Genomic DNA, 229,041 nt, shown 5'->3' with positions numbered 1-229,041 from the left:
CGTCCGCTTCGTTTTAAAATGTTGCTAAAAGAACACAATCCGGCTTGGCGGGACTACAAAGGTTTATGAGAGTTTAAAAAATAGCATTCGAATCTGACACTTATACTGCATCGGCCTGAAGCGCCGCGACTCAGAGCGCATCGAGAATCGACTAAACGTCTTTGATCGTAAGTTACATCAGCTGCGTTGGTCCCGCTGTTGCTGCCTTATCCTTGCTGATTCATGCGCAGCACCGGTGTGTGGGTCAAAAAATGCGGGATGAAATGGCTCTTTTTCATCTCTTTATAGAAAAGGCCTTGCATTCATTTTTTTTACGCAATACTCAGGCGGCACCGGAGAGGTGGCCGAGTGGTCGAAGGCGCTCCCCTGCTAAGGGAGTATACGTCAAAAGCGTATCGTGGGTTCGAATCCCATCCTCTCCGCCATCAAACTTAAAATCCCGACATCTTCACACATCAATTCGCTGCACTGCGGAACGTTTTTGTTGTTCGCCGCGTTATCACCTTGGAAACAGCAAGAGGTGATTTCAGATGGCTCAGTCCAAATTGAATGTTGTAGAAGACACAGTCGAGAATCAGATCGCAGAGCTTCGCTCGCAGATTTCGTCGCTGTCCAAGTCGGTTTCGGCGCGCGCAGGGACATTTTCTAACGAAGCGTCTGAATTTGCAGATGAAGCGCGTGGTCGCGTTCAGCGCGTTGCGCAAAATGCAGCACAGACTGTGCGCGCTCAGGGCCACAACGTGGTTGAAGCGGTGAAGGAAAACCCCGGCACGGCCACATCTGTGCTGACGGTCGTCGGGGCTCTCGGCTTCGCACTCGGTTATTTCATTGCAAACGCTGAAAAAGATCATAAGAGCAGCAGCCTTTATCGCTGGCGCTAAGCTCTAGTTTAACTGTGATGGGGCAAGGAGATCTGATTTCCTTGCCCATTTTTATTTTGAACGGGACGTGAATCATGCATCTGACTGATGAAGTCGAAACAGCTCTGGCGGCGTTCGCACAGGAAAACAGAATCGATCGCGATGAAGCCATTCAGCGCGTGCTGCGAGACTGGCTTTTGCGCGAGGGTTTTCTGTTTTCTGGCGAGCAGGGAATACCGCCGCACAAGCTGAATGCGAGCAACGACGACTGATCTACCGTCAGTAGGATGAAGGCTTTGCGGTTGCTCCACCCTTATATCGGCCGCAAAGCGATTTGAGCGCGCTTGAGAACTCCGTTACGTCAGCCCCGACGGCCACGAATGATGCTCCAAGCTCCATGTAGCGCTTATTGTAGACCTCGTTGAAGGTCAGAATGCCGGCGGCCTTGCCGGATGCCACGATCTTGGAAATCGATGCTTCGATAACGTCCTGCACCTCTGGCTCATCGATTCTCCCTAAGTAGCCCATGTCCGCTGCGAGGTCTGCCGGGCCGATGAAGACGCCATCGATCCCATCGACTTTCAGAATATTGTCCAGATCAGCAATCGCTGCACGCGTTTCGGCCTGCACCAGCAGGCAAAGCCCGTCCGATGCTGTCTGCGCGTAATTATCAATCGTATTGAAACCTGACGCTCTTGCCACGACGGCCCCCATGCCGCGAATCCCGCGTGGTGGATAGTGCATGGCAGAAACAAGTGCTTCAGCTTCAGTCGCCGAATCAACCATCGGCACCAGCAATGTCCGCGCGCCAGCATCCAGCATCTGCTTGATGATCCAACTTTCGCCAACGGGAATGCGCACCACCGGTTCGGCGGGAGATGTGGCAAGCGCACGCAACTGGTCAATGATGCTGCGCAGATCGTTCGGCCCGTGCTCGCCATCGATCACGAGCCAGTCGAAACCGGCGGTCCCGGCGATTTCGGCTGTGATGGCCTCCCCCATATCAAGCCACAGGCCGATTTGCGGCTTGCCCTGCTGAATTGCGGTCTTGAAGCGATTTTCTTGGGCCAGCATCGGCAGTTCTCCTAGGCGAGCAGCAGTTTCAGGTCGGCAGAATGGTCGGCAAGCACAGCGCGATCAGGCTCCCGGCCCAGATCGAGCAGTTTCTTACCGCTCACATAGGCCTTGGCATCATTGATGGCATCCACGGCGATGAAACGGCCCTGGCGGAAATACCAGATGGAGTGGCTGCCCTCGCGCTGACCAGGTCGCAACACGGTCTCGTCAGAACCCGCGTTGAAACCGGCGATCTGCAACTTCACATCATACTGGTCCGACCAGAACCATGGCTTGGGCTGGTAAGGCTTTTCATCACCAGAAAGAACAAGAGCTGCAGCTTCAGCCTGATCGACGGCATTCTGGACCGATTCGATCCGCACCTTCTCACCGTTCAATGGCAGAAGCGCGCAATCGCCCATGGCATGAATATCCGGGTCCGAGGTGCGGGTGAATTCATCGACGAGAATGCCGTTGCCAATATCGAGACCCGAATCGCGCGCCAGCCGGTCATTGGGCAGAACGCCGATGCCGACGATGACGAAATCCACATCCAGCGTGGAGCCGTCAGACAATTCGGCGGCGCTGACGTGCCCATCGGCGCCGATCAGCCGCACAAGGCCGGTCTTTTCGCGTATCGATACGCCGCGTGCCTCGTGAATATCGCGCATAATGGCGGCGGTCTGGCTGGATGCCACCCGCTGCAGGATGCGATCAGCCATTTCGATGAGCGTAACCTCGAGCCCCAGCTGCCGCGCAACCGCAGCAGCTTCCAGTCCGATATAACCACCGCCGATGACCAGCAGGCGGCGTCCCGGCTTCATGTCCTGCATCAGGCGGTCGGCGTCGCGCTTGTCTCGCACGGTCAACACACCGTCGAGGTCTCCACCCACACCGGCAGGCAGGGTTCGCGGCGAGGAGCCGGTGGCCAGTGCCAGCTTGTCATATTCAAGCGTGCTGCCATCCTGCATGCGTACGATCTTTGATGCGCGGTCCACCTCTTCCACCCAGGTGGACAGGCGAATATCGACATTGTTTTCCGCAAACCATTCGGCGCCGCGAAACAGCAAGCGGTCGAAGGTCATGTCCCCCATCAGATATTTTTTGGAAAGCGGCGGCCGCTGGTATGGCAGAACATCTTCCGACCCGATGATCGTGATCGGCCTGTCATCCTTCAAGGCCCGCAGTTTGGCGGCAAGGGAAAATGCGGCTTGGCCCGCACCGACAATGACGAGTGTGCGCGACATCTGCTGCTCCATCAGTCCATGATATGCTGAAGGCGTAACGACAAGTACGCAGCGCGTCAACCCGCTAAAGGTCGGCAAACTGGGCTGATCACCGGCGTCTTGAACAGTCTGGCGCAACCTAATGAGACTATAGACGTTTCAATCGATGATACCGGTTCGAAAAAAACATGCCGCTGTGGCATAACGTGGCAGAAACGTTTCGTTTCTAACGTTTTCCTTCAGCTTTTGGCAATGAAACGAGCTTATTGTTAACATCAGGACAAGAGACAATCGGGAGGTTGTCATGGCGCTAAACGTAAACATCAGAGCAAACGACGCCGTTCCACACGACCAGATGTATGAGAAGTTTCTGGTTGATCGTCCCGGGAAGATAACCTTCATAGGTCATCACCTCAGCGCGCGCAACACGATGCGCTGCCTTATCCGCAATATCTCGCTTTATGGTGCCGATATTGAGGTCAGCCCTCATCTGGAGTTGCCGACCAACTTCTATTTGGAAGTTCTTGGAATCCGCGATGAAATCGGTTGCACGCTGATCCGCCGGGAAGAGGAAAAGGCAACGGTTGGCTTCAACATGCTGATCGATACCGAATTTCTGCATCACGTTCGTCGCCTCAGTTTTGAAATGAACATGTGAAGCAGGACCGTTTTCCGTCCAGCGGGGAAAACCCATCAAAACTCAAGCAAATTCAATTGGCCTGCCTTGCGCGGGCCAATATTGATTCTATGCTGGTGCCGTCTCATTAACGGATAACGGAACCCTCTGAAATGTCCGCATTTTCCCGCTTCACATCGCTGTCTGCTACGCTTCCTGCATCGGTTCCATTCGTCGGGCCGGAGGCGATCGAGCGTAACCGCAAGCTTCTCGTCAAAGCGCGGATTGGAGCAAACGAAAGCGGGTTTGGCCCTGCGCCTTCCGTTCTCGAAGCCATGAAGCAGGCCGCATCCGAAACGTGGATGTATGCAGACCCGGAAAACTTCGACTTGCGCGAGGCGCTGGCCATTTATCACGGCATTTCGCGCGACAACATCGCCGTGGGCAACGGCGTGGATGGCTTGCTGGGCGAAATCGTGCGGCTGGTGGTGGAACCGGGCACGTCCGTCGTCACGTCCTTTGGCGGCTACCCCACCTTCAACTATCACGTCAATGGATATGGCGGGCGTCTGGTCACGACGCCTTATCTCGATGATCACGAGAATCTGGATGGCCTGCTGGATCTCGTCAAGAAAGAGAACGCGCCGCTCGTCTACTTCGCCAATCCCGACAACCCCATGGGAAGTTGGTGGGAAGCGAGCGAAGTGCTGACATTCGCCAAGGCACTGCCGGAAAGCTGTCTGCTGATTCTGGATGAAGCCTATTGCGAGACAGCACCGGAGAGCGCCATTCCCAGCGTGCGCGCCATGATCGGCATGCCCAATGTGCTGCGCATGCGCACCTTCTCCAAGGCTTACGGCCTGGCAGGCGCGCGTGTCGGTTACGCCATCGGCACGCTTGGCAATGCGCAGGCCTTTGACAAGATCCGCAACCATTTCGGCATGCCTCGCGTCTCGGTCGCCGCCGCAATGGCTGCGCTGAAGGATCAGGTCTATCTGCGTGATGTGGTCAAGCGCATTGCGAATGCCCGCGAGCGCATCAGTACCATTGCGCGCGACAATGGTCTGTCACCCCTGCCCTCTGCGACCAATTTCGTCACCATCGATTGCCGCCGGGACGGCGCCTATGCCAAGGCTATCGTGGATGGATTGATGGACCACGGCGTGTTCATCCGCATGCCGGGTGTGGAGCCGCTTAACCGCTGCATCCGCGTCAGCGCCGGACCTGACAATATGATGGCACTGTTTGCAGACGCCCTGCCAAAGGTCTTGAAAACACTGGGCTGAGTTGAGCAACAAAAAACCGTGCCGGCCTTGTTTCTGCCGGTCACGGTTTATGATGTCGCGGTGTGGATCTGACCGCATGCCCATTCGGGCTTATGATTGTTTACCTGCCAGGACTGGAGGGAACTGGCGGGAAACATGGCGGTGCTGACCGCTCTGTCTTTTTGAATTTCAACGTTTCATGTCAGTGCAAGGCACTTGCTGGCATCAGTGCGATGTCATCCAGGTCCGAGCCGCGCTGAGTGCGGTCGCGAGATCTGCCTTGCTCATGTTGCGGGCAAGATCGGCACGCAGCGAGGCTGCTCTTTCCGAACCCTTGATCGCGGCAATGTTGAGCCATTTGTGGGCAGCAATGAGGTCCACCGGGCAACCCCGGCCTGTCGCGTAGATCAGGCCCAGATTGCAAAACACATCAGCGCGGCTTTGCCCACCGGCGACGGCCATTTCGATATCGCGAACTTCAAAGCGTGCCATTTTTCTATACCCTGTTTGCCCGTTAGCATTTTCGACGACAACCCCTCTGTGGGAGCTTCACCGGTTGAGGCCTTACCGTCTTATGCGGCTTGTTCTGGCCTTTTCCGTCGGCAGGTTAGCCCTGCTCTTTCGATGTCCCCACTATGCCAAATGGGCTTCAACGGGCGCTTAAAATCCATGATTAATAGGAGCCAAACAAAGTCCAAACGATTGGTAAAGTTGGGTTTTTGTTAAATATCACAAGCCCCGGAAATTAAGGATTATCGGTCCATTTTTACGAAAAGTTTACGGATGAAATTCAACCCTTCCGTAACCACGTTGGAAGCTGCACTTTTTCCTGTCGGTATTTTCTCCAGCAAAGTCGCGCAAAAAATCAGCCGATTCATCGCTCGCTCGTATTTCCTTTTACGTTCACGTAAACTATAAATCTGCGTGTTGGAGTTGCGCGTGCCGAATGTCGCCCGTCGAATTCGCATGCAACTGGATTGGGAGGTCCATATGAAGAAAATGATGATCGTGGCTTTTGCCTCATTGCTGATGGGTGGCAGCGCCATCGCAGCAGAATCGATTGAGGGCAACTGGAAGACGGCGAGCGGAGAGACCGCAGTCATCGCCCCCTGTGGTTCCGCTTTCTGCGTAACCTTGAAGACTGGCAAGCATGCCGGGAAACAGATTGGCAAGATGAGCGGCACCGGCAACAGCTACTCCGGTGAGATTACCGATCCGGCCAATGACAAGACCTATGCTGGCACTGGAACCGTTTCCGGCAAATCGCTGAGCATGAAGGGCTGCGTCCTCAAGGTGCTGTGCAAATCACAGACATGGTCGCGCCTCTGATTTGCCTGCTGAGAACTAAAAAAGGCGCCACAGCGGCGCCTTTTTGATTCGTGCTTCAGCTTGAGCCTCAGACCATCAACGCCACTGGGTTCCGTCACCGGCCTGGCAGCCATAGGGTGGCAGCACATTGGCAAATGTTTCGTGCAGCTTGTCGCAGCCCCATTTGTTGATCGGGCCTGGCATGCGGCTGTTCAGCTCGATACCCACTTCGTCGTAGGGGCTTTCGGTGTTGGTCACGTAGCCGTACCAGCGATAGCCGAATATAGCCACGGCGGCGATCAGCACGATTGTAAGGAGTTTGATAATTTTCACTTGTTGTCCTTGAGCATTGTCTGCGTCTTTCTCGCGCAGCACCAAGGCGGCACGGCGCGGAGTGACACTCCTAAAGCCTTTCGAGCGCCGATGGAAACCCGTTTCCTCAATATCCTCATATGGTTGAAAGCACCCGTCGTATCTGTCACTCTCGGCTCGGGGGATATTTTTATGATTTGGAGGAGATTTTCATGCGTTTTTTTCTACCGTGCATCGTTCTGGCAGGCTGCATCATGAGTGTGCCCGCTCTCGCTTTGGAGCCGCCTGCGGCACCCCCGGCCACCCGGCCTTTGAATGAGTTCGTCACGGGCGTCGAGAAGGACGGAGCCATCACATTCCGTTTGTTTGCACCAGCGGCAAAGGCCGTCTCGGTTGTTCTCGGTGCCAATGCTCCGGTGGAGATGAAGCGTGCCGAAAATGGCGTCTGGAGTGCGAAAACCGATGTGCTGAAGCCCAATCTCTATGAATATTATTTCAACATTGATGGCTTTCGCAGCATCGATACCGGCACCAATTATCCAAAGCCGCAGCGGCAGGTGAATACCAGCCTGATTCTCGTTCCCGGCAGCATTCTCGATGTGCGGGACGTTCCACACGGCGAGTTGCGGTTGGTGACCATCCCGTCAAAGGCACTGAAATCACAACGCGCGACCTATGTTTACACGCCGCCGGGCTATAGCGACGCATCCGAGCCGTTGCCGGTCATGTATCTCTATCACGGCTTTGGCGACACTGTTGCCTCGTGGGTCACTCAAGGGCGCGCGCCGCAGATCCTCGACAATCTCCTTGCGGAAAAAAAAATCGCGCCGATGATTGTCGTCATTCCCGATACGGAAGCCGACATTCCGGAAGCCATCGCCGAAAATTTCCCCGGTGCAGACCGTCGCAAAGACTTTTACCCCATCAACTCAGATGCGGTTGACCGGGAACTGGTGGAAGATCTCATTCCCTATATGAAAAAGCATTACAAGGTGCGTGATGATGCCGATGGCCGCGCCATTGTGGGTCTCTCGCAGGGCGGCTATCAGGCCCTGGTTTCCGGCCTTTCCCACCTTGGTACCTTTGGCTGGATTGCGAACTTCAGCGGCGTTTCCACCACCACCGTTCCCAACAAGGCGGTGGATGCTGTTTTGAATGAGCCGGAAAAAATCAACAAGGCTCTGCGAAACTTCACTGTAACTGTCGGCACCAAGGACGCCGTGACAGGCAAGGATATTGCCGGGCTGAAAACGATTCTGGACGAGAAGAAAATCGCCCATGAATACGTCGAATATAAAGACCTCGGCCATGAAATGGACGTCTGGCGCCCATCCTTTGCGGCGTTTCTGGAGAAAGTGTTCAAGAAGTAGGTCCTGACGTCCTCCGCCGCTTCATTCCAGATGAGGCGGCGGAAGGATGAACGGCAACGTGTGCGATGGACCATACCCCCCGCACTCCCCCTGTTAAACACCCTGAACCTTACATGAACCCTACCCTCAGGGTTGGTTCAGTCCCAGCATGGCAATCTCTCGTTCAACAGGAGGGAAGACTATGACGAGAAGGGGAATGGACATGACGATTTTGGTTCGGCGTTTTACGATCATCGTGTTGTTGATGGCGATTTTTGCCATGTCTTTCGCGGCTCTGGTGGTCAATCCCAACAGGAGCTTCCAGCGGGTGAATGTGGGCGCATCGATCGCCTGCCAGCACAGCCTTTCCAACCATTGCTCGGTGACCCTCTAGCGAAGGCGCGTGCTGACTGGATTTTTCCCGCGTATTTTTGAAACGCACATATTTCTGTCGCTTGCCTGTCGAAATTGGCTCTCTATAATGGGCCATGACAATAGCAAAGCACACAATCTCGCACCTCGCTTTCATCACGCCCGAGCCCTTCGCGCCCCGGACTTTCACTGATCCGGCCGCGGCGGTAGATGCCTTGACCGCGCTTTACGAGCGCAACACCGAATTCCTCATCAAGTCCTTCACTGATCTGGCGCAGGGCGCCCCGATTACGGGCCGTTACCGCGCTTGTTATCCGCAGGTCAGCATCGAAACATCCAGCTTCGGCCATGTCGATTCGCGGTTGTCTTACGGTCACGTCACATCACCCGGCGTCTACACGACGACGATCACACGCCCCAAGCTGTTTCGCCATTATCTGAAAGAGCAGTTGGGCCTTTTGATCAAGAACCACAGCGTTCACGTCACCATTGCTGAATCGTCCACCCCCATCCCGCTGCATTTTGCCTTTGGCGAAGGCGCATTCGTTGAAGCGTCGGCGGCGTCCTCGCTGGCCGATGTTCCGTTGCGTGATCTGTTCGATACGCCTGACCTCAACAATACCGACGATCTTATTGCCAACGGCGAATATGATCAGGTTCCGGGCGAACCCGCGCCGCTTGCTCCGTTTACAGCGCAGCGCATCGATTATTCGCTGGCGCGGCTCAGCCACTACACGGCCACCAGCGCCAACCACTTCCAGAATTTCGTTCTGTTTACCAACTATCAGTTCTACATTGATGAGTTCGCCTCTTGGGCGCGCAAGATCATGGCCGATGGTGGAGAAGGCTATACGGAATTCGTGGAGCCCGGCAACATCGTCACGCTAGCCGGTTCGGACCGCCCGACAACAGATATGACGCTGGGGCGCCTGCCGCAGATGCCAGCCTATCACCTGAAGAAAAAGGGCCATGCGGGCATCACGCTGGTCAATATCGGCGTCGGCCCTTCCAATGCCAAGACGATCACGGACCACATTGCCGTGCTGCGTCCGCATGCGTGGCTGATGGTCGGCCACTGCGCAGGCCTTCGCAACAGCCAGCGTCTGGGCGATTACGTTCTGGCGCACGCCTATATGCGTGAAGACCACGTTCTGGATGACGACCTGCCCGTCTGGGTGCCGATCCCGGCTCTGGCCGAGGTGCAGATGGCGCTGGAGGGCGCGGTTGCCGAAGTCACCGGTTATGAAGGCTTCGAGCTGAAGCGTATCATGCGCACCGGCACCGTTGCCACCATCGATAACCGCAACTGGGAACTGCGCGATCAGGCTGGCCCCGTCAAACGCCTGTCGCAGGCACGCGCCATTGCACTTGATATGGAATCGGCCACCATCGCGGCCAATGGCTTCCGCTTCCGTGTGCCTTATGGCACGCTGCTCTGCGTATCCGACAAGCCTTTGCATGGGGAACTGAAGCTGCCCGGCATGGCAACGGAGTTCTACAAGACGCAAGTCTCGCAGCATCTGCAAATCGGCATTCGCGCCGTGCAGAAGCTGGCGGCTATGCCGACGGAAACCCTGCATTCGCGCAAATTGAGAAGCTTCTACGAAACGGCGTTTCAATAGGCCTCAGTTTTGGCGCAGCCTTTTCACGGGCACAAAAAGCGCCAGAGTTGTTCCAACCAGCGATGAGACAATGACCAGCAGGTGAACATTGACTGCCGCCTGGGCAAGCGAAGACAGCAAGCCCTCGCCCGCTTCCGCGCCAAAGCCAACGGCGCCTGCCGTTATTCCGGCAGGATAGGTGCCAACACCACCCGGCGCGTGAAGCGGCAGCACCGATGAAAGTTCGCCGCCCAGCGCACCGCCGAAGCCTGCAGTCAGCGAGATGTTTCCCATCAGCATCAGCACCCAGGCAAGCACCGCGATTTTGACGAACCAGTTGACGAGCGTCATGCCCCAGGCCCGCATGAAGGCGCTGATATCGGCTGGAAGACCAGCCTCTATCTCGCCAATGATTCTTGAAATTTTGGGCGACGAGACGCGCCCGATCATGCGAAAGAGCGGCGCGCGGGCGCTGAATCCCAGAAGCGGCAGTAACAGAAAACCAACCCAAGCAAGCCACAGCAAGCCGTTGCTTTTTTCCACTGCCAAGCCGACACCGGCCGCCGCCAGCAAAGCGTGAAGATCAAACAGGCGCATCACGAAAAGCGCTGATGTGCCGCGCACGAGATGAACGCCGAATTCCTTCTTCATCAGCAAGGGAAAACTGGTCTCTCCAGATCGGAAGGGCAGCATGATGTTGAGGAGATTGTGGATCTGCACCACGCGAAACAGCGGGGCAAAACGTCCCACGGTTTCATGCCGGAAGTAATCATAGATGCGCCAGGTCCGCAGCACATAGGTGCCGACCAGAAGCAAAAGCGCCAGCGCCATGGCGCCAAAGCCTGCATGTTGCCAGAGCATGAGCACACTTGCCCACCCCCACGTCCAGTGGATGAAAGCCGCATAGGCGGCAACCACAAGAATGGTGCCGAGCGTCATCGCGTTGCGGGTAAGCCACGCCGTTCGTTTCATTGTGCCCGGATTCCCTATCAAACTACGGCCCTATCTGGACAACTAACACGCAGCATCATATCCGCTATATTACTTATTGAGCTACAACTTAAAGGAGAGGCCTCGGTGCCGACACCAACTGCCATGAGCCATGAGGTTTCAATGGACAATACACCGGACCTATCGCTTGTCGTTCCGATTTTCAACGAGGAAGACAGTGTTGGCCCATTGATCGAACGTGTCGCAGAGGCGATGCTGTCGTACCAGGCCGGTTGGGAACTCATTCTGGTAGATGATGGCAGCACGGATGCGACCATCGCCAATGCCAGGGCTTACCTTTCGCGCCCCGGCCTTAATCTGAAGATCGTTGCGCTACAGCGCAATTTTGGGCAGACTGCGGCCATGCAGGCTGGCATCGATGCGGCCAAAGGCCGCCTGATCGCAACGCTCGACGGCGACCTTCAGAACGACCCCAAGGATATTCCGATGATGGTCTCGGAGCTGGAGCGCCGCGAACTCGACCTTCTGGTCGGATGGCGCAAGAACCGGCAGGACGGGCTCTTCCTGCGCAAGGTTCCCTCCTGGATCGCCAATCGGCTGATCGGCAAGATCACCGGCGTGCGCCTTCATGACTATGGATGCAGCCTCAAGATCTACCGTTCATCGGTCATCAAGCAGGTGAAGCTGATGGGCGAAATGCACCGCTTCATCCCGGCCTGGGTGGCGGGCGTGGTGCCCAGCACCCGCATCGGCGAAATGGCTGTTACCCACCATGCCAGACAGTTTGGCGCATCGAAATACGGCATTTCCAGAACGTTCCGCGTCATTCTCGATCTGCTGTCGGTGATGTTCTTCATGCGTTACAAGGCGCGTCCGGGCCACTTCTTCGGCTCGCTGGGTCTTGGCCTGGGCGCGTTTGCGGCGCTCATTCTGCTCTATCTCTTCGTCGATAAATTCATTTTCGGCAATGATATCGGCACGCGGCCGATGCTGATGGTTGGCGTCGTCCTGCTTCTGTCATCGGTGCAGATGATTACCACAGGCATTCTCTCAGAGATGATTGCGCGCCTCTATTACCGCGATGAACAGACGCCCAATTACATTATCGGCAAGACCTACACCTCAGAAGAGACCTGACACCATGCGCAAGGCGCTATCCCGCAATCCAGACGTGGTTTTGATGCTGATTGCGGGATACTTCCTGTTCGCAATCCTATCCAGGGTCATACGCTCGCCCGGACTTGAAGTGGATGAAGCGCAACAAGCCATCCTTTCCCAGTTCCTGCTGCTGGGTTACGGCTCTCAGCCCCCGGTCTACAGCTGGCTGCAATATGGCGTGAATGCCATCCTCAGTCCGTCAATTGCATCGCTGAGCGTGCTCAAGAACGGTCTTCTGTTTCTCTGTTGTATCTATTTTTGGCTCACCGCACGCCTGCTCATCCGCGAAAAGGCGCTGGTGAATGTGGCGACGCTCGGCGTGCTCACTTTGCCCACCGTCTTCGTGATGTCGCAACGCGATCTTACCCACACGGTGCTGGCGCTTTTTGCGGTGTCGCTGTTTGTCTATGTCCTGTTCAGCACGCTGAAGAAGCCCTCCGCGCTGCGCTATATCCTGACCGGCCTCGTCATCGGCCTGGGCGCAGTGGCGAAATACAATTTCGTCGTCATTCCCTTGGCCGCAATCATCGCGATTGCGCTTGAAAAAGATCTGCGAGACCGGCTGCTGGACTGGCGGCTGTTGCTGACTGCCGCTGCCGCTCTCATCATCGTCACGCCCCACTTCCTGTGGGTTCTGGACCATCTCGATCTCGCCACAGGTCAAACCACCAGCGAAATGCGTGAGGGTGCAGAACATGCGACCTTCCACGGGTTGAGCGGCATGCTGGAACTGATTCTGGCCTTTGTAAAAGGCCTCGCCTTGACCACGGCCATATTCGCGGCGCTGTTTTTCAAGGACATCAGGGCAATCCTGCGCGCGTCGGACCAATCCACCCGCATCATCGGGCGGATCATGCTGTTTTCATTCCTGTGCCTGCTGCTGATCGTATTGTCTATGGGCGCAACCCATGTTCGCCAGAAATGGGTCACCGTCTATCTGCTGCTGTGGCCACTCTATCTCTGTCTCAAGGTGCAGGCCGCCGGTGTTCTGGCCGACCGCAGGCTGCCCTCCATGCTGGCAGTCACATCCGTGCTGACAGTCGGCTTCGTTCTGGTTCTCCTCGGCCGTGGGGTGGTTGCGCCCTATTTTGACCGGTACTCCCTGGTCCACACACCCTACCACAGCTTTGCGAAGCTGCTGAGAAACGATGGCCACCCGGAGCCGCAATATATCATGGCCGTCGGTGGCATCGTCGGCGGCAATCTGAAAATGCAGTTTCCCAATTCCACTGTCTTCATTGGCGACCGAGACGTAGAGCCCCTCCCCACCTCCTGGCCAGCGGGTTCTGTGGTTCTTTTGGCAGGCGACAGCAAAGAGGCCGCGATGCAGAAAGACCCGGCAGATGTGCTGGCAGCACTCGCCGAGCGAACATCATTGCCGATCCCGACAGACGTTACCCGCATCGACGTGCCCTATGCGGCGGCGTCCGAAAAGCGGCATACATTCTACTACGCCTGGGAAACCATTCCCCAACAGTGATGGATTCAGGCAGACCTGATCTGCGGCTCAACACGAACCGGGAACTTCACCGAGTTGGCGATGAAACAGTGTTCGTGGGCGTCTTCATGCAGCTCACGCGCGGTATCCAGATCGCCTCTGGAAACTGTGACGACTGGCCTCAGGACCACTTCGCTGAAATGACCCGCGCCGCCTCGCGCCAGCTTCATAGTGCCTTCCGGCTCGTCAACATACTCGCTGACAATCACACCCGATACCGCACAGAAATGCAGATACCAGAGCTTGTGACAGGCCGAAACAGAGGCCAGCAGAAGCTCCTCCGGGTTCCACAGCGTGTTGTCTCCCAGAAAAACCGGGTCGGCGGATGCCGCAATATCATGCTTGCCTTCGGCTGAAATCACATGTGAGCGATCATATTCGCGGTAACCCGACGTGCCGGTGCCACGGTTGCCTGTCCATGTAATCCGAACCTTATAGTGATGCTCGTTCTCTGCCATGTCCCTCAAGCTCCCCGCGTGTCGCGCAAGTGATCCAGTCCCTTGCGAAGGATTGATATGATCTGATCGACCTCGGACCGGCTGATGGTCAGCGCCGGAGAGGCCAGCATGCGGTCGCCCGTGGCGCGCATGACAAGCCCGTTTTCCAGACAATGGTTACGCACCTTCGCGCCCATGTCGTCCGGCTTGTCGAAACGCTTCCGCGTTGCCTTGTCCGCTGTCAGCTGCAACCCGCCGATAAGACCGACATTGACGGCTTCGCCCACCATCTCGTGGTCAAGCAGGCTTTGCCAGCCCTGCCGGAAATACGGACCGATATCGTCACGCACGCGCTCCACCAGTCCCTCCTCCTCGATGATGCGCAAGTTTTCGAGTGCGGCAGCAGCACAGACAGGATGCCCTGAATAGGTAAAGCCATGGTTGAAATCACCCACCTTGTTCAGCATGACTTCAGCCACACGGTCCGATACCAGCACGCCGCCGATGGGCAGGTATCCCGATGACAGACCCTTGGCGACGGGCGCTAGATCCGGCTCGTAGCCGAAATGCTGATAGCCGAACCAAGACCCCAGCCTGCCGAAGCCGCAAATGACTTCGTCAGAGACCAGCAGAATATTACGCGCCTTGCAGATGCGGGCAATTTCCGGCCAGTAGGTCTCGGGCGGGATGATGACCCCGCCTGCGCCTTGAATGGGCTCAGCAACAAAGGCGGCGACGTTCTCCTCGCCCAGCTCATCAATTCTGGCCTCCAGTTCCCGCGCCACCTTCAACCCGAATTCCGCGGGTGAAAGATCGCCGCCTTCGGCATACCAATAGGGCTGGCCGATATGGGAGACACCCTCGATGGGCAGGTTGCCCTGCTCGTGCATCCACGTCATGCCACCCAGCGATGCGCCCGCGACCGTTGATCCGTGATAGCCATTACGGCGAGCGATGACATGCGTCTTCGTCGGATGTCCCAGCGCCTTCCAGTACACCCGCGCCATGCGAAACCACGTATCGGTGGCTTCAGAGCCGGAATTGGTGAAGAAGACATGATTCATATGCGGCCCGGCATGGGCGACGATCTTTTGCGCTAGAAGCGTTGCTGGCGGCGTCGTGGTGCCGAAGAAGGCGTTGTAGTAGGGCAGTTCGTTCATCTGCCGGAAAACGGCATCGGCAATCTCACGACGGCCATAGCCAATATTGACGCACCACAGACCGGCAAAGGCATCCAGATACTTCTTGCCGGTGCTGTCATAGATAAACACGCCTTCCGCCCGCTCTATGATGCGGGTGCCGGAAGCGTTCAGCTTTCCCATGTCTGAAAAGGGATGCAGGTGGTGGGCGGCGTCGATGGCGGCTAGGTTGGAAATCGTCCTGGCAGTATCATTCATCGCAATGCGCGCTCCTGTTGTCCCCTCAGAGGATTAACACGGCGCGCATGCTTTGCAAGGGCATCCGCTCACGACACTGAAGTCGAGAGTATCTGCGATATTGATTTTAAATCATACACTTGCGTAATCTTTTGCCACAATGACCTTCAGTTCACCGGCGTGAATTTTCAGCATCACATCCCGCTTCATCGGCAGCAGTTCACCATCGATAACACACCGCACATCCTTGCGGCGCTTGGGGAAATGCAGTTCCGCTTCGGTCACCGTCATGGCCGTCACGGCGGCGTTTTCCTTTAGCTTGCCGCGCATGATATCGATGGCAAGGCGCGCCACGCCCGATGGCGTCAGGGCGTCTGCAATATAAAGCCCCAGCTTGCCGCGCGTGATGTCATCAGCCACCAGCAAGGCACTTTGGCCGAATTCATTGTTGGATGCGGAGATGGCGCAAACGCGCTGATGCTTCGTTTCCCCCGCAACGGTGTATTCCATATCAAAGATAGGTGGATTGAAGACAACGCCGATGGCTGCGCGCACATTGGCGCGGATCTTTCCCAGGCGCGATGCATATTCCATTCTGTCGCGGTATCTCACCATGCGCGCATGCAGGCCTGCGGAAAACTGGTGCACGAAAGGCCGTCCGTTGGCACTGGCAATGTCAACATTGAAGACATGGCCCTGCGCCAGCGTATCCACTGCCTGCCAGATATCGAGCGGCAATTTCAGCGAGCGGGCAAAAAGGTTCATGGTACCAGCAGGAACGACACCAAGAGCGATGCCATGTTTCCAGGCGATACCGGCGGCGGCCGAAATCGTGCCATCGCCACCACCAGCAATCAGGCCATCCAGCCCCTTGTCGTCGGCTGTACGTTCCATCTCCGCGACAATGTCCTTGCCGGAAACGGTACGGCATTCGATTTCGTGCCCAGCATTCTGGAACACCGTTCGCGCATGGTCGCAATAGGCATCCATATCAGTGGTTTTGAAGGTCCCGCCATCGCGGTTAAAGATCGCCACCAGCTTCATATGCTTATCCAGCCCCCGTTACGCGCAGCCTTAATGGAACTACGCCCATTCAGTTCCGTACACTTTTCGCGTGATGAGACTATTTTGCCGAATCAAACACTACCGCAGTGCACAACTTTATGGTATGCGAGCAGATAAGGTCATTTTGGTGGCCACCAAACTCCAGTCAGGGCAGGCCGAGACCCCGGCCTTGCCCTTTTTTTTGCCTATCTCCGTCACAGAAGCCATGACCCAGACACGCTCTTCGCAGATCCGCTCAGACGTGGCAGTAGAACCTGTTGCGCCGCCATCGCCCACGGCACTCACACCCCTTTCCATCGCCCTCATCGAACTGGCGCTTGCCGCTGGTGGGTTCGGCATCGGCACGGGTGAATTTGCCATTATGGGCCTGTTGCCGGATGTGGCGACGACCTACGGCGTCACTGTTCCGCAGGCGGGCTATGTGATCGCGGCCTATGCGATCGGTGTCGTCATCGGCGCGCCGATCATCGCCGTGCTTGCGGCACGCATGACACGACGTGCGCTGCTCTTGTCCTTGATGAGCCTGTTTGCCATTGGCAATATTCTGAGCGCCCTTGCGCCGGACTTCCTGACCTTCACGATATTGCGTTTCATTTCTGGCTTGCCGCACGGCGCCTATTTTGGCGTGGCGGCGCTGGTTGTCGCATCCATGGCCCCCATCCACAAGCGCACCCGGGCCGTGGGCCGCGTCATGCTGGGGCTGACAATCGCAACTCTGCTCGGCACGCCACTGGCCACCTTCTTCGGGCAGCTGTTCTCATGGCGGGCAGCTTTCCTCATGGTCGGCGGCATTGCGGTGGTGACGGTTGCGCTGCTCTGGCTTTTCCAGCCGCGTGACAAGGTGCAGGAAGGTGCCAGCATCTGGCGTGAACTGGGCGCTTTCAAGCGCGGTCAGGTGTGGCTGTCGCTGGCCGTGGCTTCGGTCGGTTTCGGCGGCATGTTTGCCGTCTTCAGCTACATTGCCAAAACCACAACCGATGTCGCCATGATGCCGGTCGCTTCCGTGCCGGTGGTTCTCGCGCTGTTCGGTATCGGTATGAATGTCGGCAATGTCGTCGGATCACGTCTGGCCGATCTTTCGCTGAACGGCACGATTGGCGGCATGCTGGCGGTGAATGTGGTGCTGATGGCACTGTTCGGGCTGACTGCCCACAATCCCTATATGCTGTGCCTCTGCGTCTTTCTCATCGGCTGCGGCTTTGCGGCCTGCCCCGCCGTACAGACCCGCCTCATGGATGTTGCAGCAGATGCGCAAACGCTGGCCGCAGCGTCCAATCATTCCGCCTTCAACATTGCCAACGCGCTCGGCGCATGGCTCGGCGGCCTCGCCATCGCCATGGGCTATGGCTACGCCTCCACAGGCTATATCGGCGCCGTTCTGTCCTTCGCAGGCCTCATCGTTTTCCTCGTCGCGGTCGCACTGGAACGACGCGAGAAGGCGGCTCTCACGGCCTGATTTCGGAGCGCCCGGACAAGGCCTGTAACGCTAGTTTGGGCCGCCGATTTACCTTGCCAAAATTTCATATTTGGCCTGCTTGACTCGACCTGTTTTCGGGCGCATTTGCTTGGATATGCGCAGGTCAAACCACGGTCTGGCGCAGATTTCCACGGAGCATCATTAGATGTCTAGCGACAGTAGTAGTCGATTGCCTTTGCCGAACACGGCGATGCGTGCACTGATCTGACACCTGTCGGCTCACCACGTTCCGCCGTGATCGGCGGATCGACTGGAAGGTGAGCAATCATGAACTTTCAAAACCTCTCCCAGAGAGCCAGCAAGGCTGCACGCATTCTGCGGGCTGGCAGCATTGGCCCAACCACAATTGCAGAACGTGTCGATCATCTCAACACGCTCGACTTGGACGGTGCCGTCGACACTCTGCTGAAGATGCCGCAGGCAAAGGCCGTTGCCGTTCTGGATCGTCCCGAACTGCACAGAGCTTCTGATATTCTCGCGTTTATTCCGCTGGATCGGGCCGTTCCACTCGTCAATCTGATGTCGGATGACCGCGTGGCCGATGTGATGGCCGATATGGACGACGAGCCACGCGCAAAGCTTTTTGCGCGGCTGGACCGCGCAACCGCCACTGCCATACAGCACCTGATGACCTATCCGCCCCGCACGGCTGGCTCCATGATGACGACGGAGTTCGTCAGCGTGCCCGACCGCTGGACGGTGGAAAAAACCCTTGCGCATATCCGCATCGTCGAGCGGTCCCGCGAAACGGTCTATGCCATCTATGTGCTGGCCGAAAATGGCACGCTTGCCAATGTCGTCACCCTGCGCCGCCTCGTGACGGGCGAACCCTCGGCCTCCATCCTCTCCGTCGCCTCCAGGGAAGGCATCACCTATGCCGACCCGCTGATGTCGCAGGAGGATGTCGCCCGTCTCATCCGCAAGCACGATCTGCTGGCCATTCCAGTGGTGGACGAGCACGACCATATTCTCGGCATCGTCACCGTGGATGACGTGATCGACACCATGATCGCAGATACCACCGAAGATGCGCATAAATTCGGCGGCATGGAAGCTCTCGGCAAGCCCTATATGACGATGGGCTTCCTCGACATGATCCGCAAACGCGCTGGCTGGCTTTCCGCCCTGTTCCTCGGAGAAATGCTGACGGCCAGCGCCATGCAGCATTTCGAGGGAGAGCTGGAGAAAGCCGTGGTGTTGACGCTGTTCATCCCGCTCATCATGTCCTCAGGCGGCAATTCCGGCTCGCAGGCCACATCGCTCATCATCCGGGCGCTGGCGTTGGGCGAACTGAAACTGTCCGACTGGTGGCGGGTGCTGCTGCGCGAATTGCCAACCGGCCTGACGCTCGGCGCCATCCTCGGCGCCATCGGTTTCCTGCGGCTGACGGTATGGCAACAGGCTGGCTTTTATGATTACGGCGAACACTGGCTGCTGGTCGGCTTCACCGTCTTCAGCGCAATCGTCGGCATCGTCACCTTCGGCTCGATCACCGGCTCCATGCTGCCCTTCCTGCTACAACGCATGCGCCTCGACCCCGCCAGCGCATCAGCACCATTTGTGGCAACGCTGGTGGATGTCACCGGTCTGGTGATCTACTTCTCGGTGGCACTGCTGATCTTGAGCGGGACGTTGCTGTAGGATCATGCTAAAAGCCCGCTCTGCAAAGCGGGCTTTCACGCTTTCCCTATTCAAATAAGGCGTTCCATACGTGCAAGCCAACAATGAAAATGCGGGCATTCCTGGCGAATGGTGTCGAGACCGATGCTGCATGCGATAAGAGGGCCATGTACAGGTTTTTGATAGGACTTCATGACACGCAATATCCGCTTGGAAGGGGCGGTCTCAACGCCGTCATTGATGTCCTCCGGCGATGCGTTTTGTCGAGCCTTGATAAGCGGCTCAAGAACGTCATCATCATCAGTCCATTCCCTGAAAGCATCTAATTGAGAAAATAGCAGGGCCTCGAATTCGTGCGCCACAATGTTTGCACTAAAGTTGGCTTTCCCGATATCGTTATTTACAAATGACTCGATAAAGACTGCTTTATCTGCGCCTCTACCATGATGAGGGTAGTTCGGGTTTTCTCTACCCGGAAAATCCTTAGGCAAAGCATAAAGATCAAAGAGCGTCGTTACATGAGCATCGCCCTGCTTACATAGCCGCTCGATTTGAGGCCTGATCTTCGCGTAGCTTGAAACCCCACCTTTATGGCCAGGGCTTGTAGAAACGATAATCGGCGTCAAATACAACCCTATATTCGAATAGTGGGGAACGAGCAGTTCATTGACGAAAGCCTCCTCCGTCTGCCCCTCGACCAGAATATAGACCCGGCTCATCGTCCAGGTCTCCCACCCAGAATGTTTTTCTTCCACAATTCTCCAAGCGTATAATCTTGAAGCCATTCTGAAAGCTCTTCACCATCAGGCCGCCGAAAGGTTGAAGTACCTTGACGTTTGTCCACTACAATTAGATCTTCCGGATCGAATTCATTGACAAGTTCGACAGACTGCGTCGAAACGATGAGCTGCCTTTCCTCGGAGGCCGATTTCATAAGCCCCCCGAGAACGCTGATTGCAAATGGATGCAACCCGAGTTCCGGCTCATCAATCAAAATGGCGGATGGCATGAACTCCTGCGGCTGTAGCAAGACAGTCGCCAAGCAAATAAATCGTAAAGTACCGTCAGATAGGGCGCTGGCGGTAAAGGGTTCGTCCTGCCCTATCTCCGTCCATTCCAGCTGAATTTTCTCTTTATTATCCACGGTAGGGCGCAGATAAAAATCACCGAAAAAGGGAGCAACGAGGCGAATGGTTTTCACGATGCGCTGATAGTTTTCCTCATGATGAGATTTAAGGCGCAGCAGAAACGCCGCAAGATTTCTTGCATCGTCGCGCAGGAATTCATTGTCATTAATATTATGAATGAGTTTCAAGGAAGCCGAGTTGCTGGTATCGTGAAAATGATACAACCGCCAACTTCGCATCGCGGGTACAACGTAGTTATAAATCCCTGTTTTTCTTTTCTGTTCCTCGACATAAGATTCGAAATGGCCTGACGCAGGACGCCACTCGCCATGTTTTCTCCACCACAGCGCTTCGTGAGAGAATATCATCCGATTATCTTGGGTTGGCTTCAGCTGAAATCGATATCCATTCTCCCCGAAATACAGCTGCGCATGCAAATCATCGGTTTTTTTCCGACCAAAGTGCAAAAGGGAATCCGGTCCGCCTGCAAGCCCTACTGATATTTGTAATTGCTGGTCAAGAATGCGATTGATGAGGCGAAAAAAGCCAATGAAGTTTGACTTTCCTGCACCATTTGCGCCGATCAAAACGTTCAGACGTCCCATCTCCAAGTCGCAATGGCTGATGGATTTGTACCCGCTCAGTACTAGCCGGGATATCTGGTCTGAATCGTTGACGGCCTTAATCATCTAGCGCCTCTGCGTTTGCAAAAAGTCTATGACAGATGTGGCTTTCACTGACAATCTCACAATTTTGGAGGATCAATAGGACGATCCCCAACGCTGTGAATAAGCCGCCGATCACCGCGCCCTGAGCGCACCCGCAACCGTGTGAATATGGGCCGCGCCAATGCCGCAGCAGCCGCCGATCATCGTAGCGCCGGCTTCGGCCCAGGTGCAGGCGAAGCGGGAATAGGCGTCGTCGGTCAGGTCGGCGCGGGTTTCGTGCAGGCCTTCATTGGCGGCGGCGTCGCCCTGTTCGCCCTCGAAGGCATTGGCGTAGACGCCGATTTCGATGGAGACGCCCTTGTCCTTGAAGACGGATGCGGCTGTCTCGACGGCAGCTTTCATGACTTCCGGCTTGCTGCAATTGAACAGCAGCGCCGCAGCGCCTGAGCCTGCGGCCCATTCGGCAGCTGCCCGCACGGTTTCGCCAGAGCGCAGCTGTGGCTCGTTGCCATCAACCTGCGCGGCATCGTCGTTCAGGGTGAAGGAAACCCAGAAGGGCTTGGCCGTCTCAGCCACGGCCTTGCGCACCGCATCACCCTCGGCAATCAGGCTGAGCGTTTCGCCCAGCCACACATCGACATGGGGAGCGAGGTTTTCGACGAGCACCTTGAGGTAATCCTGCACCCGGGATGCGTCGAAATTCTGCGGTTCGTAGGAGCCGAAGATCGGCGGCAAGCCACCGGCGACGGTTACCTTGCGGCCTGACGCATCTGCCGCTTCGCGGGCCAGCTTGCCTGAGAGCGCGATCAGCGATGCGCCTTCTTGTCGGAAGCGCTCTTCACCAATGTGAAACGGCACTAACGCGTAGGAATTGGTGGTGACCACATCGGCACCGGCCTCGATGAATTCCGCATGGACCTGACGTACGATGTCAGGCGTGTCGATCAGCGCCAGAGCCGACCATTCCGGCTGTTTCAGCTGCGCACCCAGCCGCTGCAATTCGCGGCTCATGCCGCCGTCGAGAATACGGATATCGCCCATGTGAAAACTCCTTGGATTATTATCGCCGCTGCGGCACCTGCGCTTCGACAAAGCCGAAGCAACGCACGATGATGGCGGTGAGGATGAGGTAGAAAACGGTGACGACCAGCAGCGGCTCATAGACCAGCAGCGTATCCTGCCGGACCTTGTAAGCCACGGCGTAGAGATCCATGACGGTAACAGTGAAGGCAAGCGGCGTGGCTTTCAACTGCATGACCACTTCGCCCGCAATCGTCGGCAACGCAATACGGATGGCGCGGGGCAGCCAGATGCGGCGGATGAGCGTGAACCTGCCCATGCCGAACGCCCCGCCCGCCTCCAGTTCACCCTTTGGCACGGCCAGCAACGCGCCGCGCAACACCTCAGCCTCATAGGCCGCATAGTTCAGCGTGAAGCTGACGGCGGCGAAGAAGAAGCCTTCGCGCAGCACCGGCCACATGAAGCTTTGGCGCAAGCCGGGTATCATGGGCAGCAGCGAACCGACGCCATAATAGAGCAGCCAGAGCTGGATGAGCAGCGGCGTGCCGCGAAAGAAGGTGCAATAGCCGCGTGCCAGCATCCGCGTCACCCTGCCGCCACTGACCTGCGCAAACGCCAACCCAATGGCGAGGATGAAGCCGATGCTAACGGAAATGACCAGCAGCGCCACGGTCTGGTAAGCGCCGGAAAGCAGCAGCGGCCAGTATTTCTCGATCCAGGAGAATTCCATCATGTCTCCTCAGGCCAACGCCGGTTGGCCGCGCCGCACTCGGCGCTCGATCAAAGAAAAGACGAGGTTGGAAACCAGCGTGATCGCCAGATACATGAGCGCAGCCGCGGCGAAGAAGAGGAAATATTGCTTGGTGCTGGCACCCGCCAGCCGCGTGGCCAGCGCCAGTTCCTGATAACCGACAACGGCCACCAGCGCGCTGTCTTTCGTCACGGCCAGCCACAGATTGGACAGTCCCGGCAGGGCATTCGGCACAAGCGCTGGCACCACCACACGGCGAAAGCGCAGAAAGGGCGACATGCCGAAGGCACGCGCCGCCTCGATCTGCCCCGCCGGAATGGCAAGGATCGCACCGCGCAAAACCTCGGTCATATAGGCACCCTGCACAAAGCCAAGAACGGCGATGGCAGCGGCGAAACCGTTGATCTCCAGCGGCGGCATTCCGGCCCATTGTAGCAGCCGGTTCAGGCCATCTGTCCCGGCATAATAGAGCCCGACAATAAGGATAAGCTCGGGCACGGCCCGGATCATCGTCGTATAGAAACTGAGCACCATGCCCAACGGCCTGTTGCCGGAAAGCTTGCCCAGCGCACCGGCCATGCCAATGAGGATGCCGATGAGATAGGCACCAGCGGAAATGGCAAGCGTGGAAACGGCACCCTTCAACAGCGTGCCACCCCATCCCGGAGGATAGGGCGACAGAAGTTGAACCATGGTTTCAATGCTTGCCATCAACTCGACCGTTCAGCTTACTTCGCGCCGTAGATGTCGAAGGTGAAGTACTTCTTGGTGATCTCGTCATATTTGCCGCTGGCGCGAACGGCCGCAAGAGCGGCATTCAGCTTCTGCTTCAGTTCTGTATCGTCCTTGCGGAGACCGCCGGAAACGCCCAGACCCAGGATTTCCTTGTCGTCAGCCACATTGCCGGCATCCGCGCAGCAATCCTTGCCCGCATCGCTGTTCACGAAGGCATCGAGAACGAGGGAATCGCCGAAGACGTAATCGATACGACCGGCTGCCAGATCCTGGAAGGCTTCGTCCAGCGTCTGATAGGTCTTCTCGTCAGCCACATCCTTGAAATACTTGGCATAATAGGCAGACTGGATGGTCGAGACCTGAATGCCGATGGTCTTGCCCTTCACGTCTTCAGCGGTCGCGCCCGGCTTGCCGTCCTTGGCACCGATGAGCTTGCTTGGCGTGTTGTAATATTTGTCTGTGAAGGTGATGACCTTCTGGCGCTCTTGCGTGTTGGACATGGAAGACCAGATCACGTCAAACTTCTTGGCTTCCAGCGCTGGAATAAGGCCATCCCAGGAGAGCTCAACGATGGAGCATTTCTCCTTCATTTCCGCGCAAACGGCGTCCATGAGGTCGATTTCCCAGCCCTGCCACTTACCGGAAGCATCCTTGGCGAAGAATGGCGGATAGGATTCGTTCATGATGCCGAAGCGCACATCGGCGCTGGCCGTGAAGGCAGAAAGCGCAAATGCCGATCCGGCGAGCAGCGTGGCGAACAATTTCATTTTAAATTTCTCCTGTTGGAATATCGAAAACATCAATTGGCGATGGCGCCGGTAAAATCTCTGGTGCGCGTGCTGGTCGGGTTGCCAAAGACCTGCTCGGGCGCGCCCTCTTCTTCCACGCGGCCCTGATGGAGGAACATGACGTGGCTGGAGACATCGCGGGCAAAGCGCATCTCATGCGTGACCAGAAGCATGGTGCGGCCCTCTTCGGCCAGATCGCGGATCACCTTAAGCACCTCACCCACCAGTTCCGGGTCCAGCGCCGAAGTCGGCTCGTCAAACAGCATCACGGCTGGCTCCACGCAGAGCGCGCGCGCAATGGCCGCCCGCTGCTGCTGCCCGCCGGAGAGGAAAGCGGGATAAACATCCTTCTTGTCGTAAAGCCCGACCTTGTTGAGCAGCGCTTCGGCTTTCTCAATCGCATCCTGCCGCTTCACGCCCATCACATGCACAGGCGCTTCGATGATGTTTTCCAGCACCGTGCGATGAGCCCAGAGATTGAAATTCTGAAACACCATGCCAAGCCCGGTGCGCAAGCGTTCCACTTGCCGCCAGCTTTTCGGCACCGCCTTGCCATCACGGCCAATGCGCACCGCCACCTCTTCGCCATTGACAGTGACGCGGCCACGGTCGGGCATTTCGAGAAAGTTGATGCAGCGCAGAAAGGTGCTCTTGCCGGAACCGGACGAACCAATGATCGAGATGACGTCGCCCTTGCGGGCTTTGAGCGAAATGCCTTTCAGAACCTCATTGGTACCGAAGCTCTTGTGGATATCTTCCACATCAAGCGCGTAACCGCCTTCAATACTCATCAATGGGTCCCGACTGTCCTGATTTCGGATGATACTTACAGAAGCAAAAGAAATTTGCCGCGCAATAAACGGCTCTATTGCACATCCGTCATGAAAAATCATTCCGAGGAAAAGATTTCAAGGAAAATCGGCGCCTGCCGGTTTTACACCGGCAGGCGTATTGAAACCGAGATTACGCGGTGGCGCTGATAACGCCCGTGCCAAGTAGCACAAGAAGCAAGACGCCCAGGCCCACGCGATACCAGACGAATGGCATGTAGCTCTTGGTCGACACCAGTTTCAGGAAGAAAACGATGACGGCATAACCGACGAAGAAGGAGATGACGGTCGCAAGCGCCGTCGGCCCCCAGCCTACCGGGTTGTCCTGCCCGATGCTCTTGAACAGCTGGTAAAAACCGGAGCCGAAGACGGCGGGAATGGCCAGCAGAAAGGAATAGCGGGCAGCCGCCTCACGCGTGTAACCCAGAAACAGACCAGCGGTAATGGTGCCGCCGGAACGGGACACACCGGGAATGAGTGCCATCGCCTGTGCAAAACCAAACAGAACGGCATCACGCCAGATCAGCTTCTTGATCGGATACTTCTTCTGGCCGATCTTGTCGGCATAGCCGAGGATGAAGCCGAAGACGATGAGCATGACGGCTGTGATGTAAAGGTTGCGCAGCGAGTGCTCGATGGCATCCTTGAACACCAGTCCCAGCAGCACGATGGGCACCGAACCGACGATAATCATCCAGCCCATACGCGCATCTGCGGGGTCGAAACTGCCGCCGATCCGCAGGTTCTGGCGCAGCCAGGCATTGGCAATGCGCATGATATCAGACCAGAAATAGACCAGAACGGCCAGCTCGGTACCAATCTGGATGATGGCCGTAAAGGCTGCACCCGGATCGATGCCGGAGGGAAGAAATTCGCCCGCAATGCGCAGATGGGCGCTCGAGGAGATGGGCAGGAACTCCGTGAGTCCCTGAATGAAACCGAGAATCGCCGCCTCGATCCAACCAATTGTCATGCTTGTGCGTCCCTGACTAAGTATCCCTGGACGCGACGTTATGAAGCAATCCGGGCAGTTCCATGTTGCAATGCAAAATATTTCTTTAGCGCAATAAAAAGGCCAGTGCCCAATCTGTAAGACGCCCGAACGGCGCACGCAACAGGCTTGGCAGGCTCCATTTGCCTTGAACGAAAATACCCTTGGCGTGGCTCATGCGCCGAAAGCCTTCGATGCCATGATAAGCGCCGATGCCGCTCGCCCCAACGCCGCCGAAAGGCAGGTCATCCTGCGCCACATGCAGCATGGTGTTGTTGATGCCGGCATTGCCGGAGGTGGTGCGCGCCAGCACGGCGCGGCAGGCTTCGCCGTTGGCGTCGCCAAACATGTAAAGCGCCAGCGGCCTTGGTCTGGCATTGGTGGTGGCAATCACCTCATTGATGTCGCGATAGGTGAGCACCGGCAGGATCGGCCCGAAAATTTCGTCGCGCATCACCATCATGTCGTCACTGACATCAAACACCAGATGCGGCGCCAGCACACGCGGCCGGTTGGTAGACGAAGACGCCGGAATGCTACTGACTTCGACAACCCGCCCACCCTTCTGCCGCGCATCATCCAGCAATGCATTCAGCCGTGCAAAATGCCGGTCGTTGATAACGGACGCATAATCGCGGCTCATCGCCCCCTGTGGATAGGATTTTGCCACGGCGCGCTGAAAGGCGTCGGTGAAGGCAGAGACATCATCCTCATGGACGAAGAGATAATCTGGCGCGACGCAGGTTTGGCCAGCATTGGTCAGCTTTCCGAACACGATGGACCCTGCGTGAGCGTCCGTCACATGGCCCTTTTCGATGATGGCGGGGCTTTTTCCACCCAGTTCCAGCGTTACCGGCACAAGGTTTTCACTGGCGGCCTTCATCACGCTGCGGCCAACCTGGGTGCTGCCGGTAAACAGCAGATGGTCAAAGGGGAGCCCACTGAAATCCGCGCCCGTCTGCGCATCCCCCAGTATGACCGCGACCTTTTCTTCCGGGAAGATGCTCGCCAGCATCTCCTTTATCAAAAGGCTGGTGCGGGGCGTCAGTTCGGACGGTTTCAGCATGGCCCGGTTTCCGGCAGCCAGCGCCGTCGCAAGCGGCACTATGGCCAGCAGAAACGGATAATTCCACGGGGACAAGATGCCGATAACGCCGAGCGGTTGATACTCGACATAGGCGCGGCCAAGCTGGAATGTCGGCGGCACATGGCGGCGTTCAGGCTTCATGAAGCGTTTGAGATTGCGGGAGAGGTAATCAATGGCCTGCACCGCGCCAAAGACCTCCACCAGCGCCGTTTCGCGTGGCGAGCGCCCGTTAAAATCCGCATCGATGGCGTGTTCGATCTCGCGCCTTCGAGCAATAATCGCAGCCCTCAAGGCTTTCAGATCACCCCTTCGTGCCTCGAGGCCCGGCGGTGCATCGCGCAAAAAGGCGGCTCTTTGCTTTGCGATGACATCACCGGCGCTCATTATCAGTCCTCATCAGGGTCTTCCGGGCAAGGCCATGAGGTTGGTGTCGTCAAACCCTGCGGCAGTTTGGTCTTGGCGTCGCCACAGGCAATGTCGATCTGTTTCTGATCAAGGCCCGTCGCCGTGGAAAGGTCCAGTCCCTCGATGCGCGCCAGAAGAAGGAAAGCATTGGCAAAATCGATTGGGCCTGTGAAGGTCGCACCCTCAAAGCGCGAGCGTGAGAGATTGGACATGGTGAACTTCGTGCCCGTCAGCTCCGCGCCCTCAAAATCCGCACGGCCCAGTTCCGCCTTGCTGAAATCGGCACCGACAAGCTTTGCGTTCTGAAAATTGGCGCGCTGCATTTCCGCGCCGTAGAATTTGGCATTCTCCGCATTCGCATCGCTGAAATCACCGCGATAGGCTTCCACCTTGGTGAAGTTCCCATCCTGCAATTGCGACGACGCCAGAGATGTACGGATGAGCTTGGCCTTTTCAAGATTGGCCTTCTTGAACGAGGAACCGCGAAGATCGGTAAAGGTGAAGTCGGTTGCGCGCAAATCCGCGCCGTCCAGAACACTGCCACCCAGCATCAGAAGCCGTTTGTTGCATTTGCTCCAGTCGATTTGGGCTGAGGCCTCGGCACGGCAGCTCGCAGCCTCGCTTTGGCGCGTCGGCATCGCAACAACGGCCAAAAATGCGAACGCCGCGCCGCAAATCAGCTTACCAGTGCGTTCAGTAAGACGTCTCTCGATAGTCATAACCTGCTCCCACATCCGGATCGCCGGATATCTCACGCAGCGCAAGCGCTGCATTCCTCTGTAGTAAGGCACCAGACGGACTTCTGCAATTCTGTCCTCAATGGCATTCGAGAGACCGCTGCGCCTGCGAAACGCTCCAATCCCTCCAGCATTGCGCAGTATGCCCTAACAATATTGCCAGAAAGTGAGTGGCAGGCGCGCTAATGCCTTACATATTCGCGTAGACAGGCCCCTCTCCGCCCTGCGGTGGTACCCAGTTGATGTTCTGGTTAGGGTCCTTGATATCGCAGGTTTTGCAATGAACGCAGTTTTGCGCGTTGATGACGTAAGTCGGCTCGCCATCCCTCTCCACCCATTCGTAAACACCGGCGGGACAGTAGCGCGTGGAAGGACCGGCATAGACGTCATGCTCGGAGCGCTTCTGCAAATCCATGTCCGTCACCTGAAGGTGCACCGGCTGGTCTTCTTCATGGTTGGTTGATGAGATGAAGACGGAGGACAGGCGGTCGAAGGTCAGCACGCCATCGGGCTTTGGATAGGCGATCGGCTTGTGCTTGGCCGCAGGCTCAAGGCTTTCCGCATCGCTCTTGCCATGTTTCAGCGTGCCGAAAATGGAAAAGCCGAACAGCTGGTTGGTCCACATATCCAACCCGCCGAGACCAACGCCAATGGCCGTGCCGAACTTCGACCACAGCGGCTTGACGTTGCGAACGCGCTTCAGATCCTTGCCGATATCGGTCGAGCGCCATTCGTTCTCGATCTCGATAACCTCATCATTGGCGCGACCGGCGGCCAGTGCATCGGCAATCTTATCGGCTGCCAGCATGCCGGAAAGCACTGCATTGTGGCTGCCCTTAATGCGCGGCACATTGACGAGGCCCGCCGAACAACCAATCAGCGCGCCGCCGGGGAAGGTCAGCTTCGGCACGGACTGATATCCGCCCTCGGTGATGGCGCGTGCGCCATAGGAAAGCCGCTTGCCGCCCTCGAACGTGTCGCGGATGGCGGGGTGCGTCTTGTAACGCTGGAATTCTTCGAACGGATAGAGATAGGGGTTCTTGTAGTTCAGGTGCACCACGAAACCGACGGCAACAAGATTGTCTTCGAGATGATAAAGGAAGGAACCGCCGCCGGTCTTCATGCCCAGCGGCCAGCCGAAGGAATGCTGAACCAGACCTGGCCGATGCTTTTCCGGTGCAACCTGCCAGAGTTCCTTGATGCCGATGCCGTATTTCTGGACATCGCTGTCCTTTGAAAGTTCAAAGCGGTTGATGAGCTGCTTGGCCAGCGATCCGCGCACGCCCTCGCCGATCAGCACATATTTGCCATGCAGCTCCATGCCGCGTGTGAAGGCCGGGCCGGGCTCGCCGTTGCGCTCCACGCCCATATCGCCGGTCGCGACGCCTCTCACGGCACCCGCCTCATTGTAAAGGACTTCGGTTGCTGCAAAGCCGGGATAGATTTCAATGCCCAGAGCTTCGGCCTTTTCAGCCAGCCAGCGACAGACCAGACCGAGCGAGACAATGTAGTTGCCGTGATTGCTCATCAAAGGCGGCATCAGCGCGTTCGGTAGGCGGATGGAACCGGCAGGACCGAGCAGCAGGAACTGGTCGTCCTTCACCTCGGTCTTGAATGGATGCCCATGCTCCTCCCGCCAACCGGGCAGAAGCCGGTCGATACCGGTGGGGTCAACAACGGCACCAGAGAGGATATGCGCGCCCACTTCAGCGCCTTTTTCCAGCACGACAACGGAGAGGTCAGGATTGATCTGCTTCAGCCGTATCGCGGCAGAGAGACCGGCAGGGCCTGCACCAACGATAACCACATCGAATTCCATCGATTCGCGTTCCGGCAGTTCCATCGTCTCAGTCATTGTGTCCTCATCCGTTAACCGGTCCCGTCCGGTCTTGCTTTTTATAATGCTCGCCTCGGCGCAAGGTTCAATCACATCACCCGCAGCCCGTTTCTCAAGGCTTTTGTCTCCAACTCTCTTGGCAAAGCAAAGAGCCATTGTCGAGGTTGAACTGCACAAATGCCGCATCAGCATTATTACATTCTCAGCGGTCAACATCATATCTTACTTTTACGTGCACGTCATATATTTTTTAAACATGCCGCGAGGTGGTCACGGCTAGTGCGCGTTTCCCACTCACAATCCGCCTTCCCCTCTTTTAAAACCAACGCCTACCCACGTATAACCATCCAAAGCATTGATTAGGGAGAACAACCATGGATCTCGGCATTTCCGAAAAACGCGCACTCGTGCTCGCATCGTCGCGTGGCCTTGGCCTGGGTATTGCAACGGCACTGGCGAAAGAAGGCGCACATGTGCTGCTGGTTGGCCGCAGCGAAGACAAGCTGGCGGCCAATGCGGATGCCATCAATGCACTGGGCAAAGGCAAGGCGGATTGGGTTCGCGGCGATCTTTCGCAGGGCGATTTCGTCGCCTCCATGGTTCAGGCCGTTAATGACAAGCTTGGCGGCATCGATATTCTCGTCAACAACACTGGCGGCCCAACTCCGGGCACGGCGCAGGATATGACCATCGAGAAGCTGGAAACCTTCTTCCAGTCCATGGTGCTGCGCGTCATTACTCTAACAGGTGCGTTTCTGCCGCAGATGAAGGAGCAGGGCTGGGGTCGCATTCTCACCGTCGCATCTTCAGGCGTGTTCGAGCCCATTCCTAACCTTGCGCTTTCCAACACGTTGCGCGGCGCGCTGGTCGGCTGGAACAAGACGCTGGCAACAGAAGTCGCTGGTTCCGGCGTCACGGCAAACCTGCTGCTCCCCGGTCGCATTCACACGGATCGCATCGATGAGCTGGATGGCGCAAATGCGATCAGACTCGGAAAAAGCGTTGAAGAGGTGCGCGAGGCATCGCTGAAAACCATTCCCGCCGGGCGCCTCGGCAAGGTCGAGGAATTTGCCGCAGCTGGCGCATTCCTCTGCTCTGAGCCAGCAAGTTACATCACCGGCACGATGCTGCGCGTGGATGGCGGCGCGTCGAAATCCATCTGATTGAACCACAGCCACACATCAAAGGCGCCGCCATAAGACGGCGCCTTTTCTTTTGTGTTTGTGTCCAGCCAAATGCTTCTTGACCAACAGAACCCACAAGCCAGTAAATCTAGAGCTTAATCTGCGCTGAGTGGCGTGATTTTTACTTTGCCCATATGCGACGTATTGTGGCGCGACTTGGCTTCACAAGACCCACACAAGCTTTACCGAATAGTTCCAACGTATAGAGGGTGCCATCCCGTGATGTGGCGCCGGCATTCACGAGGGATCCATGCACACAATCGTTTTGGCGAGATATAACGAAGCTCTCGAATGGATTGTCGATATCCCCCAGGAATTTCGGGTCATCATTTACAACAAGGGAGAGGAAATCACCTCGCCCACGGTGCTCGCACGTGCAACCGAAATCGTGGTGCGCCCGAATGTCGGCCGTGAGTCCGAAACGTACCTTCACCACATGAGAACCCGCGCAACGGATGATCATTATTTTACCGTGTTCTCGCAGGGCGACCCGCATACCCATAGTCCCGATTTTATTGACCTGCTGAAAAACTGGCGCCAGTGGGACAATGTCCAGACCCTCACCTGGCAATGGCTTGCAGAACGAAACATTCCGCCCGCAGTCCATCTGGACCGCTATCGCGAGAATTTTCCGCTGCATCTTCGCGCTCGGCCTGAAGCTTTTTCCCTTTATGATTGGGTTGCGCTCGAATTTACAGATGTCGGCGCGTGGAACATGGGCCTTGTTTACAAGACGCTTGAATGCATCTCGCCCAATACGTCCAATATCGCTGCCCACAGCCTTCGGAAATGGAAGCTCGACGCGCTTGCAGATGACGCCGACCGTCACACTGCCGGTGTGTTTTCCTACGGCGCAATTTTCGCGGTACGCAACGCATATGTGGCAAAGCTTTCGGACGAGTCCAAGGATGCGATGTATGACTTCTCGGTCGGCGGCGCTGCGGCTAACGGTTATATTCTGGAGCGCATGTGGCTGCACATTTTCGGAACCGCTTTCTATCGCCGCGCACCCTTCATGGATCAGCATGCGACAGCACTGAATCTGCCAGGCAGCAACGAGGAATCCCGCGCGGAAATGGCGGATCTTGTGTTGAATCTCGTTGATCACGGCATGTCGATGACCGACGTCGGCAACCTTGTGCAGGGAGCCATGCGTGCGCGACTGGAGGAAATCAAATCCGGTAATGACCAGCCCGCTGGCTGACTTGCCGGGCAACAATCGGCCCAAATGAAAGCCAACTCTGGATCAGGTTCCCTCAATTTTCAGGGCCCCGACCCAGAGGATGGCAATTCTTCTCTCGCGCAGATAGACTAGGCGCAAATATTCACAGAGAAGGTCCGCCGATGAAAATCGTTCGTGTTTCACTGATTGTCATCGGCGCGCTGCTTGCGCTCATCGGACTGGTGTGGATTGGGCAGGGCAGCGGATATTTCCCCTACCCCGCCTCCAGCTTCATGATTGATCAACGCCCCTGGATGTTGCGCGGTGCGGTGGTCGCCGTCGTCGGGCTGGTCGTGATCTTCGCCGCCCGACGTTTCGCGCGCTGAGCTATTTCACGAGTTTCGGCAGCTGCGCAATCAATGCATCTCGCGTGGCGAAGCTGATCGGCTCTTCGCTTGTCCAATCGCGGATGTTCAACGTGGCAAACACCACGCGGCGGTCGCCCTTATCTGCCCAGCCAACGAACCAGCCCAGCCAGTCGTTGCGATCGAACTTGCCCGCCTCGGTGCGCATGCGGCCGGAACCGGTTTTGCCGTGGATTGTCCAGCCGTTGGCTGCCTCAAAGGTCGGAATAATGGCCATTGTCTTTTCGTGAGCGGCCTTGGACACCGGCAGTTTTCCATTCACAAAGCGCCGCAGAAAATCGACCTGTTCCTCAGGTGAAATCTTCAGCGAAGACATCAGCCAGGATTGCGTCAGCCCATCGCTTCGGCCCATCACGCCCGTCACATCGGCGTTGCCATAATCGAAACGCTTCACGTAGTCGGCAAACTTCTGCTTGCCGAGCTTGCGGGTAATCTCCTGCGAATACCAGACGATCGAATCCTTTTCCCATATGGTCGGATCGACCGATTTCTGCTCACGCTTGGAGCTTTTCCATTCGGGCTTGTAATCCCATCGCGGCGTTGTGGCGTCGGTCAAGATCCCCGCATCATAGCCCATGACGGCCAGCGGCAGCTTGAAACTGGATTGCGGGGCAAAGGCCTTGTTGCAAGTCCCGTCCCGGTGCAGCATCTCGCCGCTTGCGGCATCGACAATCACGGTACATTGCACGGGCTGCGCTGCCATGACCGATGTTGCGTGAAGACCGGAAAGCGTGATGGCGGCACCAAATGCCAATGTCGTCAATGCGTTTGAGATCACAGTGATCCTCCCTGAGCGTCGATAAAATGCGAAGTCCCCCGCCGCGATAGGCAGAAAACGAATGGCATTATTGCGGCGGGCGGGGAGAAAACAACGTTCACGCGCTTGCCAATCACATTTGCCTGTGCGATCACGCGCCCTCTTCAAAACAGGCGGACGCTTCGGCATCCCGTTCACAACCGCATGCCTCCGGGCCCGCGGCGAAACCATCTTTGATCTTAGGAAACACGCGCCATGGCAAGAACACTCGGGCTCGATTTCGGCACGACCAATACGGTCATGGCCATGTCGGACAGCGGCAACACCAGCCACTCGATGCGCTTTACCAGCAGTGCCGGCACGACCGACAGCATGCGCACGGCGCTTTCCTTCATGAAGTCTGGCACATTTGGCGCTTCAGCCCTTCAGGTGGAAGCCGGCCATGCCGCCATCCGTCAGTTCATCGACAATCCCGGCGATTGCCGCTTTCTGCAATCCATCAAGACGTTTGCCGCCTCATCGCTGTTTCAGGGAACGCTTGTTTACGCCAAGCGCCAGAGCTTTGAAGACCTGATGGAAGTGTTCCTGCGCAAGCTCAAGACCTATGCAGGAGACGAATGGCGCGATGATATCCAGACCGTTGTTGCAGGCCGCCCCGTGCGCTTTGCAGGCTCCAACCCGGATGAAGAGCTTGCGATTGCGCGCTACAATGATGCGCTGACCCGTGCCGGTTTCCCTGAAATTCACTATGTCTATGAGCCAGTGGCTGCCGCCTATTATTTTGCGCAGAGCCTGAAGAAGGATGCCAATGTTCTGGTTGCCGACTTCGGCGGCGGCACCACCGACTATTCGCTCATCCGTTTCGAGACCCATGCCGGCAAGCTGTCTGCCACCCCCATTGGCCATTCCGGCGTTGGCGTGGCGGGAGACCATTTCGACTTCCGCATGATCGACAATCTCGTCTCGCCTGAGATCGGCAAGGGCAGCAAGTTCAAAAGCTTCGACAAGGTGCTGGATGTTCCCAACGGTTACTATGTGAATTTCGGGCGCTGGAACCAGCTCTCCATCTTCAAGACCTCGAAGGAATTCACGGATCTGAAATCGCTCGTGCGGTCTGCTCTGGAGCCGGAAAAGCTGGAAATGTTCATCGATCTGGTTGAGCATGATGAGGGATATCCTCTCTATCAGGCCATTTCCGCAACAAAGATGGCTTTGTCTTCGCAGGAGGAAGCCGAGTTCAACTTCTCGCCGCTCGGCAAGGCTGGACGCAAGATGGTCAAGCGGTCCGATTTCGACCAGTGGATCGTTGATGACCTCGCCAAGATCGAGGGCGCACTGGATGAAGTGCTGGAAAAGACCAACACGTCACCAGATGCCATCGACAAGGTGTTCCTAACCGGCGGCACATCATTCGTGCCAGCCGTGCGGCAGTTGTTTACCCGCCGTTTCGATGCGGACAGGATTGAAACTGGCGGAGAACTGCTCTCCATCGCCCACGGCCTCGCAATGATTGGCGAAAGTGGTGATATTGAACGCTGGACAGCGTGATATCAGGGGTTACGCGGGCTGGGCACATAGGGTAATTCTAGACCATGATCTCGGCCCAAGACCTTTCCCCGGCAGAACTGGCCGCGCTTCTGCATTTTCATGCGGATGCGGGCGTTGACTGGCTGTTGGAAGACACAGCGCTGGATCGCTTCGCGGAATTTGCAGCGACCCGCCAAAACCGCGCACCTGCCAGAGAGGCCGAGCCGCGCCAGAGCGAGGCCGCATCAAGCGCCCCCTCGCGAAACGGCCCGCAACGGGCCACGCAATCTGCGTCCGCCCGCAGCAGCGCCGCAGTTCAAGCACCGTCCGCACAGACAAACGTCGCGATGCCGGATGAACAGGCAATCGCTGCGGCGCGTTTTGCTGCCGAGACAGCGCGTTCTCTTTCAGAGCTGAAATCGGCGCTGGAAAGCTTTAATGGCTGCAACCTCAAAAACAGCGCCCGCAACACGATTTTTGCCGAAGGCGACCCGTCCTCCGGCATCATGGTCATTGGCCCAATGCCGGATGCCGATGATGACCGCGAGGGCCACCCCTTCATGGGCAAGACCGGCACGCTGCTGGATCGTATGCTGGCCGCCATCGGTCTGAATCGCGCCAACCTGCTGTTGACCAATGTCGTGCCGTGGCGCCCGCCCGGCAACCGCCCGCCATCCGGCCCCGAAATGGAAATATGCCGCCCGTTCATCGAGCGGCAGGTTGCTCTCGCTGAGCCGAAAGTGCTGTTGCTTCTCGGCAACTTCACCGCCCGTTTTTTCTTTGGCGGCACGGGCACCATTCATTCGCTGCGCGGACAGTGGCGGGATGTCGCATGTGGACCCGGCGTCGTGCCGGCAATCGCCACGTTGCACCCGCAGGAGCTTTTGAACGCTCCGGCCAGCAAGTCATTGGCATGGCAGGATTTATTGGCATTTCAGGCGCATTTGCGCCAAATGTGAATGCTTCCTTTTTGATCAATGTGAATCATTTGTGAAGAAAGCCATGCAAATTACGCATGACAGCGGCCCATTTGCGTTTCTTGCCGAATCTCTGCTGCGCTGCAATAAGTCATCTCGTCTTGGGAGGAAACGGTTTAAGGAACCAAGGCAATGACCACTCGCTTCCGTCCGGTTCACTCCGGCTTTGAAACTCTTCGGCTTGCAGGCCTCGGCCCGCGCTCCAGCGAAGGCTACCACCGCTTTGGTGGAACCAACGAGCAGCTGACAGCACGCGCATCAGCCCAGCAGGTTCGCACAACACGTCCATCGGCTGTATTCGCAGACTTCCGCGAACGCTGAGGATACCTCTTCAGGCTTTGCCTGTTGGCGGTTATAGCTATGACGCTTTGCAGCGCCTTTCCCATGGAGAGGCGCTTTTGCGTTTCTGCTTTCGTGAAACGAACCGCCAAAGCCAGGCTGAAGAGCCCCTATGGGGCGCTGGCAGCGCAATGTTCCAGCGCATCGGCAAAAGCATTGTTCACATAGACGAACTTGATGGCCTGCCAGTTGCAGTATTCGTCCAGAAAGTCCCGCGAGAACCACATTCCGCTTCGAATGCTGTCATCGTGCCAGCCGATGGTGCCCTGCTCTGCTGCCTTGTTGAGCAGGCGTTGTAGATGGGTGCGCGACATCATGAATTCAGCGGATAAGGCCCGCGCATCGACATAGCCTATGTCGATGCGGTCATTCTGACGGCCAGCGTCTTCGATGCGGCTGATGAACTCATCCATCACAAGCGCGCCAGCCTCTGTCCACAAGAACAGGCCAACGCGCTCAGGCGGATCTACCCATGCCTTGTCGGCAATGCAATTCAACGCGGCAATGGGCTGCGCATGAAAGGCAAGCTCAGGACGCGCCATCATCTGCGCGGCTCGTGTACCGCCATCCATACCATCCAGCGCCGCCAGATTTGCCGTGTACCACCGCACCATGGATTGCTCGCTGATGGCGGTTGCCCGATAGCGTCGAGGGCGCACAGTCAGCGGCGAAACGCGTTCGCTATAGCGATAGATTTCGAGCTGATCGAGATAGTTCTGAACGGTATTGCGGCTGGCGATACCGTTATCGGTCACAAGCTCGCGCAATTGCGCCACCGTAAAACCATGGGGTTTGTTGCGAAGGTTGAGCGCCATCCCCCCCTGCGTCATCAACCATTTCTGGTGGGCTGAGAGCAGCCGTGCGATGCGCGGATTATCGTTATAGGCAGCACGCAGATGGCGCGCCAGCGTACGGATGGCACCCAGCAACTGAGGATGCGCAACCAGTTCGGCATGGGAATATCTCATGACGCCACCCCCGCAGACATCTGCAAGGATGATATGGTCAGCAAACGAAGGCTTGCAAAAACAGCGTGGCCAGCGCCGCTTGCTCGAAACGAGCCACTGCGAAACGCTGATATTGCACCTATTCCCCTTGCCGATTGCTTGCCGATGCTGTCCGTAGACAACAGGCACGCGCAATCAAGCCCCGCGCATTTTACCCGAAACACGATATGCCACCCGAATTACCTTTACCACCGCTGCGCTCCATAACACATCTACGTGAACTGTGGGTAAAACTTTGATAAAAATGTAGTATTTCAGCTGTCAACGACAGTCTGCTGAAATTGCAGGCAGGTGCTGCCTCAACCCTGTGGAGTCGATGCCTTTCTGGCTGCTTTGCGCGCCAGTCCCAATTGATGCTCGCGCAGTATGATGAATATTCCAGCAGACACGACAATCGCCGTCCCCACCAGCATCGTTACCGTCGGGATATCTCCGAACAATATGTATGAGACACCGATCCCAAACAGAATTGAGCTGTATTCAAACGGCGCGATGGTCGAGACTTCCGCGTGGCGATAGCTCTCCGTCAACAATATCTGGGCAATGCCACCGGCGATACCCGAGGTGATCAGAAGCATGGTCTGCCAAATATCCAGCCATTCCCAGGCAAAAGGCAGGCTGAGCGCGGATAGCAGAGTGCCCGTCAGCGAGAAATAGAGAACGATGGTTGCCGTTTTTTCCGTCACCACCAGCTGGCGGACCTGAACCATGGCAAGGCCTGCGAGAACGGCACCGAGCAAGACTGAAAGCGCACCGATGCCCTCGCCTGCAGCAAAGCCACCTTCCTGCAACAGCGTCAGCTTGGGCCACAGGATGATGATGACACCCGTCATACCCACAAGAACCGCAGACCATCGATAAATGCGCACGGCTTCGCCCAATATCAACGCCGCAAAGACGACTGCCATCAGTGGCGAGGCATAACCAATCGCGATGAACTCCGGCAGCGGCAAAAGCGTAAGCCCGTAAAAGCCGCAGATCATCGAGAGGATGCCCAGCATTCCCCGCTTGAAGTGACCCGCAATATTGTCGGTGTGGAATGCACTGTGCAGGCTGCGAAGCCACGCCAGATAGATGACGATCGGCACGATGGCAAAGAGAGAGCGGAAAAAGCTGATCTGCCCGGCAGGCACATCCGGCCCCACGGCTTTGATGCAGGTCTGCATGACCAGAAAAAATGCAACGGAGATCAGCTTGAAGCTTATTCCCTTGATGGGATTGTATGCGGCGGCACTCATGGGGATCGGCATTCCATGGTTCAGCAGGCGAACCGGTTACATCTCACAGACCACGGATCCAGCCTGCATGTCCAACCGTGAATAACAGAGAATCACTGCCTGTGCAGGCAAACTTGTTACGTGCGGCTCAGACACCGCATTTTTCCCTCAATGGCATGCGCAAATGCAACGAGGAGCAGTGGTGCAAAGGCAAGCCACGGATCATCGCCTTTTGCTGAAGATAATAGAATTGCTAACCAAGCGGATATTTTATGATAATATAATCTAGTCCCGGCGATAATTTCAGTAATCGTTCAACATTTAATGGGATGGTGTGCCAATGCGAGACATGTTCATTGATCATCAATGATCAATTTGTCTTGCGCTACACTATCAAGACATCACGTCTTGCGAATCTCACATGTATGTGACCCATTTTCAGTTCTACTTTCAGGTGACATGCAGCATGAAACCTGAAGCGCGCCAGGCAAGGTTCATTCAGGAATAGTCATGCGAACAGACACAGGCCAAATCGTTCATCTGGCGGATTATCGCCCTACCGATTTCGTTCTCGAACGAGTTGACCTCACTTTCGAACTCGACCCGACCAATACCAAGGTCGAAGCGCGGCTGATTTTCCACCGGCGCGAAAGTGCCGAAAAGACAGCACCGCTGGTGCTTGACGGTGATGAGCTGACGCTTTCAGGCCTCCTGCTGGATCAGATCGATATTCCCGCGACGCAGTTTGATGCGACGCCGGACAGTCTGACGATCCGCGACCTGCCAGAAGCAGAACCATTCGAAATCTGCGTGACGAACTACATCAACCCGGAAACCAATACGCAGTTGATGGGCCTTTACCGCACGAATGGTGTGTACTGCACCCAGTGCGAAGCCGAGGGCTTCCGCCGCATTACCTATTTCCCCGATCGCCCGGATGTACTGGCGCCCTACACCATCACCATTATCGCCGCCAAGGAAGGCAACACCTTCCTGCTGTCGAACGGCAATTTCCTGGGTGGTGGCAATTATGATGAAGGCCGTCACTTTGCGGCATGGTTCGATCCGCATCCCAAACCCAGCTATTTGTTTGCGCTCGTTGCTGGCGATCTCGGCCTCATCGAAGATACATTCACCACCATGTCCGGTCGTGAAGTCGCGCTGAAGATCTATGTCGAGCACGGCAAGGAGCCGCGTGCGGCTTACGCCATGGATGCGCTGAAACGCTCCATGACGTGGGACGAAGAGCATTTCGGTCGTGAATACGATCTGGATATCTTCATGATCGTCGCCGTGTCTGATTTCAACATGGGCGCGATGGAGAACAAGGGTCTCAACGTCTTCAACGATAAATATGTTCTGGCAGACCCTGAAACCGCGACGGATACCGATTACGCCAATATCGAACGCATCATCGCGCATGAGTATTTCCACAACTGGACAGGCAACCGCATCACCTGCCGTGACTGGTTTCAGCTCTGCCTCAAGGAAGGCCTGACGGTTTATCGCGACCAGGAGTTCTCCTCCGACATGCGCTCGCGCGCCGTCAAGCGCATCGCCGATGTGCGTCACCTCAAGTCGGAACAGTTTCCAGAAGATGGCGGCCCGCTGGCACACCCGCCGCGCCCCGATAAATATCGGGAGATCAACAATTTCTACACGACGACCGTCTATGAGAAGGGTGCCGAGATTACCGGCATGATCGCCACCATTCTGGGTGCCGATGATTTCCGCAAGGGCATGGATCTTTACTTCGGACGCCACGATGGTGACGCCTCTACCGTTGAGGATTTCATCAAGTGTTTCGCCGATGCAAGCGGTCGCGATCTTGGTCAATTCTTCCGCTGGTATGTTCAGGCTGGCACGCCGCTCGTCAGCGCTTCCACAGCCTATGACGCCGCCTCCTCAACCTTCACGCTCTCGCTTGAACAGACGGTGCCCGCAACGCCGGGCCAGACCAACAAGCAGACCCTGCATATTCCCCTCTCCACCGCGCTGATCCTCGACAACGGCCAGATTGCCGAACCGTCGAAGGTCGAAGGCGGAGAGTACCGCGATGGCGTGCTGCATCTGACCGAACGCAGCCAGACATTCACATTCTCAGGCATTTCGTCCCGGCCCGTGCTGTCCATCAACCGTGGCTTCTCCGCACCCATTAATCTGCATCTGGAACAATCCGCAGAAGACATGGTGCAGATCGCCCGTCACGATACGGATATGTTCTCGCGTTGGCAGGCACTGGCAACGCTGGCCATGCCTGATCTCATCAAGGCAAGCCACGCGATGCGCGATGGTGAAGCCGTGGCGTTCGACGCGGCCTTCATTGCGACACTGATTGAAATTGCAGCCGATGAGACATTGGAGCCAGCGTTTCGTGCGCAGGCGCTGACACTTCCGAGCGAGGCGGACATCGCCCGCGAAATCGGCAGCAACAATGACCCGGAAGCCATCCACAAAGCCCGCAATGCGGCCATGACCGCCATCGCAGAAGCTGGCGTGGAAACATTCACTGCAATCTTCACCGGCCTGGAAGATAAGGGCGCTTACTCGCCCGACGCCACAAGTGCCGGCCGCCGATCGCTTCGCAACATCGCCATGAGCTATCTTTCCTTCGTTGAAGGCAGCCCTGCCCGCGCCTCCGCAGCATTCTCCGCTGCCACGAACATGACCGATCTTGCCTATGCCCTCAGCGTTTTGACGCAACGTTTCCCCGATGCGTCTGAAACAGCCGCGGCACTGGCGACATTCGAAACCCGCTTTGCCGACAACGCATTGGTTCTGGACAAGTGGCTGTCCATTCAGGCGGCCATTCCGGGCTGCGGTGCGCTTGATCGCATCAAGCAACTCACCGGCTCGAAGTACTTCACCAGCACCAATCCGAACCGCGTTCGCTCGCTGATCGGCACTTTTGCCTTCGGAAATCCAACTGGCTTCAACCGTGCAGACGGCGAAGCCTACCGGTTCCTTGCAGAACAGATCGTCACCATAGACAAGCGCAATCCCCAGCTTGCCGCCCGCATCCTCACGTCCATGCGGTCTTGGCGCTCTCTGGAGCCTGTTCGGGCTGATCACGCACGTGATGCACTGACGATCATCGAGCGGTCTACGGCACTGTCCGCAGATGTTCGTGACATCGTTGAACGTGTGTTAAAGGCTTGACTTTGCTGAGTTAGGCGCCTTCGCAAAGAGTCGCCTAACCTGCCCCAAAAAAATACAGAGTCCGTTCAAGGGGTTAAATTTCTTTTAACCTTAAGCTCTGGACAAGCCGAATCAGCTTTGATTCACTGGTGTCAGATTCGAGCAATATGCTTCGAATATCACGAGGAATATCAAGGCGGATTAATGACGAATGTGCGGCGGGCGATTGCGGGCGATGAGCGCCCGTATGCCAAATTTGCTGACATAGCTGCATGGGGCGAAAGGCTTTCCGGTTATTTAACTGCTTTTGCCACGGTGCCAAGAAGCAGTATCCAGCTACCACAATTAGAATTGCTGCTGAAGCGGCTCATACCTGTCCTGATACTGGCTTTTCTCGTTGTCGTCGCGACATCGCGCATGCTGGGCATCGTTGCAGAATCCGGGAGGATGGAAGAGGCTGCGCGGCAGACGACAGCACTTTCGGCGCTTGCCGCCAGGGCCTCGCTCCACAATGCCGAACCCCTCTTTGCCACGCAGGATCGCGCCGATGCTGAGGCTCGCCTCAGAACGGCTTTTCCTACGGGCAGTCTCGATGATGACACGCTGCTGCTGGTCGCTGGCAATAATGGTCGCATTTTCGGTGGCATCGGCAAGAGCGCGCCGCTTTACGTGGGCACATCGCTGACGAGCCTTCTGCCGGAAATTGCCATCGTCCGCCGCTTTCCAGGCGCTCCCGGCACCATCGAAACCTATATTGAGGACACGCCTCACTACGCAACCATGCTGCCGCTGGGCGTCGATGGTGGCATGATCATCGCAGCACGGTCCTTGCAGCCGATCCGGTCTTTCTGGCGCAGCGAAGTGGCCATGAATGTCACGCTGTTCACCGGCATCTCCGCAATACTGCTCGTCATTCTCTACGCCTATTACATGCAGGTGAAGCGGGCGCGGACCGCGGATGAAATCTTCGTGGAGTCCAACCTTCGCGTCGAGACCGCACTATCTCGCGGACGCTGCGGCCTGTGGGATTTCGACCTGTCGAACCGCCGCATGTTCTGGTCCACATCGCTTTACGAAATCCTTGGATTGCCGCCCAAAACAGAACCTCTGTCGTTCAGCGATGCTGCCCGCATGATGCACTCGGAAGACGGTAATCTCTATGAGCTTGCGCGCTCTGTGGGCTGCGGCGAACTTCGCCAGATCGATCAGATTTTCCGCATGCGCCACGCCCACGGTCATTATGTCTGGCTGCGTGCTCGCGCTCAGGTCATCCACACTTCCGCAGGCCCGCGTGTCATCGGCATTGCCATGGACATTACCGAGCAGCACCGTCTGGCGCAGCGTTATGCCGAGGCCGACCAGCGCCTGGCAGACGCCATCGAAAGCACATCGGAAGCCTTTGTCCTCTGGGACAAGAACGACCGGCTTGTCATGTGCAACGCCCACTTCCAGCAGGCATATGGTCTGCCGGATAGCGTTCTCGTCGCTGGCACCGAGCGGTCCGTGGTCAACGCCGCTGCCTGCCGCCCGGTGGTGGAGCGCCGTGTGGCTGACCCGGATCAATCAGGCCTGTCGCGCACCACGGAAGTTCAGCTGGCAGATGCGCGCTGGTTGCAGATCAACGAACGCCGCACCCGCGATGGCGGTCTGGTGTCCGTTGGCACCAACATCACCCTTCTCAAACGCCACGAAGAGCGCCTGCGCGATTCCGAGAAACGTTTGATGGCAACGATTGGCGACCTCTCTGCCTCCCGCCACAAGCTGGAACGCCAGAAGACCGAGCTTTCGTCCGCAAACGCTCTTTATCAGGCGGAAAAGGAACGGGCCGAAGCGGCCAACACGGCCAAATCCGAGTTCCTCGCCAATATGAGCCATGAGTTGCGCACGCCGCTCAACGCCATTCTCGGCTTCTCGGAAATCCTGCTGGCAGAAATGTTCGGCCCGGTCGGGTCCCCAAAATACAGCGAATATGCCCGTGATATTCATGATAGCGGCAAGCATCTGCTCAACGTCATCAATGATATCCTCGACATGTCGAAGATCGAAGCCGGTCATATGCGGATCAACCGCGAGAAGGTCGATCTGGTACCGCTGGTAGACGAAACGCTCCGCCTCACGGCCATTCAGGCCGCCCAGAAGAACATCTCCATCCGGCAACGGGTCTGTAAGGACCTGCATATTTCGGGGGATCGTCGCGCCATGAAGCAGATCATGCTCAACCTGCTATCCAATGCGGTGAAATTCACAGGCAATGGTGGGCGCGTGGAAGTTCGCACACATGTCCATCAAAGCGGTCTCATGCTGACCATTGCCGATACCGGCATCGGTATTCCCTCGGCAGCCATCAACAAGATCGGCCAGCCTTTTGAGCAGGTCCAAAGCCAGTATGCCAAGAGCCAGGGCGGCTCGGGTCTCGGCCTTGCCATTTCCCGCTCTCTGGTGCGACTGCATGGTGGATCTATGAAGATCCGCTCCTGCGTCGGCAAGGGCACCGTCGTCACTCTGTTCATCCCGAACGGCGAAGCCGTATAGGCAGTCCGCTTCACCTGCATCTTCCGTTATCCGGGAAGATGCAGGTGAAGCGCTTGATTACTGGGCGCTTCGCAAGGTGATGCGGGTCAATTCTGATGGAACACCCAACCGCAACGCAAAGCCTGGCCACAGCGCCGTGCCATTGTTGACGTAAAGCTGCATCTCGCCCACTCGGTAAAAACCGGATACGAATCCTTTGTTGGCGCGCGCCACGAGGTGATCGAGGCCGAGTACCATTCCGCCATGGGTGTGGCCGGAAAGCTGGACAGAGACGCCAGCCTGCGCATTGCGTTCGGCTTCCATCGGCTGGTGATCGAGCAGAATGACGGGCGAAGACACAGGTGCGCCATTCAGTGCCGCCGCTATATCTGGCGCAGGGAAACCAGATCGCGTCGAGGTCAGATCCGTTACACCAGCGATAACAATTCGATCACCGTTCCGCTCAATAACGGCATGGCCGTTTGCGAGCGTCTTCATGTTCAGGCCTTCAAAGTAGCGCATCCATTCTTCGTAACCGAAGAAATATTCATGGTTGCCGGGAATGGTAATGACGCCATCACGCGCCTTCAACTTGGCAAGCGGCGCGATATCGGCCTTACGGCTTTGTATGTTGCCATCGATCAGATCACCCGTGATGACAATCAAATCAGCGTTCAAGGCATTGGTTCCGGCAACTACCTCCTCAGCCCATTCTCCCGTAAACAGGCGGCTGATGTGAAGGTCGGTCAGCTGGATCATCTGATAGCCATCAAAGGCAGACGGCAGGCCCTTGACGGAAATCTCGATCTCTTTCAGTGGCGGCACGCGGATGGCTTGCGAGACACCGAAAGATGCCAGACCCAGAGCTGTAAGGCCCATAGCGTATCTGAGACCGGCCGGCACAGCCGGGAAGTGCCCCTTGAAGGGCCAAATCACCAGCGAAACGAGATCCACCACGATCTGGAACACCGCCAGCAACAGGATCGTACCCATCAAAACGTTGAAAGCGATGACCAACGACCTAGGGAACTCGGGCGAGAAAACCGAGCCGGACGAAAGCCGACTGAACATATGATATTGGGACGCGACCAGCAGGAGCACCGCAATCGCGATTTTCAGTGACCAGATCCATGGCAGCGGCAAAATAAAGCGTGTCGCGACCAGCAGCCACGGAAGACCGAACATCAGATGAAACATGCGAAAGCTCTCGTTAAAAACCCTTTTACGGCATCAGACACCGATCGGATCAATGGAATGACGCAGTCAACGTCTGCACCAACAGGTCTGTTCCGGTATGGTTGCTATGCCAAAAGCGTACCTTGACGATATAATTAGTCGGTTTTGCTGATGTCGTAACAGACGAACGCAATCTTGTTTCCATCGGGGTCGCGAACATAGGCCGCGTAGAACCCTTCGCCGTAATCGGGACGCAAGCCCGGCGCGCCCTCGTCAGTTCCACCATTTGCCATGGCAAGGGCGTAGAGATTGTCGATCATGGCAGAACCCTTGATCAGAAACGCCGTCATAGCGCCATTGCCGACGCTGGCTGTACCGCCATCAAATGGATAGCCCGTCGCAAAACGCGGTGCATTCACATCGGTCTTGTCACCCCAGAATGAGACCTGCTCGTCTTTGAAGCACTGCTTCAGCCCCATCTCGGCAAACACCGGTTCGTAGAACCGCACGGCACGGTCGAGATCCGTAGTGCCAACCATCGTGTATCCAATCATCTAAGTGCCTCCAGCTTGGCGTTTCAGCCCTTACCCGTCACGACCATTGTAAAGACCCTGCGAACGGTTTTCGACAACCGTTTCACTTCGCCCTCCAGCGTTCCAATATCGGGGCAATCTCCCGCCCGGCAAACAAGGTCGATCAGCCCGGCAGGTGCCTGTTTTGGCTCGAAATCGCTGTCGATACACAGGCGAATGATCTGGGAAAGCTCAGTGAACAAGTGCAGCGCGGCCATGCAGTCGTCATAGGATTGCGCGTCCATGGTGCCAGCCGCAACCCGCTTCCAGACATCAGCCGTGCTTTCACCGGCGATGTGTTGGGGCAGATTTTTGGCAGAGGCGACCAACGTCAGATACTGCGCAACGAATTCCAGATCGACTAGACCGCCGGGAATAAGCTTGAAATCCCAGCTATTGGCGGGTGGCTTTTCCTCGGCGATCAGCTTGCGCATGTCCTGCACGTCGGTTGCGATCTTTGCCACATCCCGCGTCTGGGAGAGGATGGAAGCAATGGTATTCTGCGCCTGTGCCGACAAGGCCGCATCACCGCAGATCAACCGGGCGCGTGAGAGCGCCAGATGCTCCCATGTCCATGCTTCCTCGCGTTGGTATTTCTCGAAGGTTGCGATGCGTGTGGCAACCGGCCCCTTGTTGCCGGAAGGGCGCAACCGCATATCGACCTCGTAAAGCACGCCTTCTGCCGTGGGGGCCGATAGCGCCGAGATCACGCGTTGCGTCACGCGGGTGTAATAGCGGACGGCATCCAGCGGCTTTGGCCCGTCGGTTTCAGCAACCCCATCGTCGAAATCATAAAGCAGGATCAAGTCCACATCGGAACCTGCCGTCAGCTCGAACGAGCCTAGCTTGCCCATGCCGACCACAGCAACCCGACCGCCGGGATAGGCGCCGTGTGCCGTTTCCATCTCGGCCATCACAGCCTTTACCGCAGCCTCGATGACAAGATCGGCAAGGTGCGTGAAGGCGCGTCCCGCCGCGTCACCCTTGATAGCGCCGGTCAGCAACCGCACGCCGATCAGGAAGCGTTGTTCGGCGGCAAAAATGCGCAGCCGGTCGAGAATGTCCTCATAATGGCGCGCAGGTGCCAGAAAGCCCTGCATGCGCTGGCCGAGATAGTCCCGGGTCGGTATTTCGGTCATCAGTGCGGGGTCCAGCATGCCGTCAAACACATGCGGGCGCGCCGCAATGATTTCAGCCAGACGCGGCGCAGATGACATGATCGTCACCAACAGCGCCAGAAGCGCTGGATTGTTGCCGAGAAGGGAAAAAAGCTGAATGCCCGCAGGCAGGCCAGAGAGAAAATTATCAAACCGCAACAAGGCCTCATCGGCCCGCTTGCTCTCGCCAAAGGCCTTGAGCAATTCAGGGGTCAGCTCCGTCAGCCGCTCGCGTGCCTCGACAGATTGCGTTGCCCGGTAGCGCCCATTGTGCCAGGTGCGGATCACCCGCGACATATCCTCCGGGCGCTCGAAGCCAAGCCTTGCCAGGGTTTTCAGCGTATCGGGGTCATCCCTCTGGCCGGTGAAAACCAGATTTCCGCTTTCGCCTGAGAGCTTCGCCTCCTGTTCGAATAGGGCTGAATATTTCCGCTCCACCACGCGCAGAACGCCCTCCAGCTTTTCGGAAAATGCCTTTGTGTCGGCAAAGCCCAGCATGAAGGCGATGCGCTTCAGTTCCGCTTCACTATCGGGCAGAATATGCGTCTGCTCATCGCGCACCATCTGAATGCGGTGCTCGACTTCACGCAGAAACCAGTAGGCATCGGTCAGGCTGTCGCGGGTCTTGGCGTCGATCCACTTCGCCTCCGTCAGCGCCGAAAGAGCTGCCTCTGTCGAGCGAACCCGCAGCGGCGCCATGCGCCCGCCCGCAATCAGTTGCTGCGTCTGCGCGAAGAACTCGATCTCGCGAATGCCGCCGCGACCAAGCTTGACATTGTGCCCCTTCACCGCAATCGCGCCATGGCCCTTATGGGCGTGGATCTGCCGCTTGATGGAGTGGATATCGGCAATCGCCGCATAATCCAGATATTTGCGAAACACGAAAGGCGTCATTTCCCGCAGGAAATTCACGCCTGCCTTGATGTCGCCTGCCACAGGTCGGGCCTTGATATAGGCCGCTCGCTCCCAATTCTGGCCCCTGCCCTCATAATAGGTCAATGCGGCCTCAACCGGTATGGCAAGCGGTGTGGAGCCGGGGTCAGGGCGCAGCCGCAGGTCGGTTCGAAACACGTAACCATCCGCCGTGCGCTCCTGCATGATACGGATCAGCCGCCGCATCATCCGCCCAAATGTCTCCAGCGCATCCAGAGGGTCCGGCACAATGCCCGCCGTTGGCTCGAAAAACACCACGGCGTCGATATCCGAGGAATAGTTCAGCTCCTGCGCGCCCAGCTTGCCCATGCCAAGCACGATGAGGCCAGAGCCTTCGCTCGGCGCATCCGTGTTGGAAAGCGTCAGCTTGCCGCTCGTGTGGTTGCTCAGCAGAAGGTGGTCGATGGCTGCGGCAATGCTCGCATCGGCTAGATCGCTCAGCCAGCGGGTAGTGTCTCGGGCCACGAAGATGCGCGCAAGATCTGCCAGTGCCGCAATAAAGGAGAGCCGCCGCTTGGCAATGCGCAGCCGCGTCATCACCTCGGCTTCGGTCGGTATGCGCCCCTCAGCATCCGGCCGCCAGCTGTTGCGTGCATCGTCAACCAGTCGGGAAAGCGTGTGCTCAAGCGGCGCAGATATCGCAAGGCTCAACACGCCCTCATCAGCCACCACCAGATCGCGCAAATAGGGAGAAAGCGTCAACGCATAAGCGACGAAGTCCTTGAGCGGCCTGTCGCTTGCCATGAGGTCTGCGACATCGGGCTCGTTCTTGGCAACGTCCTTCAAGGTCGAGAGAACGGATTTCAGCTCTGTCTGGGTATAGGGGCGGATAACCCCCGGCTGCACGTCTTCCAGCCGTCTTTCAACGGTTGCCGCTTGCTGCACTGTCTCTCTCCCTTCAACTGTGAATGCCCAATCCGCAGAATCGGCTTCATCGTTTTGGAGTTGAGCTTACGGCTTGGAAACGGGAAAAACCATCGAAACAGTCAGGCCGGGTGCTTGCGCGTCATCGGGGTCGGTGTCGGAAAGCCGAAGCGATCCGCCATGCAGTTCCATCACCGCTTCAACGAGAGAAAGACCCAGCCCCGTGCCGGGCTTGGAACGGCTTTCATCCAGTCGCACAAACCGCTTGATCACCTCGTCACGCTTTAGCGCTGGCACGCCCGGACCATTATCGGCAACGGACAGTACAATTCCATCCTCCTCTCGCGCTAGTCGCACCAGAAGGCCCTTCTTGCCCTCGTGACCACAAGCATATTTGATGGCGTTGTCGATGAGGTTTGTCAGCGCCTGACCGATCAGCTCGCGGTTGCCCTGCACGATCAGCCCCGGCGCAATATCCGCCGTCAGCGTCAGCCCTTCCTCGTCGGCAACAGGCTCGTAGAGCTCGGCACTGTCTTCGGCAATCGCGGACACATCCACATCGCTCATCTCGGCGGCAATGGAGCCTGCCTCTACGCGCGAGATCATCAGCAGGGCATTGAAGGTGCGGATCAACTGATCCGATTCGGCGATGATGCCTTCCAGCGCTGCACGGCGCTTATTGTCGTCCCGGTCCTCCAGCGCCTCGGTGGCCTTGTTGCGCAGGCGTGTCAGCGGGGTCTTCAAGTCGTGGGCGATGTTGTCGGAAACCTGTCGCAGACCCTCGTTCAGCTTTTCGATGCGCCCCAGCATGGCGTTGAGTGAACCGGACAGGCGGTCGAATTCGTCACCGGATCGGCCCTGCGGCAAGCGCTGTGAAAGGTCCCCCGCCATGATTTTCTTGGTCGCGGCAGACATGCGGTCGATGCGCTTCAGGGCGTTGCGGCCAATGGCAAACCAGATGAGAACGGCACCGCCACCCATAATGGCTAGCGCCACCATCAGCGCGTTGCGCACCAGCAACCGAAACTTCCTCGGCTCGCCCAGATCGCGCCCGACCAGAATGCGCAGTCCATTATCAAGCTTGAAGATATGGGCCGTCGCCAGATGCTTCACGCTGTCGCCGCTTTCGGAATAGCGCTCATAGCCGAAGGGCAGTTCGGTCCAGCCGTCATTGTCCAGAACACCCGGCTGCACGGAAGCCACGTTGCCCGCCAGAATTTCACCATTCGGTCCGGCAATCACGTAAAGGCTTGCTCCCGGCTGGCGGGCGCGGCGTTCCATCATGCGCAAAAGCGGGTTGATGCCGCCGCGATTATAGATGCGCTGAACGTCGTTCACCTCCTGCTGCACCGCATCGCGGGTCTGCCGGTTCAGCAAACCTTCCGAAAGTGCCGTCACATAGAAAACGAGAAAGGCGGCGCAGAGCGCAAAGAGGAGAATGTATAGCGCCGATAGGCGCACGGCTGTTGAGCCGAACAGAAGACGAAGACGTGCCATGAGGCGGATTTACCCCTCGTCCTTCATCATATAGCCCGCACCGCGAATGGTCTTCAGCAACGGCTTGTCGAAGTCTTTCTCGATCTTGGAACGCAGGCGCGAGACATGAACGTCGATGACATTGGTCTGCGGATCGAAATGATAGTCCCAGACATTTTCCAGCAGCATGGTGCGGGTCACGACCTGACCGGCATTCTTCATCAAATATTCGAGCAGACGAAATTCGCGTGGTTGCAGCAGGATCTCCTTCCCCGCACGGCGCACATCATGGGAAAGCCTGTCCAGCTCCAGATCACCAACGCGGTAGACCATGTCCTGTTCGGGCTTGCCCTTGCGCCGACCCAGCACCTCGATGCGGGCCAAAAGCTCGCTAAAGGCATAGGGCTTCGGCAGATAATCATCGCCACCGGCGCGAAGGCCGGTCACGCGGTCATCCACCTGGCCCAGCGCAGACAGGATCAGCACCGGCGTTTCGATACCGCGACGACGCAGCTCGCTGATGACGGATAGTCCGTCGCGGCGCGGCAGCATGCGGTCGATGACCATCACGTCGTACGTGTTTTCAACGCCCATGAACAAGCCGGCCTCGCCATCGCTGGCATGGTCGGCAACAATGCCCGCTTCGCGGAATGCCTTGGTCATATAGGCCGCAGCTTCGAGGTCGTCTTCAATAACAAGAATCTTCATATGCGGGACAATAGCGTTCTCCGCCTTCACCGCACAACCGGAAACAGATGCGGCAGACACTTCCTGAGCCTTGTTTTCCATGGGGTTTCTCCGAAGATCTTGCGGCGAGACAATCGCCAAAGCAGTGCGGGAGAGGCAATCGCCTCCCCCGCCCATTTTCAACTCATCAACCCTGGTCGATATCCAGCGCGATAAAGCGGCTGCCATTCTCTGTCTGGATCTGGAACAGAGCCTTGGAACGACCGTCCTTCTTGGCCTGCGACAGGATCTTTTCGACATCGGCAGCAGACGCCACCTGCTGGTTGTTGACGGAGGTGATCTTCTCACCTTCCTTCAAGCCACGGGCCGCCGCGTCTGAGTCTGGATCGACATCGGTAATCGCAAGGCCAGCGCCATCTTCAGATGGTGCAACCGTCAGGCCAAGGCTGGACAGCGCCTTTTCCGTTGAAGACTGGCTGCCGCCATCATCGTTCTGGGCTGGAGAAGCCTTCGATGCATCATCGCTCGCAAGGTCGCCCAGCGTCACGGTGATAGGCTGGGACTTGCCAGAACGCCACACGGAAAGCTCAACCTTGGTGTTGGGCGAAAGGGCACCGATACGACGCGAGAGATCGCGGGCGTCCTTGACGGTGTCGCCGTTCAGCGCGGTGATGATGTCACCCTGCTTGATGCCCGCCTTGTCACCCGGTGAACCGGCCTGCGGAGCCACAACCAGCGCGCCACTTGCTTCGGAAAGTCCAAGCGATTCGGCTATGTCCTTGCTGACAGGCTGAATCTGCACGCCAAGCCAGCCACGCTCAACCTTGCCATCCTTCATCAGATCCTGGATCACGTCCTTGGCCACAGACGCAGGGATAGCGAACGCAATCCCCACATTGCCGCCGGAGGGCGAGAAGATGGCGGTGTTGATGCCAATGACTTCGCCGTTGAGGTTAAACGCCGGACCACCGGAGTTACCACGGTTAACAGCCGCGTCGATCTGCAGATAATCGTCATAGGGGCCAGAGCCGATATCGCGGCCACGGGCCGATATAATGCCCGATGTTACCGTGCCGCCAAGACCGAAGGGGTTGCCGACAGCCACCACCCAGTCACCGACGCGGATCTTGCTGTCATCGGCAAACTGAACATAGGTGAACTTGCGGTTCACATCCACTTTCAGCACGGCGAGGTCAGTGCGGCTATCGCGGCCAACCAGCTTGGCGTCCAGTTCCGTGCCGTCATTCATCACAACGGTAAAGGCTGAGCCATCGTCGACAACGTGGTTGTTGGTAACGATATAGCCGTCTTCGGAGATGAAGAAGCCGGAGCCCTGAGCCGTTGGGCGAAGCGGGCCTTTACCGTCGCGGTGGGCCTTCGGACCACGTTCGGCGCGCTTGTCGCCTTCACCGGAACCCGGTCCGCCGAATTCCTTGAAGAAGCGCTTCAGCGGATGGTCATCCGGCAGCTGGTCGAGGCCACGACCGCCAAAGTTGAACGAATAGCCGTTACCTTCGTCGGATGCGGGCTGAACGTTGGATTGCACGCGCACCGAGACAACAGCGGGAGAGACAGCGTCAACAACGTTGGCAAAGCTCGGCACCTGCGGCGCTGTGACCTCAACGGGAGCTGCGAAAGAATGAGCAATTGGCCCTGCTACGCCTGTCGTCAACATCAGAGCAGCCAGACCACCAACGGCGGAAGACTTGAGAATGGTCTTCAGCGAGGGACGTCCGTTTTGCGAATTAGACATGGATCTTACCTTCTTTCTTCATTCAGACTGGAGCCCCGTTTTGGCCGGGGTTAAGCGGTGGATGACAAAAGATATAGGTGCCCGCACCTTACTGCGAAGTGTCTGGCATGTGAAAAATCGGTAATGTTGAGCGATACTATGAAAGGGCTGGTCGAGCAGCCTCGCCCTAAGCACTCATTTTCAGCAGAGCGCCCTTATTTTTCAAGAAGATCGCGAATGCGCGCCTCTTCGTCCACTGTCAGCTTCTGTCCTTCGGAAACTGCCACGCGACGCCGCGCAAAAACAAAAACAGCAGTCGCCCCGATCAGGATCAGAGCAATCGGCGCACCCCATAGGGCAATCGTGCGGGCGCTCACACGCGGTTTGAGCAGCACGAATTCGCCGTAACGGGAAACGACATAGTCCATCACGGCCTCGTCGCTGTCGCCCTGCGTCAGACGCTCACGCACCAGCACGCGCAAATCCCGCGCCAGCTCGGCATTGCTGTCATCGATGGACTGGTTCTGGCACACCATGCAGCGCAGCTGCACGGTCAGCGCCCGCGCCCGCGCTTCCAGCGCCTTGTCGGCCAGAACTTCGTCAGGGTTGAAGGCAAAGGCCGGGAGTGCCGTGATGAGCAGGACGAGGAAAAGTGCGGCGTTCCGCATCTGCCGTTGAAACACACTCATTCCGCCGCCCCAAGCACGGCATCCTTGGCCGCTCTCGCCTTGCGCTTCGGTGCACCCACCCGCAAACGCCGGTCGGACAGCGAAACCATTCCGCCAATCATCATGAAGATCGTACCGCCCCAGATGCACAGAATGAACGGCTTCCACCAGATGCGGACGACGATCCCGCCGTCAGACATCGGGTCGCCCAGCGAGACGTAGAGCTGCGAAAGCCCGAAGGTCATGATGCCAGCCTCGGTCGTCGGCATGCGCCGCGCCGTGTAAAGCCGCTTGGATGACCACACATCGGCCACCTCCGTTCCACCCTTGCGCGCCGTAAAATGTCCGCGATCCTCGGTAAAATTCGGGCCGACATGGTGGCGGATGCCATCGAAGGTGAGGCTGTAGCCGCCCGCATCCACGGTCATGCCCTGCTTCATTTCCACAACGGTTTCCGTCTCGAATGTCGTCACGATGACGATGCCGAGTACCGTCACGCCAAGGCCCATATGCGCCAGCGTCGTGCCGAAGGTAGAGCGCGGCAGACCTTTCAGCCGTCGAAACGCGATACCGAAGGCCAGCTTCCCGAAGTTGGCGCGGTACCAGAGATCGGCGAGCGCCCCGAAGATCAGCCAAAACCCGGCCATCAGGCCCAGCGCCGCCAGCACAGGCCCGCCATGCTCGATGTACCACAGTGTCAGACCCGCAAGCGCCGCAAGGCCCGCCGCCACAAAAAGCCGCTGGAATGCACCGAGCAGATCGCCGCGTTTCCAGGCCAGCATCGGCCCGAAGGGCGTCACGATCAGGATGGGGATCATCAACAGCCCGAAGGTCAGGTTGAAGAATGGCGCGCCCACGGAAATCTTCTCACCCGTCAGCGTTTCCAGAACCAGCGGGTAGAGCGTGCCAATCAGCACGGTTGCCGTTGAAACGGTGAGGATCAGGTTGTTCAGCACCAGCGCGCCTTCACGCGAAACCGGCGCAAACAGCCCACCCGCCTTCAGCATCGGCGCGCGCCACGCAAACAGCGAAAAAGCACCGCCGATGAAGATCATCAGAATGCACAGGATGAAAATGCCACGGCTCGGATCGGTCGCAAACGCATGGACCGATGTCAGCACGCCGGATCGCACGAGGAAGGTGCCGAGCAGCGACAGCGAGAACGTCATGATCGCCAGAAGCACGGTCCAGATTTTCAGCGCCTCGCGCTTTTCCATCACCAGCGCCGAATGCAGCAAGGCCGTTCCGGCCAGCCATGGCATGAAGGATGCGTTCTCAACCGGGTCCCAGAACCACCAGCCGCCCCAGCCCAGCTCGTAATAGGCCCAGTAGGACCCCATCGAAATGCCTGCGGTCAGAAAGGTCCAGGCCGCCAGCGTCCAGGGCCGCACCCAGCGCGCCCATGCGGCATCGATACGCCCCTCTATAAGGGCTGCAACAGCAAAGGAAAAACACACGGAAAAGCCGACATAGCCGAGATAGAGCAGCGGCGGATGGATGGCGAGACCAAAGTCCTGCAGCACCGGGTTCAAATCCTGCCCTTCGGCTGGCACTGGCGAAAGGCGCGCAAAGGGGTTGGATGTCAGCAGAATAAACAGCAGAAACGCCGTGGTCACCCAAGCCTGCACGGCCAGCACATTGGCCCGCAGCGTATCGGGCAGGTTGCGGCCATAAACGGCCACCATCGCGCTGAACAGCACGAGGATCAACAGCCATAGCAGCATGGACCCCTCATGGTTGCCCCACACGCCCGTCAGCTTGTAAAGAACGGGCATCAGCGAGTGGGAATTCTCATAAACGTTCTTCAGCGAGAAATCGGATACGGCATAGGCATGCGTCAATGCGGCAAAAGCCAAGCCCACCAGAAGAAACAGGAGAACCGAACCGATAGGCGCGATGTCCATCAGCGCCTTGTCATTGCGGCGTGCGCCAATGGCTGGCAGGGTGGACACGACAAGCGCGACAACGAGCGCGAGAACCAGAGCATAATGGCCGATTTCAGTGATCATTTCACGGCTCCTGTCTCCAGTGGTCCAGTCTTACCCACGCCGTCAGGTGTCTGCTGCCACAGGCCCTTGTCTTTCAGCCGGTCCGCAACTTCCTTCGGCATGTAATTTTCATCATGCTTGGCCAGCACGCTGTCGGCAACGAAAGCATGGGTCGCCGCATCGAAAGTACCCTCGGTCACCACGCCCTGCCCCTCGCGAAACAGGTCCGGCAAAATACCGGTATAGCTCACCGGCACGGTCGCCCCGCCATCCGTCACCGCAAAGCTCACGGTGCGTCCCTCGCCGCGCTTGACCGAACCTTCGGCCACCAGCCCGCCGAGGCGAATGCGGGTGCCGGGGGCAACGCTGGTCTTTTCCAGATCGCCGGGCATGTAGAAATAGGCAATGGATTGGCCAAAGGCAAACATCACCAGAAAGGCCGCGATCATGATGAAGCTGACACCGCCGCCAATAATCGCCAATCTCTTCTGCTTGCGGGTCATTGTGCCACTCCCTGCGCATTCACGCCAAGCTGCTGCGCCAGCGCCAGCAATTGTTTGCCCTGCTCCCCGGCAGGCGGAAAGGCTTTCAAACCATCGGCCAACGCTTGCCGTGCCTTCTCATCGTTCTTCAGCATCGCGTAAGATCGCACCAACCGCATCCAACCCTCGAAATTATCGGGGTTTTCTCTCAGCCGCGCATCAAGGCTTTCCACCATGCCAGTCACCATCGCCTGCCGATCTTGCGGCGACATATTGGTAGCGGCTGCAATATCCTGCTCGCTCGGCCCACCTAGGGCCTGCGGTTTGGGCGCTTGCGGATTTGGCGCTTTAACAACGGCCCCGCCGGTATTCTGCAAATGCGCCTGAACCAGCGGTATCCACGGCGCCCCCTCGGGTGAATCCTTCAGCAATCCGGCAAAGGCACCGCGCGCCTCCACGGTCTTGCCCGCCTGCTCCAGCGAAAGCGCCAGATAGAAACGAGCGCGGGGATTACCGGGGCTTGCCTTTTCGGCCTTCTCCAGTGCTGCGCGCGCATCCTCAATGACAATGCCCTGATTGGCGGCAATCAGCGTTTCGGCAAGGTCGGTCAGGCGCTGCGGGTTTTCACCCAGAAGGCGGATCGCATTGCGATAGGCCATTTCGGCATCACCGAGCCGCATCGTCTTAAAATAGATCGGAGCCAGCACGTCCCAGCCCGCGCCATCATCGGGCTTCTGCGCCAGATGCCGCTCGGCCTTGGCAATCATCAGCTCCATGTCGTTGCCGGGCTTTTCCAGCCGCGCCTCCAGCGGCATGTCGGGCGCATTGGGGCTGCCCATGAACAAGTAAAGACAGAGGCCCGTCAAAGGCAGAAGCAGTGTCACGATACGGGCCAGCACATCGTGGCGGCGTGGCGCGCTTGTGGATTTTTCGCCCTTCTGCCCGGATGCAGCCGCTAAAAGACGCCGCCCGATTTCGGCACGGGCATATTCCGCCTCGGTCTCGCCAATCAGCCCGCTTTCGCGCTCGCGCTGCAATTCGGCCAGCTGGTCGCGATACACCGCAACCTCGCCATCACGGCCCGTGTCGGCTGTGCCATAGCTGCGCATCAGCGGGTAGGTCAGAACGAGGGCGACAGCCGCCGTCAAGAGGGCGATAATAATCCAGAACATGCCGTTTCAATTACTCGAATGCGCACCGCTTTGGAATGAGTCGCGGCGGAATGACGTGAATTTGAGGATATATACCGCAGGTGGTAGCAGCAATGCACCACTCCCGGCAAGAAACCTCACAGTTCAGCTTTTGAACGACAAATCCTGCGCCTGCCTTGACATGTGTCAAATCGAGGTCAGGTCAGCGGCGTCCATGTGCCATTGCTGTTGCGACAGGCCGCACCGCGCACTTTCGCCTGCTTGCCATCAACGGTCAGGCTATGAGCATATTGGCGGCAATTCTGGTTGCCCACCTGGTAGGGCGCATTGGCAACCACTTCGCCACGCGTATCACCGCTTCCCCATACAACAGCCTGTCCACCGGGTGATGTTTCAAGCGCCTGATATTCGGCTTCCATAGCCCTGTTGAAGTCGCCACGGCTCATCTGCAGGCCGCTTCTGCCGGCAATCCCGCCCTGAAGCGCGGAAATGTAGGGCGTAGCAGAGGCACTGCCGCGACCCAGCAATCCGCCCCCGGCGTTGCGCGTATTGGATGTTGTGCAGGAACTGAGAACTGAAATGCAGAGCAGCGAGACAACCGCAGGGCGCATAAGGCTGGAGTTCATACCGGCAAATCCGGCTTTGCCTATCACGTCAACCAAGAATACACTCCTTCTCAACGCGCCATCCTGGCGCGGTCATTCCTCACGCAATGTCATGCCAGTTTTTTGCCGTCATGCAAGCTCTTTCGAAAGTCCCGGCAGAAGCAATTCGGCTTTCAACCCACCAAGCGGGCTGCGTTGCATGGCGAAGGTGCCATGGTATTCTGAAACCACTTCGCTGACGATGGAAAGACCAAGTCCCGTTCCTGGTCGGCTTTCATCCAGCCGCCTGCCCCGCTTCATCGCTTCGGTAATCTGTTCAGGCTCCAGTCCCGGCCCGTCATCCTCCACCAGAAGCGTCACCCATGACCTGCGCGTCACATCCGGGTCGGAAGATGAATGCGTTCCCGGCATCACCGTCACCACAACTCTTGACTGTGCAAAGCGCGCCGCATTTTCCAGAAGATTGCCCACAGCCTCTTCCAGATCCTGCTGCTCCATGGCCAGCACCATGCCCGGCTGCTCCATGTTCAGCTCAAAGCTCTTTTCCGGGTTCAACCGGCGCATCACCCGCACCAGCCGCTCAAGCGCCGGCTCGGCCTCGGCACGCGCCAGAATGGAGCCACGCTGCGCGGCGATGCGGGCACGGGAAAGGTAGGATTGAACCTGCGCCTGCATGGCATCCACCTGTCCGCGCACCAGATCGCCATGGTGACTGTCCATCGTTCGCGCCTCGTTCAACAGCACCGCAATCGGTGTTTTCAGCGAATGCGCCAGATTGCCCACCTGCATGCGCGCGCGCTCCACAAGGCGTCGATTGCTCTCAATCAGCGCATTGATTTCGGTCGCCAAGGGTTGGATTTCACGGGGAAATTCCCCCTCCAGCCGCTCCGCATCGCCGCCGCGTATCTTGCCAAGCGCAACCCGCGCATGGTCCAGCGGCCGCAAGCTGTAGAGAATGGCAAGGCCGTTCACCACAAGACTTCCAACCCCGAAAACGGCCAGCGCCAGATAAAGACTGTTGGAAAAATCGCGGACATCGTCTTCCACGACATTCAGATTGCCGGTAACGCGAAACCGCGCCGCCCGGCCCTCACCGTCCAGCACCACTTCGGTCTCGGCCACCTGCACCCGGTTTCCAGCACCATCCGTCACAACGTAATAGCGCTCATAGCGATTGTCGAAAGGCACATCCAGAATGCCCGGAACAGGCAGGGTCGAAACGCCGAGCGAAGACGACACAAGTGGTGCGGTCTGGAAATTGCCCAACGGCTCAACCACCCAGTACCAGCCGGTATCGGGCTGCGAAAAACGCAGGTCACCCAGCTGCGGGCTTCCGGCAAGGGTGTTCTCGTTGGAAACGGTAATGGAGTTGATGACGTTGTAGAGCTGCGCACGCAGCAGGTCGGTAAAACTGCGCTCCACGCCTTGCCGGTAGAGAGTGGAAATCACCACCGCAATTACCACCAGTGCCAGGACAGACCATGCCGAGGCCAGCAGCAGAACGCGGGCGGTGAGTGAATTACTTCGCATCTGCGGGCGCTTGCATCCGGTAGCCAAGCCCCCGGATCGTCTCGATCAGATCCACGCCCAGCTTCTTGCGCAAGCGTCCAACAAAGACCTCGATCGTGTTGGAATCGCGGTCAAAATCCTGGTCATACATATGCTCGACCAACTCGGTGCGCGACACGACTTCGCCCATGTGATGCATGAGGTAGGACAGAAGGCGGAACTCGTGCGAGGTCAGCTTCAGCGTCACGCCGTTGACAGTCGCCTTGGAGGATTTGGTGTCGAGCCGCACCGGCCCGCAGACAATCTCGGAAGACGCATGGCCCGCCGCCCGGCGGATCAGCGCGCGCACACGCGCCAGCACTTCTTCCACATGGAAGGGCTTCGTCACATAATCATCGGCACCGGCGTCGATACCCGCCACCTTGTCGCTCCAGCGGTCGCGGGCGGTCAGAATGAGAACCGGCATGGACTTTCCACCGGCACGCCATTTCTCGACAACGGTAATGCCGTCCATCTGCGGCAGGCCGATATCCAGAACGATGGCATCATAGGGTTCGGTTTCGCCCAGATAATGGCCTTCTTCGCCATCATAGGCCTGGTCAACGACATAGCCCGCTTCTTTCAGCGCGTCGGTCAGCTGCCGATTGAGATTGGTATCGTCCTCGACCACAAGAATGCGCATCGTCAGTCCCTCTTCATTCCATCCGTCGATTCTGCAACACGACGGTCATTCCGGCTCAGGTCTATACCAGTTTTTGAGGAATTGCGACGCTCTACATCGGAACGCGCATGGTCACCTTGCGCGGGCGCTCGCCATTGCCCTGCACCAGCACGGTCACGACGCAATTTTCGCCATCATTGGAAGGATAGACCGAAAGAAGCTGCCCGCCCGTTTCACGCACCACGCGGGATACGGCACGGGTGCAATCGCTGGCCACCTGCTGAACCTGGCCCTGCGAAGGTGCTTCCGGCACACCCACCTGCGGCGCAGGAAGGCCAAAAAGCCCGGCTGCTAGCGTCGCGATGATGATAGGTGATGCCATTGCAAATAACTTCCACAGACAATTCGGATGCACGCCGAAGCGAACTCATGGTCAAATATGTAGCGCAAACCTTCTGAATGGCAAATGAATGTGGGCCACCATGTTGCGTTGCACGGCAGCGCGCGTGTCACTACGCTGCCGTGCAACAACGCATCGCGCTATTTGATTGCACTCGTCGCAGAGAGGCGTCCGTACAGGGCTATCAGCCCGCCCACGCCGCCCGCAACCGTGACAAGCCCTTCCGCAAGCTCGTCCTCAAAGCCGCCGGGCAGGTTCAATCCCACCACATGCAACAGCGGCGCCAGCACCGCAATCAACGCACCCCAGATGGTTTTCGATTGATACCAGGCTTTCATATCGTCCATTTTTGGTCCTTTCGGTTGACGTTATTGTGAAGTTTAAAGCCTGAGCGTGCGGCTTGCCGCAATGCCCAGCGGCACGGCCCGGCCAAGCTGGCGCACCCGCACCGAAAGCGTGTTTTGTGCCGCACCAAAATCGGCAAGCTCATCACTTGCTGCATAAAGGCAGGCGGACTCGCCCACCTCCATCACGCGCCGGACCGTGATGCCGGAGAGCACCTCGACCCGGTAGCCTTCGGAAATCTCGTCCAGCGGAATATCCGCCGCGTCCCAGCCATCGGCCTCCACACGTCCCCGGCGCACCCATGTCAGCCGCACACCGGCGGCTGTGCGAAGGCCACGCAGATGCACCGGCGCAAGCGGCGTTTCCGCTCGCGTGCCGCCCGCAAAGGCAAAAGGCCCAACGCGTGAAACCTGCGCACCCGCCGCCTCGACGATCCAGTTCAGTTGCAGTCCGCGCTCTTCGGCACGAAGGCCTATCGCCACCACGCCAGCATCCAGCACCACCACTTCGGCGCCTGCAGCAGCGCCCGCCGCCATGGCATCTTCTGTTCCAGCAAGCCCGCGCAACAGCCGCGTCAACCGCCATTGGCCTGACGATGTCTCCTGCGCCAGCGCAAACGCCGCCACCTCCCAGGCACCATTTTCGCTGCGAATAGCAATACGGTTTGCGCCGTTCAGCACGGCCAGATCGGACGCCGATGACAGATCGCCATAGGGCAGCGTGAGGTCGATGGCGCCAGCCCCGTTGAACCGTCCCGCAAGGCCCGGCGGCAAGCCACTGGCAAGCGCGCCGATCTTCGCAGGCTGGTCCAGCAGCACCCGTCCCACATAACCTTCAGTCCCGGCAGAAACGGAAAGCGCCATGCGCCGCCATGGCCGCGCAAAGGCCGCCACCCGCGCAAAGCTCTGCGCCTCGCCCGCCTCAAAGCGCGGCAGGTCCATCAGCACGATGTCGGGGTCAAACCCGCTGGATGCGCCGCTCGCGCTCGCGCGTGGCGCTTCTCCCTCAAGCGAAACGGTCAACGCCGCAGGTGCAAACTCCCGCGCCTCGATGCGTCTGAGGTCGCCATCCTCGATACGGCTCACGATGAACCGCCCGGCGGGACCATCCACCAGTTCCACGCAATCGCCGGGGTCCAGTGCAATGTCGCTGGGCGAAATCGAAAAGCTCACCGTGCGGCGCGCCAGCCGGTTGTCGCGCAGCAGCGCTTCCACCATGTTCTGCGTGGTTTCCTGCGGCAATACCGCGCCCAGATCGTATCGCAGCACCCGGTTTCCGGCGTTGTCGATGCGGCGAGAACGAACGCTGGCCTGCTCGTAATCCAGCGCCGGGTTATACGCCGTCAGCACGGCTTCAGCGGCAAAATCGCTGTCATGCCCCCGCGCCTCGGACCACAAAGCAGCATCCTCGCTGTCGGCATAGGCCGAAATCACCTTGGTGCGTGTGGCCGCCCGTCCGCGAGAGATGAACCGAAGCTTGCCCCCGTCCTCGATGACATGAACCTGAAATGCCTCCAGCAACGGCTCCAGCAGGCTGCGGGCCGCCGTCACATCGGCCTGCGCATAGCCTGTCACATCGCCCGTCACGGCAGAAACGTCGAAATCCTCAAAGCCGTGATCCTGAAGCACGGCGGTGATCAGGTCTGCCAGCGTTGTCGCGCCCAGCCTGCCGTTCAGCCAGTGCCCGGTGCGCCAGTTGGCGCCATCGCTCCATGTTGCCACATCCTGCGGAAAGGCCGGATAGGGCCGCGCATCCCATGTCCACACGAAAATCCTGTTAGGATCGACCATCCCCGCCGGTGGTGCGCTGCTCTTCCAGTGGTCGTGATGCGCCTCCAGAAACCGCCGCTGCTGGCTGTCGGCGCGCATCCGGCTGGAAAAATGCGGATAGGCGCTTTCGGATGATTTCGGGTCGATAAAGGTGTTGGGCCGGTTCGCACCCTTGTCGATCGCCGGGCACCCCAGTTCGGTAAACCAGATCGGCTTCATGCCCGGCACCCAGGCGCTTGGGCTTGTGCTTTCCACACCGCCAACGCGGTTATAATGCCGGTTCTGCCACCAACTGCCCAGATCCTTGTAGCGATAGACCCAGTGCTTGCCGCTCATGCCATCCGAAATCGCCCGGCGCGTGCGGCTCGCCCGGTCCGCATCACCGCCATAATACCAGTCGAACCCCTCACCCGCCGTAATGGATCGGCCAAAGCCCGCCACATCGTCAGGCCCGTCAAACCTGTCGGGATTGCCACCCTGCACATCCTCATCACGCCAGTCGGAAAGCGGCATGTAGTTGTCGATGCCGATAGCGTCGATGTGAGTGCTCGCCCACAGCGCATCGAGGTTGAAGAACACGTCGCCGGTGCCGTCTGCCGGGTGGTAGCCGAAATACTCGCTCCAGTCGGCAGCATAGGTCAGCTTTGTCGAAGCGCCGACAACGGCACGCACATCGCCCGCAAGCCGCACCAGTTCTTCGACAAAGGGAAAGGCACTTGCCCCGTCGCGCACCCGCGTCAGCCCACGCAGTTCGGAGCCGATCAGAAACGCATCCACCCCGCCCGCCTGTTTTGCCAATGCCGCATAATGCAGCACCATGCGGCGATAGCCGTCTGCACGGTTACAGAAGGTGGAAATCTGCGTGCGCGCAGCCGCCGTCTTGTCGGCGCTGCCGCTCATTCCCGCTGCCGGGTGGCAGGTAATGTTGCCCCGCCAGCCATAGGCATCCTGCTCGGCCTTGCCATAGGGGTCGGCCAAGCCGTTGGCTGCGGGAATATCCATCATCACGAAGGGGTAGAGGCACACTTTCAACCCACGCGCCTTGAGGTCGGCAATCGCCTGCAAAACGGAAGCATCGCTTGGCGTGCCGCCATAGGCGGGGCCACCATCGCGCCTGCTCACCAGCCGCGCCTGCCCCCGCCCCATGCCCGCCACAGACCAATGCGCGCTTTCGCGGTCACGGAAGGCCACCTCCACCCCCGGCAGAATGCGGCATTCGCCCGCCCGCATATCCGTGCCAAACCACGCCACCACCAGCGCCACGCTTTCCAGATTGGGGCACAGCGCCTGCAATTCATCCATCGAGGCCTGCCAGTCGGTGGCCGCCGTCAATGTGTGGCGGTTCATCACCCGGCTTTCGCCAGCGCCCGCCCGCTCGGAAACCGCAACCGTCGAGTATCCATGTTCGGTCGCGCCGGGAATAACGGTTACGGCACGGATCTGGCATTCCAGCTTGCCAATGGGCCTCACCACCTCGAACTGAAACAGCGGAATGCGATTGCCAAAACTGTCCAGCGGCAACCGCTCGAACACCACATAGGAAAGCCCGCGATAGGCTGGCGCATTGCCAGCCCCCTGCCGCGCCTCGATCAGCGGGTCGGGAAGCTGGTCGTCGCTGCCGGGGTAAAAGCGCATCTCGATGCCGGTCAGATCAAGCTCCTGCCCGTCCGCCCACACCCGGCGCACCAGCGCAACCTCACCCTCGCACAGGCCCACGGCCAGATTTGCGAAATAGCTATAGGTCTCGACCGTGGTCGATGAACTGCCGCCACCGCCTTTGCCGCCCTGCCGCTCCCGCGTCACGCTTTCCTCAAAGCGCGTGGCCCAGATCAGCGTGCCGCCAATGCGCACCGTGCCATAGGCACGCGTTATCGCCCCACCTTCTTCGGCACCGGGAATACGCGCCGTGGAAAGCCGTGCCCCTGTGACGGTTTTCGAGGAGGAGAGCATCGCGCTGTCAAGCGCACTGCCTGCCAACGCACCCGCCGCCCTGCCGATCATGGCACCAACCGGCCCGAAAATGCTGCCGATGGCGGCACCCGCCGCCTGTAAAACCAAGGTCGCCATCACTCACCTCCGCGGAAATCGGAAAATACCAGCGATGCGTTTTCGCCAGGAAGGCACCAGTGCAGAGCGCAAGACCGCCGCCCCCTCATAGGCATGAATGAAGTGATCTGCCCCGGCCAGAATGCCCACATGCTTGGCCGCACAGTCCGTCCGCCAGCGAAACAGCACCATGTCACCCGGATGCGCCTCGCCAAGGCTTGGCACAATCTCAAAATGCCGTGCCGCTGCGTCCATCAGCCGGTCTTCCCCGCTGCGCTCGGCCCAGTCGCGGGCGTAAGGCGGTGGCAGTTCCGGCTCGTCGCCATAAAGCTCGCACCAGATGCCGCGCACCAGCCCAAGGCAGTCGCAGCCCACACCCCTGGTGGAGGCCTGATGCCGATAGGGCGTGCCGATCCAGTTTGTCGCAAGGCTTAAAACCTGCTCTCCCATATCGGCCATCAAAACAGTGCTCCGCCATCATGTTGCGTGCGGCTCGTCACATAGGAATAGGCGAAGTCTGCCCCCGGCATGTGCGGAAACCCTCGAAAATTCAGTTGGTTGGAAAACTTCGCCTTGCATGTCGCAAAGCTCTTGTCGCAGCCAGCGGTCACGGTGAACGCGTCGCCGGGCGCAGGCGCTGCCTCCAGCGGCAACCAGAAACTCAGCTCAGCCACCCCGTCCCGCATCGCATGGTCATCCAGATCGAAGCTGCGGCCCGCATTCACCCCACTTGAGAAGGCAAGCTTGCCCTGTCGGAAAAACCCCTCCGCGAAACTGCCAAGCCCCGAAACAACGATCCGCCCCGTGCCATTGATGGAAACGACTGCCCCAGTTGCGCGAAATGCTGCAACATTGGCCTTGCATCTGGCATCCCCCAGCGCTGCATCGCAGCGCCGCCCATAGACCCGCCCCTGCGGCTGGCTGAGCTGGTGGGCAAAACTGCGCAGCTCGGCCTTGAAGGCACCGCCCGCCCGCGTCACCTCGCCAATCTCGCGCACCTTCAGCAGCACATGCTGCTCCGGCGCCTGCCAGTTGACGAGGTAAAGCTCCACCTTCGCCCCGTCATAGCGGCCCGCCGCCAGATCGGCCTCATCAACCGCCTCGCTGGAAAAGCCACCCGCCACCTCGCCGCTCGCCGCCGCCAGTCCGGTTTCGCTATCGTTTTCACCCGCCTGAAAACCGCTGGCCGCGAGATAGGTCACGCCGCCAAAGGTCAGCGCCTCGTCATGCTCGGTAAAACCCAGCACGGCCCCATCGCGAAGGCTCACCTTCCAGCACTGGCACGTCGTCGTCACCTCACCTTCCAGATGCGCGGCAAGCTCTGCTGGCACGTTCTTCACGGCAAAATCTCCACAAGAGGAATGGAAGGAATGCGTCCGGCCTCAAAGGCGCTCAGGCTCACATCGATGCGGTCGATGTCGAAGCGAACCGGCACATCGAACTCGAACCCCGCCCGTATGGCCGCACCGGCGGCAGGCACCTGGCCCCCCGCAAAGGTAACGATGCCAGTCTCATGGTCTGTCGTGAAACCCGTCGCCGCCACGCCATTCACCGAAACCAACACGGAACCCGCCACCGGCTTGGCAATATTGCGCGTCCAGCCGCCTGCCGCATCGGCATAGGTCTTGGAAAGCTGAAACCGCGCCGTCACGCCATCGCCGGTGCCAATCCGCTGGTCCATCGCCGTCGGCACGGTCAGCGGCGGGCAGGAGCGGAAATCCACGGGGTCTCGAAACCGGAAGCCGAAGAGTTGCCCGCCGCGCGCCTCGAAAAACTCCAGCACCGCATAGAGGTCGCTGACCGAGCGGACACCGGACCCCGCATCATAGGCCCGTCGGGAATTTCGCCACCGCTGGTTCCGGTTCTCCCGCCCGTTGGACAGGTTGACGATATCGGTCCGCCGCACGGGTCCGCCACTGGTTCCCAGCGCCAGCCGCAGCGGGAACCGCACCTCATGAAATGCCGCCATGATTCTGATTTTCCTGAATTATCGAATAAATGCCGGAGCCGTATGAGAGGCGTCTCTCACAGCCCGCGCTGTCCGCGCCCCACGCTGCGCGCCAGCATGGCGGAAATCTGCCCTTCGCTGCGCCTGAAACTCGCCGCATCGCTTGCCGTCACATTGAACACGATCTGCGCGCCACCGCCGCCACCGCCAGCGGCGACACCCAGAGACCCATCGGCACCGCGTTTCAGCGGCAGAATGGCCTCGCTGCCCGCCTCGCCCATCAGCCCCATATCGCCGCCCATGGGAAAGAATGTCGGGCTGGAAACCACCCCGCCATCGGCAAAGGGCGTCACCCGCCCCGGCACACCGCCATTGGCAAAGGCAAACAGTGATCCTGCGCCCGATGTCAGCCCGCTAACGGCGCTCGACAGCATGTTCTCCAGCGGCTTCAATCCGGCAGACAAGGCTATGTTGGAAAGCCGTGTGCCAAGCCCCTGCAAAACGCTATCAAGCCCTTTGCCGCCTGTCGTGGCTGCCTGCAATGCAGAGGTCAGGGCCGAGCCAAACCGTTGCGATCGCTTTTCCAGATCGTCCATCACAGAGACCAGCGCTTGCGCATCGTCCCGCTGGTCGGCAAAATTCGTCTCGTCAGCCATCGGCCTTACCTTTCTGATTCAAGTGGAGAAGCCAGTGGGTTGAAAGTGCAGCCCTTTTTCAGACTGCCTTGACCTCTCATCCGTCCGGAAACTGCCGCATCAAATCGTCCAGCCCGTGCCGGTTCAAGGCTTGCGCTTGTCGCCTCAAGCCACCGGTCATGGCGAAGAATTCCAGCGGCGTCAGCGCCCAGAATATGTCAGGGGAAAGCCGCAGCAGGCTCAGGCCCGCATGGATCACCTCGTCCCAGGGAAAGGGTCTGGTGTCCTGCGCCGGGCCTTCGCCCGCTGCGGCTTTCAGGGGGAAGCGTGCGCCTCCCCTCCCGTGCCGGTTCCAGCAAAGGCCGCGGTCAGGAGGTCTCCCACGATCTTCGCATAACCGGCAATTCCATCCTCAACGCTCATGGTCGCCACGTCGTCGTCGGAAAACACATTGCCCGCGCCGCGCAGACCCGCGCCAATCACGCGGATCATGTCGGCAGCTTTCATTCGCCCACTAGCAAAACGTTCCGCAAGCCCGGTCAGATCATCGGCGCAGAAGGCTGTTTCCAGTTCCGCCAGCGCGCCCAGCGTCAGGCACAAAATCCGCCGCTCGCCATCCAGCACCGCTTCCACCTCACCACGCCTGCGGTTGGCGCGCCCAAAATTGGCCGCCCCCATCACAAGGCCGTAAAGGTAATGGCGCCAGCGGATTCCAGCGCGATTTCAAACTGCACCTCGCCGTCATGGCGGCCGGAATATTCCAGCGCGCTAATCTGGAAGGAGCCTTGCAGCGTGCCGAAATCCGGGATGACGATCTGATAGGTCAAAATTGTCCCGGCAAAAAATTGCGTGCGCACCAGCGCGTCGCTCTGCACGTCCTTGAATATGCCGGATCCCGTCAGTCCGGCACGCTGCACGCCCGCCCCCGCCAGCAACTCCCGCCAGCGCCCGGCACTTTCCGAGTCTGTCACGTCAACGGTCTGCGCGTTGAAGGCCAGCCGCTTCGTGCGCAAGCCCGCAATCGTCACATAAGTCCCGGAATTGTTGATCTTCAGCAGCAGGTCCTTGCCCTTCTGCGCCACCATGGCTCGTCCTTTCAAAATGGATAAAGTGGATAAAAAGCAGGTGCTATTCCGTCACGGCGCGAAACCGGATCTCGGTCAAGAACTGCCGGGATTTCGTCTGCCGCACGGAACGGCTGGAGCGAAAGAAAAGGCTGACCAGCGCAATATTGCCGCCCAGCACCAGCGATGCATCATCCAGAACGGCCAGAAGCCGCACGGCAATGTCCTGCGCCAGCTTGCGCCCGCCATCGTCGCTCCACACTTCCAGCGTGACAATATGCTCCTCACCGCCTTCGGACGCCGTGGCGTAGGGGCGGCTTTCAATTTCGCCAAAGGCCACGCAGGGAAACACCGGCCTCGGCAGCAGCCGGTCGACGATGCCGTTGCTGCCCACCAGCGCCGTCAGTGCGGCGTCGCTTTTCAGCTGTGCGTGAATGGCCCGCAACAATGCGTTGGCCGCTCTCATCGGCTTTCCTCCTCGCAGCGGCAGATGATGAAGCGGCGCGTCTCATCGGCATCGGTAACGGATTTCACGGCAAAGATGCGCGCACCCTTTCGCAGCCGCATGCCCGTCGCAACATCGTCCCGAAACATGGCCCAGATCCGGTGCGTCACCGCCACGCCATCGGCAGAGGCCCGCTCATAGGACCCCTGCGATACCGGTTCGATGGCCGCCCAGAAAGATCGCAGTGCCGCCCATCCGGCCACAACGCCGCCCTGCCCGTCGGCCACGTCTTGGCTTACCTCGAGGTCCAGACGCGCCGTCATCTGGCCGGGGTCGAGAAAACTCAGGTTCATGGCTTAAAGCCCCAGCCTGCAAAAGGGTGCCACCAGCCTGTCATATCCGGCAGGCACGCCCGCAGGCTGGTCGGCTGCGGAAACGACACCACGAAAGGCAAACATATGGGCGATATGCACCAGCATGGCCCGTTTCAGCGTGTCGGGCACATCGGCGCCGCTCTCGCCAAAGCCTGCGGTAAAATCGATTTCGATGCCGTTCAGCGGCTGGCCGGGTGCTGGCGGCTGGCGCAGCCACAGCCGCGCTGGCCGTGCCTGCCCGTCCAGGAATTTATCGATGGCAGTCATATCGGAAGGGTCGCCCGCATCATCGAAAACCAGAATCTTTTCGATGGCTTGCACCGGCCCCTTGGCAATCTGAATCACCCCATCGCGCGGCCAGCCGTCGAGATAGAGCCGAAGGGTCTGGCGCATCAGGCACAGCCCGGTCTGGCGCTCCAGATGTTGGCGGGCGGTTCTGATCAGGCTGGTCAGCAACGCATCCTCGTCATTGCCATCTGCCCGCAAATGCGCTTTCACATCGGCAAGCGTCAGCGCCTCCGCCTGCGGCGGAGTAATCTGTGCATAGGTCATGGTGTCTTCGTCCTCGAGCGGGAAATCGATATCGAAGGCGCGGCTGGGTTATCTCTCCCCTTGTGGGAGAGAAAGCGATTTCAACGTCTTGAGCACAGCTCAAGCGTTAGAAATCGCAAGTGAGGGGTGGCCGCGCCTGCCCCACCCCTCACCTCAAACAACAGACAACCGCCTTAGCTGGCGGCGAACTTGATGAGCTTCACGGCTTCAAAATTCTGAACACCGCCGCCCACGCGCTTGGTGGTGTAAAACAGCACGTAAGGCTTGGCCGAATAGGGGTCGCGCAGAATGCGGATGCCGGTGCGGTCCACGACAAGATATCCGGCACGGAAATCACCAAAGGCAATGGCCATGCTGTTGGCCGCCACATCCGGCATGTCCTCGGCTTCCGCCACCGGAAAGCCCATCAGCGCGGCGGGCTGCCCCGCAGAAGCTGGCGGCTGCCACAGGTAATTGCCGGTCGTGTCCTTGAAGCGGCGCAGGGCAGACTGCGTCTTGCGGTTCATCAGGAAGGTGCCGTTCTGGCGATGCCCCGCTTTCAGCGAGTAGACGGTATCAACCAGCACATCCAGCGGCCCGGTGGAGGCAAAGGCACCCGCCGCACCGGTTGCAAGGTAGCCGAACTTGCCCCAGGCATAGGAGGCATTCGCCACCGTCTCGTAGGCCAGCAAACCCTTCGGCTTGTTCACGCCATCGCCGGAAATAAAGGCGGTGCCTTCTTGCTCGGCAAAAGCCACATCCACTTCGGCGGCAATCCACGCCTCAATGTCCACGGCGGAATCATCCAGCAGCCCCTGCGTCGCCGCTGGCATGGCGTAAAGCTCCATGGTCGGAAAGGCCATTTCCGCAAGCTGTGGCGTGTTGGTCTGCGGGCGCGCTGCCGTCTCGGCCACCCAGCCGGTGGAAAGACCTGCCAGCGCAAAGGGCTTCTTCAGCACCGCACCGGAAACCTGCCGCACCGTGGCCAGCGCACGCATCGGCGAAACCACCGCCATGCGCTTGCCAATCTCGCTATCGGTTTCGGTCGGCAGCAAAAATCCGCCATCGGCACCGGCATTCCCGGCAAAGGCCTTGGCTTCCAACTCGCGCAACGCACCCTCGTCGCCCCGGCGAATATAGGCCTCGAAGGCCGACTTGTGCTCCTGCGTTTGAGCCGATGCCGCCCTGCGTGCACCCAGCGCAGGCCGCGCCTTTTTCAGCGAAAGCTCGTCCATCGCCTGTTTGTTATCGTCCAGCGCCTTCTCGATGCGGTCAAGCTTTTCGCGCGTCAGCACATCGCTCGTCATCTTGCGCTCGAGATCACCCAGCCGCTGGTCATTGGTTTCACGAAACGCCTCGAAGGCTTCCATGAAATCATCGAAAGCCGCCGTCATGGTTTCCGGCACGGCCTTGGTCTGCGGAGCAACGGCCTGCAAGGATGTCTGTTCAGTCATGGGGTCTTCCTCTGTTGTGATGGATGGGATTGAAGCGCGTCTCAGCGCCGGAAGCTGCTATCGGCCAGGCTCTTGGCGGCGCGGCGCATGCTGCGCACAAGCTCGGTTTCCCGGTCGCGGAAGAACCGTGCCTGCTTGACGTTCGAAACCCGTGCGGATGGCAGCATGGGAAAGGTCACGACGGAAATTTCCCAGAGATCGGCTTCCAGAATGCGGCGAATGCCACCGCGCGCGGCCTTGCCCGCCCGCACCGTCTGAAAGCCGATGGAAAGCCCGTCCAGCGCGCCTGTTTTCATCAGCGAGTGAACCTCTTTGGCCCTGGCCACATCAGGCGCCAGCACGCCCTCGACGAACAGGCCGCGCTCGTCTTCACGAATGGTGCGCCACGCGCCGATCGGCTGGTTGGGGTCGTGCTGGTACAGCATGCGAATGCCGCCAGCGCCCCGCTCCTCGATGGAGCGGCGGAAAGCCCCCGGCTCGATCACGTCGCGGCCCAGATCCACCTCGCCAAACACGCTGGCATAGCCGGAAAACGTGCCGTCAAAGGCAATGCCGCGCAGCTCCAGATTGGCAAATTTGCGCGTGGCGGGCCGTGGCCCGCGATAAGCGTGCATGAAAATCTCCTGAGATTTTGGGAAACGTTAAAGTCGGGTCAGGGCTTGGGGCGGGCGGCGTAACGCTCGGCCACCCGCACCATCACGCCCAGCCCCCACCAGGCGCAGAGGCTTGCTGCGGCAGAACCGGTCAGCATGATTTCCTGGCTGGAAAGCCCATCGGCAATATCCAGCCGCTGCACCATCCACAGCCCCACCGGCCCACCAAAAATCATGCCGCAGGCCAGCCCGGTCAAAAACCGGCTCGCCGCCTCATGGTGCGTCTGCGGCAACAGATAGATCAGCGAAACCCCGGCACCCGCCACGGCCCCGGTAAAACGAGCAGCCCAGATGCTGCTCTCATTGGCAAATTCAGACATGAGAAACCATTCCGGGTTAGAGTAAGGGGAAGGTGTGCACAGGTTGCCCAGCACCTGCTTTTCGTGTGTCGTGATTTGTTGAATCTTCGGAATCACTTGGCGGCACCGGCTCACAAACGGATTCCAGGCTTTAAGAAACTGGTTGAGGAATGCGTCAGGCTCTACGGCCTCAATACCCCACCGCCTCGCGCTTCTCGTCATCGCTCAAGAAGGCCGCCGCCCCCACCCGCGTCCACAGCGCATCGCACTCGATGGAAAGTCCGGCAATCCGGTCGAGATCCGGCTCCAGCCGCACCGCGCCGTCAAACAGAGGTGCCAGCCAACCGGAAAGCCCCGCCGCCGTGCGATTGATCAGCGGCAGCACCGTCAGCCGGTAGAAGGCCCGGTTCGCCTCCTGATAATTGGCATAGGTATTGTCGCCGGGAATACCCAGCAGCATGGGCGGCACGCCCAGCGAAAGCGCGATGTCGCGTGCTGCGCCGTTCTTGGCCTCCATGAAATCCATGTCGCGGGGCGAAAGGCCCATGCTTTTCCAGTCCAGCCCGCCTTCCAGAAGCAGCGGTCGCCCCGCATTCACCGCCCCGGCATAACCCTCCTCCAGCTCCCGTTTCAGCCGGTCATACTGGTCGGTGGTCAGGTTGCCGCCCTCTTTCGGCTGGTAGACCAGCGCGCCGGATGGACGGGCGGAGTTGTCCAGCAGGCGCTTGTTCCACACACTCGCTGCATTGTGCAGATCAAGCGCTGCACCCGCCGCCGCCAGCGGCGAGAAACCGCAATGGTCGTCCAGCGGGTTGAAGAGCTTCAGGTGCAGCAGGCCCAGCCCATCCCGGTCGGCGGCAATTCGCCTCACAGCTCGCCCCTCGGCACGGTAGTCGAAGGCCGCTGGCCACCCATCGCCCCCTTCAATGATGCTGACCCTATCAGGGCGCAGCAGATGTAGCTCTCGCAGCCGCTCGCCCACCATCACAGGCTCTATATAGGCATTGCCGGATAGCAGCAGATGCCCGTAAAGCGCCTCGAAAAAATCCGGCCCGCTCATCTGCCCATTGGGCCTTGCCAGCAATCGCAGCAGCGCATGCTCGCCAATTTCGCGGTCGCCCTCATACAGCAGCCAGTTCACGGAGGCCGCAGCCTCCGCCACCATGCGCGCCGCACGATGCGCCACCGGGTTGCGCATAAACCCCTCACGAGACAGCGCCTGATAACCGCGCCCGGACCAATGCGCCCGCCCCGTTTCGCCTGAGAGCACCAGAAAACCGCCAGCCGCCTTTTCTTCGCGCACAGCTGTGCGCTCCGCCGGGCGCCGCCACGGCAGATGACCAAAAAATCGCATGGATCCTGTCCTTTATGGAAAAATCTGGCGCAAGCCCGGTGGCTTACCCCTTAGCCAATCGGCGTCTTCACCGCCCGGTCGCTGTCGAAATCAGCCGCCACCCGCGTGTCGCGCAGTGGCTTCACAGTATCAGTGGAAAGCTGATAGGCCGGGTCGGCCTTGTAGGCTGCCAGTGCCGCCTCGTCTTCAAACTCGCCATAGACGATGAAATCGACCTGATTGCCCCACTGGTCCTTCTTCACGTTCTCGCCAATCTCCAGCTTCAGCGCATGGGAAATCGCGGTCAGGCCGGAAAGCCCCTTGCGCACCGCATCGCGGTTGGCTTCGGGCACGGTGAAGAAAACAATATGGCGGATCATGAAGGCACCTATGACGCAAATCTGTGGGTAGAAATCGCTATCACCCCACCGCCGCAGGTTCAATCCGGCTGGCTGTCAGGGCGGCATTGAAGCCTCGCCCATATCCGGCAATCAATTCCGCGCGGTCACGCCCGTTGATGATGGATCTCGCACCCACCCAATCCTCGCTCTGTGCGTTGAAATAGTGCGAAAGCCGCCTGCCGGTAAAACTGCCCCGCAACATCCCCTCCACCAGTATCGTGGCAGATGTCTCCGGCTCCATCGCCCGCTCCGGTCGCGCAACGAGATCAATCCCGGTCACAGCCGACATCGCCTCGTAATTTCGCTTGTGTGTCAGTTGCACCAGTCCGCGCCCCAGCCAGCTTTTGCCCTCGGCATCGCGCCGCCAATAGGGCGAACTCACCTGCCCCAGCCGCCCTGCCGCATAGGCCCGGTCGAGAATGATGATCGCCGCATCGTCGCTGGCGGCCAGTGTCTCGCGCACCGGCTGCATCGTCGCCGCCGTTTCATGAAACGCCGTCGCCAGCATATAGGCCAGATGCCGCGCATCGCCATCAGGTGCAATTCTCTCGAATTGGTCAAGCACCAGCTCAGTGCCCTGCACCTGCCCCCCACTCAACTTTCCCGAGAATGGCGCATTGCGAATCGCTGCGAAAAATCGCTGTCTATCAAACACCGTCATCACCTTTCTAACATTGCCGCAATTTAAACCACAGGTTTTAATAGGTTAATTCACACACCCTAAATCGATTTAAAAATCTGCTAATCGATTTTATTTTTTACGAACCGATTTAAGGGAAAAATTTACCTTGAATTGGGGAACAACTGGCCGCCTACTCTGTTTCAGACCGCGCGATAAACGCGCCAAACCCGCGAGGAGAAATGCCATGACATCGACGATCTCCCAGACCACCTACGACCGTCTTGAAAACGAATGGCGTCAGATGCGCGAAGTCTCCGCGCAGACCAAACCTTCGCAGGCACCAAAGAAGTAAGTTGGCAGAGGGGCGCAGCGTGCCCCTCTTTGAAACATGCCTGCATTAGGCAGTTTAGGCCGTCGTGGCCCCAGATCGACAGAAGTCTCCACAATGAACAGGCATAACTGACCGTCAGACTATCGGACCGCGCGTATAAGCCTACCGAGACCGCGACGGATCAGCGTCATCACATACCCACCGATAATGGCAATCGTCGCAAATATGACCCCCGTAATCGGTATAACCGTGCGGGCAGTGTCCCTGACCATGGCATCATACCATTTTCCAGCTTCTCCAATAAGCTCTTCATCAGTGAAGCTCTGACTGCCATCCAGATCGAAGGTGTTGAGACGCCAAGAAACATACTCGTCAATCAGCAATACCGACGTCACGATGTAGACGTAGCTGACAAGCCATATCCATAAAAAGGACGTCCACTTTCGGCGGGTGCGCGATGTGTTGTCAGCGCGCCAAAAAAGCAGAAATGGAGGTATGAACCAGCTATAGGAAACAACTCTCGTGATGATCAGCAGCTCATAAGGCATTTAGTCTTCCATCGTCGGCACGAATATACAAGCAAAGGATGTATCCGTTTGCCCTCGCTGGGAAAAGCGCAATTCACCCGGATGTCATCAGCTTCTCGAATTATTTCCACAGCAGGAGCCAAAGAGGTCAACGTGGAATCGCGCGCTAACGCCGCCCATAATAATAGAACGCCCTCGATGTAATTTCCCACCACAGCGGGACTTTTTACCCAAAACTATCGGCGGGTAAGACCTATCAAAATCCATGCGCCACGACGAAAAAGCGTGAGAAAATACGCGATACACACAGCAAGCCCAGCAGGAATAAAGCCGGTAAATAGAACAAAAGTCCGCGCTGTATCGACCACTTCGGCGTTCGACCAATATGCAAAATCGCCTTGCATCTCTCTGGCCGAAAACATTTGGTTTCCATCCAGATCGAAAGTGTTCACTCGCCAGGAAATATAGAAATCGACGATAGATACGGTCACCACAATGACGATATAACTGACAAGCCATGCGCTCAGAAAAACCATCCAGCGACGTCGTCTTTTAGTATTGAAATCAGCGTGAAGAAACAAAAGAAACGACATCAATACGGACGAGTAGAATGCAACCATTGGCAATCGCTCGATAATCACCTGCTCAATCATTGTTACTTCCGAGGGCCATGATAGGTTTCGTTCCGCTCGTATGTGTTAAAGGCGCCTGCTGATGTCTTGCAGAATTCCTAAGCGCAGCATGGGTCTTAGTGCTAAGGTTCACAGAACCGCAATTTCAATCGAAATAGTGCCATGCAGCAGAATGTCTGTCTTCAACCAGAGCACCCAAGCATCTGATTTCAATCATTTTCACCACAGGAATGCCCCTTACATTCCCCGCACCCTCGGCTCGGCCATGGTTTCCATCGCCAGCGCCGTCAGCGCCCAGACCAGCGCATCCAGCCGGTCTGGAGAGCGCCCCGATGATAGTCCGCCCGGCCCGAAATCCGTCATCTGGTCCTCCAGCTTTTCAAACCGCCCCGCATGGCGCACTCGCCCCTGCTCGTAGAGTGCGGCAATCGGCTCGGCGCGGGTAAACTTACCCCGGCTTGCCCGCACCATCGTCACCGGCAGAGTGGTGTCGATGCTTTTCAGCATGGCGCTCACCATCTCGCCGCCTTGGTTCACTTCAGCCACCACGCGGTCGGCCTCATGGCGGTGGTGGGCCGCCACCACGGCCTTGGCCCAACCGGCAGGCGTTGCGCCCTCAACGGAGCAATCCGCCAGCACCCACAGCCGCCCGTCAATGCCCATGCCCGCCACCACGATGCCGCAGCAGGACCCCTCGCCGCTTCCCGCTGGCGGGTCCACCGCCACCACAATGCGCATGAGAGCATCAGGCTTTTCATCGAAAATCGCCTCAATATCAGCCCGCTTCCACAGCGCATCGTCGCGCTGCGCAATCAGCTCGCCATCCAGCTCCTGCCGCCCCAGCCGCGTGCCGCCATAGCGTTTCACCATGGCCTCGATGAAGCCGGGAGACAGGTTGTCGGCATTGTCGTGGGTGCGCATCCGCACAATCCGGCTGGCCGGGTCCGCCATCAGCGTCTTCAAAAGCGGTATCGGCCTTGGCGTCGTCGTAATCAGTTGCTGCGGGTACTCGCCAAGGCGAAGACCAAATTGCAGCATGTCCCAGGTTTCCTGCGCATAGCGCCACTTCGCCAGCTCATCGGCCCATGCAAAGTGGAACTGCGGTCCGCGCAGGCTTTCCGGGTCTTCGGATGAAAAGATCTGCGCCATCGCCCCATTCGACCACACCAGCCTGCGGCGCGTTGCCTCGAAGTCAGGTCGTTTTCGCCTTGCAATCCTGCATATGCCGGAAATGCCGTCGATCATCACCTCGCGGGCATCCCCCAGCGTTTCCGCCACCAGCGCAATGCGCAGGTCGGAACGATCCCCGGCGGACGCAATCCGATGAACCCATTCGGCCCCGGCCCGTGTCTTGCCGGAACCGCGCCCGCCAATCAGCAGCCAGTTGCGCCAGTCGCCCGGCGGTGGCTGCTGCGCATCATTGCCCACAAACCGCCAGTCGCGGTTGAAGCGCGTGACGTGCTGCTTTTGATGTCTGAGTGCCAGAAGCATTTCCATCCGGTTTCGCATGCCCTCGTGGCGGCCTGTCCCATCCCCCTCAACAAGGGCGATACAGTTGGACCGAGCCGCGTCATTTTCCGCCTTCATCCGGCTTTTCGTCCGGCGAAAGACCGGCAGCGACAAGCCTTGCCCGCATTTTTTGCTCGACGAGCTCATCGATCCGCCTCTGGAAGAAGGCCACGGCCTCCTCATAATCCTGATTGTCCGCTTCGCTCTCAGCCACCGTTTCCCGGTCGCGGGCCAGTTGCCGTTGCAGCGTGTCTATCTTTTCCAGCGTACGAACGATGAGCGAGATCGCATCGGTCGCGGCCTTAACATCGGCCCGGGCCAGCTTGCCCGCCGCATCGTCGGCCACACCTTCCAGCGCCGCCCCCGCCCCTTCGCGCAACTCGCGAAAAAACCGAAACTGCTCACGCATCTCCTGCGTCATCTCGTTCAGCAGCCGCCACACCTCATCCGGCCCGTCAATGGTGCCGTCTGTGGTGGAAGCTGCCGCATCGATAGCAACAGATTTCGTTTCCAGTGCCACAGCGTCAGCGCCATAAACACACGTCTTCGGCCACTCGCCGTAAAGCGAGAGGTCGCAATCATCTGTCATTGTCATGGGTTGCCCTTGTCGTCTGTGAAAGGAACGACACAAAGCCGAAATAGAATAGCGCAGAAGCCAGCACCGTGGCTCATCCGCACTTTTCCGACTGTGCCATAAACCTATCAAACGACCGTCACGCCGTCAAGGATTATTTTCCTATTATTTTGAAAATTATCTCTTCCACCCACTCCGGGGTCATATTACAATCAGCTCAACAATTTGGAAGGACGCAGAATTTTGAGATGGATCAGGCATTTGTCCATGCCGCTTTCGAGCACTGGCATCGTTTTTGGCACCGTGTTGCTATGCGTATCGCTCACGCCATCGCTGCTTCCGCGCACCTATGTCATGCAGGGCGTCCTCAGCGGCTTTTCCTTCGGCATCGGCTATCTCATCGGCATCCTCGTCAAGGATGTCGCCATCTATCTCGGCCTGCCGCAACCCTCGCGGCATGATAAGCGCGGCGTGCTTTTCGTCGTATCGCTGGCCGCCATCGTTGCTGCTGTGGGGTTCCTGTGGCAGTCGGCCACATGGCAAAATTCCATCCGCGTGTTGATGGAGCTGGAGCCGCTGGATAGCGCCCACCGCTTCAGAACGGGTGCCATAGCGGTCATCATCGCAGCGCTTCTGCTCGGTTTCGGTCGTCTGTTTCAAATTATCAGGCGCATGTTTTCCCAGCGCAGCCGCCGCTTTCTGCCGCACCGCCTTGCCAATGTCGTGGGCATCGCCGCCGCCGCCATCCTCGCCTTCTTTCTCCTCAACGGCCTCATCGTCGATATCGGCCTGCGCTTTGCAGATAGCTCGCTCAAGCAGGTGGATAGCCTCATAGAGCCGGATGTGCCGCGCCCGTCAAATTCCTTGAAAACCGGCAGCGCCGCGTCCCTCATGACGTGGGAATCGCTCGGTCGTCGCGGTCGGGAATTCGTGGCCACCGGCCCGCAAAGCACTGACATCTCCGCCTTCACAGGCCGCCCGGCCATGGAGCCGATCCGCGTCTATGCCGGGCTGAATGCCGGTGCCACCCCTGCGGAACGCGCAGCCTTGGCACTTGAGGAATTAAAGCGTACCGGCGGTTTTGCGCGGGAAACGCTCGTCATCGTCGCCCCCACCGGCACTGGCTGGATAGACCCGGAAGCCATTGATACGCTTGAATATTTGCACAATGGCAATGTCGCCACCGTTGCCGTGCAATATTCCTATCTCTCCAGCTGGATCGCGCTTCTGACAGAGCCGGATTACGGCGTGGAAACCGCCCGCGCCTCGTTCGAGGCCATCTACGGCTACTGGACGACGCTGCCCAAGGAAACACGCCCGAAGCTCTATCTGCACGGCCTCAGCCTCGGCGCTTTGAACAGTCAAAAGTCCTCGGATCTCTACGATGTTCTGGCAGATCCCTTCCAAGGCGCGCTGTGGAGCGGCCCGCCCTTTTCCAGCCCCACATGGCGCATGGCCACATCAGGCCGCGTTGCGGGCACACCCTACTGGCTGCCGAAATTCCGCGATTCCTCGGTCATCCGTTTCGCGGATCAATATAGCAGCGCCCACTTGCCGGATGCCCAATGGGGACCCATGCGCATCGTCTATCTGCAATATGCCAGCGACCCCATCACCTTCTTCGAAACCTCAGCCTTCTACCGCCGCCCGCAATGGATGGCCCAGCCGCGCGGGCGCGATATCTCCTCATCCTTCCGCTGGTTCCCCGTCGTCACCGGCCTGCAACTTCTCCTCGACGTCGCAGCCGCCACCACCGCCCCCATCGGCTACGGCCACGTCTACGCTCCGGAACACTACATCGACGCCTGGCTCGAAGTCACCCAACCTCAGGGCTGGACACTCGAAACCACCCAACGCCTGAAAATGTTCTTCAAGGCCAGACGCGGCAGCACGGACCCGGCGTGAGGTGGCGACAAATCCTTTGACGAAAGTGGAAAACCGCCCTATCTTTGTATTACAAATCGAGGAAAATTCGATGGAAGATCAAAGAAATCTATCCAACCCCATCACCATGCGTCTCCCGAAAGACGTACTGGCAGAGATCGAAGAGATCGCCGCCGCCTGTGATAGAACGCGTAGCTGGGTTTTCGTACGCGCCTTGAAATCATATCTCGCTGCCGAAGGCCGGGATATCCTCACCCTCGCGCAGGCTCACCAGCAGATCGATAGAGGCGAAGCTGTTGATCTCGATGATCTGGTTGACGAGGTCGATCACATCGTGAAAGGCGCTGCCGCGTGAAACTGGTCGTTTCTCCATTAGCGAGGGACTACATCAAATCGGCCACGAGGCCGAAGACCTTCCCTTGGCTGGCATCCGCCGTTTCGTCATGGGCGTCTATCTCGTGGATTACGAAGTTCGCCGCCATGAAATCGTGATTCTCACAGTTCGGCATGGTCAGCAGAAACCGCCATCCCTCACGATAGATGACGATTTCGACTACGAAGAATAGCCCATCTCACCGCGAAATGCGCGTCGAGAGAATCACCGAAGACAGCGTCCGCTCCACGCCATCAAGCGCGCCGATATGGTCGAGAAGCCGGTCGAGATCTGCGATTGAGGGGGCGGCGAGGATGGCGATGAGGTCAAAGGTGCCGCTCACCGAATGCAGCGTCGTCACCTCCTTGATGGCCGCCAGCGCCGCCGTCACGCCTGCGAGCGCCTTGGGCGCTATGGTAATCAGCACATGCGCCCGCACCAGCCCGGAAAGGTAGCTTTCGGAAAGCTTGATGCCGTAGCCCGCAATCACGCCGTCAGCTTCCAGCCGCTCTATGCGCGCCTGCACCGTCGTTCGGGAAAGGCCAAGCTTGCGCGCCAGTTCCGCCACCGGCATCCGGGCATTGTCCGATAGCAGCGCGAGCAGCGCCCGGTCCTTGTCACTTATCGGCATTGTGCATCTTCCCCTTGGCGATATGCACAAATATGGCAGGAGTTTCGTACAAAGTGAAGCTACGAATCCTTCACAAAAAGCGGCATCCTGTTACCTCAACAATCAGTCTGAGGGGACATCATGAAACACATCGTCATTATCGGCGCAGGCAATATCGGCTCTGCCATCGCATGGATGCTGGCCGTCACTGGCGATTACAGGGTAACCGTCGCAGACCGCTCGGTCGATCAGCTTGCCAATGTTCCCGCCCATGAGCGCATCGATACCGAAGTGGTCGATATTACAGATCGCCTCGGCCTTCAGGCACTGCTGAAAGACAAGTTCGCGGTGCTATCAGCAGCACCCTTCCACCTAACCGCCGGCATTGCCGAGGCAGCTGTTGCCGTCGGCACCCATTACCTCGACCTGACCGAAGACGTGGAATCCACCCGCAAGGTCAAGAAACTCGCCGAAACATCCGAATGCGCGCTCATCCCGCAATGTGGCCTCGCGCCCGGCTTCATCTCCATCGTCGCGGCTGATCTCGCCGCTCGTTTCGACAAGCTGGATAGCGTTCGCATGCGCGTCGGCGCGCTGCCGCAATATCCGTCCAACGCCCTGAATTATAACCTCACCTGGAGCACGGACGGCCTTATCAACGAATATATCGAGCCCTGCGAAGCCATTGTCGAGGGACGCCTCACAGCCGTTCCAGCCCTTGAGGAGCGCGAGGAATTCTCGCTTGACGGCATGACCTATGAGGCCTTCAACACCTCCGGCGGCCTTGGCACGCTGGCGTCTACGCTGGAAGGCAAGGTGCGTACTATGAATTACCGCACCATCCGCTATCCCGGCCATGTTGCCATCATGAAGGCGCTGCTCAACGACCTCAACCTGCGCAACCGACGCGATGTTCTGAAAGACCTGTTCGAAAACGCCCTGCCCGCCACCATGCAGGATGTCGTCATCGTCTTCGTCACCGTTTGCGGCACCAAAGGCAACCGCTTCATGCAGGAAACCTATGCCCACAAGGTCTATTCCGGCCCCGTTTCCGGCCGCATGATGAGCGCAATCCAGATCACCACCGCCGCAGGCATCACCACGGTTCTCGACCTGCTGGCGCAGGACAAACTGCCGCAAAAAGGCTTTGTGAAACAGGAAGATATTGGCTTGGCAGACTTCCTTGCCAACCGCTTCGGTCAGTATTATGCGACCCGTGAGGGTCTGGCGAAGGTGGGGTAGTTCCATCTGTACGGTGGGTGGGGCTTACCCCACCCTTAGTTCCCAACTATCACGTCCCACAAAACGTCCGAAACACCCGCTCATGCCCCATCGGCGCCTGCGCGTAAACCGCAAACTCCGGCAGCTCCTCATAGGGCCGCTGGATCGCTTTCAACATGGCGTGGAACGGCTCAAGATCACCATCTTCCACAGCCGCTGCAATCAGCTCCTCGATGCGGTGGTTGCGGGGAATGCGCGCCGGGTTGACCGCCCGCATGGCCTTTGCGCGGTCGCTCTCGGTTGCGCTTTCGCGCCATGCCCGCTGCCGCCAGCGCGCCAGCCATTCGTCAACCCCGGCCAGATCGGTAAAGGCGCCGCGAAACGCCTCCGGGCTGCCATCGGCCGCGTCGCATAGACGCCGGAAGGTCAGCGTGAAATCCACCTCGTTGCGCTGCATCAGCGCCAGCAGATCCTGCACCAGTTGCTCGTCGGCGTCATCTGCGGTCGAAAGCCCCAGCTTTTCGCGCATGCCGGAAAGCCAGCGTTTCGGGAAATCCGTGGCAAACTCCGCCAGCACGCCATTGGCCAGCTCCACAGCCTTTTCGGCATCTTCATCCAGCAGTGGCAGCAGGCATTCCGCCAGCCGCGCCATGTTCCACTGGGCAATGCCCGGCTGGCTGTTATAGGCGTATCGCCCGTTCGCATCGATCGAGGAAAACACCTTGTTAGGATTATATTCATCCATAAAGGCACATGGCCCGAAATCAATCGTCTCGCCTGATATCGCAACATTGTCGGTATTCATCACGCCATGGATGAACCCCACCATCAACCATCGGCACACCAGCGCACGCTGACGCTCGGCAATGGCCTGAAGCATGGCGTAATAAGGCCTCTCTGCCTCCCGCACATGCGGGTAGTGCCGCTCAATCACGTAATCGGCCAGCACCTTGATGGCCTCATTATCTTCCCTTGCCGCAAAAAACTGGAACGTGCCGACGCGGATATGGCTTGCCGCCACGCGCGTGACCACGCCACCGGGCAGACCGGTTTCCCGCTGCACCCGCTCACCCGTCGCCACCGCCGCCAGCGCGCGCGTGGCGGGAATGCCGAGCGCATGCATGGCTTCAGAGACGATATATTCCCGCAACACCGGCCCTAGCGCCGCCCGCCCATCGCCGCGCCGTGAAAACTTCGTTGGCCCTGCGCCCTTCAGCTGAATATCTCGGCGTTTGCCATTGATATCAATCACTTCGCCCAGCAGAATCGCCCGCCCGTCACCAAGCTGCGGCACGAAATTGCCGAACTGATGGCCCGCATAGGCCATGGCCAGCGGCTCCGCCCCTTGCGGCACGGCATTGCCGGAAAACAGCGCCGCCAGCCGCGCGTCATCAACGCCTTCAACCTCAAGCCCAAGCTCCGATGCCAAGGGGTGGTTGAATGCAAGCAGCAAGGGTGCTGCAACCGGCGTGGGCAAGGCAGCGGCGGTAAACCGCTCTGGAAGGCGCGCATAGGAATTGTCGAACTGGATCACGGGTTTTCTCCCTGTTTGCCCATATATGGGATCAGCGATGCGCAAATTCGAGTGTCTGCAACAGCAAAGCTCCATAAGCTCTTTAGCAAGTACCGTTATACGTGTAAAAGATCACATACGAATATTTATAATTGAATAACACAACCTGCACTAGCACTCTGCGATGGGGTTTTTCCATTGGAGCTTGAGTGGGGTATTTGCATATGACATTCCGTTTTTCACCAACATTGATGGCTGGCGTCTTTTCGCTCTGTCTCACCGCGCCGGTCACGGCGCAGCAAATCGTCTATACCGATCAGGGCAACAACTGGAACGCCACCACGCGAAACCTGTACTATACACAGGATCAAGGCTCGCGATTTATCGCGCTGTCGTGGCTGCAGGCGCTCAAGCATCCGGATGGAACGAGCTTTCTTGCCGATGGTCTCGCCCGCTATGGATACCTGCCGATGGAAGGCCCGTCCATGGGTCTGCCCGTCGGCTTTCCGGTTACGGGTGATGACGAGCAGCAGATGGTCGGCATGACCTGTTCGGCCTGTCATACGCGCGAAATCGCTGTCTCCGGCACGCGATACCGCATTGATGGTGGACCGGCCTTGGTGGATTTCCACGGCCTTCTGGTGGACGTCAACAATGCCACGCAGGCGGTGGTTAATGACAAGACGGCCTACGAGGCCTTTGCCCGCGAAGTGTTGGGAACGGAGTATCAGGACCCCAACAGCCGGGCATGGCTGGAAACGGAATTCCGGCTGTGGACGCAGCGTTTCAATGCCATCGTGGCCAACGGCGTTCCGCATGAAAGCTGGGGCGTTGGTCGTCTGGATGCGGTCGGCATGATCTTCAACCGGCTGACGGGGCTGGATATCGGCCCACCGCCTTCCAATCTGATGGTCGCCAATATCAAGCCGGCAGATGCGCCGGTCCGCTACCCCTTCCTGTGGAATGCTTCCATTCAGGATTATACCCAGTGGCCGGGTTTTGCCGCCAATGGCAGCGATCTTCTGGGCCTTGCCCGCAATGTGGGCGAAGTCTATGGCGTGTTCGGAGAATTCGCGCCGAAAAAGGAAAAATGGTCCCTGCTCGGTTATGATTACCTGACCGGCAACTCCACCAATTTCAGTGGGCTTTCCACCCTTGAAGGGCTGATCCAGAAGATGGGTCCGCCAAAATACCCCTTCCCGGTTGATCAGACGCTGGCCGCACAGGGCGCCGCTATCTTCAACAGCTCCGGCAACAATGGCTGTGCCGATTGTCACGGCATCAAACCGGGCAAACAACGCCTGTTCAACAAGACATGGGCCACACCCATTCTGGATGTCGGCACTGACAGCCGTGAGTATGACACCATGAACTGGACCGCCGCGACCGGCGTCATGCAGGGTGCGCGTATTCCGTTCGCAAACGACAAGCTTGGCAAGACCGAACCGTCGATCGATATCCTGACCGTTGCCGTGGCTGGCAGCATTCTGCAGCACTATGGCAGCATGCTTTTGGATGGTCGCATGAATGTTGTATCGCTTCTTGCATCCGCCCCGTCTGCCGTAGCCAAGAGCTCCAGCATCCCAGAACTGAGCCTGCCGGGGCGCATGCAGGAGCTGAAGGAAGCCTTCCCCAGAACGCGTGGCGAAGGCCGCACGGTCATGAAGAAGACCGCGCCGGATGGATCGACCGATTTCAAATATGAATCGCGCGTCCTGCAGGGCATCTGGGCAACTGCGCCCTACCTGCACAACGGCTCCGTTCCCACGCTGGCAGACCTTCTCAAACCAGCCGCAGAGCGCCCTGCGCAATTCAATGTTGGCCGTGACTACGATATTGAAAAGGTTGGCCTTGCCGCAGCCCAAAGCGGCCTCACATCCACCACCGTGACCACAGGCTGTGAAAACCGCAATTCCGGCAACAGCCGCTGCGGCCACGAATTCGGCACCACGCTACCGGATGCGGAAAAGCACGCCCTTCTGGAATATTTGAAGACCCTCTAAAGCGCGGCGAACCGACACGGCCCCTGCTGCCCGGTTCGCCGGGCCAGCAGGGGCCGTGTGCACGCGAGATGGAATGAGCCAGCCCGAAAGGATCCGTCACATCAGTTCATGCTGATCCACATGCTTCCAATGGCCATGCACGATCCGCCCCTTATAGGGTGGTGCCGCAGTGCCACTGCCGAAAAAGATATACCACAGAAGTTCACCCATTCTGCCGAGAAGAGTTTTCGGCTTGGACGCTGTGGCCGGTTCTCGTTCCGGCTTTTCCTGCGCAATCTCATGGTCGCCGCGGTCCGCCTCCAGCAGGAGATTGATTGCAGCCTGCGCCTGCCGCAGTGGTACGCGCACCGGCACACCACCCATGGCATTGGCGAAATGACCGAAGTTGGTGATTGTCGTGGTCGGTAAATCAACCACCACAATGCCGTGCCCTTCAAGGAATGACCGCGTTACGGCAAAGTCGATATGAGTGAAAACGGTAGCAACCTTTGCAACCCGGTCGCTGATTTCATTCATGTCCCACGCCCCCAAAGAAAACACGAATGTGCCGCTGATGGCACCCCTATTAGCCTTCATAATCCGCAACTGACACACTGAACTTTAACCTGCCACTTTCGTTCCTATGCTGTGCAACCATAGAGATGAAAGGATAGTGGAATGAATGACATCGCATTGCCCGCTGAGGTCGAGAGCGCTGTGCGCACCATACAAACCGATCTGCCGGTCAACGCCACTATCCATGTCTGGCTGAAGGCAAAGAAGGCCGATGAGCCGGGGGCGGTGTCATTCTCCAACCATAATGGCAAGTTCGGTGAGGTCTCATCCACCAATGTGGATGAGTATAATTTCCGCATCTATCAGGTGTTTGGCGGCGGGCGTATTGAGATGAGCTACGACACGGTCACCACCGCCGTGTCTGTCATCTACTGGTTCATTGCGTCCGATGTGCTGGAAACCGGCATAACAGTTGTCCACACCAAGCCGGATAATGCCGCACCGGAATTGCCCGACAGTTACCATTTCCGCCCGCCCTTCGGCTGGATGAACGATCCCAATGGCTTTGGCCGTTTCGAAGGCCGCCCTCACCTCTTTTACCAGCATTATTCTCACGGGCTGCGCTGGAACACCATGCACTGGGGCCATGCGGTATCGTCGGATTATCTACGTTGGCGGCATCTGCCGATCTTCTTATTTCCGTCCGAAGAACTCACGACACGGCCAGACAAGCGCGGCGGCGCTTATTCCGGCTCCACCATTCCGCTGGTGGAAGGCACCGGTATTCGCGTCTTCTTTACCGAGCAGGTGCAGGACCGCGTTCCCGAACAGCAGATCCAGCTGACCGCCACCTCTTCTGATCTCATCATGGCCGGACAGGCAGACGTCATTCTGGGCAATCGGCCCGATGGGCAGGGCCTGACGCCTGACTTCCGCGATCCTTACGTGTTCCGGGGGCCGGATGGCCTATGGAAAATGCTGTTGGGCAGCCAGAGCGATGGCGGCGGGGTTATTCTGCTGTATGAGACGCAAGACCCCACTGCGGCATCCGGCTGGACCTATGTCGGCAAGCTGTGGGTGGAAACGCGCTATAAGACGACGGCGGTGGAATGCCCCTGCCTGCTGCCGCTGGATGGCCCGGCTAATTCCCGCTCCACCCGCTGGGTGCTGGTCTATGGCCTGATGCATTCGGAAGACGCAGCAACCGGTCGCAAAAACCTCACCATGGCCGATGTCGGCTGGTTCGATGGCAAGACTTTCGTCAAGGAATTCGGCCAGGAGCTGGATTTCGGCACTGACAATTATGCCTTCCAGGCGTTTCTGGATGGCGATACCATTGTCGGCATCGGCTGGTTGGCCAATTGGGCAGATGCAACGCCGGAGATCGATTTTCCCACCGCCATGACCTTGCCGCGCCGCATGATCTTCTCCAACGGCGCGCTTCTGACGCCGCCCATCGGCGCTGCGGAAAGCCTGCGCCATCGCATTCTGGACCGCACCCGGCTTGCCGCTGGCGACACTGTCGAGTTTCCGAATGGCGCATTCGAAATTCTGTTCGAGCTGGAAAAGCCCGGCCTGCCCTTCGATCTGGAACTGGACCACCCGACCGTCAAGCTGGGTGTCGTCTGCGATGAAACCGGCCTCTGGATACGCTATGAGGACGATCGCGAAGGGCCGACGCCGCGCTATATTTCAGAGGGCGCGCGCCCGTTCCGCCTGCGCATTTTCGTGGATTATGGCTCCATCGAGGTCTTTGCCGATCATGGCCGCTTCGTCGGCACCAAGCGCATAGACAGTTTCGAGCCGGTGCGCTCTGCCCGCCTGAAAGCCGCTCAAGGCGCGGTTTCCCACGCGACGACATGGATGCTGAAACAGTAGCCCTCAGGAACCTTCGCACCTTTGGTCCGTTCTCTTGATAAGCAATATATCAGGAGAGCCCTATGTCCAAAATTGAAGAGAGAGACCCTATGCTGGCCTCCACCGAAGCGGGAGAAGACAAGGGCACGAAGAAGAAGGCCGGTCGCGGGATCATCCTCGCGCTCGCTGGCTTCTGCATCATGGCCTTCGTCATCTACCTCTCGATGATCGCCATCATGACCACCCAATCCTCTTAAAACTCATAAAACAGGCAGGAAACACATCATGGATCCGCGCGATAAGATTTCGACAGGTGAAGATGCTTTCGATCAGGATATGGTCGAACTCGATATTGATGACCTTCCCGCGAAGGGCGAAATCCCCCAGCAGTTCGAGCATGAACTGATGGAAGAGGAAGCTGAGAGCGAAGACGACCCTTATCAGGAAAGCGACGAAGCGCTTCCCGACGATGAGGAAGAGCGCGTGATCGATCGCAATCCTTCCCGCGAAGGTGGCGCGTTCGACGACGTTTGATCTGACGCATTTCAACTCATTAAAAGGCCGGGCCTGTCATTGAGACGACCCGGGCTTTTTACGTGTTCAGCCCGCACGTTCCGGGCTGTATCCCGCCTCGCGCATGGCTTCTTCCGCCTTTGCCGCATCGCCATCAATGGTCACGCTGTGCGCCGCAAGATCGATGGTGATGTCAGTGCCGGGAAGTGCGTCTGCTACCGCACCGCGAATGGTTTTTTCGCAATGGCCGCAGGTCATATCTGGCACCGTGAATGTGGTTGTGGTCATGGGATTGTCCTTTCTTTTCAGATATTTCAGAGTTTCAAATCGGCCCCATCGATGCCCGCCAGATCATCCAGAATGGGGCAATCGGGCCTGTTGTCTCCGCCGCAGCAATGGGCCAGGTGAGAGAGCGTTTTAACCATGCTCTTCATCTCGGCAATCTTGCGCTCGAGATCGGCAATATGGGCGGTGGCTATGTCCTTCACGGCGCTGCTTTCCCGGGTCTTGTCCTGCCACAGCGCCAAAAGTGTCTGCGTTTCTTCCAACGAAAAGCCCAGCGTGCGGGATCGCTTGATGAAGCGCAGCGTATGCACCTCCTCTGCGCCATAGGTGCGGTAATTATTGCCGGTTCTGGCCGCAGGCGTGATGAGGCCGATCTGTTCGTAATAGCGGATCATCTTGGCCGATACGCCTGATGCTTCCGATGCCTGACCGATGTTCATGACGAAACCCTCACCGTTTTCAGGCGCAGGGCATTGCCCATCACGAAGACCGAAGAGAGCGCCATGGCCCCGGCCCCTATCATCGGCGACAGCATGATGCCGAAGGCCGGGTAAAGCGCACCCGCCGCCACTGGTATCAGCGCCACATTATAACCGAAGGCCCAGAACAGGTTTTGGGCGATGTTGCGCATGGTGGCGCGGCTCATCTCTATGGCATGCACCGCGCCCATGAGATCACCCCCCACCAGCACCACGTCAGCACTTTCAATGGCGACATCCGTGCCCGTGCCGATGGCCATGCCCACGTCAGCCTCAGCCAATGCCGGGGCATCATTGATGCCATCTCCCACGAAGGCCAGCGTGCCTCGGCCCTTTCGCAGGTCCTTGATGGCCTTCACCTTTCCCTCAGGCAGCACCTGCGCAATCACGTGATCGATGCCCACCTGTCTGCCGATGGCATGTGCCGTGCGCTCATTGTCGCCCGTCACCATGGCGACCTCGATACCCATGGATTTCAACGCCTTGATGGCCTTGGCGCTCGAAGGCTTCAGCGGGTCTGCCACGGCCAGAATGGCTGCAAGCTTTCCATCCATGGCGGCATAGAGCGGCGTCTTGCCCTCATCACCCAGCCGCTGCGCGGTGTTTGCGAATACGTCAACGGAAAGGCCGAGCTTCACCATGAACCTGTCTGCCCCGACATGGACCCTGCGACCATCCACGGTGGCGGAAATGCCGTAGCCGGGCAGGTTTTCAAAGTCTGTCATGGTGGGTGAGTTATCGGGCAAAGCCACTGCCGCCCGCACGATAGCCTCTGCAATAGGATGTTCGGAACGGCTTTCAACCGCAGCCACCAGCCTCAGAATCTGCGCAGGCTCGAAGCCTTCCACCGGTTCCAGATCGGTCAGCTCAGGCTTGCCCTTGGTCAGCGTGCCCGTCTTGTCCACCACCACAATTTTGACGGATCGCAGGGCTTGCAGCGCCTCGCCCTTGCGAAACAGCACACCCAGTTGCGCCGCCCTGCCCGTGCCGACCATGATGGATGTCGGTGTGGCCAGCCCCATGGCGCAGGGGCAAGCGATGATGAGAACGGCGACCGCATTGATGAGGGCATAGGTATAGGCAGGCTGCGGCCCGAACATGGCCCAGATGATGAAGGTCAGCACGGCAATGGCCATCACCCCGGGCACGAACAGCGCGGTGACCCGGTCCACCGCCAGCTGGATGGGCAGTTTCGCGCCCTGTGCCTGCTCCACAAGGCGTATGATCTGCGCCAGCATCGTATCTGCGCCCACCTTGGTGGCCCGGAATTTCAGCGCGCCATTGCCATTGATGGTGCCGCCCGTCACGGCATGGCCCACGGTCTTTTCCACCTGCACCGGCTCGCCTGAAATCATTGATTCATCGACAAAGGACGCGCCCTCCACCACCTCGCCATCAACCGGCAAACGCTCTCCGGGGCGGATGATGACGATATCGCCGACGACGACCTCATATGTTGCAAGATCAAGCATTGCGCCGCCGCGCTCGACCCGCGCTGTCTTTGCCTGAAGGCCCGTCAGCTTGCTGATGGCATCGCCGGTCTTGCCGCTGGCACGCGCTTCCAGCAGCCGCCCGATGAGGATCAGCGTCACCACGACGGCAGCAGCTTCGTAATAGACATGCCGGGCATCATCAGGCAGCAAGCCCGGCGCAAATGTGGTGACGAGCGAATAGAGATAGGCCGCACTCACACCCAGCGCCACCAGCGAATTCATCTCTGGCGCGCCATGGGCAAGGGCCGGAAAACCCGATTTCAGAAAGCGCCAGCCGGGGACGAAAATGATGACCGTGGTCAGCGCGAAATAAAGATAATAGAGCGTCTGCGTCTCGATGACGCCCATCAGCCAATGGTGCATGGGCGCATAGACATGCCCGCCCATTTCCAGCACGAAGAGTGGTGCTGTGAGAATGGCGGACAGGATCACGTCGCGCTTTAACCGCGCCTCATCATCCTGCCCGTGGTTGTGGTCTTGGGAGGTCTGAGCGGCACCGGAACCGGGGGCCTTCAGCGCAAAACCGGCGAGCCTTGCGGTTTCCACCAGCGCCTCACGCTGCCGGTCACCGCCCATGGTGTCCACGGTAACCGCACCGGTCTCGGCATTCACGAGAACGCTGACCGTTGTGGCGACAGAATCCAGAACGCCCTGCAAACGCGCCGCATCGCCAGCTTTCAAACCATGCGCGGTGAGTTGAATAGTGCGGGGCGCAACCTCATAGCCGATCTTTCTGACGGCAGCGGCGAGCGTCGTTGCTGAAAATCCATCCGCCGGCTCCACCGTCAGCCGCTTCGTCGCAAAGTTCACTGAACTTGCCGCCACCCCCGGCACCTTGGCAGCCGCTAGCTCCACCCGCCGCACACAGGACGCGCAGGTCATGCCTTCGACAGCGATGGAAAGCGGCTCTGCCTGAGTGCCTGAATGGGTGCCAGTATCGGCGTTTATCTTGACGGTCTCGTTCATGGGATTTCCCCTTTCACAGACCCATGTAATGCTTCCCATGATGGGAAGGTCAAGGGCTGCCGGTCCTTATTCCACCCCTCCCCTTCAGCGCAATCTAATTCAGTCTATTCTTGATTTCTTATGTTCTATTGCAGATCTCATTGTTATGTAGCAATTCGGAATTCTGCTTATATCCTCACCTTTGAACTGATCTGTGAACTCTTTCCAGTACATCTGGAATATCTCTTTCACCTATGCTTTAAAAATCCGGGGTTTTTCATCGGGGGTATCTATGCGTTTCTTGCCATTCATCGGCCTAGCGGCCGTCATCACGACGCTTGCCTCATGCGGCACCATGTCCAAGGAAGAATGCCGCGTGGCTGACTGGGGTGTGGTGGGCGATACGGATGGCGCGGCGGGCTACAATCCGCAGAGCCGCTTTGCCGACCATGTCAAATCCTGCTCCAAGAGCGGCGCAACACCGAACCAGACCCAATGGTATCAGGGATATCAGACCGGCATCAAACGCTTTTGCACCCCGCTAAGCGGTGCCTCCCATGGAGAATCCGGCGGTGCCTATAACAATGTCTGCCCACCTGAGATGGAACCGGGATTTGTGCGCGGCTATAGCCTGGGCAAGCGGGTCTATGATCTGCGCTCCCGCATCGATACTCTTCGTTCCGACGTCCTCTCCCGGGAATCGGAAGCCAACCGGCTCTCCGAAGAGCTGAAAAAGGCCGAGGACAAAGACCGCCGCAACCTGCGCGACCGCATCGATGATCTTGAACGAGACCGCAGCCGCGCGCGCCGCGAGGCCGACGACCTCGGCTATGATCTGAGCGAAGCCGAACGCGACCTAGGCTACTTCCGCCAGACCTCCGGCGTACCGATGGCACCGGCGCGTTATTAATCGTAAAATAAGGGGCCGTGCACCCTCACCGACGCACGGAAACCCTTGCGATATCGCGAAGAAACTCATCGCGCACCACCTGCCCCATGGGGGTGTCAGATGGTTTGTCGTTGATGCGCAGGCGGGCGAAGACGATGTGTTGGCCTTCGCGTTCTGCCCAGCCCACGAACCAGCCGAAGGGGCGCTGCGGGTCTGGCTTGCCATCATCGCCGTTAAGGTTTCCCATGCCTGAGGTGCCGTGCACGCTCCAGGCTTCGGCGGCATCGAACACTGGCATGATGGCGCGGGTCTTGTTTTGCGCATCCCGCGCGAAGGGCAGATTGTTGCCCATCAGGCGGCGCAGGAATCCGACCTGCTCGACCGGCGATATTTGCAGCGAGCCGCCCATCCAGCTGGCCATGCCCTTTGGCGTTGTGCCGGGTGCGCCCGCCGTACTGGTGGTGCCGAAACCCAGCCGCTTGACGTAGCTTAAAAACTTTTCAGGGCCGAGGCGGCTGGCAATCTCGGTGCCGTACCAGTTCACGCCATTCTTCTGCCAGGCGCTGGGGTCCACCTTGCGGCGCTCTGCCGGGGCGGCATCCATGCCTTTTTGCCAGTCCCACACCGGATTGAACTCATCCAGCAAGACGCCGGAATCATAGCCGATCAGCGCTAAGGGAATGTTGAACGTCGCGCCCGGCGGCACGCGCTTGTCACACGTGCCCTGCTGCGTCATGACTGCACCAGTTTCCACCGAGGTCACGAAGGTGCATTCGTAAACATGCTGCGAGGCATTGGCCCCGCCCGGCACTAGGCCAGCGCCAGAAAGGCCAGCGGCGGAAAGGCACAGGGCTTTGAGAACAGCGCAGCGGGATAGCATTCATTTTCCTTGTAACCGGTGCTCATGCAGGCCGATAAGGGGTCGTTGATAAAAGATGGCATGGTTTAAGTGCAAGTTGGGGCAGCAATAGGACGAGGCAAATTGCCCTTCATCTCCGTTGTGCCGCAGGCTCATCCCCCACCGTCAACGGCCAGTCTACAACGTAATTCTCAAAATCGTCCACATCAACCTGCTTTTCGTTGATGGTGCGTCCGCGTGCCGAAATGCCAGCCACATGCACCGTTTCCGGATCACCCGAAACAAGGTGGTGCCACCAGTAAAGATCTTCGCCATCACGCACCAGCGCATAGGCGCACGTGGGCGGCAGCCAGCCGATTTCGTTGACGAGCTTGAGGTTGAGCTGGATGCAATCCGGCACCGTATCAAACCGGTTGGGGTAATCCGAACAGGCGCAGCTATCGCCATCCAGCAACTGGCAGGCGACTGATGTGAACACCACTTCGCCGGTGTCCCAGTCTTCCAGCTTGTTGAGACAACAGAGCCCGCAGCCATCGCACAGGCTTTCCCACTCGGTGTTACTCATTTGCGCCAGTGATTTCGTTTTCCAGAAGGGCGCGTCACTCATCGTTAACATTTCCGTTCCATTTTGCAGCATCGGGCGGCAACGTGATCCCCGTTTGCCATATCGCAATCTACCGGATTATGAGATAATCGCTAAATCCGGCAGAGTAGTGGTGATGGTGGAATGACCCGCGCAAGGTCGCTGCGTCAAGCAAATGCTGGCGAGATCGAACAGGAATACGTTTCAGGTGCAGGAAGACAACAACAAGAAACCGGCGCGCCGTAAGCGCCATCTTCTGCTGCGCATCGATTCATGGATCGATTCCAGCCTGTGGACATCCGCGTCGCGCCTGCTCGATTTCTGGGAAGATGTGACCATCGCATCGCGCAAGCTGCATGTGCGCGGCTGGAAGAAATTTCTCATCAACATTGCCGATGATGCCCTGACGGTTGGCACCGCTGGCACCGTGTTGATGCTGGCGCTGGCGCTGCCCGCCTTTGAGGAAACCAAGAAGGACTGGCGCTATCGCGGTGATTTCGCCGTGACATTCCTTGATCGCTTCGGAAACACCATCGGCCATCGCGGCATCATTCACGAAGATTCCGTGCCAATCGACCAGATGCCGGATCATTTCATCAAGGCGGTTCTGGCCACCGAAGATCGTCGCTTTTTCGAACATTTCGGCATTGATTTCATTGGCCTTGCCCGCGCCATGAGCGAAAACGCGCGCGCAGGCGGCGTCGTGCAGGGCGGCTCCACGCTGACGCAGCAATTGGCCAAGAACCTGTTTCTGACAAATGAGCGCTCGCTGGAACGCAAGATCAAGGAAGCCTTTCTGGCGCTTTGGCTTGAATCCAACATGTCGAAAAAGGAAATCCTCAGCCTTTATCTGGACCGCGCCTATATGGGCGGCGGCACCTTTGGGGCGGCGGCGGCAGCGCAGTTTTATTTCGGCAAGAACCTGACGGACGTGACGCTGGCGGAATCCGCCATTCTCGCCGGTCTGTTCAAGGCGCCTGCGAAATACGCGCCGCACGTGAACCTGCCGGCGGCGCGTGCGCGTGCCAACACCGTACTTTCCAACCTTGTGCGCGGCGGCTTGATGACCGAAGGACAGGTTATCGGTGCACGCCGCAACCCGGCCACCGTTATCGACCGCGAAGACGTGAAGGCACCGGACTATTTCCTCGACTGGGCCTTTGACGAAGTGCAGCGTCTGGCCAAGGATGGCAAGATCAAAGACCACACGGTCATTGTGCGCACCACCATCGATACCGGCCTGCAACAGGCGGCTGAACAGGCGCTGGAAGGCAGCCTGCGCGAATTTGGCGAAGGCTACAAGGTCAAGCAGGGTTCGATTGTGATGATCGAAAATGGCGGCGGCATTCGCGCCATGGTCGGCGGGCGGGACTATGGCGAAAGCCAGTTCAACCGCGCAACGGCGGCCCTTCGCCAGCCGGGCTCATCCTTCAAGGTCTATACCTATTCCGCCGCCATGGAGAAGGGTTACAAGCCGGAAACGCTGATTTCAGATGCGCCTGTCACATGGCGCGGCTGGTCGCCGCAAAACTATGGCCGCTCCTATGCGGGCAAGGTGACGTTGCAGACGGCGCTGGCCAAATCCTACAACACCGTGCCAGTGCGCCTTGCCAAGGATGTGCTGGGAACGCAGATCATTGCAGATACGGCCAAGGCCATGGGCGTTGCCACGCCGCTGCGCACAGACAAAACCATTCCGCTCGGCACATCCGAAGTGACCGTGCTGGATCAGGCCACCGGCTACGCCGTTTTCCCGGCAGATGGCATGCAATCACGCCGCCACGGCATTGCGCAGGTGCTGGATTACGAAGGCAAGGTTCTCTACGATTTCGAGCGCGACGAGCCACCGGCGCAGCGCGTGCTATCCGAAGACGCCAATTCCAAGATGAACCGCATGCTGGTGACCATTCCCGTGGAAGGAACGGCGCGGCGCGGCGCACTGGACAATGGCATCGTCTCAGGCGGCAAGACCGGCACATCACAATCCTACCGCGATGCCTGGTATGTGGGCTTCACCGGCAACTACACAGCCGCCGTCTGGTTCGGCAATGACGACTTCACCTCCATGAACAACATGACCGGCGGCGCCCTGCCCGCCATGACGTTCAAGAGGCTGATGGACTATGCCCACCAGGGCATGGAACTGCGCCCCATTCCCGGCATCCAGAACCCGTTGCCCAATGGCACGCACCCCAAACCCGCCACCGGCGCAGTCGTCGCCTCCACAGACGCCAACGCCCTCCCCGCCCTCACCCGCCCCCGCTCCCTCTCCGCCGAAGCCACACGGGTTATTCGCTCGATTGGCAAACGGCTGAAGGAAGCGTCAGCGCCTTCGTTGACGGTGCAGAAGGTGGCAGGCGTTGAGACGGATGGTGGGGTGAAGAGGTAGGGTTCTAAACTAACTTTACGATAGATTTCATTCAGAAATACAGTCGCTGGTAGTTCGTTGTTTTGCTGCTTCATTTTCAATTTTGAGGCGCTCCCCAAACTTATGAATCTCTTTAAAAACGAGTGAAATCGCTGGCTCTTCATTTGCTATATAGGCAGAGCTGCGGTCCTCGATGCGGGGAACCGGCTTTCCTGCTGCCCACGCCTGAGCTTTGCCCATCGAATCTTTTCTTTTCTTTTTTTCAAATATATCTCGATAACGGCGAGGTGAAATGCCTATAAATGGTTCGAAGAGAACCTTAATGTCAGCCTCGTCTGCCGAAAATGTAATCGAATCTTCATGTAAATCTTTGGCGTGGCTTTTGGGATAGGGCTCCAGAAAAACAACCTTTTTAACCCCTGACGAAACGATATGTTTTGCGCACATGTGGCAAGGAAATGTTGTAGTGAAAAGTATAGAATCCTGCAGCGATTTGCCTTTGCGAGCAGCGTCTGTAATCGCTGACATCTCTGCGTGAATTATACGCCCGAACTCAATGATATCCATAACTTTCGAGTCAGAAATTAGCTTTGTCGAGAGTAAGGTTTCAACCTGTGCATAGGTCCCGCCTACAGCTTTGAGCTTAGGAGAAATAAAATCGAGCTTGCCCAGTCGGTCAACAAGATCGAATAAAAGCTGCAACTTTCGTGCGTGGTTGCCGTCTTCTCCCTCCTCAAAATCTCGGTGAGGCGGCACATCCGGATCGTCGCACCAATAAGTACCTCCAAAAGCCTTTGGCACCTCATTACAGCCGAGCGTAATAACTTCTCCGGTTTGGGAAAAAATTGCGGCACCAATCTGTCTTGAGAGATCTAACGATCGGAGAGACGCACCTGCAGCAGCATACATGCCATACTCGCGTTTAGTCGGCGACATTCCGTTGTGGCCGAAAAATGCTTTAATGAACCTATAAATGACTTCTTTTGTCTGATCGCCAGTACCTCCTGGTACAAAAACGTCTCCCATATGAAAGACGTCTGAAACTCTCTGACCATAATCGTCATCGATTTCGTGATTATCTCTCTCGATCAGATCAATCGCAGTTTTCTCAGCATCGGAATCTTCGACTAGGCTTGTGCGGTACTGTTTGATCTTTTTCATCAATTGTCGGCGCCGTTCCTCAGCGTCAGCGAAGACTGATATCTGAACAAACTTTCTACCATAGACCTCTCGAAGGAGAGCGATTTCTTCAACCCGCTTAAACTGTCGTAGAACAAAAGCTCTTTTAAGAAGGGGCTCATTGCGCGCATCTTTTTGATCAAGTTGATTGGTACCAAGCTCCACCCGGAGGCGCCTGATTTCACTTATTGCGATGCATGCAAGTGCCGCATTGTTTTTTGTTTCTCGTCTCACCTTATCGGCGTTTTTTATCAATGAATGATAGCGGTCTCCATATGTTGCGTCCTCAGATGTCAGATTCGGCAACAGATCATTCATGACGGACGTGATGTGAATGACACTGACATTGTAATGTACATCTGTGAGTGCGTTACTCAGATGTTCGATCACTGCGTCCATGTCGACCCCAATTGGGCCCACTAGACCGATTACAAGTTCTGGATTGTCAACAATGGCTTTTGCGTTCAAGACACACCTTAATAGGAACTTAACGACCCAAGGCCGATTATAGATTTCGTAACGGCATTAATAATTGTATGGTCGATTCGAAGTTTTCTGAGAGGATAAAGATCATGGATACGAAAACTGTCAATAGTGACGTCGTCTCGAGCACAACCAGAGGGCAGCAACTCTGGTCAATCATGACTGACGCCGCAAAAAACGTGCTGGAACGCCCTGACAACCAAAGAGGGCCTTACGTCATAAAGGACAACGACCTTATGATCGTGAAGACAGCTTCTGCTCGCTGAGGGCCAGCAATCGTCGATCCATATATTGTCTCATGACATCTCGAACTGATTTTGGGATGTCTGATACCCGACCAGTTGATTAATCGGTGTCAGTGGGGGGTAGAGCAGCCATTACCCACGCAACCAATCCCCATCCGGGGCGTTTGTGGTTCAATCCCATGAACCAGGACACGCGAAAATTTTCGCATCAGTCCTTTCCGGTTGGAGACCAGTCTATGAGTGATGTGACTGGCAGAGAATTCTCTGCTTATCCCTTTCAATCCCTTTTCGTGCCGTTTCCGTTTGTTTGCTTTTCGATGACGTTGGGCACGGATATTGCGTTCTGGCAGACGGCTAATCTGCTTTGGCTGAATTTTTCGGCGTGGTTGCTGTTTGCGGGGCTGGTGTTTGGCGGGCTGGCGGTTTTGGCGGGGTTGGTGGATTTGTTTCGCTCTCGCACACGGCCGATGCGGCCTTCGTTTTTTGCTATTTTTCTGTTTGTCGTGATGCTGGCTTTGGCGCTCGTCAACAGCCTCGTTCACGCTGGTGACGGATGGACCCCTGTTGTTCCCTATGGTCTCGCCCTTTCGGCGGTTACCTTTGGCGTGGCGCTGATGTGCGTTGCTGCTTCTACCCGCAAATATGCAAGACTGGCCTGGAGAGTATGATGATCGCGCGCCGACTGCTTCACACCGCTGTCCTCATGGGCAGTGCCGCCGTCATCCTTTCCGCTTGCAGCGAACAGGATGGTAAGTTCGATATTTCTCAGCAGATCGGTGCTGATCCGGTGCTGCCTGAACCATCTGCCAGCCTGATACCTGACTTGAAGGTGGCCGAGGTTGTGGGCTGGAAGGATGGCGAGTTGCCGACTGTGCCGGAGGGGTTGAAGGTGACCCTTTACCAGAAGGACCTTGCCACCCCCCGCACCGTGCACACGCTGCCGAATGGCGATGTGCTGGTGGTGCAGTCTCGCGGGCCAAAGGGCGCGCCACCATCGCGGCCGAAGGATATTATTCGTGGCTGGATTATGGCGATTTCCCATGGGGAGACAAAGCCGCAGAAGGAGAGCAATCTCATCACGCTTTTGCGCGATACCAACCGCGATGGCGTTGTTGATGAGCGCCACGACCTGCTGACGAAGATGGATTCGCCCTTTGGCGTGGCGTTTGCGGATAATACGCTCTATGTCGCCACCGCCAGCGAAATTCTCGCCTATCCCTACCAGCTTGGGCAGAACGAAATCACGCAACCGCCCAAAGTGCTGACGCCGCTGCCGGGCGGGCCGATCAACCACCACTGGACCAAGGATCTGGCGCTGAGCCCTGATGGCAAGTTCCTCTATGCGTCCGTTGGGTCCAATTCCAACATCGTTGAAAATGGTCTGGAAGCGGAAAAGAACCGCGCCGCTATTTTGCAGGTGGACCGGCAGACAGGTGCGTTCAAGCTGTTTGCATCAGGCCTGCGCAACCCCAATGGTCTGGCATTCAACCCGCAATCGGGCGAGCTTTGGGCCGTTATCAATGAGCGTGATGAGCTTGGGCCGAACCTCGTTCCCGACTATATGACATCGGTGAAGGAAGGCGGATTTTACGGCTGGCCTTGGAGCTACTACGGCAACCATGTCGATCCGCGCGTCTATCCGCCGCGTCCCGATATTGTCGCCACCGCCATCAAGCCGGATTACGCGCTGTCCAGCCATGTCGCGGCCCTTGGCCTGACATTCACGCTGAATTCTGCCATGCCGGCAGCCTATGCCAACGGCGCTTTCATTGGTGAGCATGGCAGCTGGAACCGCGATTCCTTCAATGGTTACCGCGTGACCTATGTGCCGTTTGAAAACGGCAAACCAGCTGGCAAGACTCAGGATGTTGTGACGGGCTTCATTCAGGGCGACAAGGCCCGAGGTCGCCCGGTCGGCGTTGGCATCGATGGAACCGGCGCGCTTCTGGTGGCGGATGATGCTGGAAATTCCGTCTGGCGCGTTGCAGCCGCCGATGGCACGATGACGCCAGCCCCGGTTGCTACGGACGATATTTCGGGTGGAACGGCAGCAGCCCCTGCTGCACCGCCAACCGCACCCGCCGCGCAGACTCCACCTGCGGCACCTGCGCCCGCCCCTGCAAACTAAAACGTGCTCATGCTTCACGCTGCCGGATTTTGCAGCGTGAAGCTTTTCGCGGCGCTGGCCCTACTGCGAATCGCCGCCAAGTTGTGTGGAGATTTTTTCAAAGGCCTACATCTGAAGCGTTCTGCCCATTTCCCCGCGATGAAATCAATGGTAACCCTCACCTGTTCCAAAACGGGAAAACAGCGTGTTTCGAGTTCCATTTCTTGTTGCCATTTCGCTCATCATTGCCTTTGGCGTGGGTATCTTTTCAACGTTTGCAGCGCTGCAAGCGACAGATGGTTTTGGCTCTATCAAGATTGGTGCCTGGGATGCGTTTCCCGAGGCGCAGACCATTGAAGCTGACCCTTACGCAAAATCCCACCGCGCCCGCGCGGGCAAGCTGCTTTACGGCACGGCGGAAGGCCTGAGCTTTACCGCGTCGGTGGATAGCAGCGGCGAGCGCCTGTCCGGCGACTGCCGTTACAAGCTGAGCGGCAACGTGCCCCCTTCCCGTTTCTGGACGCTTTATGCTGCAGACCAGCAGGGCAATGCGCCCGAAGATGGATCAGGCAGACCGATTGCGCTTAACTCCCGCAACCTGTTGCATGGTTCTGAAGGTGGCATGGATATCAATATTGCCGCTTCCGCACAGACATTCAACTGGCTGGCCGTCCCGCCCTCTGCCGGGTTCAAGCTGGTGCTGACGCTGCTCGATACACCGGTTGCATCCAGCACCGGGCTTATCGACATCAAGATGCCGGATATTCGCAAGATTGGATGCGGCAATGCTTAAGGTCATCTTTGCCGTCTTCGTCGGGCTTGTTGGTGCCGCCGTGCTGCATCTCATTATCCTGCTGGCCATTCCGCATTTTTCCAACCGCGATGCCTACACACGGGCCGTGGCGGAAGGTGCGGCCAACACGTTTCATCTGCTGGATGAGAAAAGCGAAAAAGCCGGGCTTGGCAGCGGAGATCCCTTCATGCGGGTTGCCGTCTGCACCTTCAGCGTGGATCAGAAACCGGTGCGGCTGGCAGCATTCGGGGCGGTGCCCTTCTGGTCGGTCGCCGTTTTCGATAGCGCATCCAACGAGATTTTCAGCATGAATGACCGCACCTCTGCGGGCGGAGAGATGGATATTCTGGCGGCAAACCAGGTGCAGCTTGCGTCTATCCGCAAGGCAATGCCCGAGGGACTTTCGAAGTCCATTCTTGTCGCGGCTGGCCAGGGCAAAGGCTATGCCGTGTTGCGGACCATGGTTCCGCAGTCAAGCTTCGTGGAAGAAGCGACACGTTTTCTCAGCGAAGCCAAATGCGAGCAGGCGCCATGGCCGTGACCAGCGCGCTGGCAACGAACCATCAGGAGCCGGTGGCTGCTTCAGTCGTTGTGTCAATGGTCTTGCGCTTGCGGGGCTTGCGCCCATCTTCAATCTGAATTTGCGGCACTGGCCGCTCATAGCGCACGCCCGTGAAAAACAGAATCTGGGCAGGGCCATCAGTTGCTTTTTGCGGATTGGCGGGTTTGGCGAAGCGGCGGGATGCCGCAAAAAACGAAATGATTTCCGTCATCGTATTCTCCTCTCAAGGCATGACGCTAAGCTGTTGAATATGTGCGCGGCTATATGAACTACGCGCGGAATGCCATCACCACAACATTGTGCATTTCCAGTCCACAGACTGGCATGTGAGATGCGAGCTTTCGTAAACACTCAGGCGTTTACGACCGTCAATCCAGACTTCCGATTTCGAAATCCGGCATCGTATCTGTAGGCTCTTCACAAGATTACAAACAGATATAAGTTAATCATCCGTTAATTCTAATATTCTTGCTTCCGTAAGAACCATTAAAATTGAGTATAATTGCGATATCTCTTGGAAAGGATGCAGTCACACATCTGTGAATTGAAAATCAGGCATTTTTTGAAAGTCGTTGTATTCAATACCTTAATTCAAACACCACAATAAGTAACAGGTTATTTTTAGGAAAACTGTCGTTTGACGGCTGTCATTATCGTCATGTTTAAGAGCAGATAGCCGCCATGATAGCGGTTAGGGGCTCGCTCTTTACTGCCATCGGCACGATGGACGGTGCCCCGTTTTAAACCACCCGAAGCCCCCTCCTCCGGGTCGGGCGTTTCGCTCATAGGTGGTGTTGGCGCATGATTCACACAGATCCCAAAACATCCTCTTAAAATTTGCTGTGAATAGCCGGAAAAAATCGCTTTGCGCGATTGCTGGTTAACAGCACGTCAACACGTTTGCTCTAATTTGATGAGATCGTTTTGTTCTGCGTCAAATTGGGTATTGCGTTGACCGACAGGTATCGAGAATTGGAAAGGCCAAGTGCCGAGAGGAAGAAGGATGTGGTCCTTATGGCTACGGTGACGAGCTTCGAGGGGCTGTCTTATCCATCCAAATCAGAGCTCCGGCAGTTTGCAGAGCTGTTCATGCCGCTGTTTGCCGCCTCTACGCCAGAGGCAAAGCGGGATGCGGTTGCGGCCTTGTCGCAGAACCCCAACGTGCCCTCGGCCGTTGCCTTCTTCATCGCCAGTCAACCGATCGGGCTGTCTGCACCCTTTCTCGTTTCTTCCAAATGCCTTGATGACGATACGCTGATTGCCATTGCCCGCACCCAGGGCGGCGCGCATGCGCGCACCATCGTGCGCCGGGATGATCTTTCGCCCACCGTTGTCGATGCGCTGGTTGGCCTGCGCCACTCGCACAATCCCATCCCTGCTTCGGCCCGAAAGAACGCGGCACCTGCCGAGCCCGCGCCGAGCCTTGAGAAGTCGATTGCCGAGCGCGAAGAGGATCTGCGTCGCCAGCTCCGCACCATGGCGCGCCAGCTTCACCGTCCGGTCAGCGATACGCTGGGCGTGCGCCGCCTGACAGACGTGCAGGAAGCCCTGCTGGTACGCTTTGCCCGCGAGCGCAATGCACGGCAATTCTCCACGGCGCTTTCCGATTCCCTTTCGGCAAGCCACTGGCTGTCGGAACGTATCATGCTGGATATTTCCGGCCAGCAACTGGCCACGACCATGATTGGCGTGGGCATGGATTTTGCCGATGCAGCCTTTGTACTGGAAAGCTTCTATCCGCACCTCAAGGCGCAGGAAGGCGACATGACGCGCGCCGAAGCCATGCTGGACAAACTGGACATTGGTGAATGCGAAGACCGCATCGAGAGCTGGCGCCGGGCAGACAGCTATACTGTCGATCCAAGCCGGGAAACCACGCGGGAGCTTCAGGAACAGATAGATATGGCGCGGCTGGTGGTCCGGCGCTAAGGCGCTGGATTACCCTGAAACGACGTTGAACAGACCTTCGACGGTCTCTGTCTCAATCTCCACGACCCAGAGGTCGCTATCGAAGCGGCGCTCTTTTTCCAGCACGGCCTCAACATCGGCGGCATCCGCGTGGCCTAGCCGCAGTTCGAAACGGCGGTCTGCGCTCCCCTCTTCATTATCGGAAAAGCTTTGGGGCGCGGGGCTGTAGAGATTTTCCACGCCGTTGCGAAGGCGCTGGCGAATGAAGATTGCGCCTGCCGCATCGGCACCCTTGCGTTCCACGGCGGCGAAATCACCGGCGGAAAAAACGCGCCGTATCAGTGCTGAAACAAAAATCTCGGATTTGATGCGCATGGGAATGCGATATCACAAAGCGCCGATGGATTTCAGCTTTTTCAGCACGGCCTCGCTGGGCTCGCCGGTTTCGGGCAGGCGATAGTGTTTTTCAAAGTTGCGAATGGCCTGACGCGTCTGCTCGCCTGCCATGCCATCCACCTTCACATCCGCATAGGCAATGTTGACAAGGCCCTGCTGGATCTTGGCGACAAGATCGTTTGTGACGGGCGTGTGCGGCTTTTGCGTTGTCAGCGAAACCGACTGCGCCTTTGGCTTTTCAGCCTCAGCGTTCTTAATCGCAGCGGCTACGGGATCGATGGCGACGCCGCCGGAATTGGCAGCGGCGGGCCGATCCTTCGGCAGGGCTTTGGGGATGGCGGCAACGGTGGTGGCACTGTCAATTTTCAGGGCCGAGAGAACACGGGTCGTCGGCTCGCCGGTCTGTTCCATGCCGACGGTTTCTTCAAAGAACAGAATGGCGGCGGTGGTGCGGGGGCCGGTCATGCCGTCTGCCACGCCTTCGTAAAGGCCGCGACGGGCAAGCTCGCGCTGGATATCGGTGACGAGTTGAGACGGGCCCTGGGCTGCGGCCCCGCTCGAAGCATGCGCGGGCAGAGCCGGAAGGGCTGGCGCTTCATCTGGATTACCGGCTGCCGGCATGGCCGATGGCTTCGGCGCTTCGGTCTGGCGCTCGATGCGGAAGGTGGTGACGTTGCCCTGTTCGCCGAGGCCGGATGCCAGGCGATAACCGGGAATGCCGTTTGGATTTTCTTCATCGCGCGTGCGCATGAAGGGTGATGGGTGATGCCCCGGCTGATACCAGAGCGCATTGGCGGCGACGAAACCGAACACGACGAAAAAGGCCGTGCAACCGCCGACCAGTTTGGGGTGACGCAGAATCTGTTGCCCCACGGCCAGAGCGGCCACGGAAACGACACCCGGCTCCTTGCGGGCCGGAGTTTTCCTAGGCGATTTTCGCTTTGGCGCCGCCATCCGCAACGTCCTCCTTCATCATTCTGTCTGCACCTGCGACCTGTTGCTTGAGGCGTGGCGGAAACACCACCGGGCCCTTGGCATCATCATGGTCGAGGCCTGTCGTCTGGCCGGAGCCATCGGCTGGCAAGAGGATCGTGACAACCGTGCCTTCACCGGCGCGGCTGCTCATTGCAAAGCTTCCGCCGTGCAGGGCAACCAGACCCTTGACCAGCGCAAGGCCGAGGCCTGTGCCCTCAAAGCGGCGTGTATACTCGTTCTGCACCTGCATGAAAGGCTGGCCGAGAAACGCCATCTTGTCTGCGGCAATGCCAATGCCCGTATCGCTGACGGTCAGCTTCAACATGGCACCCTCCAACGATGCGTCGATGGTGACAACACCGCCCGATTCGGTAAACTTTATGGCGTTGCCAGCAAGATTGATAAGAACCTGTTGAACGGCGCGCTGATCGGCAACGACTTCACCGATTTCGCGCTGAATGCGGCTGGTGAGGGTCAGGCCCTTCTGCTTTGCCTGAAGACCGAGCATGCCCTCGCAGGTGGCAATGGCATCGGAGATGAGGAAGGGCTCCATCAGCAGCTCGTAACGGCCCGCTTCCAGCTTGCTCATATCCAGCATGGTGTTGACCACCGACAGAAGATGCGCGCCGGACTGGCGGATCAGAGAGACATATTCGCGCTGACGATCATTTTCGAGCTTGCCGAAATACTCGCCCGCGAGGATATCCGAAAATCCGAGAACGGCATTGAGCGGCGTGCGCAGCTCATGGCTGACGGCTGCCAGAAAACGCGACTTGGCATCATTGGCCGATTCGGCTTCCGCTGCCTTGCGGACCACTTCCTTGCGCAGGATTTCCTTCTCCGTCACATCGCGAAGCTGGCCGATGACGGCTGTGAGCCGGCCCGACGGGTCCCGCTCTGCCGTCATGTCGATACGACCGTGCAAAAACTGGGTCTGGCGGGAGGCGACCGGCGTATCGAAGCGCAGTTCGGCAACCGAATGCTCATTGCCTTGGCGCAAGGCGTCAAACGCCTGCATGAGAGCGATGCGATCCGACACATGAACCAGTTCGGCAAAGATATGACCAGCGCAATGCTGGAAGGTTGGTGGAAACTGGCCGACATCGCGTCCGGACACGCTTTTGACCACGCCGTGCTCATCAAACACCAGCAACAGGCCGGGCACCTGTGTGGCGCGCAGCATGACATCGCCTGCAGGCGCAGCGGACATGTCCTGCTCCTGCGGGCGCTTTGGCCTGTGTAGGGCCAGAAGCGAAGCGGCAGCGGCGAGAAAAACGGCAAAGACTGTTGCAACGCCCAGTGGCAATGCGACGGAGACGGAGAATGCGAGGCAGAAAGCAGCAGGTACGATCAGCAAGGCGGCCATGCCTGACACGACAAGACGGCGCAGGGCGTGGACCGTTGCGATCCGCGCGCTGGCGTCTTCTTCCATGCGCGAAAGCCACACGCCAGAGGCATGATCAATCAGCGCAATCGCTTTTTCCGTAATTTTACGCAATACCTAAACACCGAATTCTGACGGGCGACGCAGCCCTTAACCATGGCCGACAATAGAGGGCCGCGGCTTAAGGAAAGCCTAAACCTGAGGGCTCCCGGCCCCTTTAAACCCCGGCATAATCCCGTTTCGGGGCATTTGGGGCAGACTTTGTCTTTCATGGTTAATGACGGGTAAGCAAAGGATTTTGTTAGATTTTTCGTTTCGCGTTAATCTTTGTGGCAGGCGTGGGCACCCTTATCCCCTGCAATTGCTGGCGACCGCCGCAATTATGCTTAACACCAGCCGTTAAACTTGTAGCGAAATTGCAATCGGGGTTCAGTTACGGAACAAATCGATACAATTTGAATTAAATTGTGCCGGTTTTTGCAAATGGCTGTTGGTCTGTTGGTTCTAGGGTGATTCCAAGCCCGAGAAACAGGGCAACACGGATGACCCGCAAAGGGCAACGTCAAACAGGGTGGTGTCGCAATGTGGTTCTTGATCAAGGGGTCGATCTGGTTTTCGCTGGTTCTGGTTGCATTGTCCTATTTTGGCGGCTCCAGTGACAGCAACAATCCAAATTCCCAGATGAATGTCGCCGGTGCTGTATCAGCAGCCAGCGAAGCCTACAAATATGTCTCCGCCATCTGCGTGGAAAAGCCCGACGTTTGCGTGAAGGGTGCAGAAACATTTCATGCGCTGGGTGAAAGAGCCCGCGAAGGCGCAAAGGTTGCCTATCAGCTGATCGACGCCCAGTTGGCTGGCAGCGACGAACAGCCGAAAATTGCCGATGCGGCACCCTCGCCGACACATGCCCCTGCCGCAGCACCCGCCATCGCACCTATCAATATTTCCGACAACAGCGACGACATCAAAACCGGCACCATCAAATCACAGCCATACGTGCCGATGCCCCAGCGCCGCCCGGCACCCTGATCTACTGCCAACGCAATTCAATACATTCCTTCCGCTTGCAGCCCTTCCCTGGGGCAGCCTGACTGCCCTGACTGTAACCCTGCTACGATTAGCTTCGTAGCAGGGCTTTTTTTGTGCTGAGCGGTTCAATTGGGGTTTGGTTTGGCCTATATGCTGGTGAACCGGCACGATAAACGGATGGCGCAGCATGGCTTCCCTAGACAAGATACTCGATGACTTTGCCTTTCTGGATGACTGGGAAGACCGTTATCGCTACGTGATCGAACTCGGCAAGGCGTTGCCTGATCTCTCCGAAGAGAAGAAGAGCGCGGCCAACAAGGTTCAGGGCTGCGCAAGTCAGGTCTGGCTTGTGAGCCACAGCGACGGCGCGAGCGACCCGGTATTGACCTTCGAGGGTGATTCCGATGCGCATATCGTGCGCGGATTGGTGGCCATCGTGCTTGCCGTCTACTCGGGAAAACACGCCTCTGAGATTGCGGGTCTCGACGCCATCGAGGTTTTCGGCAAGATTGGTCTTGTGGAACACCTCTCCGCGCAGCGCGCCAACGGCCTGCGCTCCATGATCAACCGCATCCGCGGCGAGGCACAGCTGCTCGCCGCCTGATGGTTTCGGGATTGTCTCACAGATCTGGCCGATAGCCATCGGCACCCCAATGGTGGCTGTCTCGCTTGCGGCTTGTGGGGTTTGGCGGTGAATAGTGCCGTGACAGCGCCTGCAGGGCCGTGCGCAGCATGAGCTTTGCTGAGCGCACCGGCCATTGCCGCTCACGCTCCACCAGTTCCAGACCCTTTTCAAAACAGCAGACATCAATAGCGACGCCGGCCAGTTCTGGGCCCATGGCCTCGGTGGCCTTTGAAAACCGGATGCGGGCGGCCATGGCGGTATCGCTGATATCCTGCGCGCCATTGCCTTGGCCCTTGGTGCGCTTTGCCAGCCGTGGCTCCCAGCACGATGTGATCCTTGGGCTGAGTTGGCCACGATGGAAATCGGCGGCCAGCCTTTCGCCCGCTTCCAGCGCATCCGCTGGAAAAAAGAGCTTCCCGTCGCGGTCTTTCAGCCGCAGCAAAGCTGACAGCGGTGAGGACAGTTCGTTGCGCCGCGCCGTTTGCTTTGTGCCATCGATGTCTATGGAAACGACATCGCAGAGGCGATGCTGCTCCTGAAAGATCTCATCATGCTCCTTGACCATAGCGCGCTTGAGGAAGGCACTTGATGTGGCGGGCTGCGCGCGGAGGCGGTTGCCATCCAGAACCAGCAAGCCGGCGGACACGCCCAGATCGACCACCTGCCGATCGAACCGGCGTGGTTGATCGGCACTCTCAGTGGAGACATCAAGATCGCCTCCCCTCTCCATGATCACAGCAGGCTTGCTGCCGATGAAACGGAGAAGCCGCACAAGTGAGGAATGGTTCTTTTCGGTGTTGTTGGGGTCTGTCTCACGCATGGGGTTCGGCCTCGATTGTCTCCAGAAGCGGTTTGACGGCCTCTTCCACCATGGTCACGAAAGCATCGAAGCCAGGATCATCGCGGCGATCTTCCACCTGTTGGCAGGTCAGGCTGGCCGTCGATTGATCCCGCCCGAAGCAAATGGCCACCTGCCACATGGGCAGGGACAAAGCGACATGGCTGACATAGAGCGCGATCTGGCGGATATGCAGCATGGCGTGACGCCGGTTGCGGCGGACCGCATCCTGATCCACGATCTGTGTGTAAATCTGGCAGGTGGTTTCACGCACACGCTGGCATGCGGCGCGGTTCGCCCTCGGCACTGGCGCGCGGGGCATGCGGGCCAGCACAGCCGCAAAGCTTTGAGGGGCAGATGTTTGCGGCGAGCAGGCTTGAAGATTTGATGTCATGATACAACTCCTCACTAAATAGGAATTAATTCATACTCCATCAAATCTGAACCTGCAATTGCGCCGTTGCCCTGAAAATGCTGTATTCAGCAACCGTAAGCATAAGGCTTTGAAATTTTTCAAGGATTATTTTCTTATTTTGGACATTCGCATCCTTGTCTCCACGGCATAAAAAAGCCGATCCACGAGGGACCGGCTTTTGAAGAGGCGAATGGAGTGCGGATCAGCGGCTGGACTTGCGGCGCTGGCCGAGGCCCATTTCCTTTGCCAAGCGCGAGCGCGCTTCGGCATAGGCAGGGGCGACCATCGGATAATCGACAGGCAAATCCCACTTGTCGCGATATTCTTCCGGGCTGATGCTGTGGTGCGTCGTCAGGTGACGCTTCAGCGATTTGAAAGAACCACCACATTCCAGGCAGATGATCTGATCATCCTGAACCGACTTGCGGACAGAAACCGCAGGCTTCTGCTTTTCAACATTAACCGCAGCCACTGTTGGCAGCGATGTACCGCTGAGCGCGGTGTGCACATCTGAAATTAGACCGGGAAGCTCCGTAACCGGAACGACGTGGTGGCTAACATAGGCAGCAACGATATCTGCAGTCAGTTCGACAAGCAGATCCTGAGCGCCGCCGTATGTAGTTTCCGTCATATATCTGTCTCCTGTTCATATCTTCACCGGCACAGGTTAAAACCTGAACCGCGTGAAACGAAGTTAACCCCGCCCTCTGATTTGGGTCCTCCGAAGATCAATTCCTTCTTCCGATATACGCAGGAGAAGGGATCGATGCTTATGGACACTACGAACAACGAATGGATATCGACGATACTCTTGGAAAAGATGAATTATGCATCTTTAAAATACCTAACTGGACCTACTCATCTTCGCATGACACAAATCAACATCATGTACTTTACCTGATGTGGATAACACCAAACCAAAAAAAGTCCAATTATTATTTTGTAATAATTCGTAGATTAAAGCCCTTATTCTTCCTATTAGAAATCACAGGTAAGAAACTAAATATGTATGTCTGAATTATGGCCCAGACTACACTCAAGCATATACCCTATTTCAACTTCAGGTTTGCTTTCATTTCGTCTTTTACAGTAATCTTTGAGAGACGATATCCGGCCTGATGCGCAACTTTTGCTAGCAAGTGAGCAGAAACAGGGGCAGTCATAATAATGAAACAAAATCCTATTGCTGCACGTGCGAAAACAGTCAGCTGAAACGCGTCAATGCCGACGGCAAGAAGAAGAAGACCCGAACCGACAGTTCCGGCCTTGGACGCTGCGTGCATGCGAGTATAGAGGTCTGGAAAACGGTTAATACCTATCGCGGCAGCCAGCGAAAAGAGCGCCCCACAAACCAATAGGACCGTGACGGCAATGGCGATGACCCAGCTCATGATCGGCCCCTTTTTCCGTTTGTTCTTCTTCGTGCTGCGCCGCGCGCGGGCATCACATCCGTGCCATCGAGCACGATTTTTCCATGCGCATCTGGGTCTGGTCTTCGCGACTGAATGAAGCGCGCGAATGCAACTGTGGCAAGAAAACCGACGAGGCAAAGAGCAACTGCAATATCAACATAGAGATACACGCCTGTGCGGATCGCTATGGTTGCGATGAAGCCGATGGCAATGCCAACAAGCATATCCAGTGCAATGACTCTATCCGGCAAGGTCGGGCCAACAACGACGCGATAGACCGTCATCAGAAAAGCAACAGACAGGACAATCAACGCAAACATCGTTGCGCCGGAAACCAGGGTCTCAGGTGTCATTTGCGAAATGCCTCCATGATCTTCTTCTCGAAACCCTCCGCAATCGATCGCTTGGTAGCCTCTACATCGCTGCAATCCAGCGCGTGAATGAAGAGGATTGCGCGGTCAGCGGAGACATCCACGGAGAGTGTGCCGGGCGTGAGCGTGATGAGATTGGCGAGAAGCGTGATCTCGAAATCGCTTTTGACCTTGAGCGGATAGGCGAAGATGCCCGGAGTAAGCACCAGCTTTGGCTTGATGACCATCATGGCCACCGTCCAGGCCGAGAGCGCCAGTTCGCGAACGAACAGCAGCGCCAGCGACAGGATGGCAGGGATGCGCGCCCAATAGGTCTCGCTTGCCGCGAGCTGGCGGCGCACGATGCCAAGCGACAGCGCCGCTATGATGGCCCCAAAGACCGTATTGGCGATGGTGAAGCTGCCGGAAATGGCAAGCCAGGTGATGACGAACAGCAAGCCCAGGACATAACGGCTCATTGCGCAGCTCCTTGCGGAAAGACGGAGCGGATATAGGCCGCGGGATCGGCAAGGCCATCTGCTGCCTGCTGGCTGAGTTTCATGATGCTTTCCGGAAACAGGCCGAAACCGACGATCAGCAGGGTCAGCGCCACGACGGGGGCGATGCCGGGCACCTTGGCAGGCGCTGCTAAATCCTTCATGCCAGCGGGCGCTGAGCGCCAGAAGCAGAGCAGGAAGACGCGGGCGAACGCGATGGTGCAGAGGAAGCTGGACACAAGGATGGATGCTGCCAGCCACCACGCGCCGATATCGATGGCGGATTTGGTGAGCATGGCCTTGGGCCAGAAGCCGGAAAATGGCGGCAGGCCGGAACCGGCAAAAAACAACGCCAGTGTGAGCCCAGAGAACCATGGCGCTCGGGCATAAAGACCACTGAGATCCGTGAGCGACCAGCCACCGCCGATGCGCGCCGCATGGCCAATGGCCAGATAAAGCGCCGTCATCAGCACTACGGAATTCAGCGCATAGAAAATGGCACCGGCGACGGCAGAGGGTGAGCCGATGGCAACGCCTGCCAGCATGATGCCGATGCCCGATATGACGACGTATCCCAGCATGCGCCTGATATCATTCTGCGCGAGCGCACCCATGCCGCCGAGGATCATGGTCAGCGCCGCGACGATGGCGATGACGAAGCTCAGTTCCTCCCGCTGCACCGGAAACAGCATGATCATGACGCGCAGCAGCGCATAGACGCCGACCTTGGTCAAAAGACCGCCGAACAGGGCTGAAACCACGAGTTTGGGCGTGTGATAGGATGCGGGCAGCCAGAAATTGACCGGGAAGGCCGCAGCCTTCATGGCGAAGGCCAGCGTGAACAGCGCGGCCAACGTCATCAGCGGCGCCTGATCTGACGTTTCGGTGACCTTGCGGGCGATATCGGCCATGTTGAGCGTGCCGAAGATGGCATAGAGATAGCCGACCGCGATCAGAAACAACGTGGTGCCGACGAGGTTGAGCACGGCATATTTCAGTGCGCCATCGATCTGCTCTTTCGTCGAACCCAACACGATGAGGCCGAAGGACGAGATGAGCAGCACCTCGAACCAGACATAGAGGTTGAAAATATCCCCGGTCAGAAACGCGCCGCTGACGCCTGCCATGAGCAGCATGAGAAACGGGTAGAAACCGTAGCGCCTGCCGCCCTCATCGATCTCGGCGCTGGCATGGATGGCGCAGGCGAGTGCGACGATGGCACCGGCCAGCCCCAGCAGCGCGCCGGTCAGATCCGCCGTGAAGGCGATGCCGAAAGGCGGAAGCCAGCGGCCCATGACCATGGTGAAGGGACCGCCTGCCACCACCTTCCACAAAAGCGCAGCGTGGATCAGCACCAGCAGACCGAGCCCGGAAACGGCAATTGCGGCATGAAGGCGCGGCGAGTGCCTGATCATCATCAGGATGGCACCGACAGTGATGCACAGCGCAAAGGGCGCGACGATGAGCCAATCGGCAAGCGGGGTGGGCTGCATCACCAATGCGGCGGCAAGATCGATGTCAGGATAACCGGAAGCGGCCATATGTCTTATCCGTTTCTCAATATCCGAGCGGCGGGAGCGGCTCACGGGCCGGTTCGGCAGCGCGCATCACATCCGTGTCGTCTGTTTTCAGTTCCTGAAAGGCGCGCCAGATGAGCACAGCCAGAAAGCAGAAGAAGCAGAAGGAAATGACGATGGCTGTGAGGATGAGGGCTTGCGGCAGCGGGTTTGCCGTACTTGCCGCCAGAACATCTTCGCCGGGGCCGATGATGGGCGGCACTTCGCGCGTCAGCCTGCCTGCGGTAAACAGCAGCAGATTGACGGCATTGCCGAGAATGGCGATGCCAATCAGCATTCTTACGCTGTGGCGCGACAGCATGAGATAGATGGCGACACTGAAGAAGATGCCGACGAGAACGGCGAAAATGGGCTCCATCAGTCACGCTCCCTTTCTTCCAGTGCCAGCGCAATGGATGTGAAGCCTCCGACCACGACCAGATAGACGCCGATATCGAAGGAGATGACGGTGGCAAGCGGCACTTCAACGCCAACAAGGCTGGGGAAGATCCAGATACCCGTCATGAAAGGCACGGACGAAAAAACCGAGATGATGCCGGACAGCGTGGCGATGAGAAGGCCGAAGCCCGCAATGGACAGCGGATGAAAGACGATGGCGCGGCGCACGCTTCTGACGCCGAAGGCAATGCCGTAGACAGCAAAGGCCGAGGCCGCAATCAACCCGCCAATGAAGCCACCGCCCGGTTCATTATGGCCGCGCAGCAGCACGAAAACGGAAAACAGCAGCATGAGCGCGGTGATGACGGGCGCGATGGTGCGGAAGATCAATGTGTTCATGCCCTGTTATCCCCGGCTTTCGTGCCTGTTGCCGGTTTGGCGCGAATGCGGATCAAGGCGAGGATCGCAAGGGCCGTAATCATGACCACGGCGATTTCGCCCAGCGTATCTGTGCCACGGAAATCTACGATGATGACATTCACCACATTGTTGCCATGGGCGATGATCTTGGAATAGGCGCTGAAGAATTCAGTTAGGCCGGTGTTGAAGGGCCGCTCTGTGGCCTTGAGCAACATCAGCGCAAAGCCCGTGCCGCAGGCAAGTGCAATCGTTCCATCCAGCAGTTTCTGGCCGCGATGGCGGTGATCAGATGGCGAAAGCCGCAACCGCGTCATGACCAGCGTGAGGATGACGACAGACAGCGTTTCCACCATGAACTGGGTGAAGGCCAGATCCGGTGCGCCAAACAGCAAAAACAGCACGGCCACGGCAAAGCCCTGAATGCCGAGTGCGACGATGGCCGTCAGACGGCTGGCCGCCGTCAGCACCGCAATGAGGCCGATGATGGCGATGACGATGAAGGTGATCTCGTGCAGCAGCATATCCGTTGGCCAGCTCGGCATGGCTGGCAGTTCGCCATAGGCAAACAGCGGCACGAGCAGCACCAGCGCAATGATGGCGAAGGTGACGGTAACGTAGAATTCAAGCCTGCCCGGCTGAATGATGCGGGTGACATAAAAGGACAGTTTCACCAGCCCTGAGATGACCGCATCAAAAGCCCTGTCCGGCCCCGGACCTGCCGAGACCAGCGCCCGGTCCATAAGGCGTCGTGCCCGAGACAGATTGATATAGACCACGACGCCCAGCGCCACCGTCAGCAGCGAAAGGCCCAGCGGCACACCGATATGCGGTATAAGCGACATGGTGACTGGACGCGGCGCACCTGCAATGGCCGTGGCCATGGGCGTGGAAACGAGAGCATGGAAGCCGCTGGAAAAGAGCGCGGCCAGAAGACCCACCACGGCCAGCACGGCAGGGCCAAGCCACAGCAATACCGGGCCTTCATGCGCTTGTTTCGGTGTTTTCCTCGGCTTTCCGATGAAGGGTTTCAGCGCCACGGCAAAGGCGATGGCCAGCATCAGCGCATTGCCGATGATGGCGATACCGGTGAACAGGATCGCGCGTGGATTGGCGTGCGCCAGCGCATAATAAATCTCTTCCTTGGCGAGAAAGCCGAGAAACGGCGGCAGACCGGCCATTGAAAGGGCAGCGGCCATGGCGGCGATGAAGGTGATGGGCATGGCGCGGCGAAGCCCGCCAAGCTTCGTCACATCCCGCGTTCCAGCCTCATGATCGATGATGCCGGCGACCATGAAGAGCGCGCCTTTGAACAGAGAATGGGCGACGAGATAAAGGACCGCCGCCTCGATGGCGTGTTCGGTGCCGATGCCGGTCAGCATGACGAGCAGGCCGAGCGACGACACGGTCGTATAGGCCAGCATCAGCTTGAGATCCGTCTGACGGATGGCCAGAAACGCGCCGGTCAGCATGGTCAGCCCGCCGAAGAATGGCAGCAGAATTTCCCAGGCCGCCGTATCTCCCAGAACGGGATTAAGCCGCATCAACAGATAGACGCCCGCTTTGACCATGGTGGCGGAATGCAGATAGGCTGACACCGGCGTTGGCGCTTCCATGGCATTGGGCAGCCAGAAGTGAAACGGAAATTGCGCCGATTTGGTAAAGGCACCGCCCAGCACCAGAAGCAATGTGGCGAAATAAAACGGGCTCTGGCGCAGCACATCATTGCCATGCACCAGAAGTGAAAGCTGGGTGGTACCGCTGATATTCCAGATGAAGATGAGGCCCGCCAGAAGCGCCAGCCCGCCACCGCCGGTGACGACCAGCGCCTGCAAGGCAGCGCGGCGCGAAGCTTCACGCTTGTGATCGAAGCCGATGAGCAGGAAGGAGGTGATCGAGGTGAGTTCCCAATAGACGAACAGCATCATCAGGCTATCCGACACCACCACGCCCAACATTGCGCCCATGAACAGCAGCAGAAACGCCAGAAAACGCCCCTGCTGCGGATGGCCTTTCATATAACCGCCTGCATAAAGCACGATGAGCGTGCCGATGCCGGTGATGAGCAGCGCAAAGGTCAGCGACAGGCCATCGATGAACCAGGAGAAGCTGAGGTTGAAGCTGGGCACCCAGACATAGCCGCCCGTGACGACCTCACCTGCAGCAATTTCCGGCAGGAAACCCAGAAAGTGGAGGAAGGCGAGCGCCGGGGCGAGTGCCAGCAGCCACGCAGCTCTGTGGCCCAACCGACCAACAGCCACGGGTGCGCATAATGCCATGACAAATGGCAAAAACAGCACGAGGAATGTCATCGACGTGACATTGGCAATCATCTTGTCTCCCAGCCCTGCCGATGTTCACGGCCTTGTCATGTTGTCCTTTCAATTAGGCCATTAAGGGCATGCACCTCAACAGTTTTCGGCCAAACTGGCAGTAACAAGGTCTTTATCCCCAGCAACAGACGCATTGCCGCCATCCCCTCTTTTAACATTGAGCCCTCGACCCTATCTTGGGGACAAACGAAAGGATCTCCTGATGAGCGATCACCCAGCACCCAAAATCACCAAGTCCGATGCGCAGTGGCGCGAGGAACTGACGGCGGACCAATACCGGATTCTGCGCGAACACGGCACCGAGCGCCCGTTTACCGGTCCCTACTGGAACAGCACGGAAAAAGGCCTCTACCGCTGCGCCGCCTGCGATGAGCCGCTGTTCATCTCCGACACCAAGTTCGATGCCGGTTGCGGCTGGCCGAGCTATTTCGAGCCGGTCAAGGCGGATGCGGTGACCGAACATCGCGATACGGCGTTTGGCATGGTCCGCACGGAAATTCGCTGCGCCAATTGCGGCGGCCATCTTGGCCACGTGTTCCCGGATGGTCCACCGCCAACGGGCCTGCGCTACTGCATCAACGGGCATTCCATGGTGTTTGAAGCGCAAGAATAAGCGGATTTGAAATATGGAAAGGCCACGCGACCCCTTGGGGCGGCGTGGCCTTTTTAATGTCGGCTCGTCTTAAGCGCCGGTCGCGAATTCAAAGCCCTCATCAGCCCAGCCGGTCATGCCGCCGATCATGATTTTGACCGGCCTGCCAAGGCGGGCGAGATTGAGCGCGGCGTGGTCGGCACCGTTGCAATGGGGACCGGCGCAATAGGCGACAAACAATCTATCGGCAGGCCACTCGGCCATGCGACGCTCGGTGATATCAGCATGACGCAGGTGCACCGCGCCCGGAATGTGCTTGCGGGCAAAGACCTCAGGCGAGCCCACGACATGCAGCAGCACAAAATCCTGTCCACCATTCTTCATGGAAGTGAACACGTCCCAGCAATCGGTTTCCAGTGCCAGCAATCTTGAGAAATGTTCGATGGCCACCTGTGACGGTGCGGCGGGAACTTGCGATACGAGGCTCATGGGCGTCTCCTTCTGATGTCGATGGAGACACTGTATCCGCGATAGAAAAGCACTGGCAGATGGCATGATTGCCATATATGCTCAATATCATGCCAAAACATCAGACACCGCCCCCACACAACCGCCTTGTCGTTGCCCTTGCCTATGATGGGCTGTGCACATTCGAATTCGGTGTTGCCGTTGAAATCTTCGGGCTGGCCCGGCCCGAAATGGGCGAGGATTGGTATCGCTTTGCCGTGGCGGGCAGTGATGAAGGCGAGATGCGGGCCACGGGCGGTGTGCGTTTCCTTGTGGATGGCGGGCTGGAATTGATCGAGCAGGCGGGGACCATCATCGTGCCGGGCTGGCGCGGCATTCATGAGAAGGTGCCGGAGGCGCTGTGCGTGGCGCTGCGCAAGGCGCATGACAACGGGGCGCGGCTTCTTTCGCTTTGCTCCGGTGTTTTCGTGCTGGCTGCGGCGGGGCTTCTCAACGGACGACAGGCAACAACCCACTGGCGCTACACCGATGCGCTGAAGGCGCAATTCGGCGAGATCGAGGTTCTGCCTGACGTGCTCTATGTGGATGGCGGCACAGTGCTGACGGCTGCCGGAAGTGCGGCAGGCATCGACCTTTGTCTCCACCTCGTGCGCCGCGATTTCGGATCGAAGGCGGCCAATATGGTCGCGCGGCGGCTGGTGGTGGTGCCGCACCGCGATGGCGGACAGGCGCAGTTCATCGACAAGCCGGTTCCCGAGACACATGAGAGGGCGCGGCTGGGGCCGCTGCTGGATGCTGTTCAGGCCGACCTTTGCCAGGATTATACCGTGGCAAAGCTGGCGCAGATGGCTGGCATGAGCAGCCGCACCCTGCTGCGCCGTTTCGAGGCTGCAACCGGCATGACACCCGCCCGCTGGCTTTTGTTGCAAAGGCTTTCCAAGGCCAAAGACCTGCTGGAAACGTCGAAAATGGGCATGGAGGGCATTGCGCAGACAAGCGGGCTTGGCAGCGCCGCCAACCTGCGGCACCACTTCCGCCATCAATTTTCCATCACCCCTGCGGCCTATCGCGCCCGCTTCGGCACGAAAACGCTCACGCTACTGGAAGCTTGAGTTCCATGCAGGTGAGGTCCAGCCAGCGGCCGAATTTAGTGCCGACTTCTGAAAAGCGCCCGGCAACGCGAAAGCCAAGGGATTCGTGAAGGCGGATGGAGGCGGTATTTTCCGCTTCGATGGCACCGATGAGGACGTGGACGTCATTGCCCTTCGCGTGCTCGATCAATGCCTGCATGAGCTGCTTGCCAGTGCCAGCACCGCGTCCGTCCTTATGGACATAGATGGAATGTTCGCGGGTGTGACGATAGCCATCGAAGGCGCGCCAATCGCCATAGGATGCGTAACCGACAACCGCGCCGTCCTTGATGGCGACGATAACCGGAAAGCCCCGGTCCTTGCGGGCCTTGAACCACTCCGTGCGGTTTTCGAGATCGACCAGAACATCGTTCCAGATCGCGGTCGTGTTGAGCACCGCGTCGTTATAGATATCCATGATGGCGGGAAGATCGTTCAGGGTGGCGTCGCGGAGTTCTATTGTCATGCTTTGTGCTCACTGCAAATCAATGTTGCAGCAAGCATAGTGCATCTTCCGGGACTGTGCAGCGGTTTTACGCGACCGAAGGTGCCATGCTGAAACTGGTCATGACGGCCACATAATGCACCGCAGCAGCCGTGACCACGAAACCGTGCCAGATGGCATTCTGGAACCTCAAGCGTTCCCACACGTGGAAGATGACGCCCATGGAATAAATGATGCCACCGATGACGATGAGCCAGAGGCTGATGGGCGGCAGATGGTAAGACAGGCGATCTGCCACCATGACACCGCTCCAGCCCATGGCGAGATAGAGAGCGATGGTCAGCCGATCAAACCGGCCGGGAAAGAAGCATTTGAGCATGATGCCGGACAGCGCCGCCGCCCAGATGCCAGCCAGCGTGACGGCAATCATGGGGTCTTCGATGCCGCGCTGAAGAATGGGCGTGTAGGTCGCGGCAATGAGGATGAAGATGCCGGAATGATCCAGCCTGCGCAGCAGCCATTTAACGTGGGAATGGGGCCAGATATTATAGGTGAAGGATATGGACAGACAGGCCACCAGACCCAGAGCATAGATCCAGACAGCCGCGATAGCGCTAAAGCTTCCCCACAGGGTGACGTAGAAGATCAGGGCCGTTGCGCCGATCAGCGCAAAGACGATGCCTATTCCGTGGACAATGCCATCAGCAACGATTTCTGGAAGGTCATAGCGGCGTCCAAAGCGCCATAGCTCACTCATGGTCTGTTCCCGAATAGAAAGTGAGCAGATCATGCTACCAATATGAGTCGGGAACAAGACCGGGCGTGCGAAAGGCGATCACTTTGCGTTCACGCCTGTCGCAAAAGTAAGGTTGGCAGGGTGCCAGTGGCCTAACGGTCCACCAGAACGGAGCATTTGGCGTGGCGCACCACGCGGTCTGCAGTCGCGCCGATGAAATAATTGGTCATATCTGGCGTGTGCGAGGCGATGATGATGAGGTCGGCTTTCAGATCCACAGCAGCCGCCAAAATCTCGCGGGCGGCAGAGCCGTTGCGGACCTCGACAGAGCCGACAAAAGGCGACGTCTGCTGCAGGGCGGTCAGCCTTGCTTTGGCATCATCGATTGCATTTTCAATGATGTCGAGCGGCAGATCGATGGCCAGATAATTCGGGAGATCCTCGACCACATTCAGCAATATGATTTCACCATCTCTGCCAAGCAATGCTTCGGCTTTCTTGAGGATCTTCTCGCCTTTTTCAACGGCGCTGAAATCAACCGGAACAAGAATTCTGTTATACATGTCTGTCTCCTGCATGTCAGATGCCCCTAGTCTACCCAATGAAGCGGAGGGCGTAATTGATCCGCGTCAAGCCAAACGCGGTTCATTGTCAACAATGAGTGCACACTCTTTCACCAAACGGCCATCTTTCGTGAACGATGGAACGCGCGCATAGTGGCCCTCAGATTGCCGCAGAGGCACAATTTTCATGGGAGTGCATGAGTTGGTTAAAGACGAGATGTTTGCATTGACGCGCCCTACCTATGTGGGTCAGGCGCATCTTGTGGTGCAGGATCTGGCAGGCGTCTCGGCGTTTTACCAGAAGATCATCGGCCTCTCGGTTATCGAGAAGACGGCAAGTGGTGAGGTTCTGGGCGCAGGCGGCCAGCCGCTTTTGACGCTGACGACCGGCCACGGCACGACACGCGCACCGGCCAGCGCCGCCGGCCTTTTCCACACCGCATTTTTAATGCCGACCCGCAGCGATCTCGCTCTGTGGCTGACCCATGTTGCCAATAACAATGTACCGCTTCAGGGTGCTTCGGACCATCTCGTCAGCGAAGCTATCTATCTGGCCGACCCGGAAGGCAACGGCATCGAGGTTTACCGGGACCGGACGCCGCAGGAATGGAGCTATCAGCCGGATGGCACGGTTTCCATGGCCACCAACCGGCTCGACCTTCAGTCCCTCTATGACAGCGCGCCGAAAGCAACATTCGCCAAGGCCCCTGACGGCACGGCCATTGGCCATATCCACTTGCAGGTGGGCGATATTCCGCAGGCCGATGTTTTCTATCAGGATGTGCTGGGCCTGAAGATCATGGCGCGCTATCCCGGCGCGAGCTTTTTCGGCTCCGGCGCCTATCACCACCACGTGGCCGCCAATATCTGGAACAGCCGGGGTGCCGTAGCCCGCACAGGCAACATGACAGGCCTTTCCGGCTACTCCCTGAAATTCAACGAGAAAGCTGCTCTGGACAGTGCTGTTGCCGCACTCGAAAAGCTGGAAATTGCGACGACACGCCAGAGCGATGGCATTACGCTGAACGACCCATGGGGCATCGGCTTGACGCTTTCGGCGCAGGCTTAAGAACAGGGCGGAATGGCGATTCTGGTTGTAGCCTCGCCATTCCACACTTAAATATTCTGAAACCTTGGAACCGGTGTTTAAGTCGAGCGTTCAACGCCCTGATGGGGGACTGCTTGATGAATGAACAGACGAAAATCAACCGGAAGATTGCTGAGCGAAACCTTATCTCTGCCGAGCATAAGGAGCTCTTGATGGGCGGGGCAATGGGTTCCGCACAGGATGATGAGCGAAGCCAGCAGCCGCTGGGCCGTGAGGCGCTGGATGTGGCTGTTGCCTGGTCCACTGTCGGCATTTTTGTCGTCATCATGATGGGCGTCATCCACTCGCTTTCCATCATCCTCATACCCGTGGTCATGGCCATCGTGGTGGGCATGATTCTGGGCGTGGCGGCCACCAAGCTAAATTCCTATGGCATTCCGGGTTTTGCCGTGGCGCTCATTCTCTCGTCCGCTGTGGCGCTTGTTTTCTTTCTGGTGATCAATTCGCTGATCGATCCGCTTTCGACTCTTGCGTCTGAAGGGCCAATGATCGTCGAAAAAGCCATCGACCGCTTCGTGCCCTATCTGCAAAGCCTGCGCTGGTTAAACGTCTCCTCCGCTACCTTCAGCCTGAATTCCATTTCGATGGAATCGCTGATCTCTCGCAGTGGCGATATCATTTCGGTGGTTGGATCGAACATCACGCCCGCCATCGTGCAGGGCTTGATCTTCTTTGCGGCACTGCTCCTGTTTCTCTACAGCCGTGTGCGTCTGCGCAAGGCAACCATCATGGCCTTTCCCCAGCGCCACCAGCGCCTGCGCACCATCCGCACCATCGCCTCCATCGAGCAGGTTCTGAGCTCCTATTTTGCCACGGCTTCGATGATGTATGCGGGCCTCGGTGTCAGCATGGTTGTCATCGCTTATGCGGGTGGCCTCGCCATGCCGTTCCTATGGGGGCTGTTTGCGTTTCTTTCCAGCTTCGTGCCGTTCCTCGGCATCACTGCCATGACACTGGCTTTAACGGTTGGCGGCATACTGACCCATGACAGCCTGATCCTCGGGCTTTTGCCTGCCGTTGTGTTCTTCACCATTCACCTGCTGATGGAAAATCTGGCTTTTCCGGCGGTGGTGGGCAAGAATATGGAGATCAATCCGTTTCTGGTCTTCGTCGCCATCATCTTCTGGACATGGATGTGGGGTGCTGCCGGTGCCATGCTCGCCCTGCCGCTTTCGCTGATCGGCATGACGGTTGCGCGTGAGCTGTTCCCATCGCGCCGGGTCGTGCCGAATCTGCCGTCCTGATTACATGATCAGTTCGATGGTGGGTGGAAAGCGGGGTCATCCAGCCGGGTGAAGATGACGCCTCGGGCTTTGAGCGCCAGCAGACCCTTCACCACGCCTTCGCCCGCCTCATGGGTGGGCTGGTTGATGTGGGAGATGATGACATCTCCATCCTTGGCCGAGGCGATATGTTTTGCCGTCGCCCCCGCGCCCAGCAGTGAGCCGCCATCTCCATTGATGGAAAAGCCCGCGACGCGTTCTCCCAACTGATTGATGGTTGCCATGGAGGTGCGGGTGTATTTGGCGGTTGCGCCGCGAAACCATTGCGGTTGATGGCCGGTGGCAGCGGCGATGGCCCGCATGCCGCCTTCCACTTCCTGCTGCACCGCTTCTGTCGAGCCAGCGGCCGCGATCCCATAAATCAGCGTGGGTTTGTCCACCGCCGGAATGTGGTTTTCGCCGTGGTTTTCCAGTTCGAAAAGGTCGGGATGATCCAGCATGATGGCCAGCGCCTGCGGATTGTTGCGCAGCCAGCGGGCCGTGACGAAGATGGTCGCGGGGATTTTCTCTGTCACCAGCGTATCGAGAATACGGAAATCCGTCTTGCCCATGCAGGCATCCAGCGTGACGGCCACGCGCACGGCATTGCCCTTGGCCGTCTGCATTTTCAGTGTCGGTTCCAGCAGCCCATCGCCTGCGAAAGCGCAGGTTGCAGCGGAGGCCATCAGCACAGTGATGGCGATTGTCTTCAGCATAGTCAGGCGCTTTCTTCGATCACGAGCCAGAAGCCATTCTGCCCGCAACGCGCCGGAATTATGGCGCAGAGGCCGATGGCTAATCCAGCTCCGCAAGCTTGGCAAGTGCTGCTTCCACGCGCGCGCAAGCGCTGACATCGGGCGGCATGATCGGAAGGGGTGGCTGGCGTTGGGTCAGCGACAGAAGATTGGCCGCCGCATACATGACACGGAAACTGCCCAACTCCTGAAACAGTGACCAGAAGGGCTGGAAGTGTTCTTCGATGCGCTGAACCTCTGCCGCATCCCCCGCTTGCGCTGCGCGCGCCAGGCGAAGGCTGGGCTCTGGCAACAGACCGCCAATGACGCTGTACCAGGCATCGGCACCTTGCAGCAGAGCTTGGGATGAGCCCCAATCTCCGCTATAGCCGATGGAGAAGCCTTCACCCAGCCGTGGGCGCAGGCGCTCCAGTTCAGCCTTGAAGGCCATGTCCGCTGGCAGCGGCATTTTGATCGCGCAGATATTGGGAATATAGGCTAGCCGCACCAGCAGCTCGTCACCGAAGGAAAACTTCGTCGTGGTCGGATTGTTGTAGATGCAGAGCGGCAGGCTGGTTGAACCAGCCACCGCTGCGACATGATAATAGGCTTCTTCCTGCGTCAATGGCGTGTAGGACACGGGTGCCAGCAGCAGGGCATCGGCACCGGCGGCCTCGGCATCCTTGGCAAGTGCCACGGACTGATCGGTGCGCAGCGCACCGACACCCACGAGCAGCGGCCGCTTGCCTTTGAGGATATCCGCAGCCGCCTGGACGGCGCGAAGGCGCTCGGCACGGGAGAGATAGGCATAGCTTCCAGTGCTGCCGAGAAGGCCAATGGAATCGACCCCGGCTGCATCCAGCCGCTCGACCAGCATTGACAGCGCCTCGACATCGACAACCCCGTCGTCATCCGTCGGTGTCAATGGAAACGCAGAAAGCCCTTGAAATCGTACAGTCACGAACACCTCCCCCAATGCCTTAGGGGAAAATGATTATGCCGCAAAACCGCAGGCTGCAATATCAATCATAGAGATAATGCTTGGCCCATTGTTCCTCGGGGACTTTTTCGCCAACCTTGTAGTTAAAGTCACGGATGCCAAGGGTTGAAGGCGTGATCTGACACTTGTAGCGAAGGCGGTACCACTCACCGCCGCTTCGGAACACGGCACCTGCGGCCTTGATGCTATCTGAGGTCACATCCGGGTCGCCAAAGGCGTAGGCGATGACCTTGTCGGGCTTCATGCCCTTCTGTTCGCTGGCAATCCGCTCCATCGCTTCGATATCGCAACGCTGCTCAAGGCGTTCTTCGGGTGCCAGCACGTTCAACTGGCGCAGAATATTGGCATCGATGGCAAGCGCTGGCGCCGCCATGGGCACGGATATCAGGGCTGCGAGAAGGGCAACGGGCGTAAGCTTATGCATGGGGTCCTGTCGAGCTTGTCGTTTCTTCTTTTTCTGATTCGCGGAGCAATTCCACGCGGCGACCTCCACAGGACGGATGTGTCAGATTTGCGATCCCGCTCAAAAATGTCAGGGAAAATCGATCAAATTTTGCGGAGCGCTTGCGCTGCCCTTTCGGTTTTCGACCTTGATACCCACCAGCCCGCGCTCTACATCTTGGCATACACGCAGACCGATTTTCCATGAAAGCGAGTAACTCTTGTCCATTTTCAAAAATCTGCCCGCAGCGCCGGTTGCCGCGAAGAAACCATTGAGTGACACGCATCACGACATTACCCGCACGGATGATTACGCCTGGTTTCGGGCTGATAACTGGCAGGCCATGTTCAAGGACCCGACGTTGCTGGACCCCGAAATCCGCGCCCATCTGGAAGCGGAAAACGTCTACATGGAAGCGGCCATGGCCGATACTAAGCCGCTTCAGGAGAAGCTGTTTGAAGAGATGAAAGGCCGCATCAAGCAGGATGATTCCTCCGTGCCGGTCAATGACGGTCCATTCGCCTATGGCACGTTGTTCGTGACCGGTGGCGAGCAGCCGCATTATTTCCGCACGCCGCGCGGTGGCGGCGACAAGCATGTGCTTCTGGATGGCGACAAGGAAGCGCAGGGCAAGGATTATTTCCGTCTTGGTGGGCTCGACCAATCCAGCGACCACAGCCGTGGCATCTGGGGCTATGACGACAAGGGCTCCGAATATTACACGCTGCGCATTCGAGAGTTGGAAACCGGCGAAGACTTGGCTGACATCATCGAAAACACAGCCGGTGGCGGTGCCTGGGCACCCGATGGCAAGAGCTTCTTCTATTCGCTGCAGGACGAAAACCACCGCCCGTCCAAGGTCTTCCACCACATTATCGGTCAGCCGCAATCATCAGACCGTCTGGTATACGAAGAGAAGGACCCCGGCTTCTTCATGGGCGTTGGTGCATCCGTGCTGGATGATTTCATTTTCATCGACATTCACGACCATGAAACCAGCGAATACCGCCTTCTTTCCACCAAGGATTTGACCGCTGAACCGCAGATCGTGGCGGAGCGTGAAGAGGGCATTGAGTACTCGCTATGTGAAGGCGGCGATGTTTTCTACATCCTGACCAATGATGGCGACGCTAAGGATTTCCGCATCTGCCAGACGCCGGTAACGGCACCGGGCAAGGAAAACTGGACCGAAGTCGTGCCGCATGAGCCGGGCCGCCTGATCCTCTCCATCGATGCCTATGCGCGCCACCTAATCTGGCTCGAGCGCCGCGATGGCCTGCCGCGCCTCGTTATCCGTGACCGGACAAGCGGTGAAGAACACAGCGTTGCCTTTGACGAGGAAGCCTATTCGCTGGGCCTGCATGGCGCCGCCGAATACGACACCAACGTCATCCGCTTCAGCTATTCCTCCATGACCACGCCGAGCCAGCTGTTCGATTACGACATGGTGACGCGCGAACGCACGCTTTTGAAAACGCAGGAAGTGCCATCGGGCCATAATCCTGACGATTACGTCACACGCCGCATCATAGCTCCTTCACATGATGGTGCGCTGGTGCCGGTCTCCCTGCTCTACCGCAAGGACTTAGCCCTGGATGGTTCTGCCCCGTGCCTGCTTTACGGCTACGGCGCCTATGGCATGTCCATTCCGGCATCGTTCAGCACCAACAATCTGTCGCTGGCCGATCGCGGCTTTATCTATGCCATTGCCCATATCCGTGGCGGCAAGGATAAGGGCTTCGAGTGGTATGAGAACGGCAAGATGGAGCACAAGCAGAATACTTTCAAAGACTTCATTGCCGCTGCTGACCATCTGGTGAAGGAAGGTTTCACCGCCTATAGCGGCATTGTGGCCGAGGGTGGCTCTGCCGGTGGCATGCTGATGGGTGCGGTTGCCAATATGGCACCGGAGAAATTCGCGGGCATCATCGCCGCCGTTCCCTTTGTGGATGTTCTCACCACCATGCTGGACGACACATTGCCGCTGACGCCGCCGGAATGGCCTGAATGGGGCAACCCGCTGGAATCGGAAGAAGAGTATCGCTGGATTGCAGCCTATAGCCCCTACGACAATGTGGGGCAGAAGCCCTACCCGCCGCTTCTGGCGATTTCCGGCCTGACCGACCCGCGCGTGACCTATTGGGAGCCGACAAAATGGGTGGCAAAGCTACGTGAACACACGACGGGTGAAGCCCCTATTCTGCTCAAAACCAACATGGCGGCTGGCCATGGCGGAAAGTCCGGTCGCTTCCAGCGGCTGGAAGAGATTGCCTTCGAATATGCGTTCGCGCTGAAGGTGGCTGGCAAGGCTGCTGCTTGACGTTTACGTTTAGTCGGGATGCTCGGGCACGTCCCGTGCATCTGCACCCTTGCGTCTTCGGAGACGTGGTTAGATCCTCGGGACGGGCCCGAGGATGACGGTGATCGGGGCGAAATTGAAGGCGGTCGGTAAGGCTGCGGCTTGAGGTTGGCAAACGCGCGCCGTCGTCATGCTCGGGCTTGACCCGAGCATCTAACCACGTTGCATCCGCAGAAGTGTGATTAGACATTAGGGCCAAGCCCGAGGATGACGAACTCGATGGAAATCGGGATAAAATACCTACCGAAATGATTTTTGTGATATTTTTTTCCACAAAAAATCGACGCCATCGCTACTTGCAATATATATTTGTCATTAATTGAATTTTCATTTTTTATGCAGTTAAGCCGCCATTTAAAACAGTAAACGGCAAACCATCCGAAGTATTACAGAATCACAGAAATGGTTCCGCGACGCCGCGCATGGCTGCGATGCGGCGTTTTGCGTTGCAATATCATCTTCTCGCCGTATTATAGAACCCGTTGACATATTTATGCGTTTCTCGCCGCTGTGATTGCGGCCTTTTCCGTCGCCTCGTAGCGGCTTCTATTTGACGATCATTTTTTCGTCTTTCCGCGCATGTCACTCAACGTGGAGTTTTCGCACAGCTTTGCGGAATCGTCGCTCCATGGCTTCATCTTTGCGTTCTGGCTGCGGACATCGCGTTCGCGTCAGCGCTTTGGCAGGCCGGGCTTTGCAGTGCCCCGGTATGTCTAACATAAACACTGCATCAGACTTGGGGGTCTTACAATGAAGAAACTCCTCGCCTCGACCATTCTTGTCACGGGCTTCACCCTTGCCGCTGCCGCTGGCGCAAGCACCGCAAACGCCGCTGAGACATGCGGCAATATCTCCATCGCAGAAATGAACTGGGCCTCTGCGGGCGTCGCGGCTTATGTCGACAAGTTCATCATGGAAAACGGTTATGACTGCACGGTCGATATCGTGACCGGCGACACCACCCCGACCTTCACCTCCATGAACGAAAAAGGCCAGCCGGACATGGCGCCTGAAATGTGGGTGAACACGCTGGGCGCTCCTTACGAGGAAGCCGTCAAATCCGGCAATCTCATTCAGGACGTGAAGATCCTGAGCGAAGGCGGCGTTGAGGGATGGTGGATTCCGAAATACCTCGCCGATGCACATCCTGATATCAAGACCGTTGAAGATGCGCTGAAACACCCTGAACTTTTCCCGGCACCGGAAGATGCCAGCAAGGGTGCGGTCTTCGGCTGCCCTCCCGGCTGGGGTTGCCAGCCAACGACGGCCAATCTCTTCAAGGCACGCAAGGCAGATGAAAAGGGCTTCACGCTGGTGGATACCGGATCTGGAGCGGGTCTCGATGGCTCGATTTCCAACGCCTATGAGAAGAAAGCGGGCTGGCTCGGCTATTATTGGGCACCAACGGCCATCATGGGAAAGTATGACATGGTGAAGTTGGATGACGGCGTGCCGCTCGACCGCGAAGCCTATGACACATGCATCGTCAAGGCCGATTGTGCCGACCCCAAGCCGAACGCCTATCCCATTGCCGATGTCTATACGGTTGTGACGAAGGCGTTTGCCGAAAAGGCCGGCCCTTCAGCCGAATACGTGAAGAAGCGCGCTTGGGACAACGGCACACTTGCCAAGGTTCTGGCCTGGATGGATGAAAACCAGGGCACCAACGAAGATGGAGCGGCCTATTTCCTCGAAAACCACGAGGACATCTGGACGAAGTGGGTTTCGCCAGAAGTGGCTGAGAAGATCAAGGCTTCGATCTAATCAAGATGAGGCGAGGCCGCGAGATGATCGCGGCCTCCGCATCTGTGGATACCCATCCCCACAAGCTTCTCCATCAACACCTTAGGGAAAAAAACAATAATGGCCCTCTGTAATGTTCTGCCGGATATGCTGTGCAAGTTTCCGGCCATTGGCAACAGCACCATGCGCGTGGCGCGCAAGACAATCGATGACGGGTTTCGCGATATTGTTCGCAGCTATGGCGACATAATCGATGCCGTTGTGCACCCGTTGCAACTGTTTCTGAACGCATCCGAACGCTTTTTCACGCAGACGCCGTGGATCATCATCTTTCTTGGCCTGCTGGCCATGGTGCATCTGGCGGGGCGCAGTTTCCGCATCACGCTTGGCACTGCCGTTTCTCTGTGCCTCATCGGCGCTGTTGGCCTGTGGCGGGACGCGATGACGACGCTGTCGATTGTGGCGATTGCAACGCTGATCGCCGTGCTCATCGGCCTGCCGCTTGGCATTCTCATGGCGCGGTCTGAGAGGCTACAGCGTTTCATCAATCCCGGTCTGGATGTGATGCAGACCATGCCGAGCTTCGTTTATCTGATCCCCGTTGTCGTGATTTTCGGCATTGGCAAGGTGCCGGGGCTGATCGCGGTTGTGATCTACGCCATTCCGCCGATGATCCGCCTGACCAATCTGGGCATTCGCATGGTGGACCGGGAAACGCTGGAGGCCGCCGATGCTTTCGGTTCTTCCAACACCCAGAAACTGTTGAATGTGCAACTGCCCTTGGCGCTGCCCACCATCATGACCGGCATCAACCAGACCATCATGATGTCGCTCGCTATGGTCGTCGTTGCCTCCATGGTCGGCGTTGGCGGGCTGGGCAAGAATGTCCTGCAGGCCATCAACAACCAGTTCTTCACAATCGGCTTTCTGAACGGCTTTGCGCTGGTGGCTATCGCCATCATGTTTGACCGCGCAAGTCAGGCCTTCGGCAAGCGTTTGCAGAAATATCGCGAGGTGCAGCATGGCTAAGGACATTGAAATCCGGAATCTTTACAAGATCTTCGGCAAACATCCCGAGAAGCATCTTGAAGCCGTTAAAAACGGTTTGAGCAAGACCGAGCTGAACGACAGGCACGACCACGTGCTGGGCCTCAACAACATCAACATCACCATGCCCGGCGGCAAGATTACCGTGGTCATGGGGCTCTCCGGATCGGGCAAATCCACTCTGATCCGCCACATCAACCGGCTGATCGACCCCACGGCAGGCGAAGTGCTCTATGGCGGGCAGGATGTCTGCTCCATGGGAACATCCAGCTTGCGCGAGTTTCGACGCCACAAGACGGCGATGGTGTTTCAGAAATTCGGCCTGCTGCCGCACCGCACCGTTCTGGAAAACAGCGTCTATGGCTTGGATATTCAGGGCGTGTCCCGCAAGAACAGCAACGAGAAGGGCCGCTATTGGCTGAACCGGGTGGGTCTGGATGGGTATGAGGAAAATTATCCTAACCAGCTATCCGGCGGCATGCAGCAGCGTGTGGGTCTCGCCCGGGCACTCACCAATGATGCCGACATTCTGTTGATGGACGAGGCCTATTCGGCGCTCGATCCGCTGATCCGCGTGGACATGCAGACCATGTTGCTCGATCTTCAGCAGGAGCTGAAGAAGACCGTTGTCTTCATTACCCACGATCTGGACGAGGCGCTGCGGCTGGGCGACCATATCGCTATCTTGAAAGACGGTGAGATGGTGCAGCAGGGTGATGGGCAAAGCATTATCCAGCATCCGGCCAATGAATATGTCAGCGACTTCGTACGTGATGTGAACCGGAGCCGTGTGCTTCAGGCCACGACCGTGATGGAGCCGGCGACCAGTGCGCCGGACAGTATTTCGGTTCTGGAAACGGATACGCTGGAAACCATCGCCCGCGACATGACAGACGCCAACGAGACAACGGCGCAGGTGGTGGACGAGGATGGCAAGACCGTGGGCAGCATCGGCATCGAAAACCTTATGGCGGCGATGGTAACGCCCGCAACGCAGGATGATGCGGCACCTGTTGAAGAGCCTCCCAAGCCACAACTGGTGACAGAATCGGAAAAACGCAGCGCCTGATTCCCTCTAGCCCTTCGCGACTCACGTTGCGCAGGGCGATTTACGGCACAGAATCGGCCCACGTGGCCGATTTTTTTGTTTTGCAAGACCCTAAAATGCAAAAACGAAGCACCAGTTTCACACCTGTCAAGCGGTGAACGCCCTCCCAGCCTCAACGACGCAAGCTTCGCGCAAGCTTCAGCCGTTAATACTTCGTTAATCAGGCAAAGAGAGGCTTGCTATGAATATCAGCAACAACATCGGCGGATCGGCCCAACACGGTCGTTCACCGCACATTGAGAAGCGTGCCACAGAGGCCGTCGCGCCTGAACAGCAGCAGGTCATCCTCAGCGGCAGCAAGATATCGTTCGTCAACGCTCTGGAAGCGACGTCGCTGGCCAACGTTCTCTGGACCGTTAACAACGAAGCATCCGCAAATGATGCCGTTTCCCAGGGTGGCGCTGCTCAGGTCGAATCCCCGTGGTTCAGCCAGGCCTACACCGAACATTGATCGTTCCCGTCACGCCTTTCCCAAGGCGTGATCAGATGACAGGTTTATCGTTAAGATTGACTTAACGGACCTGAAGCCGCGACAGCGCGGCTCCTTGCATGCAGCTTGGCCTCAAGCCAGATGATTTGCCCATGCTACCGTCAGCCATGATTGGCGGCGTTGATTTCAACCGTGATATGCGACAGTTCCTTGATCGACTGCAGCTTCTGCCGATAAAATGACGGCGCATGCGAAGATGCCGTTTGGACGACCACAATGGCCGCATGATGCCCCGGCCCTACCTGCCACACATGCAAGTCGGTAATCCTGTCGCCAGCCGTTTCCAGCATGCTGCGAATCTGGCTGGACAAGCCATGCGCCTGCGGCGCCGCATCCACCAGCACAGAACCGGTGGAGCGCAAAAGCCCCCAGGACCAGCGTGCAATGACCAGCCCGCCGACGATTCCCATGGCCGGATCCAGAAACGTCCAGCCGTTCCATTTGCCGAGCAGAAGCGCGACGATGGCGAGCACTGATGTCAGCGCATCCGCCAGCACGTGCAGATAGGCTGCGCGCAGATTGTTGTCCTTGCCGGCATGACTTCCATGATTGGCGTGACTTCCATGATGAGCATGATCGCCATGGTGGGCGTGGCTACTATGGGAGTGACCGTGGTCATGGTCGTGGTGATGATGGTGGTCGTCCTTCAAAAGCCATGCGCTGCCAATGTTGACCACGAGACCGATGGCCGCGACAGCAATGGCCTGATTGAAATCAATCTCCACCGGCGAGAAGAACCGCAACAGGCTTTCCCAGGCAATCATGACAGCCGCAACGCCCAGCACGACCGCACTGGCAAAACCGGCGAGATCCCCGAATTTGCCGGTACCGAAGGTAAAGCGGGCATTGCTGATCTGGCGGCGCGCATAGAGATAGGCCAGCGCCGAAATCACCATTGCGCCTGCATGGGTAGCCATGTGCCAGCCATCAGCCGTCAGCGCCATGGAGCCGAACCAGCTTCCGGCGGTAATTTCGGCGATCATCATGATGGTGGTCAGCGCGATGACCGCCCAGACGCGTCGCTCGTTGCGCTCGTGGTCTTCTCCCAGAAACACGTGGCCATGTGTGCCGTGATCATGAGGATGGGGGTGTGAATGGGGATGATCTGTCGCTGCAGTCATGGCGCACCTCTTATCGCATGTAGGTTTTTAGAACCTGTGCCAGTTCTTCCGTGGCACGGGCACGCTCTTCGTCGTTTTCGGCATGCAGCACATGCTCATGCAGATGATCCTGCATCACCTCACCCGTGAGGCCTGATAGAGCGCCGCGCACAGATGCCAGCAATTGCAGCACCTCTCCGCAGGGCTTGCCACCTTCCAGCGCCCGCTCCACCGCTTCCATCTGCCCCTTCAAACGGCGGATGCGCGCCAGCAGCTTGTCCTTGTTCTCGATCGTGTGTGACATGATGCTCTCTCAATATAGTATAGGGGGGTAGGGTATATTGGATGTGGTCAGGGCGCAAACGTTCTGGATCACCTTGCCATGGGCAAGCCTTACACCTATATCTACAGAAGCTATAGATATGAGGCGATCATGTATTCCATCGGGGATCTATCCAGAACCACAGGCGTCAAGGTCACGACCATTCGCTATTACGAGCAGATGGGTCTGCTGCGTGCTGCCGAACGGTCCGAAGGCAACCAGCGGCGTTATGAGACGTCAGATCTAGAGCGCCTCGCCTTCGTGCGGCACGCCCGCGATCTCGGCCTTAATATCGATGCCATCCGCGAGTTGATTGCGCTCAGCCAGCACCGAGAAATGCCCTGCGACGGCGCAGACCGCATCGCTGCCGACCATCTGGCCACGGTGCGCGAAAAGATCGCCAAGCTTAAAAAGCTGGAGCACGAGCTGGAGCGCATCGTCTCTCACTGCGACGGCCATTCCATTGAAGACTGCTACGTCATCCGCGCGCTCTCAAACCACGAATTGTGCGAGCATGAGCATTGAGAAATGCAGACCACTTGACTCAATCCCGTTTCCAGCGCATTGAATGTCCCATGATCAACGCACGCGCACTCATTTCCTGCACGTATTTTTGGGCCTTCCTTTAAGGGCGGCTCGACAGATCATTTTGTCAACAAGCCGCCGTCAGGCGGCTTTGTTGTTTTCAAACGTCCTGACGGCAAAAACCAGAACCCGAAGGACACGAGAATGACCGAAGACAGCCTTCTGACCCTGCCGAGACCGCCTGTTGTGACCATTCGTGCTGCGCGCAAGGATGATCTGCCTGAACTCAACGAGATGATTGAGCTTCTGGCCGCTCACCATGGCGATGCGGCGGGAATTACGCCGGAAAAACTAGAGCGTGATCTTTTCGGCAACGTGCCTTGGATTACGGCGCTGGTGGCAGAGGCGGACGATGCTTTGATCGGCTATGCCATTCTCATGCCACTCTACCGCGCCCAGGAAGGTCGTCGCGGCATGGAACTGCACCATCTTTTCGTGCGTGATGGTCATCGTGGCCATGGCACAGGTCAGCATCTGGTGGCGCGCGCCAGCGATGTCGCCAAGCGTTGCGGCTGCGACTTCATGTCCGTGGGTGCCGCAACCGGCAATTTCGCGGCACATAAATTCTATGAAAACATGGATTTCATACCGCGCCCCGTCACCGGCATGCGCTTCATGCAGGCCCTGGCTTGAGACGCTGAAGCGTTGTGGCGTGGCAATTGCCCGCCCGCCTTCCCCAAGGGCTGCCGTGCATTTTACAATGGATATTCCGGGGAGCTTCCGAGGACCTTGCAGCAGCCGGAACAGGATAAGCATCCTATCCGGCGCGGCTCTGCGCCCAAAAAATCAGGACGGGGCATTAATTCGGCTTTAATCCTGTTCTGCAGAAACAGTCTATCCCCATAATTTCAATAGTATTGAAAGGTTTTAGGCGTAACTAATTGAGATGTCTGTGGGATGAAGCCGCAGTTGGCAGTTGCCGCTTTCCAGGATGGAGAGTTCAACCAACCGGTATCCAATATGAATATCAGCAATATTTCGATTTTGAAGAAAGTTAGCCTGGTGGTTGCACTCATGGGGCTTGCGGCCTTTGCAATCACCATCGCTGGAACTCAAGGCCTCATGTCGCTTGGCACTGCCTTGAAGGATACCGGCACGAAGGAAGAAGCTGCACGCGAAGCAATGGACCTGCGTGTAGACATTATCGCAATCAGCCGCATGACCTACCAGCTGGTTCTGGCGCCCGAGAAATCTGCAGATTTTGCAGCGGAAACCGAGAAACGCGCCAAGGAAATGCTGGAGCGCCTTCCCAAAATCGCGACAGCTGCGGATGCAACCGAAAAGAAGCAGCTTGCCGACATCGGCACAGCGCTCAATGCCTATTTTGATAAAATCCGGGCGCTGGTGAAATTGACCGCTACCCCATCCATCACGACCGATGCGCTCAAGGCGGGTCTTGCAGACAGCCTTGAAGGCCAGAAGGCCGTGACCGCCGCTGTGAAGGTATACAGCACCTATTCCGGCGAAGAGCTGAAAGCATCGCGTGCGAATGCGCTTTCCGTGTCCAGCGTAACGATGATCGTTCTGGTAACGACCGCCGTGATCTCGATTATCGGCGGCGTGATGGCCGGACTGTTTGTTGGCGGACGCGGCATCTCGCGTCCTGTGCGCCTGCTCACCGAGCGGATGAGCCGTCTTGCAAAGGGAGATCTGCACGATCCGATCGGTGGTGTGGACCGTCAGGACGAAATTGGTGAAATGGCCCGTGCGCTTGAAGTGTTCAGAGCCAACGAAATGCAGATGCGTGAGATGGAAGCTCAAGAAGCCGCCCTCACCGCGCAGAGCAAAGACTTGCAGTCCTCGATCAGCGGCATCGTTGCTGCGGCTGCGGCTGGCGACTTCTCCAAGCGTATTGCCAAGACGTATGAAGACGCGGACCTGCAGACTTTCGCAGAAAGCGTCAATGAACTGGTCATTAATGTCGATCTGGGTGTTACAGAAGTTCGCCGCGTTATCGCTGCCCTGTCTGAAGCCGACCTGACGCAGGAGATGAATGGCAGCTATCAGGGAGCCTTTGCTGAACTGCAAACCAACGTCAACCAGACGCTGGCAACCTTGCGCGCCACGATGCAGACCATCCGCCATGCTGCAGGCACTATCACTGACAATTCCGGCGAATTGTCTTCCTCTGCCAACCAGCTGGCACGACGCACCGAACAGCAGGCCGCAGCTCTCGAAGAAACCGCTGCAGCCCTGGAAGAAATCACAACCACCGTCAAGACATCGACTGCGCGTGCCAATGAAGCGACGCAGATGGTGCGCGACACCAAGAGCAGCGCTGGCAAATCCGGCAACATCGTTCGCAACGCAATCGATGCCATGGGCCGGATCGAACAATCCTCGCAGAAAATCGGTCAGATCATCTCTGTCATCGACGAAATCGCCTTCCAGACCAACCTTCTTGCCCTGAACGCCGGTGTTGAAGCTGCGCGTGCCGGTGAAGCGGGTCGTGGATTTGCTGTGGTTGCGCAGGAAGTTCGCGAACTGGCCCAACGCTCGGCAAATGCTGCGCGCGAAATCAAGGGCCTCATCACCACCTCGGCAGATGAAGTCAAGGGTGGCGTATCGCTGGTTCTGTCGACCGGGGAAGCGCTGAAAGAGATTGAAGAGCTCGTCAACCGCGTCGATGACCATGTTACGACCATTGCGCGGGCCGCTGCGGAGCAATCCATGGCGCTCGGAGAGATCAACAGCTCGGTCAACCATATGGACCAGATGACCCAGCAGAACGCCGCAATGGTGGAAGAAACCACCGCCGCCAGCCAGATTCTAGCCGATGAAGCGCGCCAGTTGCATGCCCAGCTTGAGCGTTTCCGGTTGGAAAGCAACGGTCAGTCAGGCCAGCGCTACCGCGCAGCAGCCTGAACAGGACAACATTGAATCTAAAGAAAACTCGGCATCTGATGCCGCGTTTTTTGTTGCGCAAAGCTTAAGCCATTTCCCTCAAGAGGTCTCGCGGCCACCCCCCTGCCAGTTTCAGCCTTTTTGCTCAAAAGCTTTTCCGATAGCATAGCAAACATCGATGATTGCAGGAGATGACTATGCCCCGTATTGCCTTGGCACTGACCGAGGAATTTGCTGATTGGGAGCCCGCTATTCTGACGGCAATGGCGCGCGGTTATCTGGGCGTCGATATCGTCACCGCATCCCCCGATCGTGCGCCCCTCACCTCCATGGGTGGGCTGAAGATCGTCCCGGATACGACTTATGACGCACTGGACCCGGAGACTGTTCACGCGCTGGTCATTCCCGGCGGCTTGATCTGGGAACGGAAAATGGCACCGGATTTCACCGATCTCGTCCACCGCTTTCGCGCGCAGCACCGCGTAGTGGCTGGCATTTGCGCAGCAGCGAGTGCGCTTGCCGCAACAGGCGTGTTGAACAACGTGGCCCACACCGGAAATTCCGTGGCGTCACACTCCACCTATATCACCTACGAGGGTGCCGAACACTACCTCGACCAGCCCCAGGCCGTCAGCGACCAAGGCATCATCACGGCACCTGGAACCGCACCTGTGAGTTTTGCGAGTGAAATATTGAAAGCGCTCGATCTCTGGGGGCCGGAGGCGGAGGCCGAGATGGCGGGGTTTGCGGCGGAGCATCTCTAACGGCGGTCAAGCACACGACACGCACGCGCAGTCCCCTCAATCGGATTTTCTGTCATCGCGCGCCTGACGTCTCTGCTGTTGATGTGCAGGCTGCGATCGGCGGCAAGTGTCAGGCTGCTGATCTTGGCTGAGGCGGCCTTGAGAAAGGCCTCGCGGTTCTCAGCAAAGAACTGAAGACACGCTTCCCTTTGCGGCTCTTTGCCCAGCAAAGCCTTAAAGGCCAGCCGGTGCATGGCGCAGGGTGCGCCATGGCCGGGAACGGAAAAACGCAAGGCATCGAGCCCGTCGCTCCATTCGCTTGCGGTTTCCATATTATCTCGCAACGTCGAAACGTTTGAGAAGATGGCCGCTCAGGGTTCCCAAGATGATCCAGAACACGAAGCTGGTCACGGTTGCGAGAACGACGAAACGGCGCTCCAGCGGCAGAGGTGCCAGCGCGTGTTCACCCGCTGGCGGCAAGGGCGCGCCGATGATGTGCGGAGCGACCATCAACACCAGAGCCAGAATGACCGCCCATGGTTCCGCTCGTTTGAAGGCAAGTAGCGCCAGACCGCCCGCCGTGGCAGCAGCCGTTGCGACCCACCACATCTGACGCGCACCAAGCTCTGCGGCAGGACTGCCGGGCAGTTCCGGCGGCAGGCCGATGGCCGGGGCGAGCATGACAGCGGCAAAACCGGCAAGGCCCCAGAGCAGCCCTTCCCGCCAGCCACCTGCGGAATTACGAAGCGAAATCAACGCCGTCAGCACCAGTGCATAGCCGATGGCAGTCAGCACATTGGCGGCGATGGTGTACGCATTGCGCTCGAAGCCATCGGCGGGCGCCCAAGCTTCTGGATCGTGGTGATGATCTGCGGGTGCACCGGCCTCATGGGTGTGCGCATGCGCAACCTCTGCGCCGCCGCTCTCGAAGGTTTCGGCCTGAAGGATGAGCGGCGTGGTGCCGATGGCCTGCATGGCGCTGACGGCCAGACCGGCAATCAACCCCACCAGAACGGCGGTGAAGACGATGTTACGGAAAAACGGCATGATCTTCCTCCCCTCAATGGCAAGGGAAGGCGTTGGCGTGGCGCGTATCATGCGCGGCATTGTGCACGGCATCGACCTGCGAAAAGCCGACAAAGCCCACGATGAACAGGCCGAGCAAGGCTGCAGTTAGCGATTGCGCAAGTCTTGATGTTGAGGACGAGACGGCGCTTGCCGCCGTATTCTGGTGGATAGACATGGTGACCCTTTCACGTGCGGGTGGGCGTAATTCTGATCAAAAGACCCACGACCGCATTCAACATTCACCACGGGGAAAAGAGACACAGGGTCTTGAAGGCGGGAATATCCCGACCTGAAAACCGTGCTGTTCCGGACACCCCGCCGGTATTGACGACACTTCACGTGATGGCAGGTCTCCTGGCTTGCGGGTCACAACCTTGAAAACACCTTCCCGGTCCTTTGTTTCGCATCGTGCTTTACGAAATCCCGGAGAATTTCGTGCCGATGCGCCGAACCAGTGGCAATACGTTTTCAGGCTCTCCGCTCACAGTTGCGGGGGCAGCCACGAATCAAAGCTTGAGGCTCCTATCGTGTTCCCTTTTCACTTTCCGGGCGAACCGGAAAGACCATCACACAACCGTTATCCTGCGGACGGGTTGAGGAGTCAATGGCTTCTCAGGGAGAAGGCATTGCCTTGAGATAGGCCGCGATCGCCTGGCGGTCTTCGGCAGGAAGACGGGCCATATTCTGCTGGACCTTGACCATGGAGCCACCGGCGCTATCGAAGTCCGGCGTGAAGCCGGTTTCCAGATAGTTGGCGATATCGGCTTCACTCCATGAGCCGATGGTTTGCGATTCCGGGCGAATATCGGGAATGCGGCCCTCGCCTTCCGGGTTCGGTCCACCGGCAAGCCACTGGCCCTTCATGAAGCCGCCCAGCGCATCGCGCGGGGTGTGGCACTCGCCGCAATGGCCGGGGCCTTCCACCAAATATTGGCCGCGAACGACCTGCGCATTGGCGTTGGCAATCTCGACGCGCGGTTCGCCCTTATCGAAATACAGGAACTTCCAGCCGCCAAGAACAAGCCGGATGTTGAAGGGAAATGGCAGATCGTGGCCGGGCGCATCATTGGTGCTGGCGGGCAAGGTTTTCAGATAGGCGAAGAGGTCGTTGATATCCTGCGGCGTCATGCGCGCATAGGAATTATAGGGGAAGGACGGATAGAGGTGCTCGCCATCCTTGCCCACGCCCCGCGTCATGGCATCGCCAAACTGCGCGAGCGTCCATGCGCCGATGCCGTGCTGCGGATCCGGCGAAATGTTGGGCATGTGGAATGTGCCGAAGGGGCTTGGCAGCGCCTGCCCACCGGCCAGCGTCTTCAGCGCATCTACCATCGCATCGGGGGCGGCGTGACAGCTTGCGCAGCCGCCTGCCCAGAACAATGTCTCGCCATTGGCAAGGTTGGGTTCTCCAAGGTTGGCCCAGTGGCTCGGTGCCTGGCGCTCGGGCGCGGTGACGCCCATGAAAATTCCGAACCCGACGGCACCGGCAACAACAGCACCGCCCGCCAGCTTTGCCCAAATGGACGCCATTGCCGTTTCCGCTTCTTAAATTGATATCATGAAAAAGGCCCGCCGAAGACCGGCGGACCGATGGGCTGATTACTTCTTGACGCGGTAAGCCTGATGGCAGCTGCTGCAATCGCCACCCAGCGTCTTCAACGCTGCACCGACGCTGGCCTGATCTGCTGGCAACTGTGCCAGAACCATGTCTGCATCAGAGGCCAGCTTATCGGACTTCGCCTTGAAGTCTGCGAAGTTCTGCCAGATCGCCGGGGAAGCAGAGCCACCCTCGGAACCCGCTGGGAACTGATCCGGGAAAGCCTTGGCATTGGCGCTGATGGTGGTGACAGCGGTTTTGACGGTTTCCGCGTCATAGGGCTTTTCGCCCTTGGCGATGGCACCCAGCGCGCCCATGGCACCGCCGATACCCTTCATCAAGCCTTCGCGCTTTTCAACCTCGCCGGCTGCGGAAACCGCACCGGCGCAAAGACAGCCTATCATAAGGGATGCGGCAATCATTCTAAGCTTCATCATGTCTCTCCTGGGTCCGCGCACCGGCGGGTGAATGCTTCCGTGTCATCACGTAATCCCTGCGGCAAAACAGCGCGACGCACAAAGGCGAAGATGCCTGTTCCACATGGCAAAAAGAAGTCACATTGCAGTGATTTTTTTGAAGCATTATCAGGCGCATATCACCCGGAAGCAAGGGCTTCCCACAGTGTGAAACCAGCGACCACAACCAGCAGCAGACCGGCCGCTCGACCGATGAAAATGGTGATATGCGGCGAAGACACCAGCAAATCGCGGCTTTTGCCCGCCGTCAGCGCCAGGGTACCATAAACGGCAAGTTGCGTGCCCGCCGTCATCAGCCCCATGATGATACCCTGTATCCAGACAGGACCGTAGATCGGCTTTAAGAATTGCGGGTAGACCGCCATCATGAAAAGATAGGCCTTGGGGTTTGAAAGGCATGTGATGACGCCACGCTGAAACGCACGGCGGGCGGAGGCGCTGGCGCTGACCTCATCCCCCTCCACCACGATGGAACTGCGCATGAGGCCGATGCCGACCCAGATCATATAGGCTGCGCCAAAAATCATCAGTGGCGTGAACAGAACCGGCATGAGGCTGGCCAGCAGCCCGACCCCGACAGCGCCATAAAGCGAATGCACCACTCCGCCCGCCATGATCCCCGATGTGGCGGCAAGCCCCGCTTTCCGACCGCCCGTCAAAGAGCTTGCCAGAACCAGCAGCATATCGATGCCGGGCAGTATGATGATGCCGAACAGAAGCGAGAAGTAGAGCCAAAGGTTTTCTGAATAAGACATATCGAATATTCCTGAAAATACGGCATTCGTCAAAAAATGGATGAGCGATATGACGCGGATATCAGCCGCTTTGCCGGGGAATATCAAATGAATATGTGTGGTGAAATCATCTCGCTGACGATGGGTTTTCGCCCCCTCTTCAGAACGTCAGCGTGCGGCTTTCTTCACGGCCAAAGCCGCGGATATCGATGCGATCCCGGTAGACATCGGCGATGGCAAAGGTGTTTTCGTCAGGCGTATCCACCATGCCCTTGAAATTCAGGAAATGCGTGTGGCCGAGGCTGTCATAATTGCCGACGTGATTGTGGCCGCAGAACCATGCCTTTGCGCTGGGGTGCGCCGCAAGCAGAGCCAGAATATCAGGCGCATCCCACATATTATGGGCGTTTTGCGGGTAGAGCGGATAGTGGCAAAACAGGATTGCGGTTTCACCGGCAGCATCCGCAGCATCGAGCGTTTGTGCCAGCCATGCCAATTGCGTGTCGCTGAACGAGCCGTTCCAGTCATGCGCGTTGAGGGCACCGGCCTGCTTCAAGCCCTCAAGCCTTTGCGCGGCCAGATCGCGGCGGGGATCGCCTAGCGGTGGGGCGAAGGTGCTGACATCGCTGCCGTCCAGCACCACGAAGCGAACGTTCCCGACCACGAAATCATACCATGGCGACGGCATTCCGAGCCGCTCATGCACCTGCGGCAGATATTCCGGCGCGACCGCGAAGTCGTGATTGCCCAATAACAAAACTGAGCGGTGTCTGAGCTTGCCATAGGGCGCGAGGATGGCGTCGAAATTCTCCCAGCCGCGATCAATGATATCGCCAAGCGTGACGACGAAGGCGAGGTCATGGGCGTTGAAGACCTCGATGGCCTGCTCCAGCTTGGCCGGGCTTTCGGCATAATAGCGGCCCATTTCCGGGCGCGGCGGCATATCAGCATATTGCGGATCGGCGACGATGCCGAAGGAGAAGAGAGGTGCGGTTTTGTCTGTCATGATGCCCCCGCATAGGCCGGGGCAATGACACCCATGTGACAAAACGAAAACACCCGGCGCAAGGCCGGGTGTTTGTCTTTAGGCGAGGCTCCAAGTCTTACTTGGAAGCAGCTTCGAAGCGCTCAAGGACGTAATCCCAGTTGATGAGATTATCGACGAAAGCTTCGAGGTACTTCGGACGCAGGTTCTTGTAATCGACATAGTAGGAGTGTTCCCACACGTCGACGCCCAGAATAGGCTCTGCGCCGTGAACCAGCGGGTTTTCGCCGTTTGGTGTCTTGGAAATTTCAAGCTTGCCGTTCTTGACAGACAGCCATGCCCAGCCGGAGCCGAACTGCGTGGTGCCAGCGGCAATGAAATCTGCCTTGAACTTGTCGTAGCCGCCGAGATCAGACGTGATTGCCTGCTCCAGCTTGCCTGGCAGCTTGTTACCGCCGCCATCCTTCTTCATCCACTTCCAGAAATGGACGTGGTTGTAATGCTGGGCAGCGTTGTTGAACAGGCCAGCATGCGTGCCGAAGGACTTCTTGACCACTTCTTCCAGCGAAAGATCAGCGAGACCGGCTTCAGCCGCGAGCTTGTTGCCGTTGTCCACATAAGCCTTGTGGTGCTTGTCGTGGTGCAGCTCAAGTGTTTCGCGAGACATGTAAGGCGAAAGCGCATCGTAATCGTAAGGCAGTGCGGGAAGTTCGAAGGCCATGGTGTTACTCCTTGTTGCAGCGGCGTGACCGCTCCTAGAAACCTGGTGCGCGGACCATAGGAGCCGACGCCCTGAGAGGCAACCTGCGAATTATCAAAATGTTCCGGTAACGGAGAAAATTCCTCTCATCGCTATGGCTTCACACCCCCCGTGCCGGACCTTGCGTACCGTTTGAGGAAAATCCGTTCGGCGGACCTGCGCCTCACACCGCTGGCTTGAAGCGCGGGGTCGTGTCAGCCTCGCCCAACGGGCGCTGCATGAGCACGATGTCCAGCCAGCGACCGTGTTTCCAGCCCACCGATTTCAGCGTGCCGACCATATCGAACCCTGCGGCGCGGTGAACACCGATGGAGGCGGCATTGTCCGAATCGCCCACCACGGCAACCATCTGGCGGAAGCCACGGGCTGTCGCATCTTCGATCAGAGCCAAAAGCAGCGCCTTGCCAATGCCGAGGCCCTTGCACTCAGGATCGACATAGATGGAATCCTCCACTGTCGCGCCATAGGCTGGGCGTGCACGGTGCAGGCCCGCATAGGCATAGCCCGCAACAGCGCCCTCCACTTCCGCCACCAGATAGGGAAAACCACCGGCGACCAAAGCCTGTCTGCGCTCCCGCATCGTCTCCAATGATGGCGGTTCGATTTCGAAACTGGCAGTGCCGTGCAGCACGGCATGGCCGTAAATCTCGGTAATGGTGGCTAGATCGGCCTCTTCGCCGGGGCGGATGGTGACGGTGGGTTTAAGCTGCGATTGCATGACAGGTCCTGAAAATCGATTATGGAATGTGCACAGTTCGTAAGCGCCTAAAAATTGTTATTTCGAGTCCTATCCGCCGGTCAACAGCTTGATGGCAATGAGCCACATGGTCAGCGCGATGACGCCTTCCAGAATGCGCCATGCCCTCGGGTTGGCAAAGAGCGGACGCAGCCAGCGCGCACCAAAGCCAAGTGTGGAAAAGAACACGAAGGAGGCAGTCACCGCACCCGCCCCAAAGGATGCTTCCGCGCCGGGAAACTGGGTAGATATACTGCCGAGCAAGACAACCGTGTCGAGATAGACATGCGGGTTGAGCCATGTCAGCGCAAGGCAGGTGAGGAGTGTGGAGGCAAGCGGCGTGACATTGCCGGATGCGGCGATGAGAACGCTGGACGCGCCCAATGCCGATTGCAGGTTCTTTGCGCCATACCAGAACAGAAAGGCGGCACCGGCATAGCGCATGGCGGGTTCCAGCCCCGGCATGACAGCCGCAATCTGGCCGAAAGCAGCAACGCCGACCGAAACCAGAATGGCCTCCGATATGGCGCAGGTGGCGACCACGGCCAGCACGTGTTCTCCGCGCAGCCCCTGCCGCAACACGAAAGCGTTTTGAGCACCAATGGCGACAATCAAAGTCAGCCCCATCGTAAAGCCCGTCAGATATGTCGAAAAATCCATTGTCCTGTCCCCGTTCGACGCTTGGATAATCGCGCCGCAAGGATTAATCTAATTAATGTTCCTAATCTCGATTAAGTCAGGCTAACTCTTATGCTGGATTATGCGGCGTTTCGCGCAGTGGCCATGGTGGTGCAGACGGGCAGCTTTGAGAAAGCGGCGATGGCGCTGCGCGTCACACCGTCTGCCATCTCCCAAAGGGTCAAGCAGCTGGAAGAGCGGCTCGGTGCCGTGCTCATCCTTCGCGGCCAACCCTGCACGGCCACCGAAAAGGGCGAATGGGTCTGCCGCCACATGGAGCATGTGGGCATGCTGGAGATGGAGCTTTTCGACCAACTTCCGGCCCTGATTGCATCGGATGAGCCGGGCCAGCGCGTGACCCTTCACATCGCCACCAATGCCGATAGCCTCGGCACATGGTTTGTGAATGCGATCTCGGGCTTTGCTAAAGATACGAATTATCTGCTGAATATCGCCGTAGACGATCAGGACTATACGGCTGACTGGCTTCAGCGTGGCCGGGTTCTGGCGGCGGTGACGAGCCTGGAAAAGCCGGTGCAGGGATGCCGCGTGGTGCCTCTTGGCGCTCTGCGCTATCACGCCACGGCTAGCCCTGATTTCATGAAGACGTATTTCGAGGGCAGCGTCACGAAAGCCCGCCTATCGGAAGCGCCAGCCCTCACCTTCAGCCAGAAGGACAGGCTTCAATTGACGTGGATCGCACAGCAGTTCGGCGCTGACGTGGTCTACCCCACCCACTGGCTACCCTCCACGCAAGCCTTCGTGGATGCAGCCCTTATGGGCATGGGCTGGGGCATGAACCCGCACCTTCTCGTGAAAGATTATCTCGCATCCGGCAGGCTGGTGGAACTGGTGCCCGCAACGCCGCTGGATATTCCGCTCTACTGGCAGGTCAACCGTCTGGCAGCGGACCGGCTGAAGCCTTTGACGCAAGCCATCATGGATGGGGCGCGAGAGGTTCTGGTGCAGTAGGTAAAGTTGAGAGCGAAGGATTGCCCCTCGCCCTCGCAGTGACGAATTACTCGGTGTGCGCACCCAGATCAGCCGCCCATTCCATGTAGAGATCCAGCGCCTTGCGGGCCACGGGTCCGGCCTGCAGCTCGCGATCATCAAGCTTTGTCACCGGCGACACCTTGGAATAGTTGCCCGAGCAGAAGATTTCATCCGCCTCACGGAAATCCTGAGCCGACAGCGTTGCTTCGCGCACCTCGAAACCGGCTTGGCGCAGAAGGCCCATGACGCGGGTGCGGGTGATGCCGGCAAGGAAGGTGCGGTTCGGAACAGGTGTGAAGACCACGCCATCCTTGACCATGAAGACGTTGGCCGAGGACGTTTCGGCAACATTGCCGTTCATATCCAGCATCAAAGCGCCGCCGAAACCACGTGAGCGGGCTTCGAGAATAGCGCGGCCACTATTGGGATAAAGGCTGCCAGCCTTGGCATCCGTCATGGCCGTTTCCGGCGATGGGCGGCGGTAGGACGACACGGTCAGCGTCACCGGTGCGCCCGCATCCATCGGTGCTTCGAACAGGCACAGGGCAAAGCGCGTGGATGACGCGTCCGGTGCCACGATGCTGCCGGGCATGCCGTGTTCGGCCCAATACATCGGCTTGATGTAGATGGCGACGTTGCCATCGAATTTCGCAACACCTTCCAAGGCGAGTGCGGCAATCTCTTCCGGCGTGAAGGTCGGCTTCATGCCCATGCTGACGGCAGAGCGGTTGACGCGCTGGCAATGCAGATCGAGATCCGGTGCAAGACCATTGAACCAGCGCGCGCCATCAAACACCGTCGATGCAAGCCACATGGCATGCGATGTCGGCCCGATCAACGGAGGGTTGCCGGGAAGCCATTGACCATCGACATAGGTCCAGGTGGGGGAACGGGGCGATGTATCGACGGACATAGTGTTCTCCTTGTGCAATGGCGGGAATGAATGCCTCTCGACCTTTTGCGTCAAGATTAAAAACGGTCGATTTCGGAATTTGATGGAAAGTTACAGGAAACCAGTCCTTTGGAGCGTTTTTATTGCGCGACGCGCAAACAGCATCGATCAACCCATCAGATTTTGTGATGAAAATCGTCTGGCCCGAGACTTCGCCGCATGCGATATTGAAGGAAGACAAAGGAGTGCGACATGGCCTGGTCTGCCCAACAATATCTGAAATTCGAAAGCGAGCGGACCCGCCCTGCCCGTGACCTTCTGGCACAGGTGCCGCTGGAGCGGTTGGCGGCGGGTTACGATCTGGGCTGCGGGCCCGGCAATTCCACCGAGCTTCTGGCCGAACGCTTCGGTGTCAACGTCATAACCGGCGTGGATAGCGATGCCGACATGCTGGAAAAGGCGCGGATACGCCTTCCCACGACGCAGTTTCAACAGGCGGATCTGGCAACATGGCAGCCCAGGCAAAAGGCGGATCTTTTCTATGCCAATGCCGTCTTTCAATGGTTGCCCAACCATATCGACATTCTCGAAGGCCTGATGGATCACCTGAAGCCCGGCGGTGTTCTGGCGGTACAGATGCCGGATAATCTGGACGAGCCAACGCATATTGCCATGGAAGAAACCGGTGCTGCCGGGCCGTGGCAGGCAGCATTTACGGGCGCGAAATTGCGCCGCCAACCGTTGCCGGAACCCACCGAATATGTCGAGCGACTGTCTCCCAAATCGGCACGGGTGGATGCGTGGCACACCATCTATAATCACCCCATGCAGAATGCGCAGGCCATTGTCGAATGGGTGAAGGGCACCGGCCTTCGCCCCTACCTGGATGCGGCGGGCGAAGACAATCGCGACGCTTTTCTGGCCGATTATCTCAAGCGTATCGACGCCGCCTACCCGCCCATGGCAGACGGGCGACGCCTGCTGCGCTTTCCGCGCCTGTTCGTTGTTGCCGTCAAAAAATAGCGGATATGAATTCTGATGAGCTAAAGTTCACATGCTTTACTTAAAGTATTGGCGTTATATCTTCACGAGATATTAGTGATATCCAGCAACGGGTTTTCAATTCCGTTCATCTATCCTAGCCGCGATTATAAAGCGAGAGGGTAGAACGTGCGTCATTTCTGGCACGACAAGGCAGGTAATTTCGGTATTCTGACAGCGCTGCTGGCTGTTCCCATGTTTGGAGCGGCAGGCGTTGCGCTGGATATCAGCCAGGCAATGGTGGTGAAGCAAGATCTGCAGAACGCAGCCGATGCGGCGGCGCTCGCAGCCGTGGCGAAATCCTCGAAAGAGGTCGAAGCCGCCCGCAAGATGAAGGCCGATGGTAAAATCGTCATCCCCGAAAATGAGGCGCTGAGCTTTTTCGAAGCCGATGCCGTTGGCCGCAACGATTTTGAGGTGGAGAGCGTGAACGTCTCCGTTGAGAAGGTCGGCAATGTCGTGCAATCCAATGTGAGCTTTTCAGCTTCCGTCCAGACGTCGCTCTCACGCGTTCTCGGCAAGAACTTCATGACCGTGAGCGTCAAGGCGACGGCAAAATACGAGACCGAAACCTACAGCGATTTCTATCTGTTGCTGGACAACACACCTTCCATGGGTGTTGGCGCGACGCCTGCAGATGTGAAGAAGATGGTGGACAACACCAAGGACAAATGCGCCTTTGCCTGTCACGTGGTCAGCATAGACGGCGTCGATGACAAGAACAGCTATTACCACCTTGCCAAGAAACTCGGCGTGACCACGCGCATCAATGTGGTGGCACAGGCCACAGCCGCGCTGATGGACACGGCGACATCGCTGCGCAAGACCAGCGATCAATATCGCATGGCAGTTTATACATTCGGCGAAAAGGCGCAGGATGCCGAGCTGACGGAAGTCGTGCCGCTTACGACCAATCTGGCAAATGCCAAGAAGAAAGCCGAGAAAATTGACCTGATGTCGGCGCTTTCCAAGAAGAGTTCCGAAAGCCAGTTGACGGATTTTGACAATACATTGACCGCGCTTGGCACCAAGATGGGAACTGTCGGGAATGGCACAAGCTCTGCCTCGCCGGACAAGGTGGTGTTCTTCGTATCCGATGGCGTGGGCGACAGCTACAAGACGACCAGTTGCACCAAGCGCGCCAACAATGGCCGCTGTCAGGAACCAATCGACACACGTTTCTGCACCGCGCTGAAAGAAAAGGGTTACAGAATTGCGGTGCTCTACACCACCTATTTGCCCCTGCCAGAAGATGACTGGTACAATACCTGGATCAGCCCCTTCCAGTCTCAGATCAGCACCCGCATGGAAGAATGCGCAACGCCCGGTCTTTATTTCGAAGTGAGCCCGACGGAAGGCATCAGCGACGCCATGGCCGCACTTTTCAAGCGGATCATCACCTCCCCGCGCCTCACAAGTTGAGTTGAAAACGCGCCGGATGGCACCCGCTCAAGGGGTGCCATCCGGCAGATCCGGCTTTAAACCAGCCGCGCCGGTTGAACCAAATCTCATCCGCCCCACTTATTCCCTTGCCATTATCGCCTTGCAATCTGCAGGGCGGAATTCACATGGGAGAATATTCATGCACACAGTAACCGCCAATGGCGCAGCTATTCCGGCGCTTGGTTTCGGCACGTTCCGTATGCCGGATGACGATGTCCAGCGCATTCTTCCGCAGGCGTTGAAGCTCGGCTTCCGCCATGTCGACACCGCCCAGATTTACAAAAACGAAGCATCCGTCGGTGATGTCATCGCCAAATCCGGCATTGCCCGTGGCGATATTTTTCTCACGACGAAAGTCTGGGTCGACCAGTACCGCCACGATGATTTCATCAAATCCGTGGATGAAAGCCTGACGAAGCTGAAGACAGATTACGTCGATCTTCTGCTGCTGCACTGGCCAAAGAGCGACGTGCCGCTGGCCGAGCGCATCGGCGCACTGAACGAGGTTCACAAGGCCGGAAAGGTCCGCAATATCGGCGTTTCCAATTTCAATGTCGCGCTGATGGATGAGGCCGTCAAACTCTCCGACGCCCCAATTGCCAACAACCAGATCGAATACCATCCCTATCTCGACCAAACCAAGGTCATCGAAGCCGCACGCAAACATGGCATCTCCATCACCGCCTATTATCTGATGGCGGATGGCAAGGTGCCCGGCGATGCCGTTCTGAAGGATATCGGTTCGAAACACGGCAAGACCGCCGCTCAGGTGGCGCTGCGCTGGGCCGTGCAGCAGCCTGATCTCATCGCGCTTTCCAAGACGGCGACCGAAAGCCGCCTGCAGGAAAACTACGATATCTTCGATTTCGAACTATCGAGCGACGAGATGCAGGCGATCTTTGCACTGGCAAAGGCGGATGGCCGCATTGTCAATCCAAGTCATTTGGCCCCGGAATGGGACAAGTAGGCGTCAGTTTGCATTCGTCATAAGTTGCGAATGTGGAGACGTGGTTAGATCCTCGGGACGAGCCCGAGGATGACGTTGAGAGAGAGTGGGGACAAGCTGGTTGCCCTCCTCTTCCTTTAGGAATGCACACCGTTCACCATTGCGAAGACCTGATCGATATTGCCGTTCTGCGCGGCAAAACGAAGCGGCTTGCAGCGCTCGACAACCACTTCGGTCGCATCCGGCTGGTTGGTCAGAATATCCATCACCTCGGAAATATAGGCCTCCAGCGGCATGGCGCGCTCGTCCGTTGCCTGATGCTCGCCCTGGAGCGTTGTCTGCACATAGGGCGGGATGATCTCGATGACATCGACTGATGTGTCTTTCAACTGCTCGCGGATGGCCATGGAATATCCGTGGATGGCCGATTTCGTGGCGCTGTAGGTGGGTGTCGCAACCATGGGCACGAAGGCAAGGCCGGACGATACCGTCAGCACGGCTGCCCGCGGTTGCTTCAGGAAATGCGGAAGCAGCGCGGCGGTGAGGCGGATGGGGGCCAAGAGGTTGGTGGTGATCGTTTCCTCGGCGATGTCGAGATAATCAGGCGCGGTAGCGATGTCCTCATTCTTCATGATACCGGCATTGTTGATGACCGCATTGAGGTTTGGATGATCAGCGATGAGCTTATCGGCAAAGGCGCGAATGCCCGCCGCATCGCTTGCATCCATCGTTGCCCACGCTATGCCGGGATTTGCGGCGGCCACCTCCTGCAACACCTCTGCGCGACGGCCTGAGATGATGACCTGATTTCCCAGCGCGTGAAACCCTTCCGCCAGCGCGCGGCCAATGCCGGTGCCGCCGCCGGTGATGAGGATGGTGTTGCCTGTGACTTGCATGGGAGTATCCTTCCTTGTTGCTGATACAAAGAGTAGGTAGGCTGCTCTCTCAAACACAGTAGGCACCTGAAAGATTTATACGCACCCAAAGGAGAGTGTCTGTATGAAAAGGCATCTGGCCGATGACACCATCGAAGAACGGCGCAAGGCGCCTCCGCCCGAGACGACCGATCCGGTGATCGAGGCGCTGGTGCGCGATATTATCGCCAAGGTGGCGGACAAGTGGACGATGCTGATTCTTGAGGTTCTGGAAGAGCGCGGCACGTTGCGTTTCACGCAAATCGGCCACCATGTTGAGGGCATCAGCCAGAAAATGCTGACCAAGACCCTGCGGCAGATGGAATGCGACGGGCTGGTGCACCGCGTGGTCCACCCGGTCATTCCGCCGCATGTGGATTACAGCCTGACGCCGCTGGGCCAAAGTCTGGGCAGCGCCTTTTGCGGCGTGTGGATCTGGGCGGAACAGAACCATGCAGACATAGAAAGGGCGCGAAAGGCGTTCAACGACCGCCCTCCACGCCCCGCAATCTGATCAGTTTTACTTAAGCAAACTGGCTTAGGCCCGGAACGGAGGCAATAACCTGATCCACGGTTTCATCGCCTGCATGCACGCGGGCAATGGCGATGGTTTCTTTTGCTAGCGCGGAAATTTCGCCCATGCCGAGGCCCTGGCTCATCAGCTGCTGGCCGAGGCCCATAATGCCGCCGCCGCCAATTGCGCTCATCAGGCCACCCAGCAAACCGCCGCCGCCCTTGCCTTCGCCGTTAAAACGGGCCACGAGATCAGGCGCGCCGGGAATGGCTTCGATCATCCGTGCAACCGGTGCATCGTCAGCTTCGCGCTGAAGGAAGCCCAGCATCATGCCCAGCGCCTTTTCGGCCTTGTCATGCTCGATACCAACCTTGTCGGCAACCTGGGTTACGATTTCGCTCATAATGTTCCTCCGGAAACGAATAAATGACGTTAACGTCAACGTAAAACAACTGACGTTTTGGCACAAGGCTGGAAATGAAGGTGCGCTCAAGTTTGCCATCGCTTCCACAAGCTTATCAAACAGGTGTTGAGCCCGCAGCCAGTTCATATAAGAATATTGCAAAGATTGGATAAAGGGCGCTCACGCCCTGATGACGGGAGGAATATGCCTGATGTTGCAGGATGGAAAGCTCTACATCGGCACCAGCCGGAACGCCGATGACAGCCTGAACAAGGGCGAATATCTGGACTTACGATTCGGCAACCGCCACGGCCTCATCACCGGCGCAACCGGCACCGGCAAGACGGTGTCGCTGCAGGTTCTGGCGGAAGGCTTTGCCAAGGCTGGCGTTCCCGTTTTCTGCGCCGATGTGAAGGGCGATCTGTCCGGCATTGCGGCCAGAGGCGAAGCCAAGGAATGGGTGACGAAGCGCGCAGAGCAGATCGGCTTTACCGACCTCACCTTCGAGCAATTCCCCGTCATCTTCTGGGATCTCTACGGCGAAAAAGGCCACCGCGTGCGCACCACCATTGCCGAGATGGGACCGCTTTTGCTGGCGCGCCTCATGGATGCTTCGGAAGCGCAGGAAGGCGTTTTGAACATCGCCTTCAAGATTGCCGATCAGGGTGGTCTGCCGCTGTTGGATCTCAAGGACTTGCAGGCGCTGCTCAACTATATGGGTGAGCACGCGACAGACCTTTCCAACCAGTTCGGGCTGGTTTCCAAATCCTCCGTCGGCTCGCTTCAGCGCGGCTTGCTGGTGCTGGAACAGCAGGGTGCCGAGCATTTCTTCGGTGAACCGGCGCTCAAGATTTCCGATATCATGCGCACCACACCTGACGGGCGCGGCACGATTTCGGTTCTTGCCGCCGACAAGCTGATGATGAACCCGCGCCTCTACGGCACATTCCTGCTCTGGATGCTCTCGGAACTGTTCGAGGAACTGCCGGAAGTGGGCGATCCGACCAAGCCGAAGCTCGTCTTCTTCTTCGATGAAGCGCATCTCCTGTTCAATGATGCACCCCGCGTGCTGGTGGAGCGCGTGGAACAGGTCGTGCGCCTGATCCGCTCCAAGGGAGTCGGCGTTTATTTCGTCACACAAAACCCGCTGGACGTGCCGGAAACGGTGCTGGCGCAGCTCGGCAACCGCGTTCAGCACGCGCTGCGGGCCTATACGCCACGGGAGCAGAAAGCCGTGAAGACGGCAGCCGATACATTCCGCCAGAACCCGGCCTTCAGCACCGCAGATGCCATCACCACGCTCGGCACCGGCGAGGCGCTGGTCTCCACGCTGGGTGATAAGGGTGCACCATCCATCGTGGAGCGCACGCTGGTACGCCCGCCATCAGGCCGTGTCGGCCCCGTAACGGATGATGAACGCCGCGCCATTATGAGTACAAGCCCGGTTGCGGGTCTCTATGACGAAGATCTGGACCGCGAATCGGCATTCGAGCTGCTGGCCGCACGTGCGCAGAAAGCTGCCGAGGCGGAAGCCGCCAAACGCGCAGCCGAGGAAGAGGCCAACCAACCGGCAGACAGCGCCGCTGGCCGCTGGAAACTGCCCGGCTTCGGCGATGAAGAGCCAACACAGGCTTCCACGTCAGGTACCAAACGCAAGGCTGGCGGCTATCAGCGGGAAACGGTTATCGAAGCGGCCATGAAGAGTGCGGCCCGCACGGTTGCAAGCTCTGTCGGGCGCGCCTTGGTGCGCGGCCTTCTGGGCAACTTGCGGCGGTAACGTATTAGCTACTCCCGCATTTCGTGATGACCACGGAATGCGGGAGGGTTTATTCTGGGCCGCTATGTCTCTCGATAGAGAACCATTCCGGCGTGATAGAGCACATCATCGATAAACTCGCCATCAGCCGTGAAACCGGTATCATCCCAGTAATCGATGTGGTGACCCTTCATCTCGTAGCGCCCCTGATAGGCGCTGTTGCGATTTCCCCGCGCCTCATCATAGCGGCCATTGGGCAATAACTCGTGCCGGATATGGCCATCGCCCGTCACCCACATGCCGATATAGGGGTGGCTCTTTTTCTCCGTATCAGCCGTCATGCCCATGGCCTCAACCGGCCGTGGGGCGAACGACGATCTCGTTGACATCGACGTCGCCGGGCTGCTCGATGGCAAAGCGTACGGCCCGGCCGATGGCGGCCGGCTTCAGCGCAATGGCGCGGTAACCTGCCATGAGTTCGGCAGCGGCAGGGTCGGTGATTGTGTTGGCCAATTCACTTTCCACCACGCCCGGATGGATGCAGGTAACGCGAATGTCCCTGTTTTCCTGACGCAGACCATCGGAAATAGCCCGGACGGCAAATTTCGTCGCGCAATAAACCGCAGCGGTGGGCGATACAGCCAGCGCGCCGATGGAGGCAACGTTGATGATGTGGCCGGATTTTGCGCGGGTCATATCCGGCAATACGGCGGCGATGCCATAAAGCACACCCTTGATGTTGACGTCTATCATGCGTTCCCATTCGGCAACCTTGAGCGACGACATGAGCGAAAGCGGCATGATGCCCGCATTGTTGACGATGACGTCGATCTGGCCGAAAGCCTTGCGTCCCGCCTCGGCAAAGGCTGCGACGCTCTCGCGGTCCGTCACGTTGAGCGGGTGCGCGATAACCTCGGCACCGGCTTGGCGCAGCTCCTCGGCCAACGCTTCCAGACGGTCCATGCGGCGAGCGCCGATAACGAGTTTTGCACCTGCCGCTGCAAGCTCCCGCGCAATGCCTTCGCCAATGCCACTTGAGGCACCGGTGATGAGGACGACTTTGTTCAATGCCATGGTGAGATCTCCCTTGATGTTGCGACCGCCCCCTTTTGCGAGGACGCGCCGTTGCACCAGAGATAAAGCTTTGGCATTGTCGTTAGAACTGCCTCAATTCTAACCTCAATGGGTAGATATCCTAACCAATGAACATCGATCTCAATGCCCTCTCCATTTTCTGCATGGTCGCTGATGAGCGCAATTTTCGCGCGGCAGCTGATCGCCTTGGCGTTACCCGCTCCGCCGTCAGCCAGACAATTCGCAAACTTGAGGAAGCGATGGGCATCGCGCTTGTGCAACGCACCACCCGCTGCGTCAGCCTGACCGAGGCAGGGCAGCAACTCTATGAGGAGATCTCGCCGTCCATCGCCAATCTGGTGCAGGCAACATTGTCCACCTCTTCTCTCAGCGGCACGGCGCGTGGGCGGCTACGGCTCGCCGTATCCTCGATTGCGGAAAGCTTTCTCTCCGGCCCGCTGCTTGCCGGGTTCGCAGAGGCGCATCCGCAGGTGCAGCTTGATATTGTCGTGACCGATGAGGAGTTCGACATTGTGGCCGAGCAATATGATGCGGGTGTACGGTTGGGGGAATTGATCGAGCAGGACATGATCGCTGTTCCTGTCTCCGCTGTGCAGCGGCAGCTGCCGGTCTGCTCTCCAGCCTATAGGAACCATCGCGGATTACCCACGCACCCAAGCGAACTGATCGACCACACATGCATCGGCTGGCGCCCTCGCCCCGGTGTTGCGCCCTATCGATGGGAGTTTGCGGAAAATGGCCGGGAATTTTCCGTCGCGGTGGAGCCGGAATTCACCACCAATGATATGCAGCTAATGATCAAGCTGGCCTGCGCCGGTGCTGGCATAACATTTGGCATGGAAGAAACGTTTCGCCCCTATCTCGAAAGGGGGCAACTCGTCTCGATGCTGGAAGAGCATTGCCCCAGCTTCGCGGGCTTTTATCTCTATTATCCAAGCCGCCGCAATCTGGCACCCAAGCTGCGCGCCTTCATAGACAACGTCCGTATGCCGAGAGCGGCATGACCAAACGAAAAAGGGCCGACCTTTCGGCCAGCCCTTCCACTATCGCTTGATGGCGGGGGACGCAATCAGGCGACAGAAACTGGAACCTCAGTGGAGGTCCGCATGGCGTGGGAGTAAGGGCAAACGATGTGGGCCTTTTTCACCAGGTCTTCAGCCGTGTCCTTGTCGAGGCCGGGAATGTTGACCTGCAGCGACACTTCGATGCCGAAGCCGGTGCCGTCTTCGCGTGGGCCGATGCCGACCGTTGCTGTGACGCTTGTGTCTTCTGGAATCTTGATCTTTTCCTTGCCAGCCACGTTCTTCAACGCGCCGAGGAAGCAGGCGGAGTAGCCGGCAGCAAAGAGCTGCTCAGGGTTGGTGCCGGTTGCGCCATCGCCACCCAGTTCCTTAGGAACCGTCAGCGTAACGTCCAGAACGCCATCCTCAGACTTTGCATTGCCAGCGCGGCCGCCTGTTGCTGATGCTTTTGTTGTGTAGAGAATTGCCATGTCACTGCTCCTTGGTGTGAATGTTGAAGATTACATATACCGCAATTTAATTGTGCGCAATATAATTTTGCACATTGAGGATTTTTTCTGTTTCTGCGATAGGTGGTGCGGAGATTGCGTTGCGATGTGCATAGGGCAGGAACCGAGTGACGGGATAAATTGTTCCCTACGCAGCCGCATTTTGGAGCCCTGATATGGATGATGGAACGATGGAAGGCCTTTTGAGGCTCGACATGCAAATATGTTTTGCGCTGTATGGCGCGTCCCATGCATTCAACCGCGCCTATAAGCCCCTGCTCGAGCCTCTTGGGCTCACCTATCCGCAATATCTGGTTCTGATGGCGCTCTGGGAAAAAGAGACCGCGACCGTAAAGGCGCTGGGCGAAATGCTGGGGCTGGATTCCGGCACGCTCTCTCCCCTGCTCAAGCGGCTGGAACAGGCTGGCCTGATTACGCGCAAACGCGGCACGGTGGACGAACGTCAGGTAATGATCGCGCTGACGCCTGACGGCGCCGAGATGAAGACCAAGGCAGCCGAAGTCATGCGCGCCATTGGCGAGGCGACCGGCTGCAGCCTGGACGAGCTTGGAAAGCTACGCGACCAGCTGAATGCGTTGAAGGAAAATTTGGCGAAGGAGTGAGCTTGTCACTCGGAGCGACCTTCCGCTGGCACAGCACGGCTGTTTGCAGCACGCAGCATTCCGGGGATCAAGAAGATGTCTACGAAATACCAAACGAGAGCGGCGTAAAAAAGCGCTTCGGTGAGAAGATTTCTGCTTGCGAAAAATGGCAGCAGAAAAACTGTCACGCCCAGCGCGAGTTGCAATTTTGCCGATCTCTTATAGCCGAGATAGAAGCGGTGGAATCCTAGCAATCCGCCGCCGCCCATTAAAAGAAGAAGATAGGCAACCCATGTGATCTTGCGGTCGGGAAGCTTCGTCCAATATGGCTCTTGATTGGAACTGGTAGCAGCGCTTCGGGAAATTTTTGGCACATTGACCAATGATGCATTCTCCAGACGTGTTCGCAGGAGCAATTATCGTGCCGAAAAAGAAAATATCAATCTAAAATTGAGTTCAAGGCCATGTTTGTAAAAAAAGCCCAGAAGTTGATGATCTGTCTGGGCTTCAATTGTCTCGTATGATCGGCTTACTTACTGCCAAACCACCACGCGCGCCTTGTTCGGCACGCGGTCATAGAGGTCGATGACGTCCTGGTTCATCAGGCGCACGCAGCCGGATGATACGGCCTTGCCGATGGAGTTCCACTCAGGAGAGCCGTGGAGGCGGTACAGCGTGTCCTTGCCGTTCTGGAAGATGTAGAGCGCGCGGGCGCCGAGCGGGTTTTTGAGGCCCGGTGGCATGCCGCCGTTCTTGGAAGAGAACTTGACCAGCTCTGGCTGACGGGCAACCATTTCGTCTGGCGGTGTCCATTTTGGCCATTTCTGACGCCACTGGATGACGCCCTCGCCCGACCAGGCGAAGCCTTCACGGCCAATGCCGACGCCGTAGCGCATTGCGGAACCGCCGGGCTCGACCACATAGAGGAAGCGCGAACGCGTATCGACAACCACGGTGCCGGCTGGCTCGCCCGTTGGATCAACCACGCGCTGGCGATAATAGCGACGGTCGATATTCTGGTAGGGGATGGCAGGGATGACATAACCGCCATCTTCCACCGTGCCGTACATGACGGCCAGTTCGGAATCGGACATGCCGCCTGCAAACATCGAGCGGAAATCGCCCGCAATGCTGCCTGCAAGGCTACCGGGCTCGGCACCGTTTGAAGGCCTAAAGCCTGACGACGCGCAACCTGCCAGAAGCGATGCGGAGGAAAGGCCAAGGAGGGAAAGGAAGGTACGTCTGGAAAAGTCTGTGTCGGTGCTCATCATAAGGCCGTTTTTCTCACATCGAAGCGATCGGGGGCGGATGTTACGCGGGTTTGCGGAATCACCCATCAATCTCGCTGTACGTCGTTTGTTCCACGACATCTCACCTATTAGTATAGTAGTTAATACATAACTAACGGCCAGTGGCGCTAGTGCAACACTGGCACTGGAGACGAGCTTTCCTGGGGTGCGTGATCAGATAACCACAATCGGCGCGCCCTGAGGCACGCGGTCAAAGAGATCGATGACATCCTGATTGAGCATGCGCACGCAACCGGATGAGGTGGCCTTGCCCACGGATTGCCAGTCCGGCGTGCCATGCACCCGGTACAGCGTGTCCTTGCCATCCTTAAAAATGTAAAGCGCCCGGGCACCGAGCGGATTGTTGAGACCGGGGATCATGCCGCCATTGGCAGCCGAGACAGACGCCAGTTCCGGTTGTCGTTCCACCATCTCATTTGGCGGCGTCCAGCGCGGCCATTTCGCTTTCCACTGTATCTTGCCGCGACCGGCCCAGGCATAGCCATCGCGGCCAAGTCCCACGCCATAGCGAACGGCCTTGCCGCCCGGCTGCACGAGATAGAGGAAATGCTGCTTGGTATCGACAACGATCGTGCCCGGCGCTTCCGCCGTCTGGTAGTCCACGTCCTGGCGCAGAAAGCGGGGGTCGACACGCGAATAGGGAATGGCAGGCAATGTATGGCCGTCATCACTGATCTGGTCATACATCACGCGGTGCAAAGGGTTGGATACCGGCAGGCCGTAACCACGCGTTTGGTTGCTATAGCCCGGCGTGAGGCCAGAACCTGTGGGCTTTGCGGTGGATGGCGGACCATAAAGCTGCTGGAACTGCGACTGGAAGAGTTGCGGCGGACGGCTGTTGATGGAGCCCGGCGTTGGCGGCAGTGGCGGGCGCGGAATGGAGCCGACATTGTTGTAATTGAAGACCGGCGCCGTTTCCTGCACGAACACGTCAGGGTTCATGCGGCTGGTGTCGGTGATGAACAGGCAACCGCTCAACAGCGGCAGAAGCGCGAGCACAGCAAAAGACACAAGGCGACGGCAGGTTTTCAAGGGTACTGTCATGGAACCGCTTCACAGGGAGACATCGTTTCCACTACATTGCCCTACCCGGCTGGCGCGAAGCTGGAGGCATTTGCGGTTATGGCAGGTGTTACGCGAACTGATTGAAGAAGCGAATACTCTCGACAACGGCACCGGGGACCACGCCATTATGGTTGCCCGGCAGCAGCATATTGTCGATGGGCATGCCCGCAAAACGCGCCCGCTCCATCAAAAGCTTGTGGTCGGCGTCGAAGGGTCTTTCCTCCGTGCCCCGCAAAAGCAAAGTCGGACATTTCAGGCTCGGCCCGAAGCAGACGGAAGAGCGCATGATGAACTCTTCCTCGTTGCGATCATCGAAGCATATTTCATCCGAATAGCGGTTGAAGTATCGCCATGAATTGACGCCTGCGGAGATGGGAGCAGAAGCCCGGAATTTCCGCGTCATGGATGCCAGCAGCGAAAGAGTGCCGCCATTGGAATGACCCGCGAGGAACAGCCGGTCGCAATCCACTCCGGGCAAATTTTCCAGATAGGACGCAGCCGCCAGCGCATCGGACGTCTCATCGTAAAAGCCGGAATAATTGCCCTGCTGGCCGTTTTCACCTCTGAACGATGGCAGGAGAACCACGAAACCTGCTTCCCAATAGGGCTTCATCAGCGCCCAGTGCCCGTCACCCGTGGCGTTGCCGCCATGGAGAAACAGCACGGCTGGCTTCAGTGTCTTGCCCGGCTCATAGTGCGAAAGCCATGCAACCAGCTCTATGGAGCCGTTGGGTCCACCGGGATAGGTCACGCGGCTGGCACCCGGAGGCGTTCCGAGCGGTGTGGATTTTTCAGGCGCTGCAATCTTGCGCAGCAGATGCGTGTGAAACTGTTTGCGCGCTGTGGCATAATCTTCGCGTGCAAGCGGAAGAATTTCGGGAATGGACAGCGCGGCATGGGCAGTCAGCGGCAGCGAAGACGCGGCGACAAGACCGGCTGCACCTGCCAGAAGGTTGCGTCGTGTGAGGCGCGTCTCAGTGAAAGCACCGGAGGACGAGGGTTTCTCTGCCATATGAGAGGTCCGAAATTGTATTAAGCGCACGTTAATTTCACCACTAAGTGATTGAATTGTCCATTCACTGTTTTGCGAATGCGCAAGAAAGCCTAACCCGATTTATCGTCAATCATCGCCATTAGCGTGGACAGGCGATCCGCCTCCGATGGCAGTTTGTCCGCGCGCAATCTGGCGATTCGAGGAAAGCGCATGGCTACGCCGGATTTATGGCGATTGGAACGGTTGATGCCTTCGAACGCCACTTCCAGCACAAAACCGAACTGCGGCGTGGCACGCACGGCACGCACCGGGCCGAAACGCTCCACCGTGTTATCGCGCACGAACTTGTCCAGCACCTCCAGCTCGGCATCGGTAAAGCCGAAATAGGCCTTGCCGACAGGAACGAGTTGCTCGCCCTCCTCCGTTTCCGACCAGACGCCGAAGGTGAAATCGGAATAGTAGCTCGAGCGTTTGCCGTGGCCACGCTGGGCGTACATCATCACGGCATCGATGTTGAAGGGATCACGTTTCCACTTGAACCACGGCCCCTTGGCACGGCCCGCCTGATACAGGCTGTCCTTGCGCTTGATCATCACACCTTCAATGACAGGATCAGGCGGCGCTTTGCGCAGCGTCTCCAGCTCATCCCAACTGGAAAACGGCACCAGCGGCGACAGATCGAACCGATCATGTGGCGCATCTTCGATCATGCCTGTCAATATCTCACGGCGCTTGAGAAAGACCTCGCCGCGAACATCCTCTTCGCCTTCGAACAACACATCATAGGCGCGCAGGAAGGCCGGATACTCCTCCAGCATGCGGGCCGTGACCGTTTTGCGGTTCAAACGTTGCTGAAGATCGGAGAAGGTGCGGGTCGCAAGATTGGAACGAGCCGTGCCGCCAATCAGCAACTCGCCATCGACAACGCCTTCGAAGTTGATGCGCTCGAGAATGTCGGGAAAAGCGCCGGATATGTCATCGCCAGAGCGGGAATAGAGCTTGCGCGTATCGCCTGAGCGCGACAGCTGAACGCGAATGCCATCCCACTTCCATTCGGCAACGAAATCCTGCGGATCGAGGTTTTGCAGGTCGTTATCGCCGACGGGCGTGGAAAGCATGACGGAATGAAAGATTGCGGGCGTGGCCAGAACCGGGCGTTCGGACTTTCCCTCCAGCCATGCAAACAGCGGCTCATAGGGCGGCTCCAGCCCATGCCACAGGGTTTCGATTTCGGTAATGTCGCGCCCGCCGAAATCTGCCAGCGCCTGACGCGCAAGCCGTGCGGAAACGCCGATGCGCAGACCGCCGGTGACGAGTTTCAGAAAGGCGAAGCGCGAAGACGGCTCCAGCCTGTCCAGAAGATCCCGCACGGCGGGGCGCACTTCCGTTCGCCCCAGCGAATTCATCATCGTGACGATTTCGCCAAGGCCGGGATCTTCGATGGCAGGCCGTTCCTGTGGCTGGCTGGTATCCCACACAAGCGAAATCGTCTCGGCCAGATCGCCGACATAGTCATAGGAATAGCGAAACAGCACGTCGTCCATGCGTTCCAGCACGAGCTCGCGCAGCATAGCGGGCTTGACGCTTTTCAGGTCCAGCGTGCCTGCAATGGCGGCAAGGCCGTAGCCCCGGTCCGGGTCCGGTGCATCACGGAAGTAATCGGACAACAGCTTGAGCTTGCCGTTTCGCGACGGGGTCAGGACCAGGCGGTCGAGTAGGTTTGCGAAGGCTTTCATACCATCAATCCCCCTCATCCTCGTAGCCCACAAGATGCAAAGGTCGGGCCGGAATGCCCTGCAACTCGCACCAGCGCACCAGCGCCTCTTCGCGGCCATGGGTGACCCAGACTTCGGACGGCGCGACTTCCTTGATGGTTTCCAGCAGTTCCGGCCAGTCGCAATGGTCTGAGATGACCAGTGGCAGTTCAACCCCGCCCTGCTTGGCGCGCTGGCGCACCATCATCCAGCCGGATGCGAAAGAAATCAGCGGCTCGTTGAAGCGGCGCGCCCATTTTTCCTGAAAGGCCGAGGGCGGCCCGACGACAATGGCGCCCTTGAACTGTTCCGGGTTGCTTTTCTCAAGCGTGGCGGGACGCAGATCGCCCAGCTCTATGCCCTGCGACATATAGTAATCGCACAGCTTGGCCAGCGCGCCGTGAATGTAGACAGGTTCGCTGTAGCCATTGTCACGCAGAAGCCTCAGCACTCGCTGCGCCTTGCCCAGGGAATATGCACCGACGAGATGGGTGCGCTCGGGGAATTGCCGGATCGACGTCAAAAGCTTGGCGATTTCGTGGGCGGGCTTGGGGTGGTGGAACACTGGCAGTCCGAAGGTCGCTTCGGTGATGAAGACATCGCAGGGCACGGGCTCGAAAGGCGCGCAGGTCGGGTCGATACCGCGCTTGTAATCACCTGATGCGACAATCCTGATACCGCCATGTTCGATGGAAATCTGCGCCGAGCCTAGAACGTGACCAGCCGGATGAAAGCCTACGGTCACGCCATTGACGTCAACCGTTTCGCCAAAGCCAATAGACTGTTCGCTGCCGGTAAAATCCTCGCCGTAGCGGATGCGCATGATATCCAGCGTCTGGCGTGTTGCCAGAACCTTTTCGTGGCCCGCCCTTGCGTGGTCCGAGTGGCCGTGGGTAATCAGGGCCCGCGGCACTGGCCGCACGGGGTCCACGTAAAAATCACCAACCGGGCAATAGAGGCCTTTCGGCGTGGGATAGAGCAGTTTGTCAGGCTTCATGGGGGCCATCTGTTGCGGTGCGACGGGTGAAAACGCGTGGTTGCCAAACACGTTCCCCACCCATCATGATTCCCGCAGCAGCGCGAGGTCAACCTTTCGCTGGCAGCTTCTCGTCAGCGGCCCGTAGGCAGCCTCACATTTTTCAGCGCAATAGAGGCAATCAGACCGATGACTGCGGTCAGAGCTGCGGCATAGAAGAGAATAGTGAATGTACCACTATACAGTGCCGCAACGGCGGCCTGCGATGCAGCCGGTAGTTCCGAGAGCATTTTCGGTGTCAGCTCCTCAATCTTGCCAACGCCTGGAATATCAGCCCCTACGCCTGTCAGACTGGATGAGACGATGGCACCATAAACGGAAATGGCAATGGCAGCGCCACCCATGCGCGTCAGCGTCACCGCACCGCTGGCCGCGCCGAGATCCTCCTTGAGAGCCGAGTTCTGGACGCCGATGATCGGTACCTGCTGACCCAGCCCCACACCAAGCCCCTGCGTAAACATGATGGCGGCGATAATATAAAGAGGTGTGCCTGCGTGCATTTGTGACAGCGACAGCATGGCCAGCATTGCGATTGTCAGACTGGCCACCGAGAAAGGCTTGTATTTGCCGGTTCTGGAAATCAGGCGCCCTGCTGAGAGCGACCCCGCAACGATGCCGCCGGTGACGGCGATGAAGAACAGACCGGCAGTGGAGGGTGAAAGGCCGGTCGTTGTTTGCAAAAACAGCGCGTAATAATTGACCATGCCGATGCCCAGACCCCCGCTGATGAGGGAAATGATCATGAGCAAAGGAAATGTGCTGTCCTTGAAGAGATGCAGAGGTACGACAGGCTCCGGCGCACGGCGCTCGACCTTCACCCAGAGATATGCGGTCAGGGCGGCAAATGCGACGATGCAGAGGCTCTTCCATGCAAAGATGGAGCCGAATATTTGTGAACTATCCGCCCACAGGACGATGCATGTGATGGTCAGCGCCAGCAGGACAGCGCCCATATAGTCGATCTTGGGCTGGCGGTCCGGGCGCCTGTTGGGCAGCAGCAGAGCAAGGCCCGTGATGACGGCGATGCCAATCGGAAGGTTGATCAGGAAGATCGAGCGCCAGCCGAAGAGATCGCTCATCGTACCGCCAAGAACGGGGCCGATGCTGCCGGACGCCATGATGACGAGGCTGGAGTAGCTCTGATACTTGGCTCTCTCCCGCGGCTCGAACAGATCTGCATTGACGGAAAAGATTGAGACCAGAATGCCACCGCCGCCAAGGCCCTGCAGAACGCGCGCTGCGATGAGGGAATTCATGGACCATGCCATGCCGCATGCCAGAGAGCCGATGGTAAAGATCACGATGGCCGCGATCATCACATATTTTCTGCCGAAGAGATCCCCCAGCTTTCCGTAAATCGGCATGACCGCACTGGACGCCAGAAGGAAGGCCGAACCAATCCAACCAAAACCTTCAAGCCCACCGAACTCACCAACAATCGTGGGCAAAGCAGTCGACACGATCTGGTTGTCGAGCGTCGCCATAAACATGGCAAGCATGAGAAGAAAGAAGACAAAGAGCCTGCGGCGGCGATCAGGAACAAGCGACGCCGTGGGCTGGACGGATATATCCATGGTGGGGTTCTCACAATTGATGAGAAAAATTTATGTGCCTTTCGCACATATATGTCAATGGCACGCTTATAAAAACCGTGCTATCGTTTGGACAAGAGTTCGGGGAGTACGAAAATGAGCAAACAGGCGCCAGCGCCCACATGCGACACTATGGAAAGCGACGAGGTGCTGCATATCAGTCAGACCATGACCAGGATGCGCCTGATGATCGGTCGGCGCATTATCGGGCGCATGGCCATCGCCAGGCTGGCGCCGGGGCTGGAACTGTCTCACATCGATGTGCTGGATGTTGTGCACCGGGCTGCCCAGCCTGCGACTGTCGGCGCCATCGCGGATGCCATGCGGCTTGATCCGTCTCGCGGCAGCCGGGTAGTGGCGGAAATGGTGGGGCGCGGGCTTCTGAAACGCGAGGTTTCGCAGGAAGACGCACGGCGCAGTCTGGTCGTCATCACCCCGCTTGGCCATACCATTCTGGGAGAGATGCGCAGCGCCAAGGTCAGCATCATCCGCGAAGTTGTAAGCGATTGGCCGGAACAGGACGTGGCGGATTTCGCCCGCCTGTTCGACCGCTTTATCGGACGATTCGAACAGCGGCTGGTCCCTTATCTTCCTGCTCCAGCAGATGTTAGCCAGCAGGCAACTGTTGATGAGCCCGGCGATGAGAGCGAGAGCTAGACGGCGAAGACGCTGTGTTTCTGAGCCTTACCAGCGCGCATAGGGTGAGTTGTCGTGCCTGACGACCTGCCCCGGACAAGGCGTTTCTCTTTCCAGATTTCCACCTGCCGGGCAGAAAGCAGGAGCACGATGGCGATGCCTGCATAGACAGGGGTAGCCATTGCGTCGAATACGGTGTCGGGATCGGTCATGAGAAACTCCATCAGCTTGATGGCATGACACTAGACGCAAACCCGGCATGGGCATTTGCGGGAAATCAAATCTCACCCCTGCGCAGCGACGAACTATTTGTCGCAACGCGAGGGACGTCAGATACCGTCGCCGCAGGACTGCTCGAAAAACCGCACGCCGTTACGCCCGCCTTTTTTGGCCTCATACATGGCAGCATCCGCCTTTGCCAAAAGGGCCTCCGGCGTTTCGCCATCGCTTGGATAAAACGCTGTGCCGGAGGAACAGGTGACCGTGAGAGAACCGACATTCAGTTCGATCGGCTCGGCGGCGCGCTCACGAATGGTTTCCAGCCGCTGCAATATGCCGGGCTCGTCATGTTGGGGGTTGCTGAAAATGATCGCAAACTCATCACCGCCAAGCCTGACGGCGATATCGGATGCACGGATGCAGTTCTTGATCCGCTCGGCAAGGCTGCGCAGCACTTCGTCGCCCACGCCATGACCATAGACATCGTTGATTTCTTTGAAATTATCGAGATCGATATAGGTAACAGCCACCAGCCTGTTTTCGCGTCGGGCCTCATGAATGGCGCGCTGAAACTGGCTCCAGAACAGGTTTCTGTTGGAAAGCCCCGTCAGCGGATCATGATGGGCCATGTAGTTGACCTTGTCTTCCGCACGGCGGCGGTCAATCGCAATGCCGGCAATATTGGTCGCCATGTCGATGATCTCGCGCTCAATGGCAGAAGGCATCCGCACCGTGCCGGAATAGAGAGCAAATGTTCCAAGCAACACGCCGTTATTGCCAAAGATCGGCGTCGACCAGCAGGACCGAAGCCCGTGGCGCATCACGAGTTCTATGAAGTTGCTCCATAGCGGATCTTGAAACGTATCGCTGACATAGACTGCTTGCCGCAGCCAGGCTGCGGTTCCGCATGAGCCAACATCTGCGCCGATTTCCACGCCGTCCACAGCCGCGACATAGCTCTCGGGAAGGTTCGGCCCAACGCAGTTTCGCAACCGGTTCTGCTCTATGAAAAGAATGGAGCCAGTTAGATTATCCAGCAGGTCTTCAACCGTGCGCACCACGGCTTCGAGAATGAGCTGCAACGGCTTGCCATGCACGATCATCTCAAGAAGCGCGGCGTGGCTACGGCGCAGGGATTCCTGCCATTTGGCTTCCGTGATGTCTCTGGAAATACCTGCGATTCCAACGATCTCGCCCCGATCATTGCGCACAGGAATATGGGTTCCCGAAAACCAACGGATTTGCCCGTCTGAAAATGAGATATTGTATTCGGCATTATAGCTGCCGTTACCCGTATCGAGAAGCCGACGGTCTATCTCATCCAGCTGGCGCGCAATTTCCGGTGGAGCGATATCGTATATTGTAAGCCTGCGCCCGTGCAAGAACGTGGGTTCATGGCCAAGGCATGCCAGACATGCCGCATTCATATAGGTATAGTAACCCTCAGCGTCCTTTAAAAAAACCATCTCCGGTATATTGTCGAGCAAATAGGACATTCTGGAGTCTGAAAGACCATCCAACAGAAAATCGGCATTCATGTCCATGACGACTGGATTGCGAGCGCCTTTTTCTTCACTCATTCCGTAAGAGCCCTTACTACTCGACTTTTTCACTCGTCATTGAGCTTTGATCCGAAAACCATACTTTTCTAGGAAATCTCAGCCTGTATAAAGTGATGCAAATTTACTTATTCTGAATTAAGATATTAGGTGACCCTGTATATACATTTCAATATATTCAGATGGCATTGTATCCATATGCCCTGCGATTTTCACCAGGCCTCCATTACTAATAAATTTAATAAATCTTAATTGCAATCTTGAGATGAGTCAGATGGAAAGAAAACATGTTTATTTTCTAACCTTATCACTTCCGTTTTGTAGATCACAGCAATAGGTTGCAGCAGGGAATCACGAGGGAATTAAAATGTTGACGATTTATGGTGCCTTTCGTTCTCGCGCCACGCGCACATTGTGGCTGGCAGGGGAACTTGGGCTTGAATTCACGCATGTTCCGGTCATCCAGGCGCGGCGTGTCAGCGATCCGCTCGGTGCCGATGCCCCGATCAACACGTTAAGCCCGTCCTATCTGGCGATCAATCCCATGGGCACCATTCCCTGTGTCGATGACGATGGAATGGTTCTTTACGAATCCATGGCCATCAACCTCTATCTGGCGCGCAAATATGGAACGCCCCTTGCTCCGGCAGATCTTTCGGAAGACGCGCATATGATGCAGTGGTCGTTCTTTGCGGCCACGGAGATTGAAAGCAACGCCTTGAAGATTTCTTCTGCGGCCGCAGAAGGGCTGGCAGGAAGCGACACCGGACAGGCGGTGATTGAAGTGGCCGCGCGTATGCTGCGCCGCTCATTCAAGGTTCTCGATCAACACCTTGCCACCAACGACTATCTTGTTGGCAACCGTTTCAGCGTGGCAGATATCAACGTCGCTGAAGTGGTGCGCTATGCCAGCGCCCATCCGCCGCTGTTTGCGGCCAATCCCTCCGTCAAGGCATGGCTGGACCGTTGCCAGGCGCGCCCCGCCTTCAAGGCCATGTGGAGCGCGCGCGAGAACGAGGCAGCGTAAGTCCCCTACATCCGGGTCGTGACCCTGACATCGCCGACATGGATGCCGTTCCAGTTTTTCATGGAACGGTTTGCCATACGGAGAAGTGTTTGTTGCTCGGCGCTGTCCTCTTCGAAGTACCGCGCGAGCAGAGCCGCGATCATGGCCTCCGCCGCACGTGTTGCGCCATCCTCGCACTTTACCGCCATGGCGATGCCCTGCTGCGGCAGGGCCGCGACGAACACGCCCTCAGCACCGGTCTTGGCGAAGATCTGCCCCGGCGCGATCTCCATCAGCCGCGTGCAGGCACGGCCTGTTCCAGCAACATAGAATGGTTGCGCCATGCAGGCGTCGATCAGGCGGCGTGAAGCCTTGGCGCGGATGCTTTCCAGCCCCTGCCCCGTTGCCATCTTCGCAAAGCCGTGCGCCAGACTTTTCAGCGGAATGGCATAGGTCGGGATCGAGCAGCCATCGACACCGCAATTGTCTTGGCCCATGGCAGCCCCCGTCAGGCTTTCCATGGTGCCACGGATTTCCTGCTGGAGCGGGTGATCGTAACCGACATAGCCTTCAACATCTGTTCCCGTGTGGCAGCAGGCACAGATGAAGCCGGAATGCTTTCCAGAGCAATTGTTGTGAAGTGCCGACGGCTTCTCCAGCGTTTTCGCCTGATGAAGGATGGTTTTCTGGTCCGACGACCAGTGCGCGCCGCATTCGAGAGCACTCTCATCCCTGCCCGCTCTTGCCAGCATGGAGGCCGCAAGCTCGGCATGGGCATCTTCGCCTGAGTGAGACGAGCAGGCAAGCGCCAGTTCCTTATCGCCAAAACCGAACGCATCCGCCGCGCCGCTTTCCATCAAAGGCAGCGCCTGCATGGCCTTGCAGGCCGAGCGGGGAAACACGCCACCCTCGATATCGCCTGCCGAAAAAACAATCGCGCCATCTCCATCCACCACCACAGCCATGCCACGATGGCGGCTCTCGGTAAGATTTCCGCGCGTGACTTCGACAGTAACGGGGTTGTGCATGGGTATGGCCTCAAAAAATGCGAAATTAAGTCTGTTGTTTAGATGAATTGCCGCAACGATGCACGGGGCTCCTTCATTGAAATACGCGAAACGTTTTTTGGTTGCTGTCTTCCTGATCTACCTCCTGCCCGCGCTGGCTTCCGCCGGTCTGTGGGCGATGAAGGAACACCCCACCGGCTATCGCAATGCGCGCTGGTCTTCCGCAGGCATTCTGCCGGAAGCGCCCGCCGACAAGCCAGCGGCCATCTATATCTACTCCGCCATGACGGGCGGCCTCAAAGGATCGCTGGCCAGCCACGCCTGGATCGTGATGAAGCGCGAGGGTGCCACGACCTATGAGCGGTATGACAAGGTGGGTTGGGGCACGCCCATTCGCCGCAACGCCTATGCGCCTGACGCCTACTGGTATTCCAACATGCCCCGGCGTGTGCTGGAAATTCACGGCGAAGAGGCCGAGCGGCTGATCCCGAAAATGACGCAGGCCATTGCCGATTACCCCTATGGCAAGGCCGGTGGCTATAACATCTATCCCGGCCCGAACTCCAACACCTTCGTTGCTCATGTGTTGCGCAGCGTGCCGGAACTGGGCGTGGTGCTGCCACCCGATGCGGTTGGGCGCGATTACTTGCCCAATGGAGAGTTCATCCACATTGCGGATGACTGGAAAGACGTGAACTTGTCCCTTGGCGGCTTCGTTGGTGTTTCAGCGGGTGTCCGAAGCGGCTTTGAAATCAACTTTCTGGGTCTCGTCGCTGGTTTCGACATCATGAACCCCGGCATCAAAATTCCCGGTCTCGGCTACTTCGGAACGAAATCTTTTGAACCCGCTCCTGAGCGTAAACCCGTGAGCGCCTGACGCTCTGTTTGTTTTGCCGCAATTCCGGACGCAAAACCGGCTCCCACTTTTGCTGAAATTGCTCTGGCGTTATCGGGTCGCCCGCCTTGCGCGGATAACCTGCGCGATGAACACCCGCGAGAGGCCGTGATAAAGCGGCTCTGCCGAAATTAGCCGTGAGGTGACATATCCCAGCATGGACGCCGCCATGATGGGGATCACCGCTTCATGGTTGCCGGTCATTTCAAGAATGATGACGAAGGCTGTCATCGGCGCCTGAACGACACCGGCAAAATAACCAGCCATGCCTACGATGGCACCCAGCCCGACACTGGCACCCAGCACGGATGCGACCGTGCTGCCAAAACCCGCACCAACCGATAGCGAGGGCGCAAATATGCCGCCGGGAATGCCTGATATCATGGCGAGAAACGTGCTTGCCAGCTTCTCGATAAAGAAGAACGGTGATGTGGCATGCCCTTCGATGGCCGCACGCGCCTGCTCATAACCCGTTCCAAAGGTCGCGCCGCCTGTGGCAACGCCGATAATAGCAGAGGCCAGGCCGCAGATGGCCGCAACCACCAGCATGCGTTTCAAAGGCACGCTATGTGCCCAGCGCCTGACACGTTGAGACACCTGCAAGGCCGCAGCGCTGAACAGCGCACCGAACACCCCGCCGCCAATGCCGCACAGCACGACCAGTCCCCAATCGCTCACTGTCTGCGCCAGCACGGTGCTGGTGCCAAAATAGGTATAGCTGCCGATGAGACCCAGCGAGGCAAGGCCCGAGACAATCACGGCGGTGAGAACCAGACCATTGGATCGGGCCTCGTAAGTGCGGCTCATTTCCTCGATGGCGAAGACGATGCCCGCCAGCGGCGTGTTGAAAGCGGCTGCAATGCCTGCGGCGGAACCCGCCAGAATGAGGCCTCTGGCCTGCGCCATGCCGCCAAGCCGCGCCGCCTGGAGCATGATGGACGCGCCGACCTGAACCGTCGGGCCTTCACGGCCAATCGATGCGCCGGATAACAGACCGGCAATGGTCAGCATTATCTTGCCGAAAGCGAGCTTCAACGACAGAAGGCGCGAGCGGTCTTCATCATCATGAAAATGCCGGGCGGCGATGGCCTGCGGAATGCCGCTGCCGCCGGAATTGGGAAACACCACCATGGCCAGCCATGCGCAGAGCACGAAACCGACGGGCGTGATGATGAGCGGCAGCAGAAACGCCCATGGACCTGATGATGTCGTTGCGAAAAACACATGCTGCGCCCAATCCGCCGCCTTGGCAAAGCCAACGCTGATGACGCCAACGGCCACCGCACCGGCCCAGAAGACCGCACGCGGCTTCCACATGCGCCAGCTTCCCCACACGACGCGGGAGCGGCGGAACATTTTGATTTTGCGGTATTTTGCAGGCATGGCACTTTTCAATCATCTAAAACAGGGCTGTTTTATCGGCCTGTGAACATATGATTGCAACCTCATAGACGGCAAATGGCATGAAAAACGGGCGAGACGCATGACGTCCGCCCGTTCTGTTTTCCCATAAATTCTGATGCAGCGGCGTCTCAGCGGTCGCTGATCGCTGCACGCGGGTTGACCCATGGCTCCTGATTGGAGCGGGGCAGAGGCTGCCTGTTCAGAATATGATCGGCGGCCTTCTCACCCGTCATGATCGACGGACCATTGAGGTTGCCATAGGTGACATGCGGGAAGATCGAGCTATCGGCCACCCGCAAGCCCTCAACGCCAATGACCCGGCATTCAGGATCGACAACGGCCATCGGATCATCCCGGTCACCCATCTTGCAGGTGCCGCAGGGGTGATAGGCGCTTTCCAGATGCTCGCGCAGGAAAGCATCGATATCCGCATCGGACTGGACGCCTTCACCCGGCTGGATCTCGGGGCCGCGATAGTCATCAAAGGCCTTCTGGCTGAAGATTTCCCGCGTCAGGCGAACGCAATGGCGGAATTTTTCCCAGTCTTGCGCATGGCTCATATAGTTGAAGCGGATGACAGGATCATCGTTCGGATCGGATGAGCGCAGCGTGACATTGCCCCGCGACTTCGACAGGTTGAAGCCGACATGCACCTGAAAACCATGGCTCTTTGCCGCCGCCTTGCCATCATAGGAAATAGCGACGGGCAGGAAGTGAAACTGGATATCCGGCTGCTTCAGCCCCGACTCGGAGCGCAGGAAGGCGCAAGCTTCGAACTGGTTGGAAGCGCCAAGACCGCCCTTCGTCACCAGCCATTGCGCACCCGCCACACCCTGCCAGAACCATGGCAGCCATGAATAGAGCGAAACCGGCTTGGTCGAGACCTGCTGGAAATAAAACTCCATATGGTCCTGAAGATTTGCACCCACACCGGGGCGATCCGCCTTCACCTCGATACCCATATCCTGCAAGTGCTTGGCGGGGCCGATGCCAGACAGCATCAACAGCTTGGGCGAATTGAAGGATGAGGCAGAGATGATGACCTCGCGGTTTGCGACGATGGTTTCCACCACGCCACGGCGCTCGATCTCGACGCCGGTGGCACGGCCATTCTCGATCACAATCTTGCGGGCAAAGCCACGCACCAGCGTGACTTTGCCGCGTTTCAGCGCGGGTCGCAGATAGGCGTTAGCGGCAGACCAGCGCCGACCATTGTGGATGGTCTGCTCCATCAGGCCGAAGCCTTCCTGCTTGGAGCCGTTATAATCGTCCGTCAACTCGAAACCGGCCTGCGCGCCCGCCTGCACGAAGGCGTGGAACAGCGGGTTGGTGACGGGGCCACGTTTGACATGCAGCGGCCCATCCGCTCCCCGCCAGCCTTCCTCGCCGCCATGGCTCGTTTCCATGCGCTTGAAATAGGGCAGCACATCGGCATAGGACCAGCCGCGTGCGCCAAGCTCTTCCCACCGGTTGAAATCTTCCGCATGGCCGCGAACATAGACCAGCCCGTTGATGGAAGACGACCCGCCAATGACCTTGCCCCGCGGGGCGGTAATGCGGCGATTGTTGAGGTTCGGCTCAGGCTCGGAGTGATATCCCCAATTGTAGCGCTTCATGCTCATGGGCCAGGCAAGGGCCGCCGGCATCTGGATGAAAGGCCCGATATCCGAGCCGCCCGCCTCAATGACAACAACCGAATATTTGCCGTCCTCTGACAAGCGATAGGCCATGGCAGAGCCTGCCGAGCCTGAACCGACGATGACGAAATCTGCTTGCTGCATTTCAAATGTTCCCCACGGCCCCTGACGGGCGGCACCGCTTCAAGCGGCCCGCCCCATCACCCTATCAATACGGCGCTTCGACCTTGCCCGTTGCCACATACACGGTCTTCAACTCGCTATAATGACTGAGCGCTGCTGCCGAATTTTCGCGGCCGAAGCCCGACTGCTTGGAGCCGCCGAAGGGCATTTCCACCGGGCAAAGATTGTAGGTGTTGATCCACAGCGTGCCTGCCTCCAGCTGATCGACAACACGGTGGGCGCGGGACATATCGGCAGTAAAAACGCCGCCTGCGAGGCCAAATTCCGTGGCGTTGGCGCGGGCGATGACTTCTTCTTCGTCATCAAAATCCAGAACGCACATCACGGGTCCGAAGATTTCCTCACGCGCAATGGTCATGCCATCGGTCACATCGGCAAACACGGTTGGCTGCACATACGCACCCTCACCCGCAACGTGGTTGGGAATGCCGCCGCCGGTGATGAGCGTCGCGCCCTCGGCCTTGCCCTTCTCGATATAACCCAGCACCTTTTCCTGCTGCGCTTTCGACACCAGCGGGCCGATCTGGGTTGCTTCATCCATCGGGTCACCAATCACCATGGCGTCGGTGCGGCTTTTCAGGTTTTCGAGGAAACGCTGCTTTGCACCGCGCTGCACGAAGACGCGGGTGCCATTCGAGCAGACCTGACCGGACGAGTAGAAGTTGCCCAGCATCGCGCCGCCGACAGCGCTTTCAATATCTGCATCGTCAAACACGATGAGCGGAGACTTGCCGCCCAGTTCCATGGTGACATGCTTGAGGTGACCGGCGGCGGCGGCAGCCACCTTTCGGCCTGTCGGCACCGAGCCTGTCAGCGAAACCTTGGCCACGTCAGGGTGGTTGACGAGCAGCGGGCCGGTCTCGCGGTCCCCCTGAATGACGTTGAACAGGCCCTTGGGCAGACCGGCCTCGATCAGAATTTCAGCGATCTTCAACGCGCCGAGCGGTGTATTTTCCGATGGCTTGAAGACCATGGCATTGCCTGCAACCAGCGCAGGAGCCGCCTTCCAGCAAGCGATCTGCTGCGGGTAGTTCCACGCGCCGATGCCGACGCAGACGCCGAGCGGCACCCGCTTGGTATAGGCAAAATCGCCGCCCAGCGGAATGTAATCACCGTTGAGCGCCGAGGGCGCAATGCCGCCGAAGAACTCGAAGCAATCTGCGCCTGACGTCGCATCCGCAACGATGGTTTCCTGAATCGGCTTTCCGGTATCCAGCGTTTCCAGCTCGGACAGTTCGCGGTTGCGGGCCCGAATGATATCTGCCGCACGGCGCAGAATGCGGCCACGTGCCGTGGGGCTCATCGCCGCCCATTCCTTTTGCGCAGCCTTGGCGCTGGCAATGGCGCGCTCCACAATGGCGGGCGTGGCGGCATGCAGCCGTGCAACGACTTCGCCGGTTGCGGGATAAATGCTTTCAAACACAGTGCCTGCACTATCTTCGACGTAATCTCCATCGATGAAATGCGATGCTTTCGGCTGGGCTTTCAGTGTCATCTAAAGGTCCTCAAAGAATACGAATGGACGGCTTGGCGTCGGAAAAGGGTTTGAGCTGGGTGTCGAAATAATTCTCCACCAGAGCGGGCGCAGATGAATGGCCAAGCGGCGCGGTGTGCAGGCTGTGGCGGATATAAAGACCATCGATCAGGGCAGCCGCGCCTTCGGCAATCCGCGCCGCATCATCTGGCGGGCAAAGGCGGTTGAGACTATCCATGATGTTGGAGCGCAGACGCCGTGTGTAGATGACCAGCAAGCGGCGCATCTCTTCGGAACGCTGCGCCTCCATGTAAAAGGCAAGCCATGCGGCAACCGTGTCATCGGAGAATTGTTCGCTCTGAAACGACACGCGAACGATGGCGCTGAGCCTTTCACGCGGCCCAGCCGCCCGGCTCAAGGCCGCAACGGCATCCTGACCCAACGCCCGCAGCAGGCTGCGGATGGTTTCCAGAAGAAGCTGCTGTTTGCTGCCGAAATAATGGTGCGCGAGTGCTGCCGATACCCCTGCCTCGCGGGCAATATCGGACATGGTCACGTTCAGCGACCCATTCTGGCCGATGGCACGCAATGTGGCATCCATAAGCGCCTTTTTGCGCAGCGGTTCCATTCCAAGCTTCGGCATCATCGATCTCCTAGACCACCAATTTATTATTGATTGATTGATCAATCAATAATAATTTTCATGACGCCTCCGGCCTTCCCCATCGCGTCCAGCAAAAAGAATATTTCCCTTGGGAACGAAAAGCACACGCGGTTGTTTCTTCTCGTGGACGCACGCATGTGCTAATATTTCGATATTCAAATTCGCAGAGGATTGACCACCCGCGGATGTATAAAAAGGTCGTTGAGGGACATGCTTGAGATGATCGAGAGCGTCCCTAAAACAGGGAGAAACACGATGCCGATGGTAACAGTATCCATTTCCCCGGAGCAGGCTGCAAAGATGCGCGAGGCCGTTGATTGTGGGGAATACGCCTCTGGAAGCGAAGTTGTGCGCGCCGCGTTGCGGCTTTGGTTTGACACAAACAGCGCAACAGGGCGTGCAAGGCGCGTACCAGCAGAGACGGGCGAACATATGAATGTCGCCGATCTCTATGCCGCTCACGCTCTTAAAAAACACGGCTAACTATCTGCACGCGTTCGCAATTGCTGTTTTAGCGCGTCGCCGAGCTGTCATAAATATTTCAACAAAGCTTCATCAACGCGAAAGTTTTTGTTGAGGACTCTTCGCCATTCTCCACGCCTAAAAGTGCCCGCAAAATTATAAAACAGGGCGCAGTGGAGAGAATGAGCATGTCGACGGCAATCGACCCTGATGTGATCAGGCGGTTCGCAAGCGGGCAGATCGCGTCCATGGCCAAGCTGGTTCTGGAAACTGCGTTTCAGCCCATCGTAGAGGTCACAACCGGATCTGTTTTCGGCTATGAGTCGCTGATGCGGGGGTTTGACCGAATCGGATTTTCCAATCCGCTGGAGCTTCTGGACCAGATCGAGGCAGACGGCCAGCTTGTCACAGTCGAGCAGATGCTGGCCGGACGTGCGCTGGCAAAGTTTTCAACACTCACCGATTTTCAAACGGCGACCCTTTTTCTCAACCTTGATGTGCGGCTCATCCCCCATGGCGACCGCATTCTCGACAAGCTTCTGGAACATCTCGCCAAGGCATCCATCCCGCCATCATCCATCTGCTTTGAACTGTCAGAACGTTTCGACAATACCAGCGTGCCAGAATTTGCGGCGCTGATTGCCCGGATGCGCAAGGAAGGCTTCAAGCTGGCCATCGACGACTTCGGCGTTGGCCATGGCGAAATGAAACTGCTGTGCGAATATCCCGTCGATTATCTCAAGATCGACCGCTATTTCATCGAGGGCGTGGACCGTAATCCGCGCAAGCGGCATCTGGTCAAGAACATCGTCAACATCGCGCATGTTCTGGGTGTGCGGGTCATCGCGGAAGGCATTGAGACCGAGGCCGAGTTTCTGGCCTGTCGTGAACATGGCGTTGACCTCGTGCAGGGCTGGTTCATCTCCCGCCCCACGACCTTCGTCAGCGAATTGCAGAGCGCCTTCCCGCATCTTCAACATTTGGGCGAGACACGCCGCAGCAGCCAGACGCTGGATGAGATCCTCATTCGTCGCCAGATCGAACGGCTGCCGACCGTCTATGAAAACGACACGATCGACAGCGTGTTCGAGCTGTTTCGCCGCAATCCGGCACAGGCTTTCTTTCCGGTTCTCAACGCCAATGGCGAGCCGCGCGGCGTCATCAACGAACACCATCTCAAGGAATATATCTATCAGCCGTTTGGGCGCGATCTGCTGAAGAACAAGGTCTATGAGCGGACCATTTCTCACTTCGTCGATGGTGCGCCGATTGTGGGGCTGGATGCCGATGCCGACCAGTTGATGAACGTGTTTGCCAATACCGGCGGCAGCGCCTGCGTGATCCTGACGGAGAACATGCGCTATATCGGCGTGGTTTCGGCGGCATCTCTCATCAAGGTCATCAATGAGAAGCAGTTGAAGCTGGCGCAGGAGCAAAACCCGCTGACCGCCCTGCCCGGCAACCGCGCCATCAGCAACTTCATTGAAGACAGTTGCAGCGACAGCGATGAAGACAGGTTCTTCTGCTATTGCGACTTCGACAATTTCAAACCTTTCAACGACAAATACGGCTTCCATGTCGGCGACCACTCGATCAGCCTGTTTTCGGCGCTGATGAAACGCTATTTCTTCTCCGGTGATTGCTTCCTCGGCCACATTGGCGGCGATGACTTTTTCATCGGCGTGCGGGACTGGACGATGGATGAAGTCACCGAAATTCTCGAGCGTCTGCTCGGTGATTTCCATGACGATGTGGTCGATCTCTATTCCGAAGAAGACCGCGCGGCCGGGCTGATCCTGGGTCACGACCGGTTTGGCAATGAGCGGGAATTTGCCTTGCTGCGCTGCTCCATCGGCGTTCTACAACTGCCTAAGGGGCTGATTATCGGCAACCCTGAACGGATCAGCAGCGAGATTGCCGCCATCAAGAAAGCCGCAAAGGAAAGCGAGTCCGGGCTGGTGATCCGCACTTACGGCGCATAGGGCTACGCCAAGAGAATTGCCTTCGCGGCAAAACGCCTCCTTCCATATTAGCGGCGTCTCGAATAGGTTTCCGCCACTGAAACAAAAGGAGGCCCGCCATGACTTTGCCCGAGACGATGCGATTTGTAGACCTGCCAAGCTTCGGCGCGCCTGAGGTGATGACCTTTGCAACCGGCCCTCTTCCCACGCCAAAGCCGGGTGAAATTCTGGTGAAGGTGCAGGCGGCAGGCATCAACCGGCCGGATGTAGCGCAGCGCCAGGGAGCCTACCCGCCGCCGAAGGATGCCAGCCCGGTTCTGGGTCTGGAAATTTCCGGCGAGATCGTCGCGCTTGGCGATGGCGTTATCGAATTCAGCATTGGAGACCATGTTTGCGGCCTCGCCAATGGCGGCGGATATGCGCAATATTGCGTGATACCGGTGGGTCAGGCACTGCCCTTTCCCAAAGGGTATGACGCGGTGAAAGCTGCCGCCCTGCCCGAAACATTCTTTACCGTCTGGGCCAACCTCTTCCAGATGGCGGGGCTGACCGAAGGCGAGAGCGTATTGATCCACGGCGGCAGCAGCGGCATCGGCACGACGGCCATTCAGCTTGCCAAGGCTTTTGGCGCAGAGGTTTACACCACGGCTGGCTCAAAAGAAAAATGCGATGCCTGCGAAAAGATCGGCGCTAAACGTGCGATCAATTACCGCGAGGAAGATTTCGCCGAGGTCATCAAGGCCGAGACCGGCGGCAAGGGCGTGGATGTGATCCTCGACATGATCGGCGCATCCTATTTCGAGAAAAACCTGGCATCACTTGCCAAGGACGGCTGCCTGTCGATCATCGCTTTCTTAGGCGGCAACATCACCGAAAAGGTGGATCTGCGGCCCATCATGGTGAAGCGCCTGACTGTAACAGGCTCCACCATGCGCCCACGCACCGCAGACGAAAAGCGCGCCATTCGTGACGAGCTGGTATCGGAAGTCTGGCCGCTGCTGGAAGCAGGCACCATCGCCCCCGTCATCCACGATGTCATCGACTTCGACCACGTGGCAGAGGGACACCGGTTGATGGAATCCAGCAACCACATCGGCAAGATCGTGATGCGGGTTTCCTGAGCCAGCGGCGCGGAAAGCTCTGGCGGTTTCTCCGCCTGAGCTTTTGACGGTTGGCCCTTGCAATCTCGCCGAATCGTATTACCTTCTACTCATGTTCAACGTAGTGAAAGGAAGGTGATCCAATGTCTAATGAGATTTCGGTCTTCGTAGCAGGCAATGGAAAGGATTTGATTTTGACGAGGCAGCCCTCGGCTTGATCCGCCTTCCAGCGGGACGTTGCTAGACGTTTCCAGGTCTGAAACAAGACCAAACTCATGGAAGGGCCGCCACAAGCGGCCCTTTTCCTATTTCTGGCTTTAGGCGCAAGGCTTACTTGCGGAACACTTTCCAGCGGGTTGGGCGGAAGCGGACTTGGTTGCCGACGGCCACTGTGGCATCGAGCGGCACTTCGATTTCCAGATGATGGGGCTCGTGGCCATTATTGGCGATATCGATTTCAGCGATGCGCGTTCCCGCCAGACGGCGACAAATCGTGACCTTGCCATAGAGAGCATCGGCATCATCGGTCAGAACCACATCTTCCGGGCGGAAGAACAGCTCTCCATCGCCTTCGCAGGCATCGCGCAGGCCGATATTTTCACCCTGAAACAGCATGTGGCCATCGCGGACCGTGACCGGCAGGTTGGAGGAATCCCCGATGAAAGAGAACACGAAGGGCGAGTTGGGCGTATCATAGACATCATCGGCGGTGCCCACCTGCTCGATCTTGCCCTGGCTCATGACGACCACGCGGTCTGCCAGCTCCAGCGCCTCTTCCTGGTCATGGGTCACGAAAACCGTGGTGTGGCCGGTGCGATCGTGAAATTCACGCAGCCAGCGGCGAAGCTCCTTGCGCACCTTGGCATCCAGCGCGCCAAACGGCTCATCCAGCAGCAGAACTTTCGGCTCAATGGCGACGGCACGGGCGAGCGCCACACGCTGGCGCTGACCGCCAGAAAGCTGGGTGGGATAGCGTTTCTCAAGGCCTGACAGATGCACCATATCCAGCAGATCGGACACGCGCTTGCGGATTTCAGACTTTGCCGGGCGCGTCGCGGATGGCCGGACTTTCAGGCCGAACGCGATATTGTCAGCCACCGTCATGTGGCGAAACAGGGCATAGTGCTGAAACACGAAGCCGACATTGCGTTCCTGAACCGTGCGATGGGAAGCATCTTCATCGCCGAAGAACACTTGCCCACTGGTGGGCTGTTCCAGACCGGCGATGAGGCGCAGGAGCGTGGTCTTGCCGGAGCCGGAGGGGCCAAGCAGCGCAATCAACTCGCCGGAGCGAATATCCAGCGAAACATTGTCCAATGCCGGAAAGCGATCAAACTGCTTGGTGATGTTGGTAACTTTGACGTCCATGGACATGCCCTTCAATGCTTGCCGGCGGCGTTGCCCGCGCCAAAGCGTATTTCAAGAATGGTTTTGAGAACAAGCGTGACCAGCGCAAGGCCCGCCAGCAATGTTGCCACCGCAAAGGCCGCGCCGATATTGTACTCGTTGTAGAGGATTTCGACATGCAGCGGCATGGTGTTGGTTTCGCCCCTGATATGGCCTGAGACCACAGACACGGCACCGAACTCGCCCATGGCGCGGGCGTTGCACAGCAACACGCCATAGAGCAGGCCCCATTTGATGTTGGGCAGGGTAACGAACCAGAAGGTCTGCCAGCCGGATGCACCGAGCGATATCGCTGCCTCCTCATCGCCCGTTCCCTGATCCTGCATCAGCGGGATCAACTCACGCGCAACGAAGGGAAAGGTGACGAAGATGGTGGCGAGCACGATGCCCGGCACGGCAAACAGGATTTCGATGCCATAGCTTTTCAGAAACGGTCCGAGCACACTGTGGGATGAAAACAGGATGACGTAGACCAGGCCCGAAATGACTGGCGAGATGGAAAATGGCAGGTCAATCAGCGTGATGAGAAATGCCTTGCCCTTGAACTCGAATTTGGCGATGGCCCATGCGGCGGCCACGCCGAAGACGACGTTGAGCGGCACCGATATCGCCGCAACAAGCAGCGTCAGGCGAATGGCCGAGAGCGCATCCGGCTCGATGATCGATTCCCAGAAATATTCGCCACCCTTGCGGAAAGCTTCCACAAAGACCGCGACCAGCGGCAGAACGAGAAAAAGCGCCAGAAACAGGAAGGCTATGCCGACCAGAACGAGCTTTGCCGGAAAACCTTCGCTTGCCGGATCTCGGAAGGGTTTGGACGAGAGTGTGCGGGCTTGATCAGGCATAACCGTACCTCTTGCGGCTCCAGGCCTGAATGAGATTGATGACGAACAGCATGGAGAAGGAAATGATCAGCATGATGGTGGCGATGCCGGTGGCGGCGGGATAGTTGAATTCTTCCAGCCGGATCACGATCAGAAGCGGTGCAATTTCAGAGACATAGGGAATGTTACCGGCGATGAAAATGACGGAGCCGTATTCCCCCACCCCACGCGCGAACGCCAGCGCAAAGCCCGTGAGAATGGCGGGCAACAGACCGGGAAGTAGAATGCGGGTGATGGTCTGGAAACGGTTTGCGCCAAGCGTTGCAGCAACCTCTTCCACCTGCCGGTCGATCTCTTCCATGACCGGCTGCACCGTGCGCACCACGAAAGGCAGACCGATGAAGATGAGCGCGATCACGATGCCGGTTGGTGTAAAGGCGATCTTGATGCCGAAGGGCTCAAACATCTGCCCCACCCAGCCACGGTTGGAATAAAGTGCCGTTAACGCAATGCCGGCAACGGCGGTGGGCAGCGCAAAGGGCAGGTCCACGATAGCATCCACGAAGCGGCGGCCGGGAAAGCGGTACCGCACCAGCACCCAGGCGATAAGCACGCCGAAGACGGCGTTGACGAGTGCCGCCAGAAACGCTGTGGTGAAGCTGATGCGCAGGGCATTCAGCGTGCGGCTATCTGTTAAGATGGCGAAGAACTCTGCGAGGCCGAGCTTTGCAGTGGACCAGACCAGACCGCCAAGCGGGATGAGAATGATCAGAAACAGATAGGTGATGGTGTAACCAAGTGTCAGGCCGAATCCCGGCAGGACGCTGGATTGGCGCCACTTCCACTTTGTGGGCGATTGCGTATTGCTCATCAAGGCTCCGGGTATATGGGGGCCATCCTCAGCCGCCCTCCTATGCGCCATCAACCGGCCTCAAGGCCGGTTGATCGTGTCTTCGGTCCGAAAAGAGCGTGGTTGCCCTGTTCGGAGTGGCCCATCATCCGCTTAGTTGGCGGGCTTGTAAATCTGGTCGAAGATGCCGCCATCACCGAAATGCTCCGGCTGCGCCTTGGCCCATCCACCAAACTGCGGGTCATCAATGGTGACGAGCTTGATGTCAGGCAGTTGCTTCAGCAGATCCTTCGAAACAACGGAAGGATTGGACGGACGGTAAAAATGCTTGGCCGCAATATTCTGTCCCTCGTCGGAATAGAGATATTGCAGGTAAGCCTCGGCAGCCTTGCGGGTGCCCTTTTCATCGACATTCTTGTCCACTACGGCCACCGGCGGCTCTGCGAGAATGGAGATGGGCGGAACGACGATTTCAAACTCGTCCTTGCCGAATTCCTCACCAGCCAGATAGGCTTCGTTTTCCCATGCCAGCAGCACATCACCGATTTGGCGCTGCGCAAAGGTTACGGTGGAGCCGCGTGCGCCCGTATCGAGCACCGGAGCGCGCTTATAGAGGTCGCCGACATAGGCCTTGATCTTGTCCTGATCGCCCTTGAACTCTTCGTTTGCCCAAGCCCAGGCCGCGAGGTAGTTCCAGCGCGCGCCGCCCGATGTCTTCGGGTTTGGCGTGACGATCTGGATATCGCCCTTTACCAGATCACCCCAATTGTGGATGCCCTTGGGGTTGCCCTTGCGAACGAGGAACACAATGGTGGATGTGTAAGGCGCGGAATTGTTCGGCAGGCGCGAGCGCCAATCGGCATTGATCTTGCCGCTGTTCTTGACGATAGCGTCAATATCGCTCTGAAGTGCCAGCGTGACGACATCGGCCTCAAGACCATCGATCACCGAGCGAGCCTGCTTGCCAGAGCCGCCATGCGACTGCTGGATCCTGACATCCTCGCCGGTATCGGCTTTCCACTTCTTCGCAAAGGCTGCGTTGAAGTCCTTGTAGAGTTCTCGCGTCGGATCATAGGAAACGTTCAAAAGCTTGGTATCCGCTGACGCCGTTGCAACTGTTCCCAGTGTGAAAGACAGGCTTAGCGCAATCGCGCTCAGGCTGGAAAGAAGTTTGGACATCGATACCCTCCTTATGGTGCGCTTCTAACACTAGCGGGAAAGCCCCGACGGTCAATCAGGTCAGACGCAATCGCAAAAGTGTTTCCATTGCAGTTGCTTAACCCGCAACAAACACGCCGCCGCACTGCCAAACCACGCAACAGGGCGCGTGGAAAACAAATGCGACGCGCAAAACCAGTTCGGATTTTACCCATTTTTGCGCTCTGAATTCGGATATTTTTTGGTCGATGGAATTTTTTTGCCGACTTGTGCCAGTCCGCCAGCAACTCTTGATATGTCCACGTGACATCGTCTTGCGATCTCGGCGGACCATGCGCCGTTGGGCGTCTTTTGCGCAGATTGACCGCACACGAGAGATATTTGCTCTCTCTCCATGCGCACAAGAATAGCCATTCCTGTCCAAGCGGGGCGAATTCAGGGATATTTTGTTTAACAGTGTATGGAACCCGCGAAATGACCATCAGCACCTCGCAGCATGAATTTTCCAGCCATAATATCGCATCGCTCGACGGCCAACTCGCCAGCCTTGATCTGGAAGGTCGGCTTGCCTTTGTAGCGGGTCTGGGTGGACGAACCGTTTTCACGACCAGCCTTGGCATTGAAGACCAGGTGATAACAGCCGCCATTGGCACGCATCGTTTGCCAGTTGATGTCGCCACGCTGGAGACGGGACGTCTGTTTGCCGAGACGCTTAAGCTCATCAGCGAGACGGAAGACCGTTACGGCATCACGATCGAGCGCTTCTGTCCCACCCAGGATGATATTGATGCCTATGCGGCGAAATACGGTCTCAACGGCTTTTACGACAGCGTCGAAGCCCGCCATGCCTGCTGTCACGTGCGCAAGCTTGTGCCGCTGGCCAAGGCGCTGGATGGTGCAAGCTTCTGGGTAACGGGCCTTCGCCGGGGGCAATCGGGCAACAGGGCAACCACGCCATTTGCGGAATTTGATGCCGAGCGTAATCTGATCAAGATCAATCCGCTTGCGGACTGGGATATTGAGCGCATCAACGCGCATGTCGCGGCGGAAAACATTCCCGTCAACCCGCTCCACGCGCGCGGCTACCCATCCATTGGCTGCGAACCCTGTACCCGCGCCATCAAGCCCGGCGAGGCAGAACGCGCTGGCCGCTGGTGGTGGGAGAATGACGAAAAACGCGAATGCGGTCTGCATGTGGCCGAGGCATCCCAAGCCTCCACCATCCCAACCGCCTCACAACGATCCTAGAGATTTCGATTTATCAGAGTGCCGGAGTTTACAATGACCAAAGCAGTTCCGGAAACGGAAGGCAGCAATGTCACTACACCAAAGCAGCCGCTCGACCCCCATCTGAAGGCGCTGGAAAACGAAGCCATTCACATTTTCCGCGAGGTCGCGGCAGAATTCGACCGTCCGGTCATGCTCTATTCCATCGGCAAGGATTCGTCCGTACTGCTACATCTTGCGCGCAAGGCATTCTTTCCCGGCCGCATTCCCTTCCCGCTGCTGCACGTCAATACCGGCTGGAAGTTTAAGGAAATGATCACGTTTCGGGATGAGATCGTCAAGACATACGATCTGGACCTGATTTCCTACACTAACCCGCGTGGCGCCAGCGAAAATGTGACGCCGTTTAGCCATGGCTCGGCGCTCTACACCGACATCATGAAAACGGAAGCGCTGCGACAGGCGCTGGATGCGGGCAAGTTCGATGCCGCCTTTGGTGGTGCGCGCCGCGATGAGGAAGCCAGCCGCGCCAAGGAACGCATCTATTCCTTCCGCACGCCAGACCATAAATGGGACCCGCGCAACCAGCGCCCGGAACTGTGGAACATCTATAACGGCATGGTTCGTCAGGGCGAAAGCGTTCGCGCCTTTCCGCTGTCCAACTGGACCGAGGTCGATATCTGGCGCTACATCCAGGCGGAGAGCATTCCGCTTGTGCCGCTCTATTATGCCAAGAACCGCCCTTACGTGGAGCGCGATGGCATGATGATTCTGGCGGAAGACGAGCGTCTGGAACTTCAGCCGGGCGAAGTGGTGCAGGAAGGCATGATCCGCTTCCGCACATTGGGCTGCTTCCCGCTGACGGGCGCCATCAATTCTCATGCAACCACGCTGGATGAGGTGATTTCCGAGCTTGAGATCGCCACCGTTTCCGAGCGGCAGGGCCGCGCCATCGACCGTGACCAGTCCGGCTCCATGGAAAAGAAGAAACGCGAAGGATATTTCTGATGACCCAGACCAGCACGGCGCAATCCGCCACTATTCTGCCCTTCGTGGAACATGCCAAAGCCGTGAAAGACACCCGCCCGCTGCGCCTCATCACCTGCGGCAGTGTGGACGACGGCAAATCGACGCTGATTGGCCGCCTGCTTTGGGACACCAAGGCGGTGAAGGAAGATCAGGCCGCCACATTGCACCGCGACAGCGGCAAGCAGAACGATCTCGGCCTGCCCGATTTCGCGCTGCTTCTGGACGGTCTTCAGGCGGAACGCGAACAGGGCATCACGATCGATGTTGCCTATCGCTATTTCGCAACCGACAAGCGCGCCTTCATCGTGGCCGACACACCCGGCCATGAGCAATATACCCGCAACATGGCAACCGGCGCATCGACGGCCGATCTGGCTGTTCTTCTGGTCGATGCCCGCACCGGTATTCTGGAACAGACCCGCCGTCACGCAACGATTGCAGCCCTGATGGGCATTCGCCAATTCGTTCTGGCCGTCAACAAGATCGACCTGACGGATTACGACAAGGCAGGCTTTGAGCTGATCGCCCACGACTTCCGCGAGTTTGCACTATCGCTGGGCATCAAGCAGATTACCGCCATTCCCATGTCGGCGCTCAAGGGCGAAAATGTCGTGCATTCCGGCAAGGCCGCCATGCCATGGTATGAGGGCCAGACGCTTGCCGAAACGCTGGAACTTGCGACATCTCGCTCAACCCAGACCGGCGGCTTCCGCCTTCCCGTCCAGCGCGTTTCTCGCCCCGGCGAGAGCTTTCGCGGCTATCAGGGCACGGTTGCCGGTGGCGCCGTCAAGCCGGGCGATTCCGTCGTCATCCTTCCATCGGGCATGGTCGCCAACGTCAAGCAGATCGTGACGTTTGATCTGGTGCGCAATGCCGCCGTTTCCGGCGATGCGATTACGCTTGTTCTCGACCGTCAGGTGGATGTTTCGCGCGGCGACATGATCGTCTCCATCGAAGCACAGCCGCAGACGGGCCATGCCTTCGATGCGCAGATCGTGGCGCTTCAACCCGGCGGCATTGAGCCCGGCAAGCGCTACTGGCTGAAAAGCGGCAGCCGCCGCCAGCGCGTGAGCGTGCAGCCAATAACGCAACTGGACTTGAAGAACGGCCAATGGCTTGCCCACACCGATACGCTTGCCATGAATGCCATCGGCAAGGTGCGCCTGTCCTTCGACGAAACGGCGATCTTCGACCCTTATGAGCAGAACCGCTCGACGGGCTCGTTCATACTGATCGATGCCGACACCAACAACACCGTTGCTGGCGGCATGATTTTGAACAGACGCACCGATACGGGCAAGATTGCGCAGGGCGAACGGGTGATCCTTTCCCTCCCCGCCGATCTGGCCGAGGCGCTTCTGGCGAGCGAACAGCTTTCCAGCCGCCGCGACGAGATCGAGCTTCGCCGCACAAGTTCGGCAGCGGCGTCTCGCCTTTTGGACCAACTGGATTAGGCCAGAAACAAAAGGAGGCGCCGGATTATCCGACGCCTCCCTAAGATCAATGCCTATTTCGACTGCCTAAGCGGCATTACGATGAGCGTTTGACGGAAAAAGAGCCGCCTTCCATATTTCTTACACTGAGCGTGCTGCCATCGGCGCTGAGTGAAACATAATCGATGTTTCCACCATTCCACTTCATTGCGCCCGTTCCATTCGCCATCGGGAACCACGCACCCGCCTTTGTACCACCAGCCTCGAATGAGAAGTTGCTGGCGAAGTTAATTTTTTGACCGGTGTCTGTTTCCCAACCGCCCGTAAGCGGACCAAGCTTGGGGAAAAATCTCTCCGTGCCTGAAATATTGGTGATGACACAGGCAATACGATCTGGCCTGCCCGGACGGGTTATGGTTGCTACCAGGCGGTAGTCCGGAGAAATTGTCTTGAACAATGCAAGCCACTGACCGGGATGGAAAACAGAGCAATGGCTGTGTCCATCATCATAGCAGGCAATCACGTGATAGTTGAAGCGTGCCGCTTCATGAAGCTTTTTAATCAGCGCCGGCAAGGCATGCGGTTCGAAATGCTCGAGAACATCTGCCGAAACACAAACGCTTCCGTTTGGAATCTCATCCTTTAGAACGTCTGTTGTGCGGAACTCGACATTGTCAGGAATGACCGCGAGCTGGGGCGCGCGCGCCCAATCAAGACCGACGACATTGGGAACGAGCGGAGCGATCTTGCGTAGGAAGCGGCCATTTCCACAGCCGACTTCGACTACGACCTCAGGCTTGACGGACGAGATGACGTCGCAGTGATCGACCAGCCAATTGTTGTCCTGATAACCTCGGTCATGATCGTGCAGGCGCTGATAATCATTGGCCGTGCGGTTTTTGTGAGCGAGTGTCGGGTCCATACCTGCGGCATAGGCCGAACTCATGATCTCCACTTCCACCTGACGCTTCAACTCTGGCGATCGCATCGCTGTCACAGCCATTTCCGCATAGGCAGAATATGCTGAGCGAATGGTTCCACCGAGTACAGCTTCACCAACGCTTGCGGCCATGCCTCCCTCATGCAGGCGCATAGCGACTTCTGTCGCGGCGGCAATTGCATTCGCAGATGCTGGAGATGACGCTTCCTGAGACCCGGACTGGGAAGCCAGCTGCTTCTCAAGCCGAGCGGCCAGTTCAACGGCCTGTGTCGCCACCTCGCGCAGACGTGCAGTCTCGGCTTGCGCCTCAGCCAGGGACGCGCTGAGCGCACTTCCCTCATGAGATGAGGTTGCGTCCCTCTCGCTTGCGCCTGACTTCACAACGGCAGATACGCCCACCAAAGCACGGCTGACCTGCCGCTCTATGGTGTTGGTATCGTAAATCGAGAAGCAGCATTGCTCGAGATAATAGTTCAGAAACTGCGCCATCCATGCGGCGTTATCGGGAAGCTCTGGAGCAAATGCGGCATCGAGTTCTTCAAGCGAAGAAATCGACGTCGTCGCAAGCTCATACTCGCTTGATGCGAAGGAGAACACCGGCTTCAAATACATCAAAGCCTCCATTCCCACGCCGGAATTTGCAACGATGACAGCACGGCAGCCTTCAAGGTGCTGATGGATGGAAGCATTGGATATGACGACGGAAGAGAATGCCTTTTGCACTTCTCCCAACACCTGAGCGACCACAGAAGACCGGCACAAAGGATGCCGCTTCAAAACCAGGGCGTAGCCGCTCTGTTGCGCCATCTCGGCTGCACGAACAATGACGTCAAACGGGTTCAGACGGCAGAATTCGCTGACAGGATCATCGATAAGCTGCAACGGGAAGTAAACATAGGGCCGATCAAGCGTGAAAGCCTCTGCCGACTGGCTGTATTTCGACGCATTACGAATGCGCAGCTTTTCTTTCAACTGCTGAACATAGGCAAGGCTTGCATTTGGCTCGCAGCCCCTGATGCGAGACATATGGGAGGCCGGGAACTTTGCGAGCGAACTCCAGCCGGAGAAGCCGTTCGGATCGAAGGAGTACCAGCCAGCGATAGGCGTTTCCTTGATGCGCCAGACATTCCGTTCTGTACCAATGGAATGATAGGAAAAAACGACGCCATTCGGACGCGGGCGGCGCGGAACGTCATGCATTCCATGGGCCACAGGCTTCAAGTGAACATCAATGGGACGCGATGCGAGAACGCTGCACAGTTGCGAGAACATCGCGCGGTGACGCTCACCATCGAGCTGCGACGGAAACCAGGTGACCGGCACCTCAAGATCGACCGGAATTCTATCGAGTTCCGCTGCGGCTAGCGGAGAATGCTGGGACATCAAAGTAACAGGAGAATTCATTCTTACCACCAATCCTATTTGCAGCGTCTTTACCTGCAGAAAATACAGCCTTGTTTAATGCTCTAGTCTTGCCCCGAACTGGCGAATTCCATCAGATAAACTGGTCGAGGTAGGTGGAAAGATCGAAAGCTGCATCTTTTCGCGCAAGAGGCTCGCCGAAGCGTGGATCAAAGCGAAGCCAGGCGCGCGGGCCATCGTCACGCGTGGGGATTTCGCGGGTGATGCGGTCTTTCAACGCCTGCGGCAGGAGTTCAACGATCTCGTTGCCAACGATCGGATCCAGGATGATCGGCAGGTCGCTGAAGGCGGCCGCTTCTTTCGCCGCAACAACGAGGCCGGCGATTTTCCTGATCGTGTCGCTTGTCGTATCCTTCAACACCACGGTCTGGTAGGCAGCCATGCGGTTGTAGAGAATGTAGGCTTCTGGCCAGTTGCGAGCATCGATATGCAGTCGCAATGCAACGCCCTGTCTGTGAAGCATGAATTCCGTCAGACGGCGGAAGAAATCGTCACGCTCATGCGTGGATGGCACCTTGTCCTTCCACATCTGCGCCGCCAGATACTCGATGCCACCGCGATAGGTATCCCATTGGAACATGCACTCGTTGTTGCCCTGCTGCATTCTGGGGTCGTCAGAAATGGCAGTTACGCGCGCAAACGGCTCGGGCATGAAGAGAATGTCGGCCTTGTCGAGCGCGCGGGCGGTATAAAGGTAAGCCCAGAAAATGAATGGGGTCGCACTGGATATGGATTTCGCCAGCACATCGCGACGAACAATCAGAAATTCTGGAAAGACATGGTGATTGAAGACGAAGCTGAGGAGTGACGAGAAATCGCCCCTGGAGTGGCGGGTTGGGCCCGGTATACGATAGAAGGGGCCGATATCACGTTGACCGCCCCGCGCGTCGACCAACAACCACGGCGCCTGCACCATGCCGATGCCGGGCTCGGCCTCCATGATCTCGACATATTGCTTGACCTTTTCCGGGATCAGCAGGTCATCATCGCCCAGAAACACGGCGTAGCGGCCGCGCGCGCGGCGCATGGCAAAAGCGTAGTTGCTGACGAAACCGGAATTCTTGATTCTTCTGTACGGGCTGACTTCGGGAATATCCGCCAGCGTCTTGATGTAGTCAGCGGTGCCATCGGTCGAGCAGTCATCGACCACAACAATCTCGAATGACATGCCAAGCCTGCGGAACCATTCCAGATGGAAATTGATATTCCTCTCAAGCAAAAACTGCCTGTTATAGGTCGGCACACATATTGAAAGCAGGATTTCTGAACTGGACATTGCGACGGCCGCCTGTTGCATGACGAGTGAACATCAATCAACGGCAAAATTCACACTGACAGCGGCCAACGCGCTGGGCCGTAGTCACCGGGAAGCTTCAAGCCCGCAGACGGATGCAAGGTGAGTCTTTCTACTCTGCAAGAGCCACCCTTTTAAAAGAAGCTTTCCAGATATCCTTGACGGTATACAAGCCTCGGCTTTCGCGAAGCTTATGTATCACCCACCTACAACGGCGTTCTGGATGGCAATATTTGGCTCTCGGATGAGGCTGAAGACCGCAAGCAACTTCAAGCGAAGTCTTAGCGATGCACTTAAAACAAAACGGCCACGCCGTAGTGTATAAACCTGAGGCATGGCCGTATTGATCTTAATTCGCTAGTGGCTGCGATGATTTACAGCCCGGTCTTCGACTAGAAGAAGAACATATAGAGCAGGACGATAACGACGAGGGGCACACCCATTGCCCACAGAACCAGACCTTTTAACATGATAGTCTCCTTTATACCTGTGGAGCTAACGGAACTCAGGGGCAAAGGTTCCTTCTAGGCGTATCCCGGTCGCGTGATCCTGCCGCTTCAGGGCGCGATCGTTACAAAAAAGCAATTGTGGCAAAAAATATTCATTTGGGCTGATGTCGGCACTGCCGCACCGTCGTAAATCTGCTAGGGGACATCATCTCCCATCTCTCTGACACCGCTTACAAAGGAAATTTCCATGCGTTTTCGCAGCTTAACATTGGCAGGGCTGGCGATTGCCCTTTCCGCCTGCACCACGACCACACCTTCATTGGCACCTAAAAGCGCTGTTGAAACGCGCTGGGTCGGCCAGTCTGCAGGCGTGTTCTTTGCCAAGTTTGGCCCGCCGCTGACTGACGTCACCAATGGCAGCACGACGACCTACACATGGCGTGGTGGTTTCAGAAATGCGAAGATCCCTGCCAAGTTTGAAGAAGGCAAGGACGGCAAGCGCGGACGCCAGATTTCGCCTGCACGCAATGCCAGCCTTTCCTGCACAGTGCAGATCGTTGTTGGCGGCGACTACAAGATCAATTCCGTTCGCACCGTTTCCGACCGTCCCGGCGTCAACGGCCCGAGCTATTGCGCAGAGTTTCTCGCAGGCGAATAAGGCCTAAGCCACTGCTTCTCAAAGCCCGCCGATTTTTGGATCAGGCGGGCTTTTTTGTGGCTATTGTTTGGTCTGCGCCGACGCCTGAAAAGGCCGATATTCGCAAAAAGGCAAGGTCGCACATCAGATATGCGCACAGCGCAATCCTTTGATTTCAATCGATTAGATGCCTGTTGGTTTCTGCCGCAACGCCGCTTGCATCCATTAAGGCTATCAGGCCTATGATACGGAAAAATAAGGCAAAATGTCGCAGTCTTGGGTTCTGAAACGCCGTGTGCGAAATTTTTCACGGGAAGCTGCATTTTCTGAGCTTACGTAAGCCGGGGCTGACCCTTGGCCCCTCCCCGAGTTGTCTTACAGCTATCGATGCGTTATTGCGCCGCACAAATTGAAGATTATCAATTAGTTTAGGAAAAGACGTGAGCAGAAACGACAAGGGCAAAGGCCTGACAACCGAATTCTCGAACAACGACTTTACCATGAACCGCCGCCAGGTGCTTGGCACAGCGTTTGCGGGCCTTGCGGCTGCCGCGCTGCCGGGCGCGCCTGCACTGGCGCAAGCTGCTGACAAGCAGGTTGATGTGCTGTTGATTGGCGGCGGCATTATGAGTGCGACGCTTGGCGTTTGGCTGCACGAACTGGAGCCGAACTGGTCCATCGAAATGCTTGAACGCCTCGACGCGGTGGCACTGGAAAGCTCCAATGGCTGGAACAATGCAGGCACTGGTCACTCCGCGCTTGCCGAGTTGAACTATACGCCAGAAACCGCCAATGGCGGCATCGACATTTCCAAGGCCATCGAAATCAACGAGGCTTTCCAGATTTCGCGTCAGTTCTGGGCATGGCAGGTGCGCAATGGCGTTTTGAAGAACCCGCGCTCCTTCATCAACCACACTCCGCATATGAGCTTTGTCTGGGGCGAAGAAAACATCGCCTATCTTGAAAAGCGTTATGAGGCGTTGAAGGCAAGCCCACTTTTTGCCGGGATGCAATATTCCAGCGACCCAGAACAGATCAAGAAATGGGTTCCGTTGATGATGGAGGGTCGCGACCCGAACCAGAAAATCGGCGCAACATGGTCTCCGCTGGGCACCGACATGGAATTCGGCGAAATCACCCGCCAGTTCGTTGCTCACCTGCAAACGCAAAAGTCTTTCAACCTTCAGACATCAAGCGAAGTCACCGCCATCGAGCGCAACACCGATGGCACATGGCGCGTGACATACAGCAACCTCAAGGATGATTCCGAGCGCACGGTTGATGCCAAGTTCGTCTTCGTTGGCGCAGGCGGCGGTGCAATCCATCTGTTGCAGATGTCCGGCATTCCAGAAGGCGAAGCCTATGGCGGCTTCCCGGTTGGTGGCTCGTTCCTCGTCAACGAAAACCCTGACGTGACCATGCTGCATCTGGCCAAGGCCTATGGCAAGGCATCGGTCGGTTCTCCGCCCATGTCGGTTCCTCACCTCGACACGCGCGTCATTGGCGGCAAGCGCGTCGTGCTGTTTGGGCCATTCGCGACCTTCTCCACGAAGTTCCTGAAGGAAGGCTCTTATTTCGATCTGATGACATCAACCACGATGAGCAATGCGTGGCCAATGATGAGCGTTGGTATCGACGAATATCCGCTGGTGGAATATCTGGCCGGTCAGTTGATGATGTCTGATGACGACCGTTTCGCTGCGTTGCAGGAATATTTCCCCGGCGCCAAACAGGGTGAGTGGCGTCTGTGGCAGGCGGGCCAGCGCGTGCAGATCATCAAGCGCGATGCGGAAAAGGGCGGCGTGTTGAAGCTCGGCACCGAAATCGTCAGCGCCAAGGATGGCAGCATCGCGGCTCTGCTGGGTGCATCTCCAGGCGCATCGACTGCGGCTCCCATCATGCTCAACGTGCTGGAGAAGGTTTTCAAGGAGAAGGTCGCTTCGCCAGAGTGGCAGGCCAAGATCCGCGAGATCGTTCCAAGCTACGGCACGAAGCTGAACGCAGACCCCGAAAAGGTCATGCAGGAATGGGCTTACACAAGCGAGCACCTGCAGCTTCCGACCCCGCCGCAGATCGACATGGCAGCCATCAATGCAGCCCCCGGCGCTGGCGTTGGTGAGCCAGCGGCACAGCGCCCAGACATGGCGCTCTAAGCCAGCATCAGCTTTACAGAATGACAAAAGGCACGTCGTGGGACGTGCCTTTTTTATTGGAGAGCGTCGTAGGCCTTAGCCGGTTGAGCCGCTTTTCAGCTGCTGCTCTGGTGGGCGTGGCGTCGGCACGGGCAGATCTGTGGCGGTTGCCCAGGTGGTGATTGTCCGAACCTGCCCTGATGTCTGGGGTTTCAGGAAGGTTTCGTGGCCCGGCAGACCCATGGGGTAAAGCGCTTCACGCTCGGCCTCATAGGCGACGCTCTTGTCCGTGCAAAGCCGGATGCGCATATCCTGCGGTGCCACATCGCTGCGGTTTTGAATGGCTTCCAGCGAACCGGACGCCGGAAGCTTGCCATCGAAAGCCTCCGTCAGATATTTGGCTGCGCGTTCGTTGCGCTCGCGCTCTGTCGTCGCGCCAAGGATCACGACCATCACGCGCTTGCCATTGCGGGTGGCAAGACCAACATAGTTTCGGCCTGAGGCACAGAGAAAGCCGGTTTTCATTCCGACGGTTCCATCAAAGCTGGTCAGCAAGGCGTTGTTGGACTTGATTTCCTTGCCATCGATGATGACGGCTGACCCTTGGAAGAAACGGCTATATTCCGGATAGGCTTGCTCGATCTCCATGCCGAGAATGGCCAGATCACGCGCCGTGGAATAGTTGCTGCGGTCAAACAATCCATTCGGGCTGGCGAAATGCGTGCCAGTCATTCCAAGGCGTTGCACCTGCGCATTCATGCGCTGAATGAACGCAGTTTCGCTCGGCGCAACTGCCTCCGCCAAAGCCACGGCGACATCATTGGCAGACGCCGTCAGTGCTGCATAAAGCGCGTCTTCAAGCGTCATCGTTCGGCCAAAGGTCAGGCCGGATTCGAGGAAGGCCTGCTTGGTTGCGTTGCGCGTCATCATGACAGGAGTGGAAAGGGTAACTTCACCGGCCCGCAGCGCTTCGAACACAACCAGCGCCGTCATCAGCTTGGTGGTGGATGCAGGATACCACGGCACGCCCGCATCTTCCTGATAAAGGACCTGACGGCTGGCGGTATCGACAACCAGAACCGGCGTAGCATTGGCAGTTCCCGCAGCCAGAAGGGACGTAGCGACAACAATCCGTGCCCACAAGTGTTGAGCCAATTTCGGTTTCATCAAGCGTCGGTCTCCAAGCCTGTCATATCATGTGTTCGCCTGAGCGGTTTTTCCGACACCTGCATAAATCCCTGAGAGGGAATGTCCATAAGCAAGCTGCGATAAAATGTTCGTGACAAGTGGCTGAGCATCACACGCCACGACCGATCAGATCATTGACCTTGCGCGCAAATACATCATTCTGGAACGGCTTCGTCATCACATGCATGCCCTGCTCCAGATGGCCGTGGTTGAGAACGGCATTTTCCGCGTAACCGGTTATGAAGAGAACGCCGAGGTCTGGCCGGGCGATGCGCGCCGCTTCCGCCAATTGGCGCCCGTTCATGCCATTGGGCAAGCCGACATCGGTCACCAGCAGGTTGATCTGGGTGTCGGCATTGAGGATGGCCAGCGCGGATTTTCCGTCATCGGCTTCCAGAACCCGGTATCCGAGCTCTTCCAACTGCTCGACGGCAACCATCCGCACCAAGGGTTCGTCATCCACCACCAGCACCGTCTCGCCGCCGCTCGATTGTGGTGCGGGCGCCTGTTGGGCCTCGCCACCCTCTTCCGCATCAGCCTCTGCGCCGTGGCGCGGCAGGTAGATGCTGATCGTGGTGCCTTCACCAATTCTGGATTCGATGCGCACTGCGCCGTTTGATTGGCCTGCAAAGCCGTGCACCATGGAAAGGCCAAGGCCAGTGCCCTGCCCGATGGGCTTGGTGGTATAGAATGGATCGAAGGCACGCGACATGACCTCTGCCGACATGCCCGTTCCGGAATCTGCAACGCACAGGCAGATATATTCACCGGCTTTCAGGCCCACGTCTTTTGCCGCGCGCGCATCCAGCCAGTGGTTGCCGGTCTTGATGGTCAGAGTGCCGCCATCGGGCATGGCATCGCGCGCATTGATGCACAGGTTGAGCAGCGCGTTTTCGAGTTGGCCCGCATCGACGAAGGTTGTCCAGAGATTGTCCGCCGCATCGGTTTGAACCTCGATGCTGGGGCCGATACTGCGATGGACAAGCTCCAGCATGCCGGTGACGAGAGCGTTCACATCGGTGGTTTTCGGAGCCAGCGTCTGGCGGCGCGAAAAGGCCAGAAGCCTCTGCGTCAAGGCCGCGGCACGTTTGGTGGCGCCGGTTGCGCCAACGATATAGCGATCCAACTCGCCAACACGCCCCTGGGCAAGACGCGTCTTCATCATCTCCAAGCTTCCGGCAATGCCAGCCAGAATATTGTTGAAATCATGCGCCAAGCCGCCGGTGAGCTGACCGATGGCCTCGATCTTCTGTGCCTGTCGCAACTGCTCCTGCGCATCGGCAAGCTCTTCTTCCTGAGCCTTGTAATCCGAGAGATCACGGCCCACCGCAATGAAATTCACATTGTCGGCTTCTGGCGACACGGTCCAGCCGATGGGCGTCCACACACCGCTCTTGGTCTGGATGCGGTTTTCAAACTTCGTCGGCTGGGCGGTCTTTGCCATTTCCACCAGTGCCGCCGTCGTTCCTGGCACGTCGTCAGGGTGGATGATATCGACGTAAGGGTTGGTCAGCAGCTCCTGCTCGCTCCAACCCAGAACCTTGCCCCATGCAGGATTGACGGCTGACATTTCACCGTCATAGCTGGCACGGGCCAGCATATCCTGCGAAAGCCGCCAGAGCTGATCGCGTTCGGCGCGGGCAATTTTCTCATTGGTCACATCGCGGATGATGCAGTAAATCTTGCCGTTCTCGGGCACGCAGACCCAGGAAAACCAGCGATATGCCCCGTCCTTGGTCCGGTATCTGTTTTCGACCTCAATGACAGCCTCACCATTTATCAGTGTGGCAAGAGCTTGATCTGCGTCTGCAATATCGCCCGGGTGCAGCAGATCGGAATAGGTGAAGCCGCGCATTTCATGGGCGGTGTATCCCAGCGTCTTGCCCCATGCGGGGTTGGTTGCCAGAAAACGGCCATCCATACCCATCACGGCGAGCATATCGGGATTGATGTTCCAGGTCGTGCCCTGTTCCAGCACGCGCTCCAGCACCTGCCGCTCCAGGTCTTCATTCAGCGCTTCAAGTTGCCTTGCCGCCTTGACCCGCTCGGATGTATCGCGCAACACGGCAAAAACGCCGAGTGTGGTGCCATCCTCATCGGCTACCGGCGAATAGTCGAGATCCAGCCACACGTCTTCGGCAATGCCATTTCTAAACAGCGTCAGAGGCTGATCCTTATAGGACAGCGTTTTGCCAGCCATGCCCAACTTCATGACATGATCGTTGAACTCTGCAGCCTCCGGCCACGCCTCCCGAACAGCGGAACCCATCAGGCCGGGGTGCCTTTTGCCCGCGATTTCGACATAGGCATCATTGTAGATCATCACGCCTTCATCTCCCCACATTGTGGCGATGGCAACGGGAGAACGCAGCATCGTCGCCACGATGGTCTGAATGGTCACGCTCCAGCCCTCAATCGGCCCAAGCGACGTTTTGGACCAGTCGAAGCGATGGATGACGTCGGCCGCCTCACCACTTTCGGGCAAACAGGATGGCCGGGAAGAACCTGCGGGCATTCAAAACTCCAGACGCAAAAACGCTATAAGGCTTTTAAAGGTGTTTTCGTTCACCTCACAACGCAAGTTTTTGACATGACGACCCTGCACATCAGGCATGGCCATGCATGGGCGCGCCATGCTGGCCCGCAAATGGTGTGTTGAGGAAACAGGGGTCAACAGAATTTTGTCCTTCTCTGTTCTGCAAGGAACCGCATATCAGCACATGCGTTCACCGCTTCGCGAGGCCATGCTAAGGGCTAGCGCATGTCACACGTTCACCTGACCAACTGCCCACAGCCTTTTGTGCTGCCTGTTGAAAAGGCCAATGATGTGACCCTTTTTGGGCATGAGGCGGGATAAAGACATGGACTTTCCGAAAACTGTGAGCGCGGTAACCGCCGGTCCGACCTATCCGAAGACCGATGGGGCTTCGTCCAATATGCTTTCGGGAAGAACGGTGTTGATCCTGATCGGCGTGGCGTTTCTGCTGCGTGTGGGTGAGGATATCTTCATTCCGCTTGCGCTTGCCCTGCTTTTATCCTTCACGTTGGCACCCATCGTTTCATTTTTGCGCAAACGATCTGTGCCGAAAATACTGGCGGTCATTCTGGCTGTCATATCGGCCTTTACCGCCATCGCCATTTTCAGCTTCATCGTGGCCACCCAGGTCGCCAATCTCGCCACCAACATTCCCACCTACCAGCGCAACATCGTCAGCAAGGTGCAAACACTGGCCCAAGCCGGTGCGGGCAACGGCTTGCTGGATCACCTGAGCAAGGTCGTGGAAAAGGTGGGCGCGGAAATTCAGGTGAGAGCGGTGGAAAGCCAGGACACCGCGGCGCCTGTGGCACCACCGCGCGAACCGATGCCGGTGGAAATCATAGCCCGCTCCAACCCGCTGCAGACACTCGGAAACCTGATCCTGCCCTTGATCAGCCCCTTTGCCACGGCAGGTCTTGTCATCGTTCTCGTCGTTTTCATGCTTCTGGAGCGGGAAGATCTGCGCGACCGCTTCATCCGGCTGGTGGGCCTCAGTGATCTGCACCGCACCACCGCAGCGCTTCAGGATGCGGGCAAGCGCGTTGGCAAATATCTGCTGATGCAGCTGGTTGTGAATACGCTCTATGCTGTGCCCATTACCATTGGTCTGTGGGTGCTCGGCATTCCCAACGCCATACTCTGGGGGCTGCTGACGCTGGTCTTAAGGTTCGTTCCCTATATCGGCCCCGTCATCGGCATGATCCTGCCGCTGTTTCTGGCTCTGGCCATTGCGCCCGGCTGGTCGCTTGTTGCGTGGGTAGCTGCGCTGTTCATCACAATTGAAATCATCAGCAACAATGTGGTGGAGCCCTGGCTTTACGGATCGCATACGGGGCTTTCTCCGCTGGCCATCATCGTTTCGGCGATCTTCTGGTCGTGGCTGTGGGGGCCAATCGGGCTTATGCTCTCCACACCGCTGACCGTCTGCCTTGTGGTTCTGGGCCGCTATGTTCCGCAATTCGGCTTTCTGGACGTTCTGCTTGGCAATGAGCCCGTGCTGGAACTGCATGAAAAGCTGTATCAAAGATTGCTGGCGGGTGATCCGAACGAGGCGACCGACAATGCCGAGGAATATCTCAAGGAAGAATATCTCGTCGATTACTACGACAAGGTTGGGCTGCCAGCTCTGCTGTTGGGTGAGATGGACCGCCAGCGCGGCGTGATGTCCGACGCACAGATCGGGCTGTTTTCCAGCAGTTCGCTGACGCTGGTCGACAATCTCTCCGACATTGCCGACGAGGAAGAAAACGAAGAGGACGAGGCCGAGGCCTCTATCATCGTCAACGACCCGACCGAGTTGCCGGATGGGCGCGGCCAGACCATCCTATGCCTTGGCGGACGCGGAGCCATAGACGACGCGGCAGCTGCCATGCTGTCGCAGATCATCGAGATACAGGGTGCAGAGGTCTCATCAGCCAGCTATGCCGGATTTGCCGGTCGCGGCACGCAAGGGTTTGCCATAGATGGTGTCGAAACTGTCGTGGTCTCGTTCCTGAACGGTAATTCCAAATCCCATGCCCGCCAGATTATCAGGCGTCTGAAGCGGGCAAGGCCAAAATTGCGGGTGGGGATTTTGATGCCGACCGCCGACGGACAGAATTTCGGGCAGATCGATGCGGCCGAAATCAGCGCCGATTTCATCGCGACATCGATGAGCGAGGCAGCGCGGCTTGCGCTCACCAAATCCACGCCAAGGGAATTGACGGTTATCGCCAGAAAGATCGGTCGCCCGAGACTGAAAGCTGCCAAACCGATAGAGGCCGCCTAGACTTCCGGCACTGGCTGGGGCCATCGAATAAGGGCTTCACGCCCGGCATCAGTGAGGCCGTAAATGCCCCTGTCCAGACGTTCGAACCAGCCATAGACATTGGACTGCAGGATTTTCGTGGCTTCGGGAATCCGCTCCCGAACATCTCGAACGCGCAAGGGTGCCTCAGCGAGAACGGCTGCGCATCCGAGCGCCTGCTGGCGATAAGCCGTCATGACCGGTGTGCGGGTGCTGCCGCCCAAAACCGGGTCGCCGCGCCTCTTCTGGTGCTCCCGAACCAGCCTCGAGCGCCGCTTGGCGTTGGTTCGCGGCATGGGTGAAACGGAAGCAACGATGATGCTGACATCGCCAAGATCTGACACCCCCAGCATGCCGATGCCGAGGCGGCGGCACAGATCCCTGTAACGCTTGTCAGCCTCGCGCCCCTTGCCTTTGGCTGAAATTCTAGCCGCAATCCAGACCTCGTCGGAAACCGCAGCGCGGTCAACCGCCTGAAGGATAAGCTCAAGATTGAAAGTCAGCTTTAGCTCGCAAACGACCACGACAGGCGGATCATCGCCGCTCAGCCCCACCAGATCGCACCCGCTGATCTCCCCTTTTACGGAAAAGCCAGCGGCTTCCAGAAACGCTTTGACTGGCAAATAGAGCGAAGTTTCCATGCGGACTGACTATCAAATCAACCCGTCATGGACAAGATAACAGCGAGGACGTGATGTGCCGTCAATGCCTCACGTGCAGGTCTTCACCAATCAGGCAGCACTCATATTTCTGACTGCGACCTCTTCGAACATCCGTCCGAGATTAAGAAAACAGATCATGCCGTCCGGTTGCGCGATGATACCGTCCGCATAGCGCATGCCCGGCGATACGCTGATCTCCGGTACTGGCTGAAGCATGTTTTCGGGAATCGTCAGAATATCGGAGACCCGATCGACGACCAGTCCCATCGCCAGACCATGAACCTCGGCCACAACGATGGCGCTCCGCTCATTGGGCTCAGTGCTGTCCATACCAAGCTTGTTGGCGAGATCGATGATAGGAATAACCGTGCCACGCAGGTTCATGACACCAATGACGTCGGGCGGCGAGTTTGGAATCGGCATCGCTGGGCCCCATCCCCGGATCTCGCGGATCGTTCTTGTCAGCACGCAGAACGTCTGATCGTGCAGTCTGAATGCGATGATTTCGAACGTGCCGGTCGAGTTAGGACCGCTTTCCGTAACAGACATCAGAATTCCCCCAGCTTCCCTTAGGCGCGGTGCTTCCCAAGAAAACACTCGCTATCTTGCCGACAAAGCGTTTTGCAGACGATGCAACCAAGCGATGAGCGGTGAACACTACCTTAGCGATAGATAAGGTTTTATGCAACGCGCTTCCAAGCGGGAATTGCGAAATCAATTCGTGCAAGCGAGGCGCTCGGGGTAGATCAAAGTTCAATGAGAGACTTATTCGGCTGCATCAACAGCAATGGCTGGGGCGCCAGGATTCGAACCTGGGAATGCCGGTACCAAAAACCGGTGCCTTACCGCTTGGCGACGCCCCAACAGGGCAGTGGGCGAAGCGCCACGACCTGAATGCGGCCTGATTAGCAAAGCGCAATGGCAGCGGCAATCATTAAGTTGCGTGGCGCGCAATATTTCTTGTGTGTCGGTCTAATTCTTCATGTTACGTCAGGGGGTACGACGCCGCCTGCCCTATCGTCGCAAGGCCGGGGCTTCGTACACTGCGGTAAGTGCAGGCCGCGAGCCTCATCAAAATCGAATACGAGTGAGCATTGACTGAGCCTATGACAGACCCGGAATTCAACCGCGATTTTCAGCCCGCTTATGGCAATGCGGTGCCGGTGGCGCATAGCGTGCAGCGCATCACCGTCAACAACCCCTCGCCTTTCACCTTTCATGGCACCAACAGCTATATTGTCGGCGAAAAATCCGTTGCGGTGATTGATCCGGGGCCGGATGACGATGCGCATTTTCACGCATTGATGGCCGCGCTGGAAGGCCGCGAATTGACCCATATTTTCGTTAGCCACACCCACCGCGACCACTCGCCACTGGCGGCGCGGTTGAGGCAGGCGACCGGGGCGCTGACCGTTGCGGAAGGGCCGCATCGCGCCGCAAGGCCGTTGCATGAGGGTGAGCGGAACCCGTTTGCCGAGAGCTCGGATACCGCTTTCGTGCCGGATATCGTACTTGGCGATAATGAGAGCATCTCGGGCGATGGCTGGACACTGACGGCGCTGCATACGCCCGGTCACACGGCCAATCATTCCGCCTTTGCGCTTGAGGGTACCGGCATCGTCTTTTCAGCGGATCACGTCATGGCATGGGCGACGACCATCGTTGCGCCACCGGATGGTTCGATGAGCGACTATATGGCGTCGCTGACAAAGCTTCTTGAACGGGACGACAGGCTGTTTTTGCCCGGACATGGCGGGCCGGTCAATGAACCCACCGCCTTCATACGTGGCCTTCGCACTCACCGGCGCATGCGCGAAAAAGCCGTGCTGGCACGTCTGCATGCGGGTGACAGGACCATCCCAGACATGGTGAAAATCATCTACAGAAGCACCGACCCGCGCTTGCATGGCGCAGCGGCACTGTCAGTCCTCGCCCATATGGAAGACCTGCTGGAAAAAGGGCACGTGCAGACGGATGGTCCTCCATCTTTGAACGGGCTTTATTTTCCGACCTGAAAGGCGAGCCGCGCAGTGCGTCAGTTGTCGTTGAGGCCCTGCATTTCGGCGTCCAGCGCATCGAGATAGGCCTCGGCGATTTTCGCGCCCATGCCCAGATCATGCGGGCCAAAGCGCGACGCAACGCGCACGTCCACCAGCGTGGTTTCCGTGTCTTCGCGCAGCCTTATCAGAACATCAAAGCGCAGGCCCCAGATGAGGCTGCGGGTCTCGCCCTGCATCACAACCACGCCGCTGCCATTGAAGAAGGTTGGTGCCGGAGCCTCTGCAGGGCGAGCCAGAGGCACGGGAACATTGGCCGGCAACTCATCGACCGGCGTGTCGCTTGCGCCTTCATTCTGGTCCTGCTGCGGCATGCCGGGCTGCGTATCCGGCAGCGAACCGATCAGACCATCGGTGTGGGAAATGCGGATGCGCTCGGCTTTCGCAACTTTGCGCGCCGCCGCATAGACGCGGTCGATGGCGCCTTCATAGCGGTGGCCTGCAAGGCTTGGATAGGCTGCTACCTGCACATCCCTCTCCGCTTTGGAAACGATGAGCGGGCGCGGCAGCCATTGCTGGTTCGCGGTCGGGATGGACAACCAGTTCGGCGCGTCCACCACATCTGTCGTCACATCGTAAATGTGGGGCTTTTGCCAATAGAGAAAGCCCGCAAATGCGACAACGCCCAAGGGGATGGCGGCGAAGAAGATGGCGCAGAGCGACCACAGCCCGCCTTTCGCGCCTGTTGACCAAAGCCGCTGGAGCCCGATGAGGGCCAATAGCAGCGCAACAGCGGCAATGGCTGCGGAGATGAGCGTGAGCGAGATGAAGTCCGGCAATGTCAGCGGGCCGAAGCGATGCAAGGGGGCCGCGACCAGAAACAGAACAAGCGCTGCCAGCCCGAGATATCGGGAAAGATATGCCGCATAGGACACGGGCCGAACGAAACGCACAGTCATAGGGCGGCACCTGGCTTGGCATGTCGCTGCTGCAAACACTTAGACCGTTTGCACAACATGCCCTAGTATTTCAACAAGAGCGTTTCGCGCAAAACATCCGATTTTGCAGGGAATCGCCGGGACATCACGTCATAATGGGTTTTGAGTTCAAATGGAATCGACACACCCCTTGAACAGCGCATGGTCGGCGTTTTGTGCACTTTTCTCAAAGCACGAACAATCGTATCAATGAAACACAGGGCAGTTCAGTTTGCTGCCATCAAGGAGTTATCATTATGCGCGTTTCCATCGTTCTCGGCACAATTGCAACCGTGCTATCGCTGTCATCCTGCCAGACACTGACGCCGGAAGAACAGCGCGCCCGCGACGAAACGACCTGCCGTGGCTATGGCTTCCGCCCCAACACCGACCCGATGGCCGGATGCCTGCTGGATCTCGATCTCGACCGCCGCGCCGACACCCGCGCCTGGCAGGCGCAATCGAGCCGCGACATGTTCTACCGCCCCGTGGTGGTGGAGCGCCGCATCATCGTGCAGAATCGTTAGGCCAGCCGTTACACCTTGGCGGGAATAGCTCTGAACGGGACGACCCTGGAAACGGTTTTCGCGTTGCGCTTATCCGTCATGGCAAGCGTGGCCTGCGCGGCAGACAGCCTAGCAATCGGCACGCGGAAGGGTGAGCAGGAGACGTAATCCAGCCCCACATCCTCGCAGAAATGGATGGAGGTCGGATCGCCGCCATGCTCACCGCAGATGCCGAGTTTCAGCTCTGGCCGGGTCTGGCGACCGCGGTCTGCGGCGATGCGGATCAGTTCACCCACGCCATCGAAATCCAGCGAAACGAATGGGTCACGCTCGATGATCCCCTTGCGCTGGTAGGTTTCGATAAAGCGGGCCGCGTCATCACGGGAAATACCGAAGGTCGTCTGCGTCAGGTCGTTGGTGCCGAAGGAAAAGAATTCCGCGGCCTCGGCAATGACATGAGCCCGCAAGGCAGCGCGCGGAAGCTCGATCATGGTTCCGGTCAGATATTCCAGCGTCATGCCGGTTTCCTGTGCAACCGAGACGGCGACACCATCGATGACGGCGCGGACATAATCCAGCTCTGAACGCAGACCGACCAGCGGCACCATAATCTCCGGCACCACGGGTGCGCCGGTGAGGCGTGCGGCTTCCACTGCCGCTTCGAAAATGGCGCGGGCCTGCATTTCGGCAATTTCCGGATAGGAGATTGCCAGACGGCAGCCGCGATGGCCGAGCATGGGGTTGAATTCATGCAGCGCATCCAGCCGCTGCCGAAACAGCGTTTGCGACATGCCCATGGCGGCGGCAACCTCGACGATTTCGCCATCGGTCTTGGGCAAAAATTCGTGCAGTGGTGGGTCCAGCAGACGGATGGTGACCGGCATGCCGTGCATGATGGAAAACAGTTCGGTAAAATCCTGCCGCTGCATGGGCAGTAACTGATCGAGTGCGGCGCGCCTGCCCTCTTCAGTTTCAGCAAGGATCATTTCCCGCATCACCTGAATGCGGTCGCCCTCGAAGAACATGTGTTCGGTGCGGCAAAGGCCGATGCCTTCCGCGCCGAACGCACGCGCGGCGCGGGCATCTGCCGGGGTATCGGCATTGGTGCGCACCGTCATGCGCCGGGTGCTATCGGCCCACTCCATCAACTTGGCGAAATCGCCTGAGAGTTCCGGCTGGGTCATGGGGACTTCGCCTTTCATCACACGGCCGGACGAGCCGTCTATGGTGATGACATCACCCCTTTTCAGCATGCATCCGACGCCGATCAACACATTGCTGCGCAGATCCACCCGCATGGAGCCAGCGCCGGAGACGCAAGGTATGCCCATGCCGCGCGCGACGACCGCCGCATGGCTCGTCATGCCGCCACGGGTGGTGAGGATGCCTTCTGCGGCGTGCATGCCGTGAATATCTTCGGGGCTCGTTTCCATGCGCACCAGAATAACGCGGCGTCCTTCGGCTTTGGCGGCAACCGCCTCATCAGACGTGAAGACGATCTCGCCGGAGGCAGCACCGGGAGAGGCCGGAAGGCCAGAGCCGATAATCGGGCGTTCGACGGAAGGATCGATGGTGGGATGCAGCAACTGGTCAAGCGATGAGGGCTCGATACGGCAGATGGCCTCATCCTTGGAAATCAGGCCCTCTTCCACCATGTCGACTGCGATCTTCATCGCCGCCTTGGTCGTGCGCTTGCCAGCGCGGGTCTGCAACATCCACAATTTGCCGCGCTCTATGGTGAACTCCATGTCCTGCATATCGCGGTAATGGCCTTCTAGGCGCTGGCAGATGCCAATGAATTCCGCGAAAGCCTCCGGCATCAGCTTTTCCATGGAGGGCTTGTCGGAGCCGGAACAGATGCGTGCATCTTCGGTGATGGATTGCGGCGTGCGAATGCCCGCGACCACATCTTCCCCCTGCGCATTGACCAGAAACTCTCCGTAAAGCTCCTTTTCGCCGGTGGAGGGATTGCGGGTGAAGGCAACGCCGGTGGCAGAGGACGAGCCGAGATTGCCGAACACCATGGCCTGCACATTGACCGCAGTTCCCCAGTCTCCGGGAATGTTGTGCAGATGGCGATAGGTGACGGCGCGGGTGTTCATCCAGCTTGCAAATACGGCACCGATGGCACCCCACAATTGCACCTGTGTATCCTGCGGAAAGGGATCGCCAAGCTCTTCCTCGATCAAGCCTTTGTAGAGCGACACGATATGCTGCCATTCACTGGCGGAAAGCTCAGTGTCATATTCATGGCCGAGGCGGCCCTTCTCGTCTTCGAGAATTTCCTCGAAGATTTCATGGTCGAGCCCCATCACCACATCGGCATACATCTGGATGAAGCGGCGGTAGCTATCCCATGCGAATCGGGCGTCGCCGGAAATCTCGGCCAGCGCCTGCACGGTTTCGTCATTGAGGCCGAGGTTGAGTACCGTATCCATCATGCCTGGCATGGAGGCGCGCGCGCCGGAGCGGATCGAAAGAAGCAGCGGCTGAGGTCCCGCACCAAAGGTGCAGCCAGTGATGGCTTCCATCCCGCGCAAGCCAGTGGTGACCTGAAGTTTTAACTCTTCCGGGAGGCATCGGCCACCCTGATGGTAGCGCGCACAGGCTTCGCTGATGATGGTGAGGCCCGGAGGAACAGGCAGGCCGAGGCTTGCCATTTCGGCAAGATGGGCACCCTTGCCACCCAGCACGGCGAAGTCGCTCGCGCGCCCTTCGGCGGCCCCGTCGCCGAATGTATAGACCCATTTTTTCATTCTACGCTCTCCACCCAGAAGCGTTCTATTTTTCAACCCTTTACAGCATTGTCATAGTGTTGGAAACGGCAGTTCTTGCACCATTGCACGGCAGTGCAGCATAAATGCGGCGCATGTGTTGATAAAATCAAACCGCCCGCGACAAGCGCGAGCGGAATGGATAGCTTCTAAAGTGGATCAGTTCTGCCGTGAGCTCAGGCTTAAAACTCTTCCCAACCGGATTTGACAGCGGCATTGCCATTGAAGGCCGCCGTAATCTTGCGGCCCAATGCGCGGGCAGGAGAATGAACCGGACGTTCCGCTGACGTGGCTTGGCGAACCGGCGCCTCGTAGCCTGCCTCTCCCAGCTTGAACTGACCCAGCAGGCGGTTGAGCGAAGCGGCCTCACGGGCCAGACCATGGCTGGCTGCCGTCTGCTCTTCGACCATGGCAGCGTTCTTCTGCGTGTCCTGATCCATCTGGTTCACAGCCGTATTGATCTGCTGCAGACCGGACGACTGCTCCTGTGCCGCATCCACAATCGCCACAACGTGGCGGTTGATATCCTGCACCTCCGCCACGATGGCTTCCAGGGCACGCCCCGTCTCGCCGACCAGTTGCACGCCCTGCTGGACCTGCGTGTTGGATGTCGTGATCAAGCCCTTGATATCCTTGGCCGCATTGGCGGAACGTTGCGCCAGTTCGCGTACTTCCTGAGCAACGACAGCAAAGCCTTTGCCTGCCTCACCCGCACGGGCCGCTTCCACACCCGCATTTAGCGCAAGAAGGTTTGTCTGGAAGGCAATCTCGTCGATGACGCTGATGATTTTGGAGATTTCAGACGAAGACTTTTCGATCTGCTCCATGGCGACAACAGCATTGCGGACCACCTCACCGGACTGCTCGGCACCAGTGCGGGCCTTTGCCACGATGTGTCCGGCTTCCTGGGCGCGTTTTGTGGAATCCTTCACCGTGGTGGTGATCTCTTCCAGAGCCGCTGCGGTTTCCTCGACCGACGCTGCCTGCTGTTCCGTGCGCTTGGCCAGATCATCGGCAGCGGCGCGGATTTCATTGGCAGCGGCGTCGATACCGCGAGCATTCTCGGCCACCTGGCTCAGCGCAGACTGAAGTTTTTCGGCAGAGGAATTGAAGTTTTCACGCACCGCATCGAGATGGGCGGCAAAGGGCTGGCTGATGCGGTAGGACACATCGCCGTTGGAGAGACGCGACAGCGCAGATGCCAGATTTTCGACAGCAAAACTGGTATCTGCCGCTTCCTTCGCCTTCTGCTCCTCTCGGGCAAGGCGTTCCTTCTCGGACAGGCTACGATTGGCGTCAGCTTCTGCCTCCAGACGGATACGCTCAATGGCGTTGTTGCGGAAGATGACGACATTCTGTGCCATTTTTCCGATCTCGTCCTTGCGGTCTGCGCCGGGAATTTCCAGATCGACATTGCCTGACGCCAGCGATGACATGGAGCCCGTCATCAATTGAATGGGCTTGATAACGCCGCGCGTGACAACGAGAACGGAAACAGCTGCCAGCCCCAGGGCAATCGCACCGAGGACCGCCAGGGTTTGCAGGATGAAATCTCTGAGATCATCACCGGCCACCAAACCATCTTTGGCTGCGGTCAATTGTATGTCTATGAGTTTGGAAACGGATTCTCCCAGGGGGTCGATGATTGCATAGAGTTGGGTATCGGCAAATTTGCTGATTTCTTCCAGATTACCACCCTGCAAAAGCGTGATGACGCCCTGTAGTTTCTGGTCCGCCGATTGCCGCAAGAGCTGGAATTCGTCGGCAAGCCGTTTCTCGTCCACCGTCAGATACGTCGCCATATAATCCGTCCAGGACTTGTCGATGCTCTGCATCGCGCCCCGGATGCTCTGGACACCCTGTTCAGTGGTCAGCGCACCGCCACTCACCTTGTGGACGGTGTCCACAATCTTGACGGCATAATCATCGGATATGGATTTCAGCTGCGCCATGGGGACAACACGGTCCGCCACGATGCTGTGCAGCAATTTTCCTTCTTCATTCAATGCATAAAGAGAGAACAAGGAGGTCACAGCAAGTATTGCAACAAGAAAAAATACACATGACAATAGTTTAGAACGGATAGACATAGATATCCTCTTGAGCAGCACAGAACCGCGGAATTGCGGTGGCTCATATGGCATTGAACGATGTACAGAATGCGTGATGAAGAGTGATATCGAACTATTAATTAGATATGAATCATGTGTGATATGGCAATGGATTCAGCAATTTACACGCCGCCTGATCAAGTGACGACAGCTTCGCGTGAGAACACCAATCAGAGGGTGTGTAATAGTTTATTAATATTTCCTGAAAACCAACCATTGAGAGAAAGTATAAGGCAGCACTTAACAAGACTTGATAAATATCAAAAACGTGCCGTTACGTCAGATCCGACCCCGCAGGCATTTATTTTTGTAAAATGACGAAAAAAACGACGATCAGGCGCTTAAACGGCTTCGATCAACCGCTCTGCCATCTGCAAATCGACGGAAACCAGTTGCGAAACGCCCTGCTCGGCCATGGTCACACCGAACAGGCGATCCATGCGCGCCATGGTGATGGGGTTGTGGGTGATGATGACGAAACGCGTTTCGGTGGATGCCACCATCTCGTCCATCAGGTTGCAATAACGCTCGACATTGTGGTCATCCAGCGGCGCATCCACCTCGTCCAGCACGCAGATGGGTGCGGGGTTGGTGAGAAACACGGCGAAGATCAGCGCCATGGCAGTCAAGGCCTGCTCACCGCCTGACAATAGCGTCATGGTCTGCGGCTTCTTGCCCGGTGGGCGGGCGAGAATTTCCAGCCCTGCTTCCAGCGGATCATCCGATTCGATCAGTTGCAGTTCCGCCGTGCCGCCGCCGAACAGGTGGGTGAACAGGCGCTGGAATTGCGTGTTGACGATATCGAAAGCGGCGACCAGACGCTCGCGGCCTTCGCGGTTGAGATTATGAATGCCCGCCCGCAGCTTGCGAACGGCGTCAATAATGTCGTCGCGCTCCTTGATGAGGGCGGCGAGTTTTGCCGAAAGCTCGGCCTGCTCCTCCTCGGCACGCAGATTGACCGCGCCCAGACGTTCGCGCTCGATTTTCAGCCGGTCGAGATCCCGTTCGACATCACGGATTTCCGGCATGGGCGCATCGACGGCAAGACCCGTCAGGCGGAAGGCCATATGCGGCTCGACATTGAGTGCTTCACGAATGCGGTGCTCGCCTTCCTGACGCTTTTCGCGGGCCGAAACCAGACGCTCTTCCGCACGCCCGCGCTTTTCACGGGCTTCCGCCAGTTCGGACAGGGCAATCGTCGCAACGCGATCCGCCTGACGCTGATGGTTTTCTGCCTCCACCAGCTGGTCGGCGGCAAGACGACGGGCCTCTTCCGTCTTTTGCAATTCCGTCAGAAGATTGCGGCGCTTCTCATCGAATTCTTCAGGCGCGATATCCAGTTCGGCGAGCTCGTCACGGGCTTCGTCTTCACGCTCACGAAGCGTGGCAATGTGGCCGCTGGCGCTTGCGGCCCGTGCTTGCCATGTCGCGCGCTCCTGCGCGATGGCGTTGATCCGGCGCTGGCGCACCTCGGCCTCGCGGTTCAAACCTTCGTGTCGCGCACGGGCCTCGGCCAGCAGGCTGCGGTCAGTTGCCACCTCCAGCTGGGTTTCCTTGAGGCGCAGGTCGATATCGGAGAGATCGGCAGCGTCTTCCAGCTCGATCAGGGCATTTTCTTCCTGAGCAACAATCTCTTCGATCTGCCCACCGATCTGCTTGATGGCTTCAGACACGACATCGCGGCGGCGCAGAAGATCGCCGGAAGCACGCTCTGCCATGGAAAGCGCATCACGGGCATCCACAAGCTGGCGGGATGCGAGGCGACTTCTTTCCCGCGCATCGGCAAGCTGGCTCTCGGCAGAGCCAATCTCGTCAGCGCATGTCGCAAGCTGCTCCTGCGCTTCATCAAGCGCATAGCGGGCCTCTTCGCTCTCGTTTTCCAGTTCCGCCAGGCGGTTCTTTTGCGAGAGCCTCAGCGCGGCATTGCCCGGCGCATCGGCACCAGTAATATGGCCATCCCAGCGCACCAGCGCGCCGTCTTTCGTGACCAGCCGCTGGCCGGGCTTTAGCGCGGACATCAGCCGCATGGCCTCGTCCATGCTGGAGACCAGACCTGTCTGGCGAAGGGTGCGGTTCAAAGCCTTGGGGCCATCGACATGCGAGAGCAGCGATGCAACACCTGCCGGTAGCGCCGGGTCGTCGGCACCATCGCCATTGTCAGTCCAGTATGCGGCGGCGGCGGAATCGAGCGGGCTTTCGAGATCATCCCCAAGTGCCGCACCAAGGGCTGCTTCAAAGCCGCGCTGCACCGTCAGGTCTTCGGCAACGGGCGTAAACGAGCCGGAGACGGCACCGGCTGCCAGCATTTTTGAAATGGTGCGCGCTTCGGTTTCCAGCGCGTTCAGGCGGCTGCGCGCAGCCTCAACCGGGCCTCGCGCCAGAGCTTCGGCGGACCGTGCATCGGCAACAGCGGTCTCGGCATCCTCCACCACGAGCATCGCGTCTTCGACGGCAATTTCTGCCGCCTCTACACTTTCGCGCTTTTCCGATGGATCAGGCAGACGGGACAGCTTTTCATCGATGTTTCCAATCTCGCCAGCAGCTTCCGATGCCTGACGGTCCAGACGCGCCTTGCGGTCTGCAAGATCACGGATGGTTCGTTCCAGTTGTCCGCGATTGGCGGCTGCGTCTGCACGCTGCGCCGTCAAGGCGGTGAAAGCCTGCTCACTCCGGGCCAGCTTGTCTGATGCTTCCTCGAAGGCTTGGCGCGTTTCTTCAGAATAGCGACCAGCGTCGGCCAGCATCTCCTGAATTTCCGCCTCTTCCTCATCAAGGCGCGCCAGAATATCGGCATTGTCGGCGACCATGCGTTCTTCACGCACGATGTCTTCGCCAAGCTGCGCAAGGCGGCGGGCAAGCTCATCGCGACGGCGCAGGATACGGTTGGTTTCCTCGTCCAGCTGGGTTCGGGCAATCTGCAGGCGTTGCAGTGCAGCGGCAACTCTGGCCTCGTTTTCGCGCAGTTCCGGCAGCCTCAAGCTGGCGATGGCCTGCTCCTTGGCGGCTTCCATCTGCCGTTGCGCTTTTTCGGCCACGATATTGGTCGCCTGATTGAGCGCGCTGTCCGCCTCGCCTTCCGCCTGCTTTGCCTCCACCCAGCGAATGTGCAGCAGCGTTGCTTCACGGGCGCGGATATCTGACGATAGCATCTTAAAGCGGCTGGCCTGTCGCGCTTGCCGCTTCAGGCTTTCGATCTGGCTTTCAAGCTGGGCGGTAACGTCTTCCAATCGTTCGAGGTTTGTCTCAGCGGCACGCAGGCGCAGTTCAGCTTCGTGACGGCGCGAATGCAGGCCGGAAATGCCCGCCGCTTCTTCCAGCAACTGCCGCCTCGCCTGTGGCTTGGCATTGATGAGTTCGCCAATGCGGCCCTGCCCCACCATGGAAGGCGAGCGCGCACCCGTGGAGGCATCGGCAAACAGAAGCTGCACATCCTTGGCGCGGGCTTCCTTGCCATTGATGCGATAGACCGAACCGTTTTCACGCTCGATGCGGCGTGTGACCTGAATTTCATCCGCATCGTTGAAGGCGGCCGGCGCGGTGCGGTCTGAATTATCGAGATAGAGACCGACTTCGGCGGTGTTGCGGGCCGGACGGTTGCCGGAGCCGGAGAAGATGACATCATCCATGCCGGAGGCGCGCATGTTCTTGTAGGAGTTTTCACCCATCACCCAACGAAGGGCTTCCACAAGGTTGGACTTGCCGCAGCCATTGGGGCCGACAACGCCGGTAAGCCCCGGCTCGATGATGAATTCGGAGGGCTCGACAAAGGATTTGAAGCCGAGAAGACGCAGCTTGTTGAATTTCATGCCGCTGCTCTATCGTCAAAAAAAACGGGCGCACAGATGTATCCGTCTCCCGTTTTTGTCAGGTAACGTCTATTAGAGCAGGCTGTCGACAAGCGCCGACATTTTTTCAACAGACATATCTCCAGCGTAGCGCTTTCCATTGATGATGAAGGTCGGGGTCGAGTTGACGCCGAATTCCGTCGCACCGCGTTGCATCGTTGCGTTCACATCATCCAGAAGCTTCTGGTTCGTCAAGCAGGCCTCGAAGGTCTCCTGTGAAAAACCGGCCAGTTTCGACATTTGCAGCAGGGCTGCGCGTGCATCCTGCGCCGTTGCCCAGCTCTGCTGCTGCTTGAACAGCATGGAAACGAACGGATAATACTGCTGCTCTGGCGCGCAACGGGCCAGCATGAAGGCCGCAGCCGCACGCGGATCGAACGGGAATTCGCGGATGACGAAGTAGACCTTGCCGGTATCGATGTACTTCTTCTTGATTTCTTCAAATGTGGTGTTGTGGAAATGCGCGCAGTGCGGGCAGGTCATCGACATGTATTCGACGATCTTGACCTTTGCATTCACGTCTCCAAGACCACGGTCCGGCAGCGGGCCGGGCTTCATGACCGCGTCCATATCCACATTGCCGGATGATTCGGGCAATTCCTGCGCAAAGGCGGAGCCCGGTGTCAGTGCGAATGGCAGGGCGACAGCAACTGCGGCCAGTGCAACACCGCCAAGCAGGCTGCGGCGAGAGATATTGAATTCTGGAAAATGCATCTAGCACCTGTGTGTGAAAGACTGAAATTGTCTACAATTGCGATATAGTGGCTGCCCGAGCAGAACAAGCGGCCATTTCTTTTCTTCTTGTCAAAGAATTGTGACCAGTCAAGGACCGTCTGGACTTAGACCTGCGTCAAATCGTGCCACGGCGGACGCGCTTTTGCAAAACGGCAGTGCCCAAACGTTCAACCGCCTTACGCAGCACATCGCTTTCAATGCCATCCATCATGCCTTCCAGCCGCTTTGCGGCATCACCACGCAGCGGCAGCGGCTTGGGGCGACGGTTGAGCGTTCGCGACACGGGCTTCTGGACGATCCTGATCTGGCGCACGGCGGGAAAGCCGAAGAAACCGTTGATGCGAGCAATCAACTCCCCCTGGGCATGGGTCAGAAACAGGGCGCGCGCGCCTTCACAGGCAATGGTCAAAACGCCCGCCTGATATCCGCCGCGATCCGGCCCCTCATCGCGCCGTGGCCAGCTAATCTTTTCCGGCCGCGTGCAATCGGCAAAGTCCGCACCGGCAATTTCATCCCATGAACCAAGAAGTGCCGTGCTGATACCGGCTCTCTTGGCCAGCACCGGATCGATGATGCCGTTTGCGATTTCGGCAATCTGGATAACGCCTCTGCGTGGCTTTTTCATTGTTTACTCATGGACTCTTTTTTGCCTGCACGTGATGGGCTTGATCGACGCAAGCGGATGGCCCAAGTATAGGCCCAATATGAGGGCCACAGCAAACCATGCTTCAGAAAACTGACAACCCGCCTTACGCGGACGTGCTGCTGGCATGGTACGACCGGCACCACCGCGACCTGCCATGGCGCACATCACCGCCGATGGCGGCCAAGGATTTGCGGGCCAATCCCTACCACGTCTGGCTGTCCGAGGTGATGCTGCAACAGACCACGGTGCAGGCGGTGAAACCCTATTTCGCCAAGTTTCTGGCGCTCTGGCCAAGGGTGGAAGATCTGGCCGCCGCTCCCAGCGACGATGTAATGGCCGCATGGGCAGGTCTTGGCTATTACGCCCGCGCCCGCAACCTGAAAAAATGCGCCGAAACGGTTGCCAGTGAGCATGGCGGGGTGTTTCCAGACACCGAGGAAGGCCTGAAAAAACTTCCCGGCATTGGCGATTATACGGCAGCAGCCGTTGCGGCCATCGCGTTCAACCGTCAATCGGCTGTGCTGGATGGCAATGTGGAACGGGTGATTTCCCGCCTGTTTTGCATCGACGCCCCCCTGCCCGGATCCAAGCCCGCCATGCGGGCAAAGGTGGCGCAGATTACGCCCGCTGACCGTCCGGGCGATTTCGCGCAGGCCATGATGGATCTGGGTGCAACAATCTGTACGCCGAAGCGTCCGGCCTGTGCGCTCTGTCCCTATAAGGACCACTGTCTGGCGCTGGCGCAGGATGAGCCGGAACGTTTTCCGGTAAAAGCTGCCAAGAAGGCAAAGCCGGTGCGTCTGGGTGCCGCCTTCGTTGCGGTGAACGACAGGGGTGAAATCCTTCTTCGCCGCCGGATTGAAACCGGCCTGCTGGGTGGCATGACGGAGGTGCCGACGACCGCATGGACATCACGCATCGATGGCGGCACCGGCACAGACCACGCGCCCTTTGCTGCGGACTGGGAAGCGGCGGGTAGCATTACCCACGTCTTCACCCATTTCGAACTGCGGCTTTCGATTTACCGCGCCAAGGTAACGAGCGCTGAGATGCGGCTGACCAATGACGGATGGTGGGAGCCAGTCACAAATCTTGATGCCCAGGCCCTGCCAACGGTGATGAAAAAAGCCATCACACAGGCTATTCCATTGGCCTTCGACACTGCTTAGGAAACATTGATGCCCAAGATCAACCATATCGTTTTCGACATCGGCAAGGTTCTGATCCATTATGATCCGAACATTCCCTATAGTCGCCTTATTCCCGATGCGCAGGAACGGGCGCGGTTCTTCGAGACCGTTTGCACCCATGAATGGAACCTGGAACAGGATCGCGGGCGCAGTTGGGAAGAGGCAGAGGCGCTGCTTCTGGAAACCCACCCGGAGAGAGAAGACCACATTCGCGCCTTCCGTCTGCACTGGCACGAAATGGTGTCCCACGCCTATGATGATTCCGTCGCTATTCTCAAAGGTCTGATCGATGGCGGTCACGACGTGACAATGCTGACCAATTTCGCATCCGATACATTTCGCGAAGCACAGAAAATGTATCCGTTTCTCACCCTATCTCGCGGCGTGACGGTTTCAGGCGATGTCGGCCTGATCAAGCCGGATGTGGCGATCTACGAACTTCACGCCGAGACCTTCGGCCTAGACCCGGCAAGCAGCATCTTCATCGACGATTCACTTGCGAATGTCGAAGGTGCGAAGGCTGCGGGCTGGCAGGCGGTTCATTTTAAAGATGCGGAGACATTGAAAGCTGATCTGGCCGCGCATGGCGTCTACGCTTGAGATGAGAATGGCTGGTGCAGGCGAAAATGGCGGTCTTCTACCTGCACCAGTCTGGCTGCAAGCAACCAGATTAGTAAATCTCGATCTCGGGAAAGTTGCCGTCTTTGTTCTTCGGTCCCGGCATCCCTGACATCATTTCTGATATCCGGGCAGGTCCGTTGGCGGCTTGCTATGGCTCCCTTGCACCGACTAGCTAGAGACCCATACTTGCCCCAGGCTTTCCAGGCAATTGATATGCTTAAGAAATTTCTGATATGATTAACGACGGATACACAGACGCCCGGCGTTCAGAGAAGGCCGGGCGTCTGTTACTCTTCATCCGGGACTGAAGGTACTAAAACCGGACGAAGTATGCGCGGCGGGTAGACCCGCCTTTTGGGCAAGAGCGCAAGCGGTGGATCGCCTTATCCGGCCTTTGCCATTTCATTGCGGATAATGGTTCGCAGATCATCGATAGGCTTCAGGGCGTCGCCATCCTCGTAGTGCCAGAATGTCCAGCCATTGCATGCATCCAGCCCTTGCACCTTTGCGCCGAGACGGTGAATGGAGCCAGCGGAGCCAGCGGATGCAATCGTGCCGTCAGCCCTGATAATGGCGCTGTAGCGACGTTTCGCATCTGTCAGAACCTGACCGGGACGTACAAGGCCGCTTTCGAGAAGCACGTTGAACGCAACGCGAGGTTCGGCCTTCTTGCCGGTCATGACGGTGAGTTCCGCCTTGCCCAGAGGCTCCACTGCGGCGATGCGCGCAGAGGCCGCATCGATATAATCCTGCTCCCGCTCAATGCCGACAAAATGACGGCCGAGACGCTTTGCCACCGCACCCGTGGTGCCGGAGCCGAAGAATGGGTCCAGCACGACATCACCCGGCTTTGTGGATGCCATGATGATGCGGGCCAGCAGTGCTTCCGGCTTCTGGGTTGGGTGGACCTTCTTGCCATCATCGCCCTTCAGCCGTTCATGGCCGCTGCAAATCGGGAAAAGCCAGTCGGAGCGCATCTGCACGTCATCATTGGACGCCTTCAGGGCTTCGTAGTTGAAGGTGTAGCTTTTCGCCTTCGCATCACGGCTGGCCCAGATCATGGTTTCATGCGCGTTCTGGAAACGGCGGCCCTTGAAGTTTGGCATCGGGTTGGTCTTGCGCCAGACGATATCGTTGAGGATCCAGAAGTTCATATCCTGAAGAATGGAGCCGACGCGGTAAATGTTGTGGTAGGAGCCGATGACCCAGATGGTGCCATTGGGCTTCAGCACGCGGCGGCAGGCCAGAAGCCAGGCGCGGGTGAAGGCATCATAGGCCTCGAAGGACGCGAACTGATCCCAGTCATTATCGACGGCATCAACCAGAGACTGATCCGGGCGGTGCAGGGAGCCACCGAGCTGGAGATTGTATGGAGGGTCGGCAAAGATCGCATCCACAGACTGGCTGGGAAGTGCCTCGAGTGCGGCAACGCAATCACCCTTGATGATGCTGTCTTTCCAGGCGTCGCTTTCACCTGCAAGATCAAAACCGGCACGCCGAAAATCGGCTAGCGGAAACACTGATGCCATAGGTACTCGCTCCATACGCTTACTCGACTAAACTGACCCTTATGGTTACCGAAGTTGGTTATCAAAGCCTGAACGCGGCGTGCAAAAACGTGCTAAGTGCGTAAAAAAATTCGCTGACTCGTCATAAAGTGGGAATGGACAGGGTTAATCGGGCCAGCAACTGACGCCCTTACCGCTTGCAGATAGGCGAGATGCCCCCTCGCCCAAACGCGGCGAACTTCACCCAGGAAAATCAGCATTTTACTGTTCATCGTGATTCATTGGTGACCAATGGAACCATACGTCACTTTTGACGTTGTGATTTCGGAGTTTTGGGTGCCATCTAGAGATGGCGCCAAGGCTATGGGTTGCAGGGGTATTTTCAGAATGCGCGTTTCTATCATTGTTGTTTCTACGCTTCTCGCCAGCACTGCCTTTGCGCAGACCGCTACGCCGTCGGCTCCAAAGCCGCAGATCAACGTCAAGACGGATGCGATGCTCGTTTCGGGCGGTCCATCGCTTGGCGATAGCGACAAAGTTCGCTGGGATTTTTACAAGGCTGACAGCGCAGGCAATGCGAGCACCGAAAATGTTGGCGGCGCTTACGACGCGACATTCGAGGAGAAAATCCCGGTCGGCAAATATGTGGCCGTCGCAAGCCTCGGCAATGTTTCCAAGACCATTCCCGTTGAGATTACCGATGGCAAGGTCGCGCAGGTCAACGTCGTGTTCGATGCAGCACTGCTGACCATCGTTCCAAAGCGCAGCGCAGACAGCAAGGAAGCCGAGCCACAGGCGCGTGTTGATATCAAGCAGGGCACTGCATTTACCGATAGCATCTATGGCGCCAAGGAAATTTACGTTCCGGCTGGAGAGCTGAAGCTGGAGGGCCAGATCGGCCCGGCACAGGCTTCGGAAACCATCAGCGTCAAGGCTGGCGAGACTGTCAGCCGCGATCTCATCATCCCCAGTGGTGTCGTGGTTGCCAACGCTGTTTACAAGGACGGCGGGCGCGCCGTTGAAACCGACAATATTCGCTTCGAGACCGTTTCCACCGATGAAACGCTGGATGGGACACGGGAAACGATCACCGGCTCCTATGGTGTGGGCAAATTGATGCAGATGCCCGCTGGCTCCTTCATCATGCGGGCGCGGTTGGGCAAGGTCACCGCTGAAACGCCGTTCAACGTGACGGCTGGACAGCGCACAACTGTCACTGTCAATCTCGACGCTGGCGTGCTTGCCGTGACAGCCAAGGATGCACAGCGCATCGACATCATGGAAATCACGAAAGACCTGCAAGGCACCCAGAAGGAAATTTCCGGTCGTTACGATACCAAGCATCAGGAAACCCTGCATCCCGGCGAATATACCGTGAAGGTGACCTATGATGACAAGACGCGCCGCGAGCCAAAGCTGGTCAACGCCACAGTCACGGCGGCAGAACGCACGGAACTTAACATCACCGATTAATGCCTAGCTGCGGCGCTGTCTTGACGCCACAGAAATCATCCCCCGCGATGCGGTCGCAAAGGCTCGTCCATTCGCAGCCTGAGCAGGGTTGCCGCAGATGGCCGTGCTTGAAGCCCGCTCGCAGCTTTTCGACAAAGGCTGCGTCCGGCACCAGCCGCTGGCCGATGTGCAGGCTTTGGCCCAGCCATTGCCCAACGGCATCGAGCGCGCTTGCATCGCGCCCGACCACGCTCTTTCCGAAACAATGCGCGTCCTTATCATCCAGCAAGGGCGCGCAGATATCGTCCGGGCCGGATATGATTTCGATATCCTCCCCACCCCGCAACCGCGCGGCGACACGATCATAATTGACCATGAAGCCGGGCGTATAGCCTTTGCCGACATAGGTCAGCATGCACAGCAGATGATGTGCCCTTAGACGAATGGTCACTTGGCGGCTTGCGCACGCAAAGCGAGGACTTTGAGGACGGCAGCGGCCAGAGCCGATTTCAGCACCGCGCCGAGAATGAACGGAGCGACACCGGTAATCCAGGCTTTTTCGGCGCCGAGCAGACCTGCAAGCCACACCCAGCCGAGCGCAAGGCCCAGAGCATTTGCACCGAAGTGAAGCAGGAAGCCCGCGAACTGACGATCACCGCTGATGCCCTTTTCCGTCATGAAGCCAACGAGTGCCGCCATGATGGGGAATGAAACGAGATAGCCAGCCGTGGGGCCAACGAAGGGCGCGAGGCCGAATGCTCCGCCAGCCAGAACCGGCAGGCCAAGCATGGCTTCACCCAGCCAAGCCAGCACCGTCAGCGTGCCCAGCCGCCAGCCATAGAGCGCACCAATCATCGTGATGGCAAATGTCTGCATGGTGATCGGCACCGGTACCATGGGCACTGAGAGCCGTGATGCGAGAGCAAGAACCAGCGTTCCGGCGACGACAAACAGCGCCTGCTGGATGAACGATTTTGATGGGAGATCGAGAAATCCAGACGGGGCATTGGGAATGTGAACAGTCATGATGTCTTCCTTTCAAATTATAGATAATTTATAAAGACGCCATGATTGATAGAGCAGAATCCCTTTCGGAATCCAGTCTCGCTCCGAAAATTCACGCAAAGGTGCACCCGCCATGTGAATAGATTCCACATAAGACCAACGATTACAGCATGATATGCCGATATAAAATTATCTATAATTTACCCGACGATAGCAAAGGCTTCGCGTGTGGCGCCTGCGGATGTGCGCACCGCGGTGCGACCAATCCAGCGTACATGCCCCTCCAAAATGCGCACAGCCTCCTCATCGCGGCCGCCACGCAGGGCATCGATAATGGCGCGGTGATTGGTGTCTGTGCGCCTTTCCCACCCTGCCCGCCATGCCGAAAACAGGAAACGGGCGCTTGCTGCGTGAAGACCGTCTATGGCTTCCATCAGGCGCGGCATATTGCAGGGAGCGGTGATCAGCCGGTGGAACCGCCGGTTTGCCTCTTCCCATTGCCGCACGTCCATGGCCCTGTCTCCCGCAAGCGTCGCCGCTTCTGCCTCATCCAGAATGGTGGCCGTCATGTTGGGAATGGCGTGCCGCAGGGCCAACACTTCAAGCGCTGCGCGCATCTCGGCCACTTCCTGCACATCGGGAAGGCCGAAATCAGCCACTCGCACACCGCGACGTGGAATGCTGACGGCAAGCCCCTGCGCCTCCAGACGCCGGAACGCCTCGCGCACAGGCACATGCGACGCACCGAACTCCTCGGCCACATGGTCCTGCCTCAAGCGCTCACCGGGAGACAGCTCGCCGCGCACGATCCTTTCAGCCAGAGTCCGGCTGATTTTGGCTGCGATTGTGTCTTCGGGTTTGGATTTGGGTGATTTGGCCATGGCATGACATAGGACGGCGAAGAAATATTGTCGAGAAAGAGCGTCTCGCCTGTTTCGGTTGAGCTTGACGCCGACATCGGCTAAAAGCGGCCAAATCTTCCCGCATCAATCGCTAAGGAGAGCCCATGAGCGGCTTCGACCTCATCATATTCGACTGCGACGGCGTTCTCGTCGATTCCGAAGTTATCGCCGCCCAGGTCGAATCACACCTGCTGACCGAAGCGGGCTACCCGATCTCCACCGAGGAGATGGGCGAACGTTTCTCGGGCATGACCTGGAAGAATATTCTTCTCGAAATCGAGCGTGAGGCCAGCATTCCACTGTCCGCCTCGCTGCTCGAAAGGTCCGAGAAGCTTCTGGACGCCCGTCTCGAACGTGACGTAAAAATCATCGAAGGCGTCAAGACGGCACTGTCGCGCCTGACGACACCGCGTTGCATCTGCTCCAACTCATCCAGCGCCCGGCTGGACATGATGCTGACCAAGGTTGGCCTCAAGCCCTATTTCGATGGCCACATCTATTCGGCCAAGGATCTGGGCGCAGACCGCGTCAAGCCGAAGCCTGATATCTTCCTGCATGGTGCAAAACAGTTCAACGTTTCGCCAGACCGGGTCGTGGTGATCGAGGACTCCGTGCACGGCATTACCGGTGCCCGGGCGGCAGGCATGCGCGTTATCGGCTTTACCGGCGCTTCCCACACCTACCCGAGCCATGCAGACCGCCTGACGGATGCAGGCGCTGAAACCGTGATTGCCCGGATGCAGGACCTGCCTGCGACGATTGAAGCCCTGTCTGAATGGGCCGGAGTGGCGTGAAGCCACTCCCAAACCTGGCATACGTGGCGTAAAGCCACTCTCGCCGGGATAGAAGCGTTAGACGGAAAGGTGCCGGTTGGCACCTTATCCGCGGCGACCCTTCTTCGTGCTTGCAGACGCCCCGGTATCAAACGAGATGAAGACGTTCGTCTGGCGCGATGCGCCGCCAGGGCCGTTGGGAATGGCGACATTGGGGTTGTTGAAGATGAACTGCGTACCAGCCTCACCAGCCGGCAGATCAACCGAGAAATTCGTGACCTGCGAGTAGATCTCGCCGTCGCCGTCCTTCACCGTCACACGGATCGGGAGGGAAACCGGGCCGGGCTTGGAGAGCGGGCCGGGAACGAGACGGCCCTGCGCCAGAACATTCACGGTCAGCGTTGAATCGCTCATGCTGCACGAGCGCGTCGTGTCTGACAGGGAGGCCTGATAGACCAGCTTGGATGGATCATCCTTGGCGCCGCCCGCATAGATGCGGCGAACCGCTGTGCCATCGAGAATGGTGATGGTTGGGCAATTGGCCTGTACGACAGGTGCCACCGCCTGCGCCGTGGGCGCATTCACCGCCAGCGATTCCGACGGATTGGAAGAGTTGCAACCGGCGAGCACAGCCAGAAGCGATATGGTGGCGGACAAACGCAAAATATTCCCTGTCACTCTGTTCAACCCTTCAAAAACTATCCCGAGACAGGACCAGAGAACCCACTTATTGGCCTTTCATGCCTGTCGGCGATGGTCTATAGCAGCGGCGCTGGAAAAAATCGATTGGTTGTGTTCGGATTTGGCCTAATTTCGCAAATTGGCTTTAAAACGCGGCAAATCAAGGCCTTCAGCAGGTGAGCGGCAGACGATAAGGGATACTCTCGTGGAATATGTATCGACCAGGGGCAGCGCCCCATCGCTTGGTTTTTCCGACGCGCTTCTTGCGGGTCTGGCACGCGACGGTGGGCTTTATGTCCCGCGCGAATGGCCGACAATGTCCAAGAAAGAAATTCGTGGGCTGCGCGGCAAATCCTATCAGGAGATTGCCTTTGAAGTGCTCTACCGCTTTACCGGCCGCGAAATTCCAGCCGATACATTCCGCGCGATGATTGACGATGCCTATGCCACCTTCCGTCATCCAGCCGTCGCCCCTCTGGTACAGACCGGCCCCAACTCCTTCATTCTGGAGCTTTTCCACGGCACGACGCTCGCCTTCAAGGACGTGGCGATGCAGCTCATTGCCCGCCTGATGGATTACACGCTGACCCAGCGCAACGAACGCGCAACCATCGTCGGCGCGACATCTGGCGATACCGGTGGCGCGGCCATCGATGCCTTTGCGGGCCGCGACCGCACGGACATCTTCATTCTGTTCCCGAATGGCAAGGTATCGCCGGTGCAGCAGCGCCAGATGACCAGCTCCACCGCATCCAACGTGCACGCCATGGCCATCCACGGCAATTTCGATGATTGCCAGAACCTCGTAAAAGAGATGTTCAACGATGGCAAGTTCCGTGACAGCGTCAAGCTATCCGGCGTGAACTCCATCAACTGGGCGCGCATCATGGCGCAGGTCGTCTATTATTTCACCGCAGCACTTTCGCTGGGCGCGCCGGATCGCAAAATCTCGTTCACGGTGCCGACAGGCAATTTCGGTGATATTTTCGCGGGCTATGTTGCCAAGCAGATGGGCCTCCCCATCGACAAGCTGGTGATTGCGACCAACGACAACGACATTCTGGCACGCACGCTGAAAACCGGTCGCTACGAAATGCGCGGCGTGCATGCCACGACATCGCCATCCATGGACATCCAGATTTCCTCGAACTTCGAGCGTCTTCTGTTTGAAGCCTATGGTCGCGATTCCGGCGCTGTCAAACGCTCCATGGACGGCCTTAAGCAATCAGGTGCTTTCGATATCTCCGAAAAGGCGATGAAGTTCATAAAGAAGGATTTCCGTGCCGGTCGCGCCACCGAAAAACAGGTTGCCGACACCATCAAGGACACGCTTGCCGAAAGCGGATACCTTCTGGATCCCCACACGGCGTCCGCTGTTTTCGTGGCTAAAAAGCATGAGAAATCAGGCACTCCGATGGTCACGCTTTCCACCGCGCACCCAGCAAAATTTCCTGCTGCTGTAAAATCCGCTTGCGCAATCGATCCCGCGCTTCCACTATGGTTGTCAGATTTGATGAACCGGGAGGAGCGTTTCGACATTCTGGATGCTGAGCTGGACGCCGTTGAAACCTACATCGGCAAACATGCTCGCGCCAGCGGTCAGTGACGCGGAAAGACGTGATATGAGTGTAAATGTAACCCGGCTTTCGTCTGGGTTGACGGTTGTTACTGAGAAAATGCCGCATCTCGAAAGCGTCGCGCTCGGGGTGTGGATCAAATCAGGATCCCGTAACGAGACCGATGATGAGCATGGCATTGCCCATCTTCTCGAACATATGGCTTTCAAGGGTACGGCGAGGCGCACAGCCCGCCAGATTGCCGAGGAAATCGAGAATGTCGGCGGCGAGGTCAACGCCGCCACATCGACCGAAACAACCTCCTATTACGCGCGTGTTCTGAAAGATCACGTTCCTCTGGCCGTCGATATCCTTGCCGACATTCTGACGGAATCGGCCTTTGATGAGGCAGAGTTGGAACGCGAGAAGAACGTCATTCTTCAGGAAATCGGCGCTGCGACCGACACGCCTGACGATGTGCTGTTCGATAATTTTTCCGGCGTTGCCTTCCGCGACCAGACCATTGGCCGCCCCATTCTCGGCACGCCCGATACGGTTCAGTCCTTCACCACCGGCCAGATCCGCAATTATCTGTCCCGCAATTACACCACTGACCGCATCTTTGTGGTGGCTGCGGGTGCCGTGGACCATGACAGTTTCGTGAAGCAGGTAGAGCAGCGCTTTGCCAGCCTGCCGCAAATGCCTGCGACCACGCCGGTCATGGAAAAAGCCATCTACACCGGCGGTGAAATCCGCGAAACGCGCGACCTCATGGACGCGCAGGTGCTTCTCGGCTTTGAAGGCAAGGCCTATCACGCCCGCGATTTCTACTGCTCGCAGATTCTGGCCAATATTCTGGGCGGCGGCATGTCTTCGCGGCTGTTCCAGGAAGTGCGTGAATATCGCGGCCTGTGCTATTCGGTCTATGCCTTCCACTGGGGTTTTTCCGATACCGGCATTTTCGGCATTCATGCCGCAACCGGCAGCAACGATCTGCCGGAACTGGTTCCGGTCATTCTGGAAGAGTTGCGCAAGTCGTCTCAGGCCATTCATCAGGAAGAAATCGACCGCGCCCGCGCACAGATTCGCGCGCAGTTGCTGATGGGTCAGGAAAGCCCTGCCGCACGCGCTGGACAGGTTGCGCGGCAGATGATGCTCTATGGTCGCCCGATCCCCAATGATGAAATGATGCAGCGTCTCGGCGATATCACCACGACACGCTTGACCGATCTTGCGGGACGACTGTTTTTCGATACAGTTCCGACATTATCCGCCATCGGCCCGCTGGAAAACCTGCTGCCGCTTTCGGATATCACGGCAGAGCTTTCCGCGACGCCGTCCGTCAAAATGGCAAACGGCTAACGCCCGAAGGGCTAAGGAACCGTGGCGATTGGATGAGGTCTGACCTTACATGCTGCGTTTTCTTTCCCGCAACAGCGACGCGCCGGAACTTCGCAATGCCGACTACCTGCTGAGACTGCCGCGTAATTCCGATTACCGGCAATGGTATAAGCTGCGTTCGGAAAGCCGGCAGTTCCTCCAGCCATGGGAGCCAACCTGGCGCAGCGACGAGCTGACTGAAAGCTCGTACCGCGTGCGGGTGACGCGCAATGCACAGGAATTTTCGTCCGGATTGGCCGTTTCCCTGCTACTTTTCAACAACCAACAGACGCTTTTAGGCGGCATAACGATCGGCTATATCAGGCGCGGTGCGGCGCAAAGCTGCATGGTTGGCTACTGGATGGGTGAGGCCTATGCGGCCCAAGGCCATATGTCTGCCGCATTAAAGCTGGTAATACCCTACATCTTCAACGGACTTGAGTTGCACCGTATTGAGGCAGCCTGTATTCCAGAGAACTTCAAAAGCATACGGCTGCTTGAAAATGCCGGATTTCAGCGAGAAGGTCTCTTGCGGGAATATCTGAAAATAAACGGCGAATGGCGGGATCACCTCATGTTCTCCCTCATCACCGACAAGCAAAATCCCGGCGGGACGCAGTAGATTGATGAGATATATGAGCCTTGCGTCGCACTTCGTCAGACGTCTTGTGACCGCAGCGCGCTTTACGCCCCTGCTGACCCTTGTCTGCATCTTGTTCGCCGCTCAAGCGCATGCTTTCGAGCCGGTGAAGATTTCCAGAGACGACACGGCGCTGGATCTGACGGCGACAACCGATATTCACGCCAATCAGGGTGAAGCCTTTCAGGTGTCCACCGCGCCCGGTCCCGATGGCATCCGCCGTCGCATCGAAGTTCGCGCCTCCTCCCCCGCCCACCAGGGTGATTGGGCGGTGTTTGCGCTTGCCAATGTGTCTGAAGAGCAGCTTGAGCGCGTTATCGTGGCGCCGCATTTTCGTCTTGTGAATTCCAAGCTGTTCTGGCCGGATCTTGGTTCACAGCGCATCATCGCCATTACGCCCAGTGAAGGCTTTGCGCTCGACCGGCAGCCAAGCCCCGACGCCGATGTGTTTCGCATCACGCTGAACCCGGGCGCGGTCATCACCTTCGTGGCTGAACTCTCGACACCGCAATTGCCACAAATCTATCTGTGGGAGCCGGAGGCCTACAAGGACACGATCAATGCGTTCACGCTTTATCGTGGCATCGTACTCGGCATTGCCGGTCTTCTTGCGGTTCTGCTCACCATTCTCTTCGTGGTCAAGGGCACCTCGGTTCTGCCCGCCTCCGCAGCACTTTCCTGGGCGGTTCTGGCCTATATCTGCGTGGATTTCGGCTTCCTCGAAAAGCTGATTTCCGTGACCTCCAGCGACGAGCGAATATGGCGCGCCGGTGCGGAAGTGGCGCTGGCCTCCAGTTTCGTGGTCTTCCTCTTCACCTATCTCAACCTGAACAGATGGCATGCGCATCTGGGCTACGCGACCTTCGCGTGGATTATTGGACTGGGCGCGCTGTTTGGCGTCGCGATCTATGATCCTTCGATTGCGTCGGGCATTGCGCGCCTATCCTTTGCGCTGACGGCGACGGCGGGATTGGTGCTGATTATCTATCTCGGCTTCAATCGCTACGACCGCGCCATTCTGCTGGTGCCATCATGGGCGCTTATTCTTGTGTGGCTGTTTGGCAGCTGGCTGACGGTGACCGGGCAGTTGGACAATGACATTGTGCAGCCAGCCCTTGGCGGCGGTCTGGTTCTGATCGTGCTTTTGATCGGCTTTACCGTTATTCAGCATGCCTTCGCCGGCAGCGCCTATCAGCAGGGACTGTTTTCCGATCTGGAGCGTCAATCGCTGGCGCTGACGGGTAGCGGTGACACCGTTTGGGACTGGGACGTGACCCGCGACCGCATTGTCACCACGCCTGACGTTTCGATCAAGCTCGGCCTCGCCCACGGCACCATGCACGGCGCTGCCCGCAACTGGCTGCCGCGCCTGCACCCTGATGATCGCGACCGCTTCAAGGCAACGCTCGACGTATTGCTGGACCACCGCAAGGGTCGCCTCAATCACGAGTTTCGTATTCGCGCCGAGGATGGCCACTTCCACTGGCTGCAAATTCGCGCGCGGCCTGTGCTCGGCTCGAATGGCGAAATCATTCGCTGCGTCGGCACCATTACCGATATTACCGAGCAGAAGAACTCCATTGAGCGCCTGTTGCAGGATGCGTTGAGCGACAATCTCACCGGCCTGCCGAACCGTCAGGTTTTCCTCGACCGGCTACAATCCGTCCTGAACCTTGCGCCCGAAGGCGAGACGGTTCGCCCAACGGTGATGGCCATCGATATCGACCGCTACAAGCTGGTCAACGACACGCTGGGCATCGCTGCTGGCGACAATATTCTGATTGCGCTCACGCGCCGCTTGCGCCGTCTGCTGAAGCCACAGGATACGCTCGCACGCCTTTCCGGCGACGAGTTTGGCCTGATCCTTGTGTCAGAGCGCGATCCACAGCGCGTGGCGGATTTTGCCGAAGCCGTGAACAAGGCCATCATGGTGCCGATCAATTTCGCCAATCGCGAAATCGTCCTGACCGCCTCCATCGGCCTCGTTTCATGGATCGACCAGCAGGAAAGTGCTGCGGGTCTGCTCAGCGATGCCGAGCTTGCCATGTACCGGGCCAAGCGCGCCGGTGGAAATCGCGTCGAACCTTTCCGGCCTGCGTTCCGCACCTCTGGCACAGACCGGCTGCAAATGGAGAGCGATCTTCGCCGCGCCATCGAGCGCAAGGAACTGTCGCTGGCCTATCAGCCGATCATCAAGCTCGACAATGGCGATCTGGCAGGTTTCGAAGCCTTGATGCGCTGGGAACACCCCAAGCGCGGTTCCATTCCACCGAGCGAATTCATACCGATTGCCGAGGCTTCGGGCCTGATCGAGCCTCTGGGAATGTTTGCGTTGGAACGTGCCGCGACTGATCTGATGGACTGGCAGCACGCAATCGACAAGTTGCCGATCTTCATTTCGGTCAACATTTCCAGCGCCCAGCTGTTGAACAACGAGCTTTACAACGACGTTCGCAGCATGTTGCAGCGAACCCGTTGCAACCCGAAGCAGCTCAAGCTGGAACTGACCGAATCCGTCGTGATGGAAAACCCGGAACAGGCGCGGCTTGTGCTGGCAAAGCTGAAGGATACGGGTCTTAGCCTCGCTCTTGATGATTTCGGCACGGGCTATTCATCGCTGGCCTATCTCACACGCTTCCCGTTTGACACGATCAAGCTCGACAAGGCGCTGGTAGCCAATACCAGTGACAAGCGCAACGTCCTGCTGCGCTCTATCATCGCCATGGCCCGTGCGCTTGAGATGCAGGTTGTTGCCGAGGGCATCGAGACGCCTGAGGATGCGGCCGAACTCGCCCGCATGAATTGTCACTACGGGCAGAGCTTCCTGTTCGGCACGCCGGATACGCCCGACGCAGCGCTGAAGCTGCTTCGGGAGCGTTTTCAGGTGGTCAAGAGAGCCTGATCCTGCTGCTGCATCGGCTGAAACCCGTCATCAGCCAGTTCTGGCTGACCGACCGGTATTCTCTCGTGCAACAGCTGGTGCATGAATTCGAGCTTGGTTTCAACAGCCTGCGTCAGCACGAACGGGTAGAGGTCTGGTAGACCCATGCTGCGCTGCATCGAATTTAGCGCAAGCGTGAGCGGTATCCAGGCCGTCACCAGCTGCTTGGCACTTCTTGCACTGTAGGGGTCGAAAGCAACCTCGGTTTCCAGCGCCTCATGTCCCTCAGGTTCGATGGCGATACCATAGGCGTGAGCCGTCTCAAGCGTGTCGACGATGTGCAGATAGTGCGCGAAGCACTCCGCAAAATCTTCCCATGGATGGACGGCGGCATAGGCGCTGATAAAATTCTGCTGCCAGCCGGGTGGTGGCCCCTGCTCGTAATTGCGCTTAAGCGCTTCGCCATAGTCTGCACGCTCATCCCCAAACACCTCGCGGCAGGCTTCCAGCCGGTGGGCGTCGCGCACGAGCATGTTCCAAATGAAGTGGCCGACCTCATGGCGGAAATGTCCGAGCATCGTTCTGTAGGGCTCGTTCATGTTGCTGCGAATCTGCTCGCGCGTTGCATCATCCGATTCCGCCGCACGAATGGCAATCAGCCCTTCGTCATGGCCGGTCATGGCGGGAATGATCGAACCATCAGGTGCTACTTCATCCACCAGAAAGTCAAAGACGAGGCCATTGGGATGAACATCGCGGTTCGGGTGCGGCAGCTTTAGCCGCAGCAGCGAATAGAACAGATGGCGCTGCGCTTGGCTCAGCCTGCGCCACTGTTCGATACCGTCTTCGGTGGTGGCATCCGGCACCAGCC

223 protein-coding genes, 2 tRNA genes and 1 riboswitch (1 of these 226 running past the window's edge) are annotated in these 229,041 nt (G+C 57.9%); of the genes, 82 read left to right on the top strand and 143 right to left on the bottom strand.

From position 1 onward, the window contains the following. Positions 1-334: 334 nt before the first annotated feature. From RQI55_RS10520 to RQI55_RS10510, 3 genes are all read left to right on the top strand, one after another. A tRNA-Ser gene (locus RQI55_RS10520) sits at positions 335-425 on the top strand. Positions 426-530: 105 nt separating this feature from the next. Continuing rightward, the gene (locus RQI55_RS10515) at positions 531-881 is read left to right on the top strand and encodes a hypothetical protein (RefSeq protein WP_243256351.1); all 351 of its coding nucleotides are present in this window, start codon (positions 531-533) and stop codon (positions 879-881) included. Between the two features lie 74 nt (positions 882-955). Next, positions 956-1,132: a hypothetical protein gene (locus RQI55_RS10510; protein WP_192063718.1), complete on the top strand. Its 177-nt coding sequence runs from the start codon at positions 956-958 to the stop codon at positions 1,130-1,132. A 7-nt stretch (positions 1,133-1,139) separates the two neighbouring features. On the opposite strand, the gene RQI55_RS10505 is transcribed toward RQI55_RS10510, so the two are convergent. Then, positions 1,140-1,934, bottom strand: a complete 795-nt coding sequence (locus RQI55_RS10505; RefSeq protein WP_243256352.1) for an aldolase/citrate lyase family protein — start codon at positions 1,932-1,934, stop codon at positions 1,140-1,142. 11 nt (positions 1,935-1,945) lie between these two features. Then, positions 1,946-3,163 carry an FAD-dependent oxidoreductase gene (locus RQI55_RS10500; RefSeq protein WP_311272537.1) on the bottom strand — a complete coding sequence of 406 codons (1,218 nt, stop codon included), beginning with the start codon at positions 3,161-3,163 and terminating at the stop codon, positions 1,946-1,948. 283 nt (positions 3,164-3,446) lie between these two features. Between RQI55_RS10500 and RQI55_RS10495 the strand changes: the two genes are divergently transcribed. Both RQI55_RS10495 and RQI55_RS10490 read left to right on the top strand, forming a co-directional pair. After that, the gene (locus tag RQI55_RS10495; protein ID WP_243256354.1) at positions 3,447-3,800 is read left to right on the top strand and encodes a hypothetical protein; all 354 of its coding nucleotides are present in this window, start codon (positions 3,447-3,449) and stop codon (positions 3,798-3,800) included. A gap of 131 nt (positions 3,801-3,931) precedes the next feature. Further along, positions 3,932-5,044, top strand: a complete 1,113-nt coding sequence (locus tag RQI55_RS10490) for a pyridoxal phosphate-dependent aminotransferase (protein ID WP_243256355.1) — start codon at positions 3,932-3,934, stop codon at positions 5,042-5,044. Positions 5,045-5,248: 204 nt separating this feature from the next. On the opposite strand, the gene RQI55_RS10485 is transcribed toward RQI55_RS10490, so the two are convergent. Next, positions 5,249-5,515, bottom strand: a complete 267-nt coding sequence (locus RQI55_RS10485) for a sel1 repeat family protein (protein WP_042618375.1) — start codon at positions 5,513-5,515, stop codon at positions 5,249-5,251. A 498-nt stretch (positions 5,516-6,013) separates the two neighbouring features. Between RQI55_RS10485 and RQI55_RS10480 the strand changes: the two genes are divergently transcribed. Continuing rightward, positions 6,014-6,352 (top strand): DUF2147 domain-containing protein, encoded by a 339-nt coding sequence (locus RQI55_RS10480; protein ID WP_243256356.1) that lies wholly within the window; start codon positions 6,014-6,016, stop codon positions 6,350-6,352. Between the two features lie 75 nt (positions 6,353-6,427). Here the strand turns inward: RQI55_RS10480 and RQI55_RS10475 are convergent, their stop codons facing one another. Next, positions 6,428-6,664 carry a hypothetical protein gene (locus tag RQI55_RS10475; RefSeq protein ID WP_052496859.1) on the bottom strand — a complete coding sequence of 79 codons (237 nt, stop codon included), beginning with the start codon at positions 6,662-6,664 and terminating at the stop codon, positions 6,428-6,430. Between the two features lie 191 nt (positions 6,665-6,855). On the opposite strand from RQI55_RS10475, the gene RQI55_RS10470 reads away from it, so the two are divergent. The 3 genes from RQI55_RS10470 (at position 6,856) to amn (ending at position 9,986) form a co-directional block, all read left to right on the top strand. After that, positions 6,856-8,013, top strand: coding sequence for an esterase (locus RQI55_RS10470; protein WP_243256357.1), 1,158 nt, complete (start codon positions 6,856-6,858; stop codon positions 8,011-8,013). Positions 8,014-8,215: 202 nt separating this feature from the next. Continuing rightward, complete coding sequence (locus RQI55_RS10465; RefSeq protein ID WP_243256358.1) at positions 8,216-8,386, top strand: hypothetical protein; 171 nt, start codon at positions 8,216-8,218, stop codon at positions 8,384-8,386. A gap of 94 nt (positions 8,387-8,480) precedes the next feature. After that, positions 8,481-9,986: an AMP nucleosidase gene (gene amn, locus RQI55_RS10460; RefSeq protein WP_042618372.1), complete on the top strand. Its 1,506-nt coding sequence runs from the start codon at positions 8,481-8,483 to the stop codon at positions 9,984-9,986. Positions 9,987-9,989: 3 nt separating this feature from the next. Here amn and RQI55_RS10455 read toward each other — a convergent pair whose 3' ends face one another. After that, positions 9,990-10,937 carry a lysylphosphatidylglycerol synthase transmembrane domain-containing protein gene (locus RQI55_RS10455; RefSeq protein ID WP_243256359.1) on the bottom strand — a complete coding sequence of 316 codons (948 nt, stop codon included), beginning with the start codon at positions 10,935-10,937 and terminating at the stop codon, positions 9,990-9,992. 141 nt (positions 10,938-11,078) lie between these two features. On the opposite strand from RQI55_RS10455, the gene RQI55_RS10450 reads away from it, so the two are divergent. Then, complete coding sequence (locus RQI55_RS10450) at positions 11,079-12,053, top strand: glycosyltransferase family 2 protein (protein ID WP_243256360.1); 975 nt, start codon at positions 11,079-11,081, stop codon at positions 12,051-12,053. Between the two features lie 4 nt (positions 12,054-12,057). Beyond that, a complete protein-coding gene (locus RQI55_RS10445) occupies positions 12,058-13,554 on the top strand; it encodes a glycosyltransferase family 39 protein (RefSeq protein ID WP_311272536.1) in 1,497 nt (498 codons plus the stop codon). Between the two features lie 5 nt (positions 13,555-13,559). Here RQI55_RS10445 and RQI55_RS10440 read toward each other — a convergent pair whose 3' ends face one another. The 3 genes from RQI55_RS10440 to RQI55_RS10430 all read right to left on the bottom strand — a co-directional run bounded on the left by RQI55_RS10440 (position 13,560) and on the right by RQI55_RS10430 (position 16,429). Next, positions 13,560-14,030 carry an OsmC family protein gene (locus RQI55_RS10440; protein ID WP_243256362.1) on the bottom strand — a complete coding sequence of 157 codons (471 nt, stop codon included), beginning with the start codon at positions 14,028-14,030 and terminating at the stop codon, positions 13,560-13,562. A 5-nt stretch (positions 14,031-14,035) separates the two neighbouring features. After that, entirely contained in the window at positions 14,036-15,406 is a 1,371-nt protein-coding gene (locus RQI55_RS10435; RefSeq protein WP_311272535.1) for an aspartate aminotransferase family protein, read from the bottom strand. 111 nt (positions 15,407-15,517) lie between these two features. Further along, the gene (locus RQI55_RS10430) at positions 15,518-16,429 is read right to left on the bottom strand and encodes a diacylglycerol kinase family protein (RefSeq protein ID WP_243256364.1); all 912 of its coding nucleotides are present in this window, start codon (positions 16,427-16,429) and stop codon (positions 15,518-15,520) included. Between the two features lie 190 nt (positions 16,430-16,619). Between RQI55_RS10430 and RQI55_RS10425 the strand changes: the two genes are divergently transcribed. Both RQI55_RS10425 and mgtE read left to right on the top strand, forming a co-directional pair. Continuing rightward, a complete protein-coding gene (locus tag RQI55_RS10425) occupies positions 16,620-17,906 on the top strand; it encodes an MFS transporter (RefSeq protein ID WP_409233719.1) in 1,287 nt (428 codons plus the stop codon). A gap of 288 nt (positions 17,907-18,194) precedes the next feature. Continuing rightward, entirely contained in the window at positions 18,195-19,568 is a 1,374-nt protein-coding gene (gene mgtE / locus RQI55_RS10420) for a magnesium transporter (protein WP_311272534.1), read from the top strand. 50 nt (positions 19,569-19,618) lie between these two features. Here the strand turns inward: mgtE and RQI55_RS10415 are convergent, their stop codons facing one another. The 11 genes from RQI55_RS10415 to RQI55_RS10365 all read right to left on the bottom strand — a co-directional run bounded on the left by RQI55_RS10415 (position 19,619) and on the right by RQI55_RS10365 (position 30,541). Then, a complete protein-coding gene (locus tag RQI55_RS10415; protein ID WP_243256366.1) occupies positions 19,619-20,266 on the bottom strand; it encodes a DUF4276 family protein in 648 nt (215 codons plus the stop codon). Beyond that, positions 20,263-21,363: an AAA family ATPase gene (locus RQI55_RS10410; RefSeq protein WP_243256367.1), complete on the bottom strand. Its 1,101-nt coding sequence runs from the start codon at positions 21,361-21,363 to the stop codon at positions 20,263-20,265. The genes RQI55_RS10415 and RQI55_RS10410 overlap by 4 nt, the downstream gene beginning before the upstream one ends. A gap of 111 nt (positions 21,364-21,474) precedes the next feature. Next, on the bottom strand, positions 21,475-22,383 hold the full coding sequence (locus tag RQI55_RS10405) for a homocysteine S-methyltransferase family protein (RefSeq protein WP_243256368.1): 909 nt from the start codon (positions 22,381-22,383) through the stop codon (positions 21,475-21,477). A 19-nt stretch (positions 22,384-22,402) separates the two neighbouring features. Beyond that, on the bottom strand, positions 22,403-23,092 hold the full coding sequence (locus RQI55_RS10400) for an ABC transporter permease (RefSeq protein WP_243256369.1): 690 nt from the start codon (positions 23,090-23,092) through the stop codon (positions 22,403-22,405). A 9-nt stretch (positions 23,093-23,101) separates the two neighbouring features. Beyond that, positions 23,102-23,824 (bottom strand): ABC transporter permease, encoded by a 723-nt coding sequence (locus RQI55_RS10395; RefSeq protein ID WP_113092410.1) that lies wholly within the window; start codon positions 23,822-23,824, stop codon positions 23,102-23,104. A 17-nt stretch (positions 23,825-23,841) separates the two neighbouring features. Beyond that, positions 23,842-24,615, bottom strand: a complete 774-nt coding sequence (locus RQI55_RS10390) for a transporter substrate-binding domain-containing protein (protein WP_243256370.1) — start codon at positions 24,613-24,615, stop codon at positions 23,842-23,844. Positions 24,616-24,647: 32 nt separating this feature from the next. Then, complete coding sequence (locus RQI55_RS10385; protein ID WP_243256371.1) at positions 24,648-25,427, bottom strand: ABC transporter ATP-binding protein; 780 nt, start codon at positions 25,425-25,427, stop codon at positions 24,648-24,650. A 172-nt stretch (positions 25,428-25,599) separates the two neighbouring features. Beyond that, positions 25,600-26,439, bottom strand: coding sequence for an undecaprenyl-diphosphate phosphatase (locus tag RQI55_RS10380; RefSeq protein WP_243256372.1), 840 nt, complete (start codon positions 26,437-26,439; stop codon positions 25,600-25,602). An 85-nt stretch (positions 26,440-26,524) separates the two neighbouring features. Then, complete coding sequence (locus RQI55_RS10375) at positions 26,525-27,928, bottom strand: coniferyl aldehyde dehydrogenase (protein ID WP_243256373.1); 1,404 nt, start codon at positions 27,926-27,928, stop codon at positions 26,525-26,527. Between the two features lie 2 nt (positions 27,929-27,930). Next, entirely contained in the window at positions 27,931-28,587 is a 657-nt protein-coding gene (locus RQI55_RS10370; protein ID WP_409233718.1) for a pentapeptide repeat-containing protein, read from the bottom strand. 289 nt (positions 28,588-28,876) lie between these two features. Further along, complete coding sequence (locus RQI55_RS10365; protein ID WP_243256375.1) at positions 28,877-30,541, bottom strand: electron transfer flavoprotein-ubiquinone oxidoreductase; 1,665 nt, start codon at positions 30,539-30,541, stop codon at positions 28,877-28,879. 356 nt (positions 30,542-30,897) lie between these two features. On the opposite strand from RQI55_RS10365, the gene RQI55_RS10360 reads away from it, so the two are divergent. From RQI55_RS10360 to RQI55_RS10350, 3 genes are all read left to right on the top strand, one after another. Continuing rightward, positions 30,898-31,686 (top strand): SDR family oxidoreductase, encoded by a 789-nt coding sequence (locus RQI55_RS10360; RefSeq protein ID WP_243256376.1) that lies wholly within the window; start codon positions 30,898-30,900, stop codon positions 31,684-31,686. A 271-nt stretch (positions 31,687-31,957) separates the two neighbouring features. Next, positions 31,958-32,911: a hypothetical protein gene (locus RQI55_RS10355; RefSeq protein ID WP_243256377.1), complete on the top strand. Its 954-nt coding sequence runs from the start codon at positions 31,958-31,960 to the stop codon at positions 32,909-32,911. 140 nt (positions 32,912-33,051) lie between these two features. After that, positions 33,052-33,255 (top strand): hypothetical protein, encoded by a 204-nt coding sequence (locus RQI55_RS10350; protein ID WP_192063693.1) that lies wholly within the window; start codon positions 33,052-33,054, stop codon positions 33,253-33,255. A 1-nt stretch (position 33,256) separates the two neighbouring features. On the opposite strand, the gene blaOXA is transcribed toward RQI55_RS10350, so the two are convergent. Then, a complete protein-coding gene (blaOXA, locus tag RQI55_RS10345) occupies positions 33,257-33,997 on the bottom strand; it encodes a class D beta-lactamase (protein WP_409233717.1) in 741 nt (246 codons plus the stop codon). A gap of 309 nt (positions 33,998-34,306) precedes the next feature. On the opposite strand from blaOXA, the gene RQI55_RS10340 reads away from it, so the two are divergent. From RQI55_RS10340 to RQI55_RS10330, 3 genes are all read left to right on the top strand, one after another. After that, complete coding sequence (locus RQI55_RS10340; RefSeq protein WP_243256379.1) at positions 34,307-35,599, top strand: Hsp70 family protein; 1,293 nt, start codon at positions 34,307-34,309, stop codon at positions 35,597-35,599. Between the two features lie 44 nt (positions 35,600-35,643). Then, positions 35,644-36,537 carry a uracil-DNA glycosylase gene (locus RQI55_RS10335; RefSeq protein WP_243256380.1) on the top strand — a complete coding sequence of 298 codons (894 nt, stop codon included), beginning with the start codon at positions 35,644-35,646 and terminating at the stop codon, positions 36,535-36,537. A 150-nt stretch (positions 36,538-36,687) separates the two neighbouring features. Next, complete coding sequence (locus tag RQI55_RS10330) at positions 36,688-36,876, top strand: hypothetical protein (RefSeq protein ID WP_192063690.1); 189 nt, start codon at positions 36,688-36,690, stop codon at positions 36,874-36,876. A 128-nt stretch (positions 36,877-37,004) separates the two neighbouring features. On the opposite strand, the gene RQI55_RS10325 is transcribed toward RQI55_RS10330, so the two are convergent. Both RQI55_RS10325 and RQI55_RS10320 read right to left on the bottom strand, forming a co-directional pair. Continuing rightward, complete coding sequence (locus RQI55_RS10325) at positions 37,005-37,862, bottom strand: hypothetical protein (RefSeq protein ID WP_243256381.1); 858 nt, start codon at positions 37,860-37,862, stop codon at positions 37,005-37,007. 338 nt (positions 37,863-38,200) lie between these two features. Continuing rightward, complete coding sequence (locus RQI55_RS10320; RefSeq protein WP_192063689.1) at positions 38,201-39,139, bottom strand: DMT family transporter; 939 nt, start codon at positions 39,137-39,139, stop codon at positions 38,201-38,203. A gap of 489 nt (positions 39,140-39,628) precedes the next feature. On the opposite strand from RQI55_RS10320, the gene pepN reads away from it, so the two are divergent. Then, on the top strand, positions 39,629-42,277 hold the full coding sequence (gene pepN / locus RQI55_RS10315; protein WP_311272533.1) for an aminopeptidase N: 2,649 nt from the start codon (positions 39,629-39,631) through the stop codon (positions 42,275-42,277). A 183-nt stretch (positions 42,278-42,460) separates the two neighbouring features. Further along, the gene (locus tag RQI55_RS10310; protein WP_243256383.1) at positions 42,461-44,788 is read left to right on the top strand and encodes a PAS domain-containing sensor histidine kinase; all 2,328 of its coding nucleotides are present in this window, start codon (positions 42,461-42,463) and stop codon (positions 44,786-44,788) included. Positions 44,789-44,845: 57 nt separating this feature from the next. On the opposite strand, the gene RQI55_RS10305 is transcribed toward RQI55_RS10310, so the two are convergent. The 36 genes from RQI55_RS10305 to RQI55_RS10130 form a co-directional block, all read right to left on the bottom strand. Further along, entirely contained in the window at positions 44,846-45,964 is a 1,119-nt protein-coding gene (locus tag RQI55_RS10305) for a metallophosphoesterase (RefSeq protein WP_243256384.1), read from the bottom strand. Between the two features lie 134 nt (positions 45,965-46,098). Then, entirely contained in the window at positions 46,099-46,497 is a 399-nt protein-coding gene (locus RQI55_RS10300; protein ID WP_243256385.1) for a VOC family protein, read from the bottom strand. 23 nt (positions 46,498-46,520) lie between these two features. Further along, positions 46,521-49,490: a bifunctional [glutamine synthetase] adenylyltransferase/[glutamine synthetase]-adenylyl-L-tyrosine phosphorylase gene (locus RQI55_RS10295; protein WP_243256386.1), complete on the bottom strand. Its 2,970-nt coding sequence runs from the start codon at positions 49,488-49,490 to the stop codon at positions 46,521-46,523. Positions 49,491-49,556: 66 nt separating this feature from the next. Beyond that, positions 49,557-50,966: an ATP-binding protein gene (locus RQI55_RS10290; RefSeq protein WP_243256387.1), complete on the bottom strand. Its 1,410-nt coding sequence runs from the start codon at positions 50,964-50,966 to the stop codon at positions 49,557-49,559. Between the two features lie 9 nt (positions 50,967-50,975). Further along, positions 50,976-51,734, bottom strand: a complete 759-nt coding sequence (locus RQI55_RS10285) for a response regulator transcription factor (RefSeq protein WP_409233711.1) — start codon at positions 51,732-51,734, stop codon at positions 50,976-50,978. Between the two features lie 85 nt (positions 51,735-51,819). Further along, positions 51,820-53,385, bottom strand: coding sequence for a Do family serine endopeptidase (locus RQI55_RS10280; protein ID WP_192063683.1), 1,566 nt, complete (start codon positions 53,383-53,385; stop codon positions 51,820-51,822). Positions 53,386-53,579: 194 nt separating this feature from the next. Beyond that, positions 53,580-54,053 carry a cytochrome c-type biogenesis protein CcmH gene (locus RQI55_RS10275; RefSeq protein WP_409233710.1) on the bottom strand — a complete coding sequence of 158 codons (474 nt, stop codon included), beginning with the start codon at positions 54,051-54,053 and terminating at the stop codon, positions 53,580-53,582. Further along, positions 54,050-56,041 carry a heme lyase CcmF/NrfE family subunit gene (locus RQI55_RS10270; RefSeq protein WP_243256388.1) on the bottom strand — a complete coding sequence of 664 codons (1,992 nt, stop codon included), beginning with the start codon at positions 56,039-56,041 and terminating at the stop codon, positions 54,050-54,052. The genes RQI55_RS10275 and RQI55_RS10270 overlap by 4 nt, the downstream gene beginning before the upstream one ends. After that, positions 56,038-56,523 (bottom strand): cytochrome c maturation protein CcmE, encoded by a 486-nt coding sequence (ccmE, locus tag RQI55_RS10265; RefSeq protein ID WP_042618340.1) that lies wholly within the window; start codon positions 56,521-56,523, stop codon positions 56,038-56,040. Before ccmE ends, RQI55_RS10270 begins: the two co-directional genes overlap by 4 nt. Then, a complete protein-coding gene (ccmI, locus tag RQI55_RS10260; protein ID WP_243256389.1) occupies positions 56,520-57,674 on the bottom strand; it encodes a c-type cytochrome biogenesis protein CcmI in 1,155 nt (384 codons plus the stop codon). Before ccmI ends, ccmE begins: the two co-directional genes overlap by 4 nt. Positions 57,675-57,850: 176 nt before the next feature. Next, positions 57,851-58,279, bottom strand: a complete 429-nt coding sequence (locus RQI55_RS10255) for a hypothetical protein (protein ID WP_243256982.1) — start codon at positions 58,277-58,279, stop codon at positions 57,851-57,853. Between the two features lie 108 nt (positions 58,280-58,387). Then, complete coding sequence (locus RQI55_RS10250) at positions 58,388-59,788, bottom strand: HAMP domain-containing sensor histidine kinase (protein WP_243256390.1); 1,401 nt, start codon at positions 59,786-59,788, stop codon at positions 58,388-58,390. Then, positions 59,778-60,449 carry a response regulator transcription factor gene (locus RQI55_RS10245; RefSeq protein ID WP_042618337.1) on the bottom strand — a complete coding sequence of 224 codons (672 nt, stop codon included), beginning with the start codon at positions 60,447-60,449 and terminating at the stop codon, positions 59,778-59,780. Before RQI55_RS10245 ends, RQI55_RS10250 begins: the two co-directional genes overlap by 11 nt. A gap of 91 nt (positions 60,450-60,540) precedes the next feature. After that, positions 60,541-60,810 (bottom strand): hypothetical protein, encoded by a 270-nt coding sequence (locus tag RQI55_RS10240; protein WP_243256391.1) that lies wholly within the window; start codon positions 60,808-60,810, stop codon positions 60,541-60,543. A gap of 158 nt (positions 60,811-60,968) precedes the next feature. Continuing rightward, positions 60,969-61,175, bottom strand: a complete 207-nt coding sequence (locus RQI55_RS10235) for a hypothetical protein (RefSeq protein WP_042618335.1) — start codon at positions 61,173-61,175, stop codon at positions 60,969-60,971. Between the two features lie 33 nt (positions 61,176-61,208). Then, positions 61,209-65,009, bottom strand: a complete 3,801-nt coding sequence (locus tag RQI55_RS10230; RefSeq protein ID WP_243256392.1) for a glycoside hydrolase/phage tail family protein — start codon at positions 65,007-65,009, stop codon at positions 61,209-61,211. A 3-nt stretch (positions 65,010-65,012) separates the two neighbouring features. Then, on the bottom strand, positions 65,013-65,447 hold the full coding sequence (locus tag RQI55_RS10225) for an NlpC/P60 family protein (RefSeq protein ID WP_243256393.1): 435 nt from the start codon (positions 65,445-65,447) through the stop codon (positions 65,013-65,015). Then, positions 65,447-66,328 carry a DUF2163 domain-containing protein gene (locus RQI55_RS10220; RefSeq protein ID WP_243256394.1) on the bottom strand — a complete coding sequence of 294 codons (882 nt, stop codon included), beginning with the start codon at positions 66,326-66,328 and terminating at the stop codon, positions 65,447-65,449. The genes RQI55_RS10225 and RQI55_RS10220 overlap by 1 nt, the downstream gene beginning before the upstream one ends. Next, the gene (locus RQI55_RS10215) at positions 66,325-66,957 is read right to left on the bottom strand and encodes a TIGR02217 family protein (protein WP_243256395.1); all 633 of its coding nucleotides are present in this window, start codon (positions 66,955-66,957) and stop codon (positions 66,325-66,327) included. Before RQI55_RS10215 ends, RQI55_RS10220 begins: the two co-directional genes overlap by 4 nt. Positions 66,958-67,013: 56 nt before the next feature. Continuing rightward, entirely contained in the window at positions 67,014-67,592 is a 579-nt protein-coding gene (locus RQI55_RS10210; protein ID WP_243256396.1) for a phage tail tape measure protein, read from the bottom strand. 76 nt (positions 67,593-67,668) lie between these two features. After that, positions 67,669-67,890, bottom strand: coding sequence for a rcc01693 family protein (locus RQI55_RS10205; protein WP_192063877.1), 222 nt, complete (start codon positions 67,888-67,890; stop codon positions 67,669-67,671). Beyond that, positions 67,887-68,249, bottom strand: a complete 363-nt coding sequence (locus RQI55_RS10200) for a gene transfer agent family protein (RefSeq protein ID WP_042618328.1) — start codon at positions 68,247-68,249, stop codon at positions 67,887-67,889. Before RQI55_RS10200 ends, RQI55_RS10205 begins: the two co-directional genes overlap by 4 nt. Further along, complete coding sequence (locus tag RQI55_RS10195; protein ID WP_042618327.1) at positions 68,249-68,656, bottom strand: phage major tail protein, TP901-1 family; 408 nt, start codon at positions 68,654-68,656, stop codon at positions 68,249-68,251. Before RQI55_RS10195 ends, RQI55_RS10200 begins: the two co-directional genes overlap by 1 nt. Positions 68,657-68,699: 43 nt before the next feature. Further along, positions 68,700-69,101, bottom strand: coding sequence for a DUF3168 domain-containing protein (locus RQI55_RS10190; RefSeq protein WP_243256397.1), 402 nt, complete (start codon positions 69,099-69,101; stop codon positions 68,700-68,702). Continuing rightward, entirely contained in the window at positions 69,098-69,433 is a 336-nt protein-coding gene (locus tag RQI55_RS10185; RefSeq protein WP_243256398.1) for a phage head closure protein, read from the bottom strand. Before RQI55_RS10185 ends, RQI55_RS10190 begins: the two co-directional genes overlap by 4 nt. Before the next feature lie 3 nt (positions 69,434-69,436). Continuing rightward, entirely contained in the window at positions 69,437-70,006 is a 570-nt protein-coding gene (locus RQI55_RS10180; RefSeq protein WP_243256399.1) for a head-tail connector protein, read from the bottom strand. 173 nt (positions 70,007-70,179) lie between these two features. Beyond that, positions 70,180-71,439: a phage major capsid protein gene (locus RQI55_RS10175; protein ID WP_311272532.1), complete on the bottom strand. Its 1,260-nt coding sequence runs from the start codon at positions 71,437-71,439 to the stop codon at positions 70,180-70,182. Between the two features lie 41 nt (positions 71,440-71,480). Then, positions 71,481-72,053, bottom strand: a complete 573-nt coding sequence (locus tag RQI55_RS10170) for an HK97 family phage prohead protease (RefSeq protein WP_243256401.1) — start codon at positions 72,051-72,053, stop codon at positions 71,481-71,483. A 38-nt stretch (positions 72,054-72,091) separates the two neighbouring features. Then, positions 72,092-72,412 (bottom strand): DUF6107 family protein, encoded by a 321-nt coding sequence (locus tag RQI55_RS10165; protein ID WP_192063667.1) that lies wholly within the window; start codon positions 72,410-72,412, stop codon positions 72,092-72,094. Between the two features lie 169 nt (positions 72,413-72,581). Beyond that, positions 72,582-73,745: a phage portal protein gene (locus RQI55_RS10160; protein ID WP_311272531.1), complete on the bottom strand. Its 1,164-nt coding sequence runs from the start codon at positions 73,743-73,745 to the stop codon at positions 72,582-72,584. Positions 73,746-73,795: 50 nt separating this feature from the next. Beyond that, a complete protein-coding gene (locus RQI55_RS10155) occupies positions 73,796-74,104 on the bottom strand; it encodes a Dabb family protein (protein ID WP_243256403.1) in 309 nt (102 codons plus the stop codon). A gap of 40 nt (positions 74,105-74,144) precedes the next feature. After that, complete coding sequence (locus RQI55_RS10150) at positions 74,145-74,786, bottom strand: hypothetical protein (RefSeq protein WP_243256404.1); 642 nt, start codon at positions 74,784-74,786, stop codon at positions 74,145-74,147. Positions 74,787-75,218: 432 nt separating this feature from the next. After that, entirely contained in the window at positions 75,219-75,626 is a 408-nt protein-coding gene (locus tag RQI55_RS10145; protein ID WP_243256405.1) for a hypothetical protein, read from the bottom strand. 215 nt (positions 75,627-75,841) lie between these two features. Further along, positions 75,842-76,258, bottom strand: a complete 417-nt coding sequence (locus tag RQI55_RS10140) for a hypothetical protein (RefSeq protein ID WP_243256406.1) — start codon at positions 76,256-76,258, stop codon at positions 75,842-75,844. A gap of 216 nt (positions 76,259-76,474) precedes the next feature. After that, positions 76,475-77,734 carry a DNA-packaging protein gene (locus tag RQI55_RS10135; RefSeq protein WP_243256983.1) on the bottom strand — a complete coding sequence of 420 codons (1,260 nt, stop codon included), beginning with the start codon at positions 77,732-77,734 and terminating at the stop codon, positions 76,475-76,477. Between the two features lie 73 nt (positions 77,735-77,807). Then, positions 77,808-78,341, bottom strand: coding sequence for a hypothetical protein (locus RQI55_RS10130; protein ID WP_243256407.1), 534 nt, complete (start codon positions 78,339-78,341; stop codon positions 77,808-77,810). A 246-nt stretch (positions 78,342-78,587) separates the two neighbouring features. On the opposite strand from RQI55_RS10130, the gene RQI55_RS10125 reads away from it, so the two are divergent. The 3 genes from RQI55_RS10125 (at position 78,588) to RQI55_RS10115 (ending at position 80,770) form a co-directional block, all read left to right on the top strand. Continuing rightward, positions 78,588-80,225 carry an alpha/beta hydrolase gene (locus RQI55_RS10125; RefSeq protein ID WP_409233709.1) on the top strand — a complete coding sequence of 546 codons (1,638 nt, stop codon included), beginning with the start codon at positions 78,588-78,590 and terminating at the stop codon, positions 80,223-80,225. 106 nt (positions 80,226-80,331) lie between these two features. Next, the gene (locus RQI55_RS10120) at positions 80,332-80,559 is read left to right on the top strand and encodes a CopG family ribbon-helix-helix protein (protein ID WP_409233716.1); all 228 of its coding nucleotides are present in this window, start codon (positions 80,332-80,334) and stop codon (positions 80,557-80,559) included. A 64-nt stretch (positions 80,560-80,623) separates the two neighbouring features. Further along, positions 80,624-80,770 carry a hypothetical protein gene (locus tag RQI55_RS10115; protein ID WP_162196029.1) on the top strand — a complete coding sequence of 49 codons (147 nt, stop codon included), beginning with the start codon at positions 80,624-80,626 and terminating at the stop codon, positions 80,768-80,770. A gap of 6 nt (positions 80,771-80,776) precedes the next feature. On the opposite strand, the gene RQI55_RS10110 is transcribed toward RQI55_RS10115, so the two are convergent. Then, a complete protein-coding gene (locus RQI55_RS10110; RefSeq protein ID WP_243256410.1) occupies positions 80,777-81,208 on the bottom strand; it encodes an Lrp/AsnC family transcriptional regulator in 432 nt (143 codons plus the stop codon). A gap of 120 nt (positions 81,209-81,328) precedes the next feature. Between RQI55_RS10110 and RQI55_RS10105 the strand changes: the two genes are divergently transcribed. Then, positions 81,329-82,429, top strand: coding sequence for a saccharopine dehydrogenase family protein (locus tag RQI55_RS10105; protein WP_243256411.1), 1,101 nt, complete (start codon positions 81,329-81,331; stop codon positions 82,427-82,429). Positions 82,430-82,478: 49 nt separating this feature from the next. On the opposite strand, the gene RQI55_RS10100 is transcribed toward RQI55_RS10105, so the two are convergent. Next, positions 82,479-83,939 carry a YdiU family protein gene (locus RQI55_RS10100; RefSeq protein WP_243256984.1) on the bottom strand — a complete coding sequence of 487 codons (1,461 nt, stop codon included), beginning with the start codon at positions 83,937-83,939 and terminating at the stop codon, positions 82,479-82,481. Between the two features lie 206 nt (positions 83,940-84,145). On the opposite strand from RQI55_RS10100, the gene RQI55_RS10095 reads away from it, so the two are divergent. Beyond that, positions 84,146-85,924 (top strand): di-heme-cytochrome C peroxidase, encoded by a 1,779-nt coding sequence (locus RQI55_RS10095; protein ID WP_243256412.1) that lies wholly within the window; start codon positions 84,146-84,148, stop codon positions 85,922-85,924. A 96-nt stretch (positions 85,925-86,020) separates the two neighbouring features. Here the strand turns inward: RQI55_RS10095 and RQI55_RS10090 are convergent, their stop codons facing one another. After that, complete coding sequence (locus RQI55_RS10090) at positions 86,021-86,440, bottom strand: hypothetical protein (protein WP_243256413.1); 420 nt, start codon at positions 86,438-86,440, stop codon at positions 86,021-86,023. 141 nt (positions 86,441-86,581) lie between these two features. Between RQI55_RS10090 and RQI55_RS10085 the strand changes: the two genes are divergently transcribed. From RQI55_RS10085 to RQI55_RS10075, 3 genes are all read left to right on the top strand, one after another. After that, complete coding sequence (locus tag RQI55_RS10085; protein WP_243256414.1) at positions 86,582-88,297, top strand: GH32 C-terminal domain-containing protein; 1,716 nt, start codon at positions 86,582-86,584, stop codon at positions 88,295-88,297. A gap of 62 nt (positions 88,298-88,359) precedes the next feature. Beyond that, positions 88,360-88,533 (top strand): hypothetical protein, encoded by a 174-nt coding sequence (locus RQI55_RS10080; protein ID WP_192063656.1) that lies wholly within the window; start codon positions 88,360-88,362, stop codon positions 88,531-88,533. Positions 88,534-88,561: 28 nt separating this feature from the next. Beyond that, complete coding sequence (locus RQI55_RS10075; protein WP_042618310.1) at positions 88,562-88,810, top strand: hypothetical protein; 249 nt, start codon at positions 88,562-88,564, stop codon at positions 88,808-88,810. A gap of 66 nt (positions 88,811-88,876) precedes the next feature. On the opposite strand, the gene RQI55_RS10070 is transcribed toward RQI55_RS10075, so the two are convergent. The 3 genes from RQI55_RS10070 to RQI55_RS10060 are packed head-to-tail and all read right to left on the bottom strand — an operon-like array spanning position 88,877 to position 92,012. Further along, positions 88,877-89,077 (bottom strand): heavy-metal-associated domain-containing protein, encoded by a 201-nt coding sequence (locus tag RQI55_RS10070; RefSeq protein ID WP_243256415.1) that lies wholly within the window; start codon positions 89,075-89,077, stop codon positions 88,877-88,879. Positions 89,078-89,103: 26 nt separating this feature from the next. Further along, complete coding sequence (cueR, locus tag RQI55_RS10065; RefSeq protein WP_243256416.1) at positions 89,104-89,514, bottom strand: Cu(I)-responsive transcriptional regulator; 411 nt, start codon at positions 89,512-89,514, stop codon at positions 89,104-89,106. Continuing rightward, complete coding sequence (locus tag RQI55_RS10060; RefSeq protein WP_243256417.1) at positions 89,511-92,012, bottom strand: heavy metal translocating P-type ATPase; 2,502 nt, start codon at positions 92,010-92,012, stop codon at positions 89,511-89,513. The genes cueR and RQI55_RS10060 overlap by 4 nt, the downstream gene beginning before the upstream one ends. A gap of 271 nt (positions 92,013-92,283) precedes the next feature. On the opposite strand from RQI55_RS10060, the gene RQI55_RS10055 reads away from it, so the two are divergent. Then, a complete protein-coding gene (locus RQI55_RS10055) occupies positions 92,284-92,901 on the top strand; it encodes a DUF2799 domain-containing protein (RefSeq protein ID WP_243256418.1) in 618 nt (205 codons plus the stop codon). A 25-nt stretch (positions 92,902-92,926) separates the two neighbouring features. Here the strand turns inward: RQI55_RS10055 and RQI55_RS10050 are convergent, their stop codons facing one another. Both RQI55_RS10050 and RQI55_RS10045 read right to left on the bottom strand, forming a co-directional pair. Continuing rightward, positions 92,927-93,760 (bottom strand): penicillin-binding transpeptidase domain-containing protein, encoded by an 834-nt coding sequence (locus RQI55_RS10050; RefSeq protein WP_243256419.1) that lies wholly within the window; start codon positions 93,758-93,760, stop codon positions 92,927-92,929. A 109-nt stretch (positions 93,761-93,869) separates the two neighbouring features. After that, the gene (locus tag RQI55_RS10045; protein WP_243256420.1) at positions 93,870-94,346 is read right to left on the bottom strand and encodes a YcgN family cysteine cluster protein; all 477 of its coding nucleotides are present in this window, start codon (positions 94,344-94,346) and stop codon (positions 93,870-93,872) included. Positions 94,347-94,530: 184 nt separating this feature from the next. On the opposite strand from RQI55_RS10045, the gene RQI55_RS10040 reads away from it, so the two are divergent. Then, the gene (locus RQI55_RS10040; RefSeq protein WP_243256421.1) at positions 94,531-96,711 is read left to right on the top strand and encodes a transglycosylase domain-containing protein; all 2,181 of its coding nucleotides are present in this window, start codon (positions 94,531-94,533) and stop codon (positions 96,709-96,711) included. Between the two features lie 27 nt (positions 96,712-96,738). On the opposite strand, the gene RQI55_RS10035 is transcribed toward RQI55_RS10040, so the two are convergent. Then, entirely contained in the window at positions 96,739-98,337 is a 1,599-nt protein-coding gene (locus RQI55_RS10035; protein ID WP_279290409.1) for an anti-phage dCTP deaminase, read from the bottom strand. 496 nt (positions 98,338-98,833) lie between these two features. Between RQI55_RS10035 and RQI55_RS10030 the strand changes: the two genes are divergently transcribed. The 4 genes from RQI55_RS10030 (at position 98,834) to RQI55_RS10015 (ending at position 102,038) form a co-directional block, all read left to right on the top strand. Then, a complete protein-coding gene (locus RQI55_RS10030) occupies positions 98,834-99,265 on the top strand; it encodes a DUF2231 domain-containing protein (protein WP_243256423.1) in 432 nt (143 codons plus the stop codon). Beyond that, complete coding sequence (locus RQI55_RS10025; RefSeq protein WP_243256424.1) at positions 99,265-100,725, top strand: sorbosone dehydrogenase family protein; 1,461 nt, start codon at positions 99,265-99,267, stop codon at positions 100,723-100,725. Before RQI55_RS10030 ends, RQI55_RS10025 begins: the two co-directional genes overlap by 1 nt. Before the next feature lie 184 nt (positions 100,726-100,909). Then, entirely contained in the window at positions 100,910-101,497 is a 588-nt protein-coding gene (locus RQI55_RS10020; RefSeq protein ID WP_243256425.1) for a DUF1214 domain-containing protein, read from the top strand. After that, the gene (locus RQI55_RS10015; protein ID WP_243256426.1) at positions 101,490-102,038 is read left to right on the top strand and encodes a DUF1254 domain-containing protein; all 549 of its coding nucleotides are present in this window, start codon (positions 101,490-101,492) and stop codon (positions 102,036-102,038) included. Before RQI55_RS10020 ends, RQI55_RS10015 begins: the two co-directional genes overlap by 8 nt. Positions 102,039-102,060: 22 nt before the next feature. Here the strand turns inward: RQI55_RS10015 and RQI55_RS10010 are convergent, their stop codons facing one another. Next, positions 102,061-102,270 carry a hypothetical protein gene (locus tag RQI55_RS10010; RefSeq protein WP_042618300.1) on the bottom strand — a complete coding sequence of 70 codons (210 nt, stop codon included), beginning with the start codon at positions 102,268-102,270 and terminating at the stop codon, positions 102,061-102,063. A gap of 740 nt (positions 102,271-103,010) precedes the next feature. Between RQI55_RS10010 and RQI55_RS10005 the strand changes: the two genes are divergently transcribed. Further along, positions 103,011-103,988, top strand: coding sequence for a hypothetical protein (locus RQI55_RS10005; protein ID WP_243256427.1), 978 nt, complete (start codon positions 103,011-103,013; stop codon positions 103,986-103,988). 9 nt (positions 103,989-103,997) lie between these two features. On the opposite strand, the gene RQI55_RS10000 is transcribed toward RQI55_RS10005, so the two are convergent. The 3 genes from RQI55_RS10000 to RQI55_RS09990 are packed head-to-tail and all read right to left on the bottom strand — an operon-like array spanning position 103,998 to position 106,827. Continuing rightward, the gene (locus RQI55_RS10000) at positions 103,998-104,342 is read right to left on the bottom strand and encodes a DUF1491 family protein (RefSeq protein ID WP_243256428.1); all 345 of its coding nucleotides are present in this window, start codon (positions 104,340-104,342) and stop codon (positions 103,998-104,000) included. 12 nt (positions 104,343-104,354) lie between these two features. After that, positions 104,355-105,317, bottom strand: a complete 963-nt coding sequence (locus RQI55_RS09995) for a peptidoglycan-binding protein (RefSeq protein WP_192063642.1) — start codon at positions 105,315-105,317, stop codon at positions 104,355-104,357. Beyond that, the gene (locus RQI55_RS09990) at positions 105,289-106,827 is read right to left on the bottom strand and encodes a HAMP domain-containing sensor histidine kinase (protein WP_243256985.1); all 1,539 of its coding nucleotides are present in this window, start codon (positions 106,825-106,827) and stop codon (positions 105,289-105,291) included. The genes RQI55_RS09995 and RQI55_RS09990 overlap by 29 nt, the downstream gene beginning before the upstream one ends. 477 nt (positions 106,828-107,304) lie before the next feature. Here RQI55_RS09990 and RQI55_RS09985 point away from each other — a divergent pair, with 477 nt between their 5' ends. Together RQI55_RS09985 and RQI55_RS09980 are read left to right on the top strand one after the other, a co-directional pair. Then, positions 107,305-107,751: a DUF5330 domain-containing protein gene (locus RQI55_RS09985; protein WP_243256429.1), complete on the top strand. Its 447-nt coding sequence runs from the start codon at positions 107,305-107,307 to the stop codon at positions 107,749-107,751. A gap of 187 nt (positions 107,752-107,938) precedes the next feature. Next, positions 107,939-108,355 (top strand): SufE family protein, encoded by a 417-nt coding sequence (locus tag RQI55_RS09980; RefSeq protein WP_243256430.1) that lies wholly within the window; start codon positions 107,939-107,941, stop codon positions 108,353-108,355. A gap of 16 nt (positions 108,356-108,371) precedes the next feature. Here RQI55_RS09980 and RQI55_RS09975 read toward each other — a convergent pair whose 3' ends face one another. The 10 genes from RQI55_RS09975 to RQI55_RS09930 all read right to left on the bottom strand — a co-directional run bounded on the left by RQI55_RS09975 (position 108,372) and on the right by RQI55_RS09930 (position 116,593). Further along, a complete protein-coding gene (locus RQI55_RS09975) occupies positions 108,372-109,196 on the bottom strand; it encodes a DUF6456 domain-containing protein (protein ID WP_243256431.1) in 825 nt (274 codons plus the stop codon). Beyond that, a complete protein-coding gene (locus RQI55_RS09970) occupies positions 109,189-109,608 on the bottom strand; it encodes a transposase (RefSeq protein WP_243256432.1) in 420 nt (139 codons plus the stop codon). The genes RQI55_RS09975 and RQI55_RS09970 overlap by 8 nt, the downstream gene beginning before the upstream one ends. Before the next feature lie 223 nt (positions 109,609-109,831). Next, positions 109,832-110,260 (bottom strand): MucR family transcriptional regulator, encoded by a 429-nt coding sequence (locus RQI55_RS09965; protein ID WP_042618295.1) that lies wholly within the window; start codon positions 110,258-110,260, stop codon positions 109,832-109,834. Between the two features lie 418 nt (positions 110,261-110,678). After that, positions 110,679-111,023: a monovalent cation/H(+) antiporter subunit G gene (gene mnhG / locus RQI55_RS09960; RefSeq protein ID WP_243256986.1), complete on the bottom strand. Its 345-nt coding sequence runs from the start codon at positions 111,021-111,023 to the stop codon at positions 110,679-110,681. Further along, the gene (locus RQI55_RS09955; RefSeq protein ID WP_042618293.1) at positions 111,017-111,394 is read right to left on the bottom strand and encodes a cation:proton antiporter; all 378 of its coding nucleotides are present in this window, start codon (positions 111,392-111,394) and stop codon (positions 111,017-111,019) included. The genes mnhG and RQI55_RS09955 overlap by 7 nt, the downstream gene beginning before the upstream one ends. Next, a complete protein-coding gene (locus RQI55_RS09950; protein WP_192063639.1) occupies positions 111,391-111,870 on the bottom strand; it encodes a Na+/H+ antiporter subunit E in 480 nt (159 codons plus the stop codon). The genes RQI55_RS09955 and RQI55_RS09950 overlap by 4 nt, the downstream gene beginning before the upstream one ends. After that, on the bottom strand, positions 111,867-113,429 hold the full coding sequence (locus RQI55_RS09945) for a Na+/H+ antiporter subunit D (RefSeq protein ID WP_311272530.1): 1,563 nt from the start codon (positions 113,427-113,429) through the stop codon (positions 111,867-111,869). Before RQI55_RS09945 ends, RQI55_RS09950 begins: the two co-directional genes overlap by 4 nt. A gap of 16 nt (positions 113,430-113,445) precedes the next feature. Next, positions 113,446-113,823 carry a Na+/H+ antiporter subunit C gene (locus tag RQI55_RS09940; RefSeq protein ID WP_311272529.1) on the bottom strand — a complete coding sequence of 126 codons (378 nt, stop codon included), beginning with the start codon at positions 113,821-113,823 and terminating at the stop codon, positions 113,446-113,448. Then, positions 113,823-114,242 (bottom strand): Na+/H+ antiporter subunit B, encoded by a 420-nt coding sequence (locus RQI55_RS09935; protein WP_042618289.1) that lies wholly within the window; start codon positions 114,240-114,242, stop codon positions 113,823-113,825. The genes RQI55_RS09940 and RQI55_RS09935 overlap by 1 nt, the downstream gene beginning before the upstream one ends. After that, positions 114,239-116,593, bottom strand: coding sequence for a putative monovalent cation/H+ antiporter subunit A (locus RQI55_RS09930; RefSeq protein WP_311272528.1), 2,355 nt, complete (start codon positions 116,591-116,593; stop codon positions 114,239-114,241). The genes RQI55_RS09935 and RQI55_RS09930 overlap by 4 nt, the downstream gene beginning before the upstream one ends. Positions 116,594-116,795: 202 nt before the next feature. Here RQI55_RS09930 and msrB point away from each other — a divergent pair, with 202 nt between their 5' ends. Then, positions 116,796-117,206, top strand: a complete 411-nt coding sequence (gene msrB, locus RQI55_RS09925; RefSeq protein WP_192063635.1) for a peptide-methionine (R)-S-oxide reductase MsrB — start codon at positions 116,796-116,798, stop codon at positions 117,204-117,206. A gap of 69 nt (positions 117,207-117,275) precedes the next feature. On the opposite strand, the gene RQI55_RS09920 is transcribed toward msrB, so the two are convergent. After that, entirely contained in the window at positions 117,276-117,674 is a 399-nt protein-coding gene (locus RQI55_RS09920; protein WP_243256437.1) for a rhodanese-like domain-containing protein, read from the bottom strand. Between the two features lie 89 nt (positions 117,675-117,763). Between RQI55_RS09920 and ftrA the strand changes: the two genes are divergently transcribed. Then, positions 117,764-118,765, top strand: a complete 1,002-nt coding sequence (gene ftrA, locus RQI55_RS09915; RefSeq protein WP_243256438.1) for a transcriptional regulator FtrA — start codon at positions 117,764-117,766, stop codon at positions 118,763-118,765. Here the strand turns inward: ftrA and RQI55_RS09910 are convergent. The 3 genes from RQI55_RS09910 to RQI55_RS09900 all read right to left on the bottom strand — a co-directional run bounded on the left by RQI55_RS09910 (position 118,746) and on the right by RQI55_RS09900 (position 120,527). Beyond that, positions 118,746-119,249 (bottom strand): GNAT family N-acetyltransferase, encoded by a 504-nt coding sequence (locus RQI55_RS09910; RefSeq protein WP_243256439.1) that lies wholly within the window; start codon positions 119,247-119,249, stop codon positions 118,746-118,748. The two genes, ftrA and RQI55_RS09910, sit on opposite strands and share 20 nt — an antisense overlap. A gap of 67 nt (positions 119,250-119,316) precedes the next feature. After that, positions 119,317-119,985: a PAQR family membrane homeostasis protein TrhA gene (gene trhA, locus RQI55_RS09905; protein ID WP_243256440.1), complete on the bottom strand. Its 669-nt coding sequence runs from the start codon at positions 119,983-119,985 to the stop codon at positions 119,317-119,319. 131 nt (positions 119,986-120,116) lie between these two features. Beyond that, positions 120,117-120,527, bottom strand: coding sequence for a universal stress protein (locus tag RQI55_RS09900; RefSeq protein ID WP_243256441.1), 411 nt, complete (start codon positions 120,525-120,527; stop codon positions 120,117-120,119). Positions 120,528-120,714: 187 nt separating this feature from the next. Here RQI55_RS09900 and RQI55_RS09895 point away from each other — a divergent pair, with 187 nt between their 5' ends. Next, a complete protein-coding gene (locus RQI55_RS09895; RefSeq protein WP_243256442.1) occupies positions 120,715-121,596 on the top strand; it encodes a VOC family protein in 882 nt (293 codons plus the stop codon). Between the two features lie 116 nt (positions 121,597-121,712). Then, positions 121,713-122,879, top strand: coding sequence for an AI-2E family transporter (locus tag RQI55_RS09890; RefSeq protein ID WP_243256443.1), 1,167 nt, complete (start codon positions 121,713-121,715; stop codon positions 122,877-122,879). Between the two features lie 8 nt (positions 122,880-122,887). Here RQI55_RS09890 and RQI55_RS09885 read toward each other — a convergent pair whose 3' ends face one another. The 3 genes from RQI55_RS09885 to RQI55_RS09875 all read right to left on the bottom strand — a co-directional run bounded on the left by RQI55_RS09885 (position 122,888) and on the right by RQI55_RS09875 (position 125,055). Beyond that, the gene (locus RQI55_RS09885; protein WP_243256444.1) at positions 122,888-123,613 is read right to left on the bottom strand and encodes a polysaccharide deacetylase family protein; all 726 of its coding nucleotides are present in this window, start codon (positions 123,611-123,613) and stop codon (positions 122,888-122,890) included. A gap of 79 nt (positions 123,614-123,692) precedes the next feature. Beyond that, positions 123,693-124,592 (bottom strand): dihydrodipicolinate synthase family protein, encoded by a 900-nt coding sequence (locus RQI55_RS09880; protein WP_243256445.1) that lies wholly within the window; start codon positions 124,590-124,592, stop codon positions 123,693-123,695. Between the two features lie 61 nt (positions 124,593-124,653). After that, complete coding sequence (locus tag RQI55_RS09875) at positions 124,654-125,055, bottom strand: DUF930 domain-containing protein (protein WP_192063628.1); 402 nt, start codon at positions 125,053-125,055, stop codon at positions 124,654-124,656. A 238-nt stretch (positions 125,056-125,293) separates the two neighbouring features. On the opposite strand from RQI55_RS09875, the gene RQI55_RS09870 reads away from it, so the two are divergent. The 5 genes from RQI55_RS09870 to RQI55_RS09850 all read left to right on the top strand — a co-directional run bounded on the left by RQI55_RS09870 (position 125,294) and on the right by RQI55_RS09850 (position 131,781). Further along, positions 125,294-127,393 (top strand): S9 family peptidase, encoded by a 2,100-nt coding sequence (locus RQI55_RS09870; protein WP_311272526.1) that lies wholly within the window; start codon positions 125,294-125,296, stop codon positions 127,391-127,393. Positions 127,394-128,182: 789 nt separating this feature from the next. Further along, complete coding sequence (locus RQI55_RS09865) at positions 128,183-129,196, top strand: ABC transporter substrate-binding protein (protein WP_192063626.1); 1,014 nt, start codon at positions 128,183-128,185, stop codon at positions 129,194-129,196. Positions 129,197-129,295: 99 nt separating this feature from the next. After that, a complete protein-coding gene (locus RQI55_RS09860; RefSeq protein ID WP_042618276.1) occupies positions 129,296-130,204 on the top strand; it encodes a proline/glycine betaine ABC transporter permease in 909 nt (302 codons plus the stop codon). Beyond that, on the top strand, positions 130,197-131,291 hold the full coding sequence (locus RQI55_RS09855) for a glycine betaine/L-proline ABC transporter ATP-binding protein (protein WP_243256447.1): 1,095 nt from the start codon (positions 130,197-130,199) through the stop codon (positions 131,289-131,291). The genes RQI55_RS09860 and RQI55_RS09855 overlap by 8 nt, the downstream gene beginning before the upstream one ends. Before the next feature lie 220 nt (positions 131,292-131,511). Beyond that, a complete protein-coding gene (locus RQI55_RS09850) occupies positions 131,512-131,781 on the top strand; it encodes a hypothetical protein (protein WP_192063624.1) in 270 nt (89 codons plus the stop codon). A gap of 140 nt (positions 131,782-131,921) precedes the next feature. Here RQI55_RS09850 and dmeF read toward each other — a convergent pair whose 3' ends face one another. Both dmeF and dmeR read right to left on the bottom strand, forming a co-directional pair. Continuing rightward, entirely contained in the window at positions 131,922-132,941 is a 1,020-nt protein-coding gene (gene dmeF / locus RQI55_RS09845) for a CDF family Co(II)/Ni(II) efflux transporter DmeF (RefSeq protein WP_311272525.1), read from the bottom strand. Positions 132,942-132,951: 10 nt separating this feature from the next. Then, on the bottom strand, positions 132,952-133,224 hold the full coding sequence (gene dmeR, locus RQI55_RS09840) for a Ni(II)/Co(II)-sensing transcriptional repressor DmeR (RefSeq protein ID WP_243256450.1): 273 nt from the start codon (positions 133,222-133,224) through the stop codon (positions 132,952-132,954). A 129-nt stretch (positions 133,225-133,353) separates the two neighbouring features. Here dmeR and RQI55_RS09835 point away from each other — a divergent pair, with 129 nt between their 5' ends. The 4 genes from RQI55_RS09835 (at position 133,354) to RQI55_RS09820 (ending at position 137,435) form a co-directional block, all read left to right on the top strand. Beyond that, positions 133,354-133,767, top strand: a complete 414-nt coding sequence (locus RQI55_RS09835; protein WP_311272569.1) for a helix-turn-helix domain-containing protein — start codon at positions 133,354-133,356, stop codon at positions 133,765-133,767. A gap of 204 nt (positions 133,768-133,971) precedes the next feature. Then, positions 133,972-134,460 (top strand): GNAT family N-acetyltransferase, encoded by a 489-nt coding sequence (locus tag RQI55_RS09830; protein WP_042618268.1) that lies wholly within the window; start codon positions 133,972-133,974, stop codon positions 134,458-134,460. Between the two features lie 327 nt (positions 134,461-134,787). Beyond that, a complete protein-coding gene (locus RQI55_RS09825; RefSeq protein WP_042618448.1) occupies positions 134,788-136,692 on the top strand; it encodes a methyl-accepting chemotaxis protein in 1,905 nt (634 codons plus the stop codon). 176 nt (positions 136,693-136,868) lie between these two features. Beyond that, positions 136,869-137,435, top strand: a complete 567-nt coding sequence (locus tag RQI55_RS09820; RefSeq protein WP_311272524.1) for a DJ-1/PfpI family protein — start codon at positions 136,869-136,871, stop codon at positions 137,433-137,435. Here the strand turns inward: RQI55_RS09820 and RQI55_RS09815 are convergent. The 10 genes from RQI55_RS09815 to RQI55_RS09770 all read right to left on the bottom strand — a co-directional run bounded on the left by RQI55_RS09815 (position 137,432) and on the right by RQI55_RS09770 (position 144,430). Continuing rightward, on the bottom strand, positions 137,432-137,746 hold the full coding sequence (locus RQI55_RS09815; protein WP_243256457.1) for a hypothetical protein: 315 nt from the start codon (positions 137,744-137,746) through the stop codon (positions 137,432-137,434). The genes RQI55_RS09820 and RQI55_RS09815 overlap by 4 nt on opposite strands. A gap of 1 nt (position 137,747) precedes the next feature. Further along, entirely contained in the window at positions 137,748-138,461 is a 714-nt protein-coding gene (locus tag RQI55_RS09810; RefSeq protein WP_243256458.1) for a CbtA family protein, read from the bottom strand. A gap of 13 nt (positions 138,462-138,474) precedes the next feature. Beyond that, complete coding sequence (locus tag RQI55_RS09805) at positions 138,475-138,657, bottom strand: CbtB-domain containing protein (protein ID WP_243256459.1); 183 nt, start codon at positions 138,655-138,657, stop codon at positions 138,475-138,477. Between the two features lie 151 nt (positions 138,658-138,808). Further along, a riboswitch (cobalamin riboswitch) is annotated at positions 138,809-139,065 on the bottom strand. A gap of 29 nt (positions 139,066-139,094) precedes the next feature. After that, entirely contained in the window at positions 139,095-140,012 is a 918-nt protein-coding gene (locus tag RQI55_RS09800) for a cytochrome c (RefSeq protein ID WP_311272523.1), read from the bottom strand. Positions 140,013-140,081: 69 nt separating this feature from the next. Next, positions 140,082-140,513: a cytochrome c gene (locus tag RQI55_RS09795; RefSeq protein WP_311272568.1), complete on the bottom strand. Its 432-nt coding sequence runs from the start codon at positions 140,511-140,513 to the stop codon at positions 140,082-140,084. Positions 140,514-140,674: 161 nt separating this feature from the next. Further along, complete coding sequence (locus tag RQI55_RS09790; RefSeq protein WP_311272522.1) at positions 140,675-141,310, bottom strand: LysE family translocator; 636 nt, start codon at positions 141,308-141,310, stop codon at positions 140,675-140,677. Between the two features lie 139 nt (positions 141,311-141,449). Next, positions 141,450-142,295: a metallophosphoesterase gene (locus RQI55_RS09785; RefSeq protein WP_311272521.1), complete on the bottom strand. Its 846-nt coding sequence runs from the start codon at positions 142,293-142,295 to the stop codon at positions 141,450-141,452. Between the two features lie 97 nt (positions 142,296-142,392). After that, entirely contained in the window at positions 142,393-142,995 is a 603-nt protein-coding gene (locus tag RQI55_RS09780) for a superoxide dismutase (protein ID WP_042618259.1), read from the bottom strand. A 202-nt stretch (positions 142,996-143,197) separates the two neighbouring features. After that, positions 143,198-143,752, bottom strand: coding sequence for an N-acetyltransferase family protein (locus RQI55_RS09775; protein ID WP_311272520.1), 555 nt, complete (start codon positions 143,750-143,752; stop codon positions 143,198-143,200). Positions 143,753-143,821: 69 nt separating this feature from the next. Then, the gene (locus RQI55_RS09770) at positions 143,822-144,430 is read right to left on the bottom strand and encodes a LysE/ArgO family amino acid transporter (RefSeq protein WP_311272519.1); all 609 of its coding nucleotides are present in this window, start codon (positions 144,428-144,430) and stop codon (positions 143,822-143,824) included. 90 nt (positions 144,431-144,520) lie between these two features. Between RQI55_RS09770 and RQI55_RS09765 the strand changes: the two genes are divergently transcribed. Continuing rightward, the gene (locus tag RQI55_RS09765; RefSeq protein ID WP_311272518.1) at positions 144,521-145,420 is read left to right on the top strand and encodes a LysR family transcriptional regulator ArgP; all 900 of its coding nucleotides are present in this window, start codon (positions 144,521-144,523) and stop codon (positions 145,418-145,420) included. Between the two features lie 46 nt (positions 145,421-145,466). On the opposite strand, the gene RQI55_RS09760 is transcribed toward RQI55_RS09765, so the two are convergent. Then, positions 145,467-146,354, bottom strand: a complete 888-nt coding sequence (locus RQI55_RS09760; protein ID WP_243256465.1) for a branched-chain amino acid aminotransferase — start codon at positions 146,352-146,354, stop codon at positions 145,467-145,469. 231 nt (positions 146,355-146,585) lie between these two features. Here RQI55_RS09760 and tam point away from each other — a divergent pair, with 231 nt between their 5' ends. The 3 genes from tam to RQI55_RS09745 all read left to right on the top strand — a co-directional run bounded on the left by tam (position 146,586) and on the right by RQI55_RS09745 (position 149,784). Continuing rightward, the gene (gene tam / locus RQI55_RS09755) at positions 146,586-147,356 is read left to right on the top strand and encodes a trans-aconitate 2-methyltransferase (RefSeq protein WP_243256466.1); all 771 of its coding nucleotides are present in this window, start codon (positions 146,586-146,588) and stop codon (positions 147,354-147,356) included. 147 nt (positions 147,357-147,503) lie between these two features. Next, on the top strand, positions 147,504-148,796 hold the full coding sequence (locus tag RQI55_RS09750) for a TadE/TadG family type IV pilus assembly protein (protein ID WP_243256467.1): 1,293 nt from the start codon (positions 147,504-147,506) through the stop codon (positions 148,794-148,796). A gap of 160 nt (positions 148,797-148,956) precedes the next feature. Next, a complete protein-coding gene (locus RQI55_RS09745) occupies positions 148,957-149,784 on the top strand; it encodes an aldo/keto reductase (RefSeq protein WP_243256468.1) in 828 nt (275 codons plus the stop codon). Between the two features lie 116 nt (positions 149,785-149,900). On the opposite strand, the gene RQI55_RS09740 is transcribed toward RQI55_RS09745, so the two are convergent. Then, a complete protein-coding gene (locus tag RQI55_RS09740; RefSeq protein ID WP_243256469.1) occupies positions 149,901-150,659 on the bottom strand; it encodes an SDR family oxidoreductase in 759 nt (252 codons plus the stop codon). Between the two features lie 103 nt (positions 150,660-150,762). Here RQI55_RS09740 and RQI55_RS09735 point away from each other — a divergent pair, with 103 nt between their 5' ends. After that, positions 150,763-151,191, top strand: coding sequence for a helix-turn-helix domain-containing protein (locus RQI55_RS09735; RefSeq protein ID WP_311272517.1), 429 nt, complete (start codon positions 150,763-150,765; stop codon positions 151,189-151,191). A 10-nt stretch (positions 151,192-151,201) separates the two neighbouring features. On the opposite strand, the gene RQI55_RS09730 is transcribed toward RQI55_RS09735, so the two are convergent. Next, a complete protein-coding gene (locus tag RQI55_RS09730) occupies positions 151,202-151,594 on the bottom strand; it encodes a DUF937 domain-containing protein (RefSeq protein WP_192063608.1) in 393 nt (130 codons plus the stop codon). Positions 151,595-151,805: 211 nt separating this feature from the next. Between RQI55_RS09730 and RQI55_RS09725 the strand changes: the two genes are divergently transcribed. Continuing rightward, positions 151,806-153,371, top strand: a complete 1,566-nt coding sequence (locus tag RQI55_RS09725) for a DUF853 domain-containing protein (protein WP_311272516.1) — start codon at positions 151,806-151,808, stop codon at positions 153,369-153,371. Positions 153,372-153,433: 62 nt separating this feature from the next. Here RQI55_RS09725 and RQI55_RS09720 read toward each other — a convergent pair whose 3' ends face one another. Continuing rightward, positions 153,434-153,739 (bottom strand): Atu4866 domain-containing protein, encoded by a 306-nt coding sequence (locus RQI55_RS09720; RefSeq protein ID WP_311272515.1) that lies wholly within the window; start codon positions 153,737-153,739, stop codon positions 153,434-153,436. Continuing rightward, the gene (locus tag RQI55_RS09715) at positions 153,702-154,424 is read right to left on the bottom strand and encodes an SDR family oxidoreductase (protein ID WP_311272514.1); all 723 of its coding nucleotides are present in this window, start codon (positions 154,422-154,424) and stop codon (positions 153,702-153,704) included. The genes RQI55_RS09720 and RQI55_RS09715 overlap by 38 nt, the downstream gene beginning before the upstream one ends. A gap of 128 nt (positions 154,425-154,552) precedes the next feature. Here RQI55_RS09715 and RQI55_RS09710 point away from each other — a divergent pair, with 128 nt between their 5' ends. Next, entirely contained in the window at positions 154,553-155,449 is an 897-nt protein-coding gene (locus tag RQI55_RS09710; RefSeq protein WP_311272513.1) for a LysR family transcriptional regulator, read from the top strand. Positions 155,450-155,514: 65 nt separating this feature from the next. Here RQI55_RS09710 and RQI55_RS09705 read toward each other — a convergent pair whose 3' ends face one another. Next, entirely contained in the window at positions 155,515-155,937 is a 423-nt protein-coding gene (locus RQI55_RS09705) for an organic hydroperoxide resistance protein (RefSeq protein WP_311272512.1), read from the bottom strand. Positions 155,938-156,131: 194 nt separating this feature from the next. Between RQI55_RS09705 and RQI55_RS09700 the strand changes: the two genes are divergently transcribed. Continuing rightward, positions 156,132-156,578 (top strand): MarR family winged helix-turn-helix transcriptional regulator, encoded by a 447-nt coding sequence (locus RQI55_RS09700; RefSeq protein WP_243256476.1) that lies wholly within the window; start codon positions 156,132-156,134, stop codon positions 156,576-156,578. A 5-nt stretch (positions 156,579-156,583) separates the two neighbouring features. On the opposite strand, the gene RQI55_RS09695 is transcribed toward RQI55_RS09700, so the two are convergent. The 7 genes from RQI55_RS09695 to RQI55_RS09665 all read right to left on the bottom strand — a co-directional run bounded on the left by RQI55_RS09695 (position 156,584) and on the right by RQI55_RS09665 (position 164,290). Next, positions 156,584-156,931 (bottom strand): NINE protein, encoded by a 348-nt coding sequence (locus RQI55_RS09695; RefSeq protein ID WP_347568966.1) that lies wholly within the window; start codon positions 156,929-156,931, stop codon positions 156,584-156,586. Positions 156,932-157,090: 159 nt separating this feature from the next. Next, entirely contained in the window at positions 157,091-157,828 is a 738-nt protein-coding gene (locus RQI55_RS09690; RefSeq protein ID WP_082249897.1) for a L,D-transpeptidase, read from the bottom strand. A 192-nt stretch (positions 157,829-158,020) separates the two neighbouring features. Next, positions 158,021-158,911: a L,D-transpeptidase gene (locus RQI55_RS09685; protein ID WP_243256478.1), complete on the bottom strand. Its 891-nt coding sequence runs from the start codon at positions 158,909-158,911 to the stop codon at positions 158,021-158,023. 88 nt (positions 158,912-158,999) lie between these two features. Further along, positions 159,000-159,944 (bottom strand): S9 family peptidase, encoded by a 945-nt coding sequence (locus RQI55_RS09680; protein ID WP_243256479.1) that lies wholly within the window; start codon positions 159,942-159,944, stop codon positions 159,000-159,002. A gap of 92 nt (positions 159,945-160,036) precedes the next feature. Further along, positions 160,037-161,662 carry a cisplatin damage response ATP-dependent DNA ligase gene (locus tag RQI55_RS09675; protein WP_243256480.1) on the bottom strand — a complete coding sequence of 542 codons (1,626 nt, stop codon included), beginning with the start codon at positions 161,660-161,662 and terminating at the stop codon, positions 160,037-160,039. Positions 161,663-161,666: 4 nt separating this feature from the next. Continuing rightward, a complete protein-coding gene (locus RQI55_RS09670) occupies positions 161,667-162,677 on the bottom strand; it encodes a ligase-associated DNA damage response exonuclease (RefSeq protein ID WP_243256481.1) in 1,011 nt (336 codons plus the stop codon). Positions 162,678-162,790: 113 nt separating this feature from the next. After that, entirely contained in the window at positions 162,791-164,290 is a 1,500-nt protein-coding gene (locus RQI55_RS09665) for an MDR family MFS transporter (RefSeq protein ID WP_192063599.1), read from the bottom strand. Positions 164,291-164,404: 114 nt separating this feature from the next. Between RQI55_RS09665 and RQI55_RS09660 the strand changes: the two genes are divergently transcribed. Beyond that, positions 164,405-164,965, top strand: coding sequence for a MarR family winged helix-turn-helix transcriptional regulator (locus RQI55_RS09660; protein WP_409233708.1), 561 nt, complete (start codon positions 164,405-164,407; stop codon positions 164,963-164,965). Here RQI55_RS09660 and RQI55_RS09655 read toward each other — a convergent pair. Continuing rightward, complete coding sequence (locus tag RQI55_RS09655) at positions 164,962-165,156, bottom strand: hypothetical protein (RefSeq protein ID WP_243256482.1); 195 nt, start codon at positions 165,154-165,156, stop codon at positions 164,962-164,964. The genes RQI55_RS09660 and RQI55_RS09655 overlap by 4 nt on opposite strands. Before the next feature lie 117 nt (positions 165,157-165,273). Continuing rightward, entirely contained in the window at positions 165,274-166,743 is a 1,470-nt protein-coding gene (locus RQI55_RS09650; RefSeq protein ID WP_243256483.1) for a bifunctional diguanylate cyclase/phosphodiesterase, read from the bottom strand. Positions 166,744-167,089: 346 nt separating this feature from the next. Here RQI55_RS09650 and RQI55_RS09645 point away from each other — a divergent pair, with 346 nt between their 5' ends. Then, positions 167,090-167,749: a glutathione S-transferase family protein gene (locus RQI55_RS09645; RefSeq protein WP_243256484.1), complete on the top strand. Its 660-nt coding sequence runs from the start codon at positions 167,090-167,092 to the stop codon at positions 167,747-167,749. 5 nt (positions 167,750-167,754) lie between these two features. Here the strand turns inward: RQI55_RS09645 and RQI55_RS09640 are convergent, their stop codons facing one another. Further along, positions 167,755-168,756, bottom strand: a complete 1,002-nt coding sequence (locus RQI55_RS09640) for an asparaginase (RefSeq protein WP_243256485.1) — start codon at positions 168,754-168,756, stop codon at positions 167,755-167,757. 76 nt (positions 168,757-168,832) lie between these two features. Between RQI55_RS09640 and RQI55_RS09635 the strand changes: the two genes are divergently transcribed. Beyond that, complete coding sequence (locus RQI55_RS09635; protein ID WP_243256486.1) at positions 168,833-169,612, top strand: DUF3750 domain-containing protein; 780 nt, start codon at positions 168,833-168,835, stop codon at positions 169,610-169,612. A 69-nt stretch (positions 169,613-169,681) separates the two neighbouring features. Here the strand turns inward: RQI55_RS09635 and RQI55_RS09630 are convergent, their stop codons facing one another. From RQI55_RS09630 to betI, 4 genes are all read right to left on the bottom strand, one after another. Then, positions 169,682-171,013 (bottom strand): chloride channel protein, encoded by a 1,332-nt coding sequence (locus tag RQI55_RS09630; RefSeq protein ID WP_243256487.1) that lies wholly within the window; start codon positions 171,011-171,013, stop codon positions 169,682-169,684. A gap of 149 nt (positions 171,014-171,162) precedes the next feature. Then, positions 171,163-172,815, bottom strand: coding sequence for a choline dehydrogenase (betA, locus tag RQI55_RS09625; RefSeq protein ID WP_243256488.1), 1,653 nt, complete (start codon positions 172,813-172,815; stop codon positions 171,163-171,165). 64 nt (positions 172,816-172,879) lie between these two features. After that, positions 172,880-174,343, bottom strand: coding sequence for a betaine-aldehyde dehydrogenase (gene betB / locus RQI55_RS09620; protein ID WP_243256990.1), 1,464 nt, complete (start codon positions 174,341-174,343; stop codon positions 172,880-172,882). 16 nt (positions 174,344-174,359) lie between these two features. Then, on the bottom strand, positions 174,360-174,971 hold the full coding sequence (gene betI / locus RQI55_RS09615) for a transcriptional regulator BetI (RefSeq protein ID WP_243256489.1): 612 nt from the start codon (positions 174,969-174,971) through the stop codon (positions 174,360-174,362). A 276-nt stretch (positions 174,972-175,247) separates the two neighbouring features. On the opposite strand from betI, the gene RQI55_RS09610 reads away from it, so the two are divergent. From RQI55_RS09610 to RQI55_RS09600, 3 genes are all read left to right on the top strand, one after another. Further along, positions 175,248-175,475, top strand: a complete 228-nt coding sequence (locus RQI55_RS09610; protein WP_243256490.1) for a type II toxin-antitoxin system ParD family antitoxin — start codon at positions 175,248-175,250, stop codon at positions 175,473-175,475. A gap of 161 nt (positions 175,476-175,636) precedes the next feature. Then, on the top strand, positions 175,637-177,436 hold the full coding sequence (locus tag RQI55_RS09605) for an EAL domain-containing protein (RefSeq protein WP_192063589.1): 1,800 nt from the start codon (positions 175,637-175,639) through the stop codon (positions 177,434-177,436). 98 nt (positions 177,437-177,534) lie between these two features. After that, complete coding sequence (locus tag RQI55_RS09600; protein WP_243256492.1) at positions 177,535-178,536, top strand: NAD(P)H-quinone oxidoreductase; 1,002 nt, start codon at positions 177,535-177,537, stop codon at positions 178,534-178,536. 309 nt (positions 178,537-178,845) lie between these two features. Here RQI55_RS09600 and RQI55_RS09595 read toward each other — a convergent pair whose 3' ends face one another. The 4 genes from RQI55_RS09595 to RQI55_RS09580 form a co-directional block, all read right to left on the bottom strand. Continuing rightward, entirely contained in the window at positions 178,846-179,883 is a 1,038-nt protein-coding gene (locus RQI55_RS09595) for a sulfate/molybdate ABC transporter ATP-binding protein (RefSeq protein WP_042618443.1), read from the bottom strand. A gap of 11 nt (positions 179,884-179,894) precedes the next feature. Then, complete coding sequence (gene cysW, locus RQI55_RS09590) at positions 179,895-180,767, bottom strand: sulfate ABC transporter permease subunit CysW (protein ID WP_243256493.1); 873 nt, start codon at positions 180,765-180,767, stop codon at positions 179,895-179,897. Next, positions 180,760-181,617 (bottom strand): sulfate ABC transporter permease subunit CysT, encoded by an 858-nt coding sequence (cysT, locus tag RQI55_RS09585; protein ID WP_243256494.1) that lies wholly within the window; start codon positions 181,615-181,617, stop codon positions 180,760-180,762. Before cysT ends, cysW begins: the two co-directional genes overlap by 8 nt. Positions 181,618-181,749: 132 nt before the next feature. Further along, on the bottom strand, positions 181,750-182,775 hold the full coding sequence (locus tag RQI55_RS09580) for a sulfate ABC transporter substrate-binding protein (protein WP_243256495.1): 1,026 nt from the start codon (positions 182,773-182,775) through the stop codon (positions 181,750-181,752). A 453-nt stretch (positions 182,776-183,228) separates the two neighbouring features. Between RQI55_RS09580 and RQI55_RS09575 the strand changes: the two genes are divergently transcribed. From RQI55_RS09575 to cysN, 3 genes are read left to right on the top strand one after another with little or no spacing between them, the layout of a single operon-like run. Further along, on the top strand, positions 183,229-184,002 hold the full coding sequence (locus tag RQI55_RS09575) for a phosphoadenylyl-sulfate reductase (RefSeq protein ID WP_243256496.1): 774 nt from the start codon (positions 183,229-183,231) through the stop codon (positions 184,000-184,002). A gap of 33 nt (positions 184,003-184,035) precedes the next feature. After that, the gene (cysD, locus tag RQI55_RS09570; protein ID WP_042618220.1) at positions 184,036-184,989 is read left to right on the top strand and encodes a sulfate adenylyltransferase subunit CysD; all 954 of its coding nucleotides are present in this window, start codon (positions 184,036-184,038) and stop codon (positions 184,987-184,989) included. Continuing rightward, positions 184,989-186,464, top strand: a complete 1,476-nt coding sequence (gene cysN, locus RQI55_RS09565) for a sulfate adenylyltransferase subunit CysN (protein ID WP_243256497.1) — start codon at positions 184,989-184,991, stop codon at positions 186,462-186,464. The genes cysD and cysN overlap by 1 nt, the downstream gene beginning before the upstream one ends. A 76-nt stretch (positions 186,465-186,540) precedes the next feature. Here cysN and RQI55_RS09560 read toward each other — a convergent pair whose 3' ends face one another. Together RQI55_RS09560 and RQI55_RS09555 are read right to left on the bottom strand one after the other, a co-directional pair. Next, entirely contained in the window at positions 186,541-188,787 is a 2,247-nt protein-coding gene (locus RQI55_RS09560; RefSeq protein ID WP_311272511.1) for a hypothetical protein, read from the bottom strand. Between the two features lie 91 nt (positions 188,788-188,878). Further along, the gene (locus RQI55_RS09555) at positions 188,879-190,081 is read right to left on the bottom strand and encodes a glycosyltransferase family 2 protein (RefSeq protein ID WP_162196028.1); all 1,203 of its coding nucleotides are present in this window, start codon (positions 190,079-190,081) and stop codon (positions 188,879-188,881) included. Between the two features lie 714 nt (positions 190,082-190,795). On the opposite strand from RQI55_RS09555, the gene RQI55_RS09550 reads away from it, so the two are divergent. Both RQI55_RS09550 and mqo read left to right on the top strand, forming a co-directional pair. Further along, the gene (locus RQI55_RS09550; protein ID WP_243256499.1) at positions 190,796-191,206 is read left to right on the top strand and encodes a hypothetical protein; all 411 of its coding nucleotides are present in this window, start codon (positions 190,796-190,798) and stop codon (positions 191,204-191,206) included. Positions 191,207-191,685: 479 nt separating this feature from the next. Next, complete coding sequence (gene mqo / locus RQI55_RS09545) at positions 191,686-193,338, top strand: malate dehydrogenase (quinone) (protein ID WP_082249905.1); 1,653 nt, start codon at positions 191,686-191,688, stop codon at positions 193,336-193,338. A 75-nt stretch (positions 193,339-193,413) separates the two neighbouring features. Here the strand turns inward: mqo and RQI55_RS09540 are convergent, their stop codons facing one another. Beyond that, positions 193,414-194,484: a D-alanyl-D-alanine carboxypeptidase family protein gene (locus RQI55_RS09540; protein WP_042618215.1), complete on the bottom strand. Its 1,071-nt coding sequence runs from the start codon at positions 194,482-194,484 to the stop codon at positions 193,414-193,416. Between the two features lie 130 nt (positions 194,485-194,614). Continuing rightward, positions 194,615-197,020 carry a PAS domain-containing sensor histidine kinase gene (locus RQI55_RS09535; RefSeq protein WP_243256500.1) on the bottom strand — a complete coding sequence of 802 codons (2,406 nt, stop codon included), beginning with the start codon at positions 197,018-197,020 and terminating at the stop codon, positions 194,615-194,617. 346 nt (positions 197,021-197,366) lie between these two features. On the opposite strand from RQI55_RS09535, the gene RQI55_RS09530 reads away from it, so the two are divergent. Continuing rightward, positions 197,367-199,310, top strand: a complete 1,944-nt coding sequence (locus RQI55_RS09530; protein WP_409233707.1) for an AI-2E family transporter — start codon at positions 197,367-197,369, stop codon at positions 199,308-199,310. Here RQI55_RS09530 and RQI55_RS09525 read toward each other — a convergent pair. The 3 genes from RQI55_RS09525 to RQI55_RS09515 form a co-directional block, all read right to left on the bottom strand. Further along, positions 199,307-199,969: a DUF2161 family putative PD-(D/E)XK-type phosphodiesterase gene (locus RQI55_RS09525; protein ID WP_243256501.1), complete on the bottom strand. Its 663-nt coding sequence runs from the start codon at positions 199,967-199,969 to the stop codon at positions 199,307-199,309. The two genes, RQI55_RS09530 and RQI55_RS09525, sit on opposite strands and share 4 nt — an antisense overlap. Positions 199,970-200,059: 90 nt before the next feature. Further along, entirely contained in the window at positions 200,060-200,539 is a 480-nt protein-coding gene (locus RQI55_RS09520; RefSeq protein ID WP_042618212.1) for a chemotaxis protein CheW, read from the bottom strand. Between the two features lie 239 nt (positions 200,540-200,778). Next, positions 200,779-200,853, bottom strand: a tRNA-Gln gene (locus RQI55_RS09515). Positions 200,854-201,096: 243 nt separating this feature from the next. Between RQI55_RS09515 and RQI55_RS09510 the strand changes: the two genes are divergently transcribed. Further along, the gene (locus tag RQI55_RS09510; RefSeq protein ID WP_243256992.1) at positions 201,097-202,005 is read left to right on the top strand and encodes an MBL fold metallo-hydrolase; all 909 of its coding nucleotides are present in this window, start codon (positions 201,097-201,099) and stop codon (positions 202,003-202,005) included. Between the two features lie 20 nt (positions 202,006-202,025). Here RQI55_RS09510 and RQI55_RS09505 read toward each other — a convergent pair whose 3' ends face one another. Further along, complete coding sequence (locus tag RQI55_RS09505; protein ID WP_243256502.1) at positions 202,026-202,946, bottom strand: DUF1499 domain-containing protein; 921 nt, start codon at positions 202,944-202,946, stop codon at positions 202,026-202,028. A 275-nt stretch (positions 202,947-203,221) separates the two neighbouring features. Between RQI55_RS09505 and RQI55_RS09500 the strand changes: the two genes are divergently transcribed. Further along, positions 203,222-203,491, top strand: coding sequence for a hypothetical protein (locus RQI55_RS09500; RefSeq protein ID WP_042618436.1), 270 nt, complete (start codon positions 203,222-203,224; stop codon positions 203,489-203,491). Between the two features lie 8 nt (positions 203,492-203,499). On the opposite strand, the gene ppdK is transcribed toward RQI55_RS09500, so the two are convergent. Further along, positions 203,500-206,226, bottom strand: coding sequence for a pyruvate, phosphate dikinase (ppdK, locus tag RQI55_RS09495; protein ID WP_243256503.1), 2,727 nt, complete (start codon positions 206,224-206,226; stop codon positions 203,500-203,502). Between the two features lie 200 nt (positions 206,227-206,426). Then, on the bottom strand, positions 206,427-208,334 hold the full coding sequence (locus RQI55_RS09490) for a methyl-accepting chemotaxis protein (RefSeq protein WP_279290412.1): 1,908 nt from the start codon (positions 208,332-208,334) through the stop codon (positions 206,427-206,429). A gap of 114 nt (positions 208,335-208,448) precedes the next feature. Here RQI55_RS09490 and RQI55_RS09485 point away from each other — a divergent pair, with 114 nt between their 5' ends. Continuing rightward, a complete protein-coding gene (locus RQI55_RS09485) occupies positions 208,449-208,673 on the top strand; it encodes a hypothetical protein (RefSeq protein WP_311272510.1) in 225 nt (74 codons plus the stop codon). Positions 208,674-208,696: 23 nt separating this feature from the next. Here the strand turns inward: RQI55_RS09485 and smc are convergent, their stop codons facing one another. From smc to RQI55_RS09470, 3 genes are all read right to left on the bottom strand, one after another. Beyond that, positions 208,697-212,161 (bottom strand): chromosome segregation protein SMC, encoded by a 3,465-nt coding sequence (gene smc, locus RQI55_RS09480; protein ID WP_243256505.1) that lies wholly within the window; start codon positions 212,159-212,161, stop codon positions 208,697-208,699. A gap of 72 nt (positions 212,162-212,233) precedes the next feature. Continuing rightward, on the bottom strand, positions 212,234-212,914 hold the full coding sequence (locus tag RQI55_RS09475) for a DsbA family protein (protein WP_192063573.1): 681 nt from the start codon (positions 212,912-212,914) through the stop codon (positions 212,234-212,236). Between the two features lie 136 nt (positions 212,915-213,050). After that, a complete protein-coding gene (locus RQI55_RS09470; RefSeq protein WP_243256506.1) occupies positions 213,051-213,560 on the bottom strand; it encodes a DUF721 domain-containing protein in 510 nt (169 codons plus the stop codon). A gap of 98 nt (positions 213,561-213,658) precedes the next feature. Here RQI55_RS09470 and mutY point away from each other — a divergent pair, with 98 nt between their 5' ends. Together mutY and RQI55_RS09460 are read left to right on the top strand one after the other, a co-directional pair. Further along, a complete protein-coding gene (gene mutY / locus RQI55_RS09465) occupies positions 213,659-214,750 on the top strand; it encodes an A/G-specific adenine glycosylase (protein WP_243256507.1) in 1,092 nt (363 codons plus the stop codon). A 9-nt stretch (positions 214,751-214,759) separates the two neighbouring features. Next, on the top strand, positions 214,760-215,371 hold the full coding sequence (locus RQI55_RS09460) for an HAD family phosphatase (protein WP_243256508.1): 612 nt from the start codon (positions 214,760-214,762) through the stop codon (positions 215,369-215,371). Between the two features lie 404 nt (positions 215,372-215,775). Here the strand turns inward: RQI55_RS09460 and RQI55_RS09455 are convergent, their stop codons facing one another. Further along, positions 215,776-216,921, bottom strand: coding sequence for a site-specific DNA-methyltransferase (locus tag RQI55_RS09455; protein WP_243256509.1), 1,146 nt, complete (start codon positions 216,919-216,921; stop codon positions 215,776-215,778). A gap of 366 nt (positions 216,922-217,287) precedes the next feature. On the opposite strand from RQI55_RS09455, the gene RQI55_RS09450 reads away from it, so the two are divergent. Beyond that, positions 217,288-218,373, top strand: a complete 1,086-nt coding sequence (locus RQI55_RS09450) for a hypothetical protein (RefSeq protein ID WP_243256510.1) — start codon at positions 217,288-217,290, stop codon at positions 218,371-218,373. On the opposite strand, the gene RQI55_RS09445 is transcribed toward RQI55_RS09450, so the two are convergent. The 3 genes from RQI55_RS09445 to RQI55_RS09435 form a co-directional block, all read right to left on the bottom strand. Next, on the bottom strand, positions 218,363-218,803 hold the full coding sequence (locus tag RQI55_RS09445; protein ID WP_243256511.1) for a DUF1284 domain-containing protein: 441 nt from the start codon (positions 218,801-218,803) through the stop codon (positions 218,363-218,365). The genes RQI55_RS09450 and RQI55_RS09445 overlap by 11 nt on opposite strands. Beyond that, on the bottom strand, positions 218,800-219,378 hold the full coding sequence (locus RQI55_RS09440; RefSeq protein WP_243256512.1) for a biotin transporter BioY: 579 nt from the start codon (positions 219,376-219,378) through the stop codon (positions 218,800-218,802). Before RQI55_RS09440 ends, RQI55_RS09445 begins: the two co-directional genes overlap by 4 nt. A 179-nt stretch (positions 219,379-219,557) precedes the next feature. After that, a complete protein-coding gene (locus tag RQI55_RS09435) occupies positions 219,558-220,238 on the bottom strand; it encodes a GntR family transcriptional regulator (RefSeq protein WP_243256513.1) in 681 nt (226 codons plus the stop codon). Positions 220,239-220,363: 125 nt separating this feature from the next. On the opposite strand from RQI55_RS09435, the gene RQI55_RS09430 reads away from it, so the two are divergent. After that, positions 220,364-221,053: an HAD family hydrolase gene (locus tag RQI55_RS09430; RefSeq protein ID WP_243256514.1), complete on the top strand. Its 690-nt coding sequence runs from the start codon at positions 220,364-220,366 to the stop codon at positions 221,051-221,053. Positions 221,054-221,137: 84 nt separating this feature from the next. Here the strand turns inward: RQI55_RS09430 and RQI55_RS09425 are convergent, their stop codons facing one another. Then, the gene (locus tag RQI55_RS09425; RefSeq protein WP_243256515.1) at positions 221,138-221,689 is read right to left on the bottom strand and encodes a PilZ domain-containing protein; all 552 of its coding nucleotides are present in this window, start codon (positions 221,687-221,689) and stop codon (positions 221,138-221,140) included. 229 nt (positions 221,690-221,918) lie between these two features. On the opposite strand from RQI55_RS09425, the gene thrC reads away from it, so the two are divergent. The 4 genes from thrC to RQI55_RS09405 are packed head-to-tail and all read left to right on the top strand — an operon-like array spanning position 221,919 to position 228,191. Next, positions 221,919-223,319, top strand: coding sequence for a threonine synthase (gene thrC / locus RQI55_RS09420; RefSeq protein ID WP_243256516.1), 1,401 nt, complete (start codon positions 221,919-221,921; stop codon positions 223,317-223,319). A gap of 16 nt (positions 223,320-223,335) precedes the next feature. Beyond that, positions 223,336-224,631 (top strand): pitrilysin family protein, encoded by a 1,296-nt coding sequence (locus RQI55_RS09415; RefSeq protein WP_042618434.1) that lies wholly within the window; start codon positions 223,336-223,338, stop codon positions 224,629-224,631. Positions 224,632-224,680: 49 nt separating this feature from the next. Further along, complete coding sequence (locus RQI55_RS09410; protein ID WP_243256517.1) at positions 224,681-225,271, top strand: GNAT family N-acetyltransferase; 591 nt, start codon at positions 224,681-224,683, stop codon at positions 225,269-225,271. Between the two features lie 4 nt (positions 225,272-225,275). Next, on the top strand, positions 225,276-228,191 hold the full coding sequence (locus tag RQI55_RS09405) for an EAL domain-containing protein (protein WP_409233706.1): 2,916 nt from the start codon (positions 225,276-225,278) through the stop codon (positions 228,189-228,191). On the opposite strand, the gene RQI55_RS09400 is transcribed toward RQI55_RS09405, so the two are convergent. After that, a protein-coding gene (locus RQI55_RS09400) for a putative zinc-binding metallopeptidase (RefSeq protein ID WP_311272509.1) crosses the window boundary here: on the bottom strand, positions 228,170-229,041 show its 3' portion. 262 nt of this gene lie beyond the right edge of the window; only the last 872 of its 1,134 coding nucleotides appear in the window; its start codon lies beyond the right edge, outside the window — the gene reads right to left on this strand; it ends in the stop codon at positions 228,170-228,172. The genes RQI55_RS09405 and RQI55_RS09400 overlap by 22 nt on opposite strands.

Origin of the sequence: Rhizobium sp. WCS2018Hpa-16, from assembly GCF_031843705.1 — a bacterium.
Lineage (GTDB): Bacteria > Pseudomonadota > Alphaproteobacteria > Rhizobiales > Rhizobiaceae > Agrobacterium > Agrobacterium tumefaciens_C.
The sequence above is the reverse complement of the archived record's forward strand: the minus strand, read 5'-3'. Positions and strand labels throughout refer to the sequence as shown.

Coding starts and splice junctions, on each gene's coding strand:
- RQI55_RS10515 (WP_243256351.1), top strand. CDS start 531: ATGGCTCAGTCCAAATTGAATGTTGTAGAAGACACAGTCGAGAATCAG.
- RQI55_RS10510 (WP_192063718.1), top strand. CDS start 956: ATGCATCTGACTGATGAAGTCGAAACAGCTCTGGCGGCGTTCGCACAG.
- RQI55_RS10505 (WP_243256352.1), bottom strand. CDS start 1,934: ATGCTGGCCCAAGAAAATCGCTTCAAGACCGCAATTCAGCAGGGCAAG.
- RQI55_RS10500 (WP_311272537.1), bottom strand. CDS start 3,163: ATGTCGCGCACACTCGTCATTGTCGGTGCGGGCCAAGCCGCATTTTCC.
- RQI55_RS10495 (WP_243256354.1), top strand. CDS start 3,447: ATGGCGCTAAACGTAAACATCAGAGCAAACGACGCCGTTCCACACGAC.
- RQI55_RS10490 (WP_243256355.1), top strand. CDS start 3,932: ATGTCCGCATTTTCCCGCTTCACATCGCTGTCTGCTACGCTTCCTGCA.
- RQI55_RS10485 (WP_042618375.1), bottom strand. CDS start 5,515: ATGGCACGCTTTGAAGTTCGCGATATCGAAATGGCCGTCGCCGGTGGG.
- RQI55_RS10480 (WP_243256356.1), top strand. CDS start 6,014: ATGAAGAAAATGATGATCGTGGCTTTTGCCTCATTGCTGATGGGTGGC.
- RQI55_RS10470 (WP_243256357.1), top strand. CDS start 6,856: ATGCGTTTTTTTCTACCGTGCATCGTTCTGGCAGGCTGCATCATGAGT.
- RQI55_RS10465 (WP_243256358.1), top strand. CDS start 8,216: ATGACGATTTTGGTTCGGCGTTTTACGATCATCGTGTTGTTGATGGCG.
- amn (WP_042618372.1), top strand. CDS start 8,481: ATGACAATAGCAAAGCACACAATCTCGCACCTCGCTTTCATCACGCCC.
- RQI55_RS10455 (WP_243256359.1), bottom strand. CDS start 10,937: ATGAAACGAACGGCGTGGCTTACCCGCAACGCGATGACGCTCGGCACC.
- RQI55_RS10450 (WP_243256360.1), top strand. CDS start 11,079: ATGGACAATACACCGGACCTATCGCTTGTCGTTCCGATTTTCAACGAG.
- RQI55_RS10445 (WP_311272536.1), top strand. CDS start 12,058: ATGCGCAAGGCGCTATCCCGCAATCCAGACGTGGTTTTGATGCTGATT.
- RQI55_RS10440 (WP_243256362.1), bottom strand. CDS start 14,030: ATGGCAGAGAACGAGCATCACTATAAGGTTCGGATTACATGGACAGGC.
- RQI55_RS10435 (WP_311272535.1), bottom strand. CDS start 15,406: ATGAATGATACTGCCAGGACGATTTCCAACCTAGCCGCCATCGACGCC.
- RQI55_RS10430 (WP_243256364.1), bottom strand. CDS start 16,429: ATGAAGCTGGTGGCGATCTTTAACCGCGATGGCGGGACCTTCAAAACC.
- mgtE (WP_311272534.1), top strand. CDS start 18,195: ATGAACTTTCAAAACCTCTCCCAGAGAGCCAGCAAGGCTGCACGCATT.
- RQI55_RS10415 (WP_243256366.1), bottom strand. CDS start 20,266: ATGAGCCGGGTCTATATTCTGGTCGAGGGGCAGACGGAGGAGGCTTTC.
- RQI55_RS10410 (WP_243256367.1), bottom strand. CDS start 21,363: ATGATTAAGGCCGTCAACGATTCAGACCAGATATCCCGGCTAGTACTG.
- RQI55_RS10405 (WP_243256368.1), bottom strand. CDS start 22,383: ATGGGCGATATCCGTATTCTCGACGGCGGCATGAGCCGCGAATTGCAG.
- RQI55_RS10400 (WP_243256369.1), bottom strand. CDS start 23,092: ATGGAATTCTCCTGGATCGAGAAATACTGGCCGCTGCTGCTTTCCGGC.
- RQI55_RS10395 (WP_113092410.1), bottom strand. CDS start 23,824: ATGGCAAGCATTGAAACCATGGTTCAACTTCTGTCGCCCTATCCTCCG.
- RQI55_RS10390 (WP_243256370.1), bottom strand. CDS start 24,615: ATGAAATTGTTCGCCACGCTGCTCGCCGGATCGGCATTTGCGCTTTCT.
- RQI55_RS10385 (WP_243256371.1), bottom strand. CDS start 25,427: ATGAGTATTGAAGGCGGTTACGCGCTTGATGTGGAAGATATCCACAAG.
- RQI55_RS10380 (WP_243256372.1), bottom strand. CDS start 26,439: ATGACAATTGGTTGGATCGAGGCGGCGATTCTCGGTTTCATTCAGGGA.
- RQI55_RS10375 (WP_243256373.1), bottom strand. CDS start 27,928: ATGAGCGCCGGTGATGTCATCGCAAAGCAAAGAGCCGCCTTTTTGCGC.
- RQI55_RS10370 (WP_409233718.1), bottom strand. CDS start 28,587: ATGCCGACGCGCCAAAGCGAGGCTGCGAGCTGCCGTGCCGAGGCCTCA.
- RQI55_RS10365 (WP_243256375.1), bottom strand. CDS start 30,541: ATGACTGAGACGATGGAACTGCCGGAACGCGAATCGATGGAATTCGAT.
- RQI55_RS10360 (WP_243256376.1), top strand. CDS start 30,898: ATGGATCTCGGCATTTCCGAAAAACGCGCACTCGTGCTCGCATCGTCG.
- RQI55_RS10355 (WP_243256377.1), top strand. CDS start 31,958: ATGCACACAATCGTTTTGGCGAGATATAACGAAGCTCTCGAATGGATT.
- RQI55_RS10350 (WP_192063693.1), top strand. CDS start 33,052: ATGAAAATCGTTCGTGTTTCACTGATTGTCATCGGCGCGCTGCTTGCG.
- blaOXA (WP_409233717.1), bottom strand. CDS start 33,997: ATGGCAGCGCAGCCCGTGCAATGTACCGTGATTGTCGATGCCGCAAGC.
- RQI55_RS10340 (WP_243256379.1), top strand. CDS start 34,307: ATGGCAAGAACACTCGGGCTCGATTTCGGCACGACCAATACGGTCATG.
- RQI55_RS10335 (WP_243256380.1), top strand. CDS start 35,644: ATGATCTCGGCCCAAGACCTTTCCCCGGCAGAACTGGCCGCGCTTCTG.
- RQI55_RS10330 (WP_192063690.1), top strand. CDS start 36,688: ATGACCACTCGCTTCCGTCCGGTTCACTCCGGCTTTGAAACTCTTCGG.
- RQI55_RS10325 (WP_243256381.1), bottom strand. CDS start 37,862: ATGAGATATTCCCATGCCGAACTGGTTGCGCATCCTCAGTTGCTGGGT.
- RQI55_RS10320 (WP_192063689.1), bottom strand. CDS start 39,139: ATGAGTGCCGCCGCATACAATCCCATCAAGGGAATAAGCTTCAAGCTG.
- pepN (WP_311272533.1), top strand. CDS start 39,629: ATGCGAACAGACACAGGCCAAATCGTTCATCTGGCGGATTATCGCCCT.
- RQI55_RS10310 (WP_243256383.1), top strand. CDS start 42,461: ATGACGAATGTGCGGCGGGCGATTGCGGGCGATGAGCGCCCGTATGCC.
- RQI55_RS10305 (WP_243256384.1), bottom strand. CDS start 45,964: ATGTTTCATCTGATGTTCGGTCTTCCGTGGCTGCTGGTCGCGACACGC.
- RQI55_RS10300 (WP_243256385.1), bottom strand. CDS start 46,497: ATGATTGGATACACGATGGTTGGCACTACGGATCTCGACCGTGCCGTG.
- RQI55_RS10290 (WP_243256387.1), bottom strand. CDS start 50,966: ATGGCACGTCTTCGTCTTCTGTTCGGCTCAACAGCCGTGCGCCTATCG.
- RQI55_RS10285 (WP_409233711.1), bottom strand. CDS start 51,734: ATGGAAAACAAGGCTCAGGAAGTGTCTGCCGCATCTGTTTCCGGTTGT.
- RQI55_RS10280 (WP_192063683.1), bottom strand. CDS start 53,385: ATGTCTAATTCGCAAAACGGACGTCCCTCGCTGAAGACCATTCTCAAG.
- RQI55_RS10275 (WP_409233710.1), bottom strand. CDS start 54,053: ATGAGTGTGTTTCAACGGCAGATGCGGAACGCCGCACTTTTCCTCGTC.
- RQI55_RS10270 (WP_243256388.1), bottom strand. CDS start 56,041: ATGATCACTGAAATCGGCCATTATGCTCTGGTTCTCGCGCTCGTTGTC.
- ccmE (WP_042618340.1), bottom strand. CDS start 56,523: ATGACCCGCAAGCAGAAGAGATTGGCGATTATTGGCGGCGGTGTCAGC.
- ccmI (WP_243256389.1), bottom strand. CDS start 57,674: ATGTTCTGGATTATTATCGCCCTCTTGACGGCGGCTGTCGCCCTCGTT.
- RQI55_RS10255 (WP_243256982.1), bottom strand. CDS start 58,279: ATGAACTCCAGCCTTATGCGCCCTGCGGTTGTCTCGCTGCTCTGCATT.
- RQI55_RS10250 (WP_243256390.1), bottom strand. CDS start 59,788: ATGCGAAGTAATTCACTCACCGCCCGCGTTCTGCTGCTGGCCTCGGCA.
- RQI55_RS10245 (WP_042618337.1), bottom strand. CDS start 60,449: ATGCGCATTCTTGTGGTCGAGGACGATACCAATCTCAATCGGCAGCTG.
- RQI55_RS10240 (WP_243256391.1), bottom strand. CDS start 60,810: ATGGCATCACCTATCATCATCGCGACGCTAGCAGCCGGGCTTTTTGGC.
- RQI55_RS10235 (WP_042618335.1), bottom strand. CDS start 61,175: ATGGACGATATGAAAGCCTGGTATCAATCGAAAACCATCTGGGGTGCG.
- RQI55_RS10230 (WP_243256392.1), bottom strand. CDS start 65,009: ATGGCGACCTTGGTTTTACAGGCGGCGGGTGCCGCCATCGGCAGCATT.
- RQI55_RS10225 (WP_243256393.1), bottom strand. CDS start 65,447: ATGGCCGATATGGGAGAGCAGGTTTTAAGCCTTGCGACAAACTGGATC.
- RQI55_RS10215 (WP_243256395.1), bottom strand. CDS start 66,957: ATGGCGGCATTTCATGAGGTGCGGTTCCCGCTGCGGCTGGCGCTGGGA.
- RQI55_RS10210 (WP_243256396.1), bottom strand. CDS start 67,592: ATGGCTGACGAGACGAATTTTGCCGACCAGCGGGACGATGCGCAAGCG.
- RQI55_RS10200 (WP_042618328.1), bottom strand. CDS start 68,249: ATGGGGGCGGCCAATTTTGGGCGCGCCAACCGCAGGCGTGGTGAGGTG.
- RQI55_RS10195 (WP_042618327.1), bottom strand. CDS start 68,656: ATGGTGGCGCAGAAGGGCAAGGACCTGCTGCTGAAGATCAACAATTCC.
- RQI55_RS10190 (WP_243256397.1), bottom strand. CDS start 69,101: ATGAGAGCGGCCAACGCATTGTTGCGGGCCATTCACGCACAGCTGAAA.
- RQI55_RS10185 (WP_243256398.1), bottom strand. CDS start 69,433: ATGAACCTGAGTTTTCTCGACCCCGGCCAGATGACGGCGCGTCTGGAC.
- RQI55_RS10180 (WP_243256399.1), bottom strand. CDS start 70,006: ATGACCTATGCACAGATTACTCCGCCGCAGGCGGAGGCGCTGACGCTT.
- RQI55_RS10175 (WP_311272532.1), bottom strand. CDS start 71,439: ATGACTGAACAGACATCCTTGCAGGCCGTTGCTCCGCAGACCAAGGCC.
- RQI55_RS10170 (WP_243256401.1), bottom strand. CDS start 72,053: ATGCACGCTTATCGCGGGCCACGGCCCGCCACGCGCAAATTTGCCAAT.
- RQI55_RS10165 (WP_192063667.1), bottom strand. CDS start 72,412: ATGTCTGAATTTGCCAATGAGAGCAGCATCTGGGCTGCTCGTTTTACC.
- RQI55_RS10160 (WP_311272531.1), bottom strand. CDS start 73,745: ATGCGATTTTTTGGTCATCTGCCGTGGCGGCGCCCGGCGGAGCGCACA.
- RQI55_RS10155 (WP_243256403.1), bottom strand. CDS start 74,104: ATGATCCGCCATATTGTTTTCTTCACCGTGCCCGAAGCCAACCGCGAT.
- RQI55_RS10150 (WP_243256404.1), bottom strand. CDS start 74,786: ATGACGGTGTTTGATAGACAGCGATTTTTCGCAGCGATTCGCAATGCG.
- RQI55_RS10145 (WP_243256405.1), bottom strand. CDS start 75,626: ATGCCTTATGAGCTGCTGATCATCACGAGAGTTGTTTCCTATAGCTGG.
- RQI55_RS10140 (WP_243256406.1), bottom strand. CDS start 76,258: ATGATTGAGCAGGTGATTATCGAGCGATTGCCAATGGTTGCATTCTAC.
- RQI55_RS10135 (WP_243256983.1), bottom strand. CDS start 77,734: ATGGAAATGCTTCTGGCACTCAGACATCAAAAGCAGCACGTCACGCGC.
- RQI55_RS10130 (WP_243256407.1), bottom strand. CDS start 78,341: ATGACAATGACAGATGATTGCGACCTCTCGCTTTACGGCGAGTGGCCG.
- RQI55_RS10125 (WP_409233709.1), top strand. CDS start 78,588: ATGCCGCTTTCGAGCACTGGCATCGTTTTTGGCACCGTGTTGCTATGC.
- RQI55_RS10120 (WP_409233716.1), top strand. CDS start 80,332: ATGCGTCTCCCGAAAGACGTACTGGCAGAGATCGAAGAGATCGCCGCC.
- RQI55_RS10110 (WP_243256410.1), bottom strand. CDS start 81,208: ATGCCGATAAGTGACAAGGACCGGGCGCTGCTCGCGCTGCTATCGGAC.
- RQI55_RS10105 (WP_243256411.1), top strand. CDS start 81,329: ATGAAACACATCGTCATTATCGGCGCAGGCAATATCGGCTCTGCCATC.
- RQI55_RS10095 (WP_243256412.1), top strand. CDS start 84,146: ATGACATTCCGTTTTTCACCAACATTGATGGCTGGCGTCTTTTCGCTC.
- RQI55_RS10090 (WP_243256413.1), bottom strand. CDS start 86,440: ATGAATGAAATCAGCGACCGGGTTGCAAAGGTTGCTACCGTTTTCACT.
- RQI55_RS10085 (WP_243256414.1), top strand. CDS start 86,582: ATGAATGACATCGCATTGCCCGCTGAGGTCGAGAGCGCTGTGCGCACC.
- RQI55_RS10080 (WP_192063656.1), top strand. CDS start 88,360: ATGTCCAAAATTGAAGAGAGAGACCCTATGCTGGCCTCCACCGAAGCG.
- RQI55_RS10075 (WP_042618310.1), top strand. CDS start 88,562: ATGGATCCGCGCGATAAGATTTCGACAGGTGAAGATGCTTTCGATCAG.
- RQI55_RS10070 (WP_243256415.1), bottom strand. CDS start 89,077: ATGACCACAACCACATTCACGGTGCCAGATATGACCTGCGGCCATTGC.
- cueR (WP_243256416.1), bottom strand. CDS start 89,514: ATGAACATCGGTCAGGCATCGGAAGCATCAGGCGTATCGGCCAAGATG.
- RQI55_RS10060 (WP_243256417.1), bottom strand. CDS start 92,012: ATGAACGAGACCGTCAAGATAAACGCCGATACTGGCACCCATTCAGGC.
- RQI55_RS10055 (WP_243256418.1), top strand. CDS start 92,284: ATGCGTTTCTTGCCATTCATCGGCCTAGCGGCCGTCATCACGACGCTT.
- RQI55_RS10050 (WP_243256419.1), bottom strand. CDS start 93,760: ATGCTATCCCGCTGCGCTGTTCTCAAAGCCCTGTGCCTTTCCGCCGCT.
- RQI55_RS10045 (WP_243256420.1), bottom strand. CDS start 94,346: ATGAGTGACGCGCCCTTCTGGAAAACGAAATCACTGGCGCAAATGAGT.
- RQI55_RS10030 (WP_243256423.1), top strand. CDS start 98,834: ATGAGTGATGTGACTGGCAGAGAATTCTCTGCTTATCCCTTTCAATCC.
- RQI55_RS10025 (WP_243256424.1), top strand. CDS start 99,265: ATGATCGCGCGCCGACTGCTTCACACCGCTGTCCTCATGGGCAGTGCC.
- RQI55_RS10015 (WP_243256426.1), top strand. CDS start 101,490: ATGCTTAAGGTCATCTTTGCCGTCTTCGTCGGGCTTGTTGGTGCCGCC.
- RQI55_RS10010 (WP_042618300.1), bottom strand. CDS start 102,270: ATGACGGAAATCATTTCGTTTTTTGCGGCATCCCGCCGCTTCGCCAAA.
- RQI55_RS10000 (WP_243256428.1), bottom strand. CDS start 104,342: ATGCGCATCAAATCCGAGATTTTTGTTTCAGCACTGATACGGCGCGTT.
- RQI55_RS09995 (WP_192063642.1), bottom strand. CDS start 105,317: ATGGCGGCGCCAAAGCGAAAATCGCCTAGGAAAACTCCGGCCCGCAAG.
- RQI55_RS09985 (WP_243256429.1), top strand. CDS start 107,305: ATGTGGTTCTTGATCAAGGGGTCGATCTGGTTTTCGCTGGTTCTGGTT.
- RQI55_RS09980 (WP_243256430.1), top strand. CDS start 107,939: ATGGCTTCCCTAGACAAGATACTCGATGACTTTGCCTTTCTGGATGAC.
- RQI55_RS09975 (WP_243256431.1), bottom strand. CDS start 109,196: ATGCGTGAGACAGACCCCAACAACACCGAAAAGAACCATTCCTCACTT.
- RQI55_RS09970 (WP_243256432.1), bottom strand. CDS start 109,608: ATGACATCAAATCTTCAAGCCTGCTCGCCGCAAACATCTGCCCCTCAA.
- RQI55_RS09965 (WP_042618295.1), bottom strand. CDS start 110,260: ATGACGGAAACTACATACGGCGGCGCTCAGGATCTGCTTGTCGAACTG.
- RQI55_RS09955 (WP_042618293.1), bottom strand. CDS start 111,394: ATGACACCTGAGACCCTGGTTTCCGGCGCAACGATGTTTGCGTTGATT.
- RQI55_RS09950 (WP_192063639.1), bottom strand. CDS start 111,870: ATGAGCCGTTATGTCCTGGGCTTGCTGTTCGTCATCACCTGGCTTGCC.
- RQI55_RS09945 (WP_311272530.1), bottom strand. CDS start 113,429: ATGGCCGCTTCCGGTTATCCTGACATCGATCTTGCCGCCGCATTGGTG.
- RQI55_RS09940 (WP_311272529.1), bottom strand. CDS start 113,823: ATGGAGCCCATTTTCGCCGTTCTCGTCGGCATCTTCTTCAGTGTCGCC.
- RQI55_RS09935 (WP_042618289.1), bottom strand. CDS start 114,242: ATGAACACATTGATCTTCCGCACCATCGCGCCCGTCATCACCGCGCTC.
- RQI55_RS09930 (WP_311272528.1), bottom strand. CDS start 116,593: ATGATTGCCAATGTCACGTCGATGACATTCCTCGTGCTGTTTTTGCCA.
- msrB (WP_192063635.1), top strand. CDS start 116,796: ATGAGCGATCACCCAGCACCCAAAATCACCAAGTCCGATGCGCAGTGG.
- RQI55_RS09920 (WP_243256437.1), bottom strand. CDS start 117,674: ATGAGCCTCGTATCGCAAGTTCCCGCCGCACCGTCACAGGTGGCCATC.
- ftrA (WP_243256438.1), top strand. CDS start 117,764: ATGCCAAAACATCAGACACCGCCCCCACACAACCGCCTTGTCGTTGCC.
- RQI55_RS09910 (WP_243256439.1), bottom strand. CDS start 119,249: ATGACAATAGAACTCCGCGACGCCACCCTGAACGATCTTCCCGCCATC.
- trhA (WP_243256440.1), bottom strand. CDS start 119,985: ATGAGTGAGCTATGGCGCTTTGGACGCCGCTATGACCTTCCAGAAATC.
- RQI55_RS09900 (WP_243256441.1), bottom strand. CDS start 120,527: ATGTATAACAGAATTCTTGTTCCGGTTGATTTCAGCGCCGTTGAAAAA.
- RQI55_RS09895 (WP_243256442.1), top strand. CDS start 120,715: ATGGGAGTGCATGAGTTGGTTAAAGACGAGATGTTTGCATTGACGCGC.
- RQI55_RS09890 (WP_243256443.1), top strand. CDS start 121,713: ATGAATGAACAGACGAAAATCAACCGGAAGATTGCTGAGCGAAACCTT.
- RQI55_RS09885 (WP_243256444.1), bottom strand. CDS start 123,613: ATGCTGAAGACAATCGCCATCACTGTGCTGATGGCCTCCGCTGCAACC.
- RQI55_RS09875 (WP_192063628.1), bottom strand. CDS start 125,055: ATGCATAAGCTTACGCCCGTTGCCCTTCTCGCAGCCCTGATATCCGTG.
- RQI55_RS09865 (WP_192063626.1), top strand. CDS start 128,183: ATGAAGAAACTCCTCGCCTCGACCATTCTTGTCACGGGCTTCACCCTT.
- RQI55_RS09860 (WP_042618276.1), top strand. CDS start 129,296: ATGGCCCTCTGTAATGTTCTGCCGGATATGCTGTGCAAGTTTCCGGCC.
- RQI55_RS09855 (WP_243256447.1), top strand. CDS start 130,197: ATGGCTAAGGACATTGAAATCCGGAATCTTTACAAGATCTTCGGCAAA.
- RQI55_RS09850 (WP_192063624.1), top strand. CDS start 131,512: ATGAATATCAGCAACAACATCGGCGGATCGGCCCAACACGGTCGTTCA.
- dmeF (WP_311272525.1), bottom strand. CDS start 132,941: ATGACTGCAGCGACAGATCATCCCCATTCACACCCCCATCCTCATGAT.
- dmeR (WP_243256450.1), bottom strand. CDS start 133,224: ATGTCACACACGATCGAGAACAAGGACAAGCTGCTGGCGCGCATCCGC.
- RQI55_RS09835 (WP_311272569.1), top strand. CDS start 133,354: ATGTATTCCATCGGGGATCTATCCAGAACCACAGGCGTCAAGGTCACG.
- RQI55_RS09830 (WP_042618268.1), top strand. CDS start 133,972: ATGACCGAAGACAGCCTTCTGACCCTGCCGAGACCGCCTGTTGTGACC.
- RQI55_RS09825 (WP_042618448.1), top strand. CDS start 134,788: ATGAATATCAGCAATATTTCGATTTTGAAGAAAGTTAGCCTGGTGGTT.
- RQI55_RS09820 (WP_311272524.1), top strand. CDS start 136,869: ATGCCCCGTATTGCCTTGGCACTGACCGAGGAATTTGCTGATTGGGAG.
- RQI55_RS09815 (WP_243256457.1), bottom strand. CDS start 137,746: ATGGAAACCGCAAGCGAATGGAGCGACGGGCTCGATGCCTTGCGTTTT.
- RQI55_RS09810 (WP_243256458.1), bottom strand. CDS start 138,461: ATGCCGTTTTTCCGTAACATCGTCTTCACCGCCGTTCTGGTGGGGTTG.
- RQI55_RS09805 (WP_243256459.1), bottom strand. CDS start 138,657: ATGTCTATCCACCAGAATACGGCGGCAAGCGCCGTCTCGTCCTCAACA.
- RQI55_RS09800 (WP_311272523.1), bottom strand. CDS start 140,012: ATGGCGTCCATTTGGGCAAAGCTGGCGGGCGGTGCTGTTGTTGCCGGT.
- RQI55_RS09795 (WP_311272568.1), bottom strand. CDS start 140,513: ATGAAGCTTAGAATGATTGCCGCATCCCTTATGATAGGCTGTCTTTGC.
- RQI55_RS09790 (WP_311272522.1), bottom strand. CDS start 141,310: ATGTCTTATTCAGAAAACCTTTGGCTCTACTTCTCGCTTCTGTTCGGC.
- RQI55_RS09785 (WP_311272521.1), bottom strand. CDS start 142,295: ATGACAGACAAAACCGCACCTCTCTTCTCCTTCGGCATCGTCGCCGAT.
- RQI55_RS09780 (WP_042618259.1), bottom strand. CDS start 142,995: ATGGCCTTCGAACTTCCCGCACTGCCTTACGATTACGATGCGCTTTCG.
- RQI55_RS09775 (WP_311272520.1), bottom strand. CDS start 143,752: ATGCAATCGCAGCTTAAACCCACCGTCACCATCCGCCCCGGCGAAGAG.
- RQI55_RS09770 (WP_311272519.1), bottom strand. CDS start 144,430: ATGGATTTTTCGACATATCTGACGGGCTTTACGATGGGGCTGACTTTG.
- RQI55_RS09765 (WP_311272518.1), top strand. CDS start 144,521: ATGCTGGATTATGCGGCGTTTCGCGCAGTGGCCATGGTGGTGCAGACG.
- RQI55_RS09760 (WP_243256465.1), bottom strand. CDS start 146,354: ATGTCCGTCGATACATCGCCCCGTTCCCCCACCTGGACCTATGTCGAT.
- tam (WP_243256466.1), top strand. CDS start 146,586: ATGGCCTGGTCTGCCCAACAATATCTGAAATTCGAAAGCGAGCGGACC.
- RQI55_RS09745 (WP_243256468.1), top strand. CDS start 148,957: ATGCACACAGTAACCGCCAATGGCGCAGCTATTCCGGCGCTTGGTTTC.
- RQI55_RS09740 (WP_243256469.1), bottom strand. CDS start 150,659: ATGCAAGTCACAGGCAACACCATCCTCATCACCGGCGGCGGCACCGGC.
- RQI55_RS09735 (WP_311272517.1), top strand. CDS start 150,763: ATGAAAAGGCATCTGGCCGATGACACCATCGAAGAACGGCGCAAGGCG.
- RQI55_RS09730 (WP_192063608.1), bottom strand. CDS start 151,594: ATGAGCGAAATCGTAACCCAGGTTGCCGACAAGGTTGGTATCGAGCAT.
- RQI55_RS09725 (WP_311272516.1), top strand. CDS start 151,806: ATGTTGCAGGATGGAAAGCTCTACATCGGCACCAGCCGGAACGCCGAT.
- RQI55_RS09720 (WP_311272515.1), bottom strand. CDS start 153,739: ATGTCAACGAGATCGTCGTTCGCCCCACGGCCGGTTGAGGCCATGGGC.
- RQI55_RS09715 (WP_311272514.1), bottom strand. CDS start 154,424: ATGGCATTGAACAAAGTCGTCCTCATCACCGGTGCCTCAAGTGGCATT.
- RQI55_RS09710 (WP_311272513.1), top strand. CDS start 154,553: ATGAACATCGATCTCAATGCCCTCTCCATTTTCTGCATGGTCGCTGAT.
- RQI55_RS09705 (WP_311272512.1), bottom strand. CDS start 155,937: ATGGCAATTCTCTACACAACAAAAGCATCAGCAACAGGCGGCCGCGCT.
- RQI55_RS09700 (WP_243256476.1), top strand. CDS start 156,132: ATGGATGATGGAACGATGGAAGGCCTTTTGAGGCTCGACATGCAAATA.
- RQI55_RS09690 (WP_082249897.1), bottom strand. CDS start 157,828: ATGATGAGCACCGACACAGACTTTTCCAGACGTACCTTCCTTTCCCTC.
- RQI55_RS09685 (WP_243256478.1), bottom strand. CDS start 158,911: ATGACAGTACCCTTGAAAACCTGCCGTCGCCTTGTGTCTTTTGCTGTG.
- RQI55_RS09680 (WP_243256479.1), bottom strand. CDS start 159,944: ATGGCAGAGAAACCCTCGTCCTCCGGTGCTTTCACTGAGACGCGCCTC.
- RQI55_RS09675 (WP_243256480.1), bottom strand. CDS start 161,662: ATGAAAGCCTTCGCAAACCTACTCGACCGCCTGGTCCTGACCCCGTCG.
- RQI55_RS09670 (WP_243256481.1), bottom strand. CDS start 162,677: ATGAAGCCTGACAAACTGCTCTATCCCACGCCGAAAGGCCTCTATTGC.
- RQI55_RS09665 (WP_192063599.1), bottom strand. CDS start 164,290: ATGGATATATCCGTCCAGCCCACGGCGTCGCTTGTTCCTGATCGCCGC.
- RQI55_RS09660 (WP_409233708.1), top strand. CDS start 164,405: ATGAGCAAACAGGCGCCAGCGCCCACATGCGACACTATGGAAAGCGAC.
- RQI55_RS09655 (WP_243256482.1), bottom strand. CDS start 165,156: ATGACCGATCCCGACACCGTATTCGACGCAATGGCTACCCCTGTCTAT.
- RQI55_RS09650 (WP_243256483.1), bottom strand. CDS start 166,743: ATGAGTGAAGAAAAAGGCGCTCGCAATCCAGTCGTCATGGACATGAAT.
- RQI55_RS09645 (WP_243256484.1), top strand. CDS start 167,090: ATGTTGACGATTTATGGTGCCTTTCGTTCTCGCGCCACGCGCACATTG.
- RQI55_RS09640 (WP_243256485.1), bottom strand. CDS start 168,756: ATGCACAACCCCGTTACTGTCGAAGTCACGCGCGGAAATCTTACCGAG.
- RQI55_RS09630 (WP_243256487.1), bottom strand. CDS start 171,013: ATGCCTGCAAAATACCGCAAAATCAAAATGTTCCGCCGCTCCCGCGTC.
- betA (WP_243256488.1), bottom strand. CDS start 172,815: ATGCAGCAAGCAGATTTCGTCATCGTCGGTTCAGGCTCGGCAGGCTCT.
- betI (WP_243256489.1), bottom strand. CDS start 174,971: ATGCCGAAGCTTGGAATGGAACCGCTGCGCAAAAAGGCGCTTATGGAT.
- RQI55_RS09610 (WP_243256490.1), top strand. CDS start 175,248: ATGCCGATGGTAACAGTATCCATTTCCCCGGAGCAGGCTGCAAAGATG.
- RQI55_RS09605 (WP_192063589.1), top strand. CDS start 175,637: ATGAGCATGTCGACGGCAATCGACCCTGATGTGATCAGGCGGTTCGCA.
- RQI55_RS09600 (WP_243256492.1), top strand. CDS start 177,535: ATGACTTTGCCCGAGACGATGCGATTTGTAGACCTGCCAAGCTTCGGC.
- RQI55_RS09595 (WP_042618443.1), bottom strand. CDS start 179,883: ATGGACGTCAAAGTTACCAACATCACCAAGCAGTTTGATCGCTTTCCG.
- cysW (WP_243256493.1), bottom strand. CDS start 180,767: ATGCCTGATCAAGCCCGCACACTCTCGTCCAAACCCTTCCGAGATCCG.
- cysT (WP_243256494.1), bottom strand. CDS start 181,617: ATGAGCAATACGCAATCGCCCACAAAGTGGAAGTGGCGCCAATCCAGC.
- RQI55_RS09580 (WP_243256495.1), bottom strand. CDS start 182,775: ATGTCCAAACTTCTTTCCAGCCTGAGCGCGATTGCGCTAAGCCTGTCT.
- RQI55_RS09575 (WP_243256496.1), top strand. CDS start 183,229: ATGACCATCAGCACCTCGCAGCATGAATTTTCCAGCCATAATATCGCA.
- cysD (WP_042618220.1), top strand. CDS start 184,036: ATGACCAAAGCAGTTCCGGAAACGGAAGGCAGCAATGTCACTACACCA.
- cysN (WP_243256497.1), top strand. CDS start 184,989: ATGACCCAGACCAGCACGGCGCAATCCGCCACTATTCTGCCCTTCGTG.
- RQI55_RS09560 (WP_311272511.1), bottom strand. CDS start 188,787: ATGAATTCTCCTGTTACTTTGATGTCCCAGCATTCTCCGCTAGCCGCA.
- RQI55_RS09555 (WP_162196028.1), bottom strand. CDS start 190,081: ATGTCCAGTTCAGAAATCCTGCTTTCAATATGTGTGCCGACCTATAAC.
- RQI55_RS09550 (WP_243256499.1), top strand. CDS start 190,796: ATGCGTTTTCGCAGCTTAACATTGGCAGGGCTGGCGATTGCCCTTTCC.
- mqo (WP_082249905.1), top strand. CDS start 191,686: ATGAACCGCCGCCAGGTGCTTGGCACAGCGTTTGCGGGCCTTGCGGCT.
- RQI55_RS09540 (WP_042618215.1), bottom strand. CDS start 194,484: ATGAAACCGAAATTGGCTCAACACTTGTGGGCACGGATTGTTGTCGCT.
- RQI55_RS09535 (WP_243256500.1), bottom strand. CDS start 197,020: ATGCCCGCAGGTTCTTCCCGGCCATCCTGTTTGCCCGAAAGTGGTGAG.
- RQI55_RS09530 (WP_409233707.1), top strand. CDS start 197,367: ATGGACTTTCCGAAAACTGTGAGCGCGGTAACCGCCGGTCCGACCTAT.
- RQI55_RS09525 (WP_243256501.1), bottom strand. CDS start 199,969: ATGGAAACTTCGCTCTATTTGCCAGTCAAAGCGTTTCTGGAAGCCGCT.
- RQI55_RS09520 (WP_042618212.1), bottom strand. CDS start 200,539: ATGTCTGTTACGGAAAGCGGTCCTAACTCGACCGGCACGTTCGAAATC.
- RQI55_RS09510 (WP_243256992.1), top strand. CDS start 201,097: ATGACAGACCCGGAATTCAACCGCGATTTTCAGCCCGCTTATGGCAAT.
- RQI55_RS09505 (WP_243256502.1), bottom strand. CDS start 202,946: ATGACTGTGCGTTTCGTTCGGCCCGTGTCCTATGCGGCATATCTTTCC.
- RQI55_RS09500 (WP_042618436.1), top strand. CDS start 203,222: ATGCGCGTTTCCATCGTTCTCGGCACAATTGCAACCGTGCTATCGCTG.
- ppdK (WP_243256503.1), bottom strand. CDS start 206,226: ATGAAAAAATGGGTCTATACATTCGGCGACGGGGCCGCCGAAGGGCGC.
- RQI55_RS09490 (WP_279290412.1), bottom strand. CDS start 208,334: ATGTCTATCCGTTCTAAACTATTGTCATGTGTATTTTTTCTTGTTGCA.
- RQI55_RS09485 (WP_311272510.1), top strand. CDS start 208,449: ATGTGTGATATGGCAATGGATTCAGCAATTTACACGCCGCCTGATCAA.
- smc (WP_243256505.1), bottom strand. CDS start 212,161: ATGAAATTCAACAAGCTGCGTCTTCTCGGCTTCAAATCCTTTGTCGAG.
- RQI55_RS09475 (WP_192063573.1), bottom strand. CDS start 212,914: ATGCATTTTCCAGAATTCAATATCTCTCGCCGCAGCCTGCTTGGCGGT.
- RQI55_RS09470 (WP_243256506.1), bottom strand. CDS start 213,560: ATGAAAAAGCCACGCAGAGGCGTTATCCAGATTGCCGAAATCGCAAAC.
- mutY (WP_243256507.1), top strand. CDS start 213,659: ATGCTTCAGAAAACTGACAACCCGCCTTACGCGGACGTGCTGCTGGCA.
- RQI55_RS09460 (WP_243256508.1), top strand. CDS start 214,760: ATGCCCAAGATCAACCATATCGTTTTCGACATCGGCAAGGTTCTGATC.
- RQI55_RS09455 (WP_243256509.1), bottom strand. CDS start 216,921: ATGGCATCAGTGTTTCCGCTAGCCGATTTTCGGCGTGCCGGTTTTGAT.
- RQI55_RS09450 (WP_243256510.1), top strand. CDS start 217,288: ATGCGCGTTTCTATCATTGTTGTTTCTACGCTTCTCGCCAGCACTGCC.
- RQI55_RS09440 (WP_243256512.1), bottom strand. CDS start 219,378: ATGACTGTTCACATTCCCAATGCCCCGTCTGGATTTCTCGATCTCCCA.
- RQI55_RS09435 (WP_243256513.1), bottom strand. CDS start 220,238: ATGGCCAAATCACCCAAATCCAAACCCGAAGACACAATCGCAGCCAAA.
- RQI55_RS09430 (WP_243256514.1), top strand. CDS start 220,364: ATGAGCGGCTTCGACCTCATCATATTCGACTGCGACGGCGTTCTCGTC.
- RQI55_RS09415 (WP_042618434.1), top strand. CDS start 223,336: ATGAGTGTAAATGTAACCCGGCTTTCGTCTGGGTTGACGGTTGTTACT.
- RQI55_RS09410 (WP_243256517.1), top strand. CDS start 224,681: ATGCTGCGTTTTCTTTCCCGCAACAGCGACGCGCCGGAACTTCGCAAT.
- RQI55_RS09405 (WP_409233706.1), top strand. CDS start 225,276: ATGAGATATATGAGCCTTGCGTCGCACTTCGTCAGACGTCTTGTGACC.